Here is a 225,499-nt window from a genome sequence, read left to right as displayed (position 1 = left end):
CGCCTGTTTCGGCAGGGTGTAGGCGAGGATCATCCGCAGCGTCTGGCTGGCGAACATCATCGGGTAGAACGGCAGGCGCGGTTCGGGATCGGCCATCGAGCCATAGGTGGCAATGACCCCATGCGGGTTCAGGACCGCCTGCGTGATCGGCAGGTTCTGCCCGAACTCCACCTCGACGATCCGGTCGATCCCGCCGCCGGCGGCTGCGCGGATCTGCAGCGCGGCATCCTCGGCCCGGTAATCGACGACGGCATCGGCGCCCATCAGCCGCGCATGGTCCACCTTGGCCGGCGAGGCCGTGGCGATGACCTTCGCCGCGCCGCCCAGACGGGCCATCTGCACGGCGTAGGAGCCGACCGAACCCGCGCCGCCCGTGACCAAGACCGTTTGCCCCTCAATCGGGCCGTCCGCGAACAAGGCGCGATGGGCGGTGATCGCGGGGATGCCCAGACAGGCGCCGTCGGCATAGCTGGCGGCGTCGGGCAGCGGAACCGCCTGCGCGGCCGGAAGCGCCACGAACTCGGCGGCCGTGCCGAAGGGGCGCTGCCAGGCGGCGTTCCACAGCCAGACGCGTTGCCCGATCCGCGCCGGGTCGATGTCCTCGCCCACGGCTTCGATCTGGCCAGCGCCATCGGAATTGGGGATGACCAGTGGGAAGGGGATTGGTGCGCGCGCACCGGCCCGTGTCTTCGCGTCCGACGGGTTGGCGCCCGAGATCGCCACGCGCACCAGCACATCTCCCGGCCCAAGTTCGGGGACAGGGAGATCGCGCAGGGACAGGACCTCTTGGGCCGGTCCGGTCTTGTCGTAGCACAGGGCGCGCATCTGGGTCATCGAAGCCTCATCTATCGCGGAACATCATGGGCAGACGCCCGAAAGGCTGCGCCGAAAATAGCGCTACGCGGCCAAAACCCGTTAACCAAAGCCGCGCGCTTCGGCGAGACGCGGCCCGCCATCCGGCGGTCCTCGGACCCAGCGTCGACGCTGTTCTGGCTGGTTTCAGGGCGAAAATCTGTCGCATGCGCCATAGGGACCATGCGAGGATAAAGGGGTCAAGGCGGGCAAACGGGGTCTCAAAGGGATAGCGGCCGATTTGCGCCCAATGTTAACTCTGACGCGCCACCGATTGAGGCCGCGTGTTGGGCTGGTTCACTTGCGGTGCGTCAGCTTTCCAGTGCGCGCCCCAATCTCGGAAGATCAGCCTTTTTCAAGGCATTGCGAAGCGTTCTTCCCGTAAGATCGGGCCAGACCCCCGCGACCGCAGCCTCGACGATGGTGGGCTGGGCAAGCCAGTGCATCATCATAAAATCGTCAGGAGAAATCGCTGTGATCCTGTGCGGTGCGAGGGCGCGTCGCGGAAAATCACGCAGATTCAAGGTTAACAGCGTCGAGGCTCCAGCAGCAATTGCAGCTGCAAGGATGTGGCGGTCTGCAGGATCGGGCAGATCGAGCCACTCCGGCTCGCCCGCCGGCGCTACGCCCTCCGGCCAACGCTGGCGCATCCGGGCGATGCTGCCCTCAATGGGCGTCTCGCCCTTGCGCTGATTGAGGTGAAGCCATTCGGCCTCGACACCTTCGGACCACACAGGGTCGTAAAGGCCCGAATCCGCCACCCCCAGCAAGAGGCTGCGCAAGAGCGGCGGAAACAACACGCAGGTGTCGAGGAAAACCTTAGCCATCAAGGCGATAGGTCAGGGCCTTCAAGTAACCACTCTCGGCCAGTTGCGGCAGCATGGGGTGATCCGGCCCGGCGAAACCGGTGTGGATCAGCTGACCCGCGCGGCGGCCCTTGCCGATGCCACGGGTGCAGGAGGCACGGAATTGCGCCAGATCGGCCGCGTGCGAGCACGAGCAGAGCACCAGATAGCCACCCGGCGCGACCAGCGGTGCCGCCATGCGGGCGATGCGCTCATAGGCGCGCAGGCCGGCGTCCAGAGCGCCCTTGTGCGGTGCGAAGGCAGGCGGGTCGCAGATCACCAGCTCGAAGCGGGCGTTCTCGGTATTCAGCAGTTCCAGCGCCTCGAAGGCGTCCGATTGGCGTGCCTCGAACCGATCGGCGGCGCCCATCGCCTTGGCCCCGGCTTCGGCCAGATCCAGCGCGGATTCCGAACCATCGACCGCCATTGCAGACGTAGCGCCCGCCGCCAAAGCGGCAAGGCCGAAGCCGCCGACATGGCTGAACACGTCGAGCACCCGTGCACCCTTGGCGAAACGGGCGGCGAAGGCGTGGTTGTCGCGCTGGTCGTAGAACAGACCGGTCTTCTGGCCGCCCATCAGGTCCGCCATGTAGATCGCGCCGTTCATATGCACGGGGACGGGGCCGTCCAACGCGCCGGTCAGCAACGCGGTCTCCTCGGGCAGCCCCTCAAGGCTGCGCGCGCGGCCCGAGCCATTCTTGACCACCGTTGTCACGCCCGTCACGGCCTGCAGCGATGCCACCAGCGTCTCAAGATGCGCCTCGGCCCAGGCGGCGTTCGGCTGCACGACGGCCGCATCGCCGAAACGGTCGATGACGACGCCGGGGAAGCCATCGGCCTCGGCATGGACCAGCCGGTAATAGGGCGCGTCATAGAGCGCCTCGCGCAGGGCCAGCGCGCGGCTCAGGCGCGCGTCGAACCAGCTGCGGTCCAGCGCCGCGCGCGGGTCGCGGTCCAGCATCCGGGCGGTGATCTTCGACTTCGGATTGACCGTCACCAGCCCCATCTCACGCCGCTCGGCATCCTCCAGCACGGCCAGCGCGCCGGGCTCCAGCGCGTTGGTGCGCCGGTCGAGCACCAGTTCGTCGGAATAGACCCAAGGGAAGCCATGGCGCACGGCACGGGCTTCTGCCTTGGGGCGCAGGCGAACGACGGGACGGTTGAAGGGAACAGAGGTCATGACGCTATCCGGATGGCTTGGCGCCCTCTGTACCCGGCGCGCGCCCGCAGCGGAAGGGCAAAGCGCGTAGGCGCGGGAACGACATCGCCCCGCACCGGAGGGCCGGTACGGGGCGAAGAGGCGGGGTCACGGAACCGGCGCAGGCCGGTTCAAACCCGATCAGGCGGTGCGGGCCTCGGTGCCGCGCGAGAACAACGAGACGATGCCGCGGCGCAGCGCCGAGAACATGTCGGCCAGAGCGCGGGCTTGCATCGCGCGGGCTTCACGTTCGATCTGCACGAGGTCGAGGTCTTTGATTTCGAAGAGGTTGTCGGTGTGAGCGGTCATTTTTTTCATCCTTCGCCACAGGGCGTCTTTAGGGGCGTCGTGTTCGGTTGATCTGTAAACACGATACGCCGCAGTGCAGCGTTGCGCTACAGACAAGGTCGCATTTCCGCGTTGCATTTCCTGCAAGGCTCTTCACACTTGGGCAGGAAACGGGGCTTTGCCCCCGGCGGCGCTTGCGGTGTTAGCGATAACGGCGTATATCCCGCGCAACAATCCATCAAAGGCGCGCCGCGTCGCGGCGCAACTCAGATAGACGAGGTAGCCCCATGTCCCTCGATCCCCGGATCCGTGACGTCACCGACCGCATCATCGAACGCTCGCGCCCCGAGCGGGAGGCCTATCTCGACCGTATGGCGAAAGCGGCACAGGCGGGCCCGGCGCGGGCGCATCTGTCCTGCTCGAACGCCGCCCATGCCTATGCCGCGATGGGCGAGGACAAGGCCGAACTGGCCGCAGACCGGCTGCCCAACATCGGGATCGTCACCGCCTATAACGACATGCTCTCGGCGCATCAGCCGTTCGAATTCTACCCGGCCATCATCCGCGAGGCCGCGCGCAAGGCCGGCGCCACGGCGCAGGTCGCGGGCGGGGTGCCGGCGATGTGCGACGGGGTCACGCAGGGCCGCGCGGGCATGGAGCTGTCGTTGATGTCGCGTGACACCATCGCCTTGGCCTCGGCCGTGGCGATGAGCCATGATTGCTACGATTCCGCCCTGTGGCTGGGCGTCTGTGACAAGATCGTGCCGGGCCTTGTGATGGCGGCGGCGACCTTCAGCCATGTGCCGGCGGTCTTCGTGCCGGCGGGGCCGATGACTTCGGGCCTGCCCAATGACGAGAAAGCCCGCGTGCGGCAGGAATTCGCCAAAGGCAATGTCGGGCGCGAGGAGCTGATGGCGGCCGAGATGGCCAGCTATCACGGGCCGGGCACCTGCACCTTCTACGGCACCGCCAACACCAACCAGATGCTCATGGAGATCATGGGCCTGATGCTGCCGGGCGCGGCCTTCGTGAATCCGGGTACCGGCCTGCGCGAGGGTCTGACCCGCGCCGCCGTCACCCGCGCCGCCGCGATCACGCATCTGGGCAATGATTACCGTCCGGCGGGCCTGATCCTCGATGAGCGCTGCTTCGTGAACGGTCTGGTCGGCCTGATGGCGACGGGCGGCTCGACGAACCTGATCCTGCACCTGCCGGCGATGGCACGCGCGGCGGGCATCACCCTGACGCTGGAAGACTTCGACGCCGTGGCCGAGGCCGTGCCGCTGCTGGCGAAGGTCTATCCGAACGGTCTGGCCGATGTGAACCATTTCCACGCCGCGGGCGGCCTCGCCTATATGGTGGGCCAGCTTCTGGACGCGGGCCTGTTGCACGAGGATGTCGAGACCGTCGCTGGCACCGGCCTTGCGCGCTATGCGCAGGAGCCGAAGCTTGATGGCGACGAGGTCATCTGGGTCGACGGCCCGAAAGAGAGCCTCAATGACCGCATCTTGCGCGCCGCGAGCGATCCATTCCAGGCGACGGGCGGCCTCAAGCAGCTCAAGGGCAATATCGGGCAGGGCGTGATCAAGGTCTCGGCGGTGAAGCCCGAGAACCATGTGATCGAGGGCCGCGCGCGGGTCTTTACTGATCAGCCTTCGGTCAAGGCGGCGTTCCAGGCGGGCGAGTTCACCGAGGACACCGTGGTCGTCGTGCGTTTCCAGGGCCCCAAGGCCAATGGCATGCCCGAGCTGCATTCGCTGACCCCGGTGCTGGCCGTGCTGCAGGATCGCGGGCTGAAGGTGGCGCTGGTCACCGACGGTCGGATGTCGGGCGCCTCGGGCAAGGTCCCGGCGGCGATCCATGTCGCGCCGGAGGCCGCGGCCGGTGGGCCGATCGCCAAGATCCGGGATGGGGACCGCATCCGGCTCGATGCCGTGACCGGTGAGCTGCAGGTGCTGGAGGAGGGCTTCGACGCCCGTCCGGTCGCCACGGCGGATCTCAGTGCGAACAATTTCGGCGTGGGTCGCGAGCTCTTTGCCCGCCTGCGTCTGGGCGCGACGGATGCCACCGAAGGCGCGTCGATCCTGTTCTGAGTTTCTCGGTTGTAGAGTGCCGAGTGAAGGCGGCCGGGTGACCCCCGGCCGCCGTTTTCGATCAGATCCACTTGGCCAGCGGCGGCAGGCTCATCAGCACCGCATTGGCGTCATGCCCCGTCTCCAGCCCGAATTTCGTGCCCCGGTCATAGACGAGGTTGTATTCCGCATAGAGCCCGCGATGGACGAGCTGCGCCTCGCGGTCGACCTCGGTCCAATCCTTGCCGCGGCGCTTCTCGCACAGCGGCGCGAAGGCGGGCAGGAAGGCCTCGCCCACCGCGCGGGTGAAGGCGAAATCCTGCTCCCAGCTGTCGCGCTCCGTCCCGCCGGTGTTGAGGTCATCATAGAAGATGCCACCCACGCCCCGCGCGCGGCCCCGGTGGGGGATGTAGAAATACTCATCCGCCCAGGCCTTGAAGCGCTTGTAATAGGCCGGGTCGTGGGCGTCGCAGGCGCGCTGCATCTCGGCGTGGAAATGCGCGGTGTCCTCGGGGTATTCGAGGCAGGGATTGAGGTCCGCGCCGCCGCCGAACCACCAGGCGCCGGGGGTCCAGAACATGCGGGTGTTCATATGGACGGCGGGGCAATGCGGGTTGCGCATATGCGCGACGAGGCTGATGCCCGAGGCCCAGAAGCGCGGGTCTTCCGCCATGCCGGGCACGCCCCGCGCGGCCATCGCCTTTTGCGCCCGCTCGCCGAGGGTGCCGTGGACCGCGGACCAGTTGACGCCGACCTTCTCGAAGAGCCGCCCGCCGCGCATCACCGACATGATCCCGCCGCCGCCCGCGCCGCCGTCGCGCTCGGTCGGGGTGACCTCGAACCGGCCCGGGGGCAGGTCGCTGTCGGTCGTATCCTCGAGCGCCTCGAAGGCCGAGGTGATGGTGTCGCGCAGACTGCGGAACCATTGGGCGGCTTGGGTCTTGCGGGTCTCGAAATCGGTCATGGTCGGGTCCGGTGGTGGGGTCGAAAGAGGCGTATTTGGAGCAGAATGAAAGTCAGGGCGCCCGCCAGTCGATCCAGCGGCCGTGGAAATCGGCGCGGCCGAGATCGATGGTTTCGTTGCCGGGCCAGAGGCGCAGGGTCAGCGCGGCGCCGGGATGGCCGCCGTCGGTCTCGTAACTGAGCCAGGCGAGGGGGGCGTCGGGCGTGGCGCGCTGGCCGGCGGCCTCGATCAGGGCGGTGCCGCGGGCCTGTGCCTCGGGCGGGAAATATTGCCAGGCGACGGTGGACCAGATGAGGTGGATCTGGCCGGGTTTCGGCGCGAGGCGGGATTCCAGCCAGTCGATGGCGTCGGCCTTGGCGGGCAGCGGCGGGCGGGCGGCGATGGCGGCCTCGGTCAGGTCGATGCGGTGCGGTTGGTCGGCCCAGAGATAGGCCAGAAGGCGCAGCCGTTGGTCGGGGTCGGTGACGTCGATCGGGTTCAGGTCGACGCCGGCGCGGTCAGCGACGGTGATATCGGCGGCAAAGGGCAGGGCGCCTTTCCACTCGGGCGTCAGGGTCAGGGCGGCGTGCTGGGGGCCAAGGCGGGTCTCGCCGACCTGAAGGGCGAAGCGGTCCCAGTTCAGATTGAGCCCGGCGCTGGCGCCGAGTTCGGAGAAGGCAAAGGGCAGGGTGAAACGTTCGGCCAGCCAATGCCCGGCGGCGATCAGCACGGCGGAGCGACGGACCTCGTTGGTCTGCGGGGCCGAGTCGAGGAAGCGGTCGATGAAACCGGCCTCACGCGTCATCGCGTCCGTGACAGCGTGCCAAAGGGTGTCGTCATCCACGTCCTGCGGCGGATAGACGGCGGCGAGGGGATCGCCCTTCAACACCAGCGCATGCAGCGCACCGGCCAGCCGCAACGGCACCGAGTGGCCGCGCGGGGTCAGGTCGCCCTGCCAGTCGAACAGGCGGCGCGTGAGAGGGCTGTCGGGCTGAAGACGCTCGGCCAGCAGCGTGCAGAGCCGGGCCATGAAGGGCGACCCCAGCAAGGCACAGGCCTCGGCCTGGGCGCGGAAGGCCTGGTGCAGGGTATCGGTCATGGCTCGCTCCGGTGTGGTCCTCGGACCCGGTTGTAGACGGGCTGCGGGGCAGAGGGAAGCGCGACCCGGCGACGCGCGCTCAGCGGAACTTGTCGGCGAGCTTTTGCAGCGGGCTGCGGTTGTCCTCGACGGGGGCTGCAGGTGCTGTGGGTTTGGGGGCTTCGGTCTTCGCGGGCGCCTCACGCCCGGCGTTGCGCGCGGGGGCAGTGCGGGCGGCGACGGCGCTCTGGAACTTGGCGCCATCGCCCGCCGCGAGGTAGTTCGCCCCGTCCGAGATCCCGCGCATCAGGTCGTCGAGCCAGTCCTCGTCGGCCTTCGCGAAATCATGCAGCACATAGCCCGCGACAGCGTCCTTGTGACCGGGATGGCCGATGCCGAGACGGACGCGCCCGTAAGCCTCGCCGATATGCTGATGGATCGAGCGCAACCCGTTGTGGCCCGCATGCCCGCCTCCCTGCTTCAGCCGCAGCTTGCCCGGCGCGAGGTCCAGCTCGTCATGCAGGACGATCACGTCGGCGGGTTCCAGCTTCAGATAGCGCATCGCCTCGCCCACGGATTGCCCCGAGCGGTTCATGAAGGTCTGCGGCTTCATCAGCATAGCCTTGTCGCCACCCAGCCGCCCCTCGGACACCTGCGCAGAGAAGCGCGATTTCCACGGGCTGAAGCCGTGGTCCTCGGCGATGCGATCCACGGCCATGAAGCCGATGTTGTGACGGTTCTGCGCGTATTTCGCGCCCGAATTGCCAAGGCCGACGATGAGTTTCATGGCCCGGGTTCTAGCGCGGGCGTCGGGGGCTGTCCATCAGCCGAAACGGCCTCAAGGCGCGCCCATCAGTGTGATCATGTCGCCCCGGACCAGCGTGGCATGCAAGATCGCGCAGGCGAGGGGGTCTGACGAGCTGCCCTCCATCGGCAATTGCACCATGTCCATGACCCCGTCGACACGGGCGCGCAGGGCTTCGGGCAGGCTGCCGGCGCGGGTCTGGACATAGGGCAGCACGGCCTCGCAGCTGGGCGCCAGCCCCTGTACCGCGTGCAGCGTGGGGTCGCCGAGGTCGAAGCCCTCGAAGGCGATGGTCTGCAGCATCCCGGCGCAGGCGGCGGGCTCGGGCGGGTTGTAATCGGGCAGGGCGCCGAGGCTGCCGATCAGGGAGTTCAGGCGGTCACGCTCGGGTCCCGCTTCGGGGGCGTTGGTCACCCACCAGTGGAACAGGACGGGGCAGCTGTCCTCGGGCACCGCATCGTTGCCGCCGGGGGCCGATTGGGCGACGGCCGGGGCCAGCGGCAGGGCGAGGGCCAGAGCAAGGGCGGGAAGAAAGGCGGGCAGGGTGTTGATCATCGGGCATTTCCGGTCTGTTCGGGCGCGCCGGAAGCCTGCGCGAGGAGCCTTGGCTGGAGCAAGTCACCTTCCTGCTATCTGCCCACCGATCGGCGGGTTTCCGTCACCCCGGGGAACCGGGCCTCGGGCTGTCAGGTTGGTTTGCAAACGCCATCAAGACAGGAGCCGGCATCATGGCCAATCCCAGCCTGAAGGACGAAGACCTCTATGAGACCCTGCGCGACAAGGGCATGAGCAAGGAGAAGGCCGCGCGGATCTCGAACGCGAAGGCCAATCCGGACATGCATCCCTCGGAAAAGGGCGGCAAGGCCCCGCCCTATGAGGAGTGGACGCGCGACGCGCTTTACGACCGCGCGCAGGAGATCGGCATCGACGGACGCTCGGCGATGGACAAGGGCGAGCTGATCGAGGCCCTTCGCAACCACTGACGCGCACTCCCTGATCGGACAACGAAAAACCCCGCCCGGTGAGGGGCGGGGTTTCGAAACGAGCCCGAGGGCCGCGAGGATTACTCCTCGGCGGCAGCCTCGTCGCCTTCTTCGTTCTCGGACGAGCGCAGGCCCGACGGGGCCGCGATGTTCGCGATCACGAAGTTCCGCTGGATGGTCGCTTTCGCGCCTTCCGGCAGGACGATGTCGTTGATGTGGATGGTGTCGCCGATCTGCTTGCCCGACAGGTCGACCGTCAGCTTCTCGGGGATGTCACCAGCCAGAACGTTCAGTTCGACGTCCGGACGCACGACAACCAGCGTGCCGCCTTTTTTCAGGCCCGGGCAAGCAGCGTGGTTTTCGAATTCCACGTGCACGAACAGGTTGATGCGCGAGGTGCGACGCAGGCGCATCAGGTCGACGTGAGTCGGCAGGTCCTTCACGACGTCGCGCTGGACGGCGCGCGCGATCACGCGGACGTCTTCCTGACCCTCGACCTTGAGGTTCCACAGCTGCGACAGGAAGCGGCCTTGCTTCAGCTTCTTCAACAGGTAGTTGAAGTTGAAGTCGATGTTGATCGGGTCAACGCCGCCGCCATACAGGACGCCGGGCACCTTGCCATCACGACGAGATTGACGAGCGGCCCCCTTGCCCGACCCCGTCCGGACCTCAGCGATCAGATCCTGGATCTCACCAGCCATATCGGTTCTCCACAAAATTAGGTTTCATCTGGCCATGCCCCTCCAAGGGTGGATGCACAGCGGGGCTGGCCATACCCCAGCGCGGTGAGGAAGGGAAGCGGAAACTTGGGCCGTCGCGGGCAGGCGGGCTCTGGACCTTGCCGGCGGGCCGTGGTTGCCTGCACAACCTGCCCGAAAGGTTCCTGAATGTCGATCCTCCCGCAACTTCGCGCCTCGCGCGGGCCACTGGCCTGCTTTGTCGGCATGGGCCTCGTCTGGGGCAGCTTCATGGCGGCGATGCCGGATGTGAAGGCGGGCCTCGGGGTGAGTGACGGCACGATGGGGCTGTTGCTGATCTGGGGCTCGGTCGCGGCGATCACCATGATGAGCCTGACGCCGCTGTTCGGCTCCGCCCTTGGGCGGGCGGCGCTGCCGGGGTTCGGGCTGCTGATGGGCGTGTCGCTGGCGGTGATGGGGCTGGCCGAGGGGCCTTTGCCCTTCGTGCTGGCGCTGATGGGCATGGGCATGGCCAGCGGGGCGCTTGACGTCTTGATGAACGCGCGCCTCTCGGCCATCGAGGCGCAGCGGGGCGAGAGCCTGATGAGCCTCAACCACGGGCTCTATTCGCTGGGCTTCGCGGCGGCGGCGGTGCTGACAGGCGTCGCGCGCGCGGCAGGCTGGAGCGTGACGGCCATTCTGGGCACCGGAGCTCTGGCGGTCGTAGTCTTGGCGCTGATGGCCTATGAGCGCGACGGCCGGATCGAGGGGCTGGAGCGCGCGCGGGGCCGGGAGCGCGTGGCGCTGGGGCTGGCGCCGCTTTTGGGTGGCGCGCTGATCCTCGCCGGCCTGATGGCCGAGAACGCGGTCGAGGCCTGGTCCGCGCTGTTCGTGGAACGGGAATTAGGCGGCGCCTTGGGAGCGGGATCCTTGGCCCCGGCGCTGATGGCGGTGACCATGGGCTTCGGGCGGCTGACCGCGCAGGCTTTCGGCCACCGGATGCGCCAGCGTTGGCTGCTGTCCGGCGGGCTGGCCGTGGCCTTGGCGGGCGTGGTCGTGGTGGCCAGCGCCGTCTCGCCCGGTTGGGCCTATCTGGGCTTTGCTGTGATGGGGCTGGGGGCCTCGGTCGTGGTGCCGACGACCTTGGTCCTGATCGGCCGGGCCACGACGCACGAGACCCGCTCGCGCGCGATCGCGAGGGCCACGGTGCTGGGCTATCTGGGGTACTTCATGGGGCCGCCGGTGTTGGGGCTGGTGGCCGAACACGCCGGGCTGCGTCTGTCCTTCGGCCTGATCGCCTTGATCCTGGCACTGGCGGCGCTGGCCATCCCGCCGCTGGTGAAACGGGCATAGAAAAGGGGGGCCGCGAAGCCCCCCTTCCACAATCGATCCGCATAGACCTCAGCGGTTCGCGGTATAGCGGCCCTGGAAGGCATTGGCATAGGCGACAGCGCCGCTGCGGAAGGCCTCGTAGCTTTCCAGCACGCGGGCGGCGTCGGCCGAAGCGCCGCGCTGCTCTTCTTTGACCTCTTCCCAAGCCGATTTCATGCCGTCCAGCACGTCCGCCGGGAATTCGAGGAACTCGACACCCGCTTCTTCCAGCGAGGCCATGGCGCCCACGTTCATGTAGTCGAACTGGCCCAGCGTCTCCATCGAGGCCTGCATGGCCGCCGCTTCGATGATCGCCTTCAGGTCATCGGACAGACCGGCGAAGGCTTCGGTGTTGACGACGACCTGCAGGGCGGCACCCGGCTCGGCATAGGCCGGCGTGTAGCACAGGTTGGTGATGCGCTGCAGACCGAAGGCCTGATCCAGCAGCGGGCCGACCCATTCGGCCGCGTCGATGGCGCCCGATTGCAGCGAGGTGAAGATCTCGGTCGCGGGCATCAGGATCGCGTTCACGCCGAGCTTGCGCATCATCTCGCCGCCCAGACCGGCGATGCGCATGTTGAGGCCCTGCAGATCGGCGAGGCTCTCGATGCGGTTCTTGAACCAGCCGCCAGCCTGCGTGCCCGAGTTGCCCGAATAGAAGGGCTTCAGGTTGCGCTCGGCATAGATCTCGTCCCAGATCTCTTGGCCGCCGCCCCATTTCAGCCAGGCGTAATGCTCGGTCGCGGTCAGGCCGAAGGGCACGCCGGTGAACCAATGCGCGGCGGCGGTCTTCGAGGCCGCGTAATAGGGCGTGCCGTGGCCGATGGGCACGTTGCCCGCCTGCACCGCGTCTTCCACGGCGAAGGGGGGCACCAGCTCACCCGCGCCATAGACGGTGATGACCATGCGGCCGCCCGACATCTGCTCCACCAGCTCGGCGAAACGGGTCGAGTTGGTGCCGACGCCCGGCGCGGCCTTGGGGAAGGACGAGGGCATGTCCCATTCGATGCGCTCTTGTGCCAGCGCGGGGGCGGCCAGCGCGCCGCCGGCGGCGATACCGGCGCTACCCTTCAGGAAAGTTCTGCGTTCCATGGTGGAATCCTCCTCAGTTGAACATCAAAGTCGGCAGCCAGGTGGCCAGTGCCGGGAACAGGAAAACGAGGGCCACTGCCAGGATCTGGATCAGAACAAAAGGCACCACGCCACGATAGATGTCCATCGTCGTGATGCCCGGCGGCGCGACCGAGCGGAAATAGAACAGGGCAAAGCCGAAAGGCGGGGTCAGGAAGCTGGTTTGCAGGTTCATGGCCATCAGGACGGCGAACCAGACGGGCGAAATGTCGCCCGACAGCACGGCCGGCCCCAGCAGCGGCACAACGATGTAGATGATCTCCACGGCTTCAAGGATGAAGCCCAAGAGGAACACGATCACCATCACCGCCATCAGCGCGCCCATCTCGCCGCCGGGGAATTCGCGCATCAGGTGTTCAACGGCGCGCTCGCCGCCGAAGCCCCGGAAGACCAGCGACAGCATCGACGCGGCGATGACGATGCCGAACACCATGCCCGAAATCTTGATCGTCTCGACCATCGCCGGGCTCATCATCCGCCCCGCGATCAGGCGCCACAAGGCGACCAGCACGCCCAGCGCCAGCAGGCAGGCGGCCAGAATGCCCAGCAGGCCCGCCAGCGTATCGGCCCCGGCGCGTCCGTATCCCGCGATCCGCAGCGCCACGAGGGCAAAGGCCGACAGTCCGGCGATGCCGATCAGCGCCCGCTCCCAAGTCGCGCGGGTGGTGGTGAAGGCGGCCATCAGACCGGCCCCGACGGCGCCGAGCCCCGCGGCCTCGGTTGCCGTGGCAATCCCGCCGAGGATCGAGCCCAGCACCGCAAGGATCAGCAGCAGGGGCGGCAGGAAGGTGAACAGGATCTCGGCCATCGACACCGGCTCATGCGCGGTGACGGACTTCGCGCGACCGGGGCGCAGGGTGATCAGCAGCCAGAGGGCATAGAGGCCCACCAGCGTCAGCCCCGGCACCAGCGAGCCCGCGAACAGGTCCGCAACCGAGACCGGCATCGGCGCGAAATTCCCCGCGCGCTGTTGGGCCTCAAGGTAGGTATTGCCGATCTGGTCGCCCAGAAGCACCAGCAGGATCGAGGGCGGGATGATCTGCCCCAGCGTCCCCGCCGCACAGATCAGCCCCGCGGCCTGCCGCTTCGGCACGCCCGAATCCAGCATCGGCGTCAGGGCGATCATCACCAGCATGACGATGGTCGCGCCGATGATCCCGGTCGAGGCGGCGATGATCGTGCTGAACGCCAGCACCGCCAGCGCCATCCCGAGGGGCGAGCCGCCCAGAAGGCGCGCCAGCACCCGAAGCATCCGCTCGGCCAGCTGCGCGCGTTCCAGAAACACGCCCATCAGCACGAACAAGGGCACGGCCATCAGCAGGGTGTTGTTCATCACCCCCAGCACGCGGGCCGGGAAATTCGACAGGAAGGCGATGTTGAACAGGTCGAACTGCGCGCCGATCACCGCCAGCACGAAGGGCACGCCGGCAATCGCCAGCATGGCGGGGATGCCTGACAGGATGCCGGCGAAGAGCCCGACGAAGAGGAGGATCAGCATCCACTCCTGGCCGCTCATGCCTCCACCTCACGCGCCGCAGGCGACAGCACCTGTGCCAGCCCCTGAATGATCATCAAGACGGCGGCGAGGGGCAGGGCGCTCTTGACCAGATACATCCCACCCAACCCGCCCGGCGTGGTCGAACCCTCGGCAATCTGCCAGGAGAACAGGACATCGCCCCAGCCGGCCCAGACGATCAGCGCGAAGATCGGCGCGAGGAAGAACAACCAGGCCAGCGCATCGGCGCTGCGCAGATAGCGCGCCGGCAGACGCTCGGACAGGACCTCGACACGGACATGCCCGCCGCGGGCATGGCACAAGGGCACGGCCAGGATCAGCAAGACGGCGAAGGCATAGGCGGCAAGGTCCTGCATCTTGATCGAGCCGGTCCCAAAGCCATAGCGCAGCACGACATTGACCAGCACCATGATCACGAGGATCCCGCCCGCCGCCATCGCCAGCCACAGAGTCAGCCGGTCAAGCCAGCGCGCAAGCGTCAGAAATCCCTTGATCAATGCCCGTCCCCCCGGCGTTGCACAGCGCGGCCACAGAACGCCGCCGGGCGCCAAGTGTCAAGCGTCGGGATCGCGCGACACGGGCAGGGCGCGCGGGCTCGGACGGGTCAGGATGAACAGCGTCACCGCCCCCAGGGTCACCGCCTGAATCGCAAGGACGCGCCCCGGCAACTGCAGGAACACGCTCAAAAGGAAGGTCGCAGCAATCGCCACCAGCGCCATGGTCTTCGCACGTGACGAGATCGCGCCCTCGGCCCGCCAGTCACGAATGGGCGGCCCGAAGCGCGGATGCTCGACCAGCCACATCTCCAATCGCGGCGATGAGCGCGCGAAGCAGAAGGCGGCGAGCAGCAGCAGCGGCGTGGTCGGCACCAAGGGCAGCACGATGCCGGCGATTCCCACCGCCAGCGCCAGCCCGCCGCCAATCGTCCACAAAATCCTGAACACGCCATGCCTCCGTTTGCGCGCAACATAACGCGCCCGCGTCCGCCGGAAAGCCCGTCCCCCTCATCTTTACTCCACAAATATCCTCAAGGGGGTGAGCCCGCTGGGCGAGGGGGGCAGAATGCCCCCTTTCTTGGTCGCCCGCAGATCCGCGCGCCGAAGGCGCTCGGGACCAGGGCGAAACGCCTCACCGGCATAGGAAAAGGGGCCCCGCAGAGCCCCTTCTCATCGTCTGACATTCACGCTTCAGTGCGCCGCGGCCACCGCCCGGCGGGTCATCACCCCCACCAGATGCGCGCGGTAGTCCGGCGTGCCGTGCAGATCGCCGATCATCCCGTCCGCCGAGGCCGACAGCCCGTTCAGTGCCTCGGCCGAGAAGTTGGACGACAACGCCGCCTCGCCCTCGGACCAGCGGAACACGCCACCTTCCGAGGCGCCGGTGATCGCCACCCGCACCCCGTCCGCGTATTTCGCGACGAAGGCGCCGGTCAGCGCGAAGCGCGAGGCCGGTTGCATGAACTTGGCATAGGCGGCCTTCTCGGGGATCGGGAACTTCACCGCGGTGATGATCTCGCCCTCATGCAATGCGGTCGAGAACATGCCCTGAAAGAAGTCATCCGCCGCGATCTCGCGCGTGTTGGTGACGATCGTCGCGCCCGAGGCCAGGGTGGCCGAGGGGTAGCAGGCCGAGGGGTCATTGTTGGCGAGCGAGCCACCGATGGTGCCCCGGTTGCGCACCATCGGATCGCCGATCTGCCCCGCCAGTGCGGCCAGCGCCGGGTAATCGGCGGCGGCCTCCTTGGCGACGACGGCATGCGGCGTGGCCGCACCGATCACCAGCATGTTGCCCTCACGGCAGACGCCTTTTAGCGCGTCGATGCCGGTCAGCGAGACCAGCGTTGCCGGCGCATTGAGGCGCTGCTTCATCGAGGGCAGGAGGGTCATGCCGCCCGAGAGGGGCTGCGCTTCCTCGCCCGCCAGCGCCGCGACTGCATCCGCCACGGAGGCGGGTTTGACGAAGTCGAAATTATACATCCGAACCTCCCTTACTTGCCGTTCATCGCCGCCCAGACGCGCGAGGGCGAAGCGGGCATGTCGATATGGGTGACGTGTGAGTAGCCGCCGCGCTGAAGCGCGTCGATCACCCCGTTGATGACGGCAGGCGGGCTGCCGATGGCCCCGGCCTCGCCGCAGCCCTTCACCCCAAGCGGGTTATGCGTGCAGGGCGTGTTGCAGGAATGGTCGACCTTGTAGTTCGGCACATCGTCGGCGCGCGGCATGGCGTAATCCATGAACGAGCCCGAGACGAGCTGGCCGTCCGCGTCATAGACGCAATTCTCCATCAGCGCCTGCCCGATGCCCTGTGCCAGACCGCCATGGACCTGACCCTCGACGATCATCGGGTTGACCACATTGCCGAAATCATCCGCTGCCGTGAAGGCGAGGATCTCGACCTTGCCGGTCTCGGGATCGACCTCCAGCTCGCAGCCATAGGCGCCGGCGGGGTAGGTGAAGTTCGACGGGTCGTAGAAGGCGGTTTCTTCCAGCCCCGGCTCCATCGATTCCAGCGGGTAGTTATGGGGGACATAGGCCGCGAGGGTCACGCCTGCCCAATCCACCGCCTTGTCGGTGCCGGCGACCGAGAATTTGCCGTCCTTCAGCTCGATATCAGCCTCGGCGGCTTCGAGAAGATGGGCGGCGATCTTCTTGGCCTTGTTGATGATCTTGTTGGTGGCCTTGACCAGTGCCGAGCCGCCGACCGCCAGCGAGCGCGAGCCATAGGTGCCCATGCCCATCGGCGTGTTCGAGGTGTCACCGTGGTTGATCTCGACCTGACCGGCGTCGATGCCGATCATGTCGGCGACGACCTGCGCGAAGGTGGTCTCGTGACCCTGACCATGAGAATGCGAGCCGGTGAAGACCGAGATCGAGCCCGTCGCATTGACCCGCACGGTGGCGGATTCGTAGAGACCGGCGCGGGCACCGAGTTGCCCCACGAGGTTCGACGGCGCGATGCCGCAGGCCTCGATGTAATGGGCGATGCCGAAGCCGCGCAGCTTGCCGCGTTTCTTCGACTCTTCGGCGCGGGCGGCGAAGCCGGCGTAATCCGCGACCTCGAGCATCTTGTCCATCGTCGCGTCATAGTTCCCGGTGTCGTATTCGACGGCCACGGGCGTGGCATAGGGGAACTGGTCGGGCTGGATGAAGTTCTGACGGCGAAGGGCGATCGGATCGACACCGAGCTCGCGCGCGGCTTTGTCGACGATACGCTCCAGCTGGTAGGTCGCCTCGGGACGGCCTGCACCGCGATAGGCGTCGACCGGCACGGTGTTGGTGAAGACGGCCTTCACGTTCACATAGATCAGCGGCGTCTTGTAATTGCCCGCCATCAGCGTGCCGTGCAGCCAGGTCGGCACCGAGGGCGCGAAGGTCGAGAGATAGGCGCCCATATTGGCGTAGGTCTCGGTCCGGATCGCGGTGAAGTTGTTGTCCGCATCGAGCGCGAGCTGCATCTTGGTGACGTGGTCGCGGCCTTGAGCATCGGACAGGAAAGCTTCCGAGCGCGAGGAGGTCCATTTCACGGGCTTCTTCAGCTGGCGGGCGGCGAAGGTGCAGAAGGCTTCCTCGGCATAGTGGAAGATCTTCGAGCCGAAGCCACCGCCCACATCCGGCGCGACGACGCGCAGCTTGTGCTCGGGGATGCCCAGCACGAAGGCGCCCATCAGGAGGCGGATCACATGCGGGTTCTGCGAGGTGGTGTAGAGCGTCGACTGATCATTCCACGGGTCGTAATCGCCGACGGCCACGCGGGGCTCCATCGGGTTGGCGACCAGACGCTGGTTGACCAGCTCCAGAGTGGTGACATGCGCGGCGTTCGCGAAGGCCTCGTCAACGGCGGCCTTGTTCTCTTCGACGAAGCCCCAGTCGTAGCAGAGGTTCGAGGTCAAATCGTCATGCACCTTGGGCGCATCCGCAGCGAGGGCAGCCTTCATGTCGACGGCGGCGGGAAGCTCGGTGATATCCACCACGATCGCTTCCGAGGCATCGCGGGCCTGCTCGGCACTCTCGGCCACGACGACGGCGATCGGGTCACCGACATGGCGCACCTTGCCCTCGGCGAGAACCGGGTGCTTGGGCTCTTGCATGGGCTGGCCATGCTTGTCGGTCACCTGCCAGCCGCAGGGAATGCCGCCGACGGCTTCGAAATCCTTGGCGGTGAAGATACGGACCACGCCGGGCATGGCGGCCGCGTCTGCGGTGTCGATCTTGTCGATCCGGCCATGCGCCACCTGACTACGCAGGAAATAGGCGTGCAGCTGGCCGCGGAGATTGAGGTCGTCGGTATAGCGTCCGTTCCCGGTCAGGAAACGAAGGTCTTCGCGCCGCTTGGTGCTGGCGCCGATGCCACCGTCTTTGGGCATGGGATCCTCCCTGAAATCCTATGGCGGTGGGATGAAATCCCACCCTACGAGTCGCGCGTCCCGGCAGGAATGCCGCCGGGCGTCCTCCTCACTCGGCGGCGATGCCGACGCCGCTTACATCCTGACCCGAGGCCGCCATCACCGCCTTGACGATGTTGTGGTAGCCCGTGCAGCGGCAGATATTGCCTTCCAGATGGTGGCGCACCTCGGCCTCGGTCGGCTTGGGGTTGTCCTTCAAGAGCGCCGCCGCGGACATCACCATGCCCGGCGTGCAGAAGCCGCATTGCAGTCCGTGATGGTCCTGAAACGCCTGCTGGATGGTGGCCAGCGAGCCATCGGCATTGGCCATGCCCTCGATCGTGGTGACGCTGGCGCCGTCCACATCCTGTGCCAGCACCGTGCAGCTCTTGACCGCCAAGCCGTCCACATGGACGACGCAGGCCCCGCATTGGCTGGTGTCGCAGCCGACATGGGTACCGGTCAGACCCAGTTCCTCGCGCAGGAACGACGACAGAAGCGTGCGTCCCTCGGCCTCGCCCGACAGCGACCGGCCGTTCACGGTCAGTGTAACCTTGGTCATGTATCCCTCCCTTGGATGGCCGCATGAAAGCACGCACCCCAAAGCCGGGATATGCCACCTTAGGCGTAGTCGCGCCCGCAGCATCGCAGTTGCGGCAAGATCCGGCGCCGCAAGGGCAGGGCTGGGGCCAGAAGATCAGGCGAGGCCGGCAAAACCCCCTTTCCCCCGCGGCCTGATCGCAGTATGGGAAGCGCAATCCCATGCCAGCAGCGGAGACGCGCATGAAAGCCGCCGTCATCACCTTCCCGGGGTCCAACTGCGACCGTGACCTTGCCGTCGCCTTCGAGGCCGCCGGTGCCGAGGTCACCCGCGTCTGGCACAAGGATGCGGCGCTGCCGGAAGGCGTGGACATCGTCGGCATTCCGGGTGGCTTCAGCTTTGGCGACTATCTGCGCTGCGGGGCCATCGCGGCACGCTCGCCCATCGCCTCGGCGGTGATCAACCACGCCGAGCGTGGCGGTTATGTGCTGGGCGTCTGCAACGGCTTCCAGGTGCTGGTCGAAACCGGCCTGCTGCCGGGTGTGCTGATGCGCAACGCTGGCCTCAAGTTCATTTGCAAGCCGGTTGCGCTGGAAGTGGCGACGACCGACAGCGCCTTCACCTCGGGCTACCAGAAGGGCCAGCACGCGGTGATCCCGGTCGCGCATCACGACGGCAACTACCAGGCCGACGCCGAAACGCTGGCGATGCTGGACGCCGAGGATCGCGTGGCCTTCCGCTATGTCGACAATCCCAACGGCTCGCAAAACGCGATCGCCGGCATCCTCTCGGCCAACCGCCGGGTGCTGGGCATGATGCCGCACCCTGAGCGTGCGGTCAGCGCCGAGCATGGCGGCACCGACGGTCAGGCGCTGTTTGCCGGCGTGATGGGCGCCTTGGCGCTTACCTGAGCGCGCAACCCCTTGTGAACGCTTGAGGCCGCCTGTCTCGCCGCGTAAGTTGCGGCCATGAGCGACAGACGGCCGCCCCCAGTTCCCTTCAACGCCCCGGTGGCGGCCCTGCGTGCTGGCATGCCCGCCTGGGGCAAGGCTATTGTCGGGCTGATGATGGCCATCGCGGTGGTCGTCGTCTGGGTGATGGATGACTGGCTGAGCGAGAGCTTCACCGTCGATACCCGCACCCGCGCCGAGCTGCGCCTTGTCCTTTACGCCGGCAATATCGAGGCCGAGCTGCAACGCACGCAGGTCGTGCCGATCCTGCTGGCGCGCGACCCGGTGCTGCGGGAATCGCTGCAGATTTCCAACTATGCCTCGGTCTCGCAAATCCTGATCGGCTTGCAATCCGAAGTGGGTGCGGCCTCGATCGAGCTTCTGGACACCGCGGGCCGGGTGGTGGCCGCGACGGACCGCAACCGGCTGGGCGTGATGCGCGTGAACGAGCCGCTGTTCGTCGAGGCGCGCCGGGCCAACGATACGATCTTCAACGTCCAGCAGCGCGATTCTGGCGGCTACGGCTTCGCCTATGCGCGCGCCATCCGCTCGGGCAGTCAGGTGCTGGGCGTCGTCATGGTCGAGGTGGACCTCGCCAAGTTCGAACGCAGCTGGGCGGGTTTCTCGGATGCCGTGGCGCTTCTGGACAGCGAGGGGCGGATCATCCTCGCGACGGAGCCACGCTGGCGGGGCCGGACCGAGGCCGAGGCGCTGACCATGCGCGACGCGCCTACCGCCATCGAGCGCGCGCTGCGCTACACCGCCGATCTGGCGGGCCGGGGGCCGGATGCTTTCCTGTCCAACGAGGCCGTGCTGCGCTCGGAAAGCCGGGTGCGCCATCGCGGCTGGCGGTTGATCAGCTTCACCACCTATGACGGCGTGCGCGAGAAGGTGAACGGCGTCCTCGCGCTGGTGATCATGGGCTTCGCGCTGCTCTTGGCGATGGTGTTCTACCTGTTCTCGCGCCGGGCCTATTCGCAATCCGCCCGGTTCGAGCAGGAATCGGTCGAACTGCGCCAGCTGAACCTGCGTCTGCAGCGCGAGGTCGCCGCGCGCGAGAAGGCACAGAAAGAGCTGACCTTCGCCGAACAGACACTGGCGCAATCGTCGAAACTGGCGGTGCTGGGCGAGATGTCGGCCGCCGTCAGCCATGAGCTGAACCAACCGCTCGCCGCGATGAAGACCTATCTGGCCGGTGCGCGCCTCTTGATGAACCGTCGCCGGGCCGAGGAGGCCTTGGTCTCGTTCCAGCGCATCGACGACCTGATCGACCGGATGGGCGCGATCACCCGCCAGCTGAAAAGCTTCGCGCGCAAGGGCGGCGATGCGTTTGAGCCCCTCGATCTGCGCGACTGTGTGACCGAGGCGCTGACGATGATGGAGCCGCGCCTGCGTGAACGTCGGGTGCTGGTTGTGCGGACGCTGCCCAAGGAGGCGGTGATGGTGATGGGCGACCGGCTGCGGCTGGAGCAGGTGATCATCAACCTGATGCGCAACGCCGTCGATGCGACCCGCAACGCCAATGCCCCGCAGATCGACATCCTGTTGACGCAGGGCGACACCGTCACCCTGACGCTGAAAGACAACGGCACCGGCATTGCCGAGATCGAGAAGGTGTTCGAGCCCTTCTACACCTCGAAAAAGCCGGGCGAGGGGACGGGGCTGGGCCTTGCGATCTCGTCCGGGATCATCGCCGATCACGGCGGACGGCTGACCGCGCACAACCTGCCTGAGGGCGGCGCGGCGTTCGAGATTGCGTTACCTGTGTTGGTGAGGGCCGGACAAAGCGCGGCCTGACGTTTAAGGATTGCCCGAAACGGGCTATATAAGACCCAAGGTAGATCAGGAGTGAGCGACATGAGCGCCACAGAGAGCGCCACCCAGAGCGCCACCGAAACCGAAGTGAGCGCCGCCCCGATGGCCGGCCGCACGCCCAACCGGGTCGTGGTGATCGACGATGAGCAGGACATGCGGGCCTCGATCAGCCAATGGCTGTCGCTGTCCGGTTTCCAGCCCGAGACCTATGCCAGCGCCGAAGAGGCCTTGGCGGTGTTGGGTGCGGATTTCCCCGGCATCGTGCTGAGCGACATCCGCATGCCCGGCATGGACGGCATGGCGCTGCTGAAGAAGCTGATGGGCATGGATGCCTCGCTGCCGGTGATCCTGATCACCGGCCATGGCGACGTGCCGATGGCGGTGGAGGCGATGCGCCTCGGGGCCTTTGATTTCCTTGAAAAACCCTTCGATCCCGAGCGCATGGCGGATCTCGCGCGCAACGCGTTGAAGGCGCGGGGCCTGGCGCTGGAAAGCCGGGCGCTGCGGCATGAGCTGGCCGATGGCACGGCGATCATGCACCGCCTCGTCGGGGCCTCGTCCGAGATGGTGCGCCTGCGCGAGGATATCCTCGATTACGGGCAGGCCGATGGCCATGTGCTGATCGACGGCGAGACCGGCACCGGCAAGACGCTGGTGGCCCACGCGCTGCACGCTGTCGGCCCGCGCGCCGGGCGCAAGTTCGTCGCCGTCTCCTGTGCTGGGGTCGAGGATGACGCGCTGGCCGCCAAGCTGTTCGGTCCGGTCGAATCGGGCGGCTTGCCTCTGGTCGAGGAAGCCCGCGGCGGCACCCTGTGCATCGAGGATGTCGAGGCCCTGAGCCCCGCGCTGCAGAGCCGGCTTCTGACCTTCATTAACGACCAGCCCGCGCCGCCGGCGACGCGTATCGTCGCGATCTGCAACGATCACAAGCCCGGTCGGACGCTGGAAGACGTGCTGCGACCGGACCTCTATTACCGGCTGGCAGCGATGAAGCTGACCCTGCCGCCGTTGCGCACGCGGGGCGAGGATATCCTCGCGCTGTTCAAGAGCTATGCCACGGATTACTCCGAGGAATATGGCTGTCCGGCCCCCGACCTCAGTGCGCAGGACGCGGCCTATCTGTTGCAGGCGCCTTGGCCCGGCAACATCCGCCAGCTGATCTCCATCGCCGAGCAATCGGTGCTGCAGAACCGTCGTGGTTCGGGTTCGGTCGTGTCGCTGGTGATGGCCGAGAACGAAGCTTCCGGCGGGGCGCTGACGACAGAGGGCAAGCCGCTCAAGGATTACGTCGAAGCCTTCGAAAAGACGCTGATCGACAACACGATGCGCCGTCACAAGGGCTCCATCGTCGCGGTGATGGAAGAGCTTTGCCTGCCGCGCCGGACCTTGAACGAGAAGATGGCCAAATACGGCCTGAGCCGGTCGGATTATACCTGACCAATGCGGTCATGACGGATCGAGAAGGGGGCTGCGGCCCCCTTTTTGCTGCGGGCACAGGGCCGGTCCGCGCCCAAATCGCCTCCTTTTTTCGGGAATCCCGGAATTCCGGGGCGCCGGACTTTTCACCCGCGCATTTTCCCATTGAACAGGACGGGCCTTACACCCTATGTTTGTGACAGCGATCACGCTCGCGTATCGCGCGAAATTCATGGTCCGTTTCTCCCTTTCGGGGTGAGAGTCGGGCGGGATCGGCCCTCAAAAGCCGTTGGAATGCCCGGGTCAGGCGACGAGCCGATCGGGGTCTGTCATGGACGCAGCCGTGAAAGTCGGCGCGTCGGAGCCTGAAACCGCGATGCCAAGTGGCGCATCACTTCTGAACGTGAACGGGACGCGCGAGAGCGCCGCCCTCCGTCGGATCGCGCCCGGCCTCGCCACCATTTTCCCTCTCGACAGCTTGCCGCGCGGACCCTCGGGGCCGGGCGGTGGTTTGCGTGGGGGATGCGAGATCTTATGGGAAAGAAACTACTCATCGATGCCACCCACGCGGAGGAAACCCGCGTCGTGGTTCTGGACGGCAACAAGGTCGAGGAATTCGATTTCGAGACCATCCACAAGCGCCAGCTTGCGGGCAACATCTACCTCGCCAAGGTAACGCGCGTCGAGCCGTCGCTGCAGGCGGCCTTCGTCGATTACGGCGGCAACCGGCACGGCTTCCTCGCCTTCGCCGAGATCCATCCCGATTACTACCAGATCCCGGTCGCGGATCGTCAGGCGCTTCTAGAAGAAGAGCGCGCGCTGGCGCGTGATCAGGAAGAAGAGGGCAACCGCCGCTCGCGCCGTCGTCGCGATGACCGGGGCTCGAAGAAGAAGTCGGACGACAAGGCGACCGAGGACAACACCGCCGACGAGGCTGTCGCCGAGGACACCGCGGCTGACGCCGTGACCGAGACCGTCGTCGAAGACCCGATCGTCACCGAGATCCCGGTGGAAGCTGTCGAGACCGCCCCGGAAGCGGACGCGGTCCCGGTGAAAGCGCCGGTGGAAGCCCCGACTGAAACCGTCGAGCCGGTCGCCGAAGCGGCGGTTGAAGCGCCGGCGGAAGAGGTCGTGGCCGAGGACGCACCTGTCAGCGAAGCCGCTGCCGAAGAAGTCGTTGCGGAAGACGAGGCCGACAAGCCGAAACAGGCGCCGATGGCCGCGAAATCCGAGGGCATGGAGCACCGCACCTACGGCGCCATGGATGTCGTCGAGCTTGAGGAAGACGACACCGAAGACGGCCCCGAGGTTTCGGAAGCCCGTGACGAGGATGACGACGAGGACGACGCTTTCGTCGCCGCCGACACCGCCAGCGAAACCGACCCGGAGATCGAGTCGGTCGCCGATGAGGACGTCTCGGACGAGGTCCGCCCGGCCCGCCGCTCGCGCGCGCGCCGCTACAAGATCCAGGAAGTGATCAAGGTCCGGCAGATCATGCTGGTTCAGGTCGTCAAGGAAGAGCGTGGCAACAAGGGCGCCGCGCTGACCACCTATCTGTCGCTGGCCGGCCGCTATTGCGTGCTGATGCCGAACACGGCGCGGGGCGGTGGCATCAGCCGCAAGATCACCAACGCTGCCGACCGCAAGAAGCTCAAGGACATCGCCTCCGAGTTCGACGTGCCGGAAGGCGCGGGTCTGATCATCCGCACGGCCGGTGCCAACCGCACCAAGCCTGAGATCCGCCGCGACTACGAATACCTGTTCCGCGTCTGGGAGCAGATCCGCGAACTGACGCTGAAATCCATCGCGCCGGCGCCGATCTATGAAGAGGGCAACCTCATCAAGCGCTCGATCCGCGATCTGTACAACAAGGACATCGACGAGGTTCTGGTCGAAGGCGAAGCGGGCTACCGCACCGCCAAGGACTTCATGAAAATGATCATGCCGACGCATGCCAAAAGCGTGCAGCGCTACACCGAACAGATGCCGCTCTTCGCGCGCTATCAGGTGGAAAGCTACCTCGGCCAGATGTTCAACCCGACCGTTCAGCTGAAGTCGGGCGGCTATATCGTCATCGGCGTGACCGAGGCGCTGGTGGCCATCGACGTCAACTCGGGCAAGTCGACCCGCGAGGGCTCGATCGAGGACACCGCGCTCAAGACCAACCTTGAGGCCGCCGACGAGATCGCCCGCCAGCTGCGTCTGCGCGACCTGGCCGGTCTGATCGTCATCGACTTCATCGACATGGAAGAGCGCAAGAACAACGCCTCCGTCGAGAAGCGGCTGAAGGAAGCCCTGCGCAATGACCGCGCGCGCATTCAGGTCGGCCGCATCTCGGGTTTCGGCCTGATGGAGATGAGCCGCCAGCGCCTGCGTCCGGGCATGCTGGAAGCCACGACCCAGCCCTGCGCTCATTGCCACGGCACGGGCCTGATCCGGTCGGACAACTCGCTGGCGCTGCAGATCCTGCGCGCGCTGGAAGAGGAAGGCACGCGCAACCGCTCGAAGGAAGTGCTGGTCAAGGCGCCGATCGGTATCGTCAACTACCTGTTCAACTCGAAGCGCGAACACCTCGCGCAGATCGAGCTGCGCTATGGCATGGCGATCCGTCTGGAAGCCGATCCCTCGCTGATCTCGCCGGATTACGCGATCGAGAAGTTCAAGACCGCGACGCGGATCGTCTCGGTGCCGTCGACGCCGGTGGTTTCGCTGGATGCGCAGACCATGTCGGATATCGACGAGGCCATGGGCGATTACGAGGAGGACGAAGACGTCATCGTCGAAGCCGAGGCCGAAACCACCGAGGCGCCTGAGGCGGCCGATGGTGAGGGCAAGGCCGACAACGGGGATGGGGGCAAGCGCAAGCGTCGCCGTCGTCGTCGCCGTCGGGGTGGCCAGTCGACCGAGGGCCGGGATGAGAGCGGCTCGGACGATGGCGATGAGTCCGACGAGGGCGACGCGACCGACGGTGACGACGAAGCCGTGGCCGAGATGAAAGCCGAAGCCCCTGTGGAAGCGCCGGTCGAGGCAGAGGCGGTCGCCGCCGAAGCCGTGACCGAGGTTGCCCCGGAAGCGGAAGAAGCGCCGAAGCCCAAGCGTCGTCGGACCCGTCGCAAGGCTGCTGATACCGACGCTGAAGCGGCCCCGGCTGCCGAGCCCGCCGCCGAGCCGGTGGCGGAGGAAGCGCCTGCCGCAGAGGCCGAGGAAGCGCCGAAGCCCAAGCGCCGTCGTGCCCCGCGCAAGAAGAAGACGGACGAGGTCGCTGCCGAAGCTCCGGCTGAGGTGACGGCGGAAGCGCCGGTTGCCGCCGCGGCGGAAACGCCGGCTGAGACCCCGGTTGAGGCTCCGGTCGAAGTACCTGTGGAAACGCCCGCCGAGGCTCCGGTCGAAGCCCCGACCGAGGCGCCCGCTGAAGCCCCGGTCGAGGTTCCTGCCGAGACCCCGGCGGAAGCCCCGGTCGAGACGCCGGTCGAGACCCCGACCGAAACCGCCGAGCCCGAGGCCTCGCGCCCGCGCCGGACCGGCTGGTGGTCGCGCAAGAGCTGAACCGCGGCGCGGTGACGCATTGAAGAGAACGTGAGCCGCGCCCCCCGTGACGAACGGGGGGCGCTGTTCTATTCAGGACCGTGCAAGCCGTTCCCGAGGAGCCCGCCGATGTTTGGAATTGACCTGTTCGACGCGGCCCTGATGCCCTCGTTGATGGTGGCTCTGGTGGCGGGCCTTCTGTCTTTCCTCAGCCCCTGCGTGCTGCCCATCGTGCCGCCGTATCTGGCCTATATGTCCGGCATCTCGATGCGCGACCTGACCGAAAGCCGGGGAATCAGCCCCGCTACGGTGCCCGCGCTGTTCTTCGTCATGGGCCTGAGCACGGTCTTCCTGTTCCTTGGCTTCACGGCCTCGTCGCTGGGCCGTCTGTTCCTCGCCTATCGTGAGGAATTCGCGATGGTCGCGGGCGTCGTGGTGATGGTGATGGGCCTGCATTTCCTTGGCCTGTTCAAGCTGGGCTTCCTGATGCGCGAGGCCCGGTTCGAGGGCGGCAAGGGCGGTTCGGCTTTCGGCGCCTATGTGCTGGGCCTCGCCTTCGCCTTCGGCTGGACGCCTTGCATCGGCCCGATCCTCGGCATGATCATCACACTGGCCGCGACCGAGGAGTCCATCGCGCGCGGCACCGGGCTATTGGCCGCCTATGCCGTGGGTCTTGGGTTGCCGTTCCTGCTGGCCGCGGTCTTCATCACCCGCGCCATCGGTTTCATGAACCGGCTGAAGCCCTGGATGGGGATCATCGAGAAGGTGATGGGCGCGCTTCTGGTGTTGGTGGGTCTGGCGCTGATCACCGGCTGGCTTGCGGATTTCTCGTTCTGGCTGCTCGATATGTTCCCGGCCTTGGGGCGCATCGGCTGACGTCGGCTGCGTATTTTCGGCAGAGTGATGGGGCGGGTTTGCGCCGGCTTCCTTTTCGCGTAGCCTGTTGAAAAGGCGCGAGGGTGGCATGAGTGACGATCCGGTAAGGGTGCGCAGGCGGCGGGTGTTCTATGTGCCCGGCTATGACCCGTTCCCACCTCGACGCTACCGCGAATTCTACCGCAAGGAGGGCGCCGCGCAGGCCGAGATCTCGGGCTATGATTTCGCGATGAAGGCCGAGACGGGCTCCGGGCACTATGTGTGGCGTGTGGAGACCGAGATCGGCGGCGAAGCCAGCGAGGCGCGGGTGCAGGTGCTGGTCTGGTCGGACCTTGTGCAGGACTCGATGCGCCGGGGGATCGCCGCGACCTATCTGCTGATGGTGCGCACGCTTTGGACCTTTTTCTCAACCGGCGCTCTGGGGGCGATGATCCGGCTGAGGCCGGGTCCGATGCTGACGGGCGCATGGCCCGTGGGGATGCTGACTGGGCAGCTGTTGGTGGGCCTCTTAGCCTTGGCGCTGGTGTGGTGGGGCGGTGTGGCGCTGGTCGGCGGGGCTGTGGGGCATCTGGCCGGGATCGCGCTGGGGATCGCGGCGCTGTGCGGGGTGATGATCGGCTTTCGCAAGCTCGATACCAAGTTCTTCGCCTATTACATGCTTTATGATTTCGCGCAGGTTGCGTCCCATCGCGGGGCCTATGGTGAAGCTCTGCAGGCCCGGCTTGATGAATTCACCGATGAGGTGGCGGCGGCCCTGTCCGAGGGCAATGACGAGGTGCTGATCGTCGGCCATTCCTCGGGCGCCGCGCTGGCCGTGACTTTAGCGGCGGCGGTGGAGCGGCGGGGTCTGCCCGAGGGCGGCGCGCGGCTGGCCTTGCTCACGTTGGGGCAGGCGGTGCCGATGCAGGGTTTTTTGCCCGAGGCCACGCGCCTGCGCGCCGATCTTCACCAGCTTGCGTCCTCGGAGGCAGTGGCGTGGGTCGATGTCAGCGCGCGCGGCGATGGCGTGTGTTTCTGGCTCACCGATCCGCCCGCTGTCTGCGGCGTCGCGCCTGAGCACCCGATCAACCCGCTGGTGTTCAGCGCGGCCTTCTCGGAGACCGTCTCGCCCGAGAAATGGCGCGAGATACGCCGGCAGTTCTTCCGCCTGCATATCCAGTATCTCGCCGCCTTCGAGCGCCCGCGCGACTACGACTATTTCCAGATCACCGCCGGGCCCGTGCTGTTGGCGGACCGCTACCGAGGGCGGATGGCCTCGCCGCAGGTGGAACGCCGGGTCTATTCCCCGCATCGGAGCATGGCGTGACCACGCCGCCGATCCGCGCCCCGAAGCCCGTGTCCCGCGCGGGGCGGTTCTCGTTGTGGCGCTATGTGCGGGCATTTCGCAAAGACATTCTCGGCGCCAACCCGGAACGGCTTTACCGCGCCAAGATGGCCGAGTTTCGGATCCCCTTCCTGCACACTTTCCTCGTCAACGAGCCGCCCCTTTGGCGCCATGTCCTGACCGAGCGTCCGCAGGATTTCCCCAAGTCACCTCGGATGGCGGCGGGGCTGGAGCCGCTGCTGGGGCAGGGGGTGTTCATCTCGAACGGGCCGCTCTGGGAGCGTCAGCGCCGGATCATCGATCCGGCGTTTGAGGGCGGGCGGCTGCGGGATACCTTCCCGGCGATGCTGGCGTCGGCCGAGGGGACGGTCGCGCGGTTGACAGCGCTGGCGGGTGAGGCGCCCGTGGAACTGGACGGCCCGCTCAGCCACGCCACGGCGGATGTGATTTTCCGCACGCTGTTCTCGGTCCCGATCGAGGATCAGACGGCAAGCGCGGTCTACAAGGCCTTTCGCGACTATCAGGGCACGCAGCCGCTGCTGAACCTCGCGGCCTTCCTGCCCTTGCCGCGATGGATGCCCCGGATGCACCGTCCCTCGACGCTGCGGGCCGCGCGCAAGATCCGGGCATTGATCACCGGGCTGGTCGCCCGGCGCCGGGCCGAGATCGCGGCGGGGACGGCACCGGACGATCTGGCGACGAAGATCCTGACCACGCCGGACCCGGTGGATGGCCAGACCTTCAGCGATGCCGAGATGATCGATCAGGTCGCGGTGTTCTTCCTTGCCGGGCACGAGACCTCGGCCTCGGCTTTGTCCTGGGCGTTGTATCTTCTGGCGCTGGACCCGGCCTTGCAGGACCAACTCGCTGCGGAGGCGGAAGCGGAACTGGGCACGACGCCGGATTTCGCAGCGATCAGCCGCTTGAGACTGGCGCGCGACGTGTTCCGCGAGGCGCTGCGGCTCTATCCGCCGGTGCCGATGATGGTGCGCGAGGCCGCCTGTCCCGTGACGTTCCGGGGGCGACCAGTCGAGAAGGGCGCGCAGGTGGTGGTCAGCCCCTGGCATCTGGGACGGCACGCGCAGATCTGGGAGCAACCCGACGATTTCTGCCCTGCCCGTTGGCAGACGGCGGAGGGGCGCAGCGCCGTGCGGGACGGGTTCATCCCGTTCTCGGCCGGGCCCCGGGTTTGCACCGGGGCGGGCTTCGCGATGATCGAAGGGCCGCTTCTGCTGGCGATGATCGCGCGGGCGTTGCGGCTGGCGCCGGTCGAAGGGCGCGAGCCGGTGCCCGTGGCGCAGCTCACGGTCCGGGCAAAGGACGGGGTCTGGGTGACACTCACGCGGCGCGCTGCCTGATTGGTCCGCTCACTCCCGAAACATGAGCCAAGTGTCAGGTGATTTCACCACAGCGTGATTTTTTCTTGGACAGATTGGTAAGGTTATTTTACCTCTTGAGGAAGTGGAGGAGAATCTGCGCGGGCTTGCCCTGTGCTCCGTGCCCCTGGAGGGGGGCGAACGGTTGTCTTCTTCACCTGTGAAAAAGGGAAATGCGGCCAGGTTCAGGGAGGGGAGTCCCGATGCCGGAGCCGTCCAACAGGGAGTGAAACATGAAAAAAATTCTGACCACCACGGCACTTGTCGCCGGTCTGGCGGCCTCGGGTGCACAGGCGCAACAGCACTGGAACCTGCAGTCGACCTATCCGGGCTCGCTGACGCAGCTGGGCACGCTGGGCATCCGTCTGGCCGAACAGATCACCCGGATCACCGGCGGTGAGATCGAAGTGACCTTCCAGAACCCGGGCGGCGTCGTGCCGGCGCTGGAAGTCTTCGACGCCGTGGGCTCGGGCGCTGTGGAAGCCGGCTGGTCGACGCCGGGCTACTGGGCGGGCCGCGTGCCGGCGCTGCAGCTGCTGGCCGCCGTGCCCTTCGGCCCGCAGGCTCCGGAATATCTGGCGTGGCTGAAGTTCGGCGGCGGGCAGGAGTTCCTCGACGAACTCTATGAGCCGCACAACATCAAGTCGATCATCTGCGCCGTCATCGCGCCGGAAGCCTCGGGCTGGTTCCGCAACGAGATCAACTCGGTCGAAGACCTGCGCGGCCTGTCGATGCGCTTCTTCGGTCTGGGAGCGAAGGTCATGGAGCGCATGGGCGTCTCGACCCAGCTGCTCGCCGGTGGCGACATCTTCCCGGCGCTGGAACTTGGCACCATCGACGCCACCGAGTTCTCGATGCCCGCCATCGACCTCAACCTCGGCTTCTACCAGGTCGCCAGCTACTACTACTTCCCGGGCTGGCACCAGCAGTCGACCTTCTTCGACCTGATGATCAACCTCGATCTGTGGGAAGAGCTGGACGAGGGCACGCAATTCGCCATCGAGACCGTGTGCGACGCCAACATCGCCTATGGTCTGGCCGAGGGTGAAGCGCTGCAGTTCGACGCCCTGCGCGAGCTGGAAGAAGAGCACGGCGTGAACATCCGCCAGTGGGCGGACGAGGATCTGGCAGCGCTGGAAGCGGCTTGGGAAGAAGTCGCGGCCGAGCTGGTGGCCGAGGACGAGGACTTCGCCCGCGTCTACGAGAGCTACACCACCTTCCGTGCGAACTATGCGCGCTGGCGCGAGATCGGTTACCTCGACTGATCGGGTAACGTGAACGGCTGACATCTGTCATCCAAAGGGCACCCCGGCGCCTCGGGGTGCCCTCTTCAGAATAAGAACCAAAGGGACAGGGACGTCATGGGAACGCTACTGTCGATCCTCACGATTGCGGCCGCGGCGGTGATCGCCGTGGTGAACCCCACCTCGATGTGGGTGTTCTACGCGCTGGGGATCATCATCGTGACGCATATCGGGGCCTGGCTGTTCCGCGCGGCACCGGGCTGGTTCGCGGCGGCAACGCTGCTGGGCTGGTCCTCGGTCATGTTTGCCACGCCGCTGGCGCTGGAACGCTCGGAATTCCGCGCGCTGGAGCGCATCGTGCGCCGTCAGCGCGAGGGCTGGGAAGACGCGCAGGCCGCGATCGATTTCTTCGAGCCGCTGGTTGGCTGGGCCACGCCGCTGCTGTTCGTCGTCACCGCCTTCTTCGCCGTGATGGCCGTGCTGGCCTTGGTCGGGGCCCGTCAGGGTGCGCATCGCTACATGCTGGATGCCTCGCAGCAGCTGGCTTATGCCTGCGAGAAGGTCGGCAAGCTGGCCGCCTTCCTGTTCGTGCCGATGATGGTCATCATCCTCTACGACGTGATGCAGCGGAAATATCTGGGGATGAACCCAGATTTCACCGAGACCGCGTGGTATCGCTTCTTCACCTCGACCCGCCTGCAAGAGATGGAATGGCACCTGCATGCCACGCTCTTCCTGCTGGCGCTCGGCTATGGCTACGTCAAGGACGCGCATGTCCGTATCGAGCTGGTGCGCGACAACCTGCGTCCGCGGACCCGCGCCTGGATCGAGCTGTTCGGCGCGCTGCTGTTCATGGTGCCGTACTGCTACGTCGTCATCGAATACGGCATCGACAACGCCCTGCGCGCCTTCCACATCGGCGAGGGCTCGGACGCGCTGACCGGCCTGCCCAACCGCTTCATCATCAAGGGGATGCTGCCCGTGGGCTTCGTCTTCGTGGCGCTTGCCGGCCTTTCGGCAGCCCTGAAATGCGTCGTCTACCTGTTCGGTCCGAGCAGCCTGCGCGCGGATGCCGGCCAATATGCCGGTGACACCAACCACGGCCAGCCGGCCGAGGCCTGATCGGAATATCGACATGGACACGATTATCCACTTCCTGCCGTTGTTGATGTTCGCCGTTCTGGCGGTCGTCCTGTTCACCGGCTATCCCGTCGCCTTCATTCTGGGCGGGATCGCCCTGTTCTTCGCGCTGATCGGCGATATCGCCGGGGTGTTCCGTCTGGACCAGATCCAGCTGGTGCCGCTGCGGATCTATGGCGGGACGATGGCCAGCCTCGTGCTGGTGGCGATCCCGATGTTCACCTTCATGGGCACGATGCTGGAGAAATCCGGCGTGGCCTCGGACCTGCTGGAAGCCCTTCAGGTGCTGCTGCGTCGGGTGCCGGGCGGTCTGGCCCTGTCGGTGACGCTGATGGGCACGATCATGGCCGCAACCACCGGCATCATCGGGGCTTCGGTCGTGATGATGACGCTGATGGCGCTGCCGGTGATGATGAAGGCCAACTACTCGATCCCGCTGGCCACCGGCACCATTGCCGCGTCGGGCACGCTGGGCATCCTGATCCCGCCGTCGATCATGCTGGTCATCATGTCCGACCTGCTGTCGGTCCCGGTCGGCACGGTGTTCATCGCCGCTATCGTTCCGGGCCTGCTGTTGGCGCTGCTGTATACGCTGTACATCTTCCTGCTGTGCCGCTGGAAACCGCATCTGGCCCCGCCGATGCCGGACGAGAGCGGCCCGTCGACCCGCGCCGAGTTCTGGCGCATGATCTTCCGCAGCTTCCTGCCGCCGATCTTCCTGATCACGGCCGTGCTGGGCTCGATCTTCGCGGGTCTCGCCACGCCGACCGAAGCTTCGGGCGTCGGCGCTGCGGGCTCGGTGCTGCTGGCGTGGTTCAACCGTCGCCTGACCTGGGAGACCTTCAAGGACGTCTGCTACCGCTCGTCGCTGACCGGGGCCATGCTGTTCGGCATCTTCGTAGGCGCCACGGCTTTCAGCTTCGTCTTCAAGTCGATCGGCGGCGAGGAACTCATCATCGAGTTCATCGAAAGCTCCTCGGCCGGGCCGTGGTCGATCCTCTTCGTGCTGATGGCCATGGTCTTCGCACTGGGGTTCTTCTTCGACTGGATCGAGATCACCCTGATCGTGCTGCCGATCTTCGCGCCGATCGTCGCGCTTCTGGATTTCGGCGGCCATGTCGGCGACTGGTCGGGCATCTCGAACCCGATCGTTATCTGGTTCCTGATCTTGGTGGCGGTGAACCTGCAGACAAGCTTCCTGACACCACCCTTCGGCTTTGCGCTGTTCTACCTCAAAGGCGTCGCCCCGCCCGAGGTGAAGATCCAGCAGATCTACCAAGGCATCATCCCCTTCGTGCTGCTGCAGGTGTTCGGTCTGTTCCTCTGCGTGGTCTTCCCGGCGCTGGTTCTGTGGTTGCCAAGCTTCGCCTTGGGTGACTAGAACCTCTGACCGATGCTGATACCGGGCGGCAGGGAAACCTGCCGCCCGTTTCCTGTGAGGGCCCCATGTCGCTGCACGTCTTCTTCGATCCGCTGCTCTATACCTTCGTGTTCCTCGGCCTGTTCACGCCGGGGCCGAATGTGATCATGCTGACGGCTTCGGGCGTGCGCTTCGGCTTTCGTCGCACGCTGCCGCATCTGTTCGGCGTGGTGCTGGGCGTGGGCATCACCGCCGGGGTGACGGCGATGGGTGTGGGCGCGGCGGTGCAGGCCTCGTCGCTTCTGAACCTGATCCTGCGGCTGGGGGCGGCGGGCTTCATCCTGTGGATGGCGATCGGGCTGTGGAAGGCCTCGGGCCGGCCCCGTGCCGCCGGCGATGCCGATGCAAAGCCGCTCACCTTCCTCGGCGCGATCTTGTTCCAGTGGATCAACCCAAAGGTCTGGGCCATCGCCTTTGCCGCCTCGGCCGGCTACGGGGCAGGGCAGGTGGCCTGGTTCGAGGCCGCCCGGCTGGCCACCGCCTTTTCCTCGGTCAACCTCGGGGTCTGCTTGTTTTGGACCGCGGCCGGCTCGCTGCTGACCGCGCTTCTGTCGGCGCCGCGGGCGTGGAAGATCTTCCTGCGGGTGATGGCCGTATTGCTGGCGCTGACCACGTTGATGATTTTCCGCTGACGGAAACTTGCCTTGAACGGCGCGGCCGCGCGTGGCCCAATGGTGCCATGAGTGATCGTATCCGTGACCCGCAGGCCGACAAGGCGCGCGACCTCAAGCGCCAACGCAAGATTGCGTCCAATTCCTCGGACAAGGCTGCGCGCAAGAATGCGCCGCGGATCAAGGCCATGGGCCATCGTCAGGTGCGCCGCCTTGACAAGGAGGCGCTCGCCCGTGCTCCCGAGGAGGCCGCCGACCGGCCCGAAACGCTGAAGACCCGCTATCAGCATTGGGGCACCGAGAATGCCGCCGAGCGCCGCGCCGAACGCGATGCTGAGCGCGCGTGGCTGGACGCAACCCCGGTCGATGAAGTGCGCGGGCGCAATCGCGCGCAGAAAAGGCCGTGGCGTCACGAAGACTGACCTTGGTTTTTCGTTTGACCGAATCCGGGGGCGGGCGTAGGAATTGAACAGCCGTTCAATTCGGGGGAGGAGGGGCCAATGTTCAACGCATCCATGAAGTTCGACCTGGGCGAGGACGTCAACGCGCTGCGCGACACGGTGCACCGTTGGGCGCAGGACCGCGTGAAGCCGATCGCTGCCGAGGTCGACAAGTCGAACCAATTCCCCAACGAACTCTGGCCCGAGATGGGCGAGCTGGGCCTTCTGGGCATCACCGTGCCCGAGGAATTCGGCGGCGCGGGCATGGGCTATCTGGCGCATGCCGTCGCGGTCGAGGAGATCGCGCGGGCCTCGGCCTCGGTCTCGCTATCCTATGGCGCGCATTCCAACCTCTGTGTGAACCAGATCAAGCTGAACGGCTCGCCTGAGCAGAAGGCCAAATATCTGCCGGGCCTCGTCAGCGGCCGCAACATCGGCGCGCTGGCCATGTCCGAGGCGGGTGCGGGCTCCGACGTGGTCTCGATGACCCTGCGGGCCGAGAAGAAGAACGACCGCTTCGTTCTGAATGGCACGAAATACTGGATCACCAACGGCCCCGACGCCGACACGCTGGTGGTCTATGCGAAGACCGACCCTTCGGCGGGCTCGAAGGGCATCACGGCTTTCCTGATCGAGAAGACCATGGCCGGCTTCAGCACGTCGCCGCATTTCGACAAGATGGGCATGCGAGGCTCGAACACGGCCGAGCTGGTGTTCGAGGATGTCGAAGTCCCGTTCGAGAATATCCTCGGCGAGGAAGGCCGTGGCGTCCGCGTGCTGATGTCGGGCCTCGATTACGAGCGCGTGGTGCTGGCGGCGATCGGGCCCGGCATCATGGCGGCGTGCCTTGACGAGATCATGCCCTACATGGTCGAGCGCAAGCAATTCGGTCAGCCGATCGGGAATTTCCAGCTGATGCAGGGCAAGATCGCCGACATGTACACGGCGCTGAACTCGGCCCGCGCCTATGTCTACGAGGTCGCCAAGGCCTGCGACCGCGGCGAGGTTACCCGCGCCGATGCGGCGGCCTGCTGCCTCTACGCCTCGGAGCAGGCGATGGTGCAGGCGCATCAGGCGGTGCAGGCGATGGGCGGCGCGGGCTTCATGAACGACTCGGCCGTGTCGCGTCTGTTCCGCGACGCCAAGCTGATGGAGATCGGCGCCGGTACGTCGGAGATCCGCCGCATGCTGGTCGGCCGGGAACTCATGGGCGCGATGGCCTGAGATCGCAGGGGCCGGAGGGATCCATCCCTCGGTCCGTCCATTGCAGGAGGGGTATCATGCGAAGACTGCTGTTGCTTTGCTGTCTGTCCACACCGGCCATGGCCGAAGCCCCCTACGACGCTTTCGCCGAAAGCATCGTGCCGTGCTACGAGGCCGCCACCTCGGATGCCGAGGTCGAGGCCTGCTACGGCACGGCGGCGCAGGCCTGCATGCAGGGCGCCCCGGACGGCGAGACGACCTACGGCATGATGGAGTGCCTGCTGTCCGAAGCCTCGGCCTGGGATACCTTGCTGAACCGCGAATACCAGCGCGCCCGCGCCTTTGCCCGGGGGCTTGATGACGACGAGGCCGACAGCTCGATGGCCAGCGCCCGCGAGGAAACCCTGCGGGACGCCCAGCGCGCCTGGATCGCCTTCCGCGATGCCAATTGCGCGATGGAATATGCGCTATGGGGCGCGGGCTCGATGCGGATGATCGCCGGGGCGGATTGCACGAACCGGATGACCCATCAGCGGGTGATGGATCTGCGACACTACGGCCAAGAGCCGTGACAGGGAGGCGCCCGGTTCCGGCCGGGGAGGGAGGCCAGCCATGACGCGACCGATGCTGTCGCCTTCGGGCGATTACGACGCCCTCGTGCAGGGCTTCAGTTGGGGCTTGCCCGCGCGGCTGAACATGGCCCGTCAGGCCTGTTTCGACTGGCTGGACCAGCCCGAGCGCGTGGCGCTGGTCGACCTGTCGTCGGGCGCGCGCAAGGATGTGTCCTATGGCGATCTGGCGCGCCGGGCGCGGATGCTGGCGGGCTACCTCAGCGATCAGGGCGTGGCGCGGGGTGACCGCGTGGCGGTGTTGCGCGCTCAGGACACATGGTGTGCCGCCGCGCATCTGGCGATCTGGACCTTGGGTGCGATCTCATTGCCGCTGTTCAAGCTGTTCGGCCCGGATGCCTTGGCGACCCGGCTGGGTGATAGCGGTGCGCAGCATGTTCTGACCGATGGCGAGGGGGCGGCGCTGCTGTCCTCGCTGCCAGTGACCGCGCATATCCCCGAGCATCTGGACCTCCACGACAACGACATTGAGCCCGCCGATACCGGCCCCGAGGACCCTGCCGTCCTGATCTACACCTCGGGCACCACGGGCGCCCCGAAGGGCGCGCTGCATGGTCATCGGGTGCTCACCGGCCATCTGCCCGGGGTCGAGATCAGCCATGACCGCCTCGGCCAGCCCGGCGACGTGATCTGGACGCCTGCGGATTGGGCGTGGATCGGCGGGCTCTTCGATGTGCTGATGCCGGGCCTCGCGCTTGGCGTGCCGGTGGTCGCGGCGCGGCTGGCCAAGTTCACCCCCGAGGCCGCGCGCGAGGTGATCCGTGAGGGCGGCGTGCGCAATGTCTTCTTCCCGCCGACCGCGCTGAAGATGCTCAAGGCCGCCGATATGGCGTTGCCGGGCCTGCGCTCGGTCGCCTCGGGCGGCGAGCCTCTGGGGGCCGAGATGCTGGCATGGGGCGAGCGCGCCTTCGGCCTGACGATCAACGAATTCTACGGCCAGACAGAGTGCAACATGATCGCCTCCTCGGCAGGCTCCCTGTTCCCGGCGCGCCCCGGCTGCATCGGCAAGCCGGTGCCGGGGCATGAGCTGGCGGTCCTCGGCCCCGAAGGCCCGCTGGGCGAGGGGCAGGAGGGCGATATCGCGGTGAAACGCGGCTCGGCCTCCATGCTGCTGGAGTATTGGAACCGACCCGAGGCCACCGCCGAGAAATTCCGTGGCGACTGGCTCCTGACCGGCGACCGCGGCCAATGGGAGGACGGCTATCTGCGCTTCGTCGGCCGCGAGGATGACGTGATCACCTCGGCCGGCTACCGCATCGGCCCTTCCGAGATCGAGGATTGCCTCCTGCGCCATCCCGCCGTGATGCTGGCCGCCGTGATTGGCGTCCCGGACCCTGCGCGCACCGAACGCGTCCGCGCCTATGTCGTGCTGAAACCCGGCGCCGAGGCCTCGGAAGCCGATCTGCAAACCCATGTGCGCACCCGTCTGTCGGCCCATCTGGTGCCGCGCGAGGTGCGCTTCGAGACCGAGCTGCCGATGACTGTCACCGGCAAGATCATCCGCAAAGAGCTGAAACGCCGCGCGCTGGAGACTGACCAATGAAACTGCAATCCAACATCCTCACCGGCTCGGACAGCTTCAAGGCCAACCGCGCGGCGCATCTGCAGGCGCTGGACCTCGTCGCACAGGCGGCGGCTCTGGCCGGGGCTGGCGGCGGGGCGAAATCCGTCGAGCGCCATATCGCGCGCGGCAAGATGCCCCCGCGTGAGCGCGTCGCGAACCTGCTGGATGCCGGCTCGCCGTTCCTGGAGATCGGCGCGACGGCGGCGCATGACATGTACGAGGGTGCGGCGCCTGGCGCGGGCGTAATCGCGGGCATCGGCCTCGTGCATGGCATGGAGGTGATGGTCGTCTGCAACGACGCCACGGTGAAGGGCGGGACCTATTACCCGATGACCGTGAAAAAGCACCTGCGCGCGCAGGAGATCGCCGCCGAGAACAATCTGCCCTGCGTCTATCTGGTGGATTCCGGCGGCGCAAACCTGCCCAATCAGGATGAGGTCTTCCCCGACCGCGACCATTTCGGCCGGATCTTCTACAATCAGGCCAATATGTCCGCGCGCGGCATTCCGCAGATCGCGGTTGTGATGGGCTCCTGCACGGCGGGCGGCGCCTATGTGCCCGCGATGTCGGACGTGACCATCATCGTCAAGGAACAGGGCACGATCTTCCTTGCCGGCCCCCCTCTGGTGAAGGCCGCGACCGGCGAAGTCGTCTCGGCCGAGGATCTGGGCGGCGGCGATGTGCATACGCGCCTGTCGGGCGTCGCGGACTACCTCGCCGAGAATGACAGCCACGCGCTGGCCCTGGCCCGTCGCGCCGTGGCGCAGCTCAATCGCCGCAAGCCCGAGACGGTGCTGCTGCAGAAACCCGTCGATCCGGCCTATGATCCCGACGAGATCCTCGGCGCGGTGCCCGCCGATCTGCGCACGCCCTATGACATCCGCGAGGTCATCGCGCGCGTAGTAGACGGCTCCTATTTCGACGAGTTCAAACCGCGCTTCGGCGAGACCTTGGTGACGGGTTTCGCGCATGTCATGGGCATGCCGGTCGGCATCGTCGCCAACAATGGCGTGCTGTTCTCGGAGGCCGCGATCAAGGGCGCGCATTTCGTCGAGCTCTGCTCACAGCGCAAGATCCCCTTGGTTTTCTTGCAAAACATCACCGGCTTCATGGTCGGCCGAAAATACGAGAACGAGGGCATCGCCCGCCATGGCGCGAAGATGGTGACGGCGGTGGCGACGACCTCAGTGCCGAAGATCACCATGCTCGTCGGCGGCTCGTTCGGGGCGGGGAATTACGGCATGTCGGGCCGCGCCTATCAGCCGCGCTTTCTGTGGACCTGGCCCAATTCGCGCATCTCGGTGATGGGCGGCGAGCAGGCGGCCGGGGTGCTGGCGACCGTCAAGCGCGACGGGATCGAGCGGACGGGCGGCCAATGGTCCGCCGCCGAGGAGGCCGAGTTCAAGCGCCCGACGATCGAGATGTTCGAGCGCCAGTCGCATCCGCTCTATGCCTCGGCCCGGCTCTGGGACGACGGCATCATCGACCCGCGCAAGACCCGTCAGGTGCTGGCGCTCTCGCTCTCGGCCGCGCTGAACGCCCCGATTGCCGACACGCGCTTCGGCGTCTTCCGGATGTAAGCCGCGATGCCCGCGCGCCCCGATCCCTTCGACCGTTACCCGGACGCCGTGGCCTATACGCCAGGCGACAGCGCGGCGCTCAATGCCGAGATCCTCGCGCTGATGCGGTCGGGGTGGAAGACGGCCAGTTGCGATGGCTGGGATCGGGCCGTTGCGGAAGGATTGCCGACGGTCGGGCGCATCGACATTGCGCTTGATTGGCAAGGGCGCCCCGCGCTGGCGACCCGGACTTTGCGGGTTGAGAAACTGGCGTTCGAGGATGTCACCGAGGCGCATGTTTCGCCGCAAGGAGAGTTCCGCGACCTTGACGACTGGCGCCAAGGCTACCGCGCGTACCTGTCGCGCAATGGTGGGTTCGAGGCCGGCATGGCGATGATGATCGAGCATTTCGAGGTCGTCGAAGATCTCGGAGGGCTGTCATGATTCTTCAGTTGGACCCAATAGCCACGGTGTCGACCGCGTCTGTTTTCGCGATTTGGGCGAGTGCTCGGCCTGGGCGCTTTTGCCCATATCCGGAAACACAGTTAACACGCCGCCGCAACAGGTGCCTTCCTAAGGGTCTGGGAACACGAAAGATTTCAATGGTTAATGAATATTATCCAGAAAAATCCTTAAGTTATGAGCCCGTTTGCGGCGCAAATGTGCCGGGTTTCCGGGGCGTGTGCCAAATTCATGCCGCAAATCACGCGCAGGTTATCTCACATGCGCAACGCCATTCGCCCCTCTGTGCAACACCGCTCCCGCGACGGGGGCCGCACCGCCGACCTCTCGGGTCTGCGGCACAGCCTGACGCAGGGCGTGCGCAGACGGCGCAAGCGCCGCAGCCTGTCTCTTCCGCGACTTCTGGCGATCCTTTTGCTGGCCGTGGCCGCCGTTCCGGTGGCGGATGCCATCGCCGGATCGGGGCATGCCAGTGTCGGCTGTCAGCTGGTGTCGATCGTCGATGGGGACACCGTCACGCTGGATTGCCCGGGGCACGACCGGCGCGAGCATCAGATCATGGGCCTGGCGTCGCCGCCGGTGCTCGGTGCGCGCTGCCTGTCCGAGGCCTGGTGGGGCATCCGCTCGGAGATCGCCTTGCGCACCAAGGTTTGGCAAAGCCGCGAGCTGGAGTTCATCATCGAACCGCGGGCGCGACTGGCCTTGGTCTTCGCGGATGGCGTCCCGTTGCACCGACTGATCTCGCCTGTGCCACGCGACCTCTGCACCTGAACCGGCCGCGGGCTTCCGCCGCCGCGACCTATCCCCACAATTCCACTCGTCAGCCTGCGACCGTCCACGGTCTGCGGGCCTTTGTCGTTTGACCGGAGCCTGACCATGTTCGACACGATCCTCATCGCCAACCGCGGGGAAATCGCCTGCCGCGTGATCCGCTCGGCCCGCGCCATGGGCGTGCGCAGCGTCGCCGTCTATTCCGAGGCCGATGCCAACGCAGCTCACGTCGCGCTGGCCGACGAGGCCGTGCTGATAGGCGGCCCGCGTCCGGCGGACAGCTACCTGCGCGGCGAGCGGATCATCGAAGCCGCCCTGAAGACCGGCGCGCAGGCGATCCATCCGGGCTATGGCTTCCTCTCTGAGAACCCCGATTTCGTCGAAGCGGTCGAGGCCGCGGGCCTGACCTTCATCGGCCCCTCGGCCAGCGCGATCCGGGCGATGGGGTTGAAGGACGCGGCCAAGCAATTGATGGAAAAGGCCGGAGTCCCGGTGGTGCCGGGCTATATGGGCGAGAACCAGGACCCCGCGCATCTGCAGGCGGCGGCGGATGAGATCGGCTATCCGGTGCTGATCAAGGCCGTTGCGGGCGGGGGCGGCAAAGGGATGCGGCTGGTCGAGGTGAGCCGCGATTTCGCCGCCGCCCTGGAAAGCGCGCAGGGCGAGGCCTCGACCGCCTTCGGCAACCCCGCAGTCCTCATCGAGAAATACATCCAGCAACCCCGGCATATCGAGGTGCAGGTCTTCGGCGACGGCACGAAAGCAGTGCATCTCTTCGAGCGCGACTGTTCGCTGCAGCGCCGCCACCAGAAGGTCATCGAGGAGGCGCCCGCGCCCGGCATGACCGAGGAGATGCGCGCGGCGATGGGCCTTGCCGCCACCCGCGCCGCCGAGGCGATCGGCTACAAGGGCGCGGGCACGGTCGAGTTCATCGTCGACGGCTCGAACGGCCTTCGCGCGGACGGCTTCTGGTTCATGGAGATGAACACCCGCCTGCAGGTCGAGCATCCGGTGACTGAACTTATCACCGGGGTCGATCTGGTCGAATGGCAGCTGCGTGTCGCCTCGGGCGAGAGCCTGCCCGCCGCGCAGGAGGAACTCACCATCACCGGCCATGCCTTCGAGGCGCGGCTCTATGCCGAGGACGTGCCGGCCGGCTTCCTGCCCGCGACCGGGACGCTCACGCATCTCAGTTTCCCCGAGGGGGCGCGGATCGACAGCGGCGTCCGGCAGGGTGATACGATCAGCCCTTGGTACGACCCGATGATCGCCAAGGTCATCACCCATGGCCCGACCCGCGCGGTCGCCTTGGCCCGTCTGCGCGCGGCGCTGGAAAGCACGGAGGTGGCGGGCTCGGTCACCAACCTCGCCTTCCTCGGCGCGCTGACCCGGCACGAGGGCTTCCGGGCGGGCGAGGTCGATACGGGTCTCATCGGCCGCGACATCGAGGCGCTGACCGCCGAGGCGCCGGTGCCGGACACGACGGTGGCCTTGGCTGCACTGGCGGCGGCGGGGACCGGGCAGGGGGCGCTGGCGGGCTTCACCCTCTGGGCGCCGCTCTGGCAGAGCGTGGTGCTGGAACTGGGCGAGACCGAATACACCTGCGCCGTGGCGAAGGCCGCGAATGGCTGGATCGTGCGCGTGAACGGCACCGAATTGTCGGTCGAAGCCCGCGCCGGTGCGCTCTGGGTCAACGGCGAGCGGGCCGAGGGGCAAGCACTGCGCGAGGGTGATACCGTCTCCGTCTTCGGCGCGCAGACCGTGCATTTCACCGTGAAGGACCCGCTCGACGTGGCGGCGGATCACGGGGCCGGGGCGGGGGTCGTGCTGGCGCCGATGCCGGGCCTCGTGAAGGCGGTGTTTGTCAAACCCGGCGAGATGGTGGAAAAGGGCGCGCGCCTTGCGATCCTCGAGGCGATGAAGATGGAACACACCTTGAGCGCGGGGCGCGACGGGACCGTGGCCGAGGTGCTGGCAAGCGCCGGTCAGCAGGTCGAGGCGGGCGCGGCGCTCATCGCGCTGGAAGACGAATGAATGACTGACATTCCCGCGACGCTGGCCGAATGCGCCGATGCGGTGCTGAACACGGCGGACGGGCGCGCGAAGACCGCGCTGTCGAAGCGCTGCGCCGAGGCCTGGTTCGCGGCGCGCGCGGCGGGGACACCGATGCCCATCGGCACCGGCAACCCGCCGGATTTGCCCGCGCGGCCCGAGAAGCCGGAACTGCTCAACCCGCGTGACATGCCGCGGCGCCGGCCCGGCTCGGCGGCGGGGCGGATCGCTCTGATTCATGCTGTGGCGCATATCGAACTCAACGCCGTCGACCTGCATTGGGACATCATCGCGCGCTTCACCCATGTGAAGATGCCGGTTGGGTTCTATGACGACTGGGTCAAGTCTGCGGCGGAAGAATCCAAGCATTTCAACCTCGTGTGCGATGTGCTCGAGGATCAGGGCTCGTTCTACGGCGCGCTGCCGGCGCATGCCTTCATGTGGCGCGCGGCGGCGGATACGAAGGATGACTTCCTCGGACGGCTGGCCGTCGTGCCGATGGTGCTGGAGGCGCGGGGCCTCGATGTGACGCCCGGCATGATCGAGATCTTCCGCAAGGCGGGGCTTGATGGCGCGGTTGCGGCGCTGGAGACGATCTATGCCGAAGAGGTCGGCCATGTCGCCTATGGCTCGAAATGGTTCCACTTCCTCTGCGGGCGCCATGACGAGGACCCGAAGGACGCTTTCCACACCTTGGTGAAGCGCTATTTCCACGGCGCACTGAAGCCGCCGTTCAATGAGGAAAAACGCGCCGAGGCGGGGATTCCCCCGGATTTCTACTGGCCGCTGACCGGGGACGAGGCGCAAGAACAGGCCACGAACCCCGCCCGGTTCAATCCCAACGCCTAAGCGACTCTTTTTCGGCGGTTTTTTGCCGAATGAGCGGGCTATTGCCCGGTGGGGCGGAACCCTGTGGGCAAAACGGTTGCCTGACCAGGGAGTCCTCGTTAACAGAGTCGCACCATTTCGCGTACGCGCGAACAAAGGACGTGCTGCCAAGCAATTCCAGAGGGGGACCCGTGGGGGCCTGGATCGACCAACTGAACGCCGCGCTCGAGCGATATCTGCCCGAAAAGCGCCTGTTCCTGCGTTCCGAAACCAACACCCGTTTTGTCCGCTTGCGCCCCGTGTCGCAGGGCGTGATCTTGACGGGGACCGTCAGCTACATGGCGTGGAGCCTCGTGGCCTCGTCCATCATGTTCTTCGAGGTGGTCGGCTCCAACGACCTGCGCGAGAACACGCGGCGGGAACAAAGCTATTTCGAGACGCGTCTCAATGACATGGCCGACCAGCGCGATCGCGCGCTGGCCGAAGCGCAGGCCGCGCATACCCGCTTTGGCGAGGCCATGGATCGCGTCGCGCATATGCAGACGGCTATCATGGAAGGCGAGCAGCGCAACGCCGAGCTGACGCGCGGCATCGACGCGCTGCAGACCACGCTGAGCGGCACTTTGGACGAGCGTGACGAGGCGATCAGCCGCGTGGCCGAGCTGGAGGCGCTGGACGCCAATGCCCAACTGGCCGAGGCGACGCAGAACCTCGGTGAGGTGGAGCAGACGCTGGACTTCGTGCTGGCTGCGCTGAACCGCACCGCCGATGAGCGCGAGACGATCCGCACCGTCGCCGACGACGCGACCCGTGAAGCGCAGCATCTGGCGCTGGAATACCGGCTGATCCAGGACCGCAACACGCGGATCTTCACCCAGCTGGAAGACGCCATCGAAGGCGCGATCGAGCCGTTGGACCGCATGTTCTCGGCTGCCGGGCTGTCCAGCGACTCGCTGCTGCGGCAGGTCCGCGCGGGTTATCAGACGCGGTCGGCTTCGCTTATGCCTATTTCGATTTCAACGACCGGCACGCTTGACCCCAATAGCGACGAAGTCCGGGCGAACTCGGTCCTGGCCGCGTTGGAAGAGATCGACCTTTACCGCATCGCGCTGGAGCGGACGCCGTTTGCGCGTCCGGTCGGCTCGGCCCGGCTGACCTCGGCCTTCGGCTATCGCCGTGACCCGATCACCGGTGGCCGCCGCCTGCATGCCGGGCAGGACTGGGGCGGATCGCGCGGCACGCCGATCCATGCCACCGCCGATGGCGTCGTGACCTTTGCCGGCCGTCAGAGCGGTTATGGCAACATCGTCATCATCCAGCACGACTTCGGATTCGAAACCCGCTACGCGCATATGAGTAGTATCGCCGTGACAACGGGCCAAAGGGTCTCGCGCGGGGATCGCGTTGGTGGTATGGGCAGCACAGGCCGATCCACCGGCGTGCACCTGCACTACGAGATCCGAGTTGGCGGCGACCCCATCAACCCAATGACCTACATAAGGGCTGCACAGAATGTTTTCTAAGAGCAGGATCAACGAAACCGCGGCACGCAACGAAGCTCAGCGTCCCGCCGAATCGTCGGCCCCGGCCTCGGCGCCGGCGTCGCGTCCCTCGATGGATTTCGGTTCCGCTGCTCCGGCCGCTGCGCCGAAGGCCAAGCCGGCTGCCTCGGTGCTGTCGGCCGACCTGCAGATCTCGGGCAACATCCGCACCTCGGGTGACGTGGTCATCGAAGGCGTCGTCGATGGCGACATCCGCGCCCATCTGCTGACCGTGGGCGAAAGCGCCACCATCCGCGGTGAGATCATTGCCGACGACATTGTCATCAACGGCCGTGTCATCGGTCGCGTGCGTGGCCTGAAGGTGCGCCTGACCTCGACCGCCCGCGTCGAAGGCGACATCATCCACAAGACCATCGCCATCGAATCCGGTGCCCATTTCGAGGGTTCGGTCCAGCGTCAGGACGACCCGCTCGCTGGCGCCAGCCAGCCCGCCGCGTCGCAGGCCCAGCGCGCTGCCGCCCCGCAGCCGGCGGCCCAGCCCGCAGCTGCCGCCCCGGCACCGCGCCCTGCTGCTGCTCCGGCGCCGGCCCCCGCGCAGGCTTCGGCCCCCAAGGCCCCGGTCGACAGCAAGGCCCCGTCGAAGTAATCGACCGGCATCATGGAATTGAAAGCGGGGGGCCTTGGCCCCCCGTTTTGCATGTGGGTGCGTTGGTTTCAGGCGTCGGGCGGCAGAAGCCGGCGATACAGGTGCCAGGTTGCATGGCCGAAGACGGGCAGGGCGATGAACAGCCCCAGGAACATCGCCAGCATGCCGAGGAACAGTGCCGCCGCGATCAGGGCCGCCCACAGCGCCATGGTCACCGGATTGCGGCTGACGCAGCCGAAGCTGGCGATCATCGCCGAGATGAAGTCGACCTCGCGGTCCAGAAGCAGCGGCAGGCTGACCACGGTCAGGGCGTAGAACATCCCGGCCATGACGCCGCCGATCGCGCCGCCGACCAGCAGCATCATCAAGCCGTTGCCGCTGAGCAGCATCGACCAGGTCGAGCCGGTGATCGGCGACAGGCCGAAGAACAGCGCGAAGATCGTGTGGGCGATGAATACCCAGAACATGAAGACCAGCAGGATGAACATCGCCATCGACGGCACCTGCCGGTCCTTCTGCGCGAAGATGACCGAGAAGACCTCGCCCAGTGACAGGGGCAGGCCGGCCTCCAACCGGCGGCTGACCTCATAAAGCCCGGTGGCCGCGAAGGGCGCGAGGATCGGGAAGCCGACGGCGATGGGGATGAACCAGTATTCCGCCGCGGCAGCCGCGAAGATCGCGTACATGATCAACCCGCCCAGCACGTAGACCGCGCTGAACAACAGGCCATAGAGCGGGGCGCGGCGGAAATCATGCCAGCCAGAAGCTAGGGCCATGCGCAGATCCTGCGGTGTGATCGCGGCAGGTTCGGGGATGCGCGAGGGTTCGGCCGGACGGGCGGCCGATTGCGGGGACAGATCGGTCATCGGGACCTCTATGAATGGGTTCGCGCAGGGTCAGGCTAACGCAGGGGGCACGGCGCGATCAATCGGATTCCGTGGTTGAAAAACGGCCTGTCGACCGCGAAACATGCCCATGGCGGGCCGATCCGATCAAATTATAGGCGGTAAATAGGTATTTACGACGATTTTTCGACGAAACTGCGCCGGTTTACAGAATTTTTGAACCTTTGGCGGTGCTCAATCGTTCTCACAGTATCACCGCCCTACACGGGCGCCCTTGAAACCCTGGAGAGACGCCATGCCCCGCCCGTTCCCGACCCGCTCGAAGTTCGACCTGTACGACGACCTGATGGCCATTTCGCGCATCGAGACGTCGATGAATTCCACCACCCGCCGCAAGACGCGCGAGATCAGCGACTATAGCCGCCTGCAGCGCTTCATTCCGAACCTGAAGGTCTGATCGACACCGATTTCCGGTGTCGATCCGGTGCTGATCAATCAGCGCCCTGAGCGTCGGCGCGGCTCTTGCCCGAGACCTGTTGCGCCAGCGTGGCGGCCATGAAGCCGTCAAGATCCCCGTCCAGCACGCCCGAGGTATCCGAGGTCTCGTGCTGCGTACGAAGGTCCTTCACCATCTGGTACGGCTGAAGGACGTAGCTGCGGATCTGGTTGCCCCAGCCTGCAGACCCCTTGTTTTCATGGGCCTCGTTGATCGCGGCGTTCCGCTTGTCCAGCTCCAGCTGGTACAGACGCGATTTCAGCGCCTTCATGGCGATGTCGCGGTTCTGGTGCTGCGATTTCTCGGACGAGGTGACCACGATCCCGGTGGGGTGGTGGGTAATCCGCACCGCCGAGTCGGTCGTGTTGACGTGCTGACCGCCGGCGCCCGACGACCGATAGGTATCGATGCGAATGTCGTTCGGCGCCACTTCGATCTCGATATTGTCGTCGACGACCGGATAGACCCAGACCGAGGCAAAGGACGTCTCGCGCGTGCCCTTGCCGAAGGGCGAGATGCGCACCAGCCGGTGCACGCCCGATTCCGATTTCAGCCAGCCATAGGCATTCGGACCCGAGATCTTGTAGGCCACCGATTTGATGCCCGCCTCGGCGCCTGCTTCCTCGGATTGCAGTTCGACCTTGTAGCCGCGCTTCTCGGCCCAGCGGACATACATCCGCTGCAGCATCGAGGCCCAGTCGCAGGCCTCGGTCCCGCCGGCGCCGGCGTTGATCTCGATGAAGGTGTCGTTGCCATCGGCCTCGCCGTCGAGCAGGGCCTCCAGCTCTTTCGCGGCGGCTTTCTCGGCCAGCGAGCGGATCGCGTTCTCGGCCTCGGAGACGATGTCGTCATCGTCCTCCATTTCGCCCAGTTCGATCAGCTCGACATTGTCGTTAAGATCCCGGCTGATCGACTCATACGTCGCGACCGCGTCCATCAGCTGCTGACGCTCGCGCATAAGCTTCTGGGCGCGGGCCGGGTCGTTCCACAGGTTCGGGTCCTCGATCATCGCGTCGAATTCCTCGAGCCGATGCTTGGCGGTCTCCCAATCCATACGCTTGGCCAGCAGACCCAGCGACTTCTTGATCGCCTCGACCGTGTTCTGCATTTCCGCGCGCATGTCTCACCTGTCGTCATAAAGTCAGGGGGGCCAGAACGGCCCCCGCCTCAGTCATCGGTCTGATATAATGTGTCGCCTTGTCAGGCAAGGGCGGGCAGGGCAGCGGCTCAGGGTTGGCCGACCATCTCCTTGACGGCTGCCAGCACCTCTTCGGCATGGCCCTTCACGCTGACCTTGGGCCAGATCCGGGCGATAGTGCCTTGGCCATCGATCAGGAAGGTGGCGCGGGTGATGCCCATGAACTTCTTGCCGTACATGGATTTCTCGCCCCAGACGCCGTAACGCTCGCAGATATCGCCCTCGGCATCCGACACCAGCGTCACGCCGAGGTCGTATTTCAGTCCGAACTTGTCGAGCTTGCCGGGCGCATCCTTGCTGACGCCCAGAACCTTGGCGCCGGCGGCTTCGAATTCGGTGCCCAGCTCGGTGAAATCCTTTGCTTCCTGCGTGCAACCCGGCGTGTCGGCCTTGGGGTAGAAATACAGCACGACGGGCTGGCCCCGCAGTTCGGACAGGCTGATCGTGCCGCCGTTCTGCGTGGGGGCGGTGAAATCGGGGGCTTGGTCTTCGACGTTCATGGGGGCCTCCTGTGGGTTGCCTCAGTTGTAGTCGCTTTGGCGGGGCGTTAAAGGGCGGCAGGCGGAAATCTGCGGAGAGCGCGCGTGAAACTGAGCGATTTCGACTTCGACCTGCCCGAGGAGCTGATCGCGACCCGGCCGGTGAAACCCCGTCCGGCGGCGCGCCTGCTGCTGGTCGAGGGCGCGGCGATGGCTGACCGCCATGTCGCCGACCTGACCGAGATCCTGCGCCCCGGCGACCGGCTGGTGATCAACAACACCCGCGTCATCCCGGCGCGGCTGTTCGGCGAGCGGGTGCGCGAGACGAAGGATGGTTCGGGCCGCGCGAAGGTCGAGGCGACGTTGCTGAACCCCGAAGCCGATGGCAGCTGGCGGGTGCTGGCGCGACCCTTGCGGAAGCTGGCCGTGGGCGACCGGGTGGATTTCGGCGCCGGGCTGACGGCGACGGTCTCGGCAAAGGAAGAGACCGAGGCGGTGCTCAGCTTCGACCTCACCGGGCCGGAGTTCGACGCGGCGCTGGAAGAGGCCGGTCGCATGCCCCTGCCGCCTTATATCGAGAGCCGCCGCCCCGCCGATGCGCAGGACCGCTTGGACTACCAGACCGTCTTCGCCCGCGAGCGCGGCGCCGTTGCCGCCCCGACCGCCAGCCTGCATTTCGATGCGGATCTGCTTGCAGCGTTGCGGGCGAAGGGTGTGCAATTCACCGAGGTGACGCTGCATGTCGGCGCCGGAACCTTCCTGCCGGTGAAGGTCGAGGACGTCACGACCCACAAGATGCATGCCGAATGGGGGCAGGTGACCGCCGAGGCCGCGGCCGAGATCAACGCGACCAAGGCCGAAGGTGGCCGCGTCATCGCGGTCGGCACCACGGCGCTACGGCTCATTGAGAGCGCCGCACGCTCGGGCCGGGTCGAGCCTTGGCGTGGCGAGACGGATATCTTCATCTACCCGGGCTTCGACTTCCACGCGGCGGACGGGTTGATGACCAATTTCCACCTGCCGAAATCGACGCTGCTGATGCTGGTCTCGGCCCTGATGGGGGCCGAGGTCATCCGGGCGGTCTATGACCATGCCGTGGCCGAGCGGTATCGCTTTTTCAGCTACGGGGACGCCTCATTGCTGCTGCCGAAAGGCTGAGTATTTTCGGCAGAATGAAAGGTCAGACAACCGTATCGCGGTCGGTTTCGGTGATCAGCCAGTCCTTGAAGAGGGCGACGGCAGGTTTCGGGCGTTGGCCGGGGGCGGTTTCAGGCTCGGCGAACCAATAGCCGAAGCCGGTGGCACATTCCTCGCCCAAAGGCACCAGCGCGCCGCTGTCGAGTTCTGGCCGGATCAAGAAGGCGGGCATCAGGGCGACCCCCAATCCTCCGGCCGCGGCCTGCGCCAGCGTCGCCACCTGTTCCAGCCGCATGGCCGGCGCGGGCAGGGGGCCGGACTGCCCGGTTCGCGCCCAATAGTCGGGCCAGGCCTGCGGGCGGGTTGCCAAGGCCAGCAGCGGTTGCCCGGCGATGCCCTTGGTGCCCGGCGCGGCGACGGGGATCACGCGCTCTTCCATCAGCAGCGTCAGTCGCGCGCCGGGCCAATTGCCGGTCCCGGAATGGATCGCGGCATCGATCCCCTCGGCGCCGAGGTCGAAGCGGCCGATGCGGGTGGCGAAATGCAGGGTGATCTCGGGGTGGCGGCGCACGAAGCGGGGGATGCGCGGCATCAGCCAGCGGGTGCCGAAGGTGGGCAGGATCGCCAGCGACAATCCGCGCTCGGGTGTCTGCCCCAGCACCTCCATCGCGCCTCGCCCCAAGGCATCGAGCGCCGTCCGCGCCGCGCGGGCATAGGCGATACCGGCCTCGGTCAGCCGGGCGGCGCGAGCCCCCCGGTCCACCAGCGTGACACCCAACTGCCCCTCCAGCTGCGCGATCTGGCGCGAGATCGCCCCCTGTGTCTGCCCGAGATCCCGCGCGGCGGCGGTGAAACTGCCGGTGCGCGCCACCGCATCGAAGGCGAGGATCGCGGGCGTATTGGGAAGAAGGCGGCGCTGTATCATTCCGATTCCTCATGGCTTCATGCCGATCTATCGGTTTTCCGGGCCGCTGTCGCATGGTATTTGACGCTCAACAGAGGAGATCCCCATGAGTGACCGCCCCAATCTGAAGCCCAAAGACGCCCCGGACCTGTCGCGTTTCCAATGGGATGACGCGCTGCGTCTCGACAGCCAGCTGTCGGAAGACGAGCGCATGCTGCGTGATGCCGCCCAGGAATTTGCGCAATCGGTGCTGCAGCCGCGCGTGATCAAGGCCTTCCGCGACGAGACCTCGGACCCCGAAGTTTTCAAGCTGATGGGCGAGGCCGGGCTTCTCGGCACCACGATCCCCGAGGAATATGGCGGTCTCGGCGCGGGCTATGTGACCTATGGTCTGGTCGCGCGCGAGATCGAGCGCGTCGACTCGGGCTATCGCTCGATGATGTCGGTGCAATCCTCGCTGGTGATGTATCCTATCTATGCTTACGGTTCGGAAGAGCAGCGCCAGAAATACCTGCCGGGCCTCGCTGCCGGCACGCTGATCGGCTGCTTCGGCCTGACCGAGCCGGATGCCGGTTCCGACCCCGCCGGCATGAAGACCCGCGCCGAGAAGACCCCGACCGGCTACAAGCTGACCGGCTCAAAGATGTGGATCTCGAACGCGCCGTTTGCCGATGTCTTCGTCGTCTGGGCGAAATCCGAAGCGCATGGCGGTCGTATCCGCGGCTTCGTGCTGGAGAAAGGCATGGAAGGCCTCAGCGCGCCGAAGATCGAGGGCAAGCTCAGCTTGCGCGCCTCGACCACCGGCGAGATCGTCATGGACAATGTCGAAGTCGGTGAGGGCGCGCTGCTGCCGCATGTCGAGGGGCTGAAGGGCCCGTTCGGCTGCCTCAACCGCGCGCGCTACGGCATCGCCTGGGGCGTGATGGGCGCTGCCGAATTCTGCTGGCATGCCGCGCGCCAATACGGCCTTGACCGCAAGCAGTTCGACAAGCCGATCGCCGGCACGCAGCTGTTCCAGAAGAAGCTCGCCGACATGCAGACCGAGATTACGCTGGGCCTGCAAGCATCGCTACAGGTCGGTCGTTTGATGGACGAGGCTCAGGGCGCGCCCGAGATGATCTCGCTCATCAAGCGCAACAATTGCGGAAAGGCGCTGGATATCGCGCGGATGGCCCGCGACATGCATGGCGGCAACGGGATTTCCGAGGAATTCCAGGTCATTCGCCACATGGTGAACCTGGAGACCGTCAACACCTATGAGGGGACGCATGACGTGCATGCGCTGATCCTCGGCCGGGCGCAGACGGGTCTCCAGGCCTTCTTCTGACGCCTCAGCGCAGCTTTTCGGCAAACAGGCGGTCGAGCGCGGCGAAAGCCCGCTCGGCCGCTTCCGTTCTGTAGGCCATGCCGTTCTCGGGGCTGGCGGCGGCCGGGTTGGTGAAAGCATGGCCAGTATGGCCGAACGCCAGGATCTGCCAATCGGCGCTGGCCTCGGTCAGCTCCTTCGCCAGCGCCAGAACCGCCTCGGGTTTCGCCAGCGGATCGTCCCAGCCATGCATGACCAGCACCGAAGCCTTGATCGGCTGGGTCGCTTGCGGGTGCGCATCCAGCACCCCGTGCAACGCGCCGGCAACCTTGATATCGGCCCCGCTGCGCGCAAGGTCCAGCACTGCCTTGCCACCATAGCAGAAGCCCATCGCCCCCAACCGGGATGCATCGACCACGTCTTGCGCCGCGAGGGCCTCGAGCGCGGCCGTCATCCGCTCGGCCAACACCGGGCGCTGTGCCTCTACACCTTGCATGAGCGACGAGGCCTCTGCTGGGCTGCCGGCCTTCTTGCCCTCGCCATAATAGTCGCCCAACAGCACGACATAGCCGTCGCGGGCCAGCAATTCCGCGCGGGATTCCTCCACCGGGCCGGTGCCACCGAAGGCCGGGGCGATCAGGATGCCGGGCGCAGGGGCCGTGACACCCTCATCGCGCACCAGCGTGCCACGCATAGTGATCGCACCATCGGTCCATTCCAAAGTCTCATGCCGGATCATCTGCGTCTCCCATCCGTGAATGCCACCGGAAGGGTCGTCCGGCACGACGGCAAGTCAAGCCCTCTGGCTTGCTTTCCGGGCGGAAGCCGAGAGCCAGGCCTCCCGGCATCTTTGTTCCAATAATATCCCGGGGGGTGAGCCGAAGGCGAGGGGGGCAGCGCCCCCCATCCTCACTCTGCTGCCCGGCGCCGCGGCTTGAGGAGCGGCGCGAGGTAATGCCCCGTATGGCTTCCCCCGACCTTGGCCACCTCTTCTGGTGTGCCTTCGGCCACGATCATACCGCCGCCATCACCGCCTTCGGGGCCGATATCGATGATCCAGTCGGCGGTTTTGATCACATCGAGATTGTGCTCGATGACCACGACCGTATTGCCCTGTTCCACCAATTCGTGCAGCACTTCCAACAGCTTGCGCACATCCTCGAAATGCAGGCCAGTGGTCGGCTCATCGAGGATATACAGCGTCTTGCCCGTGGACCGCCGGGCAAGTTCCTTCGACAGCTTCACCCGCTGCGCCTCACCGCCGGACAGCGTGGTCGCCTGCTGGCCGACCTTGATGTAACCAAGGCCCACCTGCATCAGCGCGTCCATCTTCTCGCGGATGGAGGGTACGGCCGAGAAGAACTCCTGCGCTTCCTCGACCGTCATGTCGAGGACGTCGGAAATTGATTTACCCTTGAACAAAACCTCCAGCGTCTCGCGGTTGTACCGCTTGCCCTTGCAGGTCTCGCAGGTGACGTAGACGTCAGGCAGGAAGTTCATCTCGATCTTCAGGACGCCATCGCCCTGACACGCCTCACAGCGCCCGCCTTTGACGTTGAACGAGAACCGCCCTGGCTTATAGCCACGCGCCTTGGCTTCCGGCAGGCCGGCGAACCAGTCGCGGATCGGGCCGAAAGCGCCGGTATAGGTGGCGGGGTTCGAGCGCGGGGTGCGGCCGATGGGGCGCTGGTCGATGTCGATGACCTTGTCGAGATGCTGCAACCCCTGCACGGTCTCGCAAGGCGCGGGCGTTTGGCGCGCGCCGTTCAGCCGCATCGAGGCGGTCTTGAACAGGGTCTCGATGGTCAGCGTCGACTTGCCGCCGCCCGACACGCCGGTCACGCAGACGAATTTGCCCAGCGGGAAATCGACCGTCACATCATGCAGGTTGTTGCCCGAAGCCTTCACCACCCGGATCGCCTTGCCATTTCCTTCGCGCCGATGCGCGGGGACCTCAATCCGGCGCTGGCCCGAGAGATACTGCCCGGTCAGGCTGACGGGGTCCGAGGCGATCTGATCGGGCGTGCCTTGGCTGACGATGCGCCCGCCATGCACACCGGCGCCGGGGCCGATATCCAGCACATAATCGGCGGTACGGATAGCATCCTCGTCATGTTCGACCACCAGCACGGTGTTGCCCTGATCGCGCAGGTTGCGCAGGGTGGTCAGCAGGCGGTCATTGTCACGCTGGTGCAGTCCGATAGAGGGCTCGTCCAACACGTAAAGCACGCCGGTCAGGCCCGAGCCGATTTGCGAGGCGAGGCGGATCCGCTGGCTCTCACCGCCCGACAACGTGCCGGCGGCGCGGGACAGGGTCAGGTAGTCGAGGCCCACATTCACGAGGAAGCCGAGACGCTCGCGGATTTCCTTCAGGATCGCCGTGGCGATCTGGTTCTTCTGCTTCGACAGATGGTTCGGTGCATCTTCGACCCAAGCCAAGGCCTCACGGATTGACATTTCCGAGACCTGTGAAATATGCATCCCGGCGATCTTCACCGCCAGGGCCTCGGGCTTCAGACGGGCGCCGCCGCAGGTCGAGCAGGGGCGGTTGTTCTGGTAGCGCTCGAATTCCTCACGCACCCAGGCGCTGTCGGTTTCCTTCCAACGGCGTTCCATATTCGGGATCACGCCTTCGAAGACGCGGGTCACCTGATAGACACGGCCGGAATCGTCATAGCGGAAGGGGATTTCCTCGCCCTTCGAGCCATGCAGCAGCACGTCCTTGACGTTGTCCGGCAGGTCGCGCCACGGCTTCTTGGCGCTGAATTTGTAATGCTTGGCCAGCGCCTCGATGGTCTGCAGGAAATACGGCGTCTTGCCCTTGCGCCAGGGCGCGATGGCGCCGTCTTCGAGGCGCAGCATGGCGTCGGGCACGACAAGGCGTTCGTCGAAGAACAGCTCGACACCGAGGCCGTCACAGGCGGGGCAGGGGCCGAAGGGGGCGTTGAACGAGAACAGGCGCGGCTCGATCTCGGGGATGGTGAAGCCGCTGACCGGGCAGGCGAAATTCTCGGAGAAGGTGATGCGTTCAGGCGCTTCGCCCTTAGGCGCCGAGGCCATTTCCAGAACGGCGATCCCGTCGGCAAGGTCCAGCGCGGTGCGGAACGAATCCGCCAGACGCGTCTCCATGCCGGGACGCACGACGATCCGATCGACCACGACGTCGATATCGTGGCGGAACTTTTTGTCCAGCTCGGGCGGAGTGTCGAGTTCATGGAAGGTGCCGTCGACCTTCACGCGCTGGAAGCCCTGCTTCCGGAGCTCCAGCATCTCCTTCTTGTACTCGCCCTTGCGGTCGCGGACGATCGGCGCCAGCAGATAGGCACGGGTGCCTTCCTCCATCTGCAGGACACGGTCGACCATGTCCTGCACTTGCTGCGCCTCGATCGGCAGCCCGGTCGCGGGCGAGTAGGGGGTGCCGGCGCGGGCGAAGAGCAGGCGCAGGTAATCGTGGATCTCAGTCACCGTGCCGACGGTCGAGCGTGGGTTCTTCGAGGTCGTCTTCTGCTCGATGGAAATCGCGGGTGAGAGGCCGGCGATGTGATCGACATCCGGCTTCTGCATCATGTCGAGGAACTGGCGCGCATAGGCGCTGAGGCTCTCGACATAGCGCCGCTGCCCCTCGGCATAGATCGTGTCGAAGGCCAGCGAGGATTTGCCCGAGCCCGAAAGCCCGGTCATCACCACCAACTGGTCGCGCGGAATGTCCACGCTGACGTCCTTGAGGTTATGCTCGCGCGCGCCCCGGATCTCGATGAATTTCTGGTCTGCCATGCCAACCCCGGCGCGGAAATCTGTGTCGCGAGGGAACATAGGGCTTTTGCGGCGAGTCTCCAATGCGAAATGGAGAACAAAAAGTAAACTTTGTGCTGCCGCAGCTGCGAATGTGATTTTCTGCGCCGCGCGAATTTCACGCATTCCAGATCTTGAATATATATTCCAGTTCTGCTATATGTCCCTCAAGCAAGTCAACCGGCCCAAGGGGCCAAACCGGAGCCATGAGATGTTCAACCTGTTCTCTTCGCTGATGGGCGGCGGTGCCGCCGTAGATCCCGCCGAGGCCGTTCAGGCCGTGGCCGACAAACGCGCGCTGGTCATCGATGTGCGCGAAGAGGCGGAAACGCGCGAGGGGCGGGCCAAGGGCGCGCTGCTGCTGCCGCTGAGCCGGCTGCATCTGGCGGCCGACCCGTCCTCGGGCCATCACGACAAGCGCCTTGCCACCGCGAAGAAGGCCGGCACGCCGATCTATGTCTATTGCGCGTCCGGCGCGCGCTCGGGCCGGGCGGCGATGATGCTGGGGAATTACGGCTACGAGACTGTCCAGAACCTCGGCCATCTGGGCAATTGGCAGCGCGGGGGCGGACAGGTCATCCGCTGATCCTGCAAGACAAATTTTCGGCAAACCGGGTAAGCGCGGCTCCGCTGGAGGCCGCGCTTCTTGCTTGAAATCACGCCTCGGACTGGGGCATCACCGCTGCGACAGGGGCCGCGCGGCGTGATGCGGTCATGAAGACACCAGTTTGGCCGATTTCGGCGGTGCAGATGCGCAAAGGGAGGATCGCGACACCATTGTGGCGCATTCAGCCCTTTACCCTCTCGCCATCGTGCTAGGTCAGGACCATGATGACTGACGGGAGGCCCGCATGCTGAAAGTTCTGGGATCCACCTGGCCGCTGCTTTTCGGCCTGATGCTGCTGATGCTGGGCAACGGCATGCAGGGGACGCTGCTGGGTATTCGCGGCGCAATCGAGGATTTCTCGACCAACGAGATGTCCATCGTCATGTCCTGCTATTTCGTGGGCTTCCTGTTCGGCAGCCGCGTGGCGCCCGAGATGATCCGCCGCGTCGGCCACGTCCGTGTCTTCGCCGCGCTGGGGTCGATGATCTCGGCCGTGTTGATCCTGTATGCCGCCTGGCCGAACTGGATGGCCTGGGCCGTGATGCGCGTGCTGATCGGTTTCAGCTTCTCGGGCGTCTACATCACCGCTGAGAGCTGGCTGAACAACGCCTCGACCAACGAGACGCGCGGGCAGGCGCTGTCGCTGTATCTGATCGTGCAGATGATCGGCATCATCGCCGCGCAGGCGCTTTTGAACTTCGCCGATCCCTCGGGCTATATCCTGTTCGTCATCCCCTCGGTGCTGGTGTCGCTGGCCTTCACGCCGATCCTGCTGTCGATCTCGCCGGCGCCGGCGTTCGATTCCACCAAGCCTCTGAACTTCAAGCAACTCTACCAGGCCTCGCCGCTGGGTTGCGTGGGCATGTTCCTTCTGGGCGGCGTCTTCTCGGCGCAGTTCGGCATGGCGTCGGTCTGGGGCACGCAGGCGGGGCTCGACATCCGCAACCTGTCGATTTTCGTGGCCTCGATCTACGTGGGGGGCCTGTTCCTGCAATTCCCGATCGGATGGATGAGCGACCGCATGGATCGCCGCAAGCTGATCCTCGGCCTTTCGGCCGCGGGCGGCGTGGTGCTGATGGTGCCGGTGCTGTTCGACGTGCCGTTCCTGCTGCTGATCGTCGTCGGCGCGCTGATGGGCGGGATCTCGAACCCGCTGTATTCGCTGCTGCTGGCCTATGTGAACGACTATCTCGACAAGTCCGACATGGCAGCGGCCTCGGCCGGGTTGATCTTCATCAACGGCCTCGGCGCGATCTCCGGCCCGATCCTAACCGGTTGGCTGATGGGCGCGATCGGCCCGTCGGGCTTCTTCCTCTTCATGGCGGTGATCTTCGTGGTCCTCGCCGTCTATGCGGCCTGGCGGATGACCCGTCGCCGTTCCACGCCCGAGTCCCACGGCAGCTATACCGCGCTGTCGCCCCCGGCCTCGGTCATCACCGTCGAAGCGGCGCTGGACCACGCCGATACCGACAGCAATCCGGCCTGACCGGGGGGCTTGCGCGGGCTTGACCCGCGCCTCTCCCCCGGCGCAGGTTGAACGGAAAGGGAGAACGATATGACCACCACCCCGCGCGCCGATGCCGTGTTGCGCTATTGGCGGGATCTGGGGCCGGAAGGCTGGTACGCCGGGGGCGAGCAGCTGGATGCCGAGATCCGCAATCAGTTCGAGGAAACCTGGACCTTGGCTCAGGCCGGCGCGCTGCGGAACTGGATGTCGTGCCCTGAGGGGATGCTGGCCTTCCTGATCCTCGCCGATCAGTTCCCGCGCAATATGTTCCGGGGCTCGGCCAAGGCTTTTGCCACGGATTACAAGGCCCGGCGTGTGGCGCATTACATGTGGCAGAACACGGCCGACCTGCAGATCGAGGAGCCGATCCGCCAGTTCTGCTATCTGCCGCTGATGCATTCGGAAAGCCCGTTCGATCAGGATCGCTGCGTGGCGCTGATGATCGCCCGGATGCCCGAGACGGGGGCCTCTAACGTGCTGCATGCCTGTGCGCATCGCGACGTGATCCGCAAATTCCGCCGCTTCCCGTTCCGCAACGAGGCCTTGGGCCGGGTCACCACGCCCGAGGAGCAGGCCTGGCTTGACGCCGGCGGCTACGGGCAGGAAGTGCAACGGCTGCAGGCCGCGTGAGCCAAGGGGGCCGTCTTGCGCGTCGTGCAGGGCGGCTCTGACCGGGGCGGGCAGGGCATTGGGCAAAGCGTTGTTGCGACGGCGTGAAAATTAGTTTAGTGCTGAACTATATTCCATTCGGGAGGAATCCATGGCTGAGCAGAGCTTTGATGTCGTCGTGATCGGGGCCGGCCCCGGTGGCTATGTCGCCGCGATCCGTGCGGCGCAGCTGGGCAAGAAAGTCGCCATCGTCGAGCGTGAGCATATGGGCGGTATCTGCCTGAACTGGGGCTGTATCCCCACGAAAGCGCTGCTGCGCTCGGCCGAGGTCTTCCACCTCATGCACCGCGCCAAGGATTTCGGCCTGACCGCCGACAAGATCGGCTTCGATCTGGATGCCGTGGTCAAGCGGTCGCGCGGCGTGGCCGGCCAGCTTTCGGGCGGCATCGGCCATCTGATGAAGAAGAACAAGATCACCGTGTTCATGGGTGCAGCGACGCTGCCCTCGGTCGGCGTGGTCACGGTGAAGAACGACAAGGGCACCGAGACGCTGAAGGCGCCCGACATCATCCTCGCCACCGGCGCCCGCGCGCGCGAGCTGCCGGGGCTGGAGGCCGATGGCGATCTGGTCTGGACCTACAAGCACGCGCTGGCGCCGAAACGGATGCCGAAGAAGCTGCTGGTCATCGGCTCGGGCGCAATCGGAATCGAATTCGCCAGCTTCTTCAACACGCTGGGCGCGGATACCACCGTTGTCGAGGTGATGGACCGCGTGCTGCCGGTGGAAGACGCCGAGATCTCGGCCTTCGCCAAGAAGCAATTCGTCAAGCAGGGGATGAAGATCCTCGAGAAGACGACGGTGAAGAAACTGGACCGTGGCAACGGCAAGGTCACCGCGCATCTGGAAGACGCCAAGGGCACCACGACGCAGGAGTTCGACACGGTCATTTCGGCCGTCGGCATCGTCGGCAACGTCGAGAACCTCGGGCTGGAAGCGCTCGGCGTGAAGATCGACCGCACGCATGTGGTGGTGGACGAATATTGCCGCACCGGGGTCAAGGGCCTCTGGGCGATCGGCGATATCGCCGGCGCGCCGTGGCTTGCACACAAAGCCAGCCATGAGGGCGTGATCGTCGCCGAGATGATCGCCGGTCAGCATCCGCATCCGATAAAGCCGAACACGATCGCCGGCTGCACCTATTGCCACCCGCAGGTCGCGTCCGTTGGCCTGACCGAGGCCAAGGCCAAGGAAGCGGGTTACGACATCAAGGTCGGCCGTTTCCCCTTCATCGGCAACGGCAAGGCGATTGCCTTGGGCGAGCCGGAGGGGATGGTGAAAACCGTGTTCGACGCCAAGACTGGCGAGCTGCTGGGTGCGCATATGGTCGGCGCGGAAGTGACCGAGTTGATCCAGGGCTATGTCATCGGCCGGACGCTGGAGACGACCGAGGAAGACCTGATGCACACCGTCTTCCCGCATCCGACGCTGTCGGAAATGATGCACGAGAGCGTGCTTGATGCCTACGGGCGGGCACTGCACTTCTGATCGAATGACAGACAAATAAGGGGCCGAAAGGCCCCTTTTCTGTCAGACATTCAGGGCGCCAGAATCCAACGCCTTTTCAAGCAGATCGACGGCCTCCCCCAGTTTTTCGTCGACGATATGCAGGTATTCGTGCCAATCGTGCAGGCCAGTCAGCTCGGCCTTGCCGTCGGAAATCCCGCGCAGAGCGATCAGCGGAACCCCCGCGACCATACAGGCGCGCAGGACGGCGAAGGTCTCCATATCCACCATGTCTTGCGCGATCTCATCATAGGCCGCGCCAGAGACGATGTTCGACCCCGTGGACAAAGTGGCACTCTCGATCCCCGGGATGCTATGCGGCAGCGGGACGATCTCGGGCAGATCGACCAGCGGCGTTTTGCCTTTGGGAAAGCCGAGCGGTGAGGCGTCGATGTCGCGCCATGCAACATGGCTCGCCTGATAGAGCCCGCAGTGATCCAGCCGAGCGGAGCCGGCAGATCCGAGCGAGACAACCAGATCGGGCAGGGCGTCCTGGTGGGCCAGCTGCGTGAGGGCCGTTGCCGTGTGGACCGCCGCCTCGATGGGGCCGATGCCGATGATCAACGGGTCGATCCGCGCCTGCAGATGCGGGCCGAATTCGGCGGGAGCGGCCATGACGAACAGCAGGTCACGGCCGGCAATCTTGGTGATGGGCGGCATTATCGGTCTTTCAGAAAACGGCTGGCCAGACCCGACCCTGCCGCGAGGGCGAGGGCGAAGGCAAGGGCGATCCACACCGCGCGCTGACGCCGTTCGGGCAGAACCGGCCAGAACGCGACCTGTGGCTGATCGCCCGGGAGGACCGCCACGTCAACGAGGGCTCCGGGCCAAAGCTCGGTCAATGAGGCGGGGGGATGGGGGACATTGGTCGCGAAGGTGCCGGCTTCGTCATCCGAGACAAACAGCCGGACCGAGCCGCTGGCCCAAGGTTGTTCACGGTCCGGGGCGCGCAGATCGACGATCATCACCGTCGCTTGGGCGCGGATGCCCTGCGGCCGAAGGTCCTTCAGCCGCAGGGTCTGGATCATGGCCACACCGGTCAGCACCAGCGCGGCGGCCATGGCTGTGCCCGCGATCCAGGGCAGCAGCCGGGCCAGCATCAGCAGGCAGCGGTGCCGCGCGACAGCGCCGCGACACCGGTGCGGGCAATCTCGCACAGGCCCAGCGGGCGCATCAGCTCGGCGAAGGCGTCGATCTTCGTCGGCGCGCCGGTCATCTCGAAGACGAAGGATTCCAGCGTAGAATCAACGACATTCGCGCGGAAGATCTCGGCCAGACGCAGGGCTTCGATACGGGCCTCGCCCTTGCCCTTCACCTTGAGCAGCGCCAGTTCACGCTCGACCGCGTCGCCTTCGACCGTCAGGTCATGCACCTCGTGCACCGGCACGATCCGGCCCAGCTGCGCCTTGATCTGCTCGATCACCTGCGGCGTGCCGGTGGTGACGATGGTGATGCGCGACAGGTGCCCCTGATGGTCGGTTTCCGCGACCGTGAGGCTCTCGATGTTGTAGCCACGGCCGGCGAACAGGCCGATGACCCGGGCGAGGACGCCCGGTTCGTTGTCGACGATCACTGCGAGGGTGTGACGCTCAAGGACCTCGGTATAGGGGTCGCGAAGGTCATAGGCGGAATGCTTGGACGAGCCTTGCTGGATTTGAAGCGGGGACATAGCGGGGCTCCTTACACAAGCGCGGCGCCGGCGCCCTGAATGGCGCGGATTTCGTCAGAGGGCAGCAGCATGTCGTTATGCGCGTTGCCCGAGGGGATCATCGGCAGGCAGTTTTCGTGCTTCTCGACGAGGCAATCGAAGATCACCGGGCCGTCATAGGCCAGCATTTCCTTGATGGCGTCATCCAGCTGATCGGGGTGATCCACACGGATACCCTTGCAGCCGAAGGCCTCGGCCAGTTTCACGAAGTCCGGCAGCGATTCCGACCAAGACTGCGAATACCGCTCACCGTGCAGCAGCTGCTGCCACTGACGGACCATGCCCAGACGCTCGTTGTTGAGGATGAACTGCTTGACCGGCGCACGGAACTGCATCGCCGTGCCCATCTCCTGCATGTTCATCAGCCACGAGGCCTCACCGGCAACGTTGATCACCAGCGCTTCCGGATGCGCGACCTGAACCCCGATCGAGGCGGGCAGGCCGTAGCCCATCGTGCCCAGACCGCCCGAGGTCATCCAGCGGTTCGGCCCGTCGAAATGCAGGAACTGCGCGGCCCACATCTGGTGCTGGCCGACTTCCGTGGTCACGTAGCGATCCATGCCGCGGGTCAGCTCTTCCAACCGCTGCAGCGCGTATTGCGGCTTGATGATGTCAGCCGACGGCTTGTAGGCGAGGCAATTGACCGCGCGCCACTCGTTGATCTGTTTCCACCACTTGGCCAGACCTTCCTTGTTGGTCTTGCGGCCGCGCGATTTCCAGATCCGCAGCAGGTCTTCCAGCACATGGCCAACATCGCCGATGATCGGCAGGTCGACGCGGATGACCTTGTTCACCGAGGACGGATCGATATCGATATGCGCCTTGCGCGAATTGGGCGAGAAGGCGTTGACGCGCCCGGTGATCCGGTCGTCGAAGCGCGCACCGATGTTGATCATCAGGTCGCAGTCGTGCATCGCCATGTTGGCCTCGTAGAGACCATGCATGCCCAGCATCCCCAGCCAGTTCTTGCCCGACGCCGGATAGGCGCCGAGGCCCATCAGCGTCGAGGTCACCGGGATATCGGCTGCATCGGCCAGCTCGCACAGCAGTTGACCCGCCGCGGGGCCCGAGTTGATCACGCCGCCACCGGTGTACAGGATCGGGCGCTCGGCTTGCTCCAGCATCTCGACCAGAGCGGTGATCGCCTCGATATCGCCCTTCACCTTGGGCTGGTAATGCGACACACGAGCCTTTTGCGGCGGGGTGTAGTCGCTTTCGGCGAATTGCACGTCCTTCGGGATATCGACCAACACCGGACCCGGACGGCCCGAAGTGGCGACATGGAAGGCCTGATGGATCGTCTCGGACAGCTTGGCCGGATCCTTGACCAGCCAGTTGTTCTTCGAGCAGGGGCGGGTGATGCCCACGGTGTCCGCTTCCTGGAAGCCGTCGGTGCCGATCAGGAAGGTCGGAACCTGACCGGACAGAACGACCAGCGGGATCGAGTCCAGCAACGCGTCGGTCATGCCGGTGACCGCGTTGGTCGCACCGGGGCCCGAGGTCACCAGCACGACGCCCGGCTTGCCGGTCGAGCGGGCATAGCCCTCGGCCATGTGCACGGCGCCCTGTTCGTGCCGCACCAGAATGTGGCGGATCTCGTTTTGCTGGAACAGCTCGTCATAAATCGGAAGGACCGCCCCGCCGGGATAGCCGAACACGACCTCCACGCCCTGATCCTTGAGCGCCTGAACGACCATTTTCGCGCCGGTCATCTTGCTTGACCCTTTCGCGCCCGCCATCTGCTGGGACATGTTCTTCTCCACCTCTTTGGTCTTGCCGGGTCATGCGTCGATCCGGCCCTTTGGGCAACAAAAAACCCCCGGCGAGGGGGGCATACGGGGGTCAGTCGGTTTCGGCGTTACACCGATCCGTTCAGGCCCCCAGAACTAATAAGTACGACGGACATCCGTCTCTCCTTGTGTGTTCGGGCGGACCTTACGTCCGCCGCGCGGCAGCGTCAACAGAGATCGATGAAGATTTCGGTCTTGGAAGTGCGATTTTCTTTGCGAAAATTGCGCGCGGAGGGATTTCGGCGCATGTTTCGCAAAACTCGGTGGGTCAGAGGCCCGATTTGCTGTGCGACTCGATGGGCGGAAGGGTGATCGCGGCGACCTGTTCGGTGATCGGACGCACGGCCAGCGGGTGCGGCTGGGTACTGTACTCGTCCGGATTGCCCAGCGAGCGCCATTCCCCCTCGCGGTAGACTTCCAGCGACGAGAAGTTCGCCTTGTAGGCCATCTTCGGCGAGCCGGGCACCCAATAGCCAAGGTAGACATAGGGCAGGCCGACCTGCTTCGCGAGCGCGATATGGTCCAGGATCATATAGGTGCCGAGCCCGTCCTTGATCCGCTCCGGATCGTAGAACGAATAGACGAGGCTCAACCCGTCATCCAGCACATCGGTCAGGCACACAGCCGCCAGCTTCCGGCCCGAACCCTTGCGCCCCTTGGCGGCCGCCTCGGGCATCTCGGTGTATTCGATGACGCGCGAGCGGACCGGCGTCTCCTCGATCATCGCGGCGAATTCGAAGATATCCATGTCGGCCATGCCGCCGTCGGCATGCCGGCTGTCCAGATAGCGGCGGAACAACGTGAACTGCTCATCCGTGGCCCAGGGACTGGTCGCCTCCCGGTGCAGTTCCGAATTGCGCTTCAGGTTGCGGCGTTGGCTGCGTGTGGGTTCAAAATCCGCGACGCGGATCCGGGCCGACAGACAGGCCGCGCATTCCGAACAGGCCGGGCGGTACAGGACATTCTGCGACCGACGGAAGCCCTGCTTGGACAGGGTATCATTGAGCGCGCGCGCGCCTTCGCCGGTGAGGGCGGTGAACAGCTTGCGTTCGCTCTGCCCGGGCAAATAGGGGCAGGGCTGCGGCGCCGTGACATAGAATTGCGGCGCAATGGGCAGCGTATGGCGCATGGCGGGCGCCCGTCCTCTGATCGTGGTCGTGAAACGTACTCGGCCGTGCCGGTGTTCTGATTATTCCGGTCACGGATCAAACGTAGCAACGTGATGACAATCCGCCAAGAGCCCTTGGCGGCAATCCGCGAACAGTTCTTCGAAAATCAGGACACAATGTACTTATTAACGATGGTGGTGCCCAACAGCCAATCGTTCAGCCCCTGTTTGTAAGGCGAGTTCAGCATCAGGAAGATCGACCCGATCTGCGGCAGGACAAAAGCCATGGTGGCCGAATAAGTGATCGAATGCAGCAGGGTCGTTTGCGGCGACAGGGCCTGTCCGTCCAGCCGGCACAACCGGGTGGAGGCCACCAGCATCCCCAGCGTCGCGCTGTATCGGTTCAGTAACGTCGTCCTGTAAGCGATTGAGATCGCGCCCCAAAGCAGCGGTAGGATCAGCAGCGCCAGCCCCCCGGTGAGGATCAGCGCGACGATCACCAGAAGCGCCGTTACGGCCACATCAATAACCCAGGCCAACAACCGCTTAGCGATCAGGTGCTCGTAGAGTTCCGGATGATCGTCGGGGTCAGGCAGGCGCATCGACAGACCTCAGGCAGTGAACGGCGCGACCATGGCGCCGCAAGCCGCGATGAGAGCCGTCGGAGCGATCCCGAAGACGTGGTTGGGCGTCCCCGCTGCGGCGAACACCCGCTCGAACTCGGTCAGACGCGGATCGGCGAAGATCACCGGCGGGTTCAGGTGACCGATCGGCGCGACGCCGCCGATGGCGAAGCCGGTCTGTGCCCGAACAGTCGCCGCATCGGCGCGTTGCAGCGGCTCGCCGGCCAACTCGGCCGCCTTGTCCCCATCCAGCCGATTACCGCCAGCGGTCAGAAACAGATAAATACGCCCCGCATCCCCCTGGAAGATCAGCGATTTTACGATCTGATCCAGTGCGCAACCGCAGGCCTCGGCAGCTTGTTCGGCGGTGCGCGACGGGCCGGGGTTTAGGATCTCGGCCTCAAGGCCAAGATCCTCAATCGCCCGAGCAACGCGGGCCAGAGACTTGCTCATGGAAAAGCCCGGTCGTTACTTGCGAAACTTGTCGAGGCTCACGACCTCGCCGGCCTTGGGCGCCTCGGGCTCGGAATGCAGCATCGGCGCTTCCTCGTCTTCGTCGTCCTCTTCATCGTCGTCATCGCTGTGGGTCTCGAACTTGAGGCCGAATTCCACCGAGGGGTCGACGAAAGTCGAGATCGCATCGAGCGGGATATACAGCGGCTCTGGCTGATTACCGAAGTTCAACGTCACCGCAAAACCGTCTTCATCCACAACAAGATTTTCGAACCAATGCTGGATGACGATGGTGATTTCTTCGGGATAGCGCGCCAGCAGCCAGTCGGCCATCTGCACGTCGGGATGCTGGGTGTTGAGCGTGATGAAGAAGTGGTGCGCGCCGGGCAGCCCTTCCTTGGCAATCCGCTCCATAACCTCGCGGATCAGCCCGCGCATGGCCTGGTGCATCAGGTTGCCATAATCGATTCCGCGAGCCATTGCGTCCCTCTTGCCTGTCTCAAAGCCCCGAAAGCGACCAGCGCACCCGGGGTCGTGTCCCCGCCAGCATAGGACTTTCACGGGGGATGAAAAGCCTCCTGTCCCGCGCGGGTTGCAGATTTCCGCGCCGAAGTCGGTCATCACCGCAATTGCCCAAGCAGGGAGCGTTCCGCCCTATGGCAAGGCGGCCAGCCGAACCGCCTGTCGTCCCGGGGCCTGCGCCAACGGCGGGATCAACTCGCGCAACATCTTCTCCTGCATGGCGCGGGCGAAATCGTCGTGATTACTTGCAGTAATCACGAAGCTTCCAGGCGTAACCACATGACGTCTATAGAAATTCGTGACGGAGAGGCCTGAGGCCGCGCCTTCGATCGCCAGCCCGTTTATGGCGATTCCCTGCCGCCAGGCATTCGCGCGCTCTTCGCCGATGTTGAAGCCTTCGTTCTCATTGCCGTCGCCCGAGACATCAATCACCCAATGCCGGCAGTCGCCGACTTGTTCAAAGAGGGCTGCGGCGACCTGAACAGCCTCGCCGACAGCGGTGTTCCCGCCGACATGGCCGCGTGGCATGCGGCTGACACGATGCGCCAGCGCCATTCCTTCAGCGGGCTCGCTCACACGGGTCCAGGGGATCGACAGACTTTGCTCCAGCGCACCGGACCATTGCAAGACGGCCAACGCGACCTGTCCGCGCACCATGGCTTCCTGCACATCGGGGTCGCGGATCGCCGACGCGATGCCCTGCGCCTGCAGGTCGTACTCATAGCTGTCGACCGAGCCAGACACGTCGACCGCCAAGACAAGCGCGATATCGCAGGCAGTGGCGATGGAGGGCGCGACCAAGGTGGCGCCTAGTGTCAGTGAGAGGAAGGATAGCCGAATATCCATGAGTCAGGCTGACACGGAAGACACCACAATGCTAGTTCCTTCTCAATCGCCAAGCTTCGCCACCGAGTCTGACTTGGTCAGGGCAGTCAGTTGCACAGGCGCTCCAATAGAAGGGGCCGAGGGGGGGCCTCAGGTTCAGCCGTGAGATGAGGCGTATCGCAGCAGGGTCAATTTCGCTAAGTATTCAGATAACCTATATAATCGCTGCCGTTTGCGTCGTCTTTTCCGATGTCATCCTACAAGTGACAGCGTGTTCAGCCGCGATGATCCCGGCCGCTGATCAAGAAAGGTATGACATTAAAACCTCAGGATCAGCCTGTTAAGATGGTGCTGGCAGACCTGAGGTGACTAAATTGAATTATCATCCTGCAGATGACTTGTTGACATTAAGGTGCCTGGAGGTGATTGTTGTGTTAAAGTCACATCGGTGGCACGAAAAAACACGTAGGCAGGCACAGAATGGCGCCCGAAAAGCTGTATCGAACCCCCATGGCAGAGCTGGCCGGTTTGACCGCTCCACAGCTCGATTACTTCGTTCGGATCGGTGCTGTCTCCCCTGATCTGGGCGACAAGCGCAAACACTACTCTCCTTTCGAAGCAGCGCTGGTTTTAATTGCCGGACAATTGGGCCCGAACTTCAAGGAGCAATCGGTGATCGCGCAGGTCATCGCCGATGTTCGGGCCTTCGCCGAGGTGCCCGGTGTGCCGGAGAAGACGTTGCAAGCCGTGCATTTCGCCGATTTCGAAGCCGAGCGCGTGCCCACGGGTGGCTCCTATCGCCAACGCTTCGAGGGCGAGCAGAATCCTCGCGCCAAGGAGCGTATGCGCTGGACCATCGCCGAGACCTTCGCGCAGTCGCAGGGGTTCATCGCTGACCTGTTCTCGGACACGGCGCTGACTTTCATGCAGCAATACTGTGCCTTGCACGATCGCGACTTCGAAATTGAGTTCGAGAAGACGCTGACCGAAATCGACATCCGGAGCCGTCGCGGCACAAAGCCGAAGCCCGGTGTGGAGCGCCTGAGCGAGCGCGACTGGATGCTCCGTCACCAGTTCTTCGAGGCCATCGAGGGCTCGGGTCCGTTCTTTCTGCATGTGGCGACCGATGGGGCCGGGGGCGTGGAGACAAAGCTGGACGGTGAACCGGTGATCTTCCCGGGATACCTCTCCTGGTTGACGTTGAACTTGGGGCCGTTGTTCCGCCGACTGCACCCTTACATCAGCACGGACTTTGCGAACCGGGCGTCGGATTATGCGCATTTGCACGGCTTCCAGCTCAATGAAGATGAGATCTGATCGCGATCTCATCTCGGTGCTGGAGACGGCACGCCCTATTGGCCTGACATTTGTGCACTGCACGCGCACCGCATAGCGCGTGCAGAACCCGCCCAAACCGGGTCACAGGGCGAACTGGATGAGGGGAGGAAGTGCAGGTTTCTGTTGCCAGGTACCTGCGAACCCCGCCTTACACGGCTAAGCGCAAGGACTTAGGTTCGGTATTGGTCAACTGCTTACGCAGCGACGGCCACCGGAGCACGGTTGTCATTGGCAACTGTACGTTTCGGACCGATAACGGTGGTACCTCACCGGGACAAAGCTAACCCCTTTAGGCGTTCGTCGATCCTGTTTCGGCCCCAATCTCCCCCAATGAGGGTTGTTGGTGGAGCCGCCGGGTACCGCCCCCGGGTCCGATCCGATTATTACGAGCGCGTTTATGTCCATAGTCCCGGTTGCCCGGAACACCCCCTATATAGGGCGGGTGTCTGGCGGGCTCAAGGGGCTGGAGTCACGGCTCAATCATGCGGATCGTGATGCGGATGCAGCCGATCCTCGCGGGCCCGGCGCATCGCATCCGAGAAGGCGCCCGCCAGAAGGCCGGTCGGCAGGGCGATGAAACCGATCCCGCAAAGCGCCGTCAGCGCCGCCAGCACGCGTCCGAGGGGCGTCACGGGCACCACATCGCCATAGCCGACGGTGGTCAGCGTCTCGACGGCCCACCACAGCGCGCGAGGGATGGAGCCGAAGGCCTGCGGCTGAACAGCCCCCTCGACGATATACAGAAGCGTCGCGGCCCCCAGCATGAGCGAGAAGGCCATCAGCGCGCTCAGCATCAGCTCCGTCGAGCGCGAGCGCAGGGCCTCGAACAGCAGGTTCATCCCGCGCGAATAGCGTCCCAAACGGGCAAGCCGCAGGATCCTCAGAAGTTGCAACAGCCGGAACACCGCCGCTTCCAAGCCAAGGAAGGGCGAGGCCAGAGAGATGAGGACCGCCAGATCCAGCAGCGACGCTGGTTTCAGAGCAAAATGCACCATGCCGCGCACTTTGGGGTTCAGCGGAGAGACCCAGAGCCTGAGCAGGTACTCGATCAGGAAAAATATGAATAACAGTGCCTTGGCCGCCGTCATTAATCCGCCGTAGGAGCGGATGACATGCACCTCCGTCTCCAAGACGCCGATCAGGATCAACAGCAGGATCGCCGCGACCACGCCCCGATTGAACGGGGACAGGCCGGGTTTCTGATGCAATTCGGGATCGATCGCCTCGGCGATGCGGTGACGGAGGCTGGCCTGACGGACCGCCACGGGTTTACTCCGGCAACGGGGTCAGGCGCTGCACCGGAGGGAGCCGCAGGTCCCGCATCCGAGGCGGGCGCTCGACCGGTTGTTCCTCGGCCGAACCGCCGTTGGCGCGGTCGGATTCGAAGCTCCACAGCTCCATGAGGGCGGCGCGGGTGTCCTCGGCCCGGCCGCCGGCAATGCCGTTGGCGACGCGGACGTGATAGGACAGGAAGCGCGCGCGCACCCGTGTCGGGTAATCGGTCGTGGGGGTGATGGCGAATTCGGCCTCGATCAGGCCTTGGGCCAGCATCGTCATCGCCGGATTGCCCGAGGCCGCAGCCAAGGCAAGGTTCATCCGGCGCATCGAGCCCACGAATTCCTCGTCGGCAATGGCGAAATCGGATTGCAGGTCGATCTCGGCCCGAAGGTCGGCGATGTCCGCTTTGCGCAGGACCGCCAGCTCGGCACAACCCAGTTGCAGCTGGATCCGGGCCTCGGTCAGGTAGGGCCGATGGGCGTTGTCCTCGGCGCGGGTCGAAAGCGCCACGAGGGCGGAAATCTGCTCGCCGGCCACTTCGGCGCTGGGTTGGGTGACAAAAGCGCCACCGCCGGCACCGCGGCGGGCGGTGATCATGCCGCGGGCGTTCAGACGGCCAAGTGCTTCCCGAAGGGTCGGGCGCGACACCTTGAAATGGGCACAGAGATCGGCCTCGGAAGGGAGGCGGTCGCCCGGTCCATAATGTCCCGAAAGAATGTTGTCCTGAAGAAGCGACGCAATGGCGCTGGCGCGATCGGGGGCGCGTTCCTTCAGGGATGACCCGCTGCTCATGCGTCAACCCACTGTGTTTTTGGTGTTTTTATTGTCTGTCAATTACTCTGGCAGAGGCCGCGAGTCGTGTCAACGAAGAGCGGCCGGTCCGGGCCGGAAAAGCGGTCTGCGCCTCTTGATCCTTTGCAAAATGCGCTAGATCGGGTGCGGTAACAGCGCCGTGAGACGACCCGTGACGACAGAAACCTCGCCCCTGATCCTGTGGTTCCGCCGGGACCTGCGCCTGGACGACCACCCGATGCTGGCCGAGGCGGCAAAGACAGGGCGCCCCCTGATCCCGGTTTTCATCGCGGATCGCTCCGTCACCGGGATCGGCGCGGCCGCGCGTTGGCGCATGGGTGAAGCGGTCGAGAGTTTCGGCAAGCGGTTGGCGGACAAGGGCTCTCGGTTGGTGCTGCGCAAGGGGGCGGCGCTGCCGGTGCTGCTGGAATTGCTGGAGCAAACGGGTGCCGGCGGGGTTTGGTGGACGCGGCTCTACGATCCGTTTTCCCGTGAGCGCGATACCGAGATCAAGGATGTGCTGAAGCAGAAGGGGTTCGAGGCGCGGTCCTTCGCCGGGCACACCCTGATCGAGCCGTGGGAAATCTCCACTCAGGCCGGCGATCCCTACAAGGTCTACACGCCGTATTTCAAATCGCTCGATGCGATGGGCGTCCCGAAGCCCTGCGATCCTCCAAAACGGCTAGCAGCGCCGTCGGAGTGGCCGGGCAGTGAAGATCTGTCGGCGTGGAAACTGGGCGCGGGCATGCTGCGCGGCGCGCCGATCCTCGCCCGCCATGCGGTCGTGGGCGAGGAGGCGGCGCAAAAGCGGCTGAAGCGTTTCCTTGACGGGGTGGTCGTCGATTACCGAGAGGATCGGGATTTTCCGGGCAAAGACGCGGTCTCGGGCCTGTCCGAGAACTTGACCTATGGTGAGATCGGGCCGCGGCGCATCTGGCACGAGGCCATGCCCCATACCGGCAAGGGCGGCGTGCATTTCCGCAAAGAGCTGGCCTGGCGTGACTTCGCCCATCATCTCATGTTCCATTTCCCTGATATTGCAGAAGAAAATTGGCGCCGGGAATGGGATGATTTTACATGGCGCGAGGACAGCGAGGATGCGGAGCGCTGGCGCCGCGCCATGACGGGCGAGCCCTTCGTGGATGCAGGCCTGCGGGAAATGTTCGTGACCGGGACGATGCACAACCGGGTTCGGATGGTTGTCGCAAGTTACCTGACCAAGCATCTGACAACGCATTGGAAAATCGGGCTCGACTGGTTCGCGGATTGCCTCACGGACTGGGACCCGGCCTCGAACGCGATGGGTTGGCAATGGGTGGCGGGGTCCGGCCCGGATGCCGCGCCCTATTTCCGAGTTTTCAATCCCGAGACGCAGGCGGATAAGTTCGATAAGTCAGAAGTCTATCGCAAGACCTTCATCGCCGAACTCAGCCGCAATCCGGGGGAGAAGGCGCTCGCCTATTTCGAGGCAGTGCCCCTCAGCTGGGGGCTCGATCCCAAGCAACGCTATCCGGACCGCATGATCGCGCTCGACAAAGGGCGGGAGAATGCGCTTTCGGCCTATGAGCGGCTGAAGAAAGGTTAAGAAATGCCTTGCCCGGTCATCCGGTCGGGTTAAGCTTTCGTAGAAGGTGAAGAAAACCGAGATCGACAGGGATCCAATGACCATTCTCACCACCACCGACGGCCAATCCGACCTTCCGCGATACTTCAAGCCGGTCTTCGCCCAGCTGCAGCGGATGACCACCGGTCGTCTGGATATCGCATTGCCGGACGGGCGGCGGTTCCGCACTGAAGGAAGCCAGCCGGGGCCGGTAGCCGAGGTGACTGTCATCAACCCCGACAGCTTCGCGCGGCTGATCCGCGAGGGCGATCTGGGCTTTGCCGACGCCTATATCGAGGGCTGGTGGACCACGCCGGACCTGCAGGCGCTCATGGATGTGGTGTTCAAGGACAACCCGGCGCTGCTGGACGAGTTCACGGGCATGGCGCTGATCAGGGCTTGGGAGCAACTGCGCCACTGGATGCGCGGCAATTCCAAAGCGCAGGCGAAGAAGAACATCGCCTATCACTATGATCTTGGGAATGAATTCTACGCGCAATGGCTCGATGAGAGCATGACCTATTCCTCGGCTCTGTTCAAAACCGGCCAGGAAAGCTTGGAGCGTGCACAAGAACAGAAATACGCCGCGCTGGTGGATTCCCTCGGGCTGGAGCCGGGCGCGCATGTGCTGGAGATCGGCTGCGGCTGGGGCGGTTTCGCGGAATATGCGGCGGGCCAGCGTGGGCTGAAGGTGACGGCGCTGACGATCAGCCAAGCGCAGCACGATTTCGCGGTCGCGCGGATGCAACGGGCGGGGCTGTCCGACCGGGTGGAGATCAAACTTCAGGACTACCGGGACGAAACCGGGGTCTACGATGGCATCGCCTCGATCGAGATGTTCGAGGCCGTGGGCGAGAAGTACTGGCCGTCCTATTTCGACACGGTGCGGGAACGTCTGAAAGAGGGTGGTAAGGCCACGATTCAGGTCATCACCGTGCCGAACGAACGCTTCAGCCTCTACCGGAAGAACGTAGATTTCATTCAGAAATACATCTTCCCGGGTGGCATGCTCGTGTCGCCCGAGCGGTTCGAGCAGGAGGCGAAGAAGGCGGGGCTCGGGTGGCTCAGCTCCATTGAGTTCGGCGAGAGCTATTCGATCACGCTGCGGCGCTGGCATGAGAGCTTCAACCGAGCATGGGAGCGGATCCAGACAATGGGATACGATTTGCGCTTCCGGAGGATGTGGGATTTCTACCTGACCTCTTGCGCCGGCGCGTTCGGGACGGGTATCTGTGACGTGACCCAGATTACCCTGCGCCGTCCGGGCTGAACCACAGGTTTGGCAGGGCGGCCCCAGCCGAGGAGCGGCGATGTTCACGCTGATCCGGCCCGTGGCCGCCCTGTTGATGGCCGTGTTCGCTTATTACGCCGCAAAGGCTTACGAGCCGCTCTATGATCCTCAGGCCTATATGGGCACCTTCGCCGCCTGGACGGCGCTGATGGGGCTTCTGGTGGGCTGGGTCTTCGTCGGTGGGCGGATTGGCCGGGCGTGGTGGTTCTCGATCTATATCGGCATTCAGGGCGTGGCGATGACCGGCGTGTTCATCGCCATGGTCATGGCAGTGCGCGAGGTTTTCATCCTCGGCTACCGGCGTCGCTTCCGGGAGGTCATGGATGCCTTCACCGGGTATTTCGATATCGTTATCAATTGGTTGGGGAAAGCCATGGATCAGGACTACCTGATTTTCCTGGCCACCGGCGGGGCCGTGATCGGCTTTGCGCTTCACCTTGTCTGGATGCTGTTGGAACGTCGCAGGAATGACCGCTAAGCCCTTGTTCCTGTTTGGAATCCTTCGTCACGCGCCGCTGTTTCAGGCGGTTTCGGGCATCTCCCTGGCCGGAGAAGAGGCGTTCCTCGACGACCATGCCGTCCAGAATGCCGCGGACCCGTTCGGGCGCGTTCAGGACTACCCGTGTATCGTCGCGTCTGCAGGCTCGGCAGCGCCGGGGATTCTTGTCTGGGCAGACGGGGAAAACCGTGCGCGGCTCGACTATTACGAGAAGATCTTCCACTATGTGACCCGTCCGGTCACGGTCCGAACTGCGGCAGGCACGGTCGACGCCGAGGTTTATGTCATATCGAACGTGCAAGGCGGCTCGGGCAAGGCGTGGTCCTTGCCTGACTGGGAGGACTTCCGGGGCGCTCTGAACACAAAGACCGCGGCGATGATCATGGCCAGCCGCCATGAGGCCACACCCGAACAGATGGCCGCGCGCTATACGATGCTCGCGAGCCACGCGGCCGCGCAGGTGCGTGCATCGAGAGAGGAAGCCCCGGCGACCCGTCGTCGCAGCGCCGATCCCTCGGATGTGTCGGTCGAAGCGCGGCGGCATCCCTACCATTGGTTCTTTGGCGTCGAGGAGACGGACCTGCGGTTCCGTCGTTTCTCGGGCGGGATGAGCGGGGCCGTGAACCGGGCGGCTTTCGTGATGGCAGATGCCGTCACCGTGTTGCCCTATGACCCCGTGCGCGACCTCGTGCTGCTGGTGGAGCAGTTCCGCACCGGCCCGTATCTGCGCGCCGACCGCAACCCTTGGACGCTGGAATGCATCGCGGGCCGTGTCGATCCGACGGAAACGCCCGAACAGGCGGCCCGGCGGGAGGCGTTAGAAGAGGCGGGGCTGGACCTCAAGGCCCTGCTCAAGATCGCCAATTACTACCCCAGCCCCGGCGCGGTGACGGAGTATCTGTACACCTATCTGGCCGTGACCGACTTGCCCGACGGCACGGAAGGGGTCCACGGCCTTGAATCCGAGGCCGAGGACATCCGCACGCATTGCCTGCCGTTCGATGAGCTGATGGCCCTGATCGAGAGTGGCGAGGTGGCCAATGGCCCCCTCATCACCTCGGCCTATTGGCTGGCCGGTCAGCGCGAACGGCTGCGGGCTCAATCCTCGGCGTAACGCCGGGCCCAGAGCATCATCGCCGAGGCCAAGATCAGGCAGCATAGCGCGGCGGCTGCCAGCGGGGCAGGCGTACCATCCCCGAACGAGGCCAAGGCGCTAGCCAACAGGGCCGAGACCACCGTCGACACCCCGCCGATCACCGAGGCCGCCATCCCTGCGACATGGCCCATCGGTTCCAGCGCCAGCGCGTTCAGGTTCCCGATTAGGAAGCCGATCGAGAAGAACTGCACCATCATGAAGAACAGGAACAGCGGGAAGCCGGCGAAGGGCAGGTCCAAGAGGAAGCTGAACAGCACCAGCGTGATGGTCACCAGCTGGAAGGTCAGCGCAATACCGACCATCCGCCGCATGCCGAGACGAACCACCAGCTTGGCGTTGATCAGGCTCGCCGGGGCCGAAAGGATGGCCACCAGTGCGAACCACGACGGGAATTCGTCCAGACGCTGAAAGCTGCTCTCGAAGATCGCCGATACCGAACTGAGCCAGGTCAGCATCGTGGTGAACACGAAGGTCAGCGCCAGCAGGTAAAGGCGCACGCGGGTATGGCCCAGAACCGTCTTCAGCGCGCGCCACAGCGGGTCGACGGCCAGTTTGCGGCGGTTCTCGCGGGCCAGCGTCTCGGGCTGGCGCAGGCCCAGCCAGCAGGCCGAGACGACGCCGAACAGGATGAAGCTCCAGAAGATCGCGCGCCAGCCGAACCATTCACCCAGATGCGCGCCCATCCACGGCGCGACGGCCGGGAACAGCGTGAAGATCGTCATCCCGAACGAGATCACCCGCGCCATCATCCGGCCCGAATAGAGGTCGCGCACCATGGCCTGGCTGACGACCCGCGGTGCGGCGCAGCCAAGGCCTTGGATGAAGCGCGCAGCCAACAGCATCGTCAGGTTGTCCGAGGTCGCGGCGAGGGTCGCGGCCAGCATGTACAGCGCAATGCCCGACAGGATCACGGTCTTGCGCCCGAAGGCGTCAGACAAGGGGCCCATGATGAAGGTGCCCAGCCCAAGCCCCATCATGAAGACGGTGATGACCAAGGCGCCTTGATCGGGGTTGTCTGGCGACAGCTCGGCGCCGATGGGGGCCAGCAACGGCAGCATGGCGTCGACCGAATAGGCGACGGTTGCCATCAGCAGGGCCAGCAGCGCGATGAATTCGGAGAAGGAAAGCGGCTTTTGAGGCGAGGTCATGCAGAGGCGGCCGAGATCTGGTCGATGAGGTCGAGCCAGGTCTCGACAGGTTGCGCGCCGGTCAGCACGTATTGACGGCCCAGAAGGAAGCCGGGCACGCCGCGCAGGCCGCGCTCGCGGATCTCGGCGTCGCGTTGGCGCGTCTCGGCCACATCGGCATCGCTATCGAGAAGGCGCTCGATCATCGCCCGGTCGAGGCCGGATTTCTCGGCGATATCAAGCAGAACCTCGCTGTCACCGATATCCCGGCCCTCGGCGAAATTGGCACGGAACAGGGCGCTGACCACGGCGCTTTGACGCCCCTCCAACCCGGCCCAATGGATCAGCCGATGGGCGTTCAGGGTCGACGGGTTGCGCTCCATCTTCTCCAGCGCCAGCGGCAGGCCCAGCTCGGCACAGGCCTCGGCGATGGGAACGTGGACGCGGGCCACTTCCTCGGGCGGGCCGAACTTGGCCTGCAGATATTCGCGCCGATCCATGCCTTCGGGCGGCATGGTCGGGTTCAGCATGTAGGGATGCCATTCGATGACGAAGGGATGATCCGGGCGTTGTTCCAGCGCGCGGTCGAGCCGGGCCTTGCCGATGTAGCACCAGGGGCAGACGGGGTCGGAAAAGATGTCGAGTTTCGTGCTCATGCGGATAACGGGCTCATTCGGAAGGTGGGGCGTCGCGCAGGGCGCGGCGGTTGATCTTGTTGTTGGCGCCTTTGGGGAGGGCCTCGATAGGCAGGAACTGGCGCGGTTGCTTGTAGCGGGCAAGGGTCTGCGCCGCATGTTCTGTCAGTGCGGCAGCGTCGGGCGCGGGATCGGCGGGGACGTAATACAGGGTAACGATGCTGGTCGTCTCGCTGACGCGGGTCTCGATGGCCGCGGATTCCAGCACGCCGGGATGGGCGTTCATGGCCTTCTCCACCTCCAGCGGGGACACGCGATAGCCGCCGGCGTTCATCATGTCGTCGTCACGGCCGAGGTAATGGACGCCGCCCTTCGTGTCCATGCTTACGGTGTCGCCGGTCAGGAACCAGCCACCCCGGAATTTCGCGGCGGTTTCAGCCTCTTGTCCCCAATACCCAAGGAACAGGCCGGGGTCCTCGCGGCCGATGGCCATGATCCCGGCCTCACCGCGGGCGACAGGCTCTCCATCCTCGCGCAGCACCGCGACGCGGCGTCCGGGCTGCGGATAACCCGAAGCGCCATCCTCGGCCGGGCGGGCGGGCGAGCCGGAGATATAGGTCGATACTTCGGACATGCCGAGCGCCTCGAAAATCGGGGTGCCGGTGGCTTCGTTCCAATGCTGGCGCGTCTGGTCGGGCAGCTTTTCGCCGGCGGAAAGTCCGTGACGCAGCTTGGGCAGCGCGGGGATCGGCTGGCGCAGCATCTGCCGGAAGACGCCGGGTGCGGCGGCGAAGATCGTGGCATCGAAGCGCTTGAGCAGCAGGGGGAGTTGAGCGGCCGTCACCTCGGGATGCGGGATCAGCGCGCAGGCGCCGATGGCCCAAGGGTCCATCAGCCCGGTGCCCAGCGTATAGGTCCAGTTGAAGGCGCCGGCATGCATCAGCCGGTCCTCGGCGGTCAGCCCATACCAGCCGGTCCACATCATCCGACGGGCCCAGACGGCGCGATGGGCATGCATCACCGCCCGCGGATTGCCCGAGGTGCCGGAGGTGAAGATCAGATAGGCCAGCCGGTTCGGATCGCCGAGCGCCCAGTCGCAGGGTGCGTTCCGGCGCCAGGATTGCAGCAGGCTCTCCTCGATCACCCGCGCGGAGCCGTCCGGCAAGGCGATGCCTGGCCCGGCGATCACGGCAGCGGGCGAGACTTGCGTAGCCATGGCGGAGATCTCTGGCCCCGTCAGCTGCGACGAGGTCGGGATCGGCACCAGCCCGACGGCGATGCAGCCCAGAAAGGCCAGCGGGAAATCGACATTATTGCCCAGCCGCAGCAACACGCGGTCACCGGGCGTCAGGCCATAGTCCAGCAGGCCGGTACCGATCCCGCGCACGGCGGCGGTCAGCGCGGCATAGGACCAACGCTCGGCGCCCGAGAGGCGGAGGATCTGCAACGCGATCTTGTCCGGCGTCTGCGCGCCTTGGGCCAGCACATAGGCGGCCAGGTTGAACGGGGCGGGACAGGGCTCGAACGGGCCTGAATCAATTAACGCGTGCATGATTTCCAGCTAATCCGGGGCTGAGGGAAGGGCAAGGGCGGATCGCACCACCATAGCGTGGCCTCGACAATTGCGCGAATGTAGCGCAAAACGCCATACCCGTAGCCAAGTTGAAGAGCCGATGAGCGACCTGTCCAACCCCTCGATCATCCGCATCGCCCGCGCCGATGGTGAAGAGGCGCTTGCCGCGCCCATTGATCTGGCCGACCGCGTCCGCACCCTGCGCAAGGAGCGCGGCTGGACGCTGGAACAGGCGGCGCAGGCGGCGGGTCTGGCGCGCTCGACCCTGTCGAAGATCGAGAACGGGCAGATGTCGCCTACCTATGATGGGCTGAAGAAGCTGGCCGAGGGGCTGGGGATCTCGGTCCCGCAGCTGTTCACGCCGCCGCGCCATGGCTCGCCCGGCGGGCGGATGGCCACGACGATGGCCGGGCAGGGCGAGGCCCATGTCACGACGACCTATGAGCACGAGCTGCTGGCCGGCGCCCTGACGCGCAAGTCTATGCTGCCGTACCGGGCGACGATCCACGCGCGCAAGTTCGAGGATTTCAACGGGTGGGTCCGTCACGACGGCGAGGAATTCCTCTTCGTCCTGACCGGGCAGATCCGCCTGTTCACCGAATTCTACGCGCCCATCGACATGAAGCGCGGTGACAGCGCCTATTATGACGCCTCGATGGGGCACAACGTCGTCAGCCTCTCGCCCGAGGACGCGACGATCCTTTGGGTGACCTCGCTGGCCTGAGCCAGCCTTCTGAATACGTAGGGAAAATCGACGGGGCAGGGTGGCTTAATAGCCGAACCAGCCCCGCACGATGCCTGCGCCCCCGGTGATATCCTCGCCGACCCCCGCCACGGTATTGCACGCCGACAACGTGGTCAGCGCAAGGGCAAGGCAAAGGGCAAGTCTCATTCCTGATACCACCATGTTTCGGGCAGGAAGCCGGTCCAGTCGCCATATATTGGCAAAACATCAGGAAAGTGCAAGTTCGACTGAAGCGCCATGCGGCTGGTCGGAGAGAACCAGAACGGGATCGCATAGCGTCCGGCCATCAGCACCCGGTCCAGCGCGCGAACGGCGGCGGTGAAATCCTCGTCGCTTTCGGCCGACAGCATGGCACCGATCATCGCCTCCACCGCCGGGTCCTGCACCCCCGCGAAGTTGCGCGTGCCCGGATTGTCCACGCCCTCGGCGCCCCAATAGAGGTATTGCTCGTTGCCCGGCGACAGCGACATCAGCCGCAGCGCATAGGTCATGTCGAAGTCGTACTGGTTCGTGCGCTGCACATATTGCGCCGAGTCGATGAGGTTGACCCGCGCGGTGATCCCGAGGCCCTGCAGGTCCTCGACATAGGCCTGCGCGGTGGCGAGGATCTCGGCCTGGCCCTGAAGCAGCAAGATCTCGAAGGTAAAGGCCTCGCCGGCGCCGTTGCGCAGGACGCCGGAATCATCCGGCTCCCACCCGGCCTCGGCCAGCAGGCGCATCGCGGCACGGCGGTTGCGACGGGCGTTGCGGCCGTCATTCTCGGGCAGGGCGTAGCCGTCGATGGCACCGGGGGGCAGCTCGTCCGCGAAGGGCGCCAGCAGCTCGGCCACGCGCCCTTCGGCCGGGCCGGGGCGCATGCCCAGCACCGAGTTCCCGAAATACGAGGCGATCCGCGGCTCGGCCCCGCCGGTGACCAGCGTGTTGATGCGCTCGAAGTCAAAGGCGAGCAGAAGCGCTTCCCGAACGCGCCAATCCGCGAATTGCGGGCGACGGGTGTTGATCCAGAGGCCCGACATGCCCGAGGGGCGCTGATGCGGCACCTCCACCTGCCGGGCGCGGCCGTCCTGAATGGCCGGGAAGTCATAGCTGTCGGCCCAACGCGCCGCGTTCCCTTCGCGCCAGACGGAAATCAGCCCGGCCTTGAAGGCCTCGAAGGCCACGGACATGTCGCTGTAATATTCATAGCGGATTTCGTCGGCGTTGTACTGGCCGGCGAAGAACGGCAGCGCGTCGCCCCACCAGTCGGGGATTCGCCGGAAGGTGACCGAGCGACCCGGGTCGACCGCCGAGACCGCGTAGGGGCCCGAGGCGATGACCGGCGTCAGCGAGCTGTCGGCGAAACTCCGCCCACCTTGGCTCACGTCGAATTGAGCCCGCTGCACGATCGGACGCAGGCCCAGGATCAACGGAAGCTCGCGGTCCGGTTCCGTGAAGGTGAAGCGCAAGCTTCGCTCTCCAACCCGCTCCATCGACTCAATCTTTGTCCAAGCGGTCTGGTAGCGGGGGTGGCCTTCGGTGCCCATGGTCTCGAAGGACCAGATCACATCCTCGAGCGTGACCGGGCTGCCGTCCGAGAAACGGGCCCCCTCGCGCAGGGTGAATTCGACGTAGGATCGGGCCGAATCAGTCTCCACGGACTCGGCCAGAACGGCATAGAGGGTGAAGGGCTCGTCATAGGAACGGCCCAGAAGACTCTGAACCGTCAGCAGGTTGACGCCCCAGGGCGCCGAGCCGCGCAGGATGAACGGGTTCAGGCTGTCGAAGCTGCCGACCTCGGCGAAAACGAATCGCCCACCGTGCGGCGCCTCTGGATTGGCATAGGGCAGAGCCACGAAATCTTGTGGCAGCGCAGGCTCTCCATACATAGCGATGCCGTGCTGCGGGCCGTCCTGTGCCACTGCGGCATAGGGCAAGGCGACTGTTGCCAGCAGGGCTGCAATCACCGGAATCAAGGGGAATGGGCGATTTTTGATGGCCATGTTGGAGACAATCCCTTTTGCGTCGCACTGTCCTAACGGGGTACCCGCTCGGCTAGGGCGCTGTAAACTTTAAGCTTGGCCCGGTCTGAACAACGCGCTATAAGTACCTTACTGCTCGATAGGTTTCTTGCCTGTATGAAACCTGCCTCAACGACTGACGCCCGCCTCGCGCGGGCGTTTTTTTTTGCTTCTGGCAATCCCGCGCCGCCATCTTATGTTGCAGGTGCAGCATCAACCGCTGCCGGATTACCAGGAGGGTACCATGACCGAGAAAACACTGAGCGGACGCCGGGCCATCGTGACCGGATCGACCTCGGGCATCGGCCACGGGGTCGCCGAGGCGCTTGCCGCCGCCGGGGCCGACGTGGTGCTGAACTCTTTCACCGATACGGAAGACGACCACAAACAGGCTGCGGATCTTGCAGCCCAATACGGCGTTTCGGTCACCTACATCAAGGCCGATATGTCGAAACCGGACGAATGTCGCGCATTGATCGAAAAGGCCGGGGGCTGCGACATCCTCGTGAACAACGCGGGCATCCAGCACGTCGCCAAGATCGAGGATTTCCCGATCGAAAAGTGGAACGCGATCCTTGCGATCAACCTCTCGTCGGCCTTCCACACCACCGCCGCCGCGCTGCCGGGCATGTATGCCAAGGGCTGGGGCCGGGTGGTCAACATCGCCTCGGCGCATGGTCTGACCGCCTCGCCGTTCAAATCGGCCTATGTGGCCGCGAAACACGGCGTCGTGGGTCTGACCAAGGTCACCGCGCTGGAGGCCGCCGGCAAAGGCGTTACCGCCAACGCCATCTGCCCGGGCTATGTGCTGACCCCGCTCGTCGAGGCGCAGATCCCCGACCAGATGAAGACGCATAACATGGACCGCGAGACCGTGATCAAGGAGGTCATGCTGGAGCGTCAGCCGTCGAAGGAATTCGCCACCACCGAGGAAATCGGCGGCACGGCGGTGTTCCTGTGCTCGAATGCGGCCAAGCAGATCACCGGCACCACGATCAGCGTCGACGGAGGCTGGACCGCCCTGTGACGCAAGCGGGGCGCGACGGCATCGCCGCGCCCCCCGTTTTACCTGAGCAAGGGGCAGGGCGATGAAACCGACCCGCCGGATCAACCTCGCGCTGCAGGGCGGGGGCGCGCATGGCGCCTTCACCTGGGGCGTGCTGGACCGACTTCTGGACGAAGACTGGCTGGAGATCGCCGCGATCAGCGGCACTTCGGCCGGAGCGCTCAATGGCGCGGCCTACAAGGCCGGCTACTGCAAAGGCGGGCGCGAGGGCGCACGCGAGACGCTCAACGCCCTGTGGGCCCGTGTGGGGCGTGGGGGCATCGATGATCTGCCTTTGGCCCGCGCCGGTGCGCCGCTCGACTGGATGACCGCCTTCTTCTACCCGGCCAACGTCGCCGCCCGAATGACCGAGGCCTTCCTGCCGATCTCGCCCTTCGACCTCGCCTCGCAGGTGTTCAGCCCCTACGATTGGGGCCCGCTCTGGCAGAACCCGCTGGAGCCCGCTGTGCGCGCGCTGGAGCTGGAGCATGTGCAGGCCGACAAGGGCCCGCAGCTGTTCGTCGCCGCGACCAATGTCCATTCCGGCAAGGTCCGGGTGTTCGGTGGCGCCGAGGTCACACATCAGGCGATCCTTGCCTCGGCCTGTCTGCCGACCTTCTTCAAGGCGGTGGAGATCGACGGCCAAAGCTATTGGGACGGCGGCTATTCGGCCAACCCGGCGCTGTTCCCGCTCTATGATCAGGGCCTGCCGGATGACGTGGTGATCGTCTCACTGAACCCGTTGAACCGGCCGCAGGTGCCGGAAAGTTCGCAGGAAATCCTGAACCGGATCAACGAGATAAGCTTCAACGCCGCGCTGTTGCGCGACTTGCGGGCCATCGCCTTCGTGAAGCGGCTGATTGCCGAGGGATCGATCACCGAGGGGGCGATGAAGGACGTGCTGGTCCATTTCATCTCCGACGACAAGCTGATGCGAACGCTGTCCGCGCGCACCAAGGTGATGCCGACGCCGGACCTTCTGGAAGACCTGTTCGTCGCAGGTCGCAAAGCCGCCGGTCGCTTCCTGAAATACCATGCCGACGACCTGAACGAGAGGGCGACGGTCGATCTGCAGAAGATGTTCGGCTGAGAGTCAGCTGCGGGTCTTGCGACCGTTGGCGCCCACGCTGTCCGGCGTCACAAGGCCGGCCGAGATGATCAGCTTGGCCGCATCCTCGATCGACATGTCGAGGTAGGTGACGTCCTTTTCCGGCACGAACAGCAGGAAGCCCGAGGTCGGGTTCGGCGTGGTCGGCAGGAAGACCGAGATCAGCTTCTCACCGTCCAGCTTGCGCGCCACTTCGCCCTTGGTCTCGGTCGAAACGAAGGCGACCGCCCAGAGGCCCGGGCGCGGGTATTCGACGATGCAGGCGCGTTTGAACGAGGTGCTGCTCTGGGCGAAGACGGTTTCGGCCAGCTGCTTGATCGCGTTGTAGATCGAGCGGACGACCGGCATCCGCGCGACCAGATCCTCGGCCCAGTTGATCAGCGAGCGCCCGATGAAGCCCTTGGCCAGCCAGCCGACGATCAGCACGAACAGCAGCGCGATGACCACGCCGACGCCGGGGATGTTCAGGGTGGGCAGCGGCTCGGGCAGCCAGCGCACCGGGATCAGCGGGACGACGCGGCTGTCGACGAATTCCACGAAGGCGCGGATCAGCCAGATCGTCAGCACCGCCGGCGCGACGACCACAAGGCCGGTCAGAAACGAGGCGCGCAGCCCGGCGAAAAGCCCGCGGCGCGGCGGGCGAGGAGGGGTCGTCATGGCGTGCGAGGGTCCTCAAGGGCCGATCCGCCCTTAGATAGGCGCGGCCCATTGCCCTCGCAAGCCCTCACGATCCGCCGAAAAATGCCTGACATTCATCGGCGGGATCGCGACCCAATGTCAGACCAATTCCTTGGCGATGGCCGAGGCCAACCGGGCGTTGTTCAGCACCAGCTCGATATTGGCGACCAGCGATTTGCCTTCGCTCAGCTCGAAGATGCGCTGCAGCAGGAACGGGGTCACGGCCTTTGCGCTGATGCGCTGCGCCTCGGCCTCGGCCAGGGCGCGGTCGATATAGGGCAGCATCTCGGCACGGGGGATTTCATGCTCGGCCGGGATCGGGTTGGCGACGAGCTGTCCGCCCTTGAGGCCCAGCGCGCCGCGCAGCTTGTGTGCCGAGGCGATCTGCGCCGCGTCGTCCATGCGCAGCGGTGCCGCGAGGCCCGAGGCGCGCGACCAGAAGGCGGGCAGATCGTCCTGACCCACAGCGATGACCGGAACCCCTTGGGTTTCCAGCACTTCCAGCGTCTTCGGCAGATCGAGGATCGCCTTTGCGCCGGCCGCGACCACGGTCACCGGGGTCTGCGCCAGCTCCAGAAGGTCAGCCGAGATGTCGAAGCTGTCCTCGGCGCCGCGATGGACACCCCCGATGCCCCCCGTCGCGAAGACCGAGATCCCGGCGAGATGCGCGCAGATCATCGTGGCGGCGACGGTGGTAGCGCCGGTCTTGCCCGCGGCGAGACACACGGCCAGATCGGCGCGCGACAGCTTCATCACGCCCTTGGCCTGACCCAGACGGTCCAATTCCTCATCGGTCAGACCGACATGGATGACGCCGTCAAGAATGGCGATGGTCGCGGGGACCGCGCCGGCTTCCCGCACGGTAGCTTCGACCTTGCGGGCGGTCTCCACGTTCTGCGGGAAGGGCATGCCATGGGTGATGATCGTCGATTCCAAGGCCACCAGCGGGCGGCCCTCGTCGCGGGCGGCGGCAACTTCGGGCGAATAGGTCAGGGGGAGCGTCACGGTTGGAAATCCTCGAAGGCGACATAGGCGGCGGCGGCTTCCTGTGCGCGTTCCAGCGCTTCGACAGGGCCCGCACCACGGGTTTCGGCGAAAAGATGGGCGGCCATGAACGTGTCCCCGGCCCCGGTGATCCGGCGAGCCTGAACGGGACGCGCGGCGCGGGTGAGGACCGGCTGGCCGGCGGTGGCATCGGCGGCGGGATGCGCACCATCGGTGACCAGCGCGCGCGCGGCGCCGGCGGCAACAAGGGCCGCGGCAGCTTCGGCGGCGGTGGCAGGGTTGGTGCCGGTGATCAGCCCGGCTTCCTGCCGGTTGACATAGAGCGTGGCGCGCGGATGACGCATCACCGGGATCAGGCGTTCGGCCTTGCCGGGGCTGGCAGGGGCGATGCGCAGATCGGCACGCGCGAACAGCGGCGAGGCGGCGATCTGGGTCAACAGCTCGGCCGTCAGGTTGCCGTCGAGGGCGATGGGACCGGCCCAAGGCGCCTCGGGCGTGCCCAGGCGGCCATCCGACAGCGCGGCGAGGATGGCGTCGCCCGCTTCCTCCAGCGAATGGGCGTCGGCGATGGCGGCGACGAGGCCGGTCTCATCCTCGATCGCCATGTAGCAATCGGTCGGTCGGGCCGAGCGAAAGGCATAGGCGGTGCTCACGCCCAGCTTCTCGGCGGCGGCGAGCAGCTCCGTGCCCTCGCCATCCTCGCCGATGGCGGTCAGGACGGCGGGCTTCAGGCCGAAGCGGGCCAGCGTCATGGCGATGTTCATGGCCACGCCACCGGGCAGGCGGCGAATGCGGCCCGCGACGTCGCCGCGCCCGGCGAGGAAGACTTCGGGGCGGCCGATGATGTCCCACAGGACCGAGCCGATGCAGAGGATGTCAGGCGGGTTCATGCTTTGCGGAAGGTAACGATCAGGGCCGTGTCACCGGCGTGGGAAGGGTCGCGATCTCTCGCGGCCTGCCCGTAAATGGCGACCTCGTGTTGGTCAAGGTCGCGAATGCGGTTCCCCAGCGTCGCGAAGGCCGGACCAAAGCCCAGACGATCCCAGACCTGCTGGTTGATCGACAGCGCGACCACCGCGCCGGAGATCAGCGCGCCGAGCATCGGCTCCAGCGCCTCGGGGCCGACATGGCCGTGGGTGAAGGTGCCCGAAGAGGTGATGCCGGCATAGCCGCCCAAGGGCAGCGGGCGGGTGACATCGGCGATGGTCAGGTCGCGGTAGACGCCCTTGCGCCGGGCTTGCGCCAGCATCTCCTGCGACAGGTCGATGCCGTCGATGGGGCCCGCGTGGCCCAGCCCGCGCAGGGCTGCGGCCAGAAGCCCCGTGCCGGCACCGACATCAAGGATCGGCCCCGCGGGCGGGCCTGCACGCAGGAAGGCGGCGGCAACCTCGGCCGGCAGGCGGTAGTCCATGCCTTGGGCGAAATCCTCGTCATAGGTCTCGGCCCAGTCGGCATAGAGTTGGCGAACGGATTCGGGTCCCGTCAGCGCATAGGCGCCGGAAAGATCAGGTTTCTCCATGGTTTGATTGGGCCACGCCGGGACGATTCTGTCCAGTGGCGCACCGGGTGGATCGGCGGGAAAGCGGGCTAACGCCAGTGATCCGGGCTGCGCTTGTGGCCCAAGGGCAGATTGGTGGCGACGCGCTGCAGGTATTCGGGTTGGCTGAGGAAGCGGCGCCCTTGGGTGAGCGGCACCCGTGCGGCGGCGCGGGTCAGCATCGCAGGCCCGGCGTCCCACCACGGATAGGGTGTTTCGCCCCGGTCAAGGAGCGTGCTCAGGCGGTCCGCCACGCTGTCGCGCAGGTGGATGAACAGGGGGTTCCGAGGCTCTGTCGCGAGGAAGTTGTTGGCCAGCGTGCCGTGGCCCTCCTCGATCACCAGAACGCTGCGCGCACCGATAAGCCAGTCCTCGACCAGCGCGCGGGGATATTCGTCGAGATCGGCGAACAGGCCGCCGTCCTGCGCCAGCAGCGCCAGCCGGAACAGGTCCGCGCGGGTGGCGGCGCTGGTGAGCCGGTCGAACAAGGGGGCCAACGTGGTATGGGCCTCCAGCCAAGTGCGGGCCGAGGCCGCGTCGAACAGGCGTTGCGGGTAGAGGTCTGCCCAAGCGCACAGGCTGCGATCCAGCCCCGGCGGGCGGGGGCCTTCCCAATAATGCGCAATCTGTCGGGGGATCTGGGCGCTGGGGTCAGGCGTGAAGGCCGGCGGGGCCAGCGCGAAACGGCGGGCAGCTTGGCCGGGGCCGTCCGGCGCGGTGGCCGCGTCCCTCGTGATGAGGTCGCGCAGGTCATCCTCAACCGGTTGGCCGGTCTGGGTGGATTTCAGGCTGCGGAACCGGGCGAGGTGATCGGCGCATCGGCTGTCATCGCCCTGCAGGAACGCCATCCGGGCGGCGCTGAGGTGCAGTCCCATGCGGTTGGGAAAGGCTGTCAAAGCCAGGGACAAGGCAGCATTGGCGGCGGGGAGGTCGCGGGATGCGAGGGCGATCTCGGCCCGCCAATAGGCGTGATCGGCGGCCAAGGGCGCGGCGAACGGCGTCGGGCCCAGTGCTTCGGCGGCGTCGAGGGGGCGGCCCGCCATCTTGAGCGCCTCGGCGCGGCGTTGACGGAGACGGTAGGCCTCGTCAGGCGGCAAGGGTGGGGCGTGGTTCAGGCGCTCCAGAGCGGCATCCGGCAGCCCGAGGCGCAGGAAGGTGACGGCGGCGGCGCGCGGGTCGGGATGGTCGGGCAGGGTGGCCGCGAGGGCGTCCCAATCCTCGGTCAGTTCGCGGGCGGAGAGCAGCGCCGCGCCCAGCGCCCGGTCGCGGGGGAACAGGCGGCTCGCGGCCTCGGCATGGGCGCGGAGAGGGGCGTAGTCGGCGTCTGGACTTGTGGCGATCTCGGCACCGAGGCAGCGAAGATGCAGGAGGTGCCGGCGCAGGGGCCAGGTCCAAGGGGTGTCGGCGTCATCCAGCGCGGTCAATTGTGCACGCGCGTCGCCGTGGTCTTCGCGGGCGAGCGAGAGCCGGATACGCAGCAACGGAAGTGCGGGGTGATCCGGGCAATGATCTGCGAAGGACGTCAGGGCGTCTTGGGCTGCGGGGATGTCCAATTCGGTTAGGAAGACGTCGCAGAGCCATGTCCACAGGGCGGGCTGCGGCGGGAGAGTGGCTTTGTCTCGGCGGAGCTGCTCGCTCAGCGCGGCGGCACCCTTCTGGCGGTAGATCTGCAACAGGCCAAGGCGATGGGCGTGTGACGCTGGAAGCGGGCCGGGATCTTCGCCGGCGAGGATGCGCAGTTCGGCGCGGGCGAGGATGTCCTCGGCATGGCTGGGCGCATCGGGGTTCAGGCCTTCCATTACCGCCAGCGCCTCGGCCGGTTGGCCCAGTGACCACAGCGCCCAGCCCAGCGCACCGAAGCGGCGGCCCTCGGTGGTAACGGCGCGCTGCAAGGGGGCGGCGTCGCGCGCGGCGGGCACGGACAGCCATGCCAGATCAACGGACCATGGGAAGGCCGCCTGCAGCGCGGGCAGATCGACCGTCAGGCCCATCCGCGTCAGCACCCGCGCCTGCGCCAGAACCGCCGGATAATCCGCGCGGCCGAGCAGCGCGCGACCCGGCGCGGACGGGTCCGGCAAGGGGCCGGACCAAAGCTGCCGGGCCAGCGCCTCGGGCGTCATTCGGACAAAAGGCGCTCGCCCTCGGCAAAGCGCATGCCGAGTTCGCGCTCGCAATCCAGACGGAAGCGCCATGTCAGGCCCTGGAGGAACATCAGCACGGCGCGATCCATCGGGAATCTCTCGGAGGCCCAGACCTTCGAGCCCATCAGCCGCGCGATCCGCTCCGAATTGGCCTCAGCCAGATCGAGGCCGAGGGTTCGATAGATGGCCTCGACACTGCCGGCGCGGTCGGTGTGAAAATCCTCGTAATTCAGCAAGATGAGGTCCGGATACTGCGCCCGCCACCGGGTCACGTTCCGCAGGTAATCGCCATGCAGGGCCAGCTTGGCGTCGCGCATCAGGCTGAAGAAGGCCTCGTCGCGGTGCAGCGGCTCGGCATGATCCTTACCGTAGCGCCACAGCATATGCATGCGAAGCGCGGAGACGGCGCGGGCCAAGGGATCGCGCAGGATGTAGATCACCCGAGCGGTCGGGTTCAGCGCCTTGCACTCGGCGATCTGATCCTTGGTCAGATAGGCGTATTCCGGGGTGAAATCCATCGACAGCATCGAGGGGTCCACGGGCGGGGTCATCAGCTCGCGATACCATTCGACCCCGCGATGATGGTTCCAATCCCAGAAATGCGCCTCCTTGACCGTCGAGGTCACGGGTTCGCTGTTCGGAAAGCTGTGCGTCTTGGGGTGCGAGTTCAGCACCGAATGCAGCCACGAGGTCGAGCCCTTCTGGCAGCCGATGCACAGGATGTCGGTGATGTTCTCGCGCGTCATGCGGAGGCCTCCAGCAACGCGTCGCCTTCGGTGAAGGTCACCTGCGCTTCCTCGCGCAGGGCCTCTCGCAGCGGCCACATCGCGCCGTGCAGGAAATCGAGGCAATCGGGCTCGAAGCCATAGCGCGGCGTGGCCCAGACATGGCGTGCGGCACGGGTGGTGAGGGTCGCTTGCGTCGCCTCGTCCAGCCCGCCCCAATCGAGGCCCGCGTGATCCAGAACCGCGCGGTAGCCGGCCTGCGGATCGGCGCGCAGCGTCTCGTAATTCAGGACCAGAAGGTCGGGATATTGCGCGCGCCAACGGCGCAGGTTGGCGGCCATGGCCCCGTGCTCCCAGATCCGCGCGTTCTTGCAGCGGTCAAGGAAGGCCTGATCCATGCGGATGGTCAGATCCTCGGGCTTGGCGTTGTGGCTGGCCCACATCGTATGCATGCGGATGCCCGAGACGGCGCGGGCCAAGGGATCGCGCAGGATGTAGATCACCCGCGCGGTCGGGTTGAGCGCCTTGCACTCGGCGATCTGGGCCGGGGTCAGGAAGGCATACTCTGGCGTGAAATCGAGGCTTTTCAGCCGGTCATCAAGGGGGCGCGTCAGAACCCGGTACCAATCCGGCCCGCGTTTGTGATTCCAGTCCCAGTAATGCGCCTCCTTGGAAGACGAGGTCACCGGATGGAAATCGGGAAAGGTCCAGGTGCCGGGATGGCCGGCCAAGGCCTGATGCAGCCACGAGGTCATCGCCCGCTGCGCACCGATGCACAGGATGTCGACGGCGTTCTCGCGGCTCATGCGGCATTTCCTTTGGTGTCATTCTCTGCCGCGAGATCCGCGGGCAGGGGCCATTGCGCGGCAAAGGCCTCCCGGTGCTTGGCGAGGGCCTGGGTATCCCGTGCGGCGCGGGCGGCCTCGATGGCCTTGCGGCGGCGGAAGGGGTTGTCACCTGCCGCAACGGCGGTTTCGAAGCAATCCAGCGCCAGCCCCGGCTGGTCGCCCCGCAAGCACAGGTCACCCAGCATGCGCAGGGCGTAGCCGGTGCCGCCGTGGCTGTCGTCACGGAAGCGGGGATCGCGAACGCGGCCCGCAAGGACCGGAACCAGCAGGCGGGTCAGCGCAATGCCCCGAGAAAGGCGGTTGAAGTCGAACACCGGGGCGATGGCGCCGGCGATGCGACCGAGATCGACGGGCAGGGCGCCGGGGCTGGACGCAGCCTGCGCTTCCAGCCGGGCCGAGCCCATGTCCGCCACCTGCCACGCGCGCAGGAAATCGAGGTAGAGGAACAGCCGGATCGGATCGGCGCCCCGTACCGCGCGCGGCCAGCTTTCGGGGTCCGTCAGCGACAGCGGCGCCGCGATGGGATCGGTGGCAAGGGCCGTCGCGGTTCGAAGCAGGGCCTCGGGGTCGCGCTTCATCTCGGGCGCGTGGATGACCAGATGCTCGCCCGGTTCCACGGTCGCCAGACAACGATAGCGCGCGCGCTTGTGGGTGCGATCCTCGATCCGGTGGAACAGGTCGATGCCTTTTTCACCACGCAGGGCGAAATCGGGCAGATCGTCATCAAGCATACGGGCCGTGTCCTTTCTGCGGCGGGGATGGCGGGGTTACAGACGGCTTACCACGAGGTCGTGGCAGACAAAGCGGAAATCATTGGCCATGCGGGGCAGGGCGATCGACAGCTTCGGCTTCTCCGAGGCATCGAGAAGACTTGCGGGGAAGTCACGGACGATGCGCTCGGCACGGCCGGGGGGCAGGGCGTGGACGTAGTTCTCTGTGAAGCCCTGAGCTTTGCGGCCCAGACGGTCTCGGGTGTAGCGCGACAGCGAGGTCTCCAACAGATAGCCGTGTGGCGCACTGAGGACGACCTCGCAGCGCAGCCCCTCGCCCTTCTTTGCCAGTCCCTCCAGCGACACTTCCAAGGCACACCAATCGCCGGTCGAGGGGATTTGCACCACGAGGCGGCGTTGCCAGGCCGAGCCGTGCATCAGGATGCCGGGGGGCGTCCCGTCCATCGACAAGGTCAGACGTTTCAGGAAGGGCGTTCCGACGCCAAGTGGAAAGCCCATGTCCGTAGGCCCCGTCTCGTCCCAAACTGACCAGCACCGCGCCTCTGCGAGGGCTTCGGCCTGGACGGGCTCACCAATCCCGAGCCGTTGTTCAAGGCGCTCGTAGCGATGACGTGCCTCGCGCCCCTCGCCGTTGACCTTGTGCCAAAGGCCCGAGGTCTCGTCGTTGATTTCCTTGACGATTGTTGCCGCGGCTGCGCGCACCATGGCCCCCTGACGCGCCAGCCGCGGATCGGAAGCCTCCTCAGGCGAGGTGAGCGGCACCTTGGCGAGGTCCGAATAGAGACGCCAGTCGTAGGACGGGTTGTCGAGCGTGTTCATCGCCACGCTCTGCGCGGTGTCATCTTTGCGGCGGATGCGGCGATGGTGATGGGCGAGCGGCCGGTCAAGGATCGCCAGGCGCCAGTGCTGCAGGAAGCGGGTCATGAAGGCCCGATCCTCCATCACGCTGAACGCCGCCGGGAAGCCGCCCGCCGCCTGAACCTTGGCCCGGTCCAGCATCCATTGCACCGGGTAGAGGTCATGGCGGTAGGTCACATAGGCCACCGGGTCGAGGAAGAAGTCGCGGCGCCGGAAGGCTTGCGGCAGCTCTTCTTCGCCCATCGGTACAAGGGTCTCGATACCATCCTCGATCACCAGATCCTCGCGCTTCGCAACCACGAGGGCCGCGACGCCACCAAGATCGCGGGCGACGGCGCGCGTCCGGTCATAGAATTCGGTCAGCGAGGTCAGATAGTCGGTTGTCCAGGTGTCGTCGTCGTCGAGGCAGCAGACCAGCTCCGTGGTCAAGGCTGCGACGCCGCGGTTGAAGGCCTCGGACCGACCGACCGAGGAAGGCAGGTCGAGGCGCAGCAAGCGGTCCGGCGTGAAGGCGTCCGTCAACCCTGCGGTCTGGATGGCGGCGCTCAAGACGCTTGCGTCACCGCCGTCGTTGACCAAGGCCACGCACCAATCGGGATAGGTCTGATCCAGCACCGTCTGCAGGGCGCGGGTCACGAAACCCGGACGGTCCCGGGTCCGGATCACCACTCCGACACGCGGTTGCGAAGGCGTTGCACGATCAGCCATCTATCCGAAAACCCGACATATTACCCGCGGCGAAGGACCGCGCGCCCACCCTAGTCGAAGCGCTGACAGGGGGTCCATCGGAAAAATCGTGATGACTTTCCCGGGTCGGTTTCGTTGAGACGTCGAGTGTGTTGTGATAAGCTGTCGCTGCGGGGCGATCGATTTGTCGCTCGCCGTTTCATTCAGATGTTGTCCTTTCAAACGAATTTGGAGTTTGCCATGCCCTCGATATCCCGTGTCTCGGGACACCTGCTTGCCATGGGCTTTGTTGGCGCCGCGTCGATGTTTGCGACGCCGGTCGTTGCCCAGGACTTTCCGATGTCCGCACCGTCTTCCGCGTCGACCGGCGCGCAGATCGGCACCCAATCCTCCGATGCGGATTTCGAAGCGATGCTGAGCGGCGCGATTCCGGTGGAGCAACTTCTCGACCTCGCCAGCCGCTCGGCGCCCGGTGCCCCTCAGGCGCAAGCGGCACCGATGATGGCGACGGGCAGCCCCATGGTTCATGGCGGTCAGCAAGGGGCCAGCATCCGGATCACGGTAGATGAAGACACCTTGCGCGCTGCGGATGGCACTTCTGCGTCCGAGAGCCTGGCAACGGCCTTGGCGGATGCCGGGATCGGCCCGCAGAACTATGGCCAGAACCAAGCCAACAGTCTTTACCACTACAATGACTACCGCGAGTTCCCACGGCCGACCTTCTAGCCTGAGCGGACGATCGGTCGGTTGTATTTCCAGAAGGTGTCCGGCGGAGGCTGGTATACCTGCACCGCGACCCTCATCGCCCGTGCCATTCTGGTGACGGCTGGACACTGCGTCTATGACGGGGATCCGGACAACAATGGCAGCTGGGTCGGCGACAGCGCCAACTTCAACTCGGACGGTTATTTTTATCCGACCTACAGCGATGCAGATGGTGGCACGGCGACGCCGCGTTTCGGACGCTGCCGCATCGAGCGCTGGTCGACGACGAGCGGCTGGTTCAACGGAGGCGGGCTCGATCAAGCCTATGACATCGGCCTCGCGCTTTGCGGGCGCCTGGAAGGGGCACGGCTCAACCGGTACAACGGCACGCTGCCGGGGCAGCGCCTTGGGTATCTGTCGTTCTGCTATTCGAATTGCCGTCAGCCTTACTGGTTCCTGTCGCAGTTCGGCTTCCCGGGCAATTATTATGACGGCGGTGAGATGACGGTCAGCCAGCATGTCGAGGTCGCTGGCATGCCCGATCCGGTGGGGGGCTCGACCACCCGCGATTACATCTACGGCACCGGAATGCGCGGCGGATCAAGTGGCGGTCCGCACATTTCGAACGTCGGCGCGATCTCGGACTCGGCGTCGAACCTCGGGCAGTACACGGTCCGTAATGTCATTTTCGCTGTGACGTCCTGGGGTTTCACCAATGCGCAATGGAAGATCCAAGGCGCGTCGCCGCTGTCGGGGGTGAACAACGACATCAACTTCCAGCGGATGTTCAACCAGATGTGCCGCGTCTCTCGCCGGACCTACGGCCGCAACAGCTGCAGCCTGATCTGACGGCATACCAGCGGGTCCGGGCCTGAGAACAAGGGGCGCGGATCCGCAGACCGGGCAGGGGCGGAGTGCTCTGAGTCCTTGACTTTGTTGCCCTTCGGGTTGTATTGCCCGCCCCGTGCCCTGCATCGATCGAGGATCGGTCGATTCGGGGCACTTATCGTTATCACCCCCTCGGGGGCGCTGTTCGAGGCGGCTTCAGGCCGGCAAACACCCGGAAACGGGGGCCACAGAACGCGGAAAAGCAAAGGAAAAGGACATGTTCGCAGTCCTCAAAACCGGCGGCAAACAGTACCGCGTCCAATCGGGCGACGTGCTGCGTGTCGAACGTCTCGCGGCTGATGCCGGCGAGAAAGTGCAATTCAACGAAGTGCTGATGGTCGGCGGTGATAAGCTGGTCGTGGGCGCTCCGCTCGTCGCGGGTGCCGCGGTGCAGGCGGAAGTGATCGACCAGATCAAAGGCGAGAAGGTCATCCACTACGTCAAGCGTCGCCGTAAGCACAGCTCGCAGCGCACCAAAGGCCACCGCCAGCTGCTCACGCTGCTGCGCGTGACCGACATCCTCGCCGAAGGCGCGGACACGTCGGGCGTGAAAGCCGCCATCGGCTCGGGCACCAAAGCCCCGGTCGACGCTGCCCCGGCCCCCGTCGCCGAGGAAGCCGCTGCCGAGAAACCGAAACGTGCGCCCCGCAAAAAAGCGGCGGCGAAAACCGAGGAGTAAGACCCCATGGCTCACAAAAAAGCAGGCGGTTCGTCCCGGAACGGTCGCGACTCCGCGGGCCGTCGTCTCGGCGTGAAGATCTACGGTGGTCAGACGGCCATCGCGGGCAACATCATCGTGCGTCAGCGCGGCACCAAGCATTGGGCCGGCGCCGGCGTTGGCATGGGCAAGGATCACACCCTGTTCGCGCTGACCGATGGCCACGTGACCTTCACCAAGGGCCTCAAAGGCCGCAGCTTCGTGTCGATCGTCCCGGTGGCCGAGGCCGCCGAGTAACGCAGTTTCGACACACTTGCATGTTACTTGGGGGCCGACAGGAAACTGCCGGCCCCCTTGCTTTTCAAGTTCCGAGCGCAAAAGCGCCGCCAATCGAGCAGGACGACGCATGAGTATCCCTTTCGCCACGCCTGAAGCCTCGTACAGGCTGCAGCCCACCCTTTATGCCGAGCGTCTGACGCTCCGGCCGCTCACCGCCGACGACGCGCCCTTGCTGGCGGCCTGTGCTGGTGACGCGCGTGTCGCCCGTGGGACGCGCTCGATCCCGCATCCGTTCCCTGTCGGCACCGCCGAGGCCTTCATCGCCGACGCCTGCGCCGAACAGCGCGACGAGGATGTCTGGGCCATCGACGGCAGCGTCTCGGGCTCGGCCTCGTTTCTGGGGGTGATCTCGCTCAAGCTGCTCGACCGCGGGCAAAGCCAGATCGGCTATTGGGTCGCGCCCGACTTCTGGCACGGGGGCATTGCCTCGGCCGCGGTCCGCGCGCTGCTCGAGGCCAATCCCCATCGCAACGCCACGGTCTTTGCCGAGGTGTTTCAGGACAATCCGCATTCCGCGCAGATCCTGACCAATGCCGGGTTTGAGTATATCGGCGACGCCGAGGCCTTCTCGGTCGCGCGCGATCAGGCCGTGCCAACCTGGACCTATCTGCGCAAGATGGGCTGACGTCAGCCTACCCGCGCCTTCCCCTCCGGCCCGCGCAGCCTTGCGCGGGCCTTGAACCATGTCGCGTCTGGGTCTATCGCCACGAGGACGCACCGAAACCCGGGACACCCGCCATGAAATTCCTCGATCTTGCCAAGGTCACCATTCGCTCGGGTTCGGGCGGCAACGGCTGCACCAGCTTCCGCCGTGAAAAATTCATCGAATTCGGCGGCCCGGATGGCGGCGACGGCGGCGCGGGCGGCGACGTCTGGGTCGAGGTCGTGCCCGCGCTGAACACGCTGATCGACTTCCGCTACCAGCAGCATTTCTTCGCCGGCAACGGCCGCCCCGGCATGGGCAGCCAGCGCACCGGCAAGGACGGCGACGACATCGTGCTGAAGGTGCCGCAGGGGACCGAGATCCTTGAGGAAGACGGCGAGACCGTGATCGCCGACCTGACCGAGATCGGTGAAAAGGTGCTGCTGGCCAAGGGCGGCAACGGCGGCTGGGGCAACCTGCGCTTCAAATCCTCGACCAACCAATCGCCGCGCAAGGCCAATCCGGGTCAGCCGGGCGTCGAGCGCGAGATCTGGCTTCGTCTGAAGCTGATCGCGGACGCGGGCCTTGCCGGTCTGCCGAACGCGGGCAAGTCGACCTTCCTTGCGGCAACTTCGAACGCGCGGCCAAAGATCGCGGATTACCCCTTCACCACCCTGCACCCGAACCTCGGCGTCGTGGGCGTGGACCAGAAGGAATTCGTGCTGGCCGACATCCCCGGCCTGATCGAAGGCGCCTCGGAAGGGCGAGGGCTGGGCGATCAGTTCCTCGGCCATATCGAGCGTTGCGCGGTGCTGTTGCATCTGATCGACGGCACCTCCGAGGATGTGGCCGAAGATTTCCGCGTCATCGACCGTGAACTCGAGCTCTATTCCGAGATCGTCTACGAGAAGCCACGCGTTGTCGGCCTGAACAAGATCGACGCGCTGATGGACGAGGAAATCGCCGAGAAACGCGCAGCCTTGGAAGAGGCCTCGGGTGCGCGGGTCTATCTGTTGTCGGCGGCGACCGGGAAGGGTGTGACCGAGGTTCTGCGCGCCCTCTGGACCGAGATTTCTGCGCAACGCGCCGAAGCGGCGCAGGATGAGGACGACGCACCGTGGCAACCCTGACCGATACCCGGCTGTCGCTGAAACAAGCGCGGCGACTGGTGATCAAGATCGGCTCGGCCCTTCTGGTCGATGCCGCGACGGGACAGCTGAAATCCGACTGGCTGCATGCGCTGGCCGAGGACGTGGCTGAAGCCAAGGCGCGCGGCGCCGATGTGGTGCTGGTGTCCTCGGGCTCGATCGCGCTGGGGCGCCGGGTGCTGGGCCTGCCCAAGGGCGAGCTGGCGCTGGAGCAATCGCAGGCTGCCGCCGCTGTGGGCCAGATCCGTCTGGCGCGCGCCTATGAGGAAGCGCTGCAGCCCCATGGCATCACCACCGCGCAGGTGCTGGTGACGCTGGAGGATACCGAGGACCGCCGCCGTTACCTCAACACCCGCGCGACGATGGAGACTCTTCTGTCGCTGGGCGTGGTGCCGATCGTCAACGAGAACGACACCGTCGCCACCGACGAGATCCGCTATGGCGACAACGATCGTCTGGCGGCGCAGGTGGCGATTACCATCGGCGCAGACCAGCTGGCGCTGCTGTCGGATGTAGACGGCCTCTATACCGGCAACCCGCATGTCGACCCGACCGCCGTGCGGCTGGACTACATCGCCGAGGTCACGCCCGAGATCGAGGCCATGGCGGGCGATCCCGTCTCGGGCCTGTCGAAGGGCGGGATGAAGACCAAGGTGATGGCCGCGCGCACCGCGACGCATGGCGGCTGCGCCATGGTGATTGCCGCAGGCTCGGCCTTGCGGCCGCTGACGGCGATTGAGAACGGCGCGAATTGCAGCTGGTTCGGCGCGATGGACGACCCGCAGGTCGCCCGCAAACGCTGGATTGCCGCGATGAAACCGCGCGGCACGTTGCTGGTCGATGCCGGTGCGGCCACCGCACTGGGGCAGGGCAAGTCGCTGCTGCCGGCGGGCGTGACGGCGGTCGACGGCAGCTTCGGGCGCGGCGAAGCCGTGACCATTCAGGGCCCGGACGGGGTCTTGGGGATCGGGTTGAGCCGCTACACCGCGGACGAGGCCCGGCAGATCAAAGGCAAACGGTCGGACGCCATCGCCGGCGTGCTGGGGTATCCTGGGCGCGCGGCACTGGTGCATCGCGACGATATGGCATTCTAAGGGGGGATTTCAGGATGGACGGCACGACAGACGTGACCATCGCAGAGATGATGGCCCGCATTGGCGCTCAGGCGCGCGAGGCCTCGGCAGAACTGGCCTGGACCAACCCGGAGCGGAAATATGCCGCGCTGATCTCGGCCGCTTATGCCGTGAATGCGAACCGCGCGAAGATCCTTGAGGCGAATGAGAAGGACATGGCCTTCGGTCGCGAAAAGGGCCTCAGCGCGGCGATGCTGGACCGGCTGAAGCTGGACGATGCGCGGCTGGACGGGATCATCGACAGCCTGCGTGCCGTGGCGGAACAGAAGGACCCGGTCGGCGAGGTGATCTCGGAATGGGACATGGCCTCGGGGCTGCATATCCGCCGGGTGCGCACGCCCTTGGGCGTGATCGGCGTGATCTATGAGAGCCGGCCGAACGTCACCGCCGATGCCGCCGCCTTGTGCCTGAAGTCGGGCAATGCGGTGATCCTGCGCGGCGGCTCGGAGAGCTATCATTCCTCGACCGCGTTGTATGAGTGCATGGTCGAAGGTCTGCGCGCCGCCAAACTGCCGGAGCATGCCGTGCAGATGGTGCCGACCCGCGACCGCGAGGCCGTGGCCGAGATGCTGCGCATGACGCAGTATATCGACGTCATCGTCCCGCGCGGCGGCAAGGGGCTGGTGGGGCTGGTGCAGAAGGAGGCCCGCGTGCCGGTCTTCGCGCATCTGGAGGGCATCTGCCACGTCTATGCCGACCGTGACGCCGATCTGGAGAAGGCCCGCCGTGTGGTGCTGAACGCCAAGACCCGGCGCACGGGGATCTGCGGCTCGGCCGAGTGCCTGCTGATCGACTGGCAGTTCTACACCAAGCACGGTGCGGTGCTGATCGAGGATCTGCTGAAAGCCGGTGTCGAGGTACGGACCGAGGGCGAGCTGCTGAAGATCCCCGGCACGGTGCGCGCCGAGCCCGAGGATTTCGGCCGCGAGTTCCTGGACATGAAGATCGCCGCCAAGCTGGTCGATGGCGTGGACGAGGCGATTGCCCATATCCGCAAATACGGCTCGCAACACACCGAGGCGATCCTGACCGAGAACCAGGCAACCGCCGACCGCTTCTTCCAGCGGCTCGACAGCGCGATCCTCATGCACAATGCATCGACCCAATTCGCCGACGGTGGCGAGTTCGGAATGGGCGCAGAGATCGGCATTGCCACCGGCAAGATGCATGCGCGCGGCCCGGTCGGGGCCGAGCAGCTGACCTCGTTCAAATATCTCGTCTCGGGGGATGGCACGATCCGGTCCTGACCGGCCGGATCGTTGTTTTCAGCGCAAAGACAAGGCGATACGGGTCACACCCGTATCATCAGCCCGTCCTCGGCATTCTCGATCTGCACGGGGCCCGTGGCGGCCAGCAGACCGAAATGCACCGTCGCCGGCACCATGTCCGCCGGCGCCTCGGTACGCTCCAGCGCTTCCCACAGGGCCGGGTCCAGCTTCAGCCGCGGCGAAAGCGCGCAGACGCTGTCCTGACCCACGGCCAATTCCCCGCCGAACGCCAGCGCCGATTCCGCGCAAAGCGCGGCCAAGGCCAGCCGTTTGACCTGCGGTCGGGGCAGGGGCGTCGGCAGCGCGGTGCGTACCCGGACCTTGCCCTTCACGGCCAGCCCTGCAAGGGCCTCGGCGAATTCGCGGGCCGGGACATCCTGCCCCTCCTTCGCCGCGCCAAAGGCCAGCCGGAACAGCCGCACGCGGGCCTGTGCGGATTCCACGGCCTGCTCGATCAGTTCCAGCTCGGGCGTGAGCGCCTGCATCATGCGCATCAGCTCGACCCCGTTGCCGATCGCGCCCAGAGGGCTTACGAGGTCATGGCAAAGGCGCGAGCCGACAAGCGCGGCAAAATCCGGGGTGGTGATATCGGGCGTGTCGCTCATGCAACCCCTCCGCGTGCTGAATAGGAGAGAGACCATGTCGCAACTTCTGGAACCCGGAATGTTCGTCCGCCATCCCGCGCAGCCCGAATGGGGCCTTGGGCAAGTGCAATCGGTCGTCGGGCCGAAGGTGACGGTGAATTTCGAAGAAGCCGGAAAAGTGGTCGTGGATACACGGGTCGTCGATCTCGATTGGGTTCCCGGTTTGTGAGCCGGGCCTTGGGGTTTCACGGTACGGCGCAACCTTGGCGAGTGTCAACGTTGCCGGCACATCGGGAGGCGCGAGAGGGATGAGCACGGCGGAAAGCCGCGAAAAGGGCTATGAAGTGCGCCTTGCGCGCGATGCGCTCGATTTGAAGGCAGCACAGCGTCTTCGCTACGAGGTCTTCGTCGAGGAGCTGGGTGCGCATTGCGCCGGGGCCGACCATGCGAACCGTCTTGAACAGGACGCGCTGGACGCGCATTTCGACCATCTGCTGCTGATCGATCGTCGCGCCGATCCTGAGAGCCTGTCGCATGTCGTCGGTGTCTACCGCCTGTTGCCGCAGGACCGGGCCGAGGCCTTGGGCCGCTTCTATTCCGACAGCGAATACGACCTCGGGCCCTTGCGCGCCTCGGGCCGCAAGCTGGTCGAGCTGGGGCGCAGCTGTGTGCATCCGGCCCATCGGCGCGGGGCGGCCATGGTCTTTCTGTGGAACGGTCTGGCGGAATACGTGATCGCCCGCGGGATCGAGATCATGTTCGGCGTGGCCTCGTTCCACGGTGCGGACCCGGAAAAACATGCGCTGGCGCTGAGCTGGCTGCACGCCCATCACCTTGCGCCCGAGGCCCTGCGCGTCACGGTCCATCCCGGCCCGCAGGCGCGCGCCATGGATCTGCTCCCGCCCGAGGGGCTGGACAAGGCGCAGGCGCTGGCCGGTATTCCGCCGCTGATCCGGGCTTATCTGCGGCTGGGCGGGTTTGTGGGGCAGGGCGCCTATCTGGACCATGACTTCAACACCACCGACGTCTGCCTGATCATGGACACCTCGGCCATGGATGCGCGCGCGGTCGACCATTACACCCGCAAGAGCCCCCGCGAATGACGGAGCGCGTGACCGATACCGCCGACGCGGCCCGCAGCGCCCGCCCCGGCCCGACATGGGAGCCCGAACCGCATGAGGCCCGCGAACCCGTGCAGATCACGCCGCTGGGCTGGGTGGCCGTCGCCTTGCGCCTGCCGGTGCTGGCCATCCTGGTGTTCGGCGGTCTGCTGCTGCATCTGGCGCTGCGGCGGATCGAACGGCCGCTCTTCGGCCTGCGCCGCCCGGTCACGCCCTTCATCACGCAGGCCGTCTGCCGGCTGGCGCTTCTGGTCCTCGGGATGCGCTTCCGGGTGCGTGGCAAGCCCATGGCCCGGCGCGGGGCGGTAGTCGCCAATCATTCCGGCTGGCTGGATATCTTTGCCCTGAACGCGCCGCAGCGGATCTATTATGTCGCCAAGAGCGAGGTCGCCGGTTGGGCCGGGATCGGCTGGTTGGCCAAGGCCACCGGCACGATTTTCATCCGCCGCGACCCGCGCGAGGCCAAGGCCCAGCAGCTGGTGTTCGAAGCGCGGCTGCGCGCTGGTCACCACCTGTGCTTCTTCCCTGAGGGCACGTCCTCGGACGGTGTCCGTGTGCTGCCGTTCAAGCCGACGCTGTTCGCGGCCTTCCACATGGACGGGCTGGCGGACATCCTGTCGATCCAGCCGGTGACCGTGGCCTATCACGGACCGCCGGGCCGCGATCCGCGCTTCTATGGCTGGTTCGGGGATATCGGCTTTGGCCGCCACCTGTTGGAAGTCTTGGCGCAGATCCGGCAAGGCGGGGTCGAGGTCATCTTCCACCCGCCGATCCCGATTGCCGAGGGCGGCGGGCGCAAGGCGCTGGCCCGAACCTGCGAGGAACAGGTGCGGGCCGGACTACGAGAGGCCCTGCCGGCCGAGGTTCTGCGCGTTTAAGGCGCCCAGTGCACGGTCGCTTGCCCAAGCAGGGCGGCGATCGGGGCTTCCTCGGGCGAGAGTTTTTGCGCGCGCTCGATGGCGGCGCGTTTCTCGTCGCCGGTGATCAGCACATGCAGCGCGAAGGCTTCCTTCAGCACGCGAGCCGAGAGCGTCACGCGCGGCTCCGGTGCGCCGGGGGCAGTGATCGGCAGCACGGCAGGCGCGTCCGAGGCCAGCGCGGCGGCCAGCCCCTCGGCCCCCGGGAATAGCGAGGCGGTGTGCATGTCCGCGCCCATCCCGACCAGCGCCACATCAACGGGCAGATGGGCGTCCAAGGCCTCGGAAAGCGCGGGCGCGCCGTCCTCGGGTGTCATCCCCTCGCGCCAAAGCGGCAGCAGCGTCGCGGCCGAGGCCTTGTCGCGCAACAGCCGCGCACGCAGCTGTCCGGCGTTCGAGCGCGGGTGATCCTCGGGCAGCCAACGCTCATCGCCCGGCACCACGTCGACACGGTCCCAATCCATCTCCACGGCCGCGAGCAGGTCGAAGACCGGCCCCGGCGTATTCCCTCCGGGCACCGCGAACAGCACACGGTCGCGGCGCTGCAGCGACTCGCGCAGGTCGCGCGAGAGCTGTCGGGCCAGCGAAATCATCATCATATCGGCGTCGGAATATTCGACAAAGTCCATCAGCGGATCTCGCGCCAGCTTCTACCATCAAGATGGATCAACTTAAGCGCTTCCTCCGGCCCCGACGACCCCGGATCGTATTCTTTCGGCCGATCGCCCGAGGCTTTCCAGCCGGCGATGATCGGATCGGTCCAGGCCCAGGCGGCCTCGACCTCGTCACCGCGCATGAACAGCGTCTGGTTGCCGCGGATGACGTCCATGATCAGGCGCTCATAAGCATCCGGAATATGCACGTCATCGCCCAAGGCCTCGGCGAAGGACATGTCCAGCGCCACGTCCTTGAGACGCATGCCGCCCGGGCCGGGCTCCTTGATCATCACCTTCAGCGTCATGCCCTCATCGGGCTGAAGACGAATGACCAGCGTGTTCGCTTTCCACGGCGCATCCTCGCCGAAGATCGAATGCGGCGGGTCACGGAAGGCCACGGCGATCTCGCTCACGCGCGAGCGCAGGCGCTTGCCGGTGCGCAGATAGAAGGGCGTGCCCTTCCAGCGCCAGTTGGAGATCCCGACCTTCAGCGCGATGTAGCTTTCGGTGGTGGACTCCGCATTCTCTACTTCGGTCTTGTAGCTGGGGTTCTGCGCATTGCCGAGGTATTGGCCCCGAACTACGTCCTTGGGTTCAACCGGATCGAGCGCGTGGATCACCTTCAGCTTCTCGTCGCGCACGGCGTCCGGGTCGAATTTGTGCGGCGGCTCCATCGCCATCAGGCACAGAAGCTGCATCAGGTGGTTCTGCACCATGTCCCGCATGGCGCCCGACTTGTCGTAATACGGGCCACGGCCGCCGACACCGACGGTCTCGGCCACGGTGATCTGCACATGGTCGACGAAACGCGCATTCCACAGGGGCTCGAAGAAGATGTTGGCGAAGCGCACGGCCATCAAGTTCTGGACCGTTTCCTTGCCCAGGTAATGGTCGATCCGGTAGATCTGCGTCTCGTTGAAATGCGCGGCCAGCGTCTGGTTCAGCGCACGCGCCGTCGCCAGATCGGTGCCGAAGGGTTTCTCTACGACGATCCGGGTCTCGGGCGTGACCATGCCGAACCGGCTGAGATGCTCCGCCAACGGACCGAACAACGCAGGCCCGACCGAGAAGTAAAAGGCGCGCACGACGCCGTCGCGCAGGGTGCCGGCCAGCTCTTTCCAGCCGTCTTCGCCTAGCGCATCGACGGCGACGTAATCCACGCGCTCGAAGAAGGCGGCGCGGGTGGTGGCATCGGGGGCCGAGGCGCCGAGGAACTCGTCGAAGGCGTCCGAGGTCATCTGCAGGAACTCGTCCCGCGACATCTCGGACCTTGCGGCGCCGATGATGCGTGCTTCGGGCGGCATCTGCCCCTCGGCAAATCGGCGGCACAGCGCGGGCAGGATCTTGCGACGGGCAAGGTCCCCGGTGGCGCCGAACACCACGAGGTCAAAAGGATCGACGGGAATGACGCGGGCGACCATAGGGCAGGGCTCCTGCGGATGTTAGCGGTAACTGCCGCCCGGATTAGGGCGAACGAGGGCGAAAGTCCAGCCCAAAGCCACCGCGTCGCGGGTCAGGCCTCCAGCTCGGTATCCCAATAGAGATAATCTGCCCAGCTATCGTGCAAGTGGTTGGGCGGAAAACGGCGGCCCTTGTTGATCAGCTCGGACGCCGAGGGACGCCGGGGCGGCTGCTGCAGTCTGAGGCCGGAATTGCGCAGGGTCTTCGAGCCCTTGTGCAGATTGCAAGGCGCACAGGCGGCAACGACATTCTCCCAGCTGGTGACCCCGCCCATCGCGCGCGGCACCACATGGTCAAAGGTCAGATCGTGGCGCGAGCCGCAATACTGACAGGCGAACTCGTCCCGCAAGAAAAGATTAAAGCGCGTGAAGGCCACGCGCTTTCGGGGTTTGACGAAATCTTTCAGGACCACGACCGAGGGTATTCGCATCTCCATCCGCTGGCTGCGGACGGTCTGGTCATATTCGGCGGCGATGGTCACGCGGTCCATCCACACGGCCTTCACAGCTTCCTGCCACGGCCAGAGTGAGAGCGGGTAGTAGCTGAGCGGCCGGAAATCCGCATTCAGGACCAGCGCCGGGAATTGCCGCAGCGCCGCGGGCTCATGCACGAAGCTATGCCTGAAATCGCCGTCCATTCTCCGTCTCTCCCGCCTGGGACCGGTCGAACCACTCGATCGGTTCGACTATATCCGGTGTTTCCGCTCTGACAACCCCGCCAGATGGCGGGGGCAGGGGCAACATGGCAGGGTTGCATCACAGTTGTGCAACAAGCGCGTGAGACGCCGAAAACCGGGACAGGTCCGGGCTTATTTCGGCAGTTTGTCGTGCAGGAAGCCAAGCGCCAGCGACAGACCTTCGTTGTCGATGGAATGGCCCAAGCCCTTGCAGACATGGGCATAGGTCTCGAACCCGGCCTGCGTGAGCGCGTCGGCGGCTTCCGGCAGGCTTTGGATCGGCACCATCGGATCGGCGTCGCCATGGATCAGCAGCACCGGCGGTTTCGAGACGACCCAGGACATGTCGTCCTTTTCCAGCAGACGGCCCGAGAAGCCGACCAGCGCCGCGATCGGCGCCGCGCGACGGGGCGCGGTGGCAAGGCTCATCATCGTGCCTTGCGAGAAGCCGACCAGCGCCAGCGCCGAGGCGTCGAGCCCCTCATCGGCCAAGACTTGCTCTATATAGGCGTCGATATCTTGCTGCGCCTGCACGGCGCCGGATTTCGCCGCTTCCTCGCTGGAGCCATCCAGCCACGGGATCGGGAACCATTGGAAGCCGAAGGGATTGCCCTGACAATTCTCGGGCGCATCGGGGGCGTAGAAAGCGGTGTCCGGCAGGTGCGGCGCCAGCGGATCAGCCAGGCCCAGCAGATCGGCCCCGTTCGCGCCGTAGCCGTGCACGAAAATCACGACCGACTTGGCCTGACCCTTGAGTGCACCCTTGCGGGCGGATTTCAGCGGACGAGGGGGCATGGAATGTCCTTTCGAGAAATGTCAGACAACGCCGTCGCGGCGCTTTGCGTAATGGTAGTAGTGCCACAGCAGCCCGGCGGCAACGGTGCGCCAAGGCGTCCAGGCCTCCGCCATCGCGCGCATCGGTTTTTCCTTGGGCCGCTCAGGCAGATCGAAGAGCATCCGCGCGGCCTCCTGCAGGGCGAGGTCATTGGGCGCGAAAGTATCGGCGCGGCCAAGGCTGAACATCACATAGACTTCGGCAGTCCAGCGACCGATGCCGGGCAGGGCGGTCAGGACCGCCATCACCTCGGCCTCGGGCGCGTCGCGTAACGCGTCGTAGTCGATGCGGGCCTCGGCCAGTGCCTTCACATAGCGCGCCTTCTGCCGCGACAGGCCATTCTCTCGCAGGTATTCCTCGCTCACGGCGGCTATCTGCGGCGCGGTGATCAGTTGCGCGGCCTCCAGCTTGCCCATCAGCGCGCGGGCCGAGGCGACGGAGACCTGCTGCGCGACGATGGCCTGCACCAGCGCCTCGAACCCGTCGTCGCGCCGGCGCAGGGGCGGCGGGCCATACAGCTCCAGCACCTGCGCAAAACGCGGCTCGCGCGCGGCAAGCCAGGCGGCGCCCTCGGCCATGCAGACGTCTGTGCGCAGGATGCGGGTCGTGTCCATGGCTACATTCTGCATGGGCCCTGCGGGGCGACAAGAGGGGCTGTTGCCGGAAGACGTCACAACCGAGGCGATTTTCCCGGCGGGGGCCGGGCGGGCGCTTTTGCTCTGGGCAAGACTTGCGCAACTTGGCATGTATGGGACAACAACCAGCATGTGGAACGAATTTATGGACTACTGGGCCGCATTGAGCGACCGCCTGCGCGGGATTGCACAGCGACCGATCCAAGAGCTCTTTCAGGATCCGTCCCGCGCGCAGACTTTCGCAGCGACACTGGACACCCCTGTAACGGGCGAAATTCTGTTTGATTATTCAAAGACGAACATCGATTCCGAAACGCATGGCCTGCTGATGGAGCTTGCGCGCGCGAAAGGCGTGGAAGCCCGCCGCGATGCCATGTTCAGCGGCGCCCGGATCAACGAGACCGAGGACCGTGCAGTCCTGCACACCGCGCTGCGCAATCTCGATGCCTCGGTCGAGGTCGAGGTCGACGGTGCCGATGTCATGCCCGAGGTCCGCGCAACCCTTGCGCGCATGGAAGTCTTCGCCCGCGATCTGCGCGATGGTCGTATCCGCTCGGCCGGGGGACGGGTGACGGATGTCGTCAATATCGGGATCGGCGGCTCGGATCTTGGCCCGGCGATGGCGGTACTGGCGCTCTCACCGTATTGCGACGGGCCGCGCTGCCATTTCGTCTCGAACGTCGATGGTGCGCATATTCACGAAGTGCTCGACGGGCTGAACCCTGAGACCACGCTGGTGATCGTCGCCTCGAAGACCTTCACCACCATCGAGACGATGACCAACGCCCAGACCGCAAAGGCCTGGATGGCCCGCGCCGTGGCCGAGCCGACCCGCCAATTCGTGGCGCTGTCGACGGCTTTGGACAAGACCACGGCCTTCGGGATCGATCCGGCGCGCGTGTTTGGCTTCGCCGATTGGGTCGGTGGGCGCTATTCGATGTGGGGGCCGATCGGTCTGAGCCTGATGATCGCCATCGGGCCCGAGGATTTCCGCGCCTTCCTCGCCGGCGGTGCGGCCATGGACCAGCATTTCCGCGAGGCGCCGCTGGAGCAGAACATGCCCGTGCAGCTGGCGATGACCGGCGTCTGGCACCGTCAGGTCTGTGGCTACGCGGCGCGCGCCGTGCTGCCCTATGACCAGCGGCTGGCCCGGCTTCCGGCCTATCTTCAGCAGCTGGAGATGGAATCGAACGGCAAGCGCGTGTCGATGGATGGTGCCGATCTGGAGGTGCCCGCCGGTCCGATCGTGTTCGGCGAGCCCGGCACCAACGGCCAGCACGCCTTCTACCAGCTGATCCATCAGGGCACCGATATCGTCCCCTGCGAGTTCCTGCTGGCGGCCCAAGGGCATGAACCGGCCCTGACCCATCAGCATCGCCTTCTGGCTGCCAACTGCCTCGCGCAGGCCGAAGCGCTGATGCGCGGACGGTCGCTGGACGAGGCGCGGGCGCTGATGGAAGCCAAGGGCCTGACCGGCGGCGAGCTGGAGCGTCAGGCGCGCCACCGCGTGTTCCCGGGCAACCGTCCCTCGACCATGCTGATGTATCCCAAGCTGACCCCGGCGATGCTGGGCGCGATCGTCGCGCTCTATGAGCATCGGGTGTTCGTTGAGGGGGTGGTGCTGGGCATCAACTCGTTCGACCAATGGGGCGTGGAGCTGGGCAAGGAACTGGCCAACCAGTTGCTGCCGATGGTCGAAGGAAAGGAAAGCGCCGAGGGCCGCGACGGCTCGACCGCAGCGCTGATCGCGCAGCTGCACAAGCTGAACGCCTGACGCCGAACGGGGCAGGGCGCCTTAAACCTCCTTATGAACAGGCCCGGATAACGCGCTGTTATCCGGGCCTTCTTGTTACGTGAGGAAGCTCTCGTGCTTCATCGTCTCTGGCACCGCGGCGCCGAGGCGCGACAGCACCGTTGGCGCAAGCTGTCGTTGATCCAGCAGCGCGTCCTTCGACGGCCCCTCGGCCTGGCCAAAGTAATAGAGCGCGAAGTCCTGCTGATCCTCGCCGGTGCCGCCGTGATGGCCCCGCAGCGATTGCCCGTGGTCGGCGGTGACGATCACCTCGTAGCCCATCTGCCGCCAAGCCGGCAGGAACTTGGCCAACATCGCATCCAGCAGCGCGCAGGCATGGTCCATCTCGGTGCAATCATGGCCGAAACGGTGACCCATCGAGTCCAGCGTGCAGGTGTGGAGGATCCCGTAATCCAAGGAAAACCTTGCACAAAGTGAGGTCAGGGTCGCGAAGAGATCCACATCCGAAGGCGTCGCCTGGTTCTTGTGATCATAGCCCGTCATGGTGTGGAACCGGCCATGGTTGATGCTGGTGCTCTCGGGCTCGTCGTACTCGATATCGCGGACGTAATCGAAGGGCGCGCGGTTGAAGAACTCGGACCACCAGCTATGCGTCACGGCGCCGGTCACGCCCCCGGCTTTGCGGGTTTCGCTAAAGATATCAGGCATGTCGACGCGGTGGATATGGCCGTTCGACAGAACGCCATGGACCTGCGGCGGGACGCCCGTGTGGATCGAGGCATAGCAGGGCCCCGACATCGACGGCAATGAGGCGCGCATCTTCCAGACGCGGGCCTCGCCCGAGGCGACCCAACCCTCGAGACAGCCGAAATAGCGGCGCCAATTGCCGTAGGGCACGCCGTCGAGGATGATGAGAAGCAGCTTGCGGTCCATGAGACACCTGTGTCAGGGGCAGTTGAGCGGCAGCCTAGGCCAAGCTCGACCCCACTGCAAACCCCGTCGCAAAACCGGGGGGTGAGTGTCGCAAACAGCGGGTCGAGGGTCGTAATTCCGTCGCAGCATCGCGGCGCAACCTGTTGAGAAAAGGCAGACAATGACCAGCCCGAATATCCTGATCCTGATGGTCGACCAATTGACCGGAACGCTCATGGCCGACGGGCCGGCCGATTTCCTGCATGCGCCGAACCTGAGGAAGCTGGCCGAACGCTCGGCCCGGTTCACCCGCAGCTATTGCCCCAGCCCGCTGTGCTCGCCCGCGCGCGCCAGCGTCATGGCCGGCCAGCTGCCGCGCCGCACTGCCGTCTATGACAACGCTGCCGAGTTCCGCTCGGACACGCCGTGCTACACGCACCATCTGCGCGCGCAGGGCTACCAGACGACGCTGTCGGGCAAGATGCATTTCGTCGGCCCCGACCAGCTGCACGGCTTCGAGGAGCGTCTGACCACCGATATTTACCCGGCCGATTTCGGCTGGACCCCGGATTACCGCAAACCCGGCGAGCGGATCGACTGGTGGTATCACAACCTTGGCTCGGTGACCGGGGCAGGGGTCGCGGAAATCACCAATCAGTTGGAATACGACGACGATGTCGCGCATCTGGCCTGTCAGAAGCTCTATGATCTGGCGCGCGGCAAGGATGAGCGGCCGTGGTCGCTGCATGTGAGCTTCACCCATCCGCACGACCCCTTCGTGGCGCGTCGCAAATACTGGGATCTCTATGAGGGCATCCCGGAGCTGGAGCCGTCCGAAGGGATCGCCTACGAAGATCAGGACAACCACGGCAAGCGCTTGCTGGAGAGTTTCGATTACGAAAACTTTGACGCGACCGAGGATCAAATCCGCCGTGCAAAGCGTGGATATTACGCGAATATCTCCTACATCGACGACAAGATCGGCGAGATCCTCGACACGCTGGAGCGCACGCGTCAGGAGGCGGTGATCGTCTTCCTGTCCGATCACGGCGAGATGCTGGGCGACCGTGGCTTGTGGTTCAAGATGGCGTTCTGGGAGAACTCGGGCCGCGTGCCGTTCTGGTTTGCCGGGCCCGGTATTCGTCCGCAGCGCATCGATCAGCCGGCCTCGACGTTGGACATGCTGCCGACGTTGTGCGACCTCGCGGGCTGTGACATGAGCCGGATCGCGCCCTGGACCGATGGCGAGAGCCTCGTGCCGCTGATGAACGGGACGGGCGGTCGCGGGCCGGTGCCGATGGAATATGCCGCCGAGGGCACGATTACGCCGATGGTCGGGCTGGTGGACGGGCCGTGGAAATACATCGCCTGCAAGGCCGACCCGGAGATCCTGTACAACCTCGACGACGATCCGTCCGAGCGTGTGAACCTTGCGACCGATCCGGCTTTCGCGCCGGTGCTGGAGCGGTTCCGCAACATGGCGAAGGCGCGCTGGGACCTCGACGCCTATGATGCCGAGGTCCGGGCCAGCCAGGCGCGTCGCTGGGTGGTCTATGACGCGCTGCGGGCCGGCAAGTACACGGACTGGGATTTCCAGCCGTATCGCGACGCCGCGCAGCGATACATGCGTAACCACATGGATCTGAACATTCTGGAGGAATCGCAGCGTTTTCCGCGCGGCGAGTGATCAGGCGAGTTCGAGAAGACGAACGGTGAGGCGCGGGCAGACCGCGCCCACCTCACGCAGGACCAGCTCGGCCCGCGGCAGGGGTTTGGTCATGGCATAGAGCGTGCCACTAAAGCCCAGCTCTTCCAGCAGGATCCCCAGATCGACGATATCCCACTCGGCGCTGATTAACGGCGCGATGATGGCATCGGGGTCGATATTGTTGAGCATGGCACCGCCCAGCATGCGCATCTGCGTCAGAACCACCGATTGGCGGTCCGGACGGGGGGCGAGCATCGGAAGAGCCTCAGAAGCGTCGATCAACAGAAGCCGGTGCGCATCCTTGAGCGAATGCGCGACAGGAACCAGCCTGTTTTCTACTCCCTGCGGAAGCATGCCCTGTATCATTCCGACCGTTATCCTCTGACGAAAGTCGTTTCATATGACCCAAACGCACATGACTCGACACACGTCGTTTCCCGACAGGCCGTTATGCGGTGCAACGCTTAACAACACTTAATAGTCTTTTACGACGCAGCATTATTTGCAAGGGTTTCGCGGAATGACTTGCGAAATGCGCGTCGCATTCGTGTCGTTTATGCCACCATTTGGGCTATCTGGCGGGCAATCCGTTCCGATCTGGCACGTTTTAATTACATAATACAGATTATCCGACTCACATCAGTCCGTAGTTGCCCCATCCTTTTCGCGCTTCGAGACCCAGGCGTTGAGCCATGCCAGCCCCGCCAACGACAGCCCCAGACCGAGGAACCCACCAACTCGCACCAGCCCGCTGAGACCACTGGCATCGACCAGAAAGGCCTTGGCCGCCGCGAGTCCGATCAGCGCCAGACCAATGCGCCGATAGCGCGGGATCCGCGTGCGCAGCGCCAAGCCGATCGACACGGCGCCCATGGCCAGCAAGGCCAAGGTATAGGCGTAGAGCTCGCCCTGCTGGACGCCGTGCCACATCTCCATCCGCGTACCGCCCTGCCATAGATGCCGGATGGTGTAGCCAAGCCAAAGTGCGCCGGGCAGCAACGCCACGGGCTGCCAGCGCGTGCCGCGGAGCGTGAGGTGCAGCACAAACGCCGGCGCGGCATAGGCAAGGAGCAAGTCGTTGATCAGCGGCCAGCCGGACACGTCGTCGCTGAAAAGCCCCCAGACCGGCGATGCGAGTGTCAGCAGCGCCACGACCAGAAGCCCGCCGGCCAGACCCAGCAGACCCGTCAGCGAAGTGCGAACCCAGCGCATGACCCTCCCTGAGGAAAGGCGCGCGTTGCGGCGATGCTGAACGCGGGCGCTGAGGATCAGCGCGCAGGCCTCGATCCCCGTGATCGCATGGCCGCTCAGGCTCGGCAGGAACCGGGCCAGCAGGATCAGCAAGGCCACCGGCGCCAAGGCTCCAAGCGCGGTCTCGGTCACCACCGCGCCCCAGTTGCGCCACGGATGGATCGGGCGCGAGGCGACGACGACCAACGCGCCCAATGGCGCGCCGAGCACCAGGAAGAGCGTCAGCACCGTGTTCCACGCATCGATACGACCGGTGAGGAACGCCTCGATCCCGGGATCGAGAAGCAAGCGCCATCCCAGTGCCATGGCGCCCGCGCCGACCACCCATCCCAGAGCCGGAATGTCGAGTTTTCGGTCCATCAGGGCGGCAGCCAGCACCAGAACCCCCAGCGCGACCGTCAAGGCTGTCTCCGACAGGATCAGCATCAACGCCAGAGCAATGAGTGGGAACACAGCCGCGGTGCAAAGGCCGACACGCTCGCCCTGCCCTCCGTCGCACTTCGCAAACAGCGTGGCGGCTGCGGTCAGGACAGCGGCCGCGGCCATGATCAGCAGCGGCCATGTGCCCCCCAGCAGGGTCGATGGCTGCCATGTCACCTCGGTCGCAACGGCGGTCGCCAGCGGCAGGAAGGCACCTCCGAGGGTCCACAGCAACCGCGGACGCCCTTCAGTGCTCTCGCTGCGCCACAGATGGCTCAGGCTTCCCAAGATCGCGGCGACTATGACCCATAGCGGCAACCACGGTTGGGTGTTGAGGGTCATCGACAGCATCAGTGGCGTCACCATCGGTGACAACAGGATCGCAACAGGGAGCGCCGCGGCCGTAATCATGTACAGGATGTCCAGTGCGGGCGCGTAGCGCGTCCAAATCGGCAACAGGATGACGGCGAGGCCGAGGGCAAGCAACCCGTGGGGCGCCTCGACCTGTGTCAGCAAAACCGATATGGGTGCAATGACCGCCAAAGCGGCCAGACGGGTCGGTGCAGAGGCCGTGCGGGCGAAAGGAGCGGCGCCTGTGTTGCGCGGCATGAGCGCCCCGCCCGGCAGTGCGGTGCCGGCGAAGATCAGTAGCAGGGCAAGCAGCGCCAATCCCTCCGGGCCAGCGCCGGCGATGCGGATCAGGCAGGCGCCGATGAGCGGCAACAGCAATGCCAGCGCCGAGACCCAAAACCAGCGTCGGAAAGCGTCGATCCCCAATCCCAGCAGCGCCACCGCTCCGAAATACGCGTAGAGCAGTGACGTCGGCCCGCCGCCGGGCCCCAGCAGAAACGGGGCCGCGCTTGCGGCGATGACGCCGATCGCAGCCAGCAAAGGACCCTGCCCCCAGCCCAAGGCCATCGACAGGCACGCCACCGCCGCAAGCGCGGCTAAGGCCGTGGTCTGGCCCAACATCTGATAGAGGTGAAACGCCGCTAGCACCGCGGCAAACAACGTGGCAATGCCGGCGCCGGCCAAGGTTGCCGGAACCAGCCCCGCCGCGCCCTCGTCGCCGCCCCAGCGCCGGCGCAAGAGCTCACCGCCGAGGATCAGGACCGCTCCCAGGACCAGGGCCAAGGCAATTCGGGCAGCGGGTGACAGCAGCCCGGCCTCGATCGAGTATTGCACCAGATAGACGCCCGCCATGACCAGTGCCGCCCCGGCCACCGGATAGATCCAGTTGGTCTGCATCCATGCAAGGAACCGCGCAGCAACGCCAGGGCCTTTCGGCGTCGGTTCTGGCGTCGGGTCCTCGGCCACACGGGGCTTCGGCTTCCACGGGCCGCTGGGCGCGGTCGCCACGGGCTCGGCTTCTGTGCCTGCCTCAGGCAGAGGATCACCCTGCCCCGCAAGCCGTGCCTCCAGCGCCGTGACACGCCGCATCAGCGCGCGTTCCCGGCGAAACAGGACGATCACGGCCCCGATGATCAGGGCCAGCAGCACCGAGAGTGGCATCAGGGGCATAAGCGGGGCTCCGTTTCCAGTGGACGCCGCGCGGGCGATGTCATAGGGCCAGACCCGTTCGAGCCTGTCACAACCGGATGGTGATTGCCATGACCCTCGCAAGACCGATCAAGATTGCCCCGTCGATCCTCAGCGCCGATTTCGCCGACTTCGGGCGCGAGATCCAAGCCATCGAAGCGCAAGGCGCCGACTGGGTGCACGTGGACGTCATGGACGGCCATTTCGTGCCGAACCTGACCTTCGGCCCGCCCGCCGTCAAAGCCTTCCGCAAGCATGTGAAGACGGTGATGGACGTGCATCTGATGATCGCCCCTGTCGATCCCTATATCGACGCCTTCGCCGAGGCGGGTGCCGATATCATCACCGCTCATGTCGAGGCCGGGCCGCATATCCACCGCACCCTGCAAGCGATCCGCGCCACCGGCAAGAAGGCAGGCATCGCGCTGAACCCCGGCACCCCGGCCGAGGCCGTGGCCCATCTGCTGGATCTGACCGATCTGATCTGCGTGATGACGGTGAACCCCGGCTTTGGCGGGCAGAAGTTCATCGACATGACCGCGAAGATTCGCACCCTTCGCGGCCTGATCGGCGATCGCCCGATTCACATCGAGATCGACGGCGGTGTCACGCCTGAGACGGCGCCGCTGGTCGTGGCCGCCGGGGCGGATGTGCTGGTGGCGGGCTCGGCCGTTTTCAAGGGCGGCTCGGTCGAGAACCCGGCCCCCTACGGCGAGAATATGCGGGCGATCCGGCTGGCGGCCGAAGCAGCCTCAGGCGCACGGATCGCCTGACGTCCCTTTGCAATCCTTGCATTTTTCAAAGACGGCCTCCGATTTTGGGGGCCGTTTCATTTTGCACGCGGGCTTGTCGCAAACTGCAGAGGGAGGAGAGCGTGGCTTGCCACCGCAAGCATTCCGGTGCGGCGCAGGCCGCACCGGATTGTCTTGCTGCATCGGGTTGGGAAAGGACACGGCAAGAGGTACGCTTACCAGTTGCGAAAAGTCACCCGATCCAGGTTGGGGGAAAGGGCGCGCCACATCCGGTCACTCGTTACTACGAACATGCTACCGGAAGACGGGTGTTCTTGTCAGTATGAAAATCCATACCTTGCTTTGCGCAACATTTGGCAAAACGCGAAGATTGTCCCGAAAGCATCGGGAAACCGTCACAAATCCCAGCCCGAAACCGCGTCCTGGGCACCGTTTTCCCGCGGAGCCGTCACAAACACCTGGTTGAGGAAGGCGGCCTTCATCAAAGCGTGAGCCGTCGTCTCGACCCCGAGGGTCTGGCGGGCGAGTCGCAGGTGCTTCTCGACCGTTGGGACGGTGATTCCCATGATCACCGCGATGTCGGCGGTGGTCTTGCCGTCGCCCACCCATTCAAGCACCTCGCGCTGGCGCTGGGTCAGACGGCGACCGGGCGGAAGGTAGGGCAAACCCGAGAGGCAGCGATGGCCAACAGCGGCCACGCTGAAGATCGTGTCCTGCATCCGGGCCAGCAAGGCATCGACATCCGCCTGAGGGACGCTCTCCGGCGCGATGAGGGCCATCACGCCCCTGCCCCGCGTCCGTTCGCTGGTGAAGCCGATGGTGCAGCCGGTCATGAGGCCATTGCGCTGGAAGAACTCGGCCCCTTCCGGCGAAACCACGAAGTCAGGGCCGAAACCGCAATCTTGGGGTGTCATCGTCCAACTGGCGACCCCGGCATTATTGAGCGCCCAATGAAAGGTCGAGCTCATCAGGTAATAGCCGTTCTGCACCATTTCCTGCAATGCGTCGCCGGGCATGGTCGAGAGGATCAGGTAATCCTCCGGCGCGCCGAGGATCGCGCCCCGTGAATCCGGAGAATAGCCGTAAAGGATTTGCGCAAAACCCAATTCAGAGAAGAAGTGGCACAGGGCATTCCAGATCGCCGCCTGATCCGTGCTGGAGAGGATATAGGCGAGCAATTGCGAGACATCGGCACCGTCCGCAGCCACCGGCGAGACGGAAAAGACCGGGGCTCCGCCGGTTCCGTAGAAGAATTTCAAATGCTCCATCCGGATGCTCGATCGCCTTTAAAGAATACCTATTGCTGGCCGAAAACGCCCCGATTGTCGAGCGTAGCACTCTCATTTCGCAGCGCAGATTCGGCAACCATCGGCCCAGATTCCAGTTGGCCGGAAATTCCTTAAAACTTCTCGATACTTATGAGGGAAGGCAGATTAGCAGAATCTCTGCAGTTTGCCTTAAACTCGAACGCTTGGTTCAAAATCATGCGCGATAGGAATGATGCGCGGCTTGAAATTCGCCGGTTGGATAGCCCGCATGCCCTGTTGACGAATCGGTTTCGGGCAAGCGCCTTGATACCTGTCAAGTGCATATTTGCAAAAGGCCATGCAATTTGCAAAGATCCTTAAGCTGCGCGCCGGCACCGCGCATGCAAAAAGGGCGGCGCTTTCGCACCGCCCTTTTCGACATCAGATAAGCCCCGGATCAGCCGGCGAGGGTCTTGGCGACCTCGGCCGCGAAGTCCTCTTCCTTCTTCTCCACGCCTTCGCCAACGGCGACGCGGGCGAAGCCGGTGATCTCAACGCCTGCTTCCTTGGCCGCTTGCTCAACGGTCAGGTCGGGGTTGATCACGAAGGCCTGGCCCAGAAGCGTGTTCTCGGCGAGGAATTTCTTCATCCGGCCCGGGATGATGTTGTTGTGGATCACCTGCTCGGGCTTCGGCTTGGCGGCGGTGGCGTTCTCTTCCATCGCTTTCGCGGTCTGGATCGAGAGCTCCTTCTCGACGACGGCCGGGTCCATGGTGGCTTCCGACAGCGACAGCGGCGAGGTTGCAGCGATGTGCATCGCGAACTGCTTGCCGATTTCCTGAGCCTTGTCAGCCGGGCCGTTCAGCGCAACCAGCACGCCGATCTTGCCCATGCCGTCGGTGGCGGCGTTGTGCACGTAGGTCACAACGGTCTCGCCTTCGAGCACATGCATGCGGCGGAAGGTCATGTTCTCGCCGATACGGGCGATGGCGCCTTTGATGACGTTCTCGACGGTCTCGCCGTTCAGGTCAGCAGCCTTGACGACCTCGACCGACTCGCCGGTCTGCAGAGCGACCTTGGCAACTTCGCGGACCAGGTTCTGGAAGTCTTCGTTCTTGGCAACGAAGTCGGTTTCCGAGTTGATCTCGATCGCGACGCCGCGGCCACCGTCAACGGCAACCCCCACGAGGCCCTCGGCCGCAACGCGGTCCGATTTCTTCGCAGCGCTCGCCAGACCCTTGGTGCGCAGCCAGTCGATGGCGGCTCCCATGTTGCCGTCGGTTTCGACGAGCGCCTTCTTGGCGTCCATCATGCCCGCGCCCGACATCTCGCGCAGTTCTTTCACCATCGCAGCGGTAATCGCCATGATCCTGTCTCCTTGATTGGGATGCGGGCAGGGTTGCCCCTGCCCGATGTCACTCCTGTGTCAGCGGCCCCCGGATAGCGGGCCTGCGTGACGATCAGGCGTCGGCGTCTTCCGAAACAGTTTCTTCGGCCGGAGCTTCTTCCAGCTCGCCGAGGTCCACGCCAGCCGCACCCAGCTGCGCCGACATGCCGTCGATCGCGGCGCGGGCCACCAGGTCGCAGTACAGGGCGATGGCGCGCGAGGCGTCATCGTTGCCCGGGATGATGTAGTCCACGCCTTCCGGCGAGCAGTTGGTGTCGACAACGGCGACGACCGGGATGCCCAGTTTCTTGGCTTCCAGGATGGCCAGGTCTTCTTTGTTCACGTCGATCACGAACAGCAGATCCGGCAGACCGCCCATCTCGGCGATACCGCCCAGCGAGGCTTGCAGTTTGGTTTGCTCGCGCTCCATCTGGAGACGCTCTTTCTTGGTCAGGCCGGCAGCGCCGCGCTCCATGACCTCGTCGATGTTCTTCAGACGCTGGATCGACTGGGAAACGGTTTTCCAGTTGGTCAGCGTGCCACCGAGCCAGCGGTGGTTCATGTAGTACTGAGCGCATTTCTCAGCGGCTTCGGCGACTTGCTTGGCAGCCTGACGCTTGGTGCCGACGAACAGCACGCGGCCGCCCTTGGACACGGTGTCACGGATGACCTTCAGAGCCTGGTCCAGCATCGGGACGGTCTGGGTCAGGTCGACGATGTGGATACCATTGCGGTCCCCGTAGATATACGGGGCCATACGGGGGTTCCAGCGCTGGGTCTGGTGGCCGTAGTGCACGCCAGCTTCAAGCAGCTGACGCATGGAGAATTCGGGAAGCGCCATGTCGGTGTCCTTTCCGGTTTACGCCTGGAACGGGGTTTTCGGGCAGATGCCCAACCGGTGGACCGTTGCGGGATGTCTCCCCGCAGGGCCCGACCCCGCCTGTGAAGTGCGCGCCCATTACCGCGTTCGGACCTGCCGCGCAAGGGCCGCAGCGGCGAAAAGAGCCAGACTGACCTACATCCCCGCCATCTGGGCCATGACGCGCCGGCGGGCGGGCGGCATCTTGTCGATCTCGACGCAGGTAAAGACGTGGCAGGTGTTCAGATCCCGGTCGACCACCGCGTGATCCGAGACCCAGCCCCCCATCGAGAGATACGCCCGCAGCAAGGGCGGCAGCATGGCCTGCCCCTCGACGCTGGCCTCGCCCTGAACGCGGTCGAAGCCGTGGGTTTCGGGCGCCTTCCGGCCGGGACTCAGCGCCTCGGGCGGCTGGTGCCGGGCACTCAGATAGGCCCAAGCGGGATCCAGCGCCATGACATCGGTGCCGGAGAACGAGGTGCAGCCGATCAATCGCGCCGCCCCGGTCTGCAAGGCCAGCCGCGCCACGCCGGCCCACAGGAGGCGCAACAGGTCCGCGTCACCGGCGCCGGGTTCCGTGCACAGACGGCCGAGTTCCAGCGTCTCGCCGCCGGCCTGCGCCATGGCGGCGAGGTCATAGAGCCCGGCCGCATAGCCGGCCAGCAGCGCGGGGCCACTCGCATGACGACGCAGGCGCAACGTGGCTTCGGGGGCCGATCCGTCCTCGGGGCCGACCCACAGGTGCAGACTGTCGGCGTCGAAGTCGTCGCGATCCTCGGCCCCGGCGCGAAACGCACGCGACCGCAGGGCCATCACCCCGTCGACGTCTGACAGACCCGCCAAACGCACGACGCGCCCACCCACCCGGATCGGCGCGCCGAACAGCGATTCGTGTTGCAGGGCCATGTCGGCGTTACAGGCCGGGCGCGAAATTGCCCAAGACGCTGAGCACCTGCGACAGCAGGGACGGCCGCGGCCCGCTATCCGTCACCCGGCGCGAGAGCGAGACGACCTGGCCATCTTCCAAGCCGAAGCGTTCGATATTCGTGACCCGGTCCCGGCCGTCGAAGCTGATCGCCACGACCTGACGGTCGACCTCCTCAGGAGCACGCCAGCCGCGGTTGACCCAGTCCGACTGCACGTAGAACCAGTCCGACCCTTCCATCACGCCGCCCATGCCCGGACGACCAACCTTTTCGGCCACGGTTTCGCGGGTGTCCTGACCCACGACGATCTCGGAGAGATCCTCGTCCGACGGCGCGTAGCCATGGAACTGCCGAATGGGCGAACAGGCCGCGAGGCCGATCGACAGGGCCATCAGCGATCCAAGGATAAAACGCCCCGATAGGCGACCGCGCTGGCGCGTCATGTGGTCCGTCATGCCGATCAAAGCCTCCTGCTTCCGCATTCCGCCGCTTCGGGCGGCTTTCAGGGTCTGGAACCCCGTACCCTGATGGGAGTACTAAAAGCAGAACCGGGGTTCAAGAATGGAACCACGTCCCAAGGGTTCCGCTCGCGCAAGCGTGCAAGCCTGCCCCGATAAGACCGAGACGATCTGCGCCCCGAAAGGAGCTTCCATGACCGAACCCAGCGCCGAGACCGGCCCGCTGCGCGAAACCGACACGACCGCCCTGCCCCTGCGGCTGCGGGAGCTGTCCAACAAGGTGGTGACGCGTTTTCACCTCACCCCCACGCCCGAAGCGCGCGCGGCCCTCGCCCAAGAGCTGTCGATTCCCAAGATCCGCAAGCTGGACTTCCGGGGCACGATCCGGGCCGAGGGCAAGCATGACTGGCGGCTCGACGGCGTTCTGGGCGCCACGGTCGTGCAGGATTGCGTGGTGACGGCGGAACCCGTGACGACCCGCATCGATACGCCCGTCCTGCGCGTCTATGTCCGTGATTGGGACACCCCGACCGAGGCCGAGACCGAGATCCCCGACGATGACACGCGCGAGGAACTGGGCTCGATCATCGACCCCGGTGTCGTCATGGCCGAGGCCTTGGCGCTGTCCCTGCCCGACTATCCGCGCGCTGACGGGGCCGAGCTGCCCGACTCAGCCAAGGACCAGATGGTCGACGAACGGCCCAATCCCTTTGCCGCGCTGGCGGCGCTCAAGACAAAGCCCGAAGACGAGGCGTAAATCACCCCGTTCTTGCCCAGAAACCCCCTTGCGCATGGGCAAAAACCTTCTATGTTCCGCGCCTCATGCAACATGGGTCTTTCCTTGCCTGCCACGGCAGTGTAAGGCCCCGTCGCAACGAGTTTCCAATGACCCGGGCCGCCGGACGGTCCCACTGAAAAAGAGCAGAGGTTGACATGGCCGTTCAACAGAACCGCGTGACCCGTAGCCGTCGCAACATGCGTCGTTCGCACGACGCCCTGGTTGCCGGCAACCCGAATGAATGCACCAGCTGCGGTGAGCTGAAGCGCCCGCACCACGTGTGCCCGTCCTGCGGCCACTACGACAACCGTGAAGTCGTCGTGAAGGCCGAAGTCGATCTGGAAGACGACGCGGCCTGAACGGTTCCGACCGGCGGCGCCTAGATGACTTCCACGACGGAACATCCGCACGCCGGCGAGCCGGTGAACGGTTCGGCCTCTGGCCGTATCGTCATCTCGGTTGATGCCATGGGCGGCGACCGCGGACCCTCCGCGGTTGTCGAAGGATGCGTGCAGTCGCTGCGCGCCGATCCTCAGATCGACATCCTTCTTCATGGGGACAAGGCGGCGCTTGAGCCGTTGATCGCTCGCGAGCCTGCGCTCGCGGGCCGTTTGTCCGTGGCGCATGCCGATGGCGTGGTCACCATGCATGACAAACCCAGCCATATCATGCGGCACGGCAAGGACACCTCGATGTGGTCCACGATTGCCGCGCTGAAGGATGGCCGTGGGCATGCTGCCGTCAGCTGCGGCAATACCGGCGCGCTGATGGCCGTGTCGATGCTGCAATTGCGCCGGATGGAGGGCGTGAACCGCCCGGCCATCGCCTGCCTCTGGCCGGCGCGCGGGCGGCACGGCTTCAACACCATGCTGGACGTGGGCGCCGACGTGAAGGCCGAGGCCGAGGATCTCCTCGCCTATGCCATCATGGGTGTGACCTATTTCCGCAACGGTTTCGGCGAGCCCCGGCCCCGCGTCGGCCTGCTCAATGTCGGCACCGAAGAACATAAGGGCCGCGCCGAGATCAAGGCCGCCCATGAGCTGATCGCCAAGCACGAAGAGACCGGACGCTACGAATTCGTCGGCTTCGTCGAAGGCTCGGACATTCCCTCGGACCGTGTCGACGTGATCGTCACCGATGGCTTCACCGGCAACATCGCCCTGAAGACCGGCGAGGGCACGGCCAAGTTGATCTCCGATTTCCTGCGCGAGTCGTTCAAATCCGGCCCTCTGGCGATGCTGGGGGCCGTTCTGGCCCGTGGCGCGCTGAAGCGGCTGGGCACGCGGATCGATCCGCGCCGGGTCAACGGGGGCGTGTTCCTCGGGCTGAACGGGACGGTGGTGAAGTCGCATGGTTCGGCCGATGCGATGGGGGTTGCGGCAGCGATCGGCCTTGCGGCCAAGCTGGCGCAATCGGGATACCAGGGGCGCATGGCGGAACGCCTTGTGATCGCTGCGAAAACGACGCAGGATGCGGCCCCAATCGGAGATTCGGCATGAGCCAGAACAACGTGACGCGGGCCGTCGTCATCGGTCACGGTCATTACCTGCCTGAGCGCGTCGTCGAGAACGAGGAATTCACCAAGACCCTCGACACCTCGCATGAATGGATCGTCTCGCGCTCCGGCATCGAGCGTCGTCATTTCGCGGCCGAGGGGGAAACCACCTCGAACCTCGCCAGCCATGCCGCCCGTGCGGCGCTGGCCAATGCCGGTCTCTCGGCCGAGGATCTGGACGCCATCGTCGTCGCCACCTCGACCCCGGACCTCACCTTCCCCTCCGTCGGCACCATGGTGCAGGACCAGATCGGCGCGACCAAGGCCTATGCCTTTGACGTGCAGGCGGTCTGTGCGGGCTTCGTCTTCGCGCTGGCCAATGCCAATGCGCTGATCGTCTCGGGTCAGGCAAAACGGGTCATGGTTATCGGCGCAGAAACCTTCAGCCGGATCATGGACTGGACCGACCGCGGCACCTGCGTGCTGTTCGGCGACGGCGCCGGTGCGCTGATCCTCGAGGCTCAGCCGGGCGCGGGCACCTCGGACGACCGGGGTATCCTGTCGACCGACCTGAACTCGGACGGCCGCCACCGCGACCTGCTCTATGTCGATGGCGGCGTCTCGACCACCGGCACCGCCGGTTACCTGCGCATGCAGGGCAATCAGGTGTTCCGCCACGCGGTCGAGAAGCTGGCCGCCACCGCCGAGACCGCGTTGGCGAAAGCCGGTCTGTCGGGCGACAAGGTGGACTGGATCGTCCCCCATCAGGCGAACATCCGCATCATCCAGGGCACGGCGAAGAAGCTTGGCCTGCCGATGGAGAATGTCATCGTCACGGTGCAGGACCACGGCAATACCTCGGCGGCCTCGATCCCGCTGGCGCTGTCCGTCGGTGCGGCCGAGGGCAAGCTGAAGCGCGGCGATCTGGTCGTGACCGAGGCCATTGGCGGCGGTCTGGCCTGGGGTGCCGTGGTGCTGCGCTGGTAAGCGGGCCCCCGCTTACGTCGCAGCTTTCACGCTCTGCACAAACAACGGGCTGCAAACCCCGGTGTTGACAGCATAAATTTCTTGCCGCATCCTCTGACGACTTCTGTTGCAGACAGTCATTTTTCCGGAGGGGTTGTGATGAGCAGCAAGACTTTGACGCGGATGGACCTGAGCGAGGCAGTATTCCGCGAGGTCGGCCTGTCGCGCAATGAATCCGCGGCGCTGGTGGAATCGGTGATCCAGTACATGTCCGATGCCCTCGTCGAGGGGGAGCAGGTCAAGATCTCGTCCTTCGGCACCTTCAGCGTCCGCGCCAAGGCGGAACGTCTGGGCCGCAACCCGAAAACCGGCGAGGAAGTGCCGATCAGCCCGCGCCGCGTGCTGTCCTTCCGCCCCTCGCATCTGATGAAAGAGCGTGTCTCGCGCGGCAACCTGCGCGACGGCAAGGCGTGATCAAGGCCTGAGTGATGAAAAAGGCCCCTGACGCCTTTCGCACGATCAGCGAAGTGGCTGACATCCTGGACACCCCGGCCCATGTGCTGCGGTTCTGGGAGAGCAAGTTCTACCAGATCAGACCCGTGAAGCGGGCGGGCGGGCGGCGTTACTACCGGCCCGACGACGTGGCTTTGATCAATGGTATCAAGACCTTGCTGCAGGATCAGGGGTTGACCATCCGCGGTGTCCAGCGCGTTCTGCAGGAGCAGGGCGTGAAGCATGTCGCCACATTGGGCGGCCCGATCGCAGAATTGACCGAGGATTCCGACGAGGTCGAGGTGATCGACACCGGCGTCGTCGTGTCCCTGCCCGACCCCGTGCGCCGCGCCGAGCCTCCTGTCGACGCCATTGAGGACGCGGACGAACCGATCCCGGCCCCCGCGACGATCCCGGTCGAGGAGCCGCTTTCCGCGCCCGAGACCGATGCCTACGACGATGCGCTGGATGACCAAGTCGCAGCGCAAGCCGACATGGACGACGCGCCCACCCTGCCCCTTGATCTGGCGTTCGAGCCCGTGACCGAGGCCGCCGAGGCCCCGCCCGCCGGGACCGAGCTGGAAGACGAGCGCGAGCCGGCCGAAGTTCTCGACGAATCTCCGGAGGTTATGGCCGATGTGATGCCGGACCGCGTGGCCCGCAGCCCCGAGCCCGAATCGCACGAGGTCGCTGCCGCCGAGCTGACGACCGATCCGGAACCGCTTGAGGACGAGATGAGCCTTTCGGCCTCGGACCGGGCGATGCTGGCGCGCCATCTGCGCGGCCTGCCGCGGGGTGGTTTGGGCCCGCGCCGGGACCGTGTGGCCTTGCTGGCACGGCGCATCGACACCCTTCTGGAACGCATGTCCGAAGCCTCGGGCGCGGGGCGCTGGTAACCCGTCCGGCCCTTCGCAGCGCCTTGGCGGCGATGGGAATTTTTCCGGCATCGAGGTGCATTTTGTCGCTTGCCCCCGCCGTCAAAAAGGGTAGAAGTCCCCTCGTCGGGCTGTGGCGCAGTCTGGTTAGCGCGTCCGTCTGGGGGACGGAAGGTCGTGAGTTCGAATCTCGCCAGCCCGACCATTTAAACCCGCCCGTAGCCTTTCGGCTGCGGGCGGTTTTCGTATCAGGAGGCATGACATGACCCAACAACCCGGCGTCCTGCCCTCGCAAGCCCTGCGCGCGCTGATCGATCAGTCCGTGCTGGCCGCGGAACCCGCCATCCTGCCCGATCAGGTGCAACCGGCAAGCCTCGACCTGCGGTTGGGGACCATGGCCGTGCGCCTGCGCGCCTCGTTCCTGCCCGGCAAGGGGCGCAGCGTGGCCGAGCGTCTGTTCGAGTTCGAGATGCACCGCTTCGCCATCACCGAGGGTGTGGTGCTGGAAAAGGGCTGCGTCTATGTCGTCGAGCTGGCCGAACGTCTGGCCCTGCCCGAGACGATCAGCGCCGTCACCAATGCGAAATCCTCAACGGGGCGCCTCGATCTGCTGGTCCGGGTCATCACCGATGAGGGCGTCGAATTCGACCGAATCCCCGCGGGTTACACCGGCAAGCTCTATGCCGAGATCTGCCCGCGTTCGTTCTCGGTGCTGGTCCGTCCAGGCATGCGGCTGAACCAGCTGCGCCTGCGTCAGGGTCAGGCCGTGCTGACCGATGCCGAGCTTAAGGCCCTCAATGCCGAGACGCCGCTGGTCAGTGGCACCGCGGTGATTTCCGAGGGGTTGGGCTTCTCGGTCGATCTTAAGCCGGCGGAGGGCGATCTTGTCGGCTACCGCGCCAAGCCGCATGCCGGGGTCATCGACCTCGACCGGATCGGCGCCTATGACCCGGCCGATTTCTGGGAAGAGCTGCACAGCCGCAATGGCCAGCTGATCCTCGATCCCGGCGCCTTCTACATCCTCGTGAGCCGTGAGGCCGTCTGCATCCCGCCCGGCTATGCCGCTGAAATGGCACCGTTCCTGGCGATGGTTGGCGAGTTCCGGGTACATTACGCCGGCTTCTTCGATCCCGGTTTCGGCCATGCGGCGGCGGATGGTGTCGGCGCGCGGGGCGTGCTGGAGGTCCGCTGCCACGAGGCCCCCTTCGTGCTGGAGCACGGGCAGATTGTCGGCCGTCTGGTCTATGAGCGGATGGCCGAGGTGCCGGATCGCCTGTATGGCGCGGGCATTGCCTCGAACTATCAGGGGCAAGGGCTGAAGCTTGCCAAGCACTTCAAGTGACATGAAACGGGGGCCTTGCGGCCCCCTTTCCTGTTACGCGATGGCGGCGTTGGTTTTCGCCCCCAGCTCGCCCTTGGCCCAGGACTTGTAGACCTGGAAGGCGACGTACAGGTTGAAGCCGCTCGCCAGCGCCAGCAGCACCGCGCCGATCCACAGCCCGGCCACGCCGAGCGCAAGGAACGAGGCCGTCGCCGTCGCGGCCAAGGGGAAGGTCAGCGCGCCCCAAAGAGGCGAGAAGCCCGAGGCCAGCAGCCAGCGCAGCGACCCGGCGAAGACCACCAGCAGCACCAGCGCGAACAGAGCGAAGCCGGCGCCGATCAGCGGATAGCCCAGCATTACCGCGACCGAGGCGAACAGCGCGGCGGGCGAGACATGGATCGCCATCAGCGGGCGCAGCGGCGCGGGCGGGTTCCGGCGCAAGAATTGCAGCAGGCTCGCGATCCAGATCGCCACTGCGCCGACCATGGTCAGCCAGAAGATCACCCGTGCGGCCTCGATATGGCCGAGCGGGATCAGCGTCTGCGGCGCAAGGATGTAACCCACGTAGGTCAAATGGAAAACCGGGGTCACGCCGCGGCCTTCCTTGGGGCCCGAGCCGACCTTCCAGGTGATCAGCGCACCGATGATGAACAAGGACACCATCCCCAGATAGACCAGTCCCAGCGCCAAGCCCGGCGCATAGGGCCGCAGGGCCGAGGCCGACAACACCAAGGACAGGACCAGCGCCACCATGCCGGCCCGGCCCGGCAGGACATGCAGCTCATCGATCACCACCTTGGGCCGGCGCAGGGGCTTCGATAACCACGCCACCAACGAGAAAGCGTAAAGCAGCAGCACTGCGCCGAGGATCGCCTCGCCCACCGGGGCCAGCGGCTGCAAGCCGGGTTGCAGGGCAAAGACGCGCCAGGCAAGGCCCAGCCCGAACATTCCCATGACCGAGGGGAACAGCGCCGGCGGTGTGCGGCGCCAGAGGCCGGGCGTCTTCTCGACCAGCGGCGGTGGTGGCGGGAAGTGGCGGGCTTTCACCGAGGGCACGGGTTGAGGATTGTCTGGCATTCTGGGAACTCCGGTCGCGATGCTGGGAAGTCAACGCCCTCCACCGCCGCAATGCAAGAGGACAGGGCGTCGCGATCCCGCTCTCACGGGTACCCCAGCAGGACGCCTCGGGCTTGACCGGCCTCAAAGGCCTCGGCCAGCGGCCAGCGGCCGGCCCAAGCCTCGGCCGCAGTCAGCGCGCTTTGCGTCACGTGATTGTCCAAGGGAATGCGCGGGGGGCGCGGATGTCCAGCCCGCGCCTCGGCCCGTTCCAACGCCAGTTGCAGCAGTTCCATGTCCAGCAGCGGCACTTGACCGACCGTGGCACCGCCAGCCCAATCCGTGGTCAGCAGCCGGGTCAGCGACAAGGGCCGCGTGGCCTCGGTCCGGAGGGGCATCAGTCCCGGCCCCGGATCTGTGCCCAGCCCCACGAAGCTGTCGCGCAGGGTGACAGGACGGAGCAGCGCCTGCGGCAGTGCCCCCACCGCGCCGCCCTCTCCGGCCAACCAAAGTGCGAAACTGGCGCAAGCATCGCCCAATGGGTGCTCGGCCGAGGGCACCAGCGTGTAATGGCCCCGTTCGGCCTGAGGCCGTGCGAGGTAGCCGGCCAGCGCGCGGCGCATGCGCTGGCAGCGGCTCTCAGCGATCTCCAAGGCCACGATGCGCGCCTGTCCGGTGCGAAGGGCGCGGCGGTGACGGGCGGGCATCGCGTCGAGCGTCAGCAGGTGGCCGTCGTCATAGGTGGCAAGCAGCGCTCCCATGCCCCAGCCTTGCCGCAGCATCCGATAGCCTCGGCCCTGCGAATCCCCGGTTTTCGAGGTCAGACCCGCCTGCCCGCCCGCGCAATGCCAGCCGACCATCACATGCCCGACCGAGGTCCCGGCGCGCAGGATGGCCAGCGGATTGAGGAACGCTGCCAGACCGCGCTGTGCCCGGCCCGGGTCGGACAGATCCACCGCGCCCGGCGACGGCAGCAGAACCAGCAACGCATAGGCCCGGCCCGAAGCATAGGGGATGGCGCGCAGCTCGGCCGGCAGAAGCGCGCCGTCCTCGAACGGGGCCAGAACCCTGTCAAAGGGTTGGCCGCGCGTGGCCGGACCGGGCCCGACCGGGGGGACCGGAAAGGCACAGGCTGTGAAGGCCAGCAAGAACAAGGACAAGACCACGCGCCACATGCGAACCACCCTCAAGCCTTTGCGTGACAACGGCAAGACCGTCGCGCTTTGCCCGTGGAACGCCGCGTCAATTACCGCTAACAAGGGACAAAGACGTGAGAGTGTGATGCAAGACCGAATCCTGCAATCCTGGCCCTTCAACCCCGCCCCGCAGCTTGTGGCCGATATCGGCGGCACCAACACCCGCGTGGCCTTGGCGGATGGCGGCGTGTTGCGGCAGGGCTCGATCCGGAAATATCCGAATGCCGGCCGGGCCTCGCTGACCGAGATCCTGCAGCAGTACATGGGCGAGACGGCGACCACCGAATGCTCGGGCATCTGTGTCGCGGCCGCGGGTCCGGTGCGGGACGGCGTCGCCCGCATGACCAACCTGTCGTGGGAGATCACCGCCGAGGATCTGGCGCAGGTCGCCGGCACCGACCGCGTGGCGATCCTGAACGATCTGCAGGCGCAGGGTCATGCGCTGAAATCGCTCGACGCACGGCATGTCCGTGTCCTGCTGGAGGGGAAACCCGCCTCAGAGGCGGCGACGCAGCTGGTTGTTGGCGCCGGCACCGGGTTCAACGCCGCGCCCGTGCATCACGGCGCGCAAGGCACCTTGGTCGCAGCCTCGGAATGCGGGCATATCCACTTGCCGCGCCATGGCGAGCAGGAGAATGCGCTGGCCATCCATCTGGCGCAGAAGCACGGCATCGCCACGGTCGAGGAAGTGCTCTGCGGGCGGGGGCTGGTCGCGCTGCACCAATGGGTGTCGGGCAAGGAGATGGCCGGGGACGCCCTGACCGCCGCGATTGCCGCCGGCGACCCTGCGACGCAAGAGACCGGGCAGCTCTATGCCCGGCTCATGGGCCGAACGCTGGCGACGCTGGCCTTGGTGCATCTGCCCTTCGGCGGGATTTTCCTGATCGGCTCGGTTGCGCGGGCCATGGCCCCGAACCTCGTGGAATTGGGCATGGGCGAGGCCTTCCGTGAGATGGGACGCTTCTCGCCGATGATGGCGGAATTCCCGGTCGCGGTGGTCGAGGACGATTACGCAGCCCTTCTTGGCTGCGCCGCGCATCTGGTGTCGCTGCTGCGCTGACCTTGCGCGGCGCCGCTTGGGAACCCATATCTGAGCCATGCTGCGATTAGCCCCGATCCTCCTCGCCATCGCCTATGGGCTGGTCTATTGGCACTTCTCGGCCTGGCGGACGAAGCGCGAGCTGGATGACCGCTCCACGCCCCTGCGCGATGAGGGGATCGAGGCTGTCACCGCCCGCATGGCCCGAGCTCTCGACCTGCCCAAGATCCCGGTGCATGTCTATGAAATCCCAACGATAAACGGCCTTGCTGCGCCGGACGGACGGATCTTCCTGACCCGGGGATTCCTCGATCGCTACAAGGCTGGTGAGGTCAGCGCCGAGGAACTGGCCTCGGTCATCGCGCATGAGTTGGGCCATGTCGCCTTGGGCCATTCCCGCCGGCGGATGATCGACTTCTCCGGTCAGAACGCGGTCCGCGTGGTGCTGGCGACGGTGCTGGGACGGCTGCTGCCGGGGATCGGTGTAATGCTGGCCAACGGGCTGGTGCATCTGCTGGCCGCGGGCCTCAGCCGCAAGGACGAATACGAGGCCGATGAGTACGCGGCCGCCCTGCTCACCAAGGCCGGTATCGGCACCGCCGGACAGAAGTCGCTGCTGGCCAAGCTGGAACAGCTAAGCGGCATGCGCGGCGGCCCGCCGGTTTGGCTGGCCTCGCATCCCAAGACCGGCGACCGGATTGCCACGATCGAGGCGCTTGAGCAGCGTTGGATGCAGGGCTGAGCCCCGTGGACGGACAGAAAAAGGCGGGGCCGCGAAGCCCCGCCTCAGTCAAACACATGGTGTCGTGAAAAGGTCGGTTGGTACTCGAAAACACGAACCTTGTCGGAGATTCGCGTAACGCCCCGGTGACACTCAGGCGTCTTCCTTGCGAAATTCCTTGGCGTGCAGCCAATCGGCATGGCGCGGCGCACGTTTGGTGCGGCTCCATTCCTCCAGCATCTCCCATTTCACCGAATCCAACCGCTTTAGCAGCGCGTCTTCCTCGGGATCCGGGCAGGCCAGTTCGATCCGGTGGCCGTTGGGATCGAAGAAATAGATCGAATGGAAGATCGAGTGATCGGTCACACCCAAGACCTCGACGCCCTGCTCTTCCAGATGTTGCTTGAAGCCCACCAACGTGTCGCGGTCCTTCACCTTGAAGGCGATGTGCTGGACCCAGACAGGCGTATTGGGATCGCGGCCCATCTCGGGCTTGGTCGGCAGCTCGAAGAAGGCGAGGACATTGCCCATGCCGGCATCGAGGAAGACGTGCATGTAGGGATCGGGCTCATGGGTCGAGGGGACGCGATCCTCGGCAATGGCCAGCACGAAGTCCATGTGCAGCATCTTCACGTACCATTCCACCGTCTCCTTCGCGTCCTTGCAGCGATAGGCGACGTGGTGCATCTGCTCGATCTTCAGCGGCGCAGTCATGGCTCCCTCCCTTCATTGCATATGCAACGATATGTCAGAGCGGAAGCCTTCCGTCAAGATCATTGCGCGCGCAACGACAAAGGGCCCCGAAGGGCCCCTCTCGTCGGTGCTGACCGGGATCAGCGATCCATGCGCCGCAGGATGGTGCGCATCATGTCGGTGGCGCGGTTCTCGGGTTCGGCGCGGATGGTGTGGCCGCGATAGATCGGCGCGGGCTCGGGTGCGATCTCGACCTCGGCTTCGACACCCCGGTTCCACGGCCAGAAGAACAGGAAGAACTGGGCGAAACCGCTGTCCTCCCGCGTGGCGACCTCGGGCACGATCCGGCTGTGCCCATGGCTCAGCAGCGGGCGGTGCAGCGGGATCGGCGAGCGCGTGATCGAGGCCGGGCTGCCGGTCACGACGGTGCCGAGCGGCGATTGATGAACATGGATCGAATTCGACCCCGAGATGATGGTGGTGGCCCCGGCAGCCCCGGCGCCAAGGGCGGCGCTGGCGGCAAGAGCGGCAGAGAGAGTGCGAAGGCGGGTCATGGGAAAAGTCCTTTCAAAGAAGTGGTTGCGAGGAAGTCTTCAAGGGGAGGTTGAAGGTCTTACCAGCCGAACTGAACGGTCAGGCCGGATTGTCCGCCGGTCTGCACGACATCGGCGCTGGTGTTCTGGCCGAACTGGAACAGGCCGTAGGAATTGTTGCCACCCGTCTGGGTCAGCGTGCCGTGGTGGCCGGTGCCCTCCTGGTGGATAATGCCTTGGTTATTCGGACCACCCTGGTACAGGCCGGCAGCATTGCGGGCGCCGTGCTGGGTGACATGGCCATTGGCCTCGACATCCTGATGCAGGGCATAAAGCGCGAGGCCGAGGCGCAAGGCGCGGGCTTCACGGGCATTGGACGGCGCCACATTGAACGAGACCGAGCCCCCCGCATGGGCCGGGGTGGCAACCGGCAGCGCGACGACGGTGGTGGCGGCGAGAGCGGCGGCAAAAGCGAGGGATTTCATCGGATCGGTCCTTTCAAAGCGGCGTGGGAGCAAAGAGTTACGAGGGATAGCTCATGTCCCGGAGGGCTGGAGGGGATCTGACCCTCCGGGACGCGTCCGGCTTACTGCTGGACGATGGCGACGACGTTGTCCGAGCCGTGCTGCACGACCGAGGCATCGTTGTTGTCACCCATCTGGATCACGGCCGAGACGTTGCGGCGACCGGTCTGCACGACGGTGGCATCGTTGTTGTTGCCCATCTGGCTGACGCCGGCGATGTTGCGGCGGCCCATCTGGTCGACATCGGCCGAGTTGTAATAGCCGGTCTGGCCCACGGCGGCCTCGTTACGGCGACCGTCCTGAGTGGCGATGGCGAAGTTCGCGCCGCCGTTCTGGATCACCGTCAGCTGCTGACGACGGCCCGACTGGCCCCCACCGATCTGGTTGTTCCAGCCCGACTGGCTGACGGTGACGCGGTGGCCGCCGGTGGCGAAGGCGGGGACAGCGGTGGCGGCGATCAGGGTGGCAAGAATGGCGGTTTTGAAGGTCTTGGCGAACATGGTCTTGGTCTCCGAATGTGTGGCGCTTGGGCCGGGTTGAATGGGTTGGTTGGTGTGTCGTGTTGATCGTCTGTGGGTCGGTGGGTGCCGGTGCCTGGCGTGGTGCCGTGGGGCGATGGCGTTTCCGATGAACCCAACATGGCCCCCAACCACCGGGTCAGACAAAAACGCCGGGCTGCGGGGCGATAACCGGGGGGTGGTTATCCGATAACAGCCTGTGAGGGGTGCCTCATGGCATTGATATTAAAATGGAAATACCTCTGGCGAATGAGATCGTCTGTTGCCCCGGCGCAGAGATCGAAATCCGCAATGACGTTGACAGCCCCCCTTTCAGCGCCTGCGAAAGGGGCAAATCACCCCGTTCGGGCACGGCCCGTTATCCGATGTCAGGGGCAGAAACGGCCGAAATGATCCGTGCGGGTGCGGGGCCGACTCAGTTCACGCGACTCAGCCGGATTGACTCGGCGCAGGCGCGCGACCACTCTCCGGGCAATCATCGAGCCTCGGAGTTTCCCATGTCGCACCCCCTCGTCACCGAACAGGACATCGCCCAGTATCAACGCGACGGCGCGGTGGTGATCCGTGGCCTGTGGCGCGACTGGGTGGACACGATCGCCGCCGGCATCGAGCGCAACCTGCGGGAGCCCGGCCCCTATGCCGCCGAGAACCTGAAGCCCGGCGAAGGCGGTCGCTTCTTCGACGATTACTGCAACTGGGACCGCATCCCCGAGTTTCAGGACGTGATCCGGAACTCTCCGGTCGCCGGGGTCGCCGCCGCGCTGATGGGCTCGGACAGCGTGCAGATGTTCCACGACCATGTGCTGATCAAGGAGCCGGGCACCTCCAAGCCCACGCCGTGGCATCAGGACGGGCCCTATTATTTCGTCGAGGGCCAGCAGACCGTCAGCTTCTGGTCGCCGATGGATCCGGTGCGCGAGGCGACGCTGCGCTGCGTCGCGGGCTCTCACCTGTGGGAGAAGCCCGTGCTGCCGACGCGCTGGTTGGCCGAGACCAGCTTCTATCCCAACGAGGACGATTACCGCTCGGTCCCCGATCCCGATGCCGAGGGGATGCGCGTCCTGGAATGGGAGCTGGAGCCGGGCGACGCCGTGGCCTTCAACTTCCTGACGCTGCATGGCGCGCGCGGGAACACCACCGACCGGCGCCGTCGCGCCTTTTCGCTGCGGCTGGTCGGCGACGATGCCCGTTATGTGGAGCGGCCGGGCCGTACCTCGCCACCCTACCCCGGGCATGACATGCAACCCGGTCAGCGCCTGCGTGAGGATTGGTTCCCGATGCTGATCCCCTCCCGGCAAGCGGCGGAATGAGCCGGCCAGAGAAGCATTCACTGACGCTCAAGGGGCACCGGACCTCGGTCTCGCTGGAGGCCGAATTCTGGGCGGCCTTCCGCGCCATGGCGGCGGCTCGGGGGCAAGGCGTCAACGAATGCGCGGCGGCGATTGACGCGAGCCGCGGCGACACGGGGCTGGCGACGGCGATCCGGCTGGAGATCCTCCGGGACCTCCAGTCGCGTCTTGCCTGACCTCAGAGCGGCCGCAAGCCGTCGCGATACCGGCGCATGTTGCCTTGATAGCTCTGCGCGGAACGGCGCAGGCGCTCGATGGCGGCCTCGTCAAGCTGACGCACCACCTTGCCCGGCGCGCCCATCACGAGGGAGCCGTCGGGGATCTCCTTCCCCTCGGTGATCAGGGCACCGGCGCCGATCAGGCAGTTGTTGCCGATCTTGGCACCGTTGAGGATCGTCGCCCCCATGCCGACCAAGGTCTCGTTGCCGATGGTGCAGCCGTGCAGGATGACATTGTGGCCGATGGTGCAATCACGGCCGATGGTCAGCGGGTAGCGAATGTCCGTGTGCAGCGTGCAGCCTTCCTGCACGTTCGAGCCCTCGCCCACCTCGATCCATTCATTGTCGCCGCGCAGGGTGGCGGTGAACCAGATCGACGCGCCGGCCTTCAGACGCACACGCCCGATGACATTGGCATCCGGCGCGACCCAAGTGTCGGCGTGGATTTCGGGGACCAGATCGCCCAGAGCATAGATCATGATGACACCCCGCCATTGCGGGCCTCGAATTCGGTGTTCAGCGCGCGGACGAAATCGGTCAGGCCCGGCTGACGCTCACGCCGCATGCGCTCGGTTTGCAGGATGGTCTTCAGCTCGGCCTCGGCTTGATCGAGGTCCCGGTTGACGATGACGTAGTCGTATTCGGCCCAATGGCTGATCTCGTCGCGGCTTTTCGCCATGCGACCGGCGATCACCTCATCGGAATCCTGCGCCCGCGTGCGAAGACGCGCTTCCAGATCGGCGATCGAGGGCGGCAGGATGAAGATCGACACCACGTCCCGGCCCAGCGAGGAATTGCGAACCTGCTGCCCACCCTGCCAATCGATGTCGAACAGCGTGTCGCGCCCCTCGGCGCTGGCAGCTTCGACCGGGCCTTTGGGCGTCCCGTAGAAATTGCCGAAGACCTCGGCATGTTCCAGCATCCCGCCCGAGGCGACGAGCGCGGCGAAATCTTCCTTCGACTTGAAGAAATACTCCACGCCCTCGGTCTCGCCGGGCCGCGGCGCGCGCGTGGTGGCGCTGACCGAGAATTTCAGCGTCGGGTCCCAGGCCATCAGCCGGCGGGCCAGCGTCGACTTACCGGCGCCCGAGGGCGAGGACAGGATGATCAGAAGGCCGCGCCGCGACAGGGTGGGTGTCATGGCTGACTACTCCAGATTTTGCACCTGCTCGCGCATCTGGTCGATGACGGTCTTGAGGTCAAGCCCGATCCGGGTCAACTCGGCGCTCTGGGCCTTGGAACACAGGGTATTGGCCTCGCGGTTGAACTCCTGCATCAGGAAATCCAGCTTGCGACCGACCGCGCCCTCGGTGTCCATCAGGCGACGTGCGGCGGCGACATGCGCCTCGAGGCGGTCGAGCTCCTCGGTCACATCGGTCTTCACCGCGATCAGCGCCAGTTCTTGCTCCAACCGCGAGGGGTCCGCGCCCGATGACAGGTCGGTCAGCCGGGCCAGCGCCGATTTCAGCGTTTCCACCTGATCGAGCCGCCGCAGCGCCGCCGCTTCCCGCGCTAGCCCGGTCAGCCGTGCAATGGTGTCGATCTGACCGGCGATGATCCGGGCGAGTGCTGCCCCTTCCGCCGCGCGTGAGGCATCGAAGGCCTCAAGCAGCCCCGCCGCACTCTCAAGCAACCGCGCGAGCAGATCGGCAGTGTCGGTGCTCTCGGGCGCGGTCTCGACCACGCCCTTCAGCGCCAGCAGATCCGCGGCGGTCATCGGCGCCAGCCCCAGCCCGCGCTCCTCGGCGGCGCGCTCGGCGGCCATCACCATCTCGACCGCGGCCGCCAGCCCGTCGGGATTGAGGCGCTGGGCACCTTGGGACTCGGCCCGCGACAGACGCAGGCTCAGCGTCACATTTCCCCGATTCAGGCGGTCAGAAAGTGTTCTTCGTGTGGCAGCTTCCAGCCCATCCAGCCAATCTGGCAGCCGGAAACGGAGGTCCAATCCGCGCCCGTTGACCGAGCGGAGATCCCACTGGCACGAATAAGTGCCTGAAACTGTTACTAACTCTTCGGTCGCGGCGGCATAGCCGGTCATGGACTTAACCATTTTGGTAGAATTCGCCCCATTTCTGCCAGAATGCGGCTAGATTAAGGCATCAGTAAGAAAACTCAATCAAAGGTAAAGAGGAAGTCCACGACTCAAGTGCCGCGCCCACCGAGCTGCGACCTGCCTCGTGACCCTTTGAGAAACCGGAGCCCGTCCATGTCCGACCTTCTTTCGGAAAGCAACTCGACCCCCCTCTCGAGCGCGGACATCTTCCGCCTGCCCGGCAGCCCGCGTAATGCCGAGCCCGATTTTCCCGCCGTGCGCGCCGTTCAGGCCCATTGGGAAACCCTGCGCGCCGGCCGTGTTTGCCCCTCGCGGGCCGAGGTCGATCCCAAGCCGCTGGCCCATTGCCTCGACGTGATGTTCGTGGCCGAGCTGGTCGCGCCCACCGTAGCCCGCCTGCGTCTGTGCGGTCAGCAACTGGGGGAACTGCTGGGGATGGAGCCGCGCGGCATGCCGCTGAGCGTGTTCTTCCACGCCGAGGCCCGTGTCGAGCTGACCAACGCCCTGCAGCAACTGGCCCAAGGCGCCCGTGTCACGCTGCCGCTGCGCTCGCCCGCCGGGCTGGGCCAGCCGGTGATCGACGGTGTTCTGGCGCTGATGCCGCTGACCGACCATGAGGGCCGCATCACCCGGATCCTCGGTGTGCTGGAGACCCGCGGCCCGGCCGGTCGCGCCCCCCGCCGCTTCAATCTGAGCGCCCCGATGCGCGCCCGCAGCGGCCACGAGGCCGTCGACACCGCCGAGAAGGCGCTGCGCCCCTCCGCGCCGATGCGCCCCGAGGTCACCACCCCGCGCCCGGTCAAGCAATCGGCCGAGCCGACCCGCGCCCCGGCCTCGCGCCCGGCCGTCAAAGGTCGTCCGCAGCTGCGCGTGATCGAGGGCGGCAAGCTCTGATCAAGCCGGACGGGCAAGCAAAAGGGCGGCGGACCATCGGTCCCCGCCCTTTTACTTATCAAGCAAGACGTTGCGGGACCTTCTTCAGGCCCCGCATGAAGTCTTAGACCGCCTTGCGTGCCAGTTCGCGGCGGCGCTGCGACAGCTCCTCCGCCACCAGGAACGCCAGCTCCAGCGATTGCGATGCATTGAGGCGCGGATCGCAAGCGGTGTGATAGCGGCTCGACAGATCCTCGTCCGACACGGCGCGCAGACCGCCGGTGCATTCGGTGACGTCCTTGCCGGTCATCTCGAAATGCACGCCGCCGGGGATCGTGCCCTCGGCCTTGTGCACAGCGAAGAAGTCACGCACCTCCTGCAGCACACGCTCGAACGGACGGGTCTTGAAGCCCGAGGCCGATTTGATCGTGTTGCCGTGCATCGGGTCGCAGGTCCAGAGCACGTTCGCGCCCTCTTCCTTCACCGTCTTGATCAGGCGCGGCAGATGCTCGGCAGCCTTGCCGGCACCGAAGCGCGCGATCAGGGTCAGACGGCCGAACTCGTTCTCCGGGTTCAGCTTGGCCAACAGGACTTTCAGATCCTCGGCCGTCATCGACGGGCCGCATTTCAGTCCGATCGGGTTCTGCACACCGCGGCAGAATTCGACATGGGCGCCGTCGGGCTGACGGGTGCGGTCACCGATCCAGATCATGTGGCCCGAGCCCGCGACCGGCAGGCCCGTCGTGGAATCGACGCGGCAGAGCGCCTCTTCGTATTCCAGCAGCAGCGCCTCATGCGAGGTGTAGAAGTCGACGGTCGACATCGCGCCCATCGTGTCCGAGGTGAACCCAGCCGCCGTCATGAAGTCCAGAGCATCCGAAATACGGTCGCTAAGGGCCTTATAACGCTCGGCATCTTCCGATTTGGTGAAGCCAAGGGTCCAGGAGTGGACACGGTGGATATCCGCGAAACCACCCTTCGAGAAGGCGCGCAGCAGGTTCAGCGAGGCCGCGGCCTGGGTATAGGCCTGCAGCATGCGCTGGGGATCGGGCACGCGGGCATCGGCGGTGAAATCGAAGCCGTTGATGATGTCGCCACGGTAGCTGGGCAGTTCGACGCCGCCGATGGTCTCAGTCCCGGCCGAGCGCGGCTTGGCGAACTGACCGGCCATGCGACCCACCTTCACCACGGGCACCTTGGCGCCGAAGGTCAGCACGATGGCCATCTGCAACAGCACCTTGAAGGTGTCGCGGATGATGTCGGCGTTGAATTCGGCAAAGCTCTCGGCGCAGTCGCCGCCCTGCAGAAGGAAGGCCCGCCCTTGCGCGGCCTCACCGAGCTGGCGCTTCAAAGCGCGCGCCTCTCCGGCAAAGACCAGCGGCGGATACTTGGCCAGTTGCGCCTCGGCTGCGTTCAGCGCGGCCTGATCCGGATAATCGGGCATCTGGATCCGCGGCTTGGCGCGCCAGTCCGATTTTGTCCAGGCTTGGGTCATGTCGTCCTCCGTCGCTCACCGCCGAGCCCTGTCCTACAAAGGCTGTCAGCGGTATCAGCGGTGCTTACACCGCACGACGAGCGCTTGCAAACCCGCTTAACGTCGCCGGCTCGATTTCTCGCTTCTTGCGGCGGGAGATTTTTCATGATGGGATTGCGACAACCGCGTGTCGGGAATCGAATGCGGCCAATCACCACCCCTCCCTGGAATAACAAGATGAGCGACAAGACCGCCCCGCGATCCAGCACGGCCAAAACCACAGCCAGATCGCCAGCTTCCGTAACGGCACCCGCCTCCGCCCGTAGCCAACCTGTGCCGGTGCGTCAGAGGCATTTCGTCTTCCTGTTGCTCAACCAGTTCACATTCCTGTCCTTCGCCGCCGCGATCGAACCCCTGCGCATTGCCAACCGCATGAGCGGCCAGCAGCTGTACCGCTGGTCGCTGTTCAGCGAATCGGGGCGCGAGGTGACCTGTTCCAACGGCGCACGCGTGATGGTCGACGGCTCCTTAGCCGATGTGGGCCGCGACGACATCGTCATGGTCTGCGGAGGCGTCGACGTTCGGGGCAATACGACCCAGCCGGTGGTCAATTGGCTGCGCAAGGTCGCGCGCAAGGGCTCGGTCATTGGCGGTCTGTGCACCGGTGCGCATACCCTGGCAGAGGCCGGTCTTCTGGAGAACCGCCGCGCGACCATCCATTGGGAGAACCGCGACGGCTTCCTTGAGGAGCATACCGACACCGATCTGACCAAATCCGTCTTCGTGATCGACGGCAACCGTCTGACCGCTGCTGGCGGAACGGCGTCCATCGACCTCGTGCTGACGATGATCGCCGACGACCACGGCAAGGATCTGGCGAATGCGGTGGCGGACCAGCTGATCTACACCACCATCCGTACCGACCGCGATATCCAGCGGCTGTCGATCCCCACCCGTATCGGCGTGCGGCATCCGCGCCTGTCGAAGGTGATCGAGCGGATGGAGCAGTCGATCGAGGAGCCCGTCTCGCCCGCCGATCTGGCCGAGGAAGTCGGCATGTCGACGCGCCAGCTCGAGCGCTTGTTCCGCCGTTATCTCAACCGCTCGCCGAAGCGGTATTACATGGAGCTGCGTCTGGCGCGCGCCCGAAACCTGCTGATGCAGACCGAGCTGTCGGTGATCAACGTGGCGCTGGCCTGTGGTTTCGCGTCGCCCTCGCATTTCTCGAAATGCTACCGCGCGCAATATGGCACGACGCCCTATCGCGAGCGTGGCGCGCATGGTCTGGAAGACGAGGCCGGTGCCGAGCCGGGTCTCGAGGATGACGGCCCCTTCGACGATCTGGACTGAGCGCACGCGCTTGTCAGAAGCGTTCAGACGGCCCGGATGCTAAACTGCGTTCGGGCCGTTTTCGATCTCGGGAACGGAGAGCAACACTCTGAGAAAGAAAGGGAAATTCGCGCAAGCTGATCTTCGGCCTCAGGATTGCGGCGTAACTCCCTGTAATCCCGTTGCGGCGAAGTCAATCCAATCGCGATTTTCAATAGCGTCTTCAAGATGATATCGAAGAAACTTACCATCATCACCGCTGCCTTCGCCGCGCTGGCCTCCTGTGCCAGTCAGGCGGATGAGGTCCCGCGCATCCTGCAGTGCAATTTCACCACCGAATGCAATCCCTTAGAGGGGCAATGTGTCACGCAGGAAGACCCGATCCTCTCCTTCACGCTGGTGGTGGCCGAGGACGGTGAGACCGCGCATTATCAGGGCGACGAATCCCGCCCGCCGATGCAGGTCCAGTTCAACACTGATGGCGTGCTGATGATCTACGACATGCCGGGTGGGACGCTGACCTCGATCGGGGCCGAGGGCGTCGCCGTGCATTCTTCGAACCTGATCTTGCTGGGCCACCGGCCGCAGCCCTCGCAATGGACGGGATCGTGTCGCACGCGCTGAAGCTGGTCCTCCTCGCCGCCGGTGGCTCCCGCCGGATGCGCGGCGGGGACAAGATGCTCGAGTGGGTCGATGGTGAGCCGATGATCCGACGGCAAGCCCGCGCGCTTCTGCAAGCGGATCTCGGTCCGGTGGCGGTCACCCTGCCCCCGGATCGGCCCGCGCGCGCCGAGGCCCTCAACGACCTGCCACTGTCACTACTGACAATCCCCGATGCTGCGGATGGCATGAGCGCCTCTCTCCGCGCTGCCGCTCAATGGGCAGACGGCTGCGCGCTCCTCGTCACACCCGCCGACATGCCGGAGCTGACCAGTGACAATTTCCGAACCGTGGCGGCAACTTTCGATGGCACGACACCGGTAAGAGCAACCGCCGAAGACGGAACGCCCGGCCATCCTGTGATCTTCCCGGCGAACCTTTTGAAGCAATTCGCAGCTCTCACGGGTGACGAGGGAGCTAAGTCTATCCTCAAGTCCCAGAAGCCGCGCCTCGTCGCCCTGCCCGGCCAATGCGCCACCACAGACCTCGACACGCCCGAGGCCTGGGCTGCGTGGCGCCAATCGCGCGCATCTTTATTCTGAAAATATCCCGGGGTCCGGGGCAGAGCCCCGGCGCTCACCGCCGACGCAACCGCTATTCGGGTTCGCGCTTATGCCCGTCCAGCTCGCGCGCCGCCTTGTCGGCCCGGGCCTGATCCAGCGATCGTACGGCCTTCGACAGCCCGTGTTTCACCGCATTCTCGTCACCCTTGCGGCGCGCCTCGTCGCGCGCCGCCTGTTTGCGTTTCAGCCTGAGATTGACGACGTCACCCATCGCCCGACTCCTGTCATAGGGACCTGGCGGAGAAGGTATCACATTGTCCCGGGTCACCGGAACGATATCCCGTGAAGAACCAGTTCTGACGCTGCTCCGACGTGCCATGCGTGAAGCTGTCCGGCACCACGCGCCCGCCGGCCGAGCGCTGCAGCGCATCATCGCCGATGCGGGCGGCCGTGTTCAGGGCCTCGCGGATATCGGCATCGGTCAGCGAGAATTCATCCTTCGAGCGGTTGGCCCAGACGCCGGCATAGCAATCCGCCTGCAGCTCGATCCGGACCGAGAGCGCGTTCGACTCGCGCTCGGAGACCCGCTCGCGTTGCGCATTCACCTGTCCCAGCGTTCCGGTCAGGTTCTGCACATGATGCGCAACCTCGTGGGCGATCACATAGGCATTCGCGAATTCCCCGCCGGCGCCTAGCTGCTGCTGCATCACGTGGAAGAAGTCGGTGTCGAGGTAGACGCGGCGATCGGGCGGGCAATAGAACGGCCCGGAGGCCGATTGCGCCATGCCGCAGGCCGAGCTGGTGCCGGCGCTGTACAGCACCAGCGTCGTCGGGGTGTAGCGTTGGCCTTGTTGGGCGAAGATATCGGTCCAGACGGTCTCGGTCTGGCCAAGGACCGTGGCCACGAAGGCCTCTTGATCGTCATCGATGGTATTGGGCCCCGAGGATTGCGGCGCGTCATATTGACTGGAATAGCTGGAGCCCCCGCCGGTAAGCCCGGTCAGGTCGATCCCGAAATAGGCGCCGACCAGAAGCACGACGATTGTCCCGATGACCCCCAGAGGCGAGCCGCCACCGCGGCCGATGCGGATGCCTGGCATGCCACCGCCGCGAAACGCGCCGCCCGAGCGCCTGCGATCCTCGATATTGCTGCTGGTCCTCTTGCCGCGCCACTCCATCCGCCCCTCCCGATGATCATAACCATGGACACCTTGGGTCCGATGACCCCAGTTCACGGGCAAACGCCCCATGACGCAAGGCGGTTCCGTAACGGCAAAGGGCGGCCCGTCTGGACCGCCCCCTGTTCACGACTACCGGGATCGTCAGCCTTTCGGGCCGATCATGTCCTCAGGGCGCACGATGCGGTCGAAGGTCTCGGCATCGACGAAGCCGAGGGCGATGGCCTCTTCCTTCAGCGTGGTGCCGTTCTTGTGCGCGGTCTTGGCGACCTTGGTGGCGTTGTCGTAGCCGATGGTCGGCGCCAGCGCCGTCACCAGCATCAGCGATTCCTTCATCAGCTTGTCGATGCGCGCGGTGTTGGCCTGCGTGCCGACCACCATGTTGTCGGTGAAGGCCGATGCCGAGTCGCCCAGAAGCTGCATCGATTGCAGGACGTTGTAGGACATCATCGGGTTGTAGACGTTGAGCTCGAAATGACCTTGCGAGCCGGCGAAACCGACCGCCGCGTCGTTGCCCATGACATGCGCGCAGACCATGGTCAGCGCCTCGGCCTGCGTCGGGTTAACCTTGCCCGGCATGATCGACGAGCCGGGCTCGTTTTCCGGCAGGATCAGCTCGCCCAGACCCGAGCGCGGGCCCGAGCCCAGCAGGCGCATGTCGTTGGCGATCTTGAACAGCGAGGCGGCGACGGTCTTCAGCGCGCCCGAGAACATGACCATCGCGTCATGCGCGGCCAGAGCCTCGAACTTGTTCGGCGCAGTGACGAACGGCAGGTTGGTGATCTCGGCGATCTCGGCTGCGACCTTCTCGGCAAAGCCCTTGCGGGTGTTCAGGCCGGTGCCGACGGCGGTGCCGCCCTGCGCCAGCTCATAGATATCGGGCAGGCAGGCCTCGACGCGCTTGATGCCTTGCGCAACCTGATGGGCATAACCGCCGAATTCCTGACCCAGCGTCAGCGGCGTCGCATCCTGCGTATGGGTGCGGCCGATCTTGATGATGTCCTTGAACTCTTCCGATTTCGCGGCCAGCGCGGCGTGCAGCTTGCGCAGGCCCGGCAGCAGCACGTCGCGCGCCTGCATGCCGATGGCGACATGCATCGCGGTCGGGAAGGTGTCGTTCGAGGACTGGCCCATGTTGCAATGATCGTTCGGGTGAACGGGCTTCTTCGAGCCCATCGTGCCGCCCATCATCTCGATCGCGCGGTTCGAGATCACCTCGTTGGCGTTCATGTTCGACTGGGTGCCCGAGCCGGTCTGCCAGACGACCAGCGGGAAGTTGTCGTCGAACTTGCCGTCGATCACTTCCTGCGCCGCAGCCTGAATGGCCTTCGACAGGGTGGCGTCCAGATCCCCGAAGCCTTCGTTGACGGCAGCGGCGGCCTTCTTGACCACGCCAAGCGCACGCACGATCGGCACCGGCTGCTTTTCCCAACCGATCGGGAAGTTCATGATCGAGCGCTGCGTCTGCGCGCCCCAGTACTTGTCGGCGGGGACTTCCAGCGGGCCGAAGCTGTCGGTCTCGGTGCGGGTTGCGGTCATCACGGACTCCTCATGGATTTGCGCCCTCATAGCCAGCACAGGAGCGAAAATCAATCAGTATGCCGTTGCATACGATGTTGCCGCTACCAGCAGTATCCGGGTCAATCCGCAGGCAGGTGCTGCAAGGCGGCATCACCATGTGTTGAGGATGGGCCACAGTCCTTTGGGCCCTGTTGCTTGAATCGGCCGATTGTTGCACGCTCCGGCGGATCACCGCCCGAATGCGCGCGCGGCACAGGATTTTTTCAGGAGTTAGACTTTGACGAAGACCGGTCACCTGGCCCGCCTCGGCGCCGTTTCGACGATTGCGGCGCTCGGCACCGGGGTCTCCAGCCTCGCCGTGCAGGCCGATACGATGGCGCCTTGGTACATGCCCGCCGCAACCCGCGCCGCGCAATTCGCCGATTTCCGCGAGGATCACCGCCGCACCGTTGTCGAGTTCCAGCCCTTCCGCGCCGAATTGCTCGGCACCGGGGAAGATGGCACGCCGCTGCGGCTGATCTCGCTCAACCCCTATGTGAACTCGTGGTTTGTCTTGGAAACCGGCGAGGGGCGCAGCCTGCGCCAATGGCATCTGGAGAACGCGGCGCCTGAGCTGTTCACCGTCTCCTTGGGTGAAGACGGCCGCCATATCGTCATCGAAAGCGAGGCCGGCACCGTCACCTGCGATCCGTGGGAAGGCGAGCTGTCCGAGGCCGAGAGCGCCGGCATTCCCTATTCGCCGATCTGCGAGCAGCGTCTGTTCCTGCGCAATCAAGGCTCGGGCAGCCGCACCACGCGCGAGGCCGTCACCGAATTTCTGCGCGGCTATGTCCCCTTCGGCGAGAGCCTGATCAACATCATCAAGGACACGCTCTACGAGGACGCCTATCTGACCTCGGCCCAGACCATGGATGAGGCCGAGGCGGGTTCCACCGTCGAGCTGCTGGGTCAGGCCGATCTACGCACCCGTCCGGTGATGCGCTCGAACCTGCGGGTCGACTTGGTCGGCGCGGAATCGACGCAGATGGAAGCGGGCTCGTGGTATGCCGTGCAGAACGCACCGGGGATCTATGCCTCGGTCGCGCAGCCGGGCATGGCCAGCCAGGAGGTCATGGCGGTGCCGGGCGCGAACGGGCTCGACGGGGTCGAGAACCGCTCGGACGTGCATATGTGGGCCTTCGACATGTCCCGCTTCGACCTGCGCTATGAGATCGGCACCTCGCACCCCGAGGTCGACTGGTCCCCGCGCCCCTCGGGCGCCGGGCGCGACTATAACCTGCCGGGGCCGGACGGCTTTGCCAGCGTCGATCCCCTGAACATGACGGGCATGCTGAACCCGATCTTCATGGATCGCCTCGCCGGGATCTTCGCCGGCGGCTTCAAGCGCGATCACGGTGCATGGCGCCTGACGGATTTCGCCTATACCAACCATGGACACCATTACGGTTTCGTCGTGAACGGCGTGGTGCTGTCGCGTCTGCAACCGGGCCTGGCCACGATGATCGTCTTGCAGGACGGCTCGGTGCATATGGAGACCTGGACCGAGCAGCTCGATTACCTGCTGCCGCATATCCGTTTCGCGCGTCAGAACGGCACCCCGGTCATCGAGCGTGGCCCTGACGGCGTCGGCATCCCCGGCAGTCAGGTGCGCAGCTGGATGGGCGGCAACTGGTCGGGCTCGGCCGAGGCACAACTGCGGACCCTGCGCTCGGGCGTCTGCATGCGCACGATCGAAGACCGCCAGTTCCTGATCTACGCCGTGTTTATGTCGGTCACCCCCTCGGGCATGGCGCGCACCTTCCAGGCCTATCATTGCGACTATGCGATGCTTCTGGACATGAACTCGCTCGACCTGACCTATTCCGCGATCTACCCGCGTGAGGCCGGCTCCGAGGAGTTCGACATCGTCCATCTGGATCGCCGCATGGCAGAATCGGACAGCCGTCACCGCGATGGCTCGCCGATGGGCCGCTTCATCGAATTTTCCGACAATCGCGATTTCTTCTACCTGCTGCGCCGCTAAGGAGGCATTCATGAAATCCCTGGCCAAACTGGCTCTGGCGGCGGGGCTAGCCCTGTCGCCGCTCTCGCTGCACGCCCAGACACTGGCGCAGAATAACGAGGTCATGTTCCAGCAGATGCAGCAATGGCGCGGCATTTCGGGCGCCGCGATGGGCCGCATCCGCGCGATCTTCGGTGAGAACGGGATGATCGGTCAGGGCAACCCGGCCGTGACCCGCCACCCGCTGACGCCGGAACAGGCCGCTGAGCGTCAGGGCGGCAGCGTCGATTCTGTGCGCCGCGCCTACCGCAACGCCCGCTTTGAGCGGATCTGCGGTCATCCCTATGAGGTGCCGCTCTACAACCCCGAGACCGAACGCCCCGAGGACGCCACCGTCTGCGCCTTCATGTTCGAATACCCGAACGTGCCGCTGACCTATCCCGTCACCTGGGTCCGCGCCGACCAAGCCGCCCGCCTCTGCGCCGCCGAGGGCGCCCGCATCGGCGATGCGCATGAATGGGAAGGCGCCGCCGCCGGACAGCTGCTGCCGCCCGATTACAATTTCTCGCTCGGCAGCCAGCAGGCCATGCGCGCCTGGCACAACAACCACTATGCCAGCCAGCGCAATGTCTTCTCGATCGGCCAATGGCGCTCGGGCGTTTGCGCGACCGGTTCGTCGAAGACGCCGGGCTGCAATGGCGGCTCCTGGTCGGGCTGCGGTTCGAACACCTATCCCTCGGGCTCCTTCCCGCAATGCCATTCGCCGCTGGGTGTCTATGACATCGACGGCAATGCGGCCGAGCACATGAACCTGCCCCTGAACGAGAGCCAGATGGCCTCGCGCGGCTCGACGACCCTCGGCGTCACGGAAATGAAAGGCTCGTGGTTCATCTGGGACCAGATCCGCGCCCATGAGCACTGGGCCCGCTGGCGTGCGCCCTTCTGGCATGGCACCCGGGTCATGTCGACCTCGAGCCACTCGAACTACCACCTCGGCTTCCGCTGCTTCCGCGATGTGCGCTGACCAGTAGCCACCCCGCGCCCCTCATCTTTGTGCCAGAAATATCCTCGGGGGGTGAGGAGCGTAGCGACGAGGGGGGCAGACAGCCCCCCTTCTTTTTCACCGCCCGTGCGTCCGGTCATATCCGTTGACGACCGGCGGCGCCCACCCCGCCAAGGCTTCCGCCGGGGTCTCATAGACATCCACCTGCAGCGGATGACAGGCCGCGACGTCCGAGGAATGCTCGGCCCCGCAATCGCCCCCCGGACAGGCCGAAAGCACCCCGATCAGGTCGATCTCGGCAAAGAACTCCAGATAATCCCCGGTTCGGACCGGGCTCGCCTTCATGAAATACTGCCCGGTGTCCTGCGTGAACCCGGTGCACATGAAGACGTTGAGCACATCATGCACCAGCGCCTCCGCCCCGGTGACGCCCTCGTCCGACAGCGCGCGCGTCAGGTTCGAATGGCAGCAATGATGGTACTGGTCACCGTCCGACAGCACCCAATGCGTGTAGGGATCGCAGCGCGTGCCGATCACGTCGTGGACCCGCCCGCCGAAGGCATCGACCCCGTACCAACCGAGCGTGTCTTCGACCAAGGTCGCCATGGGGCGCAGATAGGGAAAGCTGGACCACATCCGGTCCCCGACCCCGAGATGCGTGCCATGCAAGGCACGGGTCTTGCCGGAATAGAAGCGTTCGGTCGGATCGGCGGCGGAGAAGAGGTTGAGATCGCCGACCTGCGGTCCCTCGGGACAGGTGATGCGGAAAAATCCGCCCGCCGGGACCCGGAACGCCCGCCCATCGCGGGGAGGCACCATCACGCGTGACACGGAGGTGGCCGAGGCGCGCGACCGCGCCATAAGGCCCAGATCGACGGCGGGAAGCGTGTCCACCGGGTAGCAAATCACCGGCGCCACGGCGCGGCGGGCATCAGCATCCTGTGGCGGTTGCGGGATGTCGGGCATAAGGCGCTCCTGAGCAAAACCCCCCCTTTCTGGCCGGGCTTGCCCCGCCGATCAAGCGTCGTGCTGGGTGGCCTTAACCCGGGCGGCGCAAAACATGCGGTCGATCTGCTTATTTTCTCCGCAAGCATCTGTCCTAAAGATTTTTTAAACTGTCGGTTGCACAACTCATGTCTAAGATGGGGAAGGTTGAAGGTGTGCGGGAAATCGCAGATGGATGACGGTCACCGGGAGACGACGGTCCCGCCGCGCAATGTGCGGCGCGGCGATGAGGCTGTCATTGAAGGCCTCGGCATGTTGCTGCGTGCCACGCCTGATCAGCTGGACAAGACGATTGGCGCCGTGCTGGAGCAGATGGGCCTTGCCGTCGAGGCCGAGCGTTGCTGCCTGTTCACCCGCGACGGGGCCCTTTGGACACCGGGTCAGGATTGGGTCGTGGCGGGCCTGAACGGGATCGACCGCCGTCTGAAATCCGACATCCTCACTGCCATTCTGGAAGATCCCTTCGGCCTCGATGCCGGGCATGTCATGGAAATCGCCGATGTGCAGGCGCTGGCCGAGTCGCCGGTCAAAGCCCTCCTGCGGACGGCCGGCGTGCGCAGTCTGGTGGCCGTGCCACTGGTGCAGAACGGCATGCTCGCCGGTCTGCTGACGGTGCAGCGCATCACCTCGGCGCAGCCGTTCGGTCGCGATGAGGTTCGGTCCATCCGTCAACTCAGCGACGGTTTGGTCTCCGCCCTCGCCCGCCGCAGTGCCGAGCGCGAGCGCGACGCTGCCCGTCTGCAACAGGCTGAGGCGCTGGAGCGTCTGCGCGCTACCTTGGCCGCGATGCCCGAGCTGATGCTGGAAATGGATAGCGAGGGGCGCTGCCTCGACTATCACACGGCGGCGCCCGAGAATCTCGCGGCGGCCCCCGCCGCGCAATTGGGGCGCCTACTGGAAGACACTCTCCCGCCCGAGGTCGCTGCCCTGCAACGTGCCGCGATGGCGGAGGCCAAGCGCCATGGCACCGCCAAGGTGCAACGCTATCCGCTGACCATCGGCGGCCATGAGCGTTGGTACGACACCACCATCGTCCGCCGCCGCCGCATCGCCGGCAAGGAAGGCTACATCTTCCGGATCCGCGACGTGACGGCCGAACGGGCGCGCGAAGAGCAGAACGCCATGCTGGTCGAGGTCACGCATAACATGGCCAACCCGGCCGTGGTGCTGGACCGGAACCGCCGCATCACCTGGGTCAACACCGCGTTTGAGCGCTACGCAGAGGCGACGATCGACGAGCTGCGCGGCCGCTCGATCCGCGAATTCACCGCCAACAGCATCGAACCCGCCGCCATCGCGCGTCTGGAAGCCGCGCTGGAAAAACGCGAAGCGCGTCGGTTCGAGCTGGTCCGCTGGGACAAAAGCGGCGGTCGCCGTTGGATCGACGTCAATATCCAGCCGATGACCCGCGCCGATGGCAGCGCCGGCGGTTTCCTGATGCTGGAAACCGATATCACCGCGCTGAAGAAGCATGAAACCCAGCTGCAGCTCCTCGCGGCCGAGGCCGAGCAGGCGCATGACCGCCTGCACGCCGCCATCGAGTCGCTGCAGGACGGCTTCGCCTATTACGATCCCGACGACCGGCTGGTTCTGTGCAACGAACGTTATCGCCAATTCTTCCCGCGCAGTGCCGATGTCATGGTGCCCGGCGTCCGGTTCGAGGAGTTCCTCCGCCACGCCTTGGACAACGGGGAGTTCGCCGATGCCCTGGGGCGCGAGGACGCCTGGCTCGCCCAACGCATGGAGATGCACCGCCGCGCCACCGGCCGGATGGATCTGCGCCTCACAGACGGCCGCTGGCTGCGCATCTACGAACGCAGCACCCCCGACGGCGGGCGCGTCGGCATGCGCGTCGATGTGACCGCCCTGAAGGAAGCGCAGCGCAAGCTGGCGGATATCATCACCGCCGCGCGCGTGGGCACCTGGGAATTCGATCTTCAGGCAAATGTCACTGAAATCAACGACTTCTGGTGGGAGATGCTGGGCTATCAGCCCATCGACTACCCCGAGTTGGGGCCCGCCACCTGGGAAAGCCACGTTCATCCCGACGACAATGCCGCGATGCGCCAGATGCTGCGCCGTATCCGCGACGGTGCGCAGGTCAATGTCGAACAGGAAATGCGGTTCCGTCATGTCGACGGCCATTGGGTGCATGTCCTCTGCCGCGGCCGCCTGAGCCAGTTCGACGCCGAGGGGCGCCCGCTGCGCATCAGTGGCGTAGGCCTCGACGTGACAGACCGTCGGCAGGCCGAGGAACGGCTCAGCTCGATCCTCGCGGCAACGTCGATCGGCACCTGGCGGTTGGATCACGCAACCGACCGCGTTGAAATCGATGAACAATATGCCGCCATGCTGGGCTACACCCGCGCCGAGCTGGAGCCATGGACCATCGCCAAGTTCGAGGAGATGGTGCATCCCGATGACGTCCACCGGATGCACAATCAGGTCAGCAAACTGTTCGATTCCGACGACAGCAGCATCGACCATGAATTCCGTATCCGTCATCGCGACGGTCATTGGGTCTGGGTGCTGTCGCAGGCACGGGTGCAGCGTTGGTCTGCGCCCGGTGTCGCTGCCGAAGAGACCGGGATCCACCTCGACATCACCGACCGCAAGACGCGGGAGAAGGCGCTGGGTGAGGCGAAACTGCAGCTGGAACAGGCCCTTGCCGCGCATCGAGCCTCGGAGGAGCGTTATTCCGACATCGCTGCGGCCTCGGACGAATGGTTCTGGGAAATCGTGCCGGGTCGCCGGATCTCGCATATCACCGCGGGGTTTGAACGCACGACAGGTATTCCGGTCAGCCATGTGATCGGCAAGACCCTGACAGAGCTGGGCGTCACGCCCGAGTCCGACCGTGCCGCGGGCGATTGGCCGCGGCTGGCGCAATGTCTGATGGGCCGCGATAAGCTGCACAACTTCCTGTTCCGGCTGGTTCCCCGGCGCACGGACACGCCGATCTGGCTGCGGATTTCCGGCGCGCCTTTCTATGACGCCGACGGAAAATACGCCGGCTATCGGGGCGTTGGCTCCAATGTGACCGAACTGATCGGTGCCACGGAACAGGCCGAGGCTGCCAGTCAGGCGAAATCCCGTTTCCTCGCCAATATGAGCCACGAGTTGCGCACGCCTTTGACCGGCGTTTTGGGCATGGCCGAGCTTCTGGCCGACAGCGCCGTCGACGACCATCAGCGCGAGATGGTGGCGACGATCCGCGACAGTGGCGAGGGGCTGCTGGCGATCCTCAATGACATCCTCGACCTCGCCAAGATCGAGGCCGGGAAGATGTCGCTGGAACAGGCGCCGTTCCTGCCCTCCGAGACCCTGGAGCGCATGCGCGCCATCTTCGCCCCGCGGCTGATGTCTTCGGGATTGGAGATGACGCTGGAGATTGGCGCGGATTGCCGGATGCCGCGGCTTGGTGACGCCAACCGCCTGATGCAGATCCTGCACAACCTCGTCGGCAACGCCATCAAGTTCACCGAGGAAGGCGGCGTCACGCTGACCGCCCATGCCTCGGCCGAGGATCCCGATGTGCTGGTCGTCACGGTCGAGGATACCGGCATCGGCATGACGCCGGAACAGATGCAGAAGGTGTTCGACGAGTTCGAGCAGGCGGAGAATTCCACCGCCCGTCGCTTTGGCGGCACCGGGCTTGGCCTGTCGATCACCCGCCGCCTGACCAGCCTCATGGGCGGGCGCATCACCATGGAAAGCACCGCCGGCGAAGGGACTTGCGTCACCCTGACCCTGCCGGCCCCGCGAACCGATGAACAGGCCGAGCCTGAGAAGCGTCTGCCGGCTGCGGCCATCGACCTTGAGGGCACGCGCCTGCTGGTGGCCGATGATAACCGGACGAACCGTCGGATCCTCGATACCATGCTGACCGCGCTGGGCACCAAAGTGACGCTGGCCGAGGATGGGCAACACGCCTGCGACCTCTATCAGCCCGGCGCCTTCGACCTGCTGCTTCTGGATATCTCGATGCCGGGGCTCGACGGGATCGAGGCCCTGCGCGCCATCCGCGAGGTCGAGGCCGCCGCGGGCACCCCGCCTGTCCCCGCTCTGGCCGTCACGGCGAACGCGATGCAGCACCAGATCGAGGGCTATATCAGCGCGGGCTTCGACGGCCATGTCGCGAAACCCTTCCGCAAGGAGACGCTGGCACAGGCAATCGGCCATCATCGGCGCCGGAGCGATCCCTCGGCGGCCTGAAAACGGCGTGGAAGCGCGGAACGGGTCGCATCCGGGCTTTCCAATTCCGCCGCCGCGCCCTAGCGATGAGGGGTTGAAGCGGAGTTTCCCATGCCCCTTTTCCTCGGCGTCGATACCGGCGGCACCTATACCGACGCGGTCCTGCTGGACGATGCCAGCCAGACCATCCTCGCCCATGCCAAGGCCCTGACATCGCGACCGGATCTGTCCCAAGGCATCGGGGCCGCGGTGGACGCGGTATTGGCGCAGGGCGACGAGATCGACCCGGCCTCCGTGGCGCTTGTGTCGCTGTCGACGACCCTCGCCACCAATGCGCTGGTCGAGGGGCAAGGCGCCCGCGCGGCGCTCGTGCTGATCGGCTTTGATCGCGGCGACCGCGCGCGCGCGGGCTTGGCCGAGGCCTTGGGCGACGATCCCTTGATCGAGCTCTCCGGCGGCCATCAGCATTCCGGCGCGGAAGCGGCCCCCCTGGACCTTCCGGCGCTGGAAGCCGCGCTCGATGCCCTCCCCGCCGGTATCTCCGCCGTGGCCGTCGCCGGCCAATTCGCCACCCGAAACCCCGCGCATGAGAACGCCGTCCGGGCGCTGGTCCGCAACCGTCTTGGCCTTCCGGTGACCTGCTCGCACGAATTGTCGGCCGGATTGAACGGACCCAAGCGCGCGCTGACGGCCTTGTTGAATGCGCGCCTCGTGGCGATGATCGACCGGCTGATCGGCGCCTGCGAGGGCCATCTGGCGACCCGCGGGATCACCGCGCCCCTGATGGTGGTCCGCGGCGACGGTGCCTTGGTCTCGGCCGCCTTGGTCCGGGAGCGTCCGATCGAAACCATCCTCTCGGGCCCGGCCGCTTCCATCGCGGGTGCGGCCTGGCTAACCGGGCAGAAAGACGCGTTGGTCTCCGATATCGGCGGGACCACGACCGACGTCTGCCTGCTGCGCGACGGCAAGCCCGCGATCGATCCCGAGGGTGCGCGTGTCGGTGGCTGGCGCACGATGGTCGAGGCCGTGTCCATGCGTACGACCGGCCTTGGCGGTGACAGCGAGGTCCATCTGCGTGATGGCCTGGAGGGGGGGCTGACCCTCGGGCCCCGGCGCGTGTTGCCCCTGTCCCTCGCCGCCTTCCAGCATCCCGAACTGGTGCACCGGATGCTGGACGAAGCCCTGGGCCGTGACCCTGCGCCCGAGGAAACCTGGCGCCTCGCCCTGCCTCTATTCACCGCCCTGCCCCCGGGTTTGCCGCCGCGCGACGCGACAGTGTCTGAGCGCCTTCTGGCCGGCCCGCAGCGCCTGTCCTCTCTGTTGCAGACGCGGCTGGAGGGCCCGGCCCTGATGCGACTGGTGCAGCGCGGGCTGGTGATGTTGACCGGCGTTACCCCCTCGGATGCGGCCCATGTTCTGGGACGTCAGTCCGGATGGGACCGCGGCGCGGCCGAGAAGGCGCTGACTCTTCTGGCCCGCCGCCGGGGCGGGCATGGGAACCGGATCGCCTCCGGCCCCGAGGCCATGGCGCAGCAGATCGTCGACCAACTCACGCGGCAGACGGTGGAATGCCTGCTGGAAGCCGCCTTCGCGGAGGATGGGCGTGACTTCGGCGCCGCCCCGGAAACGCTGGCCCGGCATGCCGTCACGCAGGCGTCGCTGGACCGTGCCGGCGGCCTCGTCCAGCTTTCGGCGCGATTGGGCGTCCCGGTGATTGGCCTCGGTGCCTCGGCCGGCTGCTATTATGGCGCCGTCGGAGAGCGGCTGGGTTGCGAGATGATCGTTCCGGTCCATGCGGGCGTCGCCAATGCCGTCGGCGCCGTCGTCGGCCAGGTCTCGATGCGGGCCGAGGGGCAGGTCACCGCCCCTACCCCCGGCGTCTTCATAGCGCACCTCACGGCGGGCCCGCAGCGGCATGTCGAGGGGGAAGCCGCTGTTGTAGCGCTGCGTGCCGATCTGGCAGAACAAGCCCGCAGCCGCGCCATGGCCGCCGGCGTGGATGAGCCCCGGGTCACCGATGAACGAGAGGACATCGGCGCCGAGATCGAGGGCCAGCAGATGGTGGTCGAGATCCGTCTGCGTGTGACGGCCGCAGGAAGGCCGAGGATCGCGACAGGCTAGTCTTGCAGCGGCACAATCCGGGCGCTAGAACGCCCGAACCGGAAGTGTGGCCGAGTGGTTTAAGGCTCTGGTCTTGAAAACCAGCGTGGGGGAGACTCCACCGTGGGTTCGAATCCCACCGCTTCCGCCATAGTCCCGTCGTCAGCCATTGATATCAATACATCTCCACTGATGGCTAATCGATCAAGACTCTGAAATCGTCCCCTTTCAAAGACCCGCCCAACCGAAGCCTAGGGCAATGATTCAGGGCCTGCGACCCACGAAAGTCGGATTGACCTGCCGTCTCAAGGATTGAGCGACGTTTGCGCGGACGAGCCGGCTTGCAAGTCAAAGCGTCAGTATTCCGGTCGTCTGCATCCCACGCAAGCCGACGGGGCTGGCCGTTAGTAGGGAAGATCCAATGCGAAGGGGCCGCGACAAATAAGGCGTTGCGTTGTCGGACTGGGCTCGTGCCGGACATCAGGTCGCTTCCGCGCGGGCACAGAACTGCCGGCGTGGCGCCGGTGGCCCGCAACCGGCCATTGAAACCGGAAGCCGGCGGGCTGGCAAAGGCGATCGATCGCCCTGATCAGCCGCTCCGGCTTGGCACCGCCTCTTGTCTTGGCGGACCGAAGCGACGAAGGCTGAAGGGCGCGGCTTCTTGTGGCAAAGCACCCTCGGCAATCCAGCCGGCCACCTTGGCTGCGTGAATTGCCGCAAGCGAGACCCCGCTGTGGCAGGTCACCAAGAAGGCACCGGGAGCAATCTCGTCGTAGATCGGCGCATTGTCCGGCGCGAGGATCCGCAAGGCCGACCAACTGCGGACCAGTCGAACATGGCGCAGAAAGGGGAAATAGCTGACGGCGCGGCGGGCGATGGCCTGCGTGACCTCGGCGGTGGTGCCGGTGTCAAAACCGACATCCTCCCAACTACCGCCCAGAAGGTAAGAGCCATCGCGTGTCTGCCGGACATGCTCGCTTGGGATATGCATCCGGGGAGCACAGCGCTCGGTCACCAGGATCTGCCCACGCATGGGTTTGATCGGCAGGGAGACGCCGAGATTTTGCCCCAAGGCGATGTTGCCAAGGCCCGCCGCCAACACCACACGGCCACAGGTGGTCGTCCCTTCGGCATTGACGACACGGTATCCGTCTCCAAGTCGTTCAATCCGCTCGACGCGGGCCCCCCGCCTGAGAACCCCGTCATCGCTCAGAAGGCTTGCATGCAGCGCGCGGAGCAGCAGCATGGGATTCGCGGCGCCATCGATGTCGCAATGCAACGCGCCGGGCATGTCAGGAGAGACACCGGGCATGAAGCGCGCGATCTCGGCGGGCGTCAGCACATCGAAGGCCAGCCCGCTGCGTCGCTGAAGGCGCTCCATCAACGCAATGCGCTCGCGCAGGGAGTCCGCATCGGGGCAGAAGACAGAGAGGCCGTTTTGCTCCAGCTCGATGTCGATGCCGGTCTCGTCCACCAGACGGTCGGCGAAGTCCTTCCAGACCTGAACCCCTTGCAGTGCCCAAGGCGCGTAATCCTCAAGCTGGCCACCCTTGCCCCCCGCGCAAACGAGGCCGAAATTACCGCGGCTGGCACGGAAGGCGCTGTCGCCTTCATCGAAGACAGCAATTCGCAGGCCACGCTTGCGGAGGCCGTAGGCGATGGCGGCCCCGACCAACCCGCCGCCGATCACCGCGATCTCGACATTGTCTGAGGCTTTCATGCGCCTTCCTCCATGGCCGGCAATCCGGCGATCTGGCCAAGCGGGACGGGCTTGAGAGGCGCCCGTACGCTTTGCCGCCGCAGGTCGTTCATCGCGGTTCCCGTTTCCGAGGCGATGAGCCCGGTCATGGCGAGGGCGCAACTGCGCCCCTGACAGCGGCCCATGCCGCAGCGTGTGAAGCTCTTCAATTGATCGGCGCCGGTTGCACCATGGCGGATGGCGGCCCTGAGGGCGCCGGCCGTGACGTTCTCGCAGCGGCAGACGATGACTGCGTCGTCCAAGGCAGCAGGCACGGACAGACGAGGTGGATAGCGCGCCTCGAGGAACGGGCGGAACGCCGTCTGCCGTTTGAGGATCCGCCGGGGGCTACAAGCGAGTGCGTCGCGGCGGGCCGCGTCGATCTGCCCGAGCTGATAGGCGATCTGCAGCGCCGCGAGGATCCCGGCCTGCTCCGCGGCAGCGGCACCCGTCACACCGGCGCAATCGCCGGCGACGAAGACTCCCGGAAGACGGGTCTCGCCCCAGAGATCGGCCTGAGGCTGATAGGCCTGTCGTCCGTCGTGCCAGATCTCGGCGCAACCCAGTGATCGGGTCGCGTGATCATTCGGGATCACCCCGTCGTGCAGCAGAATCAGATCGGCGCGCAATTTCTGGGGAACGCCCTGCGCGTCGCGGAAACGAAGGCCTTCGGCGCGCTCTTCGCCCAGCACGGTAAGCTCGGAGGCCTGCCGATACCACGGCACGCCCGCTCGGCGCAGAGCGAGCAGCATCGCCGCCCCCTGCCAGAGCATTTCGGGCGCATGGCGTGCGGCGACAATACCTGCCAGACCGTCGCGCAGGCTCTGACGCGGGGTCGTCTCGACAAGCGCGGCAGGTGTCACCCCTGCAGAGATCATCTGCTTCGCAACAAGATAAAGAAGCGGTCCGCTTCCGGCGAGGATCGTCCGGCCGGTCGGCAGCGCGCCGCTGGTCTTCAGCAACAACTGCGCCGCCCCGGCCATCATCACACCGGGAAGCGTTCCGCCTTTCAGGGGCACCGGCCGCTCCAACGCACCGGTTGCGAGGAGCAGCCGCTTCGGGTGCAGCGTCTCGACCGGGGCTGCGCCGGTGACAAGCTGCGTCGTCAAATCGGCGTCGATCCGCAACGCTTGGGTGCCGGATCGCAGGTCGATCTTGCTCGCGGCCTCGATCAACGCCGCGCCCCGCCGGACGATCGCCGAGGCCTTATCCGGGACGTTTCCGCCCACGCCTGCGAGGATATTGCCGCCCACAGCCGGGCGGTCATCGGCCAGCGTCACGCCGAGGCCCAGGTTGCGGGCCGTCCGGGCGGCGGCCAGTCCGGCAATGCCGCCGCCGATGATGAGGAGGTCAGGATCGGTCATACGGCGCCTCTCGATGGGAGTTGACGCTCGATCCGCATCCCCGGGTGCACAGCGATCAGGCACGCTTGCTGATTGTCCTGCCCGTCAATCGTCACGAGGCAATCAAAGCAGACCCCCATAAGGCACAGCGGCGCGCGGGCTTCGAGCAGGGGGTCCGCGCGGCGATAGGCATCAGAGGGCACGCTGCGCAGCAACAATGCTGCGACGGTTTCCCCCGGGAATGCCAGCATTGGCGCGCCGTCCAGAGAGATCGGCACATCGGGGCTGCGGCCTGAGGGGACGTGGAAAAGCGGCGGGTGGGAGGACGGGGAATTTCGGGTCATTCTCAGGTCATACGACCGGCGACACGATGGGGATACTTCCCCCTCGGCAACAGAACCAAGCGTCAGGTTATGAACCTGCGTTGATGGAAAAAACGGGCGCCCTGTCGGGGCGCCCGCTGTCTTCCGCGTGGTGGATGGGGGTCAGTTTTCTTCCCAATAGGCGTCGGCAAGAGTGGGATAGCCGTCCGCCTGTGTGGTGTGATTACGCAGACGCGTGTCGTAGACAGTGGTCTGCTGCATCACGAACAGATCGAGGATCGGCAAGTCGGTCTGGGCAATGCGCTGCATCTCGTGGAACAGCTCGGCCCGGCGCTCGGGATCGTTCTCCGTCTGCGTTGCCACAAGGATCTCATCCATTTCGGCGTTGGAATAGCCGGTCCCGTTGGAGAACGGCACACCCTGCACGATGTTGTCCGACCAATAGAGACGCTGCACGCCCAGCGTCGGATCCGGCAGTGCCGAGAGGGTCGTGCTGGACATGTCGAAATCATAATCGGTGTAGATCCGGCGCAGATAGGTCGGCGTGTCCTGTGTGCGGATCTCGACCTCGATGCCGATCTCGGCGAGGTTCTGCTTCACCACTTCCGCCGTGCGAACATAGTTCGGACCGAAGGGCAGCGGGTCATGCGTCATGGTGAAGCGCACGCCGTCGTCGCCGCGCGGGAAGCCCGCGGCATCGAGCAAAGCCTCGGCCGCTGCCGGGTCGAACGGATAGCTCGGCACGTCATCGGTGTAGAAGGCGGACAGCTGCGGCGGGATCGGGCCGGTGGTCGGCGTGCCGAAGCCGCACCAGATCGCATCGAGGATGAAATCGCGGTCGATAGCGTGGGCCAGCGCCTGACGGACTTCCCGGTGGGCCAGCGTCTCGTCGCGCAGGTTGAGTTCCAGCATGAAGATCGTCCCGAAGAAGTCGTAGCCGCGGGTCTCGACATCGATATGGTCCAGTTCGCCCAGACGCTGCGCGGTGCAGGGCGAGACCGGGCTGAACGAGCCGAATTCCAGCTCGCCCGTCTCGAAAGCGGTCGCGCGGGCGGCCTCGTCGGGGATGATGCGGAACACGATCCCGTCGAGATAGGGCCGGCCGGGCTGCCAATAGCCGTCGTAGCGTTCCAGAATGACCGCCTCGCCACGGCGCCATTCCTGCAGCTGGAACGGGCCGGTGCCGACGGGTGAGAGTTCGACCAGATTGGTGGCGATGTCCTCACCGTCATAGATGTGCTGCGGCACCACCTGGCTTTCGCCGCCGTTCAGGATGCTCAGCAGGAACGGCACCGGCTGGTCCAACCGGAAGATCGCGGTCAGCTCGTCCGGCGTCTCGACATCGGTGACATGTGCGAGGTTCACCCGGTTGCGCGGATGCATGGTCTTCCAGATCTCCATGACCGAAAAACGCACGTCTTCCGAGGTGAAGGCTTCGCCATCATGCCAGGTCACGCCAGCGCGCAGGTGAAAGGTCACCGAGAGGCCGTCCTCGGCCACCTCCCAACTTTCGGCCAGCGCCGGCTGCAGGTTCATGTCGAGATCATAGGTCAGCAGACCCTCGAAGATCTTGCTGGAGACCTGAAGCGCGCCGCCGACCGGATTGTGGGCAGAGACGAGGAAAGCGGGTTCCGGGTTGACCACTGCCTGAAGCACGTGGCCGGGCTGGGGGTCGGCCAGAGCAGGCGAGAGGGTGGCAGCGCCGATCAGAATTGCGGCAGCGGTTGCCAGGAGCCGGCTGCGCAGGGAATGGGGTGTGGTCATGGTCGTGATCCTCGTGGGGTGCGTTCTGCCTTGACGCTATGAAGCTCGGCCCGCGCCGTCCAACAACTCGGCAGAGCACGTTACCGTCGATAAGTTATGAGTTCGGACAGGCCATTTCGCGGCAGGTTTTCGCGTTGCCGCTTTATCGGGCAAGGGCGCCCTGTCTCGCGCCGCTCTCGGCCCCGGCGACCGACTTCATAACTTTTGACACCCAACCTCGTTCACCGTGTCAGCATACAGGGCGCTTTTGCCTTGTTAGAACCGGCGCAAAGGGGGCCCTAATGAGCCGAAATGCACAAGACCTGATCCGGTTTGTCCTGAGACGGTTGATCCAGTCACTGCCGATCCTTCTTGGGATCGCCACCATCAACTTCCTGTTCGTCAATCTCGCGCCCGGGGATGCAGCCGACGTCCTTGCCGGTGAGGCAGGCGCCGCCTCGCCCGAATTCATGGCCGCGCTCCGCGAGCGCTATGGCCTCGACCAGCCCTTCTATGTCCAGTTCCTGGTCTACATGGGCAAGTTGCTGACCTTCGATCTGGGCTATTCCTTCCGCTTCTCGCGCCCGGTGACCGAGCTTTTGTTGGGCACATTGGGACCGACGCTGCTGCTGATGTCCACAGCCATCCTGTTCGCCTGTTCGATGGGCGTGTTCCTGGGCGTGCTGGCCGCGCGCTGCGTCAACCGCTGGCCGGATTACCTGATCTCGGTGGGCGCCCTCATCGCCTATGCCACGCCGGTGTTCTGGCTGGGGCTGATGATGATCGTGCTGTTCTCGGTCAAGCTGGGTTGGCTGCCCTCAAGCGGGATGCAGACGATCGGCGCGGGTTACACGGGCTGGCGGAAAATTGGGGATGTAGCACTGCATCTCATCATGCCGGCGACGGTGCTGGGCATGTATCTGACGGCGTTTCAGGTCCGGCTCATTCGTGCTTCGATGCTGGAGATCGGCGAGCAGGATTTCGTCACCACCGCCCGTTCCAAGGGGCTGAGCGAGCAGACGATTGCCTATCGCCATGTCCTCAGGAACGCGATCCTGCCGATGGTCACGATGGTCGGGCTTCAAGTCGGCGCGATCCTCGGTGGATCGGTCCTTATCGAGACCGTCTTCGCCTGGCCCGGCCTCGGACGGCTGGCCTACAACGCCGTGTTCCAGCGCGACCTGAACCTGCTCTTGGGCCTCTTGTTCCTGTGCTCGATCATGGTCGTCGTCACCAACATCCTCACCGAGGTCGCTTATCGCCTCATCGACCCCCGGATCCCCCTGAAATGATCTCTCGCAATAGCTTGCTGGGCCGCTTCGGGCGGCACTACCCGGCCGTGGCAGGCATCACCCTGCTTGCCGCTGTCACCGCGATGGCGCTGCTGGCGCCGGTCCTCTTCCCGCAGGGCCCTTGGCGCATGGTCGGTCGGCCGCAACTCTGGCCCGGTGCCGACCCGCGCTTTCCGCTGGGTACTGACATCCTCGGCCGTGACCTGCTGGCCTGCCTGTTCTACGGCGCGCGCGTCTCGCTGCTGATCGGCCTCTCGGCCACGCTGGCCGCGACACTCGTCGGCACGATGATCGGCGCGGCGGCGGGCTTCTTCGGCGGCAAGGTGGACCGCTGGCTCATGGGTTTCACCGAGATCTTCCAGACCACCCCGCCCTTCGTATTGGCCGTGGTCGTCGTCGCCGCCTTCACACCGTCGCTGACCTCGATCATCATTGCCATCAGCCTCGTGTCCTGGCCCCCGCTGGCCCGGCTGGTCCGCGCCCAGTTCCTGCAACTCATGCCCCGCGAATTCGTGTTGGCCGGCATCGTCATGGGCATGAGCAACACCCGCCTGATCGTCACGCAGCTTCTGCCCAATGCGATCACCCCGATCATCGTCTCGTCTTCCCTGATGATCGCCTCGGCGATCCTGCTCGAAGCCGGGTTGGCCTTCCTCGGGCTCGGCGATCCCAACGCCATGAGCTGGGGCTACATGATCGGTGTCGGGCGCGAGGTCCTGCGCACCGACTGGTATATCACCACCATTCCCGGTCTCGCCGTCTTGCTGGCGGTCCTTGCCATCAATCTTGTCGGCGAAGGCTTGAACGACGCCCTGAACCCGAGGTCGCGCAACCGATGACACCTGTCCTGTCCATCTCCGGCCTGCGCGCACGGTTGCGCGGCCCGGACCCCTCCGCCTTTGTCATCGACGGGCTCTCCCTGCAGGTCAATCGGGGCGAAGTGGTTGCTCTGGTGGGCGAATCCGGCTCGGGCAAGACGATGACCGCCTATTCCGTGCTGCGCCTCCTGCCGCCCGCGATCCAGCTGACCGAGGGCGAGATCCGCCTCGGCGGGCAGGACGTGGTGGCGATGGAGACCCGCCGGTTGCGCGATGTGCGCGGCACGCTGGCGTCGATCATCTTCCAGGAGCCGATGACCTCGCTCAACCCGCTGATGACCATCGAGCGGCAGATCGCCGAGATGTTGTTGACCCATGGCAAGGCGACGCGCCAGACGGCACCCGAACGGGTGATCGAGCTTCTGGAACTGGTGCGGATGCCCGACCCGCAGACCCGGGCGAAGCAATATCCGCACAGCCTGTCGGGCGGCCTGCGCCAGCGGGCGATGATCGCCATGGCGCTGGCCTGCGAGCCGCAGATCCTGATCGCAGACGAGCCGACGACGGCGCTGGACGTGACGATCCAGCAGCAGGTGATGAAGCTGCTTCTGGACCTGCGCGACCAGCTGGGGATGGCGATCCTGCTCATCACCCATGACCTCGGCGTCGTGGCCGAAGTCGCCGACCGCGTGGCCGTCATGTACGCCGGCCGCATCGTCGAGGAAGGTCCGGTCGTCGAGCTGCTGGAGGCCCCGCGCCATCCCTATACCGCTGGCCTGCTCGCCTGCCTGCCCGAGGGGGTGGGCGACACCGGGCGTCTCATCGAGATCCCCGGCCTGCCGCCGAAGCCCGGCTCGATCCCCGAGGGCTGCCGCTTCGCCCCCCGCTGCCCTTCCGCGACCGAGCTTTGCACCCGAGTGACGCCCGAAACACGGACCGAAGGCGTCCAAGCCTTCGCCTGCCACCATCCGAGGATGCCCGCATGACCGAACCGCTGCTATCGATCAGGGGCCTGCGCAAGACCTACGCGACCGACAAAGGCCTGCTCACTGCGGTGGACGGCGTGGACCTGACGCTTGCCCGCGGCGAAACCTATGCGCTGGCCGGCGAATCCGGCTGCGGCAAGTCCACGCTGGGCAAGATCGTCGCCGCGCTGATCGCGCCCGACGAGGGCAGCGTGCGCTTCGACGGGCAAGAGTTGGTGGGCCTCTCGCCGGCCCGCCTCCGGCCGCTGCGGCGGCGGGTGCAGATGATCTTCCAAGACCCGTTCTCCTCGCTCAATCCCCGCGCCACGGTGCGCCGGATCATCGAGGAGCCGCTGATCGTGCACGGCATGCGCGGCCGGACCGAACGGCGCCGTGCGGTCGCCGAGATGATGGACCGCGTGGGTCTGCGCGCGGATGCCGCCGACCGTTATCCGCATGAATTCTCGGGTGGGCAGCGCCAGCGTATCGGCATCGCCCGGGCCCTGATCCTGAAGCCGGATCTGGTGGTCTGCGACGAGCCGGTCTCGGCGCTGGACGTCTCGGTCCGGGCGCAGATCCTCAACCTACTGTCCGACCTGCAGAAGGAACTGGGGCTGGCCTATCTGTTCATCTCGCATGACCTGTCGGTGGTCCAGTACATGGCCGACAAGGTCGCCATCATGCATCTGGGCCAACTGGTCGAGACCGCCCCACGCGCGGCCTTCTGGGACGCGCCGCGCCATCCTTACAGTCAGGCGCTGATCCGGGCGCGTCCCAATCCCGACCCCCGCCGCCGCCTGCAGGACAAGCCAATCCTCGAAGGGGAATTGCCCAGCCCCATCGGCAAACGGCAAGGCTGTGATTTCCGCAGTCGCTGCCCGCTGGCCTTTGATCGTTGTACCGCCGAGGCTCCGCGTCTTCACACACTTGGGCCCGCGCATCGCGCCGCCTGCCACCTTGTCGAGGGCGCCGCCGCCCCATCGGACGCCTGACATGACCCTGCCCGAGACCTGGCATCCCCTCTCCCTCACCGCCCTCGCGGCCGAGATCCGCGCGGGCCTTTCGCCCGTAGCCCTGACCGAGGACTGCCTCGACCGCATCGCCCGGCACAACCCGCAGATCCGCGCCCTGATCCATGTCGATGCCGAGGGCGCCCGCGCCGCCGCCGCTACGGCCGAGGCCGAGCTGCGATCGGGCCTTGATCGTGGCCCGCTGCACGGCATTCCCGTGGCGCTAAAAGACGTGATCGACGTGGCGGGTCAGACCACCACCGGGGGCTCGCGGCTGTTCGACGGCACAAGCGCGCTGTCGGACGCGGCCTGCGTCGCCTCCCTGCGGGCCTCGGGCGCGGTGCTGATCGGCAAGGCCAATCTGCACGAGCTGACCGCCGGCACGCATGACAATCCGTGGTTCGGCAAGGTGGTGAACCCGCGCGACCCGCAGCGCGGCACGGCGGGCACCAGCAGCGGCTCGGCGGCAGCGGTCGCGGCGGGCTTCTGCGCGCTGGCCGTGGGCTCGGACACTGGCGGCTCGAACCGCTCGGTCGCGGCCACGACCGGTCTCTTTGGCTTCAAGCCGAGCCAAGGCGCGGTGCCCTCCGAGGGCAGCCTGCCGACCGCACCGGCCTTAGACTGCCTCGGGCCGATCGCGGCTTCGGTGGCCGACATCCGCGCGGGCTTTGCCGCGCTGACAGGCCGGGCAGCTCCGCCCCCCACCCCAGTCGATCTGCACGGCCTGACCATCGCTCATGTCCCCGACTTGCACGGCGCCGAGGTGGACACGACGGTGAAGCGCGCGTTGGAAAGCTGGCTCGGGCAATGCGAAACCCATGGCGTGCGGGTCATAGAGCTGCCCTTCCCCGACCGCGCGGCCTTCATCGACGCGGGCCTCACCATCCTGCTGCACGATTTCGCCCGCTATTACACGCCGCTGTTCCGCGAGGACCCGGATGCCGTCGGCGCCGCCGCCCACAACTTCCTAGAACTTGGTCAGGACATCGACCTTCCCGCCTATCAGGCCGCGCTGGCGGTGCGGGCGCGGGCCATGGCCGGGCTTGAGGACTGGATGGGCGAGGCCGAACTGATTGTGCTGCCGACCGCACCGGGCCTCGCTCCCACTCTCGGCGACGAGACGACCCTCGTAAACGGGAAGGCCATGCCTTTCGGGCTTGCGGGAGGTGCCTTCCGCCGTTGGGCGAACATGCTCGCCGTGCCGACGCTCGCCGCACCCCTGCCGACCGACGGCGCCCTGCCCGCCTCGGTGCAGCTCGCCGCCCGGCCGGGACAGGATTTCCGCCTTCTGGACCTCGCCGAGGCGCTCGGCGGCTGGTCCTCGCCCCTCGCCCCATTGATCGGAGACGCCGCATGAACCGGGATTTCTCGCCGCGCGAGATCGAGATCTTCGCCGCCGTCATGCTGCACGGCACCACCACCAAGGCCGCGGATTCGCTGGAGATCACCCAGCCGGCCGTCTCGAAGGCGCTGATCCACATCGGCGACAAGGCCGGGTTCAAGCTGTTCCGCAAGGTCCGCCAGCGCCTCGTGCCGACGCCCGAGGCGCATATCCTTTACGCCGAAGTCGAGAAGGTATTCGAATCCGCCCGCCTCATCTCGCGCACCGCGCGCGAGATCCGCGAGCTGCGCACCGGCCGGTTGGAGATCACCTCCCTGCCCGCCTTCGGCACCACCCTGCTGCCCGAGATCGTCGCGCGGTTTTCCGAACTGCATCCGACCCTGTCGATCGGAGTCGATATCCGCGCCACGACGACGGTGATCCAGCGCGCCAGCCGAAACCAGATCGACATCGGCATCGGCGCGACACTGGATGAGGACAATCCCTCGATCACCCGACGGTCCTTCGCCTCGACGCCGCCGGTCTGCGTCATGCCGGAGGGCCATCCGCTGGCCGCGCTGCCGGTCGTCACGCTGGAGGATCTGCAGGGGCAGAACTTCGTCTCGCTGGCGAATGGCGATCCGATGCGGATGCGTCTCGATCAGATGTGCGACGCGCGGGGCATCGGCCGCAACGTGAAGATCGAAGCCAGCCTCTCTGGTGCCTGCCTCGGGCTTGTTGCCGCGGGTGCGGGCGTGGCGGTGGTGGACCGGCTCTCGGCCTGGATGGCGCGGCACCTGCCGATCGAGATCCGCGCCTTCGAGCCGATGCTCGACATCAACCTGAGCATCTATCGGCCCTGGGGTGTCGCGGCCTCGTCCGTGTCCGAGGCCTTCTCGGCCTTCCTCGTGCAGGAGACCCGCGCCTATCTGCAGGAAGTTGACGAGGGTATTCGCCGCATGGCGCAGGATCTGGCCTGAGCTATCGCGCATAGGCCGAGAGCACGTCGAACAGCCGGTCGATATCGGCCAGCTCGTTGTAGACATGGGGCGAGACCCGCATCTTCGGGCCGCGCATCGTCACATGCACACCGGCGGCCCTCAGCGCCGCCGCGGCGCCGTCGCGCAGCCGGTCCTGCATGTCGAGGATGGCGATATGCGGCACCCGTTGCGGGTCGATCCTGTCGACCAACCTGCCGCCGATGGCCCTTTCCCACACCCGATCGTTCAGCATCGCAATCCGCTCGTGGATCGCGGGCACGCCCAAGCGGTTCACCAGTTTCAGGCTTTCGATGGCCACCGGCAGCACCGCGAAATCCGACCGCTGGCCCATGTCGAAGCGCCGCGCGCCGGGTTTGAAGCCAGGCACCGTCTCGACATAGAAATCCGGCGCGTCGCCGTTGATGCGGTGCCAGGCGTGATGCTCCAGCGGGCGGCCCTCGGCCTGCCAGCGCGGCGCGGCATAGAGGAACGCCAGCCGATACGGCCCGAGCAGGAACTTGTAGGTGGCGAAGGACAGGAAATCGGGGCGGATCTCGGTCACGTCGAAGGGCACGGCGCCGACCCATTGCGTGCCGTCGATGACCAGCGCCGCGCCCGCCGCCCGGGTCGCCGCCGCCAGCGCCCGGATGTCGACCGCGGCCCCCTCGAACCAATGCAGCAAGGTCCCCGCCACCACCGCGACCGGGGCCTCGGCGCCCGCGATGGCTGCGACCATCGCCTGCGTCCAGTCGCCGTCCTCGGGTTTCGGCACGATACGCACCTCGGCCCCGCCGTCCGCGGCCAGCTCGTACCAGACATAGCGGTGCGAGGGATGTTCGTTCTCCATCATCACGATCAGCGACCCGGGCGCGACAGGGACGTTCTTTGCCGCCGTCGCCATGCCATAGCTGGTGGCGCCAATCACCGCGATGTCGCCGGGCTGGGCGCCGATGGTCGCGGCTGCGAGGCTGCGCGCCTCCTCGGCCTCGTCGTAATAGGAATGGATCGTCATCTTCCACGGCGCGGCCTTCACCGCCGCCCCGCGCGCGCCGGCTTCGATGGCGGCCTTGGGGATCGGCGACATATAGGCGCAATCGAGGTAGCTCAGCCCCTCGGGCAGGGCGAACAGGGCGCGTTGGCTCTCAAGCATGGATCGCGCCCTCCAGCGCCACAGGGGTTCCAAGTCCCGCCGCTTGGGCGAGGGCCACGAAATGATTGGCGAATTCAATGTCCTGCGCGGGCACGCCGAGCGAGCGGTAGAGCGTGATCTCCTCCGCATTCCGCCGCCCCGGTGCCTGCCCGGCCATGGCCGCGCCGACCTCGCCGCGCAGATCCCCCTGCGCGATCAACCCCTTGGCGATGCCCTCGACGACCTCGCCGGCCGAGGTCAACGCCATCGGCAGGTAGTCGACCCAGAATCCGGCGCGTGTGAGGCAAGCATCGTCCAGCTCGCGCCAGCTCGGCACGCTGGCCCCGACCGCGTTCACATGTGTGCCGGGCGAGAGCCAGTCGCCGCACAGCACCGGCGTGCGGGACGAGGTGACGGTGCAGACAATCTCCGCCCCGCGCACCGCGGTTTCTGCGTCCATGACCGCGCGCGCGGTCAGACCGCGGTCGCGGTAGAGCGCGGCAAAGGCCTCGGCCTTCTGCGCATCCCGCCCCCAGACGCGCAACTCGCGCAGGGGACGGACCTTTGACAACAGCTCGACATGGCGATGTGCCTGCTCACCATAACCCATCACGGTCAGAACCGAGGCCTCGGGCCGCGCCAGCAGCCGCGTTGCCGCCGCGCTCGCCGCCGCCGTCCGCCAGGCGGTGGTGGCCCCGCCGTCGATCAGCGCGACCGGCCGGCCCCGCGTCCGCTCGAACAACAGGATGCCGCCGCGATGGGACGGCAGGCCATGGGTGAAATTCTCGGGGAAGACCGAGAGCACCTTGGCCCCGAACAAGGGCGCATCGTCGATCGCGGCGTACATGATGGACAGACAGGCCCCGCCGACCTCGGCAAGGTCCAGCACCCGGCGCACATCCTGCCGCGCCGTCAGGTCCGAAGTCTTGCGCAGGGCGTCCTCGGCAATATCGATGAGCGATGAGGGCTCGGTCAGGCGGGCAATCTCGGCTCCGCCAAGCACGAGGAAAGCGGGGATATCCGCAGGCTGTGTCTGGGTCATGCCTCAGGCTTAACACCGGTCGCCGCGCCAGGGTGTCCGAAGTTCATAACCCCACGCAGGCCGCTCGCGCGCCGTCCTCATGGGCTGTGCAAGATGCGACAAAGCCCTTGGCAGTTCATAACTTTTTGCGGGCAACCCTGCCCGCGCGGTTGTTTGACCCAGGGGTGGCAGAACCCCCAAATTGGCCCCGAAAGCCGAGTGTTCAGGGCCCATTGCCCGAAGCCGGCGCCATGCACAGAATGTTGGAGGCACACTTATGCATGTGGTGATCATCGGGTCCGGAATCTTGGGGAGCTCGATTGCGTATGAATGTGCAAAGGCCGGCGCGCAGGTCACGGTGATCGACGCGGGCCGGCTGGGCGGCGTCGCCTCGGGCACCAGCTTTGCCTGGCTCAACGCCACCAGCAAGGCGCCGAAATCCTATTACACGCTGAACGCACTGGGGATGCGCGCGCATCTGGAACTGAAGCGCGATTTCGGCGCGACGCCATGGCGGTCGCAGACCGGCAGCCTGGAATGGCGAACGACCGAGGCGGGTCGGGCCTGGCAGCGCGGCAATTTCGAGCAGATGCGCGACTGGGGCTATGGGATCGAATGGATCACCAAAGACCGTCTGGCGCAGATGGAGCCGGATATCGATCTGGCCTCCATCGGCGATGCGCCGATCGTCTACTACCCCGAGGAAGGCTGGGTCGATCCCGTCCTCTACGCTGCCTGGCTGCATCGGGCGGCGCGCGAGAAGCATGGTGCCGTGCTGCGTCCGCATACCGAAGTGACCGGCATCGTCTCGCGCAATAACCGGGCCGTGGCGGTGACGCTGGCGGGCGGTGAAACGGTCGAGGCCGATGTCATCGTCAATGCCTCGGGCGCGCGGTCCGACCGGGATCTGGGGGTCCCGGCGCTGCCGATGACCTCGACCGCTGGGATGCTGGGGTTCACGCCACCTGTGCCGACCACGTTGCGCAGCCAGTTCCATATCGATGATCTGGACGTCCGCCCGGATGGCGCGGGGCGCCTGATGATCCACAAGGCCTCGGTCGACACGGGCCTTGCCTCGACCGAGGGCGTCACCACCGACGGCCCCGAGGCCGAGGCGCTGCTCGAAGCCACGCGCAAGGTGCTGCCGCTCCTGCGCGACCTGCGCCTCGAGGCGGTGCGCACGACGCTGCGCCCGATGCCGCGCGACGGCTTCACCTGCATCGGCGCGATGACCGACATGACCGGCTATTACGTCGCCGTGACCCATAGCGGCGTGACGCTCGCGCCCTATCTGGGCCGGGCTCTGGCCGATGAGATCGTGCGAGGACAGCCGCACAACGCCATCGCGCCCTTCACGCCCGACCGCTTCTTCCGTGATCCATCGACCGCCAGCGTCTCGGCAGAGCTGGTCGGCGTCAAACCCGTGGAGGGCCCCGCATGACCGAGAAACCCCCGATCACCCGCCTGCACAATGTCGGCAAGCTCAGCCGCGTGGTGAGCTATCAGGGCACGATCTACCTGTCCGGCCTGACGGCGGCCGACAAGAGCACCGACACCGCCGATCAGGCGCGGCAGATCTTCGCCCGCGCCGACGAGCTGCTGGCCGAGGCCGGAACCGACCGCTCGCGTCTGCTGTTCACGCAGATCTGGCTACGCGACATCGGCGATTTTGATGCGATGAATGCGGCGTGGATGGCATGGATCGGCGACGTGGACCCGCCTGCACGAGCGACGGTCGAAGCGAAATTCGCCCTGCCCGAGATCCGGATCGAGGTGCAGTTCACCGCGGCCGCGTAACGCCGGGGCAGCGGCCGTTCACGATCTGAACAAAGGGAGGGGGCTTTGTCAGCCCCCTCTTTCCGTATCGCGGCCTGAAGAGGCGTCAGTTTCGCCCGTCCCTCAGCCGGGCTGATGCCGGGGGGCGAAGCAGGTGGGCGCCGACCTCGACCGCGGCCAACAGCAACATCGACAGGCCGACGAGCGGGAAGAAGATCCCCGCCGCGACCGCCATCAGCAGCAACATGCGGGGGATGCGCCAATCGGTCGGCACCGTCGGGATGCCCAAAGCGCCCGAGGGGCGGCGCTTCCACCACATCGTTGCGGCCGAAACGCACAACATCACCATCGCCAGGCAGGCCAGCAGCAACACGATCTGGTTCACGACACCCCATTCCTGCCCCATGTGGACGGAGATCCCCCATTCGGCGAAACGGCCCAAGGCGCCGAGATCCGCGAAACCGGCGTCGTAGAGGACCGCTCCCGTGTAGCGGTCGAGATGGATCGTGCGCTCGAACTGGATGTCGTCGGGATAGACAGAAGCGGTGAAGACACCCGTCGGCCCCGACGGCAGGCTCAGCGCATAGCCCGGAACGATGCCCAGATCCTCGACACTGGCGATGACGGCATCGAGAAGCGCGGGTGGTACAGCCTCACCCTCGGCAGCCGTCGCCGCGCCGTGGCCTGCATGGGCGCCACTTTCGGGCAGCGCGGATTCGGGGATCGGTTGGCGCTCCATGATCCAGGGCGCACGATCGACCACGGCTTCGGTCGGCACTGTCGACAACGGCAGATCCGACCAATAGCCGTCCGGCATCCCCAGCCCGAGGCTGTAGGCCGTGTCATGGAACTTTGTCCCCCAAACACCTGACCAAGGCAGGCCGGTCAGCGCGAGGAAAACGATGAAGACGCCGGTGTAGAGGCCTGTCACCGCATGCAGGTCGCGCCACCAAGGGCGGCCGCGTTTGGCCTTGATGCTCAGCGTGCCCACATTCTTCCGTCCGCGCGGCAACCACAGATAGACGCCCGAGGCCACGAGCAGGATCATCCAGCCCGCCGCCGCCTCGATCAGCCGGTTGCCGAACCAACCGACATAGTCCAGCGAATGAAGTTTGCGGACGACATACATCGCCGGACTGCCCGCCGCGCCACCATCCCACAGCTGGCCCAGCACCCGGCCGTCATGGGGATCGACATAGACGGTATTGCGCAATCCTGCGGGGTCCAGAATGTCGACCTCGGCACTCCGGTTAGGGGCTGGTGCCGGAGAATAGGCGCGGACCGTTCCGGGATGCGCAGCGAGCGCGGCGGCGACAATCTGCGACGGTGGCAAGACCTGAGCCTGTGGTTCGACGAAGCGCAATTCGGCATGGGCTGCGTTGTTGATCTCGTCCTTGAACAGGTAGATCCCGCCGGTCACGGCCAGGATCAGAACGAAGGGCAGGACAACGAGTCCTGCGATGAAATGCCAGCGCCAAACGGCGCGGTAAAGCGCGGCACCGGCCGCACGTTGGGATGTTTCGGTCATGGATATCGTCCAGCGGCCCGCGGTGACCCAACGGATCACAGAGCGGGCAGTACAGAGGGCGGCCGCGCCTCATGCGCGGACCTGCGGATCGTCGGTAGATCAGGCGATCTGCGGTGGCGCCCTGGACGAATGGTTGATGTTGCGGGCCTGGGCCGCACGTCTGAGGGCCTCGCCCTGCCGCCACAGATCATGCGGGCGGAAGGCAATGGCCAAGTCCGGTGCCATCGCCTCGGGCGTCCCGGGCAGGCCGTGGCACAGCGGGCAGCGATGCTCGTGTTCGGCATGCTGACCATGGTCGTGGCAAGAGTCCAAGGGCGAGCTGCCGAAGATCAATGCATAGACCAGACGCGAATGGCTGGCCCGGTCCGGCGCCATGAGAGCCGCCGAGGCAATGCTCGCCACGGCGAGGCAAAGACCAAGCGCGACAGCGAACAAGAGGGAGGACCGAGCCGACATTGCCCCGATATGACAGACGGAGTCGGTGAAGGAAAGCCATCCGCGTTAAAGAGATAACGCCAGAAATTCGGGACCTGCTACGCCATCTTCTCTGTCAGGCAGGACCGATAGAGTGGACGCGCCGAACACCCGTTTTTCCGGGGCGCTCGCCATCATGGAGAAGACAGCGGCTGGTTCGCCGCCGAGTGGGTTAGCACGTCATCCCGGCCCCGCTAGCCCGACGTCGTCACGCCATGACCATCCCCTTCGATTGCTGCCGGTTCAGCCCGAGCAGCACGAGGATCCCGACGGCACCAGCCGCTTCGACATAGAGCGACGGCCAGAACACCGCGATCACGGCCGGGACCAGCGCCACACGCATCCAGAGCTTCATCGGCCCCCACAGGAAGCCTTCCAGAACCGCGGCGAAGGCGACCAGTGCGATGATGGCGAGGAAGCCGTTCCAGACCACCAGCGGGATCGGGCCGCCGATGATGATCGACTCGTTGTAGACCATGAACAGCGGGATCAGATACAAGCCCTTGGCGAACTTCCACGCCTGCACGCTGGTCTCCAACGGCTTCGAGCCGGCGATGGCCGCGCCCGCGAACCCTGCCAAGGCCACAGGCGGCGTGACGTTCGAATCCTGCGAGTACCAGAAGACCACGAGGTGGGCGATCAGCAGCGGCACACCGAATTCATTGTGCAGCGCCGGACCGACGAGGATGATCAGCACGATATAGGCGGCCGTCACCGGCAGACCCATGCCAAGGATCAGACTCGCGATCACCACGAGGAACAGCGCGATCAACAGGTTGCCTTGGCTCAGCGCCAGCATCATTGCCGAGAATTTCAGGCCAAGCCCGGTCAATCCGACGACGCCAACGATAATCCCCGCGACCGCACAGGCGACCGAAACGGTGACGGCGTTGCGCGCGCCCAGTTCCAGCGCCTCGATGGTCTTGGCGACGCCCGCGACGATCAGGCCTTTCATGGCCTCCATCGACGCGCCCGAGGCCATCCAGCCCCAAAGCGCCCGCCCGATCGCGGCCAGCGCAATGGCGAGGGTCGCGTAGAAGCCCACGCGCATCGGTGAGTATCCCATGACCAGAAGCGCAATCAGGGCGACGAGCGGCAGGAGGAAATGCCAGCCCTCGGCCAGCACATTGCGGACGGAGGGAAGATCCTCGGCCGCCATGCCCTGCATGCCCAGCTTCACGGCGGCGATGTGGACCAGCAGGTAGATCGCGCCGAAATACAGGAAGGCCGGGAAGATCGATACCAGCACGATGTCGATATACGGCACCTGCGTGAATTCGCTCATCAGGAAGGCGCCCGCGCCCATCAAGGGCGGCATGATCTGCCCACCGGTCGAGGCCGCAGCCTCGATCCCGCCGGCCTGCGCGGGTTTGTAGCCCAAGCGCTTCATCAGCGGGATGGTGAAGGCGCCGGTGGTCACCACATTGGCGATGGCCGAGCCCGAGATCGAGCCCATGCCGGCCGAGGCGACGACGGCCGCCTTGGCCGGCCCGCCGCGCTGCTTGCCGGTGGTGGCATAGGCGAGGTCGATGAAGAACTTGCCGGCGCCGGTCACTTCCAGCACCGCGCCGAACAGGACGAAGACGAAGATGAAGGTCGCGGCCACACCCAGCGGTAGGCCGAAGATCCCCTCAGCCCCCAGCGTCATCTGGCTGGCGAGACGGTCGAGCGAATAGCCACGGTGGTTCAGAATGCCGGGCAGCCAATCGGCCAGCCACGGCAGCTCACCCCGGCGACCCGCGAAGGCGTAGACAAGGAACACCGCGCCGATGATCGTCATGCCCAGACCCACGGCGCGCCGCGCGGCCTCGAGCACCAGAAGGACGGTGATCACCCCGACGATCACGTCGATCTGGCGCGGGAAGATGGCGTTGGCGATGGCGTCGATGTTCGAGGGCACCCAGAAGCCGACCAGCACACCGCCGGCGATCAGGGGGGCGTCGATGGCCCATCCCAGCGCCCCGCGCGGCTTGTAGGCACCGAAGACCGGATAGATCAGGAAACACAGGACCAGAATGAAGCCCAGATGGATCGGGCGCTGGAAGAACAGGCCCAGCGGCTGCACCCCGGCGGCCCAAAGCTGGAACAGCGACAGCGCGATGCCGACCACGGTGATCAGCTTCAGCACCGATTTGGGCTGCGGATGCGGGGTACGCGTCAAAGCGTCGAAAGTATCGGCCATGTCAGGTTTCCGGAATGAAGGGACCGGGAAAGGCGGTTCGGGCACGACGGGGGCCCCTTTGGAGCCCCTGAAACAAACGGTCGAAAATCAGGGCGCCGTGGTCGGCTCCTGGGCGTCTGGCTCCAAGGCGATGCGGACACGCTGGTGCTCGGCCAAGGCGGTGAGCGAAACCTCGTCGCCCTCGGTGCGAAGGCGGTGGTTCACGGCCGCCCGACCGGGGCGCAGGATATACGCGTTGCCGGGTACGGGCTCGTCGATATCCTCGATCCAATAGCCGCCCTCGCCATCCGAGATCTGACGCCCCCGCCCCGGAATATGCCCGAGACCAGCGCCGAAATCCGGCAGATGCGAGCGCTTGAGCAACATGGTGCCGCCGGCGTTCTCGTAAATATCCTCGACCTCGTAGCCGTCGACGGAATGGTGCCACAGGACGCTCCAACGCGCCCCCTCGTCAACCGGCATCCGCGCCAGCTCCTCACCCGTCGCGGCCAAGGTCACCACCAGCTGCCCGGCAAGGGCCGGAACAGGGCTGCTGATCAGGGCGAGCGAAAGGAAAGGGGCGGCCAGAAGCCGCCCCATCTTGGCCCGGGTCACGGACGCAGGCGATCCGGGACCGTTGCGCCGATTTCCTCGAAGTAACGGATCGCGCCCGGGTGCAGCGGGACCGGGGTCGCATCGAGAGTGAACTCGACCGTGGTCTGGTTCGCGGCCGGGTGGACGGCCTGCAGCTCGGCGATGTTGTCGAACATGGCCTTGGTGATCTCGTAGGCCAGATCGTCATCCATTTCCGACGACACGACCAGCACGTTCGGCACACCGATCACAGGCACGTCTTCGTCGACGCCGCTGTAGGTGCCGCCCGCCAGCGTGGTGCGCGCGAAGACCGAGTTGGCGCCGATGGCCGCGGTCATTTCCTCGTCCGACAGGGCGATGACGTGGATCGACTGCGTCGTCGCGAGGTTCAGGATCGACGAGGTCGGCGCGCCCACCGACCAGAAGCCGGCGTCGATATCGCCGTTCGACAGGGCGTCGGCGGTCTCGTTGAAGTTCAGGCGCTGCTCTTCGATGTCATCATAGCTGATGCCGTTGGCTTCGAGGATCTGCTGCGCGTTGACCTCGGTGCCCGAGCCCGGCGCGCCGATCGACACACGGTGGCCGGCCAGATCGGCGAGCGAGGTGATGCCCGAACCTTCCAGCGTCACGATCTGCACCATGTTGGCGTACATCGAGGCGATGCCGCGCACCATCTCCAGCTGCTGGCCCTCGAAACGGCCGGTACCGGTCTGGGCTTGCTGCACGGTGTCGGCGAGCGCAATGGCCAGATCCGCGTCGCCGGTGGCGATGAGGCCCATGTTCTCGACCGAGGCGCCGGTGACTTCGGCGGTCGCCGAATACCCGTCAATGTGGTTGTTGATGATCTCGGCCAGACCGCCGCCCATCGGGTAATAGACGCCGCCGGTACCGCCCGTGGCGATCGACAGCTGCATCTGCGCCAGCGCCGGAGCGCCTGCGCCCAACACAACGGCCATCAGGCCTGCGGACAGGATGTTTTGGTGCTTCATACTTTCCTCCCAAGGATTTGCCCTGTGACACGAAGATGTGTGCCCGGACGATTATGGCAAGACCTTAGCGGGATGGTTCCGGCTTGAACAGGCACAAGTTTGGGCCTCGGTTCAGGCTCAGCCGCCCAGCACCCGGGCCCCCATCCACAGCCCCATCAGCGCCATCATCGCGCTCTCGGTGAAGCTGACGAAGCCCAGAGGAACGTTGGACGAGCCTCCCACACAAGCGCATTTCAACTCCCGCCCGTCGATCCAGACCGCCTTCGCCACGCTGACGGCCCCGATCACCCCGATCACCAGCGCGACGGGGGCGGCCAGCCACAGCAGGGCGCCTGCCGTCATCAGGATCCCTGCCCCGGCTTCCAGATACGGATAGATCGAGCCGTAAGGCACCCAGCGCCGGGCCAGCAGGTCGTAGTTGAGGAACATCAGCGAGAATTTCTCGACATCCTGCAGCTTTTGAATGGCGAGGATCGTCATCGACAGGGAAATGAACCACTCGAACGCCCGTAGCCGCAGCATGTCGTCATAAACGAACCAGCTCAGACCCAGCGCCAGCAGCGCGGCGACGGCGAAGATGGCGATCACCGGGCGATAGGAGGTATCGCTGCGCTGATCCTTGGGCTTCTCCAGCCCGAAGTGCACCTTGAGGTCGTCATAGCCGCCGATCCGTTGGCCGTCGATGAAGGTCTGGGGCGTCGTCTCCACCCCGTGTTCCGCCATGAAGGCGTCCGTCTCGGCGCGCGTGGTGAGGGGATGGTCCTCAACCTCGAAGCCTTTGCGGCGCAGCAGGTCTTTCGATTTCAGGCCGTAGGGACAGATGTGGTCGGGCATCACCATGCGGTAGAGGGCGGCTTTGCGGGGGGCGGCATCGCTCATGGTCGGTCCTTTTGCGGCATTCGAAGGCTGGGCTTTCGTCATGCAAAAGCAACGCTTTCGCCCCGGCAAAAGGTTCCGTTTCGCGGGCGTTTTGCGCTTTCCTCGCCCCGTGGACCGGGCCAACATGCCGGCAACGGAGGCCCCATGACCCAAGATTTCACCCAAGATCCAGAATCCCTTCTGCGCGCCCTTTTCGACCGCGCCGTCGAGGTTGCTGACCCGATGCGCAGCCTCGCGCAGGCCCTTCCCCCGAAACCCGAAGGGCGCGTGGTGGTGATCGGCGCTGGAAAGGCCTCGGCCCGGATGGCCGAAGCGGTCGAGCAGGCCTGGGGTCCCTGCGAGGGGCTGGTGATCACGCGCTACGGCTATGCCCGGCCCTGTCAGGGCATCGAGATCGTCGAAGCCGCGCATCCCGTGCCGGACGAGGCCGGGGCTGCGGCCACCGCGCGCATGCTGGACCTGCTGCAGGGGCTTGGCGAGGGGGACTTCGTACTGGCGCTGATCTCGGGCGGGGCCTCGGCGCTGCTGATCTCGCCCTGCGACGGGGTCACGCTGGACGAGAAGAAGCAGGTGAACGCCGCGCTTCTGGCCTCGGGCGCGCCAATCGACCGGATGAACACGCTGCGCAAGCACCTCAGTCGGATGAAAGGCGGACAACTGGCCGCCGCGGCCTACCCCGCGCGGATGCTGGCGCTGATGATCTCGGATGTGCCGGGCGACGATCCGGCCTTCATCGGCTCGGGCCCGACGGTGGGCGATCCTTCCACCGTGGCCGACGCGAAGGCCGTGCTGGCGCGCTGGAACGTCACCGTCCCGGCCTCGGTCACCGAAGCGCTGGAGCGTCCCACCGGCGTTATCGCCCCCGGTGACGAACGGCTGAGCCGGGTGGAGAACGTGATCTACGCCGCCCCCGCACAATCCCTCGCCGCCGCGGCCGCCCTGGCCGAGGAGCACGGCCTGCGGACCGAGATCCTCGGCGACGCCTTGGAGGGCGAGGCCCGCGATGTCGCCGCCAAGATGGCGCAACTGGCACAGGACCGGCAGGCGGCGATGACCAAGGGTGAGGCCCCGCTCCTTCTCCTCTCTGGTGGGGAGCTGACGGTGACGCGGCGCGGCGACGGGATCGGCGGCCCGAATGCCGAGTTCTGCCTTGCCTTGGCGCTGGCGCTGGATGGTGCCGAGGGGATCCACGCCCTCGCCTGCGACACCGATGGCGTCGATGGCGCGGCCGAGGTGGCGGGCGCAGTGATCGGGCCGAAAACGCTGAACGGACATGGTGAGGACGCCACGATGTCGCTGGCCAAGAATGACGCGCATGGCTTCTTCGACCGGATCGGTGCGCAGGTTGTCACCGGCCCGACCCTGACGAATGTCAACGATTTCAGGGCAATCCTTATCTACCCCAAAGCCTGATCGCGGCACCGAGGCCGGCCCAGCCCGGCGATTCCTTCCACTTGGTAAGGCCGAACCAACCCTGCCCCGCCCTGATCTGGATCAAGGCGGGGCTTTTCGTCGCCCCCTAGTAAATCCGGGTTCGCCGCGCAGATTTCCTGCGCCTGTCCCGCCACAGCCGCTCAGTTCAGAGGAGGATCCATGCGCCTGACCCTCAGAACCAACCTCGCCATGCGCACGCTCATGCATTGCGCCACCCGCTTTCCCGACCATCTGCGCACGGCGGATGTGGCGCAGGCCTGCAATGCATCGTTCCACCATGTGGCGCAGGTGGTGAACCAGCTGGAGAGCGCGGGCTACCTCAACACCACGCGCGGTCGCGGGGGCGGCATCACCCTTGGCCAGCCGGCCGAGGACATCGGCGTCGGCAAGGTCTTCCGCCTGTTCGAGGCCGACCTACCGTTTGCCGAATGCATGGACCTCGACCGCAACAGCTGCCCGCTCTGCGATGCCTGCCGCCTGAAAGGCATCCTGTGCGAGGCGCTGGCGGCCTTCTATGCCACGCTCGACCGCTACACGGTGCAGGATCTGATCGAGAACAACACCGAACTGGCGCAAATCTTCGCCATGCCGCCCGCCGTGACGGGCAAAGCGGCGACGGCATAGGCACTGGCGCGGGGGCTGAGGTGGCGCAGAAGCAGCGTCACCAGAATTTCACACCTTAAATACCTGCGCCCCCTTGCCGCAGGGGACACGGAAACTCTATCTACGGGACCCAACCCCGCCCTTGGCGGGCCTTCCCCATATGGAGATCCCGCATGTCATCGACCGATTCCGCCGCGCCCGCGGCCCCCGATCCCCATTCCGCCCCCGCCGAACCCGCGATCAATATCCGCCTGGTGATTGCCTCCGTCGCCACGCTGCTCTTGCTCGCGGCGCTCGACCAGACGATCGTCTCGACCGCCTTGCCGACCATCGTCGCCGACCTTGGCGGGTTGGATCACCTCAGCTGGGTCGTCACCGCCTATATCCTCGCCTCGACCGTCGCCGCGCCGCTGTATGGCAAGCTCGGTGACCTCTATGGCCGTCGCGTCATGGTCTTCGTGTCGGTCGGCCTGTTCCTGTTCGGCTCGCTACTGTGCGGGATCTCGACCTCGATGCTGTTCCTGATCATCGCCCGCGCCGTGCAAGGCCTCGGCGGTGGCGGCCTCTTCGTGCTGGCGCTGTCTGTTGTGGGCGATGTCTTGTCCGCCAAGGACCGCGGCAAGGTGCAGGGCATGTTCGCAGCCGTCTTCTCGGTCTCGTCGATGGTCGGCCCGCTGATCGGCGGCTGGTTCGTCGAGAACACCTCGTGGCACTGGATTTTCCTGATCAACGTGCCGCTCGGCATTCTGGCCGTGCTGGGCTTCGCCTTCAGCTTCCCCGCTCATACCGCGACCCACAAGCACAAGATCGACTGGAGCGGCGCGGCGATGCTCTCGGTCACGCTGGCCTCGCTGACCCTGCTGACCGCGCTGGGCGGCACGACCTTCGAGTGGCTGTCCCTGCAGGCGCTGGGCCTCGGTGCGCTGGTGATCGCCGCCGGCGCCCTGTTCCTCGCCATCGAGCGCCGGGCCGCCGAACCGATCCTGCCGCTCGAGCTGTTCAAGGGCAACGTGTTCCGCAACACCTCGCTGCTGAGCTTCCTGACCGGCGCGATGATGTTCGGCGCGGTGACCTTCCTGCCGATCTATCTGCAGGTCTCGCGCGGGGTCTCGCCGATGATCTCGGGCCTGTTGATGGCGCCGATGACGCTGGGCATCATCGCGGCCACCACGGTCGCCGGCCGCTACATGCGCATCACCGGCCGCTACCGCCTGCTGACGCTGGTCGGCATGGCGCTGCTGATCGTCGCGGGCGTGCTGATGGCGCAGATCGCGGTCGACACGCAGATCTGGGTGTTCTCGGGCATGTTGCTGCTGTTCGGCTTCTCGCTGGGCCTCAGCTTCCCGGTGCTGACCACCGCCGTGCAGAACGCCGTCCCGCGCAAGGTGCTGGGCACTGCGACGGCCTCGGGCGTGATGTTCCGCCAGATCGGCGCCTCCATCGCGGTCGCCCTGTTCGGCGCCCTGATGGCCTCACGTCTGGCGACCAATTTCGAAGGGTTGGAAATCAACCCCGAGGTCGGCCCGCAGCAACTGGCCCGCATGCCCGCTGAGATGCGCGAGATGATCGCCGTCCATGTCGTCGATGCGATCACGCCGATCTACTGGATCGTCGCCGCGCTGGCCGTGGTGGGTGTGCTGGCAGCCCTCACCTTGCGCGAGATCCCGCTCTCGGGGCATGAGCCCGCGCCTGTGGCCGAGTGATCAGGCGTAGGGACAGCGCCCGGGCTTGATGTCCAGAAGCGGTGTCCCGTCCAAGGCCTCAAGACCCGTGACAATCAGCTGGTCGCCCTCACGGGCGACCAGTTTCACATTGGTGACGGCGATCGGATTGGGCCGCACCGGAGAGCGCAAGGAAAACACCCCGCGCGGACCGTCGGCATGATGCGGCGCGATCAGCAACAGGTCCCGCCGCGCCTTGTGAAACCACAGATACAGCTCTAGCCAGTCGAATTGCTCGACACCCTCCAGCGCGCAACCCCAGGGCGCCTTGAGGATCACCCGGCTTTCCGGCCCCTCCGGATCGGCGCGCTTGGGGCAATCCTGCAGCCGCTTCCACGGCGTCTCCACATGGCCGATGAAGCCCAGCGTGGCATCCGCACCCAGTGGCGCGCCTGTCCATTCCTCACCGGGTTTCAACGGCTTGTGACTCATGTTTCATCCACGATGTAATCAGGTCGAACGCCGGTCGCTTCGATGAAGCCCTCGGGATCGACGCCCTTGAAGAACCCGTGTCCCGTGACGAGAACCGTTCCGCAGCCCGCCGCGCGACCACCGAGGATATCGGTGTGCAGCGTGTCGCCGACCATCGCCACCCGCGCGGCCGGCAGATCCATGGCCTTCAACGCCGCCTCATAGGCGCCGCCGTAGGGCTTGCCGTAGAACTCCACCTTCACCGGCAGATCATGCGCCCAATGGCCGGGCTCCCAGGTAAAACCCTCCTCACGCGGGGCAACGATATCCGGGTTGGCACAGATCACCGGACGCGGCCGGGCCTTGAGCGCAGCGACCAGCTTCGCCTGCTTCCGCTCATCCCAGCCCTGCGAGCCGAGGAACAGAAACCCATCCGCGGCTTCCATAAGGTCGTCGTCCAAGGCCTTGATATCGCCGGGAAGGTCGTCAAACCCGGCCCCTTCCGGCGCGATCCCGGCCCAGAGGCCGCCACGCCCCTCCAGCGCCGCACCCGCCAGATCACGGCTGGCAATCACCTCGGTCTCGGCAAAGTCGAAGCCCCATTTGTGGTACTTCGCCAGCGCCTCCTCCTTGGTGGCCGAGGCCCCATTGGTCAGCACCAGCACCTTGCAGCCAGCATCCCGGATCTGCTGCACGCGCTCAACCGCTTGCGGCAGGACCCCGTCGCCCACGTTCAAGATCCCGAACGCATCAAGAATAAACCCGTCATACCGCTTCAGAACATATTGAAGATCAAGGATATGGTAGCTCTTCTTGGGAAATCCGAGGGGGCTTTCCGGCAGGGTATGGGCAATCGCGCGGTAACGGGCAAAGGCCCAGCGGGCATCAGGTCGCATAGGGGTCTCGATCAAGAACAGGTCCGCGTATCGTCTCAAATCCGCGACCCGGGTGAAAGCGCCAACTTGCGCCTCTTGCCAAACCACTGACCGACGCCATTTCACAGCCTGCCTATGATCGCAGCGATGTGCACAATCGTTGATCATGCTCGGTCAATACATGCCCAACAGACAGGCCATTGCCCTTTCGCTGGCTTGAATCTGCCCGTTCAGACAGCTTCGCTGGCGCCAAGGAGCCCCTATGCACGCCCAGCCTCTCGCCCTCAGCCCCATGCAACGCACCCGCGGCCAGGCCGAGGTGGCGATTGAGGGCGGCAAGCTGAAACGGCTGTTCACCCAAGGCTCGGCCAAGGCCATCGTCCTGCACGACCCGGTGCGGCCCGAGGTGGTGTTTCTCAATACCTCCGGCGGCCTTACGGGCGGTGATCGGCTGTCTTTCTTGCTGCACACAGATTGTGGTCTGACCGCCACCACCCAGACCGCCGAACGCGCCTACAAGGCCAGCGACGGCAGCGCCCGGATGGATGTGTCCATGGACATCACCCACGGGCGCCTCGACTGGTTGCCGCAGGAGACGATCCTGTTCGACCGCTCCGCCCTTCGCAGGCGGACGCGGGTCACACTCGGGCCCCAGGCGGAATGTCTGACCTTGGAGGCCGTGGTTCTCGGCCGCGCCGCGATGGGCGAAACGGTGGGCGACTTCCTGTTGCACGACCTGCGCGAAATCACCCGCAACGGCAAGCCTGTGCTGGTCGAGCCTTTGAAGATGTCCGCCGACTGCCTCGCCGGTCCGGCGACGCTGAACGGCGCGCGCGCCTTTGCCTCCTTGGCGCTTGTCGCGCAGGGGGCGGAGGATGCGCTTGGGCCGGTTCGGACCATTCTCGACGAAGACGGGGTCCGCGGTGCGGCCTCTGGATTCGACGGAAAACTGACGATACGACTGATGGCAGCCGATGGCTGGCCGCTGCGGCGACAGATCGCCCGCCTGATGGCGGTGCTGCGCCCGGGGCCCTTGCCGCGCGTCTGGCAGATCTAGGAGAGAGCGATGAACCTCACCCCCCGCGAAAAGGACAAGCTGCTGGTCAGCCTTGCCGCGATGGTCGCCCGTAACCGGCTGGAGCGTGGCGTCAAGCTGAACCATCCGGAAGCCATTGCCCTGATTACGGATTTCGTCGTCGAAGGCGCCCGTGACGGCCGCTCGGTCGCCGATCTGATGGAAGCGGGCGCCCATGTGATCACAGCCGATCAATGCATGACGGGCATCCCCGAGATGATCCATTCCGTGCAGGTCGAAGCCACCTTCCCTGACGGCACCAAACTCGTCACCGTTCACCATCCGATCCGCTGAAAGGCCTCCCATGCGCGCTTTGCCCCTCGCCCTCCTGACCCTGCTGCCGACCGCCGCGCTGGCTCATCCCGGTGATCATGCCCAGACTGGCTGGCTGCATGCGCTGACCGAACCGGACCACCTGCTGATGCTGGCGATCGCGGGTGTCGGCGCCTTCATCGCCTATCGCCTCTGGAAGCGGTCATGATCCCCGGCGAGATCTTCCCGGCCGAGGGCGACATCACCCTCAACGCCGGCGCCGAGATCACGGTGCTGACCGTCGCCAATACCGGCGACCGGCCCGTGCAGGTCGGCTCGCATTACCATTTCGCCGAGACGAATCCGGGCCTCGCCTTCGACCGCGACGCCGCGCGCGGGTTGCGTCTGGATATCCCCGCGGGCACCGCCGTCCGCTTCGAGCCCGGCCAGACCCGCGAGGTCCGCCTCGTGCCGCTGCAGGGCGCGCGCCGGGTTTTCGGCTTCAATGCCAAGGTGATGGGAGATCTCGACCGATGAATCCCTTCGCGTTCTTCCAGCTGACGATGCGCACCGGCCTCATGCTGATCGAGGCCCAACAGGTGATCGCCATGCGGCTCCTCGGCCTCGCCGGCCTGTGGCGCGTCAGCCCCGGTGAGAACGCACGGATGCTCCTCGAGAAGATCGACGCCGGCTCCGAGGCCGGCCTCGCCGCCACCCGCGCGCTGGTCCGCGGGGCCCCGCCCCTCGCCATCGCCGGGGCCGCGCTGAAGCCCGTCGCCCGCCGCACCGCTGCCAATTCCCGCCGCCTGTCGAAGCGCGGCCCGAAAAGCCCAATCTGATCCGCCCGCCCGAAAGGATCCGCCATGCCCTATTCGATCCCCCGCGCCCAATACGCCGACATGTTCGGCCCGACGACCGGCGACCGCGTGCGTCTGGGCGATACCGAGATCATCATCGAGGTCGAGCGCGACCTGACCACCTATGGCGATGAGGTGAAATTCGGCGGCGGCAAGGTGATCCGCGACGGCATGGGCCAGAGCCAGATCACCCGCGCTGAAGGATCCATGGACACGGTCATCACCAACGCGCTGATCCTCGACTATACGGGGATCTACAAGGCCGATGTCGGCCTGCGCGACGGGCGGATCGCCAAAATCGGCAAGGCCGGCAACCCCGACACCCAGCCGGGCGTCGATGTGATCATCGGCCCGGGCACCGAGATCATCGCCGGCGAAGGCAAGATCCTCACTGCCGGCGGCTTTGACGCGCATATCCATTTCATCTGCCCGCAGCAGATCGAAGACGCGCTGCATTCGGGCCTGACGACGATGCTCGGCGGCGGTACCGGCCCCGCGCATGGCACCTTGGCCACCACTTGCACCCCCGGCCCCTGGCATATCGCGCGCATGTTGCAGGCGGTGGACGGCGTTCCGATGAACATCGGGCTCGCCGGTAAGGGCAACGCCTCGCAGCCCGCCGCGCTGGAGGAGATGATCCGCGCCGGCGCCTGCGCGATGAAGCTGCACGAGGATTGGGGCACCACCCCCGCGGCCATCGATTGCTGCCTCACGGTGGCCGAGGCGATGGATGTGCAGGTCATGATCCATACCGACACGCTGAACGAATCCGGCTTTGTCGAGAATACCTTGGCCGCGATTGGCGGCCGCACCATCCACGCCTTCCACACCGAGGGTGCGGGCGGCGGCCATGCGCCCGACATCATCAAGGTCGTGGGCTCGCAGAACGTGATCCCGTCCTCGACCAACCCGACGATGCCCTACACGGTCAACACGATCGAGGAGCATCTCGACATGCTGATGGTCTGCCATCACCTGTCGCGCAAGGTGCCCGAGGACGTGGCCTTCGCCGAAAGCCGCATCCGTCGCGAGACCATCGCCGCCGAGGATATCCTGCATGACATGGGCGCGTTCTCGATCATCTCATCGGACAGTCAGGCCATGGGTCGCGTGGGCGAGGTCATCACCCGGACCTGGCAGACCGCCTCGAAAATGAAGTCGCAACGCGGCCGTCTGCCTGAGGAGACGGGCGAGAACGACAATTTCCGCGCCCGGCGTTATGTGGCGAAATACACGATCAACCCGGCCATCGTGCATGGCATGGCCGATGAGATCGGCTCGATCGAGGTCGGCAAGCGCGCCGATCTGGTGCTATGGGCCCCCGCCTTCTTCGGCGCCAAGCCCGAGATGGTGCTGATCGGCGGCTCCATAGCCATGGCGCAGATGGGCGATCCGAATGCCTCGATCCCGACGCCGCAGCCGGTCTATTCGCGCGCGATGTTCGGGGCGATGGGCCGCGCGGTGGAACGCTCCGCGGTGACCTTCGTCAGTCAGGCGGCGGTCGAGGCGGGCGTTGCCGAGCAGTTGGGCTTGTCGAAATCCGTGGTCGCCGTGAAGGGCTGCCGGGGCGTGACCAAATCGGACATGAAGCTCAATTCCGCCACGCCGCAGATCGACGTGGACCCGGAGACCTACGAGGTCCGCGCAGACGGAGAACTTCTGACTTGCGAGCCAGCGGCAGAACTCCCCTTGGCGCAGCGTTACTTCCTCTTCTGACGCCGCATCGCAGCAATTCATCGCGCCAGCTTTAGCGTCGGCGCGATCCACATCCTGATAATCGTTAAAATTCAAGAAGACGCCTGTGCCGACCTCTCGCCCGCCTGCTATGCTGCAAGTGCAAAGCACACATGCTGAATGGTCAGTGGTTATGTCAGTACCCATGCCCTATTATCTGAGTCATGGGAGGGAACCTGAGCAACCACGAGGTTTCCGAAATGGCTTTCACGACCGCAACGACCGACTTCTCGCCCCGCATTCGCGCCCAGATCGACCGCTTCTTCGCGGCCATGGGTCAGGGCTTCAACGCCTATCTCGAAGCGCGCTCGCGCCGCGACCAGATCGAGCGTCTGCAGATGATGTCGGACGCGCAACTGGCCGAGCTCGGCATCAATCGCGACAAGATCGTTCACTACGTCTTCCGCGACCGTCTGGGCCTCTGAGCCCCGCCTCGCGGGCTCAAGCCCTCGAGAGCAGACTTGCAAGCGCAGGCGCCGTCACCAAGGCGCCTGTCTTTCGTCCTTCAGCCAGACGCGGACCAAGCGACGAGATGCGCTTCGGTCGTGTCCATATAGGCGCCCGGCAACGCCTCGGCATGGGCCTGCGGTACCGCGCGGCCATCGCCCATTTCCAGAACGATTTCAACGCGCGTCTCGTCGTGCCAATAGGCAAGGTCGGCCTGCACATCGATTGGCAGCAACCGATGATCAAAGACCGAGACGCGGCGCTTGATGACCCGCGCCTGCGTCCAGCGACCGCTACACGCCGCCTCCCCACCCTCGATCAGTGCATCGCTGATCTCAGCCTCACGGGCTTTCAGGCGGGTGATCCTTGCCCGGATCATGGCCAATTCATCGGCGGCGGTCGTTCGCTGCATCTCGCTCTCCCTCACTTGCCACCGTCAGGGTGCTCTGCAAGGGTAAATTCCGCGTTTACGAGGATTCCGGAATGACTGACCATCCCGATCTGCCCCCCGCCGTCCGCCTTCTGACCGAGGCGCCGACCGCCACGGATTTCCACGTGGTGATGGATTACGACGCCCGGTTGATGCGCCGGAAGCGGCTGCGCAGTCAGGAGGGGCCGGGGTTCATGGTCGATCTGCCGGCGGTGACAAACCTCGATGAATACTGGGGTTTTGAACTTGAGGACGGGCGCAATGTTCGGATCGTTGCAGCCGAGGAAGCCGTCTTGGTGATCACCGGGGATCTGCCGCGCCTGTCTTGGCACATCGGGAACCGGCACACCCCGTGCGAGATCCATGAGGACCACCTGTTGATCCGCGAGGACCATGTTCTGGAGCGCATGCTCAAGGGCCTTGGTGCCGGTATCAACCGCGCCGCGCGCCCCTTTGCCCCGGAATCCGGGGCCTACGGGACCGGACGGACGATGGGTCACGATCATGGGCCGGCCGATCATGTCCATGCTCACAATCACGCGCCGCACGATCATAACCATGGACACGACCACCATCACGGCCACTCCCACGACCATGTCCATGGACACGATCACGGGTCGACAGATCATGCACATGGACATGATCACGGTGAGACCGATCATAACCATGGACATCAACATCCGGACCACGTCCATGACCGCCACGCCGGCGTGGTCCATCACCACGGCGCGCAATTTCACGCCCCGGACTCCGATTCCACCCCGGAAACCGAGGAGAAAACCGCCTCTTGATGCTGTTTCACCCGAGAAATCGCGACGCCTCACCCGATCACGCGCGGATCTGGGCGGCTTATGAGATCGCCTACACCCTCGTGGATTTCAGCGCGGCGGGACTGTTCGTTGTGGGCTCGATCCTGTTCCTCTGGCCGGAGACCACCACCACGGCAACATGGTTGTTCATCATCGGCTCGGTGTTCTTTGGACTAAAGCCGACGATCCGGCTGGTGCGCGAGCTGAAACTGGTCTCGCTCGGTCACATGCAAGAGGTCGCCAAACAGCTGGATGAGTGACGCCTTCTCCCACGCTGACCTGTTGAGCCTGACGCAATGGCTCTCGCCCGCCTTCCCGACGGGCGCCTTTGCCTATTCCCACGGGCTGGAGCGCGCCATCGCCACACAAAGCCTGCGCGACGCGGCGACCTTGGAGGATTGGCTGACCGGCATCCTGTTGCACGGCGCGGGCTGGCAGGACGCGGTGCTGTTGTCGCAGGCGCTGACACCGGGCGCGGATATCGACGCGCTTGACGACCTCGCCCGCGCCTTGGCCCCGTCCGCCGAACGGCTGAAGGAGACGCTGGATCAGGGCGCGGCCTTGGCACGCACCATCGCCGGGATCACCGGGCGGAACCTGCTGACCCGCCCGCTGCCCGTCGCGCTTGGCGAAGCGGCGCAGGGCCTCGACCTTCCGAAACCCATGGTGATTTCCCTGTACCTTCAGGGATTTGCGTCAAACCTTGTCACCGTGGCCGTGCGCCATGTGCCCCTGGGACAGACCGAGGGGCAAACGGTGCTGGCGCAGCTGGCCCCCGTCCTCACCGCCTTGGCCGAGAGCGCGGCCGAGGCGACGCTCGACGATCTGGGCGGCGCAGCGCTGGCCGCCGACCTCGCGGCCTTTGAGCATGAAACACAAGACGTCAGGATCTTTCGTACATGAGCAGGAATGGACCCCTCAGGGTGGGTATCGGCGGCCCGGTGGGCTGTGGCAAGACCTCGCTGACCGAGGCGCTTGCCCGCGCGCTGGCGCATCGCTGCTCGATGGCGGTGATCACCAACGACATCTATACGCGCGAGGATGCCGACTACCTGCTGCGCGCGCAGGTGCTGCCTGAGGCCCGCATCAAGGGGGTCGAGACCGGCGGCTGCCCGCATACCGCGATCCGCGAGGATGCGTCGATCAACCTTGCCGCTGTGGCCGAGCTGAACACCGAGATCCCGGGGCTGGATCTGATCTTGATCGAGTCCGGGGGCGACAACCTCGCCGCCACCTTCTCACCGGAATTGGCGGATCTGTCGATCTATGTCATCGACACTGCGGCCGGGCAGGACATTCCGCGCAAACGCGGCCCGGGGCTGACGAAATCGGACATGCTGGTGGTCAACAAGACCGATCTGGCGCCGCATGTCGGGGTGGATGTGGCCCTGCTGGAGGCCGACACCAAGCGCGCGCGCGGCGACAAGCCCTATGTGCTGGCGCAGGTCCGCAACGGCATCGGCGTGGAGGCCGTGGTGCAATTCCTTGAACGCGAGGGGGGCTTGCGGCTGGCCTGAGGGCTTAGTCCGCTTTCGCGGCGCGGCGGGCCTGGCGACGGGCACGGCGCGCGGCGCGTTCCTCGTCGGTCAGATCCTGCCGTGCGGGTTTCGACGCGGCGGGTGAGGTCGGCTTAGCGGCGGCCACACCCGGAGCCATGCGGGACCGCGGGGTGTCCGGGGTCGCCGGCGCAGGCGGCGTCGGTTTCGGCGCGTTGGCGGCGGCCCGAGCCATCTCCTGCCGCTCGGCCTTGCGGGCCTCGGCGACGATCCCGGCGGTGACTTCACCCGGCAGCGACGCTTTCGCCCGGCGCGCGGCCGGAAGGCGGGCAGTCGAGGCCGCGATCACCAGAGCGAGGCCCGCGAAAGCCAGTACGGGCAGACGCTCGCCGCGGAACACCATGCCGAAGACGACGCTGAACCCCGGCATCAGGAACATTGCCAACGCGGCACGGTTCGCGCCCGCACGCTGCACCAGCGCGTAGTTCAGCAGGTTCGGCGCAACCGTCGCCAGCACCACGAGGGCGATCAACACGCCGATCACGGCGAAGGTGGGCTCGACCGAGACCGGGCCTTCGACGATCAGGGCCAGCGGCCAGATGCTGATGGTGCCGACCGCAAACATCCCGGCCGACAGCAATAGCGGCTGCATCTTGCGACGACGGCGGAACCAGACATTGCCCGCCGCGTAGCTGAGGGGCGAGATCAGCGTGAGCAATGTGCCAAGGCCGGCTTGCCCGAAGCCCCCCGAAAGGATCGCCGGGACCGAGATCAGCGCCACGCCGAACAGGCCGATGCCGATGCGGATCCCCTGCTCCAGCGTCGCGGGCTCGTCATGCAGGAACATTGCCGCCAGCCCCAGCGTGAACAGCGGCATCGTCGCATACAGCATCCCGCCCATGCCCGAGGGGATGTATTGCATGCCCGCGGCCATGCTGACGAAGGGGATCGACACCACGAGGATCCCGCCCACCAGCGCGGTCAGCAGGTCATGGCGCGAGATCCGCTGCGGATGGCTGAACGCCCCGGCGGCCAGCAGGAGCAGCGGCAACCCCAGCGCCGAGCGCAGGGCAGCCAGCGTCCAGGGCGGGAAACTCTCGACGGCGATGGCGATCAGCAGCGTCGAGGCGCCGAAACCCGCGGCGGTCAGGATCAAGAGCAAGGGCGTGGGCATGGTGTCCGGGGCCATCCGTTGGGTCGCGCTTCGATACTCCGCAGGGCGCGCAAGGTCAACGCGGCTGGACCGCAGGCGGGCCGCTTGCTACGCCTGTGGCAAAGGGAGGATCCGATGTATTCCAAAGGCCAAGTGCACTACCAGCCCGTCACCTTGCCCGACCGCGTGCAGGTGCCTGAAGACGCCGCGCTCCGTCAGGCCGAGGACTTCCTCGCCTATATGCGCAAGCGTCATTCGGTGCGGGAGTACGACAGCCGCCCGGTGCCCGAGGCGGTGATCGCCGCCTGTATCGCCGCGGCGGGAACCGCGCCCTCGGGGGCGAACCATCAGCCGTGGCATTTCGCGGCGATTTCGGACCCGGCGATGAAGGCGAAGATCCGCGAGGCCGCCGAGGAAGAGGAGCGCGCTTTCTATTCCGGCGGGGCCGGCGACGAGTGGCTGGCCGCACTGGAGCCGATCGGCACCGGGGTAAACAAGCCGCATCTGACCGACGCGCCGTGGCTGATCGTGATCTTCGCGCAGCGCTGGGGCACGACGCATGAGGGCGAGCGGTTCAAGAATTACTACGTGCCCGAAAGCGTCGGCATTGCCACAGGCTTCCTGATCGCCGCTTTGCATCACGCCGGATTGGTCTGCCTTGAGCACACGCCGAACCCGATGAAATTCCTGCCGGAAATGCTGGGCCGTCCGGCGTCGGAGAAGGCCGTGATGATCCTGCCCGTGGGCTATCCCGCCGCCGATGCGACGGTGCCACAAGTGGCCAAGATCAAGAAGCCGCTCGACGAGATCATGAGCGTCTTCCGCGGCTGATCGCCCAATGTTGCAACGGCTGGGTGCGTCGCAAACGCACCCAAGTCTCAGCCCGCATCTGCCGCCTTCTGCAGATGCACATAGGTCTCGTTGAAGCGCTTTTGCAGGTGATCCACCGCGCGGATCACCTCGCCCGAGCCCAAGGGCGCCACGTTCACCTCCGGCGAGGGGTTGAAGAACAAGGGGACCGAGATCCGCTCGTGCTTCGATCCCTTGACCCGGTGCAGCGTGGCCTTGATGCGCCCGCCCGACCAGCTTTCCAGCATCTCGCCGAAGTTGATGACGAAGCTGCCCGGCTCGGCCTCGACCGCGATCCAGTTGCCGTCCCGGCCCTGAACCTCCAGCCCCGGCACGCCATCCGTCGCGAGCAATGTCAGACATCCGTAATCGGTATGCGCGCCGATGCCGAAATCCTTTTCGCCGGCCCAATCCGGGCGCTCAGGGTAGAAATTCCCGCGCAGCAGCGCCATCGGCTGGTCGAACATCGCGTCGAACCAGTTCCGTTCCTCGCCGATTGACGCCGCGATCTCGCCCAGCAGGGATAGCGCGAGGGCCCGAGCCTCGGCGTAATAGCCCTCCAGCACCGTGCGGAACCCGTCGGGCTGCGCCGGCCAGAGGTTCGGCGCGTGGACTGCCAGCATCGAACCGGGCACCTCGTAGCCCAGATCGAAAACTTCCTTGTAATCGGGGTTCGCGGCGGGATCGACCTGTTCGGATTGCGGACCGCCCCAGCCCCGGTTCGATCCCGTCACCGCCATATCGACTTTCGCCTTCTCCTCAACCGGCAAGGCGAAGAAGCTGCGGTAGGTCTCGATGACCTCGCGCACGCGGCCGGCCGGGATCGGCGTGTTGTGCAGGGTCAGAAAGCCCGTCTGCGTCACGCCTCGGTGCAGGGCCTCCCGCATGGCCGGATCCCCGGCCTTCAGGGCTGCGAAATCGATCCGAGGAATGGCGGTGTCAGTCATGGCTCATGACCTCCCAAAAGGCGCGATCCAGTGCGGCGAGGGCCTCGAAATCCGGGCAGCTGTCCGCGGCCAGAGCCAAACCCCAGCCCCCCGGCAGGGTCAAGGCGTAACTGGTGGTGTCAACCTGCCCCGGAATGCAGAGCGCGCCGATGTGCCACCAGATCCAGCCCCCGTCGAGCGGCCGGCCATACATGCCCAGACCATAGATCGCGCCGCCGTCCAGGTCAGCCGTCGGCCCCTCGGGCGGGCGATTGCCATAGAGCAGCGCGTGGAACTGCGCGTAGTCCTGAAGCGGTGCCTGCCAGCCGCCCATCGGGCCGAAGGTAGCGACCTGTTCGGAGGGCGAGGCCGAGGGCAGCACGCCGTCACAAGCCCGCTCAAACGGGACGCCGGTGACCCGTTCTATCACCGTGCCCAAGAGCGCATAGTTCTCATTGGAATAGGCAAAGGCGGGTTCGGGATGCAGCGGGCGCGTCCATTGCGACACCAATCGCCAATCGCCCTGCCCCTCCAGCCAGCCCGGCATCGCCGTTTGCGTCCGATCCCCGCGCAGCCCCCCGCTTTGCGTCACCAGAGCCGAGAGCGGGATGGCACCGGCCTCGCCCGTCCATCCCAGCAAGTCTGACATCGGCGCGTCCCAGCGCAGGCGGCCCTCCTCGACCAGCCCGGCGACACATTGCGCGGTGAGGCTTTTGGTCAGGGACGCGAGCAGACGCGGCGTGCCCGGCTCCACACCCTGGGCCTCGTGCAGGATCGGCGCGCCGTCCCGGGTGATGACAATCTCGGGCGCCTGCATCTGCTCGGCCTCGGCCCAGTCGAAGAACACGTCCCGCAGCGCCTCGGCCCGCGGATCATCCTGCGCGACGGCCGGGCCGCAGACGCCGATCAACAGGGCAACGAACAACAGGGCGCGGATCAAGAGGGGCATGGGAAAGGACCGTTTGAAAGCAATCTCCCCTTCCATATAGGCAGCCCTTTCCACGCCGTCACCGGGCAGGCAGGCGCGCAGATGAAAAAAGCGCGCAAGCCCAACGGCCTGCGCGCCTTTCCTCTCATCGCCCGAGGGCAAGACGCCTCATTTATGGGCGGCGTAGATCTCGGCCAGCTTCTCGACCGCGGCTTCCGGCGACATCTCGACGCTTTCGCCGGTGCGGCGCGAGGTCAGTTCGACCACGCCCTTTTCCAGCCCGCGCGGACCGACGGTCACGCGCCACGGCAGGCCGATCAGGTCCATCGTCGCGAATTTGGCGCCGGCGCGCTCGCTCCGGTCGTCATAGAGCGGGTCCAGACCCTTGGCCTGCAGCGCCTTGTACAGCGATTCACAGGCTGAATCCGCCGCCGCATCGCCCTGCTTCAGGTTGACGATACCCGCGTCGAACGGGGTCACGCCTTCCGGCCAGATGATGCCCTTGTCGTCGTGGCTGGCTTCGATGATCGCGCCCAGAAGACGCGAGACGCCGATCCCGTGCGAGCCCATCTGGACCGGCACGCGCTCGCCCTTGTCGTTGACGACGACGGCGCCCATCGATTCCGAATACTTGGTGCCGAAGAAGAAGATCTGGCCGACTTCGATGCCGCGACCGACCTTGCGGTGCTCCTCGGGGATCTCGTTGAACAGCGCCGCATCATGGGTCTCGTCGGTGCGGGCGTAGAGCGTGGTGAACTCCTTGCAGACGCCGGCAACCTCATCCCAATTGTCGTAATCGACTTCACGGTCGCCGAGGGTCAGCTGGGTCACGCGGTCGTCGTAGAAGACCTCGGATTCACCGGTTTGCGCCAGCACGAGGAATTCATGCGTGTCGTCGCCGCCAATCGGGCCCGAGTCAGCGCGCATCGGGATCGCGGTCAGGCCCATGCGCTCGTAGGTGCGCAGGTAGCTGACCATGTGGCGGTTGTAGGCATGGATCGCCGAGGGCTTGTCGATGTCGAAGTTATAGCCGTCCTTCATCAGGAACTCGCGGCCGCGCATCACGCCGAAACGCGGACGCACCTCGTCGCGGAATTTCCACTGGATGTGGTACAGCGTCAGCGGCAATTCCTTGTAGCTGCCGACATGGCTGCGGAAGATGTCGGTGATCATCTCCTCGTTGGTCGGACCATAGAGCATGTCGCGGTCGTGGCGGTCCTTGATGCGCAGCATCTCGGCGCCGTAGGCATCGTAACGGCCGCTCTCGCGCCACAAATCGGCGGGCTGCAGGGTCGGCATCAGGAGGGGGATATGGCCCGCGCGTTCCTGCTCTTCGTGCACGATCTGCTCGATGCGCTTCAGCACCTTGTAGCCCAGCGGCAGCCAGGAATAGATCCCCGCCGCCTGCTGGCGGATCATGCCGGCGCGCAGCATCAGGCGGTGGCTGACGATCTGCGCCTCGGACGGATTTTCCTTGAGGACGGGGAGGAAATAGCGGCTCAGGCGCATGGGTCACCTTTGGGTCAAGCGTTCGCCGCCGTGTCTAGGCGATTGCGCGGAAGGCGGCAAGGCAAGTGTGATCGCGCATCGGGCCTGCATGGATTGACACCGCAACGCGAGGCCCGCAGGCTCAGGGCGTTTCGAACACCCATTGGATGTCTCTCATGCGCAAAGTCGTTTCTCTTCCGGCCCTCGGTCTGGCCGCCCTGCTTGTTTCCGGGACTGCCGTACAGGCGCAGTCGATCTGCGAATTCACCGGGAAGTTCCCGCCCTCCTGCGGCTCAGGCGGCAGCGTGACGCAGGTGACCCCGCCCGAGGTGCCTGCGGTGGTGACCATGCAAATCGACCCGGCCCAAGCGACGCCCGAGGCCCTGTTGCCCGCGTACCGTCGCGCCTTTGCCCAGTCGAATTGCCAGTTCCCGCTTGACGACGGCGAGGCGATCTTTGCCGATGCTCTGGGTCGCGTGCTGTCCGTGCCGGGGGAGCAACTGCTCAATCGCGACGGTCCGTGGCATCATCCGATTGACCAAGCCTTCGACCGTTTCGCCGACGACGGCCTGATCCAGATGGACCGCAGCGCGAACGTCATCCGGATGCCGAGCTGTCAGTCGTGATGCTGGGATGAAAGGCCGGCGCGCTTGAAATAGCGCGCTGGTTTTTTCGAGCCCTGCGACGTTGAGCGCTCACTCGCGAGAGAGGACCAGCGTCACCGTGGCTCTACGGACACTGATGCTTTTGAAACTTCGGATCGCGCCAGTCATCCGAAACGAACTCCAATTCCGGAAAGAAAGCGTCGGCCCGATCGGGGCATGGTTCGGCGACTGAATCGCGCGACGGCACAAGACTCACGCACCGGTTCAGTGCACTAACACCAAAGGCTTGCCGCCCCTCACAACCCCCAGATCAGCACGATCAACGGCACCGAGACCGCGACGATCAGCACCTCCAGCGCCAATCCCAGCCGCCAGTAATCGCCAAACCGGAACCCTCCGGGTCCGAGGATGAGCGTGTTGTTCTGGTGCCCGATCGGCGTGAGGAAGGCGCAGCTTGCGCCGATCGCCACCGCCATCAGAAACCCGTCCGGCGAGGCGCCCAATTGCGCCGCGATCCCCAACGCGATGGGGGCCATCACAGCCGCCGTCGCCGCGTTGTTCATCACGTCGGACAGCATCATCGTCACCACCAGCACCACGACCAACGCGACAAGCGCGTTGTCCTGTGCCAGCCCGCTGACGAGGCCCTGCGCCAGCCAATCGGCCGCGCCCGTCTCCTGCATCGCGCCCGCGACCGGGATCAGCGCCGCCAGCAGCACGACGATGGAGCCATCGACCGCCGAATACAGCTCGCGCAGCGGCAGGGTCCGGGTCAACATCGTCACCAGAACGCCTGCCGTGAAGGCCGCAGCCGCTGGCAGGATCCCCAGCGCCGCCACGATCACCGCCGCCGCCATGATCCCTGCAGCCAGCCAGGCCTGCTTGCGATCCGGCACGGACAACGGCGCGGTATCGAGCGGCACACAGCCGTTGTCGCGCGCGAAATCGCCCAGCACCTCGGGCGAGCCGCGGAGGAGCAGCAGATCGCCCGAACGCAGGCTGAGGGTGCCCAGACGCCCTCGCGGCCTGCCCCCCTCGCGCGCGACGGCCAGCAAAGACACGCCCCAACGCGCCCGCATCCGCAGCGACCGGGCCGAGCGTCCGATCAGCCCCGAACCCGGCAGCAGCGCGAACTCCCGCAGGACGATCTCGTCGGCATCTTCGTCCTCGTCGCTGACGGGCCCCAGCCCTTCCAGCGCGATCTCATGGCGGGCAGCGCTTTCGGTAAGCGCCTTGGCCTCGGCCTCGACGATCAGCAGATCACCGGCCTGGATCTTGCGGCGGCCGTAGGGGTTGTTCTGTCGCACCGTACCCCGGATCAGGGCGAGGACGCTCATGTCCACCCCTTCGAGCGCCTGCTCGAAGGCGCGCAGGGTAAGGCCGACGGCCTTGCTTCCCTCCGGCACGCGCAGTTCGGTCAGGTAGGTGCCGGTCTCGACCTTCACATCGCCCGCCGCGCTCCGTGTGGGCACCAATCGCCAGCCGAGCAGCGCCACGAAGGCGATGCCGGCCGCGGCGACCGGAAGGCCGACCCATGTGAAGTCGAACATGCGGAAATTGCCGTCCGGGCGAAAATTGGCGACGATCAGGTTCGGCGGCGTGCCGACCAAGGTGACCATGCCGCCAAGGATCGTGCCGAACGCCAAGGGCATCAGAACTTTGCCCGGTGGCAGTTTCAGGCGGGCCGAGAGCTGGACGGCCAAGGGCATCAACAAAGCCATGGCGCCGACGTTATTCATGAAGGCCGACAGCGCCGCGCCGAGGGCCATCAGGGCTGCCACGGCCGGCAGGCGGCTGGCGTTTGCGGGCAGAACGAAGCGGGCGAGCGCGTCGACGGCGCCAGTGTGCTGCAAGGCCCGGCTGAGGATCAACACCGCCGCGACCGTCACCACCGCCGGGTGACCGAAGCCGAGGAAGGCCGCATCCGGCGTGACCAACCCGGTGAGGACACAGGCCATCAGCGCCGCCAAGGCTACGGCATCATGGCGAAATCTGCCCCACAGGAAGCCCACCACCGTCAGAGAGAGGATGGCGAGGATGGTCATTTGCGGCGCGTCCATCGGGGCTCCTGATACAAAGGGGGCGGGATGCGCCGGGCAAAGCGGGTCGGAAACGAGGGCAAGCTCAGGCTGTCAGCGATGGCCCTTGGTGTAAACCCGCAGCGCAGGCCCGGGTTCCGTCCCGTCGCCGCGTCGCGCGATGGTTTCCCTGCCCCCGGAATGACGCTATAGACCAGCGATCCTGCAAGGTTTTCCCGATGTCCAAGACCGCGCCCAACGCCCCCGAAGACGACGTCTCGCGCGTCAATCGCCACAAGGACCGTGCCCTCGCGCAGTGGTTCTGGCATCGCTACGTCCGGGGTTGGCTGCCCTTCCTTGGGGTGGCGGTGGTGCTGATGGCCATCGACGGGGCAATGACCGGGGCGCTCAGCGCGCTGCTGAAGCCGATGTTCGACGATGTGCTGGTCAATGGCCGCGACGAGATGGTGTTCTGGGTCGCACTGGGCTTCGGCGCGGTCTTCGTGATCCGCGCGGTGACCTCGCTTCTGTACAAGACGATGATGGCCTATATGGCCGACAAGATGGTCACGCGCCTGCAGCTGGAACTGACCCAGCACATGATGCGGCTGGATCAATCCTTTCACCACCGGCACCCGCCCGGCCATCTGATCGACCGGGTGCGCGGCGACACGCAGGAGCTGGCGGTGATCTTCGACCGGCTGCTGCCGGGCGTGGGCCGGGACGCGGTCTCGATCGTCGCCCTGCTGGCCGTCGCGCTTTGGACCGATTGGGTCTGGACCGTTGTCGCGCTGGTCGGGGTGCCGCTGCTGGTGCTGCCGGCCGCGATCCTGCAGCGCGTCGTGCGCCGCATGGGGGTCACGGCGCGCGACAGCTCGGCCGCGGCTTCGACCCGCTTGGACGAGGTGTTCCACGGCATCGCCACGGTCCAACGCTCGGGCACCGAAGCGCGTGAAGGCAGCCGGCTGAAGACCGTCCTCGACCGCTTCGTGAAGGCCCGCGTCCGTGTGGCCGGCGGGCAGGCGGCGATGGGCTCGATGACGGACCTCGTCGCGGCGCTGGGCTTCGTGCTGGTGCTGACGCTGGCCGGGCGTCAAATCATCGCCGGCGAGCGTACGGTCGGTGAGTTCATGACCTATTTCGCCGCCCTCGCCTTGCTGTTCGAGCCGCTGCGCCGGTTGGGCTCCATGTCCGGGGCATGGCAGAATGTGCTGGCTTCGCTGGAGCGCGTGCATCGCTTGCTGGAGGAAAAACCACGCATCACCCAGCCTCAGGGCGAGCTGGCCGCCCTGCCCGCCCCCGGCTCTGAGACCGTGCGGTTTGAGGATGTCACCTTCGCCTACGAGGGCGAGCCGGTCTTGCGCAACCTGAGTTTCACCGCCGAGGCGGGCAAGACGACGGCTTTGGTCGGGGCCTCGGGCGCCGGGAAATCGACGGTGTTCCTGTTGCTCACCCGCCTGGCCGATCCGCAATCGGGGCAGATCACCGTCGGCGGGAACCCGATCGCCCGGATGGATCTGGCCGGCCTGCGCCGCCTCTATTCCGTGGTTGCGCAAGACAGCGCGCTGTTCGACGAGACCCTGCGCGACAACGTTGTGATGGGGGCGGAGGGCATCGACGAGGCCCGCCTGCAGCGCGCGATCGAGGCCGCGCATGTCGCCGAATTCGTGCCGACGCTGGCCGAGGGGCTGGACACGCGCGTCGGCCCCCGTGGCTCGGCCCTGTCCGGCGGGCAGCGACAGCGGGTGGCGATTGCGCGAGCCCTCTTGCGCGAGGCGCCGATCCTGTTGCTGGACGAGGCGACCTCGGCGCTGGACGCGCGGTCCGAGGCCTTGGTGCAAGAGGCGCTCGACAAGCTCAGCGCCGAGCGCACGACACTGGTGATCGCGCATCGGCTGTCCACCGTGCGCCATGCCGACAAGATCGTGGTGATGGACGCAGGCCGGGTCGTCGAGGAAGGCGATCACGACAGCTTGCTGGCCAAGGGCGGGCATTACGCGCGGCTGCACGCCTTGCAGTTCAAGAGCTGACCCGGCGACGGGTGAGCGGTTTCACCCGCGCCCGGCATGGCTGCGCCACGCAGGTCTTGGGCGACGGATGAAGGGGGGCGCTGCCCCCCTCGCCTTCGGCTCACCCCCCGGGATATTTGTGGAGCAAAGATGCGCGCGCGCGGTCAGCGGGCGGCTTTCGAGGCGCCTTTGCGCAGGCGGGCGGGGAAGCTCACGCGGAAGGCGGCGCCGCCCTGGCCCGGGAGATAGGCAATGTCGCCACCGAGGTTGTGCATGATCTCGCGGCAGATCGCGAGACCGAGTCCCGCGCCGCCGGCTTGATGGGTATCGGTCAGGCGGGCGAATTTCTCGAAGATCAGGACCTGGCTTTCCTTGGGGATCCCCGAGCCGTTGTCGATGAAATCGACGCTCACCCGGCCCGCGCGCAGGCGGGTGTTGATGCGCAGTTCGGGCTCGGGCGCGTCGCAATATTTCCGGGCGTTCGTGACGATGTTGATGAACACCTGCGTGAGGCGCCCGGTGTCGGTTTCCAGCGCAATCTCCTCTCCGCCGGGCTGGCGGCGGATCGTGAAGGGCCTTTGCGGCGGCACCGAGTTCGAGGCCATCACCGCACGCTCGATCAGATCGCCGAGGCGCGCTGTGCGGATGTCGAGGTTGACCTGGCCGTTCTCCAGCACGCTGAGATCCAGCAGGTCGTCGAGCAACCGGGTCAGGCGGATCGACTCGTCCTGGATGATCTGGGCGTAGCGGGTGATTTCCTCAGGTGTGACCTCGTCATCCATCAGGATCTCGGAAAAAGCGCGGATCGAGGTCATCGGCGTGCGCAGCTCGTGGCTGATCTGGCTGAGGAAGCTGTCTTTCTGCACCGAGAGGCGTTGCAGCATCTCGTTGGCCTCGCGCAATTGGCGGGCGGTGCGGGCGAGTTCCTCGGACTTCGCTTCAAGCTGCGCCGAATGCTCCATGATCTGCGCGGTTTCCGAGGCCACGGCCATCAGATCCTCGACCGTGACCAGTCGGCCGCCGACGATCTGCGCGATCATCGCATGGGCGGTCGCGGCGCCGACGGAGCCGGCCAGTTCGCGCTCCAGCCGGTCGAGGAAGTCGGGCGTCGGGTCGGGCAGGAAGCCACTGCGCCCCTGCCCCTTCGCCGCGGCGAGGAAGAAGGCCTGTGCGGTATCCGCGCCGAGAAGCTGCTGCGACATGGCCAAAAGGTCTTCGGCCTCGTTTTCTGCCGCATCGCGCGACCAACCGCGGGTGCCGGGGATCTCGGTCTGCGCTTCGAGGTCGTAGACATTGACGAATTGCGCCGATTGCACGCGCTCGATGGGGCCCGGGAAACTGACGAGAGAGCCCGCGATGAAGGCCGCGGCGTTCAGGCTGAGCGACCAGAACAGCGCGTGCAGCAGCGGGTCGAGGCCGGCCACCCCGAACAGCGCATGCGGGCGCAGCCATGACAGGCCGAAGGGGCCGTCGACCATGAGGCTTGCGCTCATCAGAACGCCGGGGCCGAAGGACGGCAGGAACAGCGCGTAGAGCCAGACCAGCGCGCCCGTCACCAGACCGGCCAGCGCGCCGACACGGCTGGCCCCACGCCAGTACAGCGCGCCCACCAAGGCCGGAAGCACCTGCGCCATGCCGGCAAAGGAGATGAGGCCGATCGCCGCCAGCGCACGGGAGCCACCGGAAACCGCGAAATACACATAGCCGAGCGCGAGGATGCCGGCGATCGACAGCCGGCGCGCGTTCAGGACGAGGCCGCGCATCTCGCCGGCTTCGCGCATGGGGGCGAGGCCTCGTGCTGCGGCGCGGCGGCGGGAGGTCAGCCAGAGCGGCACAACGATGTGGTTGGAGACCATCGTCGCCAGCGCGATCGCCGCGATGATGACCATCGAGGTCGCCGCGGAGAAGCCGCCAAGAAAGGCCAACATCGCGAGGCCGTTCTGCCCCAAGGCATGCGGCAGGGTCAGCACGAAGAGGTCAGGGTTCATGCCTGAGGGCAGCAAGGTCAGGCCCGCGACGGCGATGGGCAGGACGAAGAGGCTCATCGCGAAGAGGTAGAGCGGGAAGGCCCAGGAGGCGGTGGCGAGGTGGCGCTCGTCGGAATTCTCGACCACCAGCACCTGGAACATGCGCGGCAGGGTCAGGACGGCGACGCCCGCGAGGAAGGTCAGGCCCATCCAGCGACCGGGCTGGATCGCCCAATCGGGACGCTCGGCTGCGGCCATGCGGGCGAGAATGTCCGAGGGGCCGTCGAGCAGGCCCCAGACGACCCAGATCCCGACGGCCAGCAGCGCGACCAGCTTGACCACGGCCTCGACGGCGATGGCGGTGACGACGCCGTGGTGCTGCTCATTGGCGTCGAGGTTGCGGGTGCCGAACAGGATGGTGAAGACCGCCAAGCCTGCCGCGACCCACATCGCCAATTGGCGCGGGGCCAGCGGCGCGCCTTGGGCGAAGGCGCCGAAAGAGAGCGCGATGGATTGGAGTTGCAGCGCGATATAGGGCATCGTCGCAGTGACGGCGAGCAAGGTGACCAGCACCCCCACCGCGTTCGATTTGCCATAGCGCGACGACACGAGGTCGGCGATGGAGGTCACCCGCTGCGCCTTGCCGATCCGCACCAGCTTGCGCAGGATCCACCACCAGCCGATGAACACCAGCGTCGGCCCGAGGTAGATCGTCGCGAATTCAAGGCCCGAGCGCGCCGCGTAGCCGACCGCGCCATAGAAGGTCCAGGCGGTACAATAGACCGACAGCGACAGGGTGTAGACCACGGGCGAGCGCAGGAATCGGGGGCGCCGCCCCTCGGCCCGCAGACGCTCGGCGCGGCGTTCGGCGAGCGAGGCGATGACGAACAGGAACACCACATAGGCCAGCGCGGCCGGGACAAGGATGTTGAGGGTCATCGACCGTCCTCATCCCTTGGCGGTGTCGCGGGATCGGGCGGGCTGTCGGGGTCCGGGTGCAAGGCTTTGCGCAGCGGGCCGGACAGAAGGAAGGCCGCGACGACCAGCGCCAGCCACAGACCGAACAGGTACAGCGCCTCGGTCGCGGTGCTGAGGCCCTCGTCGCCGCCGCTCCACAGGACCGGCAGCAGGATCAGCACGAAGCCCACCACGGGCAGGATCCGCGCGGCATCCATCAGGCGACGGCGACGGTAGGTCTTGCGTTCAAGAAACAGCGGGGCGCGGGGTGGTTTCATCGGGTCATCATGGCGCGGGTTGCGGGGCGGGCTCAAGCCTCGACAAGGTTGCGCACGGCCTCCAGCAGGGCGGCATTGGCGAAGGGTTTGGCCATGAACAGCGACGCGCCGGCCTCGATCGCCTGCTCGCGCGCTTGCGCTGAACCTTTGGCGGTCAGCAGGATAACCGGCAGCGCAGCGGTCCCCGGCTGGCCCCGCAAGGCGCGCAGGATGTCGAGGCCCGACACCCCCGGCAGCATCGCATCGAGGATCACCAGCGCCGGGTCCTTGGCGGCGATGGTCTCAAGCACCCCCTCGCCGCTGGCCAATAGCGTCACGCTGAAGCCGTCGCGCTGCAGGATGTAGCGGATCGCTTCCGAGATGTTGGGCTCATCCTCGACCACCAGCACCCGGCGCTCGGCGGGTTCGGGCGACGGCTCGAAGCGGCTGCGGTCGGCCTGCGTCAGGACGGGGTTTGAGTCGGGGATCGGAGCGACGTCGCCCGCCGCGGCATCGCTACCGTCATGGCTCATGCGCCTAGTCCCTCCGATCCCCCTTGCCGGCAGCGCCGCTCCTCCCCTGGACGCCAACCTGCGAGACCCGACTATTGCGGCGAATCGTCAAGCTGTCAAAGGCTCGCTGCGGCTGGCCGAGGGGATTCGACGCCTATCCCGCAACGATCGAGGGTTCGCGCCGCGCCGTACAACCAGAGCGTGGGCAGACCCGGCAACTGGAGCCGACGGGCCGCGCGTCCTCCTCACTTGCCTCGCGGCCCAAGGCGGCCGAGGCCGGGGTCAACAGCATCGAGGCCTCCCAGACATGCGGCGGATCGAACCGCAGGGGATCGCGCGCGCCGGCCACGGCATGGGCCACGAAACGCGCGGGCGGGCGTCCGGCGACCTCCACCAAGGTGCGCACCGGGCGGTCCGGACGCAGCAGCGCCTCATAGAGCGGCCACAGCGGACAGGCCCCACCGAAACGCGGCAGCTGGAACCCTTCAACCGGGCGGCGGAAGGTCAAGGTCCCCGAGCCGTCGCAGGTCACGAGGCCGAAGCGCGGGATGCCGGGATCGGGCGGCAGCGTGGCCAGACGGCGGAACAGCCGCGCGAGGTCGCAGCCGAAATCCCGGGCCAAGGTTTCGGGCGCGAAGCCGTCACCGGCAGAAAGCATCTTGGTCAGCGCGGGCAGCAGGCGATTGAGCGGCAGGGCTTGCGCATCCGCCTGCGCCCGTGTCAGCCATGCCGCGGCGAGGCTGCGCGCGGCGGCGGTCGCAAGTTCGGGCTCGCCGGCGATGTGGCGCGGCCAATCCACGCGATCGGGGCTCTCGGTGGCGGCGACGTGGAAATGCTGGCGCTCCAGCCAGCTTTCCAGCTCCTCCTGCGGTGCCGCGAGGCCGGTTTCCTCGCCCGAGGTATCCAGAAAGGCCACCAGCGCCTCGGCGGCATTGGCCAGCCGGACCGAATCCTCGTGCACGTTGCGATGGAAGCGCGCGCGCCACTCGGGCTCCAGCTCGTCCGATTCCGCGAGAATGGCCGCCGTCGATTGCACCGAGGTCACCGCCGAGACGATCTCATGCAACGAGGCCGAGAGGTTCGGGTCATGCGCCATCCGGTCGGAGAGACGCTCGATCACCCGCTCCTGCGCTTCGGCGGCGGCGGCCAGTTGCGCGACCAACGCGGCCCAGCCAGGGAAGCGGCCGATGAACTCCTCGGCCCGGTCGATTTCGGGCGTGACCGAGGCATTGGCCCGCGCGGCGGCGGCGCGAAGGGCCTCGATCTGGGCGTCGCCCGCGCCTTCGTCCAGCGTCTCCACGGGCACATGCAGCGCCTTGGCGAGGGATTCGAGCACCCCGGCCGAGGCCCGGCGGCGGTTGTGTTCGATCAGGTTTAGATAGGACGGCGATACCCCGGCCAAGCGGGCCAGATCGGCCTGCGCCATGCGCCGCGCCGTGCGCAAGCTGCGGATTCGCGTACCCGAGAGGGCGGATTTCGGCATGTCGCTTGCCTCTGCTTCCACTCTGTTACACCATGCGCCCACCCTGCGCGCAAGCCGCGCCGCAACCCGGACGGGAGGTCGGGTTCGCGGAAGCATCGCCCGCCAAGGGGGGAGAATCGCACTTTTCAGGGCCAAGGGCCTGACGTATAACGCCGCGGCAAATCGCGGTTAGCGCCTAACAAGCTGCAGAAGACCCGGCACGCACAACCAAACGGGGCGGAAAGCCGGAACCCCAACGAGGATGTCCATGAGCAAAGATCACACCACGGCCGACGTGGCCTTCATCAAGGCCCTTGCCGAACTGCTCAACGATAACGAGCTGAGCGAGATCTCGGTGAAGCGCGAATACGGCGAGAACGACGCGCTGAACGTGAAGGTCTCCAAGCACGCTCCGGCGCCGCAATACGCGCCGATGCAATATGCCCCCGCTCCGGCGGCGGCCCCTGCGGCGGCTCCGGCGGCTGCGCCCGCCGCTGCGGCTTCGGCTGCAGCCCCGGCCAAGTCGGACGATCCCGCGGACCATCCCGGTGCCGTGACCTCGCCGATGGTCGGCACCGCCTATCTGGCTCCGGAACCGGGCGCCGATGCGTTCATCACCGTCGGCCAGCAGGTCAGCGCGGGCCAGACCCTGCTGATCATCGAAGCGATGAAGACCATGAACCACATCCCGGCGCCCGCTTCGGGGACCGTGAAGCGCATCCTCGTGTCCGACGGCACCCCCGTCGAATACGGCGCCCCTCTGGTGATCGTCGAATAAGGGCCGCCCCATGTTCGAAAAAATCCTCATCGCGAACCGGGGCGAGATCGCGCTGCGCGTGATCCGGGCCTGCCGCGAGATGGGCATCCAGTCGGTCGCGGTGCATTCCACCGCCGACAGCGACGCGATGCATGTCCGCATGGCCGACGAGGCCATCTGCATCGGCCCGGCCGCCTCGGTCGACAGCTACCTGCACATGGCCGCGATCATCTCGGCCTGTGAAGTCACCGGCGCGCAGGCGATCCATCCCGGCTATGGCTTCCTGTCGGAGAACGCCAATTTCGTGCAGATGGTCGAGGATCACGACCTGACCTTCATCGGCCCCCGGGCCGAGCACATCCGCCAGATGGGCGACAAGATCACCGCCAAGGAAACCGCCAAGACGCTGGGCATCCCGGTGGTGCCGGGCTCGGACGGGGGTGTGCCGGACATCGAGACGGCCAAGAAGGTCGCGGGCAGCATGGGCTACCCGGTGATCATCAAGGCCACCGCCGGTGGTGGTGGTCGCGGCATGAAGGTGGCGAAATCGGAAGCCGAGCTGGAAGTCGCCTTCCGCACCGCGCGCTCCGAAGCCAAGGCCGCCTTCGGCAACGACGAAGTCTATATCGAGAAGTACCTGCAAAAGCCGCGCCACATCGAGATCCAGGTCTTCGGTGACGGCAAGGGCGGTGCGGTGCATCTGGGCGAGCGCGACTGCTCGCTGCAGCGTCGCCACCAGAAGGTGCTCGAGGAGGCTCCCGGCCCGATCATCACGCCTGAGCAACGCGCCTGGATCGGTGGCGTCTGCGCCGAGGCCATCGGCAAGATGAAATACGCCGGCGCCGGCACGATCGAGTTCCTGTTCGAGGACGGCGAGTTCTACTTCATCGAGATGAACACCCGTCTGCAGGTGGAGCATCCGGTGACCGAAGCGATCTTCGGCGTGGACCTCGTGCGCGAGCAGATCCGCGTGGCCTCGGGCATGCCGCTGTCGTTCACGCAGGACGATCTGGTGGTGAACGGCCACTCGATCGAGGTACGGATCAACGCCGAGCGTCTGCCGAACTTCGCGCCCTGCCCCGGCAAGGTGAACACCTTCCACGCCCCCGGCGGTCTGGGTGTGCGGATGGATTCGGCGCTGTACGGCGGCTACAAGATCCCGCCCTATTACGACAGCCTGATCGGCAAGCTGATCGTCCACGGCCGCGACCGGCCGGAGGCGCTGGCACGTCTGAAACGCGCGCTGGGCGAGCTGATCATCGACGGCATCGACACCACCGTGCCGCTGTTCTTCGCACTCTTGGAGAACGAAGACGTGCTGTCGGGTAATTATGACATTCATTGGCTGGAGAAGTTCCTGGCCAAGGAATTGGGGTAATCCCCTTCGGGGAGGGCCGCGCGCCCTCCCCGGACCGCTCTCCTGAGTAGTTTCGACAAGATGATGGGGCGGGATGCGTCTGACGCCGGAATTGATCGTCAGGGCCTATGCGGGCGGCGTCTTTCCCATGGCCGAGACCGCCGAGGCCACCGACATCCACTGGTTCGAGCCCCGACAAAGGGGCGTCATGCCGTTGGACGGCTTTCATGCCTCGCGCAGCTTGATCCGCACCCGCAAGCGCGGCGGTTTCACCTTCAGCTGTGACCGGGATTTCGACGGCGTCGTCACCGCCTGCGCGGATCGCGACGTGACCTGGATCAACGACGAGATCTTCACCGTTTTCAACGCCCTGCACGAGCTTGGCCTCGCCCATTCCATTGAGGTCTGGTCGCCTGACGGTCGGTTTGCCGGCGGCGTCTATGGCCTTGCCCTCGGCGGTGCGTTCTTCGCCGAAAGCATGGTCTCGCGCGTGACGGGCGGCTCGAAGATGGCGCTGGCAGAGCTGGTGACGAGGCTGCGGCTGGGGGGCTTCCAGCTGATGGACACGCAATACCTGACCGATCACCTTGCCAGCCTCGGCGGGATCGAGATCCCCCGCGCGCGCTATCGCAAGGCCTTGGCCGAGGCGCTGGAGGCCCCGGCCCGGCCCGAGATCGCCTTCGCCCCGGTCAATCCCGCGCGTGCGGACGGGGCCTTCTGGTCATAGGAACCCGTGGATTGGCATGTGGCCGATGCAGAAGGTCAACGCGCGTTTCCACCAATTGGTGCCGGGCTCCAGATGGGTCGATTGCTCGCCCCGCGTCCACAGCAACACATGCCCGTCGCGGCTGACGCGCCAGCCCCTTTCGGGCGCACAGGTCTCGTCGAAGATGTCATTCAGTTGCCCGATCAACTTGGCATCGTCGAAAAGCACGCCCAACTCGGTATTGAGGAAGGCCGAGCGCATGTCGAAGTTGAACGAGCCGACGAAGGCTCTCTCGTCATCGACGATGAAGGTCTTGGCGTGCAGCATGGTGTCGGGCTGATCCGGCCGCGCAGCCTCGACCAGCTTGATCCCGGCTTTCAGAAGCCGCGGCCGATACCAGCGATACGCGCCATAGACCAAGACCGAATCCGAGCGCCCGAGGCCGTTGGTGATGATCTCGATCTCGACCCCGCTTTCGGCGAGCTCGATCAGCGTCTTCAGCCCGCGTTTGCCCGGCACCAGATAGGGCGTCATGATCCGCAGGGATTTCTTGGCGGAGCGGACGACGGGCATGATCTTCCCGGGCATCCAGCCCTCGCGCCGGGCCTGCAGGGCCTTCTCGGGCGGGTCGGCGATGAATTCCAACCCGTCGATCCAGTCCAGCCGGTCGACCCCGAGGCATTCGATAGCCTTCTCCGGTCCCGGCAGGCCCATGCGGTTCAGCCGCTCGCGGTTCGACGGGCCGCCGAGGAACCGGTCGAGATAGGTCCGGAACCGGCGCAGACGGGTCTGTTTGCCCAGCCGCAAGGTCCGCACCGGCAGCGCCACATCCGAATTCCAGAAGCTGTCGTACAGGCTGCCCATGCTGCGCAGAACGGGCCCGGCCAACACGATGTCGAGGTCGTCGAAGCAGATCCCCGTCCCCTTCTGCGCGCCGAAATACGGGTCGCCCACATTGCGCCCGCCGGTGATGGCGATGCGGTTGTCGGCGATGAACATCTTGTTGTGCATGCGCCGGTTGTAGGGCAGCAGGTTGATGATCATCTCGGCCCCGCGCAACAGGCCCATGTCCTTGTTGCGGATCGGATTGAACAGCCGCACCTCGATCGACGGATGGCGGTCCAGCGCGCGGTAGGCGGGCACCCGGCGGATCATGTTCACATCGTCGATCAGCATGCGCACCCGCACGCCGCGATCCGCCGCCGCCAGCACCTCGCGCGCCAGCATGCGGCCGGTCAGATCATCCTCCCAGATGTAATACATCAGATCGAGGCTACGCTCGGCCTTGCGGGCCAGCGACAGACGCAGGGCCAGAGCCTCGGCCTCGTCCGGGACCAACCGAACGCCCGAAAGGCCTACATGTTCGCGCTCCAAGGGCTCCAGCAGGCGGTCGTATTCGGCCTCGTCGCCGGCGGGGATCATGTGCGAGACATTCCCGCGCCGGACCTTGGCGAAACGCCCGGCCGCCCAGAGGCTGACCACCACCAGCACCAGCGCCAGTACGAGGGCGCCGACAATCCAGTCACTCCAGCTGTTCATTCGGCGATCCTCAGGCGGGCCCGGATGGGCAGATGATCCGACGCCAACCGCGCCAGATCCGAGATATGCGGCGCCAGATCCACGACCTCGGCCCGGGTGCAGCCGATGATCCGATCCAGCGGCAACATCGGGCGTTTCGCGGGAAAGCTGGCGACGGAGCTGGCCCGTGTCACCGCATCAAGCCCCGCCTTGATCGGCATCAGGGAACAGCCCGGTCCTTTGCGCCATTCATTCAAGTCACCCATCATCAGCGTCGGACGGGTCGGGCTGATCTCCTCGGCTAGCCGTCGGGTCTGTTGCAGGCGCGAGGCGCGGAGAAGCCCGAGATGGGCCGCGATCACCCGGATCGGCTGATCGCCGAAGCGCAGATCGGCGATGATCGCGCCGCGAGGCTCCAACCCCGGCAGGTCGATCACCCGCGCCTCTTCCAGCGTGGCGTCGCGAAACAGAATCAGGTTGCCATGCCAGCCATGTGCCAGCTCGGTCTTACGGTTGGAAAGCGGCACCGGCCGCAGGCCCGTCATCTCATAGAGCGCATCGAGGTCCAAGATCCCACGCCGATCCCCAAAGCGGCGGTCGACTTCCTGCAGGGCCAGCAGATCGGCCTGCAACTCGCGGATCACTGTCAGTGTCCTGTGCGGATCCCGCCGCCGGTCCGTGCCGACGGCCTTGTGTACGTTGTACGAGCCGATCACCAATTCGGTCTTGGGAAGCTCTTGGGCCGATGCAGTCATGGGGCACTTTCCGGGGCTTGCTCTGTCGATATGGCGCGACGTGGCGCGGCGGCAATAGGCGCCTCAGCCCGGCCCGGCGAGGCATTCCCGCGCGAAAGCCGCGATCTGGGCCATCACCACCTGCGGCTTGGCGTACAGCAGCAACTGGCCCTCATCGTGGAGTTCGACCAACCGCACCCGATTGCGTTCACGGGCGAAATCCCGAACGCTGCGCAGGCTGACGACCGGGTCCAACGCGCCATGGACCAGTAGCACGGGGCAATCCGACCCCGCCACGATCGCCGACCAATCCCGTGTCACATGCCAGGCGTCCGCATGGAACGCCCGCTGGCCCTGCGCCACGGTGAAGCGGTAGCCGCCGATCAGGGCCTCGGCGATGGCGGGCCGCTCGACCAGATCCCGGTCGCGGGTGCCGGTCGGATAGAGCGGCATCATGAAGCTCTCAGCGCTGCGGCTATCGATCTGGGCGATGCCGGCACGCAGAACGGCCGGCAGAAGGGCCGGTGCGAAGCGCGCCGTGTAGGCCATGGCGCGTTGGCGCGGGGTCATCGTCGCGAATTGCTCGATCGAGGTGATCGGCACGCCGCCCGCGACATTGGCCACCCCGGCGATCTGGCGACCGAGCCGCCCGGCGGCGCCGAAGGCATGCACCGCGCCGGCCATATGACCCATCATCACCACGCGCGAAAGCTTCAGCGTTTCCAGCACGATACCGAGGTCACGCGCGTAGATGTCGACGGATTCCTTGATCCGGGGATCGCCGTAGGAATTGCCGAAATTCGCCCGCATCGGCGCGTAGATCCGCAACCCCTCGGCCCGCAAGATCGGCTCCAGATGCGCAAGGGAGCCCAGCCCCTCCAGCATCCCGTGCACGAAAACCAGCGGCAGCCCGTCCTCGGGCCCGACAACGCGCACCGGCATCACGCGGCCGTCGCCCACGTCGATGGCGATCTCCTCACCGGCATGGCGGGGCTCATCCAATGCGACATCGCTGTCCGGCCCGTGCAGCATCAAGGCCGCGACCAGACGCATCAGCTCGGGCTGGCCTCCCGTCCTTGTCTTGGCGAACACGGATTTCAGCTGTGCACGCAGGGTGTTGAGCGAGCGCCCACTACGCAGCGACACCGCCGGAAGATCACCGCCGCGGGTCAACTCGCGCACCAATTCCACCTCACGCGGGGTCAGGCGAAAGCTCTCGGCGAGGATCGAGGACAGCCCCGCCGTCCAGCCTATGCCCATCGTCCGCATCTCGGCCACGAAGCCATCGCCCTCAGGGTCGCGGCTGGTGACGATGGCCAGCAGCCCCCCGCCCGGCAACGAGGCCGAGATCTCGGAGGGCGCCTCCTCCAGCGACAGCACTGCAAACCGGCCCGAGGCGGGCGCCCGGTCCAGTGCCGCCAGAAAGGCCGACAGGCGGGTCGCGCTATCGGGGTCCAACGCCGCGCGGATGCTGGCCAATGACACGGGCGCACCGAACAGGGTCTCGGCCTCGGGCTGGCGAGAGAGGATCACCCCGCCGCGCCCCAAGCGGACCAAGGGCGGGCGCCCTTCGGAGCCATGCGGCACCACCGTCTCGCCCCGCCCCATACGTTCGAACAAGGCGAAGGCCCGGCGGAAATGCGCCTCGATCACCGGGTCTTCCAATTGCTTGGCCGAGGGCCCGTCCGACACCTTCAGCTCGCCCAGACGCCGGGCCGCGTTATCGACGAAATCCGACCAATCGGCCATGAAGCTGTCGAAATGCTCGGGCCGGAGGACGACTTCGTAGATGCTGCCGATGAGTCGCGCCCGCTCGGAATCCAGCGGAATATCGTTCTCATTTTCTGGCATAGTCGACGCGGTCCTGAGGCTTCGTTTCCAGAAACATGCTGCTTTCTATCCCGAAGACAACACAAGCAGCCAAAAGGATAGGGTCTTAACCCGAATGGGTGAAGTGTCGGCGCGCGAATCTGGGCATGTTGTTACCACTTGAGAACGAAACCTTTTTCAATTCGCTCTTATCCGTTGCGTGGCCTCACGATCGCGGGCGAGCTGTCATCGACCTGATTTCCAGTTCGGTGGGAGTGGTTTTATCGCTTGCTTACCGTCGCGATGCGTCACTTTCGGACCCAGCGCCGATGTCAATTCCGGCATTGGCGGTCGCTGCCGAAGCGATTGCTGGCCGGGCTGCTCACCTCGTTGCGGCCCGGCCAGTCCGCCTTTGTTGATAAGGCAACGACCCTCTTTCCATTTCCGCCGTGCCGGACCATGCTGCCCCCGATCAAGGGGAGCCACTGCATGCGCGATTTCCAGAAACCCGGCCGGTCCGCCGTCTATGCCGACAACGCCATGGTCGCGACCTCGCACCCCTTGGCCGCGCAGGTGGCGCTGTCTCTGTTGCAGCAGGGTGGCAACGCCGTCGATGCCGCCATCGGCGCAGGCGTGCTGCTCGGCCTGTGCGAGCCGCAAATGACCGGCATCGGCGGCGATTGCTTCGCGCTGATCAAGCCGGCGGGTGAGGAACGGATCGTGGCGCTGAACGGCTCGGGCCGGGCGCCCATGGGCCTTGATGTCGGAGCTATGCGCGACAAGGGCCTCGGTGCGGTGCCGGTCTACGGGATCGAGTCGGTGACGATGCCCGGCGCCATTGACGCCTTCTGCCGGCTGAATGCGGATTGGGGCCGTATGGAACTGGCGCAGGTCCTCGACCCCGCCATCCGCTATTTCGAGGCCGGTGTACCCGTCGCCCCGCGCGTCGCCCGCGACTGGGCGGAAGCCGACAATCTGAAGGGCGATGCGCGGCGCCATTTCCTGAGGGATGATAAACCCTTCCGCACCGGCGAGCGTTTCGCCCTGCCCGGTCAGGCCGAGGTGCTGAAGCGCGTCGCGCGCGAGGGTCGCAAGGGCTTTTACGAGGGCGAGGTGGCCGAGGACATGATCCACTCGCTCCGCGCCCTAGGCGGGGCGCATACGCTGGACGATCTGGCCGCAGTGGCTTGCGAGTACACCGAGCCGGTCAGTGGTCAGTACCGTGGGGCCGAGCTGATCGAGCATGCGCCGAATGGCCAAGGGGCGACGGCGATCCTGCTGATGAACATACTGTCGCATTTCGACCTGTCGCGAATGGATCCCTTCGGCCCTGCCCGCACCCATCTGGAGGCCGAAGCCACCCGCCTCGCCTATGATGCCCGCAACCGTTTTCTGGCCGATGCCGATACCGTCACCCGGCTGGAGCATATGCTGTCCATGGACACGGCCGCCAAACTGGCCGCTTTGATCGACCCGGATCGCGCGATGGCGCAGGTGCAGCCGCTGACCGAGCAGGTGCACAAGGACACGGTCTACATCACCGTGGTCGACCAGGACCGCATGGCGGTTTCGTTGATCTATTCGCTGTTCCACGGCTTTGGCTCGGGTCTGGCCTCCAGCCGTTTCGGCATCGCCTACCAGAACCGCGGCGCGGGCTTCACCCTGCAGGAGGGGCATCCGAACGCAGCCGCCGGGGGCAAGCGGCCCATGCACACGATCATCCCCGGCATGCTGCGCCGGGGCGGCAAGCTGCTGATGCCCTTCGGCGTGATGGGCGGCGCGTACCAGCCCTGCGGCCACTCGCGCCTCGTCAGCAACCTCGTCGATTACGACATGGAGCTGCAGGCCGCGCTGGACGCGCCGCGCGCCTTCGCCGGGTTGTTTTCCGGCCATGACGGGTTGGCGCTGGAGACCGGCTATGACCCCGCGGTCCGCGAGGCCTTGGCCGCGATGGGTCATGCCACCCGTTGGTCGGACGAGCCCTTGGGCGGCGCGCAAGCCATCATGCTGGACCCGTCGGGCGTGCTTATCGGCGCCTCGGACCCGCGCAAGGATGGCTGCGCACTGGGGTATTGAGCCTCAGGCGGCCAGCTGGTCCCAGACCTCCAGCGCGCGGCCCGCGTTCATCACCACCGGGCCGCCGCCCATCTGCAGGCACATGCCCAGCACCTCGGCGAATTCCTCGCGCGTGGCGCCCAGCTTTTGCAGCACCTCGATGTGGTAGGTCACGCAATCGTCGCAGCCCTGCACCACGGCGATGCCGATGGCCACGTATTCCTTCTCCTTGGTCGAGAGAGCGCCGGGCTCCTTCACCGCAGCGGTGAGCTGGCCGAAGCCCTTCATCGGCGCGTTGACCGCCTTGATCAGCGCGCGCGAGCGGTCCTTGACGGCCGCGAGATCAGCCTTGGCATCCATGACATTCCCTTTCATGCATATGTCACTGCCGGGAATGCCATGCGCGGGCCGGGCCGGGCCTTGATCCACATCAAGCCTGCACTGTCAGGGGGTTGAGGAACGTCGCGTCACAAACATCAGGTTGCCGGCCGGCATCTCGACGAGGCGATCGACCTCCAGCCCCGCGCCGATCAGCCGGCCCGTGACCCAGGCGATGTCCTTGTAGCCGATGGCCGGGTCCTGCGCGCGCAGGCTGGCGTCGAAGCTGCGGTCGCCGTCGGTCAGCAGCGCCCCGTCCCGGCGAAACGGCCCGTACAGGCAGAATACGCCCCCCGGTGCGAGGGCCCGAGCAGCCTCGACCAACAGACACTCGGCCTCGGCGTCGGAAATGAGGTGCAGGAGGTTCGTCAGATGCACCGAGGTCCGATCCCCCTGCCCCCAACCCGGCGCGCAGGCGTCCAGCACCATGGGCGCCGCGACATTGCCGATGCCCGCGGTCCAGGCGCGGATCGAGGGCAGGTTGTCAGGATTGCCATCCGTCGGCTGCCAGTCAATGCCCGGAAAACGCTCGGCGAAGGCGGCGATATGTTGGCCGGTGCCGCTGGCCAGCTCCAGCGCGCGGCCGGTCTGCGGCAGCACCTGCGCCAGAACGGCGGCGATGGGCTCCAGATTGCGGCTGGCCGAGGGGGCGATCCGGCGCTCGCCCTCCATCGGGGCGGCGCTGTCGGGCAGATGCAGTCGTCGCATCAGCGGAACCGCGCGGGCGAAAGCGCCGCAAGGACCGAGGCGGGCTGGCCCGAGCGCGGACCGCCTGCCGTTTCGGCCAAGACAGCGGCGGCGCCGGGACCGGCGAGGAAACCCTGACCGCCCTGCCCCGCGCACCATAGGAAATCCGGCTGCTCCGGGTCCGGCCCCAACACCAACGCGCGGTCGGGCGAGAAGCTGCGAAGCCCGGCCCATGAGGTCTCCAACCGCGTGACCTCGTAAGTGACCATCGCCTCGAACCGCGCCAGCCCTTCGGCCAGAACCATGTCATCGGCCCAGGCGTCATGCGGCTCCGTCGGGTCCTCCTCGGCCGGAGAAACCAGCAACTTGCCGGCCTGCGGCTTCATGTACCAGCTCTCTCCCGCCCCGAAGACCATCGGCCAGTCGCTGCAATCCAGCCCCTCGGGCCCCGGCAACTGCGCCATCGAGCGGCGCAGGGGCTGAATGCCGATCGGCGCCAGCCCGGCCATGACGGCGATGCGGTCGGCCCAGGCGCCTGCGGCATTCACCAGCTTGCGCGCCTGCAGCCATTCGCCCCCGGCCTCGACGCGCCAATGATCGCCGTCGCGCTGGATCGCCGTCACAGGGGCACGGGTACGGATCTCACCGCCCTGCGCGCGGATCTGGCGAGCGTAATGCTGCAGCATCGCCTCGGTGTCGATGTCCTGCGCGGTCTCCGTCATCGCCGCCATGGTAACGGCCTCAGGGTTCAGGATCGGCACGCGGCGGAACGCGTCCTCGAGGGACAGCGGCGTCAGCAGCAGGTCGGCGCAATCCTTGGCGAAGGCCTCTTCCTCGCCCGGTCCGGCGACGATCATCACCCCGCGCGGGGACAAAACGCCCATGGCCTGCAGTGCCGGAAGGCTGGAGCGTGCAACGGCAACCGTGGCGGGCGCACCGTAATCGGCCTCGTACAGCGCGGCCGACCGGCCCGAGCAATGGTAGCCGAGGCTATCTTCGCCCTCGACCAGCATGACCCGGCCAAGCGGCGCCAAGGCGGCGCCCGCCGAGAGGCCGGCAATGCCGCCGCCGATCACCAGAAATTCGATCATGACGCCCCCGTTCGCAGTCTTCTGCGCACAGGGGTCGCAGATGGCCTGCCCTCACGCAAGGGGAAGCCGCATCACGAGGGGTCAGCGCACCAGACGCGGCACATCCGTCGGGCAGATCACCTCGATCAGCTCAAGATCCGCGCGGGCCAGCTCCAGCCCGATCAACCCTTCGAGGATCTCGTTGGTCAGGCTCCCTTCGCCCGGCACGCCATTGGCGATGTTGACGGACGAGGCGATCAGCGTCGTCGCGGTGCTGGTCAGCAGGCTGGCCAAGGCATTCAGCGCGCCTTGAGCACAGGTGAGGATGTTGGTGCAACTTTGCAGATCGGCCGCGTCTTCCAGCGCGTCCGCGGTGCTGTCCAGCATGCCGGTGACCGTGTCGCGCAGAAGTGCCACTGCTGCCTCCTCCGCTGCGGGACCGGTCGGGCCGATGGTCACCACCGGGGCCTCGTCGTAATCCTGCCGGGTGAAGGCGACCCGCCGCGTCTCGCGCAGGCTGGCCGTGTCGACCTGCATCCCCAGCGCCGAGGAGGCCAGCGGCAGGCCATAGGCCTGTGTCATCAGCTCCACGTCGATCAGGCTGGCATCGACGGGATCGAACACCGCGATCTCGTCGCTTGGATTGGGCGCGCAGGCATTGCCCTGATCACTGAGCGTGACCGAGGCATTCGCCAGCTGCACGTTGAGCCGCAGCTTGAACAGCCCGAGGATGTTGATCTCGTTGAACTCGACCCGGATCTGCGAGGTTTGCGCCCGTGCATCCGGCGAGCCGGGGATCACGTTCAACACCATGCGCCGGGGCTCGCCCACGCGGATGCTGGCCCCCAGATCGGCAATCGGGCCGAGGTCCAGTTCGGTGTCGAGGCTGATCACGTTCATCGCCAGCAGCTCGGCCACGACGAGCACCAGATCGGCCTGCTGGATCCGGAAGGCATGCACCGGCGTGTCGGCGGTCAAGCGGCGCAGATCGTCCGACAGGATGAGCGCATCACCCAGGCGGACCGTGCCGGCGCCGGGGGCGACGGGAAGGCCTGTGACCTCGGTCAGGATGTCAGAGACCGGCAGATAGGCGTCGAGGACATCGCCATAGGTCGCCTCCTCGCCCGACGGCGTCAGCACCGCAGCGTTGAGCGAGAATTCCCCCAGCGTCTCGAACAGGTCGACCTGTGTATCGATGCCGCGCCCGCTGCACAGCACATCGACCTCGGCTCCGATCAGCGGCCGCAACAGGCCGTTGAGCACGGCCAGTTCTGCCAGACAATTCGACAGCGAGAAGCTGACACGCGGCGGCTCGACGGCCGCAACCGCTTCGCGGCGGACCACGAGACCCTCTTCCGGCAGGAACATGTCCAGAAGGAACAGTCGGACCGGGGCCGTGACGGCGACCGAGACCGCCGTCGCGCCTGCGGTGATGGTCTGGTCTGCGGCCGGAACGAAGTTGCCCAAGGCGGCGGAGGAGCCGAACACGATATCGCCATCGGGCAGCGCGAAGGTCTCTACCGCTCCATTCGCCGCCACAGTGGCCCGGGCGGCGCTGCGAGAGGCCTCGGCGCTGGACAGATGGCGAGCGGCGGAAATGGCGGCGAGGTCGGCCTGTGCCTGAACATAGCGCCGTTCGGCATTGATGTTCATGACGTCAATGGCCATGCCGCCCGCCAACAGAAGCGCGGGGAGCAAAATGATGAACAGGACGGCTACAGCGCCTTTTTCGGAGCGCTCAAAATTAACCAAGCTTCGCGGCAATGGCCGGAGCGTCAGCCCTGCCCTGAGTGACAAAGCTACCATTGCACAAAGGAACTTCGTTGGAAGGAGTCGATGCGCAGGCCAATAACAGAGCCCAAGATCGCGCCCAAGGTTCCGCGGGTATCGTAATTAACCGCGACCTGCAGCAAATGACTATCCGGGTCGATCCCGCAGGTCACCGAGGCAACACGTTCAGGGTCCAGAAGCGGGAGATTGCTGGCCAGAGGCTCGACCATGCGGGCTTCGATCTGGGTGCACCAATCGTCCTCATCGGCCACGGGAAGGGCGGATCGGGCGAGTTCATGCGCCAACTGCTGCACATCACTGGCCAGCGCGAGGTAAAGGCTGGCCGAGGCGATGATCCCCAGAAGCCCGATCATGAAGGGAAGCAGGACGACGAATTCGACCGTCGACGCCCCATCCTCATCCCGAACCAGTCTGTCAGCAACGTGCCGCATCATGTCACACCTATTCTGTACAAGAATAATCTATCCAGCTCAGGGTAAGCGTAAGATTAAGCGAGAATAAGGCCTCTAATTCAGTTGCTCCGGCAATTCATCACAGGGCCGGATCGATATTAACATTGATTGGTCTTCACACCTTGAGTTGCGCCAACAACAGGATTGCCAAAGGGCTATTTTCAAATCGCTTTTAGCGGAGCTCTCCCTAAAGGCGATCTGCGCGTTTACCAATCCCGGATGAGATGCAGAAACAGTCCTTGCACAAAGGCGCAAGAATCCCTCGGTCAATCGTGGTGAAATTGTGTCAGAGCCGGATGGCGCCCTGCGACTTTAGTCTTAGGCTTCCAACGGTTCTGCCAGCTGATCGAGAATCGCCTGCAACTGGGCTGGCGGCAGTTTGGCCGGATCGGCCTCGGCCAGCACCGCGATCCGCCGCGACAGGTCCGCGAGCATCGCCTCGGCCCCTTGATCCGCCGCCAAGCGCCACGCGGCACGGTGCGGATGGCCCGGCCAATCCGGCACCCGAGACGCCGCGCGATCCCCCAAGGTGATGACGATGTCCATGCGCGGTGCGGCCGCGCCCTGCCATTCGGAGAGCGACTTGGACCAAAGCGCCGAGATGTCGTGACGTTGTTCTTCCAGCACGGTCATCAGCGCGGGCGGCAGATCCGGCCGTTCCGAGGACAGGCCGGCCGAGAATACCTCGAACCGGTCACCGGCGGCACGACGCAGGAGGGCTTCGGCGACAAGGCTGGGGCCAGCATTGCCGTGACCCACGAACAGGAGGTTGTGCACCCGAGGGCCGGCCCCTGCCCCCTCAGGCCAGGCGCGTCCACCGCAGATCTGGCCGATCCACGCAGCACTGAGGCCACTCGCGCCAGCCGGCGACGCCGCATACAGCAACGAGGTGGCGCGACGTTCCTGGGTGATGAGGCCCGCGTCCATCAGCTGCGCCAGATAGCCCGACAGGGTCGAAGGCTTCAGCCCCAGCACCGCCCCGATCTCGCCGGCTGCGACCCGCCTTGGGTAATGCTGCATCAGCAGCCGCACCACGCCCAGACGCTGCGGATGCGCCAGCGCCGAAAAGGCGGTGACAAGGTCGAGATCGGCCGAGGCGGGATCATGTTCCATGATCTTCGAATTACGGCAGTGCAGCATTTCCGGCAAGCGCTGGAATTTCCAACGCTTGCAGGGGTTGCGCCTTTGCCACGCTGGGCACTTTGGCCGGTGTCAGCCGCGGATGGCTTCCAGCATGCGGTGCACGTTCTCGGGATCGGCATCGGGGGTGATGCCATGGCCGAGGTTGAAGATATGCGGGCCCTTCGAGAAGGCCTTCACGATGCGCTTGGTCTCGCTGACCAGCGCCTCGCCGCCTTCCACCATGTGGTGCGGCGCGAGGTTGCCCTGCACGCAGCCGTCCTTCTGTACATTCTCGGCCGCCCAATCGGCGCTGACCGAATTGTCGATCGCCACGCAATCTGCGCCGGTGGCCTTGGCGAAACCGATATAGCGGTCGCCGGCCTCACGCGGGAAGGCGATGATCGGCAGGTTCGGGTGGCGCGCCTTCAGCGCGGCGATGATGCGCTGCGCGGGCTTCAGGGCGAAATCGTCGAAATCCTGCCCTTTGAGGCTGCCGGCCCAGCTGTCGAACAGCTTCACCACCTCGGCCCCGGCCTCGACCTGCGCCGAGAGGTATTCGATCGTCGCAGCTTCCAGCGCAGAGATCAGCGCCGCGAAACCCGCGCGGTCACGGGTGATGAACTCATGCGCCGGGCCCTGATCTTTGGTGCCGCGACCGGCGACCATATAGGTCGCGACGGTCCAGGGCGCGCCGGCGAAGCCGATCAGCGTCGTCTCGGAGGGCAGCGCGCCCTTGAGGATCTTCAGCGTCTCGTAGATCGGCGAGAGGGTCTCGTGTACCTCGGCGGCTGGGCGCAGCGCGGCGACGCCCGCGGCATCGGTGACGGTCGACATGCGGGGGCCCTCGCCCTCGGCGAACCACAGCTTCGAGCCCATGGCCTGACCGATCAGCAGGATGTCGGCAAACAGGATTGCCGCGTCGAAACCATAGCGGCGGATCGGTTGCAGCGTGACCTCGGCGGCCAGCTCGGGGTTATAGCACAGCGAGAGGAAATCGCCCGCCTGCGCCCGCGTCGCGCGATATTCCGGCAGGTAGCGACCGGCCTGACGCATCATCCACACCGGCGGCACGGCCTGCGTCTCGCCGGCAAGGGCGCGCAGGATCGTCTTCTGGGGCCGGTTCGGGGTCTGGGCGGCTTCGGTCACGGCGTTTCCTCCTGTTCGACGGGGCGTCGATGCTGTCTGGGGGGCGGGTTGTCAAGAAGTGGCGCTGTCGCAGGCCAGGTCGAGCCTCCGGCCCGTCCAAGCTTCACATCGCGTTGACGGATGCGCGAGGACCCGCATATCCGCCCCGCGTCAAGTGGACGCGCCCGGCAGGCTCGGCTATATCCGGAGGAGACGCGTTCAAGAATGACCTGCCCGTGACCCCCACCCCGCCTGCCTGGCGCCTTTCCGTGGCGCCGATGCTCGACTGGACCGATTCCAACTGCCGGCAGTTCCACCGGCGGCTCAGTCAGCATGCCCTGCTCTATACGGAGATGGTGACCTCGGCCGCGCTGGTGCGCGGGGGCGCGACGCATCTTCTGCGCTTCGAACCCGACGAACACCCGGTGGCCCTGCAGCTTGGCGGTTCGGACCCGACCGAGCTGGCGCAAGCCACGCGGATGGGCGCGGATGTGGGCTATGACGAGATCAACCTGAACGTCGGCTGCCCCTCGGACCGGGTGCAATCGGGCTGCTTCGGGGCCGTGCTGATGAAGACGCCGGAACTGGTCGGCGAGTGCTTGGCGGCGATGAAGGCGGCTTCGGATGTCGAGGTCACGGTGAAATGCCGGATCGGAGTCGATGATCAGCATCCTGAGGAGGCACTGCCGGCGCTGTTGGACGCGGCCCGCGCGGCCGGCATCCGCCGGGTGACGGTGCATGCCCGCAAGGCGTGGCTGCAAGGCCTGTCGCCCAAGGAAAACCGCGAGATCCCGCCTTTGGACTACGACCTCGTGGCGCGCATGATCGCCGCCTACCCCGAGCTGTCGATCAGCGTGAACGGCGGCATCGCCACGCTCGACGAGGCCGAGGCGCTGCTGGCGCGCGGCTTTGACGGGGTGATGATCGGGCGCGCGGCCTATCACACGCCGCTGGACGTGCTGGGCGCCGCAGATCGCCGGATCTTCGGCACCGACCGGCCCGATGCCGATCCCTTCGAGATCGCCGAAGACCTGACCGCCATCGTCGAGGCGCATCTGGCGCGCGGCGGGCGGCTCATTGGCGTCACGCGCCACTTCCTCGGGCTGTTCGCGGGCATGACCGGCGCGCGCTTCTGGCGCCGGGCCCTGTCCGAGATGCCCAACGGAACCGCAGACGATTACCGGGCGTTGGTCGCCGGTCTCATGGAAAGGCGGGCGGCATGAAGGCTCCGTTCCTTGCACTCTCGGTGTCGCTGATGGCCTTGGCGGGCTGTGTCTCGACCACCGAAGTGGCGCGGCTCGATGCGTCCATCGGGGCGACGGCGCCGGTCACGGCGTACCAACCCGGCACGCCGCACCCGCTGCCGGCCAGCCGCTCGAACACGGAAATGGTCAACGATTTCCTTGAGCTGGGCTTCATGATGGAGAGCGGTCGTGCCATCGACGCCTTCTCGCGCTTTCAGGGCCCGGTGAAGATCGTCACGCGTGGCCCGGTTCCCGCCAGCGCGATGCCGGATCTGGACCGGCTGATCAGCCGTCTGCGCGGCGAGGCCGGGATCGACGTCTCCCGCGTGCCCGAGGTCGCCGAGGGCGAAAATGTCATCGCCGTCGAGTTCCTGCCCCGTCGCCAGATGCAGGCCGTGGTCCCCGCCGCCGCCTGTTTCGTTGTGCCCAATGTCTCGACATGGCAGGAATTCGTCAGCAACCGCCGCAGCCCGGCCATCGACTGGACGCAGGTCGTCCAGCGCCGGCGGGCGGCCGTATTCATCCCCGATGACACCACCCCGCAAGAGATCCGCGATTGCCTGCACGAGGAGATCGGTCAGGCGCTGGGGCCCCTCAACGACCTGTTCCGCCTGTCGGATTCGATCTTCAACGACGACAATTTCCAGACCACGCTGACCGGCTTCGACATGCTGCTGCTGCGCGTCTGGTACGCGCCCGAGCTGAACCCCGGCATGAGCCGCGAGGAAGTTGCCGCGCGTCTGCCGACGCTGTTCAACCGCCTCAACCCCGGCGGTCGCGGTCGCGGCGGTGTTGTCGCCGGCCCCACCCCGCGCGCCTGGCAATTGGCGATCGAGCAAGCGCTGGGCTCGGACGGGGGCGTGAGCCAACGCCGTGAAGGCGCCGAGACCGCACTGGAGATGGCGCGGGCGCAGGGCTGGACCGATCAGCGGCTGGCGCTCAGCCTGATGCTGTCCGCGCGTCTCGCGCCTCGCGACCGTGGGGAAAGCGCGCTCGACCAGCTGCTGGCCGCGGCCGAGATCTATCGCCGCACGCCGGGCGGTGAGATCCACGCCGCGCATATCGACATGCATCTGGCCGTTCAGGCGCTGGCCACCGGGCAGACGCAATTCGCGCTGACGCTCACCGAACAGGCCCTGCCCTATGCCGAGCGGACCGAGAACGCGGCCTTTCAGGCCTCCCTCGGCTTCATTCGGGCCGAGGCCCTCGGCCAGCTGGGCAACGTCGCCGAAGCCGACCGGCTGAGGCTCGACAGCATGGCCGCGGCGCGCTATGGCTTCGGCTCCGAGGCAGCCGCCCAAGCGCGGCAAGAAGAAATCGCCCGCATCGCCGGTACCGCGCAACGCTTGGCCCGGCTCTGAGCGGGCCGCCCCATCGGGGCAGCACCGAGATTGAGGCGGGCATGGTCATTCTGGCGGGAATTTTTCTGGGCGCGCTGTGGGGCTATGTCTATGCCGCCCGGCGGAACGGCTCGGGCAAGGACAAGGCGCAATATGCCGCCGTCTGGGGCGTGATCGGCGCCATCCTCAGCGCCTTCCTTGCCGTGGGCATCGACAGGATGATGTGATGTTCCGACCCTTCCTCGAACAGCTGCGCCAACATGCCGTCCCGGTCACGCTTCGGGAATACCTCGGGTTTCTCGAGGCGCTGAAGGCGGGGCTGGCGCAGTTCGACGCCGAAGGGTTCTACTATCTCGCCCGCACCACCATGGTGAAGGACGAGAAGCATATCGACCGTTTCGACCGGGCCTTTGCCGCGGCCTTCAAGGGCCTCGACGAGATCACACCGGAAGCGGTGATCCAGGCCGTCGACCTTCCGCCCGATTGGCTGGAGAAGCTGGCCGAAAAGCACCTGACCGAGGAAGAACGCGCCGAGATTGAGGCGTTGGGCGGTTTCGACAAGCTGATGGAGACCCTCAAGCAGCGACTTGAGGAACAAAAGGGCCGGCATCAGGGCGGCAACAAATGGGTGGGCACGGCCGGCACCTCGCCCTTCGGCGCCTATGGCTACAACCCGGAAGGCGTGCGCATCGGCCAGAAAGAAAGCCGCAATCAGCGCGCGGTGAAGGTCTGGGACAAGCGCGAGTTCCGCAATCTGGACGATCAGGTCGAGCTGGGCACACGCAACATCAAGGTCGCGCTGAAACGCCTGCGCAACTGGGCGCGCGACGGGGCCGAGCAGGAGCTGGACCTCGACGGCACCATCCGGGCGACGGCGGAACAGGGCTGGCTGGACGTGAAGACCCGGCCCGAGCGCCGCAACGCGGTGAAGGTGCTGCTGTTCTTCGACGTCGGCGGCTCGATGGATCCCTATGTGCAGGTGGTCGAAGAGCTGTTCTCGGCCGCACGCGCCGAGTTCAAGCACCTCGAGCATTTCTACTTCCACAACTGCCTTTACGAGTTCGTCTGGAAAGACAACCACCGGCGCTGGGACGCCCGCACGCCCACCTGGGAAGTGCTGCGAACCTATGGGTCGGATTACAAATGCATCTTCGTCGGCGACGCCAACATGTCGCCCTATGAGATCGCCCATGCCGGTGGCGCGAACGAGCATTGGAACGACGAAGCCGGCGCCACCTGGCTGGCCCGTGCGCGGGAGCAATGGCCGTCCAACCTGTGGATCAACCCGACGCCGGAACGCTACTGGACGCATTCCCACTCGATCCGCATGATCCATGAGATCTTCGAGACGCGGATGGTCACCATGTCCCTCGAAGGGCTGACCAAGGGCATGAAGATGCTCGGCTGACCGGCCGTCGCAGCAGCCCCGATGGTGCCTGTCTGGGGGGCGCGCCGCTGCTTTCCCATGCAAGCGCCCCGCCACGCTGCCCCTGCATTGCTGCCTTGCAGCGTCAAGGCGGTTTTGCAGTTGCACTATCATCTGGAACGGTTCTAGACCGTGCCCAAGGACGCGACTCGCGCAGGACGGCCTCCCCCCTCCTGCCGGCACGGTCGGGTCCGAGACAGTTTCAAGGAAGACCACCATGAAAACCGGTTACAAGCTCCCCGACGTGACCTTCCACACCCGCGTGCGTGACGACAGCATCGAAGGTCCGAACCCGTTCCGCTGGGAAGACAAGACCACCGCCGACTATTTCGCCGGCAAGCGCGTCGTCCTGTTCTCGCTGCCGGGCGCCTTCACGCCGACCTGCTCGACCTACCAGCTGCCGGGCTTCGAGAACGGCTTCGCCGACTTCCAGGCGCAGGGCGTGGACGAGATCTACTGCATGTCGGTCAACGACAGCTTCGTCATGAACCAGTGGGCCAAGGCTCAGGGCCTGACCAACGTCAAGGTCATCCCGGACGGCTCGGGCGAGTTCACCCGCCGCATGGGCATGCTGGTGCGCAAGGACAACCTGGGCTTCGGCCTGCGCTCGTGGCGCTATGCCGCGATCGTCAATGACGGCGTGATCGAAGCCTGGTTCGAAGAGCCGGGCCTGTGCGACAACCACGGCGAAGACCCCTATGGCATCTCGTCGCCCGAGACCGTGCTGAACTGGTTGGTCGACGCGAACGCCGCCACCGCCGCCTGATCGGCCTGACGGTTCCGAACTTGAGGCCGGCTCCCGCGGGGGGCCGGCCTTTTTCCTGCGCCATGCAATCGCTGCATGACGGCCTCCCGCCCCCGGTTTCCTTGCCTTTCCAGCCTCATGCGCTTAAGAATTAGGCCAGCCGGCGGCCCAATGGCCTGCTGCCATGGGAGGACCCGATGCGCGATCTCAAACTGCCTGACCAGCGCCATCCGGAGAAGGCGCACCGCGCCGACAACGCGCAGCCGAAAAAGCCGTCCTGGATCCGGGTGAAGGCGCCCGGCGGCGCGGGCTATAACGAGACCCGCAAGATCATCCGTGAGAACCGCCTCTCCACGGTCTGCGAAGAAGCCGGCTGCCCGAACGTCGGCGAATGCTGGAGCCAGGGTCACGCCACCATGATGATCATGGGCGAGATTTGCACCCGCGGCTGTACCTTCTGCAACGTCGCCACCGGCAAGCCCGACGCGCTTGATGCGTTTGAGCCCGGCCGCGTCGCCCATGCCGTCGCCACGCTGGGCCTGAACCACGTCGTCATCACCTCGGTCGACCGCGACGATGTCGAGGATGGCGGGGCCGAACATTTCGCCCAGACGATCCGCGCCATCCGCCACCGCGCGCCCGACACCACGATCGAGATCCTGACGCCGGACTTCCTGCGGTGCGCTCCCTCGGCGCTGGAGACGGTGGTCGAGGCGCGTCCCGATGTGTTCAACCACAACCTTGAGACCGTGCCGGGCCTCTACCCCTCGGTCCGTCCGGGCGCGCGCTACTTCCACTCGCTGCGTCTGTTGCAGCGCGTGAAAGAGCTCGATCCGTCGATCTTCACCAAATCCGGGATCATGGTAGGTCTCGGCGAGGATCGTCAGGGCGTGCTGCAGGTAATGGATGACATGCGCTCGGCCGATATCGATTTCCTGACCATCGGCCAGTATCTGCAGCCGACGCCGAAGCACCACGCCGTGGAGCGTTTCGTCACGCCCGAGGAATTCGCCAGCTACGAGAAGGCGGCCTTCGGCAAGGGCTTCCTGATGGTCTCGGCCACCCCGCTGACGCGCTCGTCCTATCACGCCGGCGACGACTTCGCCCGCCTGCGGGACGCCCGCCAGCGCAAGCTCGGCATCGCCTGATCCGGCCAAATCAGCGCATCGCACCAGCGGCGTCGGACAGATCGTCCGGCGCCGTTCACCTTTTGGCATCCGAGTTACACAGGGACGCTCCTTGGCGCAGAAGCCGCTCGCTCCAAGCACGCAGCACACCGGAGCAGCCCGCGGCCAGACTGGCGCGCAAGCAAAAACCGCGGCACAGCGCGCACGGAAACGGGCGTCAAACATGCCAGACTGTACGGATACTGGGGAACCGGGGCACCGTCTGCGCGGTCGACTCGCTCCCTGAACTCTCGGCCCGGATCGGCAGATCCTCGGGCCATGGGGCGATCCCGGTCTGGGGTCTTGGACGGCAGATGACCTTATCTGCCCTCAAGCTTTCCGCCCTCAGGGGCGAAATGCGGTGGCGTCAGTAGATGTAGCGGATCTGGTCGCTCCAGTAACGTTCCATCCGGCGCAGGGCGACGTTGATGCCTTCCAACTCGTCGGGGGTGATGATCGACTTGCCGACCATGCCATCCGCATGACGCTGGAACAGCTCGGCGACGACCTCACGCACTTCCTGACCGCGCGGCGTCAGCTTCACGCGCACCGAACGGCGATCGATCTCGCAGCGGGCGTGGTGCATGTAGCCGTTCTCAACGAGCTTCTTTAGGTTATAGGACACGTTCGAGCCCTGATAATACCCGCGCGACTTCAGTTCGCCCGCGGTCACCTCATTATCGGCGACGTTGAACAGCAACAGGGCCTGAACGGCGTTGATGTCGAGGATCGACAGGCGTTCGAACTCATCCTTGATGACGTCGAGCAGCAGGCGATGCAGCCGTTCCACCAGCGACAGAGAATCGAGGTAGCGCGGCAGCAGATCGGCATTGCCCTCAGCGCCGTCGGCCCCTTCGGACCGCTTGACTTGGCTATGAAAACTCATTCCGGACTCCAACCTTTTGTGGCCTGAGCCAGACAATGTGCCACAAATTGCAAATACCGGGTTAAGCCCACGGTTTTTTGTACCACGCTCGGCGCAATCGGAACGAAACAGCAATTGACCGGCTGTGGGGACCGTGGTTCTCTGCCGGCGTTTTCAACACGAGGTTTAGTATGTCCACCCTGACCAAGACTGTTTTCGCTGGCATTTTCGCTCTCGCGCTGCCCGCCACCGCCTCGGCGATGTGCCCCAGCTACGAGACCAGCGGCTACGGCCTGAGCTACGACGCCGAATCGGCCTATGCCCCGCAAAGCACCCAAGTC

General features: G+C 65.9%; 218 protein-coding genes, 2 tRNA genes, 1 other RNA gene and 1 pseudogene (2 of these 222 running past the window's edge). 111 read left to right on the top strand and 111 right to left on the bottom strand.

Annotated features, from left to right (window positions below; all coding sequences use genetic code 11):
* The 4 genes from BCY78_RS02115 to BCY78_RS25500 all read right to left on the bottom strand — a co-directional run.
* Positions 1-834: the 5' portion of an NADPH:quinone reductase gene (locus tag BCY78_RS02115; RefSeq protein WP_139103059.1), read on the bottom strand. 165 nt of this gene lie to the left of the window's left edge; only the first 834 of its 999 coding nucleotides appear in the window; the start codon lies at positions 832-834; its stop codon lies off the left edge, out of view.
* A gap of 329 nt (positions 835-1,163) precedes the next feature.
* Positions 1,164-1,679: an RSP_2648 family PIN domain-containing protein gene (locus BCY78_RS02110; RefSeq protein ID WP_068297112.1), complete on the bottom strand. Its 516-nt coding sequence runs from the start codon at positions 1,677-1,679 to the stop codon at positions 1,164-1,166.
* Positions 1,672-2,877 carry an RSP_2647 family RNA methyltransferase gene (locus BCY78_RS02105; protein ID WP_068297109.1) on the bottom strand — a complete coding sequence of 402 codons (1,206 nt, stop codon included), beginning with the start codon at positions 2,875-2,877 and terminating at the stop codon, positions 1,672-1,674. The genes BCY78_RS02110 and BCY78_RS02105 overlap by 8 nt, the downstream gene beginning before the upstream one ends.
* 159 nt (positions 2,878-3,036) lie before the next feature.
* Complete coding sequence (locus tag BCY78_RS25500) at positions 3,037-3,204, bottom strand: RSP_7527 family protein (protein WP_158515888.1); 168 nt, start codon at positions 3,202-3,204, stop codon at positions 3,037-3,039.
* Between the two features lie 266 nt (positions 3,205-3,470).
* Between BCY78_RS25500 and edd the strand changes: the two genes are divergently transcribed.
* Positions 3,471-5,276: a phosphogluconate dehydratase gene (gene edd / locus BCY78_RS02100; RefSeq protein WP_068297104.1), complete on the top strand. Its 1,806-nt coding sequence runs from the start codon at positions 3,471-3,473 to the stop codon at positions 5,274-5,276.
* 61 nt (positions 5,277-5,337) lie between these two features.
* Here edd and hemF read toward each other — a convergent pair whose 3' ends face one another.
* The 4 genes from hemF to BCY78_RS02080 all read right to left on the bottom strand — a co-directional run bounded on the left by hemF (position 5,338) and on the right by BCY78_RS02080 (position 8,636).
* The gene (hemF, locus tag BCY78_RS02095) at positions 5,338-6,219 is read right to left on the bottom strand and encodes an oxygen-dependent coproporphyrinogen oxidase (RefSeq protein WP_068297102.1); all 882 of its coding nucleotides are present in this window, start codon (positions 6,217-6,219) and stop codon (positions 5,338-5,340) included.
* A 52-nt stretch (positions 6,220-6,271) separates the two neighbouring features.
* Entirely contained in the window at positions 6,272-7,297 is a 1,026-nt protein-coding gene (locus tag BCY78_RS02090; RefSeq protein ID WP_068297099.1) for a DUF2332 domain-containing protein, read from the bottom strand.
* Positions 7,298-7,376: 79 nt separating this feature from the next.
* The gene (pth, locus tag BCY78_RS02085) at positions 7,377-8,063 is read right to left on the bottom strand and encodes an aminoacyl-tRNA hydrolase (protein WP_068297096.1); all 687 of its coding nucleotides are present in this window, start codon (positions 8,061-8,063) and stop codon (positions 7,377-7,379) included.
* Between the two features lie 51 nt (positions 8,064-8,114).
* Positions 8,115-8,636 (bottom strand): hypothetical protein, encoded by a 522-nt coding sequence (locus BCY78_RS02080; protein ID WP_068297093.1) that lies wholly within the window; start codon positions 8,634-8,636, stop codon positions 8,115-8,117.
* Between the two features lie 173 nt (positions 8,637-8,809).
* On the opposite strand from BCY78_RS02080, the gene BCY78_RS02075 reads away from it, so the two are divergent.
* Positions 8,810-9,064: a Rho termination factor gene (locus BCY78_RS02075; protein WP_068297090.1), complete on the top strand. Its 255-nt coding sequence runs from the start codon at positions 8,810-8,812 to the stop codon at positions 9,062-9,064.
* 80 nt (positions 9,065-9,144) lie between these two features.
* Here BCY78_RS02075 and BCY78_RS02070 read toward each other — a convergent pair whose 3' ends face one another.
* Entirely contained in the window at positions 9,145-9,765 is a 621-nt protein-coding gene (locus tag BCY78_RS02070; RefSeq protein ID WP_068297087.1) for a 50S ribosomal protein L25/general stress protein Ctc, read from the bottom strand.
* Between the two features lie 186 nt (positions 9,766-9,951).
* Between BCY78_RS02070 and BCY78_RS02065 the strand changes: the two genes are divergently transcribed.
* Positions 9,952-11,094, top strand: coding sequence for an MFS transporter (locus tag BCY78_RS02065; RefSeq protein ID WP_068297084.1), 1,143 nt, complete (start codon positions 9,952-9,954; stop codon positions 11,092-11,094).
* Positions 11,095-11,142: 48 nt separating this feature from the next.
* Here the strand turns inward: BCY78_RS02065 and BCY78_RS02060 are convergent, their stop codons facing one another.
* From BCY78_RS02060 to BCY78_RS02030, 7 genes are all read right to left on the bottom strand, one after another.
* A complete protein-coding gene (locus BCY78_RS02060) occupies positions 11,143-12,204 on the bottom strand; it encodes a TRAP transporter substrate-binding protein (protein ID WP_068297079.1) in 1,062 nt (353 codons plus the stop codon).
* 13 nt (positions 12,205-12,217) lie between these two features.
* Entirely contained in the window at positions 12,218-13,759 is a 1,542-nt protein-coding gene (locus tag BCY78_RS02055) for a TRAP transporter large permease subunit (protein ID WP_068297076.1), read from the bottom strand.
* Positions 13,756-14,256 carry a TRAP transporter small permease subunit gene (locus tag BCY78_RS02050; protein WP_068297073.1) on the bottom strand — a complete coding sequence of 167 codons (501 nt, stop codon included), beginning with the start codon at positions 14,254-14,256 and terminating at the stop codon, positions 13,756-13,758. The genes BCY78_RS02055 and BCY78_RS02050 overlap by 4 nt, the downstream gene beginning before the upstream one ends.
* A gap of 57 nt (positions 14,257-14,313) precedes the next feature.
* A complete protein-coding gene (locus tag BCY78_RS02045; protein ID WP_068297071.1) occupies positions 14,314-14,703 on the bottom strand; it encodes a YbaN family protein in 390 nt (129 codons plus the stop codon).
* Positions 14,704-14,946: 243 nt separating this feature from the next.
* Entirely contained in the window at positions 14,947-15,735 is a 789-nt protein-coding gene (locus BCY78_RS02040; RefSeq protein ID WP_068297068.1) for a xanthine dehydrogenase family protein subunit M, read from the bottom strand.
* An 11-nt stretch (positions 15,736-15,746) separates the two neighbouring features.
* On the bottom strand, positions 15,747-18,122 hold the full coding sequence (locus BCY78_RS02035; protein ID WP_068297065.1) for a xanthine dehydrogenase family protein molybdopterin-binding subunit: 2,376 nt from the start codon (positions 18,120-18,122) through the stop codon (positions 15,747-15,749).
* Between the two features lie 88 nt (positions 18,123-18,210).
* Positions 18,211-18,702, bottom strand: coding sequence for a (2Fe-2S)-binding protein (locus BCY78_RS02030; RefSeq protein ID WP_068297061.1), 492 nt, complete (start codon positions 18,700-18,702; stop codon positions 18,211-18,213).
* Positions 18,703-18,923: 221 nt separating this feature from the next.
* Here BCY78_RS02030 and purQ point away from each other — a divergent pair, with 221 nt between their 5' ends.
* The 22 genes from purQ to BCY78_RS01920 all read left to right on the top strand — a co-directional run bounded on the left by purQ (position 18,924) and on the right by BCY78_RS01920 (position 46,034).
* Positions 18,924-19,592, top strand: a complete 669-nt coding sequence (purQ, locus tag BCY78_RS02025; RefSeq protein WP_068297058.1) for a phosphoribosylformylglycinamidine synthase subunit PurQ — start codon at positions 18,924-18,926, stop codon at positions 19,590-19,592.
* Between the two features lie 120 nt (positions 19,593-19,712).
* Entirely contained in the window at positions 19,713-21,428 is a 1,716-nt protein-coding gene (locus BCY78_RS02020) for an ATP-binding protein (protein WP_068297056.1), read from the top strand.
* A 120-nt stretch (positions 21,429-21,548) separates the two neighbouring features.
* The gene (locus BCY78_RS02015) at positions 21,549-22,883 is read left to right on the top strand and encodes a sigma-54 dependent transcriptional regulator (RefSeq protein WP_068297659.1); all 1,335 of its coding nucleotides are present in this window, start codon (positions 21,549-21,551) and stop codon (positions 22,881-22,883) included.
* A 513-nt stretch (positions 22,884-23,396) separates the two neighbouring features.
* Positions 23,397-26,408, top strand: a complete 3,012-nt coding sequence (locus BCY78_RS02010; RefSeq protein ID WP_068297054.1) for a ribonuclease E/G — start codon at positions 23,397-23,399, stop codon at positions 26,406-26,408.
* A gap of 108 nt (positions 26,409-26,516) precedes the next feature.
* Positions 26,517-27,263, top strand: coding sequence for a cytochrome c biogenesis CcdA family protein (locus tag BCY78_RS02005; RefSeq protein ID WP_068297052.1), 747 nt, complete (start codon positions 26,517-26,519; stop codon positions 27,261-27,263).
* Positions 27,264-27,351: 88 nt separating this feature from the next.
* A complete protein-coding gene (locus BCY78_RS02000) occupies positions 27,352-28,569 on the top strand; it encodes a hypothetical protein (RefSeq protein ID WP_068297050.1) in 1,218 nt (405 codons plus the stop codon).
* On the top strand, positions 28,566-29,945 hold the full coding sequence (locus BCY78_RS01995) for a cytochrome P450 (protein ID WP_369808684.1): 1,380 nt from the start codon (positions 28,566-28,568) through the stop codon (positions 29,943-29,945). Before BCY78_RS02000 ends, BCY78_RS01995 begins: the two co-directional genes overlap by 4 nt.
* A 251-nt stretch (positions 29,946-30,196) precedes the next feature.
* Positions 30,197-31,228 carry a TRAP transporter substrate-binding protein gene (locus tag BCY78_RS01990; RefSeq protein ID WP_068297048.1) on the top strand — a complete coding sequence of 344 codons (1,032 nt, stop codon included), beginning with the start codon at positions 30,197-30,199 and terminating at the stop codon, positions 31,226-31,228.
* Positions 31,229-31,324: 96 nt separating this feature from the next.
* Positions 31,325-32,329 carry a TRAP transporter small permease subunit gene (locus tag BCY78_RS25810; RefSeq protein WP_199523089.1) on the top strand — a complete coding sequence of 335 codons (1,005 nt, stop codon included), beginning with the start codon at positions 31,325-31,327 and terminating at the stop codon, positions 32,327-32,329.
* Between the two features lie 13 nt (positions 32,330-32,342).
* The gene (locus BCY78_RS01980; RefSeq protein WP_068297045.1) at positions 32,343-33,728 is read left to right on the top strand and encodes a TRAP transporter large permease subunit; all 1,386 of its coding nucleotides are present in this window, start codon (positions 32,343-32,345) and stop codon (positions 33,726-33,728) included.
* A gap of 65 nt (positions 33,729-33,793) precedes the next feature.
* Entirely contained in the window at positions 33,794-34,399 is a 606-nt protein-coding gene (locus tag BCY78_RS01975) for a LysE family translocator (protein ID WP_068297042.1), read from the top strand.
* Complete coding sequence (locus BCY78_RS01970) at positions 34,333-34,800, top strand: hypothetical protein (RefSeq protein ID WP_139103058.1); 468 nt, start codon at positions 34,333-34,335, stop codon at positions 34,798-34,800. Before BCY78_RS01975 ends, BCY78_RS01970 begins: the two co-directional genes overlap by 67 nt.
* A 78-nt stretch (positions 34,801-34,878) precedes the next feature.
* Positions 34,879-36,042 carry an isovaleryl-CoA dehydrogenase gene (locus BCY78_RS01965; RefSeq protein ID WP_068297036.1) on the top strand — a complete coding sequence of 388 codons (1,164 nt, stop codon included), beginning with the start codon at positions 34,879-34,881 and terminating at the stop codon, positions 36,040-36,042.
* A 56-nt stretch (positions 36,043-36,098) separates the two neighbouring features.
* Positions 36,099-36,593 (top strand): lysozyme inhibitor LprI family protein, encoded by a 495-nt coding sequence (locus BCY78_RS01960; RefSeq protein ID WP_068297033.1) that lies wholly within the window; start codon positions 36,099-36,101, stop codon positions 36,591-36,593.
* Positions 36,594-36,633: 40 nt separating this feature from the next.
* Positions 36,634-38,193, top strand: coding sequence for an AMP-binding protein (locus BCY78_RS01955; RefSeq protein WP_068297030.1), 1,560 nt, complete (start codon positions 36,634-36,636; stop codon positions 38,191-38,193).
* Positions 38,190-39,794, top strand: coding sequence for a carboxyl transferase domain-containing protein (locus BCY78_RS01950; RefSeq protein ID WP_068297027.1), 1,605 nt, complete (start codon positions 38,190-38,192; stop codon positions 39,792-39,794). Before BCY78_RS01955 ends, BCY78_RS01950 begins: the two co-directional genes overlap by 4 nt.
* Positions 39,795-39,800: 6 nt before the next feature.
* Positions 39,801-40,217 (top strand): ASCH domain-containing protein, encoded by a 417-nt coding sequence (locus BCY78_RS01945; protein WP_068297024.1) that lies wholly within the window; start codon positions 39,801-39,803, stop codon positions 40,215-40,217.
* A 279-nt stretch (positions 40,218-40,496) separates the two neighbouring features.
* Complete coding sequence (locus BCY78_RS01940) at positions 40,497-41,006, top strand: hypothetical protein (RefSeq protein WP_068297022.1); 510 nt, start codon at positions 40,497-40,499, stop codon at positions 41,004-41,006.
* Between the two features lie 105 nt (positions 41,007-41,111).
* Complete coding sequence (locus tag BCY78_RS01935; protein WP_068297018.1) at positions 41,112-43,040, top strand: acetyl/propionyl/methylcrotonyl-CoA carboxylase subunit alpha; 1,929 nt, start codon at positions 41,112-41,114, stop codon at positions 43,038-43,040.
* Positions 43,041-43,907 (top strand): ferritin-like domain-containing protein, encoded by an 867-nt coding sequence (locus tag BCY78_RS01930; protein ID WP_068297016.1) that lies wholly within the window; start codon positions 43,041-43,043, stop codon positions 43,905-43,907.
* 170 nt (positions 43,908-44,077) lie between these two features.
* Positions 44,078-45,409 carry a DUF5930 domain-containing protein gene (locus BCY78_RS01925; RefSeq protein WP_068297010.1) on the top strand — a complete coding sequence of 444 codons (1,332 nt, stop codon included), beginning with the start codon at positions 44,078-44,080 and terminating at the stop codon, positions 45,407-45,409.
* The gene (locus tag BCY78_RS01920) at positions 45,399-46,034 is read left to right on the top strand and encodes a polymer-forming cytoskeletal protein (RefSeq protein WP_068297008.1); all 636 of its coding nucleotides are present in this window, start codon (positions 45,399-45,401) and stop codon (positions 46,032-46,034) included. Before BCY78_RS01925 ends, BCY78_RS01920 begins: the two co-directional genes overlap by 11 nt.
* 68 nt (positions 46,035-46,102) lie before the next feature.
* On the opposite strand, the gene BCY78_RS01915 is transcribed toward BCY78_RS01920, so the two are convergent.
* Positions 46,103-46,900 (bottom strand): DUF2189 domain-containing protein, encoded by a 798-nt coding sequence (locus BCY78_RS01915; RefSeq protein ID WP_068297005.1) that lies wholly within the window; start codon positions 46,898-46,900, stop codon positions 46,103-46,105.
* 274 nt (positions 46,901-47,174) lie between these two features.
* On the opposite strand from BCY78_RS01915, the gene BCY78_RS25495 reads away from it, so the two are divergent.
* Positions 47,175-47,336, top strand: a complete 162-nt coding sequence (locus BCY78_RS25495) for a hypothetical protein (RefSeq protein ID WP_158515887.1) — start codon at positions 47,175-47,177, stop codon at positions 47,334-47,336.
* A 34-nt stretch (positions 47,337-47,370) separates the two neighbouring features.
* On the opposite strand, the gene prfB is transcribed toward BCY78_RS25495, so the two are convergent.
* On the bottom strand, positions 47,371-48,495 hold the full coding sequence (prfB, locus tag BCY78_RS01910; RefSeq protein ID WP_068296996.1) for a peptide chain release factor 2: 1,125 nt from the start codon (positions 48,493-48,495) through the stop codon (positions 47,371-47,373).
* Between the two features lie 107 nt (positions 48,496-48,602).
* Positions 48,603-49,073, bottom strand: a complete 471-nt coding sequence (gene bcp / locus BCY78_RS01905) for a thioredoxin-dependent thiol peroxidase (protein ID WP_068296993.1) — start codon at positions 49,071-49,073, stop codon at positions 48,603-48,605.
* Positions 49,074-49,157: 84 nt separating this feature from the next.
* Between bcp and queA the strand changes: the two genes are divergently transcribed.
* Positions 49,158-50,210 carry a tRNA preQ1(34) S-adenosylmethionine ribosyltransferase-isomerase QueA gene (queA, locus tag BCY78_RS01900; RefSeq protein ID WP_068296990.1) on the top strand — a complete coding sequence of 351 codons (1,053 nt, stop codon included), beginning with the start codon at positions 49,158-49,160 and terminating at the stop codon, positions 50,208-50,210.
* A 22-nt stretch (positions 50,211-50,232) separates the two neighbouring features.
* Here the strand turns inward: queA and BCY78_RS01895 are convergent, their stop codons facing one another.
* Positions 50,233-51,114 carry a LysR substrate-binding domain-containing protein gene (locus BCY78_RS01895; RefSeq protein ID WP_068296988.1) on the bottom strand — a complete coding sequence of 294 codons (882 nt, stop codon included), beginning with the start codon at positions 51,112-51,114 and terminating at the stop codon, positions 50,233-50,235.
* Between the two features lie 85 nt (positions 51,115-51,199).
* On the opposite strand from BCY78_RS01895, the gene BCY78_RS01890 reads away from it, so the two are divergent.
* Positions 51,200-52,420: an acyl-CoA dehydrogenase gene (locus BCY78_RS01890; protein WP_068296986.1), complete on the top strand. Its 1,221-nt coding sequence runs from the start codon at positions 51,200-51,202 to the stop codon at positions 52,418-52,420.
* A gap of 4 nt (positions 52,421-52,424) precedes the next feature.
* Here the strand turns inward: BCY78_RS01890 and BCY78_RS01885 are convergent, their stop codons facing one another.
* Both BCY78_RS01885 and uvrA read right to left on the bottom strand, forming a co-directional pair.
* Positions 52,425-53,138: a dienelactone hydrolase family protein gene (locus BCY78_RS01885; protein ID WP_139103057.1), complete on the bottom strand. Its 714-nt coding sequence runs from the start codon at positions 53,136-53,138 to the stop codon at positions 52,425-52,427.
* 170 nt (positions 53,139-53,308) lie between these two features.
* Positions 53,309-56,173 carry an excinuclease ABC subunit UvrA gene (gene uvrA, locus BCY78_RS01880; protein ID WP_068296979.1) on the bottom strand — a complete coding sequence of 955 codons (2,865 nt, stop codon included), beginning with the start codon at positions 56,171-56,173 and terminating at the stop codon, positions 53,309-53,311.
* A gap of 229 nt (positions 56,174-56,402) precedes the next feature.
* Here uvrA and BCY78_RS25490 point away from each other — a divergent pair, with 229 nt between their 5' ends.
* The 4 genes from BCY78_RS25490 to lpdA all read left to right on the top strand — a co-directional run bounded on the left by BCY78_RS25490 (position 56,403) and on the right by lpdA (position 60,460).
* On the top strand, positions 56,403-56,777 hold the full coding sequence (locus BCY78_RS25490) for a rhodanese-like domain-containing protein (RefSeq protein ID WP_068296976.1): 375 nt from the start codon (positions 56,403-56,405) through the stop codon (positions 56,775-56,777).
* A 265-nt stretch (positions 56,778-57,042) separates the two neighbouring features.
* Positions 57,043-58,284 (top strand): MFS transporter, encoded by a 1,242-nt coding sequence (locus BCY78_RS01870; RefSeq protein ID WP_068296973.1) that lies wholly within the window; start codon positions 57,043-57,045, stop codon positions 58,282-58,284.
* A 69-nt stretch (positions 58,285-58,353) separates the two neighbouring features.
* Positions 58,354-58,935 carry a DUF924 family protein gene (locus BCY78_RS01865; RefSeq protein WP_068296970.1) on the top strand — a complete coding sequence of 194 codons (582 nt, stop codon included), beginning with the start codon at positions 58,354-58,356 and terminating at the stop codon, positions 58,933-58,935.
* Positions 58,936-59,065: 130 nt separating this feature from the next.
* On the top strand, positions 59,066-60,460 hold the full coding sequence (gene lpdA, locus BCY78_RS01860; RefSeq protein WP_068296965.1) for a dihydrolipoyl dehydrogenase: 1,395 nt from the start codon (positions 59,066-59,068) through the stop codon (positions 60,458-60,460).
* Positions 60,461-60,502: 42 nt separating this feature from the next.
* On the opposite strand, the gene BCY78_RS01855 is transcribed toward lpdA, so the two are convergent.
* From BCY78_RS01855 to BCY78_RS01815, 9 genes are all read right to left on the bottom strand, one after another.
* Positions 60,503-61,138 carry a 5'-methylthioadenosine/S-adenosylhomocysteine nucleosidase gene (locus BCY78_RS01855; RefSeq protein WP_068296963.1) on the bottom strand — a complete coding sequence of 212 codons (636 nt, stop codon included), beginning with the start codon at positions 61,136-61,138 and terminating at the stop codon, positions 60,503-60,505.
* Complete coding sequence (locus tag BCY78_RS01850) at positions 61,138-61,578, bottom strand: hypothetical protein (protein WP_068296961.1); 441 nt, start codon at positions 61,576-61,578, stop codon at positions 61,138-61,140. Before BCY78_RS01850 ends, BCY78_RS01855 begins: the two co-directional genes overlap by 1 nt.
* A complete protein-coding gene (ilvN, locus tag BCY78_RS01845; protein WP_068296958.1) occupies positions 61,578-62,147 on the bottom strand; it encodes an acetolactate synthase small subunit in 570 nt (189 codons plus the stop codon). The genes BCY78_RS01850 and ilvN overlap by 1 nt, the downstream gene beginning before the upstream one ends.
* Positions 62,148-62,158: 11 nt before the next feature.
* Positions 62,159-63,937: an acetolactate synthase 3 large subunit gene (locus BCY78_RS01840; RefSeq protein ID WP_068297653.1), complete on the bottom strand. Its 1,779-nt coding sequence runs from the start codon at positions 63,935-63,937 to the stop codon at positions 62,159-62,161.
* A gap of 307 nt (positions 63,938-64,244) precedes the next feature.
* Entirely contained in the window at positions 64,245-65,105 is an 861-nt protein-coding gene (locus BCY78_RS01835; protein ID WP_068296955.1) for an arginyltransferase, read from the bottom strand.
* Between the two features lie 146 nt (positions 65,106-65,251).
* Positions 65,252-65,686 carry an RDD family protein gene (locus tag BCY78_RS01830; RefSeq protein WP_068296952.1) on the bottom strand — a complete coding sequence of 145 codons (435 nt, stop codon included), beginning with the start codon at positions 65,684-65,686 and terminating at the stop codon, positions 65,252-65,254.
* A gap of 9 nt (positions 65,687-65,695) precedes the next feature.
* A complete protein-coding gene (locus BCY78_RS01825) occupies positions 65,696-66,160 on the bottom strand; it encodes a YbaK/EbsC family protein (RefSeq protein WP_068296951.1) in 465 nt (154 codons plus the stop codon).
* Positions 66,161-66,175: 15 nt separating this feature from the next.
* Positions 66,176-66,640: an SspB family protein gene (locus BCY78_RS01820; protein ID WP_068296949.1), complete on the bottom strand. Its 465-nt coding sequence runs from the start codon at positions 66,638-66,640 to the stop codon at positions 66,176-66,178.
* 174 nt (positions 66,641-66,814) lie between these two features.
* Positions 66,815-67,483: a DUF1194 domain-containing protein gene (locus BCY78_RS01815; protein WP_233499328.1), complete on the bottom strand. Its 669-nt coding sequence runs from the start codon at positions 67,481-67,483 to the stop codon at positions 66,815-66,817.
* A gap of 534 nt (positions 67,484-68,017) precedes the next feature.
* Between BCY78_RS01815 and BCY78_RS01810 the strand changes: the two genes are divergently transcribed.
* Positions 68,018-68,824: a hypothetical protein gene (locus BCY78_RS01810; protein WP_139103055.1), complete on the top strand. Its 807-nt coding sequence runs from the start codon at positions 68,018-68,020 to the stop codon at positions 68,822-68,824.
* 130 nt (positions 68,825-68,954) lie between these two features.
* Here BCY78_RS01810 and ssrA read toward each other — a convergent pair.
* From ssrA to BCY78_RS01795, 3 genes are all read right to left on the bottom strand, one after another.
* Positions 68,955-69,308, bottom strand: a transfer-messenger RNA (tmRNA) gene (ssrA, locus tag BCY78_RS01805).
* 13 nt (positions 69,309-69,321) lie between these two features.
* The gene (locus tag BCY78_RS01800) at positions 69,322-70,110 is read right to left on the bottom strand and encodes a potassium channel family protein (RefSeq protein WP_083194763.1); all 789 of its coding nucleotides are present in this window, start codon (positions 70,108-70,110) and stop codon (positions 69,322-69,324) included.
* Positions 70,111-70,114: 4 nt separating this feature from the next.
* Positions 70,115-70,915 carry a FadR/GntR family transcriptional regulator gene (locus BCY78_RS01795; RefSeq protein WP_068296943.1) on the bottom strand — a complete coding sequence of 267 codons (801 nt, stop codon included), beginning with the start codon at positions 70,913-70,915 and terminating at the stop codon, positions 70,115-70,117.
* Between the two features lie 172 nt (positions 70,916-71,087).
* On the opposite strand from BCY78_RS01795, the gene BCY78_RS01790 reads away from it, so the two are divergent.
* The 4 genes from BCY78_RS01790 to BCY78_RS01775 all read left to right on the top strand — a co-directional run bounded on the left by BCY78_RS01790 (position 71,088) and on the right by BCY78_RS01775 (position 75,422).
* Positions 71,088-72,500: a deoxyribodipyrimidine photo-lyase gene (locus BCY78_RS01790; RefSeq protein WP_068296941.1), complete on the top strand. Its 1,413-nt coding sequence runs from the start codon at positions 71,088-71,090 to the stop codon at positions 72,498-72,500.
* A 76-nt stretch (positions 72,501-72,576) separates the two neighbouring features.
* Positions 72,577-73,788: a cyclopropane-fatty-acyl-phospholipid synthase family protein gene (locus tag BCY78_RS01785; RefSeq protein ID WP_068296940.1), complete on the top strand. Its 1,212-nt coding sequence runs from the start codon at positions 72,577-72,579 to the stop codon at positions 73,786-73,788.
* Positions 73,789-73,828: 40 nt separating this feature from the next.
* Positions 73,829-74,287, top strand: a complete 459-nt coding sequence (locus BCY78_RS01780) for a TrgA family protein (protein ID WP_068296937.1) — start codon at positions 73,829-73,831, stop codon at positions 74,285-74,287.
* Positions 74,277-75,422, top strand: coding sequence for an NUDIX domain-containing protein (locus BCY78_RS01775; protein ID WP_068296934.1), 1,146 nt, complete (start codon positions 74,277-74,279; stop codon positions 75,420-75,422). The genes BCY78_RS01780 and BCY78_RS01775 overlap by 11 nt, the downstream gene beginning before the upstream one ends.
* Here BCY78_RS01775 and BCY78_RS01770 read toward each other — a convergent pair.
* Genes BCY78_RS01770 through BCY78_RS01760 form a run of 3 tightly spaced genes read right to left on the bottom strand, consistent with a single transcriptional unit; the run spans position 75,407 to position 78,778 of the window.
* Complete coding sequence (locus tag BCY78_RS01770; protein WP_068296931.1) at positions 75,407-76,612, bottom strand: multidrug effflux MFS transporter; 1,206 nt, start codon at positions 76,610-76,612, stop codon at positions 75,407-75,409. The two genes, BCY78_RS01775 and BCY78_RS01770, sit on opposite strands and share 16 nt — an antisense overlap.
* On the bottom strand, positions 76,609-77,247 hold the full coding sequence (locus BCY78_RS01765) for a DsbA family oxidoreductase (RefSeq protein WP_068296928.1): 639 nt from the start codon (positions 77,245-77,247) through the stop codon (positions 76,609-76,611). Before BCY78_RS01765 ends, BCY78_RS01770 begins: the two co-directional genes overlap by 4 nt.
* A 13-nt stretch (positions 77,248-77,260) precedes the next feature.
* Positions 77,261-78,778, bottom strand: a complete 1,518-nt coding sequence (locus BCY78_RS01760; protein ID WP_068296925.1) for a class I adenylate-forming enzyme family protein — start codon at positions 78,776-78,778, stop codon at positions 77,261-77,263.
* Positions 78,779-78,899: 121 nt separating this feature from the next.
* On the opposite strand from BCY78_RS01760, the gene BCY78_RS01755 reads away from it, so the two are divergent.
* On the top strand, positions 78,900-79,523 hold the full coding sequence (locus BCY78_RS01755) for a helix-turn-helix domain-containing protein (RefSeq protein WP_068296922.1): 624 nt from the start codon (positions 78,900-78,902) through the stop codon (positions 79,521-79,523).
* A gap of 45 nt (positions 79,524-79,568) precedes the next feature.
* Here BCY78_RS01755 and BCY78_RS26165 read toward each other — a convergent pair whose 3' ends face one another.
* Both BCY78_RS26165 and BCY78_RS01750 read right to left on the bottom strand, forming a co-directional pair.
* Entirely contained in the window at positions 79,569-79,691 is a 123-nt protein-coding gene (locus BCY78_RS26165) for a hypothetical protein (RefSeq protein WP_255402794.1), read from the bottom strand.
* The gene (locus BCY78_RS01750; protein WP_068296919.1) at positions 79,688-81,409 is read right to left on the bottom strand and encodes an extracellular solute-binding protein; all 1,722 of its coding nucleotides are present in this window, start codon (positions 81,407-81,409) and stop codon (positions 79,688-79,690) included. The genes BCY78_RS26165 and BCY78_RS01750 overlap by 4 nt, the downstream gene beginning before the upstream one ends.
* A gap of 376 nt (positions 81,410-81,785) precedes the next feature.
* Here BCY78_RS01750 and BCY78_RS01745 point away from each other — a divergent pair, with 376 nt between their 5' ends.
* Both BCY78_RS01745 and BCY78_RS01740 read left to right on the top strand, forming a co-directional pair.
* Positions 81,786-82,568 carry a 3-hydroxybutyrate dehydrogenase gene (locus BCY78_RS01745; RefSeq protein WP_068296916.1) on the top strand — a complete coding sequence of 261 codons (783 nt, stop codon included), beginning with the start codon at positions 81,786-81,788 and terminating at the stop codon, positions 82,566-82,568.
* A 61-nt stretch (positions 82,569-82,629) separates the two neighbouring features.
* Complete coding sequence (locus tag BCY78_RS01740) at positions 82,630-83,676, top strand: patatin-like phospholipase family protein (RefSeq protein WP_068296913.1); 1,047 nt, start codon at positions 82,630-82,632, stop codon at positions 83,674-83,676.
* A 3-nt stretch (positions 83,677-83,679) separates the two neighbouring features.
* On the opposite strand, the gene BCY78_RS01735 is transcribed toward BCY78_RS01740, so the two are convergent.
* The 9 genes from BCY78_RS01735 to BCY78_RS01695 all read right to left on the bottom strand — a co-directional run bounded on the left by BCY78_RS01735 (position 83,680) and on the right by BCY78_RS01695 (position 92,883).
* Positions 83,680-84,351, bottom strand: a complete 672-nt coding sequence (locus BCY78_RS01735) for a DUF502 domain-containing protein (protein WP_068296910.1) — start codon at positions 84,349-84,351, stop codon at positions 83,680-83,682.
* 120 nt (positions 84,352-84,471) lie between these two features.
* The gene (locus tag BCY78_RS01730; protein ID WP_068296907.1) at positions 84,472-85,377 is read right to left on the bottom strand and encodes a pseudouridine-5'-phosphate glycosidase; all 906 of its coding nucleotides are present in this window, start codon (positions 85,375-85,377) and stop codon (positions 84,472-84,474) included.
* Positions 85,374-86,267 carry a PfkB family carbohydrate kinase gene (locus BCY78_RS01725; RefSeq protein WP_068296903.1) on the bottom strand — a complete coding sequence of 298 codons (894 nt, stop codon included), beginning with the start codon at positions 86,265-86,267 and terminating at the stop codon, positions 85,374-85,376. Before BCY78_RS01725 ends, BCY78_RS01730 begins: the two co-directional genes overlap by 4 nt.
* Complete coding sequence (locus tag BCY78_RS01720; protein WP_068296901.1) at positions 86,264-86,896, bottom strand: class I SAM-dependent methyltransferase; 633 nt, start codon at positions 86,894-86,896, stop codon at positions 86,264-86,266. The genes BCY78_RS01725 and BCY78_RS01720 overlap by 4 nt, the downstream gene beginning before the upstream one ends.
* A 68-nt stretch (positions 86,897-86,964) precedes the next feature.
* Entirely contained in the window at positions 86,965-89,034 is a 2,070-nt protein-coding gene (locus tag BCY78_RS01715) for a hypothetical protein (protein WP_068296896.1), read from the bottom strand.
* Entirely contained in the window at positions 89,031-89,801 is a 771-nt protein-coding gene (locus tag BCY78_RS01710; RefSeq protein WP_068296894.1) for a sulfotransferase domain-containing protein, read from the bottom strand. The genes BCY78_RS01715 and BCY78_RS01710 overlap by 4 nt, the downstream gene beginning before the upstream one ends.
* The gene (locus tag BCY78_RS01705; RefSeq protein WP_068296891.1) at positions 89,798-90,586 is read right to left on the bottom strand and encodes a sulfotransferase; all 789 of its coding nucleotides are present in this window, start codon (positions 90,584-90,586) and stop codon (positions 89,798-89,800) included. The genes BCY78_RS01710 and BCY78_RS01705 overlap by 4 nt, the downstream gene beginning before the upstream one ends.
* Positions 90,583-91,359 carry a hypothetical protein gene (locus BCY78_RS01700; protein ID WP_068296888.1) on the bottom strand — a complete coding sequence of 259 codons (777 nt, stop codon included), beginning with the start codon at positions 91,357-91,359 and terminating at the stop codon, positions 90,583-90,585. The genes BCY78_RS01705 and BCY78_RS01700 overlap by 4 nt, the downstream gene beginning before the upstream one ends.
* A gap of 36 nt (positions 91,360-91,395) precedes the next feature.
* Positions 91,396-92,883, bottom strand: a complete 1,488-nt coding sequence (locus tag BCY78_RS01695) for a glycosyltransferase family A protein (RefSeq protein ID WP_068296884.1) — start codon at positions 92,881-92,883, stop codon at positions 91,396-91,398.
* 261 nt (positions 92,884-93,144) lie between these two features.
* Between BCY78_RS01695 and BCY78_RS01690 the strand changes: the two genes are divergently transcribed.
* From BCY78_RS01690 to BCY78_RS01655, 8 genes are all read left to right on the top strand, one after another.
* Positions 93,145-93,630 (top strand): hypothetical protein, encoded by a 486-nt coding sequence (locus tag BCY78_RS01690; protein WP_139103054.1) that lies wholly within the window; start codon positions 93,145-93,147, stop codon positions 93,628-93,630.
* A gap of 21 nt (positions 93,631-93,651) precedes the next feature.
* Positions 93,652-94,458: a serine protease gene (locus BCY78_RS01685; protein WP_068296878.1), complete on the top strand. Its 807-nt coding sequence runs from the start codon at positions 93,652-93,654 to the stop codon at positions 94,456-94,458.
* Between the two features lie 256 nt (positions 94,459-94,714).
* Positions 94,715-95,176 carry a 50S ribosomal protein L21 gene (gene rplU, locus BCY78_RS01680; RefSeq protein ID WP_068296875.1) on the top strand — a complete coding sequence of 154 codons (462 nt, stop codon included), beginning with the start codon at positions 94,715-94,717 and terminating at the stop codon, positions 95,174-95,176.
* 6 nt (positions 95,177-95,182) lie between these two features.
* Positions 95,183-95,452 carry a 50S ribosomal protein L27 gene (gene rpmA, locus BCY78_RS01675; RefSeq protein ID WP_068296872.1) on the top strand — a complete coding sequence of 90 codons (270 nt, stop codon included), beginning with the start codon at positions 95,183-95,185 and terminating at the stop codon, positions 95,450-95,452.
* A gap of 109 nt (positions 95,453-95,561) precedes the next feature.
* Positions 95,562-96,119 (top strand): GNAT family N-acetyltransferase, encoded by a 558-nt coding sequence (locus BCY78_RS01670; RefSeq protein WP_068296868.1) that lies wholly within the window; start codon positions 95,562-95,564, stop codon positions 96,117-96,119.
* A gap of 113 nt (positions 96,120-96,232) precedes the next feature.
* Positions 96,233-97,267, top strand: a complete 1,035-nt coding sequence (gene obgE, locus BCY78_RS01665; RefSeq protein WP_068296865.1) for a GTPase ObgE — start codon at positions 96,233-96,235, stop codon at positions 97,265-97,267.
* Positions 97,255-98,379, top strand: coding sequence for a glutamate 5-kinase (gene proB / locus BCY78_RS01660; protein WP_068296863.1), 1,125 nt, complete (start codon positions 97,255-97,257; stop codon positions 98,377-98,379). The genes obgE and proB overlap by 13 nt, the downstream gene beginning before the upstream one ends.
* Positions 98,380-98,393: 14 nt before the next feature.
* A complete protein-coding gene (locus BCY78_RS01655) occupies positions 98,394-99,665 on the top strand; it encodes a glutamate-5-semialdehyde dehydrogenase (protein ID WP_068296860.1) in 1,272 nt (423 codons plus the stop codon).
* A 44-nt stretch (positions 99,666-99,709) separates the two neighbouring features.
* Here the strand turns inward: BCY78_RS01655 and BCY78_RS01650 are convergent, their stop codons facing one another.
* Positions 99,710-100,291, bottom strand: a complete 582-nt coding sequence (locus BCY78_RS01650) for a histidine phosphotransferase family protein (protein WP_068296858.1) — start codon at positions 100,289-100,291, stop codon at positions 99,710-99,712.
* Between the two features lie 34 nt (positions 100,292-100,325).
* On the opposite strand from BCY78_RS01650, the gene BCY78_RS01645 reads away from it, so the two are divergent.
* The 3 genes from BCY78_RS01645 to BCY78_RS01635 all read left to right on the top strand — a co-directional run bounded on the left by BCY78_RS01645 (position 100,326) and on the right by BCY78_RS01635 (position 102,269).
* Positions 100,326-100,499, top strand: coding sequence for a DUF3553 domain-containing protein (locus BCY78_RS01645; RefSeq protein WP_068296856.1), 174 nt, complete (start codon positions 100,326-100,328; stop codon positions 100,497-100,499).
* A 79-nt stretch (positions 100,500-100,578) separates the two neighbouring features.
* Positions 100,579-101,373 carry a GNAT family N-acetyltransferase gene (locus BCY78_RS01640; protein WP_068296853.1) on the top strand — a complete coding sequence of 265 codons (795 nt, stop codon included), beginning with the start codon at positions 100,579-100,581 and terminating at the stop codon, positions 101,371-101,373.
* Positions 101,370-102,269 carry a 1-acyl-sn-glycerol-3-phosphate acyltransferase gene (locus BCY78_RS01635; RefSeq protein WP_068296850.1) on the top strand — a complete coding sequence of 300 codons (900 nt, stop codon included), beginning with the start codon at positions 101,370-101,372 and terminating at the stop codon, positions 102,267-102,269. The genes BCY78_RS01640 and BCY78_RS01635 overlap by 4 nt, the downstream gene beginning before the upstream one ends.
* Here BCY78_RS01635 and pgl read toward each other — a convergent pair.
* The 5 genes from pgl to BCY78_RS01610 form a co-directional block, all read right to left on the bottom strand.
* Positions 102,266-102,937 (bottom strand): 6-phosphogluconolactonase, encoded by a 672-nt coding sequence (gene pgl / locus BCY78_RS01630; RefSeq protein WP_068296847.1) that lies wholly within the window; start codon positions 102,935-102,937, stop codon positions 102,266-102,268. The genes BCY78_RS01635 and pgl overlap by 4 nt on opposite strands.
* Positions 102,937-104,385 (bottom strand): glucose-6-phosphate dehydrogenase, encoded by a 1,449-nt coding sequence (gene zwf, locus BCY78_RS01625; protein WP_068296844.1) that lies wholly within the window; start codon positions 104,383-104,385, stop codon positions 102,937-102,939. Before zwf ends, pgl begins: the two co-directional genes overlap by 1 nt.
* A 92-nt stretch (positions 104,386-104,477) precedes the next feature.
* Positions 104,478-105,062 (bottom strand): HNH endonuclease, encoded by a 585-nt coding sequence (locus BCY78_RS01620; RefSeq protein ID WP_068296841.1) that lies wholly within the window; start codon positions 105,060-105,062, stop codon positions 104,478-104,480.
* A 171-nt stretch (positions 105,063-105,233) separates the two neighbouring features.
* Positions 105,234-105,896: an alpha/beta hydrolase gene (locus tag BCY78_RS01615; protein WP_068296838.1), complete on the bottom strand. Its 663-nt coding sequence runs from the start codon at positions 105,894-105,896 to the stop codon at positions 105,234-105,236.
* A 21-nt stretch (positions 105,897-105,917) separates the two neighbouring features.
* On the bottom strand, positions 105,918-106,550 hold the full coding sequence (locus BCY78_RS01610; RefSeq protein ID WP_068296835.1) for a DNA-3-methyladenine glycosylase: 633 nt from the start codon (positions 106,548-106,550) through the stop codon (positions 105,918-105,920).
* 151 nt (positions 106,551-106,701) lie between these two features.
* Here BCY78_RS01610 and pgi point away from each other — a divergent pair, with 151 nt between their 5' ends.
* Entirely contained in the window at positions 106,702-108,345 is a 1,644-nt protein-coding gene (gene pgi / locus BCY78_RS01605) for a glucose-6-phosphate isomerase (RefSeq protein WP_369808683.1), read from the top strand.
* A 75-nt stretch (positions 108,346-108,420) separates the two neighbouring features.
* On the opposite strand, the gene BCY78_RS01600 is transcribed toward pgi, so the two are convergent.
* Complete coding sequence (locus BCY78_RS01600) at positions 108,421-109,257, bottom strand: alkaline phosphatase family protein (RefSeq protein WP_068296831.1); 837 nt, start codon at positions 109,255-109,257, stop codon at positions 108,421-108,423.
* A gap of 160 nt (positions 109,258-109,417) precedes the next feature.
* On the opposite strand from BCY78_RS01600, the gene betC reads away from it, so the two are divergent.
* Complete coding sequence (gene betC, locus BCY78_RS01595; RefSeq protein ID WP_068296822.1) at positions 109,418-110,923, top strand: choline-sulfatase; 1,506 nt, start codon at positions 109,418-109,420, stop codon at positions 110,921-110,923.
* Here betC and BCY78_RS01590 read toward each other — a convergent pair whose 3' ends face one another.
* Positions 110,924-111,199: a hypothetical protein gene (locus BCY78_RS01590; protein ID WP_139103052.1), complete on the bottom strand. Its 276-nt coding sequence runs from the start codon at positions 111,197-111,199 to the stop codon at positions 110,924-110,926.
* Between the two features lie 384 nt (positions 111,200-111,583).
* Positions 111,584-114,136, bottom strand: a complete 2,553-nt coding sequence (locus tag BCY78_RS01585) for a DUF2339 domain-containing protein (RefSeq protein ID WP_068296816.1) — start codon at positions 114,134-114,136, stop codon at positions 111,584-111,586.
* An 89-nt stretch (positions 114,137-114,225) separates the two neighbouring features.
* Here BCY78_RS01585 and rpe point away from each other — a divergent pair, with 89 nt between their 5' ends.
* Complete coding sequence (gene rpe / locus BCY78_RS01580; protein WP_068297646.1) at positions 114,226-114,927, top strand: ribulose-phosphate 3-epimerase; 702 nt, start codon at positions 114,226-114,228, stop codon at positions 114,925-114,927.
* Positions 114,928-115,301: 374 nt separating this feature from the next.
* Here rpe and BCY78_RS01575 read toward each other — a convergent pair whose 3' ends face one another.
* The 5 genes from BCY78_RS01575 to BCY78_RS01555 form a co-directional block, all read right to left on the bottom strand.
* On the bottom strand, positions 115,302-116,084 hold the full coding sequence (locus BCY78_RS01575) for a helix-turn-helix transcriptional regulator (protein ID WP_068297644.1): 783 nt from the start codon (positions 116,082-116,084) through the stop codon (positions 115,302-115,304).
* Positions 116,085-116,610: 526 nt separating this feature from the next.
* On the bottom strand, positions 116,611-117,519 hold the full coding sequence (gene tsf, locus BCY78_RS01570) for a translation elongation factor Ts (protein WP_068296813.1): 909 nt from the start codon (positions 117,517-117,519) through the stop codon (positions 116,611-116,613).
* Positions 117,520-117,613: 94 nt separating this feature from the next.
* Positions 117,614-118,381 carry a 30S ribosomal protein S2 gene (gene rpsB, locus BCY78_RS01565; RefSeq protein WP_068296812.1) on the bottom strand — a complete coding sequence of 256 codons (768 nt, stop codon included), beginning with the start codon at positions 118,379-118,381 and terminating at the stop codon, positions 117,614-117,616.
* Positions 118,382-118,555: 174 nt separating this feature from the next.
* Positions 118,556-119,305, bottom strand: coding sequence for a GNAT family N-acetyltransferase (locus BCY78_RS01560; RefSeq protein WP_068296810.1), 750 nt, complete (start codon positions 119,303-119,305; stop codon positions 118,556-118,558).
* A 7-nt stretch (positions 119,306-119,312) separates the two neighbouring features.
* On the bottom strand, positions 119,313-119,780 hold the full coding sequence (locus BCY78_RS01555) for an outer membrane protein assembly factor BamE (protein ID WP_233499326.1): 468 nt from the start codon (positions 119,778-119,780) through the stop codon (positions 119,313-119,315).
* 196 nt (positions 119,781-119,976) lie between these two features.
* Between BCY78_RS01555 and BCY78_RS01550 the strand changes: the two genes are divergently transcribed.
* From BCY78_RS01550 to BCY78_RS01515, 8 genes are all read left to right on the top strand, one after another.
* Positions 119,977-120,540, top strand: a complete 564-nt coding sequence (locus tag BCY78_RS01550) for a DUF177 domain-containing protein (RefSeq protein ID WP_068296798.1) — start codon at positions 119,977-119,979, stop codon at positions 120,538-120,540.
* A gap of 176 nt (positions 120,541-120,716) precedes the next feature.
* The gene (rpmF, locus tag BCY78_RS01545; protein WP_068296795.1) at positions 120,717-120,920 is read left to right on the top strand and encodes a 50S ribosomal protein L32; all 204 of its coding nucleotides are present in this window, start codon (positions 120,717-120,719) and stop codon (positions 120,918-120,920) included.
* Positions 120,921-120,944: 24 nt separating this feature from the next.
* Positions 120,945-122,060 (top strand): phosphate acyltransferase PlsX, encoded by a 1,116-nt coding sequence (gene plsX / locus BCY78_RS01540; protein ID WP_083194759.1) that lies wholly within the window; start codon positions 120,945-120,947, stop codon positions 122,058-122,060.
* Positions 122,057-123,043, top strand: coding sequence for a beta-ketoacyl-ACP synthase III (locus tag BCY78_RS01535; protein ID WP_068296794.1), 987 nt, complete (start codon positions 122,057-122,059; stop codon positions 123,041-123,043). The genes plsX and BCY78_RS01535 overlap by 4 nt, the downstream gene beginning before the upstream one ends.
* A gap of 138 nt (positions 123,044-123,181) precedes the next feature.
* Positions 123,182-123,496, top strand: a complete 315-nt coding sequence (ihfA, locus tag BCY78_RS01530) for an integration host factor subunit alpha (RefSeq protein ID WP_068296791.1) — start codon at positions 123,182-123,184, stop codon at positions 123,494-123,496.
* A 14-nt stretch (positions 123,497-123,510) separates the two neighbouring features.
* A complete protein-coding gene (locus tag BCY78_RS25805) occupies positions 123,511-124,410 on the top strand; it encodes a MerR family transcriptional regulator (protein ID WP_083194758.1) in 900 nt (299 codons plus the stop codon).
* Between the two features lie 106 nt (positions 124,411-124,516).
* Positions 124,517-124,594 (top strand) — tRNA-Pro (locus BCY78_RS01520).
* Positions 124,595-124,651: 57 nt separating this feature from the next.
* Positions 124,652-125,731, top strand: coding sequence for a 2'-deoxycytidine 5'-triphosphate deaminase (locus tag BCY78_RS01515; RefSeq protein ID WP_068296788.1), 1,080 nt, complete (start codon positions 124,652-124,654; stop codon positions 125,729-125,731).
* A 33-nt stretch (positions 125,732-125,764) separates the two neighbouring features.
* Here the strand turns inward: BCY78_RS01515 and BCY78_RS01510 are convergent, their stop codons facing one another.
* Entirely contained in the window at positions 125,765-126,787 is a 1,023-nt protein-coding gene (locus BCY78_RS01510) for a hypothetical protein (RefSeq protein WP_083194757.1), read from the bottom strand.
* A gap of 83 nt (positions 126,788-126,870) precedes the next feature.
* On the bottom strand, positions 126,871-127,941 hold the full coding sequence (locus tag BCY78_RS01505) for a hypothetical protein (protein WP_068296785.1): 1,071 nt from the start codon (positions 127,939-127,941) through the stop codon (positions 126,871-126,873).
* Between the two features lie 106 nt (positions 127,942-128,047).
* On the opposite strand from BCY78_RS01505, the gene BCY78_RS01500 reads away from it, so the two are divergent.
* Complete coding sequence (locus BCY78_RS01500; RefSeq protein WP_068296782.1) at positions 128,048-129,022, top strand: ROK family protein; 975 nt, start codon at positions 128,048-128,050, stop codon at positions 129,020-129,022.
* 37 nt (positions 129,023-129,059) lie between these two features.
* Positions 129,060-129,743 carry a M48 family metallopeptidase gene (locus BCY78_RS01495; protein ID WP_068296779.1) on the top strand — a complete coding sequence of 228 codons (684 nt, stop codon included), beginning with the start codon at positions 129,060-129,062 and terminating at the stop codon, positions 129,741-129,743.
* 132 nt (positions 129,744-129,875) lie between these two features.
* On the opposite strand, the gene BCY78_RS01490 is transcribed toward BCY78_RS01495, so the two are convergent.
* The 4 genes from BCY78_RS01490 to BCY78_RS01475 form a co-directional block, all read right to left on the bottom strand.
* Positions 129,876-130,424, bottom strand: coding sequence for a VOC family protein (locus BCY78_RS01490; RefSeq protein WP_068297634.1), 549 nt, complete (start codon positions 130,422-130,424; stop codon positions 129,876-129,878).
* A gap of 131 nt (positions 130,425-130,555) precedes the next feature.
* Positions 130,556-130,969, bottom strand: coding sequence for a hypothetical protein (locus BCY78_RS01485; RefSeq protein WP_068296776.1), 414 nt, complete (start codon positions 130,967-130,969; stop codon positions 130,556-130,558).
* 59 nt (positions 130,970-131,028) lie between these two features.
* Positions 131,029-131,433 carry a hypothetical protein gene (locus BCY78_RS01480; RefSeq protein ID WP_068296775.1) on the bottom strand — a complete coding sequence of 135 codons (405 nt, stop codon included), beginning with the start codon at positions 131,431-131,433 and terminating at the stop codon, positions 131,029-131,031.
* 101 nt (positions 131,434-131,534) lie between these two features.
* Complete coding sequence (locus BCY78_RS01475) at positions 131,535-131,972, bottom strand: hypothetical protein (RefSeq protein WP_068296774.1); 438 nt, start codon at positions 131,970-131,972, stop codon at positions 131,535-131,537.
* A 515-nt stretch (positions 131,973-132,487) separates the two neighbouring features.
* Between BCY78_RS01475 and BCY78_RS01470 the strand changes: the two genes are divergently transcribed.
* Together BCY78_RS01470 and BCY78_RS01465 are read left to right on the top strand one after the other, a co-directional pair.
* Complete coding sequence (locus tag BCY78_RS01470; protein WP_068296773.1) at positions 132,488-133,300, top strand: phytanoyl-CoA dioxygenase family protein; 813 nt, start codon at positions 132,488-132,490, stop codon at positions 133,298-133,300.
* Complete coding sequence (locus tag BCY78_RS01465) at positions 133,297-133,515, top strand: ribbon-helix-helix domain-containing protein (protein WP_068296768.1); 219 nt, start codon at positions 133,297-133,299, stop codon at positions 133,513-133,515. Before BCY78_RS01470 ends, BCY78_RS01465 begins: the two co-directional genes overlap by 4 nt.
* A 2-nt stretch (positions 133,516-133,517) precedes the next feature.
* Here BCY78_RS01465 and BCY78_RS01460 read toward each other — a convergent pair whose 3' ends face one another.
* Genes BCY78_RS01460 through BCY78_RS01450 form a run of 3 tightly spaced genes read right to left on the bottom strand, consistent with a single transcriptional unit; the run spans position 133,518 to position 135,595 of the window.
* Positions 133,518-134,039 (bottom strand): gamma carbonic anhydrase family protein, encoded by a 522-nt coding sequence (locus tag BCY78_RS01460; RefSeq protein WP_068296765.1) that lies wholly within the window; start codon positions 134,037-134,039, stop codon positions 133,518-133,520.
* Positions 134,033-134,686 (bottom strand): guanylate kinase, encoded by a 654-nt coding sequence (gene gmk / locus BCY78_RS01455; RefSeq protein ID WP_068297631.1) that lies wholly within the window; start codon positions 134,684-134,686, stop codon positions 134,033-134,035. The genes BCY78_RS01460 and gmk overlap by 7 nt, the downstream gene beginning before the upstream one ends.
* Positions 134,687-134,704: 18 nt before the next feature.
* Entirely contained in the window at positions 134,705-135,595 is an 891-nt protein-coding gene (locus tag BCY78_RS01450; protein ID WP_369808682.1) for a YicC/YloC family endoribonuclease, read from the bottom strand.
* A gap of 168 nt (positions 135,596-135,763) precedes the next feature.
* On the opposite strand from BCY78_RS01450, the gene BCY78_RS01445 reads away from it, so the two are divergent.
* Positions 135,764-136,504 carry a PAS domain-containing protein gene (locus tag BCY78_RS01445; protein WP_068296760.1) on the top strand — a complete coding sequence of 247 codons (741 nt, stop codon included), beginning with the start codon at positions 135,764-135,766 and terminating at the stop codon, positions 136,502-136,504.
* Between the two features lie 103 nt (positions 136,505-136,607).
* Here the strand turns inward: BCY78_RS01445 and BCY78_RS01440 are convergent, their stop codons facing one another.
* Positions 136,608-137,978: a class II 3-deoxy-7-phosphoheptulonate synthase gene (locus tag BCY78_RS01440; RefSeq protein WP_068296757.1), complete on the bottom strand. Its 1,371-nt coding sequence runs from the start codon at positions 137,976-137,978 to the stop codon at positions 136,608-136,610.
* A 216-nt stretch (positions 137,979-138,194) separates the two neighbouring features.
* Here BCY78_RS01440 and BCY78_RS01435 point away from each other — a divergent pair, with 216 nt between their 5' ends.
* The 3 genes from BCY78_RS01435 to BCY78_RS01425 all read left to right on the top strand — a co-directional run bounded on the left by BCY78_RS01435 (position 138,195) and on the right by BCY78_RS01425 (position 140,488).
* Entirely contained in the window at positions 138,195-139,307 is a 1,113-nt protein-coding gene (locus BCY78_RS01435) for a GlxA family transcriptional regulator (RefSeq protein ID WP_083194756.1), read from the top strand.
* Positions 139,308-139,514: 207 nt separating this feature from the next.
* Positions 139,515-139,910 (top strand): hypothetical protein, encoded by a 396-nt coding sequence (locus BCY78_RS01430; RefSeq protein ID WP_068296755.1) that lies wholly within the window; start codon positions 139,515-139,517, stop codon positions 139,908-139,910.
* The gene (locus BCY78_RS01425) at positions 139,883-140,488 is read left to right on the top strand and encodes an NTP transferase domain-containing protein (RefSeq protein ID WP_068296752.1); all 606 of its coding nucleotides are present in this window, start codon (positions 139,883-139,885) and stop codon (positions 140,486-140,488) included. The genes BCY78_RS01430 and BCY78_RS01425 overlap by 28 nt, the downstream gene beginning before the upstream one ends.
* 52 nt (positions 140,489-140,540) lie before the next feature.
* Here BCY78_RS01425 and BCY78_RS01420 read toward each other — a convergent pair whose 3' ends face one another.
* The 3 genes from BCY78_RS01420 to fumC form a co-directional block, all read right to left on the bottom strand.
* Positions 140,541-140,720 carry a DUF4169 family protein gene (locus BCY78_RS01420; RefSeq protein ID WP_068296750.1) on the bottom strand — a complete coding sequence of 60 codons (180 nt, stop codon included), beginning with the start codon at positions 140,718-140,720 and terminating at the stop codon, positions 140,541-140,543.
* 13 nt (positions 140,721-140,733) lie between these two features.
* Positions 140,734-141,627, bottom strand: a complete 894-nt coding sequence (locus tag BCY78_RS01415) for a neutral zinc metallopeptidase (protein ID WP_068296748.1) — start codon at positions 141,625-141,627, stop codon at positions 140,734-140,736.
* A gap of 144 nt (positions 141,628-141,771) precedes the next feature.
* Entirely contained in the window at positions 141,772-143,166 is a 1,395-nt protein-coding gene (fumC, locus tag BCY78_RS01410) for a class II fumarate hydratase (RefSeq protein WP_068296746.1), read from the bottom strand.
* 259 nt (positions 143,167-143,425) lie between these two features.
* On the opposite strand from fumC, the gene BCY78_RS01405 reads away from it, so the two are divergent.
* Positions 143,426-145,171, top strand: coding sequence for a hypothetical protein (locus BCY78_RS01405; protein WP_068296744.1), 1,746 nt, complete (start codon positions 143,426-143,428; stop codon positions 145,169-145,171).
* 10 nt (positions 145,172-145,181) lie between these two features.
* Positions 145,182-146,174, top strand: a complete 993-nt coding sequence (locus tag BCY78_RS01400; protein ID WP_068296742.1) for an SUMF1/EgtB/PvdO family nonheme iron enzyme — start codon at positions 145,182-145,184, stop codon at positions 146,172-146,174.
* Positions 146,175-146,270: 96 nt separating this feature from the next.
* On the opposite strand, the gene BCY78_RS01395 is transcribed toward BCY78_RS01400, so the two are convergent.
* Positions 146,271-147,119, bottom strand: coding sequence for a DUF1989 domain-containing protein (locus BCY78_RS01395; RefSeq protein WP_068296735.1), 849 nt, complete (start codon positions 147,117-147,119; stop codon positions 146,271-146,273).
* A 210-nt stretch (positions 147,120-147,329) separates the two neighbouring features.
* Here BCY78_RS01395 and BCY78_RS01390 point away from each other — a divergent pair, with 210 nt between their 5' ends.
* The 3 genes from BCY78_RS01390 to BCY78_RS01380 all read left to right on the top strand — a co-directional run bounded on the left by BCY78_RS01390 (position 147,330) and on the right by BCY78_RS01380 (position 153,603).
* Entirely contained in the window at positions 147,330-151,373 is a 4,044-nt protein-coding gene (locus BCY78_RS01390) for a PAS domain S-box protein (protein ID WP_068296732.1), read from the top strand.
* A gap of 90 nt (positions 151,374-151,463) precedes the next feature.
* Complete coding sequence (locus tag BCY78_RS01385) at positions 151,464-153,473, top strand: hydantoinase/oxoprolinase family protein (protein WP_068296731.1); 2,010 nt, start codon at positions 151,464-151,466, stop codon at positions 153,471-153,473.
* Between the two features lie 40 nt (positions 153,474-153,513).
* A tRNA-Ser gene (locus tag BCY78_RS01380) sits at positions 153,514-153,603 on the top strand.
* A 438-nt stretch (positions 153,604-154,041) separates the two neighbouring features.
* On the opposite strand, the gene BCY78_RS01375 is transcribed toward BCY78_RS01380, so the two are convergent.
* From BCY78_RS01375 to BCY78_RS01360, 4 genes are all read right to left on the bottom strand, one after another.
* Positions 154,042-155,172, bottom strand: coding sequence for an FAD-binding oxidoreductase (locus tag BCY78_RS01375; RefSeq protein ID WP_068296730.1), 1,131 nt, complete (start codon positions 155,170-155,172; stop codon positions 154,042-154,044).
* Positions 155,169-156,554, bottom strand: a complete 1,386-nt coding sequence (locus BCY78_RS01370) for an NAD(P)/FAD-dependent oxidoreductase (RefSeq protein ID WP_083194755.1) — start codon at positions 156,552-156,554, stop codon at positions 155,169-155,171. The genes BCY78_RS01375 and BCY78_RS01370 overlap by 4 nt, the downstream gene beginning before the upstream one ends.
* A complete protein-coding gene (locus tag BCY78_RS01365; RefSeq protein ID WP_083194754.1) occupies positions 156,551-156,877 on the bottom strand; it encodes a (2Fe-2S)-binding protein in 327 nt (108 codons plus the stop codon). Before BCY78_RS01365 ends, BCY78_RS01370 begins: the two co-directional genes overlap by 4 nt.
* Before the next feature lie 141 nt (positions 156,878-157,018).
* Positions 157,019-158,620: an ABC transporter substrate-binding protein gene (locus BCY78_RS01360; protein WP_083194753.1), complete on the bottom strand. Its 1,602-nt coding sequence runs from the start codon at positions 158,618-158,620 to the stop codon at positions 157,019-157,021.
* A gap of 281 nt (positions 158,621-158,901) precedes the next feature.
* Between BCY78_RS01360 and BCY78_RS01355 the strand changes: the two genes are divergently transcribed.
* The 6 genes from BCY78_RS01355 to BCY78_RS01330 are packed head-to-tail and all read left to right on the top strand — an operon-like array spanning position 158,902 to position 164,985.
* Positions 158,902-159,891, top strand: a complete 990-nt coding sequence (locus tag BCY78_RS01355) for an ABC transporter permease (protein WP_068296727.1) — start codon at positions 158,902-158,904, stop codon at positions 159,889-159,891.
* Complete coding sequence (locus BCY78_RS01350) at positions 159,888-160,730, top strand: ABC transporter permease (RefSeq protein ID WP_068296725.1); 843 nt, start codon at positions 159,888-159,890, stop codon at positions 160,728-160,730. The genes BCY78_RS01355 and BCY78_RS01350 overlap by 4 nt, the downstream gene beginning before the upstream one ends.
* Positions 160,727-161,695 carry an ABC transporter ATP-binding protein gene (locus BCY78_RS01345; protein WP_068296720.1) on the top strand — a complete coding sequence of 323 codons (969 nt, stop codon included), beginning with the start codon at positions 160,727-160,729 and terminating at the stop codon, positions 161,693-161,695. Before BCY78_RS01350 ends, BCY78_RS01345 begins: the two co-directional genes overlap by 4 nt.
* Positions 161,692-162,666 (top strand): ABC transporter ATP-binding protein, encoded by a 975-nt coding sequence (locus tag BCY78_RS01340; RefSeq protein WP_068296717.1) that lies wholly within the window; start codon positions 161,692-161,694, stop codon positions 162,664-162,666. The genes BCY78_RS01345 and BCY78_RS01340 overlap by 4 nt, the downstream gene beginning before the upstream one ends.
* Before the next feature lies 1 nt (position 162,667).
* Positions 162,668-164,041 carry an amidase gene (locus BCY78_RS01335; RefSeq protein ID WP_068296715.1) on the top strand — a complete coding sequence of 458 codons (1,374 nt, stop codon included), beginning with the start codon at positions 162,668-162,670 and terminating at the stop codon, positions 164,039-164,041.
* Positions 164,038-164,985, top strand: coding sequence for a LysR substrate-binding domain-containing protein (locus BCY78_RS01330; RefSeq protein WP_068296713.1), 948 nt, complete (start codon positions 164,038-164,040; stop codon positions 164,983-164,985). Before BCY78_RS01335 ends, BCY78_RS01330 begins: the two co-directional genes overlap by 4 nt.
* 1 nt (position 164,986) lies before the next feature.
* Here BCY78_RS01330 and BCY78_RS01325 read toward each other — a convergent pair whose 3' ends face one another.
* Entirely contained in the window at positions 164,987-166,135 is a 1,149-nt protein-coding gene (locus BCY78_RS01325; protein WP_068296711.1) for an aminotransferase class V-fold PLP-dependent enzyme, read from the bottom strand.
* Complete coding sequence (locus BCY78_RS01320) at positions 166,128-167,156, bottom strand: ornithine cyclodeaminase family protein (protein WP_068296709.1); 1,029 nt, start codon at positions 167,154-167,156, stop codon at positions 166,128-166,130. Before BCY78_RS01320 ends, BCY78_RS01325 begins: the two co-directional genes overlap by 8 nt.
* A 256-nt stretch (positions 167,157-167,412) precedes the next feature.
* Here BCY78_RS01320 and BCY78_RS01315 point away from each other — a divergent pair, with 256 nt between their 5' ends.
* The gene (locus tag BCY78_RS01315) at positions 167,413-168,576 is read left to right on the top strand and encodes an FAD-binding oxidoreductase (RefSeq protein WP_068296706.1); all 1,164 of its coding nucleotides are present in this window, start codon (positions 167,413-167,415) and stop codon (positions 168,574-168,576) included.
* On the top strand, positions 168,573-168,932 hold the full coding sequence (locus BCY78_RS01310) for a RidA family protein (protein WP_068296702.1): 360 nt from the start codon (positions 168,573-168,575) through the stop codon (positions 168,930-168,932). Before BCY78_RS01315 ends, BCY78_RS01310 begins: the two co-directional genes overlap by 4 nt.
* An 85-nt stretch (positions 168,933-169,017) precedes the next feature.
* Here BCY78_RS01310 and BCY78_RS01305 read toward each other — a convergent pair whose 3' ends face one another.
* The 6 genes from BCY78_RS01305 to BCY78_RS01280 form a co-directional block, all read right to left on the bottom strand.
* Complete coding sequence (locus tag BCY78_RS01305) at positions 169,018-170,439, bottom strand: PepSY domain-containing protein (protein WP_068296699.1); 1,422 nt, start codon at positions 170,437-170,439, stop codon at positions 169,018-169,020.
* A gap of 99 nt (positions 170,440-170,538) precedes the next feature.
* Positions 170,539-170,895, bottom strand: a complete 357-nt coding sequence (locus BCY78_RS01300; RefSeq protein ID WP_068296698.1) for a hypothetical protein — start codon at positions 170,893-170,895, stop codon at positions 170,539-170,541.
* A 226-nt stretch (positions 170,896-171,121) separates the two neighbouring features.
* Positions 171,122-173,095: a TRAP transporter permease gene (locus BCY78_RS01295; protein ID WP_068296695.1), complete on the bottom strand. Its 1,974-nt coding sequence runs from the start codon at positions 173,093-173,095 to the stop codon at positions 171,122-171,124.
* Positions 173,096-173,182: 87 nt separating this feature from the next.
* On the bottom strand, positions 173,183-173,689 hold the full coding sequence (locus tag BCY78_RS01290) for a DUF1850 domain-containing protein (RefSeq protein ID WP_233499324.1): 507 nt from the start codon (positions 173,687-173,689) through the stop codon (positions 173,183-173,185).
* Positions 173,686-174,657, bottom strand: coding sequence for a TAXI family TRAP transporter solute-binding subunit (locus tag BCY78_RS01285; RefSeq protein ID WP_068296692.1), 972 nt, complete (start codon positions 174,655-174,657; stop codon positions 173,686-173,688). Before BCY78_RS01285 ends, BCY78_RS01290 begins: the two co-directional genes overlap by 4 nt.
* Before the next feature lie 117 nt (positions 174,658-174,774).
* Positions 174,775-175,536, bottom strand: coding sequence for a MauE/DoxX family redox-associated membrane protein (locus BCY78_RS01280; protein WP_068296690.1), 762 nt, complete (start codon positions 175,534-175,536; stop codon positions 174,775-174,777).
* Positions 175,537-175,680: 144 nt separating this feature from the next.
* Between BCY78_RS01280 and BCY78_RS01275 the strand changes: the two genes are divergently transcribed.
* From BCY78_RS01275 to BCY78_RS01265, 3 genes are all read left to right on the top strand, one after another.
* Positions 175,681-176,949 carry a glycerate kinase gene (locus BCY78_RS01275; protein WP_068296687.1) on the top strand — a complete coding sequence of 423 codons (1,269 nt, stop codon included), beginning with the start codon at positions 175,681-175,683 and terminating at the stop codon, positions 176,947-176,949.
* Between the two features lie 180 nt (positions 176,950-177,129).
* Positions 177,130-177,594, top strand: a complete 465-nt coding sequence (locus BCY78_RS01270) for an Rrf2 family transcriptional regulator (protein WP_068296684.1) — start codon at positions 177,130-177,132, stop codon at positions 177,592-177,594.
* Between the two features lie 152 nt (positions 177,595-177,746).
* Positions 177,747-179,276 (top strand): MDR family MFS transporter, encoded by a 1,530-nt coding sequence (locus BCY78_RS01265; protein ID WP_068296681.1) that lies wholly within the window; start codon positions 177,747-177,749, stop codon positions 179,274-179,276.
* Here the strand turns inward: BCY78_RS01265 and BCY78_RS01260 are convergent, their stop codons facing one another.
* Positions 179,277-179,726, bottom strand: a complete 450-nt coding sequence (locus tag BCY78_RS01260) for an SAM-dependent methyltransferase (protein WP_068296675.1) — start codon at positions 179,724-179,726, stop codon at positions 179,277-179,279.
* Positions 179,723-180,601, bottom strand: coding sequence for an HAD-IIA family hydrolase (locus BCY78_RS01255; protein WP_068296673.1), 879 nt, complete (start codon positions 180,599-180,601; stop codon positions 179,723-179,725). The genes BCY78_RS01260 and BCY78_RS01255 overlap by 4 nt, the downstream gene beginning before the upstream one ends.
* Positions 180,602-180,842: 241 nt before the next feature.
* Between BCY78_RS01255 and BCY78_RS01250 the strand changes: the two genes are divergently transcribed.
* From BCY78_RS01250 to BCY78_RS01225, 7 genes are all read left to right on the top strand, one after another.
* The gene (locus tag BCY78_RS01250) at positions 180,843-181,637 is read left to right on the top strand and encodes an urease accessory protein UreD (protein WP_068296671.1); all 795 of its coding nucleotides are present in this window, start codon (positions 180,843-180,845) and stop codon (positions 181,635-181,637) included.
* Between the two features lie 9 nt (positions 181,638-181,646).
* On the top strand, positions 181,647-181,949 hold the full coding sequence (locus BCY78_RS01245) for an urease subunit gamma (protein WP_068296668.1): 303 nt from the start codon (positions 181,647-181,649) through the stop codon (positions 181,947-181,949).
* 10 nt (positions 181,950-181,959) lie between these two features.
* Positions 181,960-182,136 (top strand): hypothetical protein, encoded by a 177-nt coding sequence (locus tag BCY78_RS25800; RefSeq protein WP_199523088.1) that lies wholly within the window; start codon positions 181,960-181,962, stop codon positions 182,134-182,136.
* Complete coding sequence (locus BCY78_RS01240) at positions 182,133-182,444, top strand: urease subunit beta (protein WP_068296666.1); 312 nt, start codon at positions 182,133-182,135, stop codon at positions 182,442-182,444. Before BCY78_RS25800 ends, BCY78_RS01240 begins: the two co-directional genes overlap by 4 nt.
* Positions 182,441-182,746: a hypothetical protein gene (locus BCY78_RS25485; protein ID WP_068296665.1), complete on the top strand. Its 306-nt coding sequence runs from the start codon at positions 182,441-182,443 to the stop codon at positions 182,744-182,746. The genes BCY78_RS01240 and BCY78_RS25485 overlap by 4 nt, the downstream gene beginning before the upstream one ends.
* A 24-nt stretch (positions 182,747-182,770) precedes the next feature.
* Positions 182,771-184,480, top strand: coding sequence for an urease subunit alpha (ureC, locus tag BCY78_RS01230; protein WP_068296664.1), 1,710 nt, complete (start codon positions 182,771-182,773; stop codon positions 184,478-184,480).
* 218 nt (positions 184,481-184,698) lie between these two features.
* A complete protein-coding gene (locus BCY78_RS01225) occupies positions 184,699-184,923 on the top strand; it encodes a DUF1127 domain-containing protein (RefSeq protein ID WP_068296662.1) in 225 nt (74 codons plus the stop codon).
* Between the two features lie 80 nt (positions 184,924-185,003).
* Here BCY78_RS01225 and BCY78_RS01220 read toward each other — a convergent pair whose 3' ends face one another.
* On the bottom strand, positions 185,004-185,357 hold the full coding sequence (locus BCY78_RS01220) for a hypothetical protein (RefSeq protein ID WP_068296660.1): 354 nt from the start codon (positions 185,355-185,357) through the stop codon (positions 185,004-185,006).
* 71 nt (positions 185,358-185,428) lie between these two features.
* On the opposite strand from BCY78_RS01220, the pseudogene BCY78_RS26285 reads away from it, so the two are divergent.
* The 4 genes and pseudogenes from BCY78_RS26285 to ureG all read left to right on the top strand — a co-directional run.
* Positions 185,429-185,965: pseudogene (locus BCY78_RS26285) on the top strand (urease accessory protein UreE); the annotation flags it as partial.
* A gap of 200 nt (positions 185,966-186,165) precedes the next feature.
* Positions 186,166-186,444, top strand: coding sequence for a YrhK family protein (locus BCY78_RS01210; RefSeq protein WP_139103065.1), 279 nt, complete (start codon positions 186,166-186,168; stop codon positions 186,442-186,444).
* The gene (locus BCY78_RS01205; protein WP_068296652.1) at positions 186,437-187,087 is read left to right on the top strand and encodes an urease accessory protein UreF; all 651 of its coding nucleotides are present in this window, start codon (positions 186,437-186,439) and stop codon (positions 187,085-187,087) included. Before BCY78_RS01210 ends, BCY78_RS01205 begins: the two co-directional genes overlap by 8 nt.
* A complete protein-coding gene (gene ureG / locus BCY78_RS01200; protein ID WP_068296650.1) occupies positions 187,084-187,701 on the top strand; it encodes an urease accessory protein UreG in 618 nt (205 codons plus the stop codon). Before BCY78_RS01205 ends, ureG begins: the two co-directional genes overlap by 4 nt.
* A 4-nt stretch (positions 187,702-187,705) precedes the next feature.
* On the opposite strand, the gene BCY78_RS01195 is transcribed toward ureG, so the two are convergent.
* Positions 187,706-188,854 carry a DMT family transporter gene (locus BCY78_RS01195; protein WP_158515886.1) on the bottom strand — a complete coding sequence of 383 codons (1,149 nt, stop codon included), beginning with the start codon at positions 188,852-188,854 and terminating at the stop codon, positions 187,706-187,708.
* 114 nt (positions 188,855-188,968) lie between these two features.
* Here BCY78_RS01195 and BCY78_RS01190 point away from each other — a divergent pair, with 114 nt between their 5' ends.
* Positions 188,969-189,664, top strand: coding sequence for a nitroreductase family protein (locus tag BCY78_RS01190; protein WP_068296644.1), 696 nt, complete (start codon positions 188,969-188,971; stop codon positions 189,662-189,664).
* Between the two features lie 47 nt (positions 189,665-189,711).
* On the opposite strand, the gene BCY78_RS01185 is transcribed toward BCY78_RS01190, so the two are convergent.
* From BCY78_RS01185 to proS, 3 genes are all read right to left on the bottom strand, one after another.
* The gene (locus BCY78_RS01185) at positions 189,712-190,629 is read right to left on the bottom strand and encodes an isopenicillin N synthase family oxygenase (RefSeq protein WP_068296642.1); all 918 of its coding nucleotides are present in this window, start codon (positions 190,627-190,629) and stop codon (positions 189,712-189,714) included.
* The gene (locus BCY78_RS01180; protein ID WP_158515885.1) at positions 190,622-191,557 is read right to left on the bottom strand and encodes a serine hydrolase; all 936 of its coding nucleotides are present in this window, start codon (positions 191,555-191,557) and stop codon (positions 190,622-190,624) included. The genes BCY78_RS01185 and BCY78_RS01180 overlap by 8 nt, the downstream gene beginning before the upstream one ends.
* A gap of 147 nt (positions 191,558-191,704) precedes the next feature.
* Complete coding sequence (gene proS, locus BCY78_RS01175) at positions 191,705-193,045, bottom strand: proline--tRNA ligase (RefSeq protein WP_068296638.1); 1,341 nt, start codon at positions 193,043-193,045, stop codon at positions 191,705-191,707.
* A gap of 155 nt (positions 193,046-193,200) precedes the next feature.
* Between proS and BCY78_RS01170 the strand changes: the two genes are divergently transcribed.
* Positions 193,201-193,650 (top strand): hypothetical protein, encoded by a 450-nt coding sequence (locus BCY78_RS01170; protein ID WP_068296634.1) that lies wholly within the window; start codon positions 193,201-193,203, stop codon positions 193,648-193,650.
* Positions 193,651-193,925: 275 nt separating this feature from the next.
* On the opposite strand, the gene BCY78_RS01165 is transcribed toward BCY78_RS01170, so the two are convergent.
* Positions 193,926-195,689 carry an SLC13 family permease gene (locus tag BCY78_RS01165; protein ID WP_068296632.1) on the bottom strand — a complete coding sequence of 588 codons (1,764 nt, stop codon included), beginning with the start codon at positions 195,687-195,689 and terminating at the stop codon, positions 193,926-193,928.
* A gap of 197 nt (positions 195,690-195,886) precedes the next feature.
* Between BCY78_RS01165 and BCY78_RS01160 the strand changes: the two genes are divergently transcribed.
* On the top strand, positions 195,887-197,677 hold the full coding sequence (locus tag BCY78_RS01160; RefSeq protein ID WP_068296629.1) for an ABC transporter ATP-binding protein: 1,791 nt from the start codon (positions 195,887-195,889) through the stop codon (positions 197,675-197,677).
* Positions 197,678-197,820: 143 nt separating this feature from the next.
* On the opposite strand, the gene BCY78_RS01155 is transcribed toward BCY78_RS01160, so the two are convergent.
* From BCY78_RS01155 to BCY78_RS01140, 4 genes are all read right to left on the bottom strand, one after another.
* Positions 197,821-200,562: an ATP-binding protein gene (locus tag BCY78_RS01155; protein ID WP_068296626.1), complete on the bottom strand. Its 2,742-nt coding sequence runs from the start codon at positions 200,560-200,562 to the stop codon at positions 197,821-197,823.
* Positions 200,559-200,858, bottom strand: coding sequence for a hypothetical protein (locus BCY78_RS01150; RefSeq protein WP_068296623.1), 300 nt, complete (start codon positions 200,856-200,858; stop codon positions 200,559-200,561). The genes BCY78_RS01155 and BCY78_RS01150 overlap by 4 nt, the downstream gene beginning before the upstream one ends.
* 32 nt (positions 200,859-200,890) lie before the next feature.
* Positions 200,891-201,370: a response regulator transcription factor gene (locus tag BCY78_RS01145; protein WP_083194750.1), complete on the bottom strand. Its 480-nt coding sequence runs from the start codon at positions 201,368-201,370 to the stop codon at positions 200,891-200,893.
* A gap of 133 nt (positions 201,371-201,503) precedes the next feature.
* The gene (locus BCY78_RS01140) at positions 201,504-202,832 is read right to left on the bottom strand and encodes a helix-turn-helix transcriptional regulator (protein ID WP_068296621.1); all 1,329 of its coding nucleotides are present in this window, start codon (positions 202,830-202,832) and stop codon (positions 201,504-201,506) included.
* Positions 202,833-203,079: 247 nt separating this feature from the next.
* On the opposite strand from BCY78_RS01140, the gene accB reads away from it, so the two are divergent.
* The 3 genes from accB (at position 203,080) to aat (ending at position 205,652) form a co-directional block, all read left to right on the top strand.
* Positions 203,080-203,589, top strand: a complete 510-nt coding sequence (gene accB / locus BCY78_RS01135) for an acetyl-CoA carboxylase biotin carboxyl carrier protein (RefSeq protein ID WP_068296616.1) — start codon at positions 203,080-203,082, stop codon at positions 203,587-203,589.
* 10 nt (positions 203,590-203,599) lie between these two features.
* A complete protein-coding gene (gene accC / locus BCY78_RS01130) occupies positions 203,600-204,946 on the top strand; it encodes an acetyl-CoA carboxylase biotin carboxylase subunit (protein WP_068296613.1) in 1,347 nt (448 codons plus the stop codon).
* 73 nt (positions 204,947-205,019) lie between these two features.
* The gene (gene aat / locus BCY78_RS01125) at positions 205,020-205,652 is read left to right on the top strand and encodes a leucyl/phenylalanyl-tRNA--protein transferase (protein WP_068296610.1); all 633 of its coding nucleotides are present in this window, start codon (positions 205,020-205,022) and stop codon (positions 205,650-205,652) included.
* On the opposite strand, the gene BCY78_RS01120 is transcribed toward aat, so the two are convergent.
* The 3 genes from BCY78_RS01120 to BCY78_RS01110 all read right to left on the bottom strand — a co-directional run bounded on the left by BCY78_RS01120 (position 205,647) and on the right by BCY78_RS01110 (position 209,734).
* Entirely contained in the window at positions 205,647-207,170 is a 1,524-nt protein-coding gene (locus tag BCY78_RS01120) for a phosphatidylserine/phosphatidylglycerophosphate/cardiolipin synthase family protein (RefSeq protein WP_068296607.1), read from the bottom strand. The genes aat and BCY78_RS01120 overlap by 6 nt on opposite strands.
* Complete coding sequence (locus BCY78_RS01115; RefSeq protein ID WP_068296606.1) at positions 207,167-207,904, bottom strand: endonuclease/exonuclease/phosphatase family protein; 738 nt, start codon at positions 207,902-207,904, stop codon at positions 207,167-207,169. The genes BCY78_RS01120 and BCY78_RS01115 overlap by 4 nt, the downstream gene beginning before the upstream one ends.
* Positions 207,905-207,967: 63 nt before the next feature.
* Complete coding sequence (locus BCY78_RS01110; protein ID WP_068296605.1) at positions 207,968-209,734, bottom strand: alpha/beta hydrolase; 1,767 nt, start codon at positions 209,732-209,734, stop codon at positions 207,968-207,970.
* Positions 209,735-210,181: 447 nt separating this feature from the next.
* Here BCY78_RS01110 and BCY78_RS01105 point away from each other — a divergent pair, with 447 nt between their 5' ends.
* Positions 210,182-211,768 (top strand): gamma-glutamyltransferase family protein, encoded by a 1,587-nt coding sequence (locus BCY78_RS01105; RefSeq protein WP_068296603.1) that lies wholly within the window; start codon positions 210,182-210,184, stop codon positions 211,766-211,768.
* Between the two features lie 3 nt (positions 211,769-211,771).
* Here BCY78_RS01105 and BCY78_RS01100 read toward each other — a convergent pair whose 3' ends face one another.
* The 7 genes from BCY78_RS01100 to hemE all read right to left on the bottom strand — a co-directional run bounded on the left by BCY78_RS01100 (position 211,772) and on the right by hemE (position 218,393).
* Positions 211,772-212,122 carry a carboxymuconolactone decarboxylase family protein gene (locus BCY78_RS01100; protein WP_083194749.1) on the bottom strand — a complete coding sequence of 117 codons (351 nt, stop codon included), beginning with the start codon at positions 212,120-212,122 and terminating at the stop codon, positions 211,772-211,774.
* Positions 212,123-212,191: 69 nt separating this feature from the next.
* Complete coding sequence (locus BCY78_RS01095) at positions 212,192-212,833, bottom strand: DUF938 domain-containing protein (RefSeq protein WP_068296596.1); 642 nt, start codon at positions 212,831-212,833, stop codon at positions 212,192-212,194.
* Positions 212,833-213,903, bottom strand: a complete 1,071-nt coding sequence (locus tag BCY78_RS01090; protein ID WP_068296595.1) for an FAD-binding oxidoreductase — start codon at positions 213,901-213,903, stop codon at positions 212,833-212,835. Before BCY78_RS01090 ends, BCY78_RS01095 begins: the two co-directional genes overlap by 1 nt.
* Positions 213,904-213,984: 81 nt before the next feature.
* Positions 213,985-215,688: a pilus assembly protein TadG-related protein gene (locus BCY78_RS01085; protein ID WP_083194748.1), complete on the bottom strand. Its 1,704-nt coding sequence runs from the start codon at positions 215,686-215,688 to the stop codon at positions 213,985-213,987.
* A complete protein-coding gene (locus BCY78_RS01080; RefSeq protein WP_158515884.1) occupies positions 215,682-216,104 on the bottom strand; it encodes a TadE/TadG family type IV pilus assembly protein in 423 nt (140 codons plus the stop codon). The genes BCY78_RS01085 and BCY78_RS01080 overlap by 7 nt, the downstream gene beginning before the upstream one ends.
* A 339-nt stretch (positions 216,105-216,443) precedes the next feature.
* On the bottom strand, positions 216,444-217,238 hold the full coding sequence (locus tag BCY78_RS01075) for a helix-turn-helix domain-containing protein (protein WP_068297620.1): 795 nt from the start codon (positions 217,236-217,238) through the stop codon (positions 216,444-216,446).
* 99 nt (positions 217,239-217,337) lie between these two features.
* A complete protein-coding gene (gene hemE, locus BCY78_RS01070; protein WP_068296591.1) occupies positions 217,338-218,393 on the bottom strand; it encodes a uroporphyrinogen decarboxylase in 1,056 nt (351 codons plus the stop codon).
* Between the two features lie 257 nt (positions 218,394-218,650).
* Here hemE and dusA point away from each other — a divergent pair, with 257 nt between their 5' ends.
* From dusA to lipA, 6 genes are all read left to right on the top strand, one after another.
* On the top strand, positions 218,651-219,595 hold the full coding sequence (gene dusA / locus BCY78_RS01065; protein ID WP_233499334.1) for a tRNA dihydrouridine(20/20a) synthase DusA: 945 nt from the start codon (positions 218,651-218,653) through the stop codon (positions 219,593-219,595).
* Positions 219,592-220,977, top strand: coding sequence for a DUF2927 domain-containing protein (locus BCY78_RS01060; RefSeq protein WP_068296589.1), 1,386 nt, complete (start codon positions 219,592-219,594; stop codon positions 220,975-220,977). Before dusA ends, BCY78_RS01060 begins: the two co-directional genes overlap by 4 nt.
* A 41-nt stretch (positions 220,978-221,018) precedes the next feature.
* The gene (locus tag BCY78_RS25795) at positions 221,019-221,183 is read left to right on the top strand and encodes a hypothetical protein (protein WP_199523087.1); all 165 of its coding nucleotides are present in this window, start codon (positions 221,019-221,021) and stop codon (positions 221,181-221,183) included.
* On the top strand, positions 221,183-222,364 hold the full coding sequence (locus BCY78_RS01055) for a VWA domain-containing protein (protein ID WP_068296586.1): 1,182 nt from the start codon (positions 221,183-221,185) through the stop codon (positions 222,362-222,364). Before BCY78_RS25795 ends, BCY78_RS01055 begins: the two co-directional genes overlap by 1 nt.
* Before the next feature lie 235 nt (positions 222,365-222,599).
* The gene (locus BCY78_RS01050; RefSeq protein WP_068296582.1) at positions 222,600-223,148 is read left to right on the top strand and encodes a peroxiredoxin; all 549 of its coding nucleotides are present in this window, start codon (positions 222,600-222,602) and stop codon (positions 223,146-223,148) included.
* 176 nt (positions 223,149-223,324) lie between these two features.
* Positions 223,325-224,275, top strand: a complete 951-nt coding sequence (gene lipA, locus BCY78_RS01045; RefSeq protein WP_068296579.1) for a lipoyl synthase — start codon at positions 223,325-223,327, stop codon at positions 224,273-224,275.
* A 385-nt stretch (positions 224,276-224,660) separates the two neighbouring features.
* On the opposite strand, the gene BCY78_RS01040 is transcribed toward lipA, so the two are convergent.
* Positions 224,661-225,179, bottom strand: a complete 519-nt coding sequence (locus tag BCY78_RS01040) for a MarR family winged helix-turn-helix transcriptional regulator (RefSeq protein ID WP_083194745.1) — start codon at positions 225,177-225,179, stop codon at positions 224,661-224,663.
* A 170-nt stretch (positions 225,180-225,349) separates the two neighbouring features.
* Here BCY78_RS01040 and BCY78_RS01035 point away from each other — a divergent pair, with 170 nt between their 5' ends.
* Positions 225,350-225,499 carry the 5' end (the start) of a hypothetical protein gene (locus BCY78_RS01035; RefSeq protein WP_068296576.1) on the top strand. It continues 315 nt past the right edge of the window, so 150 of the gene's 465 nt are visible here — the first part of the coding sequence; it begins with the start codon at positions 225,350-225,352; its stop codon lies beyond the right edge, outside the window.

It is taken from the genome of Pararhodobacter sp. CCB-MM2, from assembly GCF_001691415.1.
Lineage (GTDB): Bacteria > Pseudomonadota > Alphaproteobacteria > Rhodobacterales > Rhodobacteraceae > Pararhodobacter.
This window is presented reverse-complemented; position numbering and strand designations above follow the sequence as displayed.

Coding starts and splice junctions, on each gene's coding strand:
- BCY78_RS01645 (WP_068296856.1), top strand. CDS start 100,326: ATGTCGCAACTTCTGGAACCCGGAATGTTCGTCCGCCATCCCGCGCAG.
- BCY78_RS01610 (WP_068296835.1), bottom strand. CDS start 106,550: ATGGACACGACCCGCATCCTGCGCACAGACGTCTGCATGGCCGAGGGC.
- BCY78_RS01375 (WP_068296730.1), bottom strand. CDS start 155,172: ATGAAAGCCTCAGACAATGTCGAGATCGCGGTGATCGGCGGCGGGTTG.
- BCY78_RS02065 (WP_068297084.1), top strand. CDS start 9,952: ATGTCGATCCTCCCGCAACTTCGCGCCTCGCGCGGGCCACTGGCCTGC.
- BCY78_RS01400 (WP_068296742.1), top strand. CDS start 145,182: ATGAAATCCCTGGCCAAACTGGCTCTGGCGGCGGGGCTAGCCCTGTCG.
- BCY78_RS01105 (WP_068296603.1), top strand. CDS start 210,182: ATGCGCGATTTCCAGAAACCCGGCCGGTCCGCCGTCTATGCCGACAAC.
- ihfA (WP_068296791.1), top strand. CDS start 123,182: ATGAGCAGCAAGACTTTGACGCGGATGGACCTGAGCGAGGCAGTATTC.
- aat (WP_068296610.1), top strand. CDS start 205,020: ATGCGTCTGACGCCGGAATTGATCGTCAGGGCCTATGCGGGCGGCGTC.
- BCY78_RS01670 (WP_068296868.1), top strand. CDS start 95,562: ATGAGTATCCCTTTCGCCACGCCTGAAGCCTCGTACAGGCTGCAGCCC.
- BCY78_RS01110 (WP_068296605.1), bottom strand. CDS start 209,734: ATGCCAGAAAATGAGAACGATATTCCGCTGGATTCCGAGCGGGCGCGA.
- BCY78_RS01745 (WP_068296916.1), top strand. CDS start 81,786: ATGACCGAGAAAACACTGAGCGGACGCCGGGCCATCGTGACCGGATCG.
- BCY78_RS01385 (WP_068296731.1), top strand. CDS start 151,464: ATGCCCCTTTTCCTCGGCGTCGATACCGGCGGCACCTATACCGACGCG.
- BCY78_RS01735 (WP_068296910.1), bottom strand. CDS start 84,351: ATGACGACCCCTCCTCGCCCGCCGCGCCGCGGGCTTTTCGCCGGGCTG.
- BCY78_RS01705 (WP_068296891.1), bottom strand. CDS start 90,586: ATGAGCCGCGAGAACGCCGTCGACATCCTGTGCATCGGTGCGCAGCGG.
- BCY78_RS01350 (WP_068296725.1), top strand. CDS start 159,888: ATGATCTCTCGCAATAGCTTGCTGGGCCGCTTCGGGCGGCACTACCCG.
- BCY78_RS01690 (WP_139103054.1), top strand. CDS start 93,145: ATGCCCTCGATATCCCGTGTCTCGGGACACCTGCTTGCCATGGGCTTT.
- BCY78_RS01930 (WP_068297016.1), top strand. CDS start 43,041: ATGACTGACATTCCCGCGACGCTGGCCGAATGCGCCGATGCGGTGCTG.
- bcp (WP_068296993.1), bottom strand. CDS start 49,073: ATGAACGTCGAAGACCAAGCCCCCGATTTCACCGCCCCCACGCAGAAC.
- BCY78_RS02010 (WP_068297054.1), top strand. CDS start 23,397: ATGGGAAAGAAACTACTCATCGATGCCACCCACGCGGAGGAAACCCGC.
- BCY78_RS01465 (WP_068296768.1), top strand. CDS start 133,297: ATGAGCCGGCCAGAGAAGCATTCACTGACGCTCAAGGGGCACCGGACC.
- BCY78_RS01840 (WP_068297653.1), bottom strand. CDS start 63,937: ATGTCCCAGCAGATGGCGGGCGCGAAAGGGTCAAGCAAGATGACCGGC.
- BCY78_RS25500 (WP_158515888.1), bottom strand. CDS start 3,204: ATGACCGCTCACACCGACAACCTCTTCGAAATCAAAGACCTCGACCTC.
- BCY78_RS01075 (WP_068297620.1), bottom strand. CDS start 217,238: ATGGAACATGATCCCGCCTCGGCCGATCTCGACCTTGTCACCGCCTTT.
- BCY78_RS01180 (WP_158515885.1), bottom strand. CDS start 191,557: ATGCCCCTCTTGATCCGCGCCCTGTTGTTCGTTGCCCTGTTGATCGGC.
- BCY78_RS01205 (WP_068296652.1), top strand. CDS start 186,437: ATGAGTGACGCCTTCTCCCACGCTGACCTGTTGAGCCTGACGCAATGG.
- BCY78_RS01085 (WP_083194748.1), bottom strand. CDS start 215,688: ATGGTAGCTTTGTCACTCAGGGCAGGGCTGACGCTCCGGCCATTGCCG.
- BCY78_RS02090 (WP_068297099.1), bottom strand. CDS start 7,297: ATGACCGATACCCTGCACCAGGCCTTCCGCGCCCAGGCCGAGGCCTGT.
- BCY78_RS01915 (WP_068297005.1), bottom strand. CDS start 46,900: ATGACCGATCTGTCCCCGCAATCGGCCGCCCGTCCGGCCGAACCCTCG.
- BCY78_RS01325 (WP_068296711.1), bottom strand. CDS start 166,135: ATGCTTGAGAGCCAACGCGCCCTGTTCGCCCTGCCCGAGGGGCTGAGC.
- BCY78_RS01095 (WP_068296596.1), bottom strand. CDS start 212,833: ATGCGACGACTGCATCTGCCCGACAGCGCCGCCCCGATGGAGGGCGAG.
- BCY78_RS01450 (WP_369808682.1), bottom strand. CDS start 135,595: ATGACCGGCTATGCCGCCGCGACCGAAGAGTTAGTAACAGTTTCAGGC.
- BCY78_RS01055 (WP_068296586.1), top strand. CDS start 221,183: ATGTTCCGACCCTTCCTCGAACAGCTGCGCCAACATGCCGTCCCGGTC.
- BCY78_RS01435 (WP_083194756.1), top strand. CDS start 138,195: ATGAGCGACAAGACCGCCCCGCGATCCAGCACGGCCAAAACCACAGCC.
- BCY78_RS01090 (WP_068296595.1), bottom strand. CDS start 213,903: ATGATCGAATTTCTGGTGATCGGCGGCGGCATTGCCGGCCTCTCGGCG.
- BCY78_RS01390 (WP_068296732.1), top strand. CDS start 147,330: ATGGATGACGGTCACCGGGAGACGACGGTCCCGCCGCGCAATGTGCGG.
- accC (WP_068296613.1), top strand. CDS start 203,600: ATGTTCGAAAAAATCCTCATCGCGAACCGGGGCGAGATCGCGCTGCGC.
- BCY78_RS01920 (WP_068297008.1), top strand. CDS start 45,399: ATGTTTTCTAAGAGCAGGATCAACGAAACCGCGGCACGCAACGAAGCT.
- BCY78_RS01285 (WP_068296692.1), bottom strand. CDS start 174,657: ATGAAGCACCAAAACATCCTGTCCGCAGGCCTGATGGCCGTTGTGTTG.
- BCY78_RS01280 (WP_068296690.1), bottom strand. CDS start 175,536: ATGAGCGATGCCGCCCCCCGCAAAGCCGCCCTCTACCGCATGGTGATG.
- uvrA (WP_068296979.1), bottom strand. CDS start 56,173: ATGGCAGACCAGAAATTCATCGAGATCCGGGGCGCGCGCGAGCATAAC.
- BCY78_RS01510 (WP_083194757.1), bottom strand. CDS start 126,787: ATGCCAGACAATCCTCAACCCGTGCCCTCGGTGAAAGCCCGCCACTTC.
- BCY78_RS01760 (WP_068296925.1), bottom strand. CDS start 78,778: ATGCACGCGTTAATTGATTCAGGCCCGTTCGAGCCCTGTCCCGCCCCG.
- BCY78_RS01750 (WP_068296919.1), bottom strand. CDS start 81,409: ATGTATGGAGAGCCTGCGCTGCCACAAGATTTCGTGGCTCTGCCCTAT.
- BCY78_RS01515 (WP_068296788.1), top strand. CDS start 124,652: ATGACCCAACAACCCGGCGTCCTGCCCTCGCAAGCCCTGCGCGCGCTG.
- BCY78_RS01300 (WP_068296698.1), bottom strand. CDS start 170,895: ATGTCGGCTCGGTCCTCCCTCTTGTTCGCTGTCGCGCTTGGTCTTTGC.
- BCY78_RS01740 (WP_068296913.1), top strand. CDS start 82,630: ATGAAACCGACCCGCCGGATCAACCTCGCGCTGCAGGGCGGGGGCGCG.
- BCY78_RS01865 (WP_068296970.1), top strand. CDS start 58,354: ATGACCACCACCCCGCGCGCCGATGCCGTGTTGCGCTATTGGCGGGAT.
- BCY78_RS25800 (WP_199523088.1), top strand. CDS start 181,960: ATGCGCGCTTTGCCCCTCGCCCTCCTGACCCTGCTGCCGACCGCCGCG.
- BCY78_RS01305 (WP_068296699.1), bottom strand. CDS start 170,439: ATGACCGAAACATCCCAACGTGCGGCCGGTGCCGCGCTTTACCGCGCC.
- BCY78_RS01990 (WP_068297048.1), top strand. CDS start 30,197: ATGAAAAAAATTCTGACCACCACGGCACTTGTCGCCGGTCTGGCGGCC.
- BCY78_RS01755 (WP_068296922.1), top strand. CDS start 78,900: ATGAGCGACCTGTCCAACCCCTCGATCATCCGCATCGCCCGCGCCGAT.
- rpsB (WP_068296812.1), bottom strand. CDS start 118,381: ATGGCGCTTCCCGAATTCTCCATGCGTCAGCTGCTTGAAGCTGGCGTG.
- BCY78_RS01975 (WP_068297042.1), top strand. CDS start 33,794: ATGTCGCTGCACGTCTTCTTCGATCCGCTGCTCTATACCTTCGTGTTC.
- BCY78_RS01650 (WP_068296858.1), bottom strand. CDS start 100,291: ATGAGCGACACGCCCGATATCACCACCCCGGATTTTGCCGCGCTTGTC.
- BCY78_RS01825 (WP_068296951.1), bottom strand. CDS start 66,160: ATGAGCAAGTCTCTGGCCCGCGTTGCTCGGGCGATTGAGGATCTTGGC.
- BCY78_RS01440 (WP_068296757.1), bottom strand. CDS start 137,978: ATGACCCAAGCCTGGACAAAATCGGACTGGCGCGCCAAGCCGCGGATC.
- BCY78_RS01770 (WP_068296931.1), bottom strand. CDS start 76,612: ATGACCTCGCCTCAAAAGCCGCTTTCCTTCTCCGAATTCATCGCGCTG.
- BCY78_RS01140 (WP_068296621.1), bottom strand. CDS start 202,832: ATGCCGAAATCCGCCCTCTCGGGTACGCGAATCCGCAGCTTGCGCACG.
- BCY78_RS01345 (WP_068296720.1), top strand. CDS start 160,727: ATGACACCTGTCCTGTCCATCTCCGGCCTGCGCGCACGGTTGCGCGGC.
- pgi (WP_369808683.1), top strand. CDS start 106,702: ATGTGGAACGAATTTATGGACTACTGGGCCGCATTGAGCGACCGCCTG.
- BCY78_RS02060 (WP_068297079.1), bottom strand. CDS start 12,204: ATGGAACGCAGAACTTTCCTGAAGGGTAGCGCCGGTATCGCCGCCGGC.
- BCY78_RS01395 (WP_068296735.1), bottom strand. CDS start 147,119: ATGCCCGACATCCCGCAACCGCCACAGGATGCTGATGCCCGCCGCGCC.
- BCY78_RS01720 (WP_068296901.1), bottom strand. CDS start 86,896: ATGGAGAAACCTGATCTTTCCGGCGCCTATGCGCTGACGGGACCCGAA.
- BCY78_RS01310 (WP_068296702.1), top strand. CDS start 168,573: ATGACCGAGAAACCCCCGATCACCCGCCTGCACAATGTCGGCAAGCTC.
- prfB (WP_068296996.1), bottom strand. CDS start 48,495: ATGCGCGCGGAAATGCAGAACACGGTCGAGGCGATCAAGAAGTCGCTG.
- BCY78_RS01485 (WP_068296776.1), bottom strand. CDS start 130,969: ATGACCCGCCTTCGCACTCTCTCTGCCGCTCTTGCCGCCAGCGCCGCC.
- BCY78_RS01360 (WP_083194753.1), bottom strand. CDS start 158,620: ATGACCACACCCCATTCCCTGCGCAGCCGGCTCCTGGCAACCGCTGCC.
- BCY78_RS01590 (WP_139103052.1), bottom strand. CDS start 111,199: ATGCTCGCCCCCCGTCCGGACCGCCAATCGGTGGTTCTGACGCAGATG.
- BCY78_RS01340 (WP_068296717.1), top strand. CDS start 161,692: ATGACCGAACCGCTGCTATCGATCAGGGGCCTGCGCAAGACCTACGCG.
- BCY78_RS01115 (WP_068296606.1), bottom strand. CDS start 207,904: ATGACTGCATCGGCCCAAGAGCTTCCCAAGACCGAATTGGTGATCGGC.
- ilvN (WP_068296958.1), bottom strand. CDS start 62,147: ATGTCCCCGCTTCAAATCCAGCAAGGCTCGTCCAAGCATTCCGCCTAT.
- BCY78_RS01040 (WP_083194745.1), bottom strand. CDS start 225,179: ATGAGTTTTCATAGCCAAGTCAAGCGGTCCGAAGGGGCCGACGGCGCT.
- fumC (WP_068296746.1), bottom strand. CDS start 143,166: ATGACCGCAACCCGCACCGAGACCGACAGCTTCGGCCCGCTGGAAGTC.
- BCY78_RS01635 (WP_068296850.1), top strand. CDS start 101,370: ATGACGGAGCGCGTGACCGATACCGCCGACGCGGCCCGCAGCGCCCGC.
- BCY78_RS01265 (WP_068296681.1), top strand. CDS start 177,747: ATGTCATCGACCGATTCCGCCGCGCCCGCGGCCCCCGATCCCCATTCC.
- purQ (WP_068297058.1), top strand. CDS start 18,924: ATGAAAGCCGCCGTCATCACCTTCCCGGGGTCCAACTGCGACCGTGAC.
- BCY78_RS01940 (WP_068297022.1), top strand. CDS start 40,497: ATGCGCAACGCCATTCGCCCCTCTGTGCAACACCGCTCCCGCGACGGG.
- BCY78_RS01955 (WP_068297030.1), top strand. CDS start 36,634: ATGACGCGACCGATGCTGTCGCCTTCGGGCGATTACGACGCCCTCGTG.
- BCY78_RS01620 (WP_068296841.1), bottom strand. CDS start 105,062: ATGGACGGCGATTTCAGGCATAGCTTCGTGCATGAGCCCGCGGCGCTG.
- plsX (WP_083194759.1), top strand. CDS start 120,945: ATGACTTCCACGACGGAACATCCGCACGCCGGCGAGCCGGTGAACGGT.
- rpmF (WP_068296795.1), top strand. CDS start 120,717: ATGGCCGTTCAACAGAACCGCGTGACCCGTAGCCGTCGCAACATGCGT.
- BCY78_RS01830 (WP_068296952.1), bottom strand. CDS start 65,686: ATGCGCCTGCCTGACCCCGACGATCATCCGGAACTCTACGAGCACCTG.
- BCY78_RS01710 (WP_068296894.1), bottom strand. CDS start 89,801: ATGACGCGCGAGAACATCACCGACATCCTGTGCATCGGCTGCCAGAAG.
- BCY78_RS02055 (WP_068297076.1), bottom strand. CDS start 13,759: ATGAGCGGCCAGGAGTGGATGCTGATCCTCCTCTTCGTCGGGCTCTTC.
- BCY78_RS01810 (WP_139103055.1), top strand. CDS start 68,018: ATGGCAGAGCTGGCCGGTTTGACCGCTCCACAGCTCGATTACTTCGTT.
- BCY78_RS01245 (WP_068296668.1), top strand. CDS start 181,647: ATGAACCTCACCCCCCGCGAAAAGGACAAGCTGCTGGTCAGCCTTGCC.
- BCY78_RS01315 (WP_068296706.1), top strand. CDS start 167,413: ATGCATGTGGTGATCATCGGGTCCGGAATCTTGGGGAGCTCGATTGCG.
- BCY78_RS25795 (WP_199523087.1), top strand. CDS start 221,019: ATGGTCATTCTGGCGGGAATTTTTCTGGGCGCGCTGTGGGGCTATGTC.
- pgl (WP_068296847.1), bottom strand. CDS start 102,937: ATGGACTTTGTCGAATATTCCGACGCCGATATGATGATGATTTCGCTG.
- proS (WP_068296638.1), bottom strand. CDS start 193,045: ATGCGCCTGAGCCGCTATTTCCTCCCCGTCCTCAAGGAAAATCCGTCC.
- BCY78_RS01335 (WP_068296715.1), top strand. CDS start 162,668: ATGACCCTGCCCGAGACCTGGCATCCCCTCTCCCTCACCGCCCTCGCG.
- zwf (WP_068296844.1), bottom strand. CDS start 104,385: ATGGTCGCCCGCGTCATTCCCGTCGATCCTTTTGACCTCGTGGTGTTC.
- BCY78_RS01470 (WP_068296773.1), top strand. CDS start 132,488: ATGTCGCACCCCCTCGTCACCGAACAGGACATCGCCCAGTATCAACGC.
- tsf (WP_068296813.1), bottom strand. CDS start 117,519: ATGGCGATTACCGCTGCGATGGTGAAAGAACTGCGCGAGATGTCGGGC.
- BCY78_RS01430 (WP_068296755.1), top strand. CDS start 139,515: ATGATATCGAAGAAACTTACCATCATCACCGCTGCCTTCGCCGCGCTG.
- BCY78_RS01320 (WP_068296709.1), bottom strand. CDS start 167,156: ATGACCCAGACACAGCCTGCGGATATCCCCGCTTTCCTCGTGCTTGGC.
- BCY78_RS01560 (WP_068296810.1), bottom strand. CDS start 119,305: ATGGCCCTGCAACACGAATCGCTGTTCGGCGCGCCGATCCGGGTGGGT.
- BCY78_RS01225 (WP_068296662.1), top strand. CDS start 184,699: ATGGCTTTCACGACCGCAACGACCGACTTCTCGCCCCGCATTCGCGCC.
- BCY78_RS02020 (WP_068297056.1), top strand. CDS start 19,713: ATGCCCGCCTGGGGCAAGGCTATTGTCGGGCTGATGATGGCCATCGCG.
- BCY78_RS25490 (WP_068296976.1), top strand. CDS start 56,403: ATGTTCAACCTGTTCTCTTCGCTGATGGGCGGCGGTGCCGCCGTAGAT.
- dusA (WP_233499334.1), top strand. CDS start 218,651: ATGCTCGACTGGACCGATTCCAACTGCCGGCAGTTCCACCGGCGGCTC.
- BCY78_RS01445 (WP_068296760.1), top strand. CDS start 135,764: ATGTCCGACCTTCTTTCGGAAAGCAACTCGACCCCCCTCTCGAGCGCG.
- obgE (WP_068296865.1), top strand. CDS start 96,233: ATGAAATTCCTCGATCTTGCCAAGGTCACCATTCGCTCGGGTTCGGGC.
- BCY78_RS01535 (WP_068296794.1), top strand. CDS start 122,057: ATGAGCCAGAACAACGTGACGCGGGCCGTCGTCATCGGTCACGGTCAT.
- BCY78_RS25485 (WP_068296665.1), top strand. CDS start 182,441: ATGAATCCCTTCGCGTTCTTCCAGCTGACGATGCGCACCGGCCTCATG.
- lpdA (WP_068296965.1), top strand. CDS start 59,066: ATGGCTGAGCAGAGCTTTGATGTCGTCGTGATCGGGGCCGGCCCCGGT.
- BCY78_RS01965 (WP_068297036.1), top strand. CDS start 34,879: ATGTTCAACGCATCCATGAAGTTCGACCTGGGCGAGGACGTCAACGCG.
- BCY78_RS01270 (WP_068296684.1), top strand. CDS start 177,130: ATGCGCCTGACCCTCAGAACCAACCTCGCCATGCGCACGCTCATGCAT.
- BCY78_RS01600 (WP_068296831.1), bottom strand. CDS start 109,257: ATGGACCGCAAGCTGCTTCTCATCATCCTCGACGGCGTGCCCTACGGC.
- rplU (WP_068296875.1), top strand. CDS start 94,715: ATGTTCGCAGTCCTCAAAACCGGCGGCAAACAGTACCGCGTCCAATCG.
- BCY78_RS01260 (WP_068296675.1), bottom strand. CDS start 179,726: ATGAGTCACAAGCCGTTGAAACCCGGTGAGGAATGGACAGGCGCGCCA.
- BCY78_RS01820 (WP_068296949.1), bottom strand. CDS start 66,640: ATGGCTCGCGGAATCGATTATGGCAACCTGATGCACCAGGCCATGCGC.
- BCY78_RS01050 (WP_068296582.1), top strand. CDS start 222,600: ATGAAAACCGGTTACAAGCTCCCCGACGTGACCTTCCACACCCGCGTG.
- BCY78_RS01935 (WP_068297018.1), top strand. CDS start 41,112: ATGTTCGACACGATCCTCATCGCCAACCGCGGGGAAATCGCCTGCCGC.
- BCY78_RS01425 (WP_068296752.1), top strand. CDS start 139,883: ATGGACGGGATCGTGTCGCACGCGCTGAAGCTGGTCCTCCTCGCCGCC.
- BCY78_RS01500 (WP_068296782.1), top strand. CDS start 128,048: ATGCAAGACCGAATCCTGCAATCCTGGCCCTTCAACCCCGCCCCGCAG.
- BCY78_RS01060 (WP_068296589.1), top strand. CDS start 219,592: ATGAAGGCTCCGTTCCTTGCACTCTCGGTGTCGCTGATGGCCTTGGCG.
- BCY78_RS01795 (WP_068296943.1), bottom strand. CDS start 70,915: ATGAGCAGCGGGTCATCCCTGAAGGAACGCGCCCCCGATCGCGCCAGC.
- BCY78_RS02035 (WP_068297065.1), bottom strand. CDS start 18,122: ATGCCCAAAGACGGTGGCATCGGCGCCAGCACCAAGCGGCGCGAAGAC.
- BCY78_RS25810 (WP_199523089.1), top strand. CDS start 31,325: ATGGGAACGCTACTGTCGATCCTCACGATTGCGGCCGCGGCGGTGATC.
- pth (WP_068297096.1), bottom strand. CDS start 8,063: ATGAAACTCATCGTCGGCCTTGGCAATTCGGGCGCGAAATACGCGCAG.
- BCY78_RS01220 (WP_068296660.1), bottom strand. CDS start 185,357: ATGCAGCGAACGACCGCCGCCGATGAATTGGCCATGATCCGGGCAAGG.
- BCY78_RS01210 (WP_139103065.1), top strand. CDS start 186,166: ATGCTGTTTCACCCGAGAAATCGCGACGCCTCACCCGATCACGCGCGG.
- BCY78_RS01420 (WP_068296750.1), bottom strand. CDS start 140,720: ATGGGTGACGTCGTCAATCTCAGGCTGAAACGCAAACAGGCGGCGCGC.
- BCY78_RS01655 (WP_068296860.1), top strand. CDS start 98,394: ATGGACGGCACGACAGACGTGACCATCGCAGAGATGATGGCCCGCATT.
- BCY78_RS01255 (WP_068296673.1), bottom strand. CDS start 180,601: ATGCGACCTGATGCCCGCTGGGCCTTTGCCCGTTACCGCGCGATTGCC.
- BCY78_RS01890 (WP_068296986.1), top strand. CDS start 51,200: ATGAGTGACCGCCCCAATCTGAAGCCCAAAGACGCCCCGGACCTGTCG.
- BCY78_RS26165 (WP_255402794.1), bottom strand. CDS start 79,691: ATGAGACTTGCCCTTTGCCTTGCCCTTGCGCTGACCACGTTGTCGGCG.
- BCY78_RS01195 (WP_158515886.1), bottom strand. CDS start 188,854: ATGCCCACGCCCTTGCTCTTGATCCTGACCGCCGCGGGTTTCGGCGCC.
- BCY78_RS01480 (WP_068296775.1), bottom strand. CDS start 131,433: ATGAAATCCCTCGCTTTTGCCGCCGCTCTCGCCGCCACCACCGTCGTC.
- BCY78_RS01165 (WP_068296632.1), bottom strand. CDS start 195,689: ATGGACGCGCCGCAAATGACCATCCTCGCCATCCTCTCTCTGACGGTG.
- BCY78_RS01895 (WP_068296988.1), bottom strand. CDS start 51,114: ATGATACAGCGCCGCCTTCTTCCCAATACGCCCGCGATCCTCGCCTTC.
- BCY78_RS01950 (WP_068297027.1), top strand. CDS start 38,190: ATGAAACTGCAATCCAACATCCTCACCGGCTCGGACAGCTTCAAGGCC.
- BCY78_RS01190 (WP_068296644.1), top strand. CDS start 188,969: ATGTATTCCAAAGGCCAAGTGCACTACCAGCCCGTCACCTTGCCCGAC.
- BCY78_RS01615 (WP_068296838.1), bottom strand. CDS start 105,896: ATGCCCCCTCGTCCGCTGAAATCCGCCCGCAAGGGTGCACTCAAGGGT.
- BCY78_RS01415 (WP_068296748.1), bottom strand. CDS start 141,627: ATGGAGTGGCGCGGCAAGAGGACCAGCAGCAATATCGAGGATCGCAGG.
- BCY78_RS01155 (WP_068296626.1), bottom strand. CDS start 200,562: ATGACCCTCAACATCCTTGTCCCGGCCGCGCTGGCCTATGTGGTGTTC.
- BCY78_RS01495 (WP_068296779.1), top strand. CDS start 129,060: ATGCTGCGATTAGCCCCGATCCTCCTCGCCATCGCCTATGGGCTGGTC.
- rpe (WP_068297646.1), top strand. CDS start 114,226: ATGACCCTCGCAAGACCGATCAAGATTGCCCCGTCGATCCTCAGCGCC.
- BCY78_RS01885 (WP_139103057.1), bottom strand. CDS start 53,138: ATGATCCGGCATGAGACTTTGGAATGGACCGATGGTGCGATCACTATG.
- BCY78_RS02105 (WP_068297109.1), bottom strand. CDS start 2,877: ATGACCTCTGTTCCCTTCAACCGTCCCGTCGTTCGCCTGCGCCCCAAG.
- BCY78_RS25495 (WP_158515887.1), top strand. CDS start 47,175: ATGCCCCGCCCGTTCCCGACCCGCTCGAAGTTCGACCTGTACGACGAC.
- accB (WP_068296616.1), top strand. CDS start 203,080: ATGAGCAAAGATCACACCACGGCCGACGTGGCCTTCATCAAGGCCCTT.
- BCY78_RS01960 (WP_068297033.1), top strand. CDS start 36,099: ATGCGAAGACTGCTGTTGCTTTGCTGTCTGTCCACACCGGCCATGGCC.
- BCY78_RS02075 (WP_068297090.1), top strand. CDS start 8,810: ATGGCCAATCCCAGCCTGAAGGACGAAGACCTCTATGAGACCCTGCGC.
- BCY78_RS01145 (WP_083194750.1), bottom strand. CDS start 201,370: ATGAGCCATGACGGTAGCGATGCCGCGGCGGGCGACGTCGCTCCGATC.
- BCY78_RS01240 (WP_068296666.1), top strand. CDS start 182,133: ATGATCCCCGGCGAGATCTTCCCGGCCGAGGGCGACATCACCCTCAAC.
- BCY78_RS01775 (WP_068296934.1), top strand. CDS start 74,277: ATGACCGCTAAGCCCTTGTTCCTGTTTGGAATCCTTCGTCACGCGCCG.
- BCY78_RS01275 (WP_068296687.1), top strand. CDS start 175,681: ATGACCCAAGATTTCACCCAAGATCCAGAATCCCTTCTGCGCGCCCTT.
- BCY78_RS02005 (WP_068297052.1), top strand. CDS start 26,517: ATGTTTGGAATTGACCTGTTCGACGCGGCCCTGATGCCCTCGTTGATG.
- BCY78_RS02000 (WP_068297050.1), top strand. CDS start 27,352: ATGAGTGACGATCCGGTAAGGGTGCGCAGGCGGCGGGTGTTCTATGTG.
- BCY78_RS01555 (WP_233499326.1), bottom strand. CDS start 119,780: ATGACGGACCACATGACGCGCCAGCGCGGTCGCCTATCGGGGCGTTTT.
- BCY78_RS01160 (WP_068296629.1), top strand. CDS start 195,887: ATGTCCAAGACCGCGCCCAACGCCCCCGAAGACGACGTCTCGCGCGTC.
- edd (WP_068297104.1), top strand. CDS start 3,471: ATGTCCCTCGATCCCCGGATCCGTGACGTCACCGACCGCATCATCGAA.
- betC (WP_068296822.1), top strand. CDS start 109,418: ATGACCAGCCCGAATATCCTGATCCTGATGGTCGACCAATTGACCGGA.
- lipA (WP_068296579.1), top strand. CDS start 223,325: ATGCGCGATCTCAAACTGCCTGACCAGCGCCATCCGGAGAAGGCGCAC.
- BCY78_RS01080 (WP_158515884.1), bottom strand. CDS start 216,104: ATGCGGCACGTTGCTGACAGACTGGTTCGGGATGAGGATGGGGCGTCG.
- ureG (WP_068296650.1), top strand. CDS start 187,084: ATGAGCAGGAATGGACCCCTCAGGGTGGGTATCGGCGGCCCGGTGGGC.
- BCY78_RS01505 (WP_068296785.1), bottom strand. CDS start 127,941: ATGTGGCGCGTGGTCTTGTCCTTGTTCTTGCTGGCCTTCACAGCCTGT.
- BCY78_RS02080 (WP_068297093.1), bottom strand. CDS start 8,636: ATGATCAACACCCTGCCCGCCTTTCTTCCCGCCCTTGCTCTGGCCCTC.
- BCY78_RS01370 (WP_083194755.1), bottom strand. CDS start 156,554: ATGACCGATCCTGACCTCCTCATCATCGGCGGCGGCATTGCCGGACTG.
- BCY78_RS01700 (WP_068296888.1), bottom strand. CDS start 91,359: ATGCTTGATGACGATCTGCCCGATTTCGCCCTGCGTGGTGAAAAAGGC.
- BCY78_RS01835 (WP_068296955.1), bottom strand. CDS start 65,105: ATGCGCCATACGCTGCCCATTGCGCCGCAATTCTATGTCACGGCGCCG.
- BCY78_RS01780 (WP_068296937.1), top strand. CDS start 73,829: ATGTTCACGCTGATCCGGCCCGTGGCCGCCCTGTTGATGGCCGTGTTC.
- BCY78_RS01250 (WP_068296671.1), top strand. CDS start 180,843: ATGCACGCCCAGCCTCTCGCCCTCAGCCCCATGCAACGCACCCGCGGC.
- BCY78_RS25805 (WP_083194758.1), top strand. CDS start 123,511: ATGAAAAAGGCCCCTGACGCCTTTCGCACGATCAGCGAAGTGGCTGAC.
- BCY78_RS01185 (WP_068296642.1), bottom strand. CDS start 190,629: ATGACTGACACCGCCATTCCTCGGATCGATTTCGCAGCCCTGAAGGCC.
- BCY78_RS01365 (WP_083194754.1), bottom strand. CDS start 156,877: ATGACCCGAAATTCCCCGTCCTCCCACCCGCCGCTTTTCCACGTCCCC.
- BCY78_RS01120 (WP_068296607.1), bottom strand. CDS start 207,170: ATGAACAGCTGGAGTGACTGGATTGTCGGCGCCCTCGTACTGGCGCTG.
- BCY78_RS01150 (WP_068296623.1), bottom strand. CDS start 200,858: ATGAAACCACCCCGCGCCCCGCTGTTTCTTGAACGCAAGACCTACCGT.
- BCY78_RS01980 (WP_068297045.1), top strand. CDS start 32,343: ATGGACACGATTATCCACTTCCTGCCGTTGTTGATGTTCGCCGTTCTG.
- BCY78_RS01855 (WP_068296963.1), bottom strand. CDS start 61,138: ATGCCGCCCATCACCAAGATTGCCGGCCGTGACCTGCTGTTCGTCATG.
- BCY78_RS01945 (WP_068297024.1), top strand. CDS start 39,801: ATGCCCGCGCGCCCCGATCCCTTCGACCGTTACCCGGACGCCGTGGCC.
- BCY78_RS02070 (WP_068297087.1), bottom strand. CDS start 9,765: ATGGCTGGTGAGATCCAGGATCTGATCGCTGAGGTCCGGACGGGGTCG.
- rpmA (WP_068296872.1), top strand. CDS start 95,183: ATGGCTCACAAAAAAGCAGGCGGTTCGTCCCGGAACGGTCGCGACTCC.
- BCY78_RS01170 (WP_068296634.1), top strand. CDS start 193,201: ATGCGCAAAGTCGTTTCTCTTCCGGCCCTCGGTCTGGCCGCCCTGCTT.
- BCY78_RS01100 (WP_083194749.1), bottom strand. CDS start 212,122: ATGAAAGGGAATGTCATGGATGCCAAGGCTGATCTCGCGGCCGTCAAG.
- BCY78_RS01850 (WP_068296961.1), bottom strand. CDS start 61,578: ATGCTGGCCCGGCTGCTGCCCTGGATCGCGGGCACAGCCATGGCCGCC.
- BCY78_RS01725 (WP_068296903.1), bottom strand. CDS start 86,267: ATGAACCCGCCTGACATCCTCTGCATCGGCTCGGTCCTGTGGGACATC.
- hemF (WP_068297102.1), bottom strand. CDS start 6,219: ATGACCGATTTCGAGACCCGCAAGACCCAAGCCGCCCAATGGTTCCGC.
- BCY78_RS01585 (WP_068296816.1), bottom strand. CDS start 114,136: ATGCCCCTGATGCCACTCTCGGTGCTGCTGGCCCTGATCATCGGGGCC.
- BCY78_RS01330 (WP_068296713.1), top strand. CDS start 164,038: ATGAACCGGGATTTCTCGCCGCGCGAGATCGAGATCTTCGCCGCCGTC.
- BCY78_RS01870 (WP_068296973.1), top strand. CDS start 57,043: ATGCTGAAAGTTCTGGGATCCACCTGGCCGCTGCTTTTCGGCCTGATG.
- BCY78_RS02015 (WP_068297659.1), top strand. CDS start 21,549: ATGGCCGGCCGCACGCCCAACCGGGTCGTGGTGATCGACGATGAGCAG.
- BCY78_RS02110 (WP_068297112.1), bottom strand. CDS start 1,679: ATGGCTAAGGTTTTCCTCGACACCTGCGTGTTGTTTCCGCCGCTCTTG.
- ureC (WP_068296664.1), top strand. CDS start 182,771: ATGCCCTATTCGATCCCCCGCGCCCAATACGCCGACATGTTCGGCCCG.
- BCY78_RS02030 (WP_068297061.1), bottom strand. CDS start 18,702: ATGACCAAGGTTACACTGACCGTGAACGGCCGGTCGCTGTCGGGCGAG.
- BCY78_RS01355 (WP_068296727.1), top strand. CDS start 158,902: ATGAGCCGAAATGCACAAGACCTGATCCGGTTTGTCCTGAGACGGTTG.
- BCY78_RS01475 (WP_068296774.1), bottom strand. CDS start 131,972: ATGTTCGCCAAGACCTTCAAAACCGCCATTCTTGCCACCCTGATCGCC.
- BCY78_RS02040 (WP_068297068.1), bottom strand. CDS start 15,735: ATGTATAATTTCGACTTCGTCAAACCCGCCTCCGTGGCGGATGCAGTC.
- BCY78_RS01785 (WP_068296940.1), top strand. CDS start 72,577: ATGACCATTCTCACCACCACCGACGGCCAATCCGACCTTCCGCGATAC.
- BCY78_RS01640 (WP_068296853.1), top strand. CDS start 100,579: ATGAGCACGGCGGAAAGCCGCGAAAAGGGCTATGAAGTGCGCCTTGCG.
- BCY78_RS01715 (WP_068296896.1), bottom strand. CDS start 89,034: ATGACGCCCGAGGCGCTGGCCCGGCAGCTTTGGTCCGGCCCCTTGCCG.
- BCY78_RS01295 (WP_068296695.1), bottom strand. CDS start 173,095: ATGGCCGATACTTTCGACGCTTTGACGCGTACCCCGCATCCGCAGCCC.
- BCY78_RS01550 (WP_068296798.1), top strand. CDS start 119,977: ATGACCGAACCCAGCGCCGAGACCGGCCCGCTGCGCGAAACCGACACG.
- BCY78_RS01765 (WP_068296928.1), bottom strand. CDS start 77,247: ATGAGCACGAAACTCGACATCTTTTCCGACCCCGTCTGCCCCTGGTGC.